This window comes from Variovorax paradoxus, assembly GCF_022009635.1.
GTDB lineage: Bacteria > Pseudomonadota > Gammaproteobacteria > Burkholderiales > Burkholderiaceae_C > Variovorax.
Window position 1 is genome coordinate 5474690 of the sequence record NZ_CP091716.1, and the last position, 228492, is coordinate 5703181.

Here is a 228492-nt window from a genome sequence, read left to right on the forward strand (position 1 = left end):
CGGGTGTTCTGGGCCTGCCAGCTGGCCAGCAGGTCGGCCGCCTTGGCGGCGCGCGACGTGGGCAGGTCGGTGAAGTACCAGCGGTCGATCAGCGGGCCGATGCGCGCGAGGATCGGCGCCAGGTCCTTGTCGGCCATGACACCGAACACGCCGTGCGTGGTGGGATAGAAGCCCATCGCGTCGAGGTTCTCGGCCAGCGCGGCGACGGCGTGGGCGTTGTGCGCCACGTCGAGCACCAGCGCGGGCTCGCCCGGCACGATCTGGAAGCGGCCCGGCAGCTCGACCATGGCCAGCCCGTTGCGTACCGCCTGCGCGGTGATCGGCAGTTGCGGCCGCAGCGCTTCCAGTGCCGCGAGCACGCCCGCCGCGTTGATGAGCTGGTTGGCGCCGCGCAGCGCCGGATAGGCCAGCCCGCTGTAGCGCCGGCCGCGGCCCGACCAGCCCCACTGCTGCTTGTCGCCGGACACGTTGAAGTCGGTGCCGAAGCGCCAGAGATCGGCGCCGATGGCGTTGGCGTGGTCGATCACGCTCTGCGGCGGCATCGGGTCGCTCACGACGACCGGCTTGCCCGCGCGCATGATGCCGGCCTTCTCGAAGCCGATGCTTTCGCGGTCGGGGCCGAGGTACTCCATGTGGTCGAGGTCGATGCTGGTGATGACCGCGCAGTCGGTGTCGATGATGTTGACCGCGTCGAGCCGGCCGCCCAGGCCGACCTCGAGGATCGCCACGTCGGGCTTTTCCTCGATCATGCAGTGCAGGATGCCGAGCGTGGTGAACTCGAAGTAGGTCAGCGGCATGTCGCCGCGCGCCTTCTCCACCACTTCGAAGCTTGCTATCAGTTTCGAAGCATCGACCGCCTCGCCCTTGAGCCGCAGCCGCTCTTCGAAGCGCACCAGGTGCGGCGAGGTGAAGACCGCCGTGCGATAGCCCGCATGGGTGAGGATCGACTCGAGCATCGCGCAGGTCGATCCCTTGCCGTTGGTGCCCGCCACGGTGATGACCGGGCAGCCGAAGCGCAGGCCGAGGCGCTGCGCCATCTCTTTGGCGCGCTCGAGCCCGAGCTCGATGTTCTTGGGATGGAGTTGCTCGGCGCGAGCGAGCCAGTCGTTAAGGGTTTCCATTGAGGCCGGGATTGTCGCCGACCCACGGGCCGGGGCATCATCGCGGCCATGACAACCCTATACGGCATTCCGAACTGCGACACCGTCAAGCGCGCCCGCGCCTGGCTCGACGAACATGGCGTGACCTACGCCTTCCACGATTTCAAGAAACAGGGCGTGCCCGAGGCCGAGCTCGACCAGTGGCTGAAGAAGCCGGGCTGGGAGGCCCTGGTCAACCGCAAGGGCACCACCTGGCGCAAGCTGGACGAGGCCACGCGCGAAGGCGTGACCGACGCCGCCACCGCCCGCCCCGTGCTGCTGGCCAACCCCAGTCTCATCAAGCGTCCGGTGGTCGACTGGGGCCCCAAGAACCCCGTCACCACGGGCTTCGACGCCGATGCATGGGCCGCTGTGAAGGCCGTGTAAATGCCGGAACCCGCCTCGTCAGGGGGCGTCCAACCGCCATCTGCAGGAGAGACTTATGAACAGACACGTTTTTCGCACCCTTGCCGGCCTCTCGATGGCCGGTGCGCTGGCGGCTGGCACGGGCCTCGTGCACGCCCAGCAGCAGCAAAGCCAGGTCGTCCAGGCGCGGGTGATTTCCGCCACGCCGATCCGCGAAACGACTGGTAGCGATGTCAGCTACAACGTTACCTACGAATACAACGGCCAGCAGTACACCACCCGCATGAGCACCCGGCCCGGCGCGACCATCGCGGTCCAGGCATCCGCCTACGGCGTGACTTCGCCAGTGGCACCTCAGGGCCAGGTCCAGACCTACCCGGTGGAGGCCAGCGGCAGCGGCGGCTCCCCCTGGGACAACGTCGTGCCCGAGCCCGGCGTGGTGGTCGGCGCGGGCAATCCGGCGCCCGTGTATGTGCAGCCGGCGCCCGTCTACGTGCAACCGGCGCCGGTGTACGTCGATCCCTTCTATGGCTACGGTTATCCCTATGCCTATCCGCCGGTCGGCATCTCGCTGAACCTGGGCTATTCGCGCGGCTGGGGCGGCGGCTACTACCGCGGCGGCTGGGGCGGTTTCCGCGGCGGCTGGCACCGCTGAGCGGGCGGGGCTCGTCGAGCCCCTAAAATCGAGGACTTTCCAACCCTTGACGGGTGCGCCGCTGGTGCGGTGCGTCCTCGATTCGCCGACCGCTCCCGCGCCGGCGCCACCCAATGACGACGACTACCGACACAATCAACAGCGCCGCAGTGGCCACCAAGGCCAATGTGTACTTCGACGGCAAGTGCGTGAGCCACAACCTCACGCTCGCGGACGGCACCAAGAAGTCGGTCGGCGTGATCCTTCCGTCCACCCTCACCTTCAACACCGGCGCGCCTGAAATCATGGAAGGCGCCGGCGGCAGCTGCGAATACCAGCTCGCGGGCACCAGCGAATGGATCGCCTCGGGCCCCGGCCAGAAATTCAGCGTGCCCGGCAACTCCAGCTTCCAGATCCGGGTCACCGGCGAGCCCTACAGCTACATCTGCCACTTCGGCTGAACCGGGACCTGACATGTCGACCATCCTCCAAAACGTACCCGCCGGCCAGAAGGTCGGCATCGCCTTCTCCGGCGGCCTGGACACCAGCGCGGCGCTGCACTGGATGCGCAACAAGGGCGCCATTCCCTACGCCTACACCGCCAACCTCGGCCAGCCCGACGAGCCCGACTACGACGAGATCCCGCGCAAGGCGATGCTCTACGGCGCCGAGAACGCCCGCCTGATCGACTGCCGCGTGCAGCTGGCCAACGAAGGCATCGCCGCCCTGCAGGCCGGCGCCTTCCATGTGACCACCGCCGGCGTGACCTACTTCAACACCACGCCGCTGGGCCGCGCCGTCACCGGCACGATGCTGGTGTCGGCCATGAAGGAAGACGACGTCCACATCTGGGGCGACGGCAGCACCTACAAGGGCAACGACATCGAGCGTTTCTACCGCTACGGCCTGCTGACCAACCCCAACCTCAAGATCTACAAGCCCTGGCTCGACCAGGTCTTCATCGACGAGCTGGGCGGCCGCGCCGAAATGTCGGCGTTCATGCAGCAGGCCGGCTTCGCCTACAAGATGTCGGCGGAGAAGGCCTACTCGACCGACTCCAACATGCTCGGCGCCACGCACGAGGCCAAAGACCTCGAACACCTGAACAGCGGCATCCAGATCGTGCAGCCCATCATGGGCGTGGCCTTCTGGAAGGACGAAGTCGAAGTCAAGCGCGAAACCGTCTCGGTGCGCTTCGAAGAAGGCGTGCCCGTTGCGCTGAACGGCGTGCGCTACTCGAACCTGGTCGACCTGATCCTCGAGGCCAACCGCATCGGCGGCCGCCACGGCCTGGGCATGAGCGACCAGATCGAGAACCGCATCATCGAAGCCAAGAGCCGCGGCATCTACGAAGCCCCCGGCCTGGCGCTGCTGTTCATCGCCTACGAGCGCCTGGTCACCGGCATCCACAACGAAGACACCATCGAGCAGTACCGCGACAACGGCCGCAAGCTCGGCCGCCTGCTCTACCAGGGCCGCTGGTTCGACCCGCAGGCCATCATGCTGCGCGAAACGGCACAACGCTGGGTGGCGCGCGCCATCACCGGCGAAGTGACGGTCGAACTGCGCCGCGGCAACGACTACTCGATCCTGAACACCGAGTCGGCCAACCTCACCTACAAGCCCGAGCGCCTGAGCATGGAAAAGGTCGAGGGCGCGTTCACGCCGCTGGACCGCATCGGCCAGCTGACGATGCGCAACCTGGACATCGTCGACACGCGCGAGAAGCTGGCGATCTACACCCGCACCGGCCTGCTGTCGGCGAGCGAAGGCGCCTCGCTGCCGAAGCTGACGAACGACGGCGACGCGAGCTGATAGCCTCTTGCCTCCTCGCTGAGGGGGCAGACAGAAACGACAACGGGCCCTTCGGGGCCCGTTTTCATTGGCGCGCAGGTTTTCAGTCCCCGCCACCACCTCCACCGCAGCCGCCGCCACAGCCACCACCGCCGTCGGACGAGCCGCCGCCATCGCTGGAGCCACCATCGCCGCTGCCGCCGCTCGATTCACTGCCGCCGAAGCCACCGGCATCGCCCGAGCTGCCGCCATCCGACGAGGACGACTCCCCGAAGCTCGTACCGCACTGAGCGTCGGAGCCGATGTACCGCTCGACCGCGCGGCAGTCGGGCACGTAGTGGAAGCCGCCGTCGATGGCGAACTTGATGTCCAGCGCAAACAGCAGCGGCAGCCGTGCCGGCTTGCGCGGATCGATGCTCTCTTCCTTGCAGGCCCAGTACCAGGTGCGGCGCAGGCCATCGTTGCGCCTTGCGTCGCGGCCCAGTATTTCGGCCGGGCTGTGATGCAGCATGCCGCCGAACGCCGCCTTGCACCAGTTCTGGTAGCCCTGCGTGTGCAGGATGAACTCGTGCCAGGCCGTATCGACCACCTTCGAGGGCATGGCCACGAACTTGCGGTCGCTGCGAAGATGCGCCATGAAGAACTGGCGCAGGCCGCGCAACACCAGTTCGGCGTCGCGCCGGCTGAGCTGCGGATGCGCCTCGCACAGCTTGCCGACAAGAAAAGGCGGCAGCCGCGCTTCGCGGATGAACTGGCGCCGCAGGCTGGCTTCGAGAAACTTGAGCACCGCCGAGAACAACAGCGCCAGCACGACCACCGCCACCACCGAGCCCCACCGGCGCGAGCCCAGGAACATCGCGAGCAACGCCACCAGCGGCACCGCCCGGCGGGCCCACACCAGCGCGGCAATGCGCCGCCGGTAGTTCAGCTGAAGAAAGTCGAGGTCCATGCCCCGGGGCTCAGACCACCACCGGCTCCGGCTCCAGCCGGATGCCGAAGCGCTCGTACACGCTGGTCTGGATGGCCTTGGCGAGCGTCATCACCTCGCCGCCGGTCACCGGGTTCTCGGCGCCGCCGCGGTTGACCAGCACCAGCGCCTGCTTTTCGTAGACGCCGGCATTGCCCACCGACTTGCCCTTCCAGCCGCAGGCATCGATGAGCCAGCCGGCCGCGAGCTTGATGCTGCCGTCGTCCATCGGGTAGTGAACGATCTTGGGGTCGCGCGCGATGATGTCCGCGCACTGCTCCGGCGTGACCGTCGGGTTCTTGAAGAAGCTGCCGGCGTTGCCCAGCACGCGCCAGTCGGGCAGCTTGGCGCGACGGATGGCGCAGATCCATTCGAAGATGTCGAGGGCGCTCGGCGTGAAATTGCCGGTTTCTTCCATCTTGCGCTCCAGGTCGAGGTAGCCGACCACGGCCTTCCACGGCTTGGGCAGCCGCAAGCGCACCCGGGTGATCACCGCGCGGCCCGCCAAGCCGAAGTCGTTGGGGCCGCTGCGCACATGCTTGAACACCGAATCGCGGTAGCCGAAGGCGCATTGGGCGGCGTCGAGCGTGAAGCTGCGGCCGGTTTCCAGGTCGTAGGCATCGAGCGACTCGAAGCGGTCTTGCAGTTCGACACCGTAGGCGCCGATGTTCTGCACCGGCGAGCCACCCACGGTGCCGGGAATCAGCGCGAGGTTTTCGAGCCCCGGATAGCCGCTGCGCACCATCCACTCGACCGCGTCGTGCCAGGTTTCGCCCGCGCCGGCCTCGACGATCCAGGCGCGCGGGGTTTCCTCGACCAGCCGCAGGCCCTTGATCTCGACCTTCAGCACCAACGGCTTGACGTCGCCCGTGAGCACGATGTTGCTGCCGCCGCCCAGCACGAAACGGGGCGCGTCGCGCCACTGCGGATCGGCACGCAGGGCCACCAGATCGGCCTCGCCGGTGATGCGCGCAAGATGCTGCGCGCGTGCGACGATGCCAAAGCTGTTGTAGGGCTGCAGCGGGACGTTGGACTCCACGATCATGGGAGAATTGTCGCATCCAGCATCAGTGAATTCAGGAGAGAGTCAATGCCGTCCTTCGATACCGTCTGCGAGCCCAATCTGCCCGAAGTGAAGAACGCGGTCGAAAACACCGCCAAGGAGATCGCGACGCGCTTCGACTTCAAGGGCACGGCCGCCGCGGTCGAGCTCAAGGACAAGGAGATCACCATGATCGGCGACGCCGAGTTCCAGCTCGTGCAGGTCGAAGACATCCTGCGCAGCAAGCTCACCAAGCGCAGCGTCGACGTGCGTTTCCTCGACAAGGGCGACGTCCAGAAGATGGGCGGCGACAAGGTCAAGCAGGTCATCAAGGTCAAGAGCGGCATCGAGAGCGAGCAGGCCAAGAAGATCACCCGCATCGTGAAAGACAGCAAGCTCAAGGTGCAGGCCGCGATCCAGGGCGACGCGGTGCGCATCACCGGCGCCAAGCGCGACGACCTGCAAGCCGCCATGGCCCTCATCAAGAAGGACGTGCCGGACATGCCGCTCACGTTCAATAATTTCCGCGACTGAGCCCCGCCCCATGAAAGCGCTCGTCGTCGCGGCGCAGCTCCTGGCTGCGGCCGCCGTGGCGCACGCCGCCGGTTCGGTCACCCTGACCGGCACCATCGGCAGCCGCGCGATCCTGATCGTGAACGGCGCCCCACCCAAGACGGTGGCGGTCGGCGAGACTTTCCAGGGCGTGAAGCTCTTGTCGCTTCAGTCCGAGCAGGCGGTGGTCGAACTCGAAGGCAAGCGCGTCAACCTGCGCATGGACACGCCGGTGAGCATCGGCGGCGGGGGTGGTTCGGGCGGCAGTGGCAACCGCATCGTGCTGCCGGCCGACAGCCGGGGGCATTTCATGACGCAGGGCACCATCAACGGGCGCGCCGTCACTTTCATGCTCGACACCGGCGCCACCAACGTGGCCATGTCGGCCGCCGACGCGCAACGCATCGGGCTGGACTACAGCAAGGGCCAGCCGGTGCAGATCGGCACCGCCAACGGCGTGGCCCAGGGCTACCGGCTGCGGCTGCAGTCGGTGCGCGTGGGCGATGTCGAGGTGTACGACATCGACGCCGTCGTTTCGCAGCAGTCGATGCCCTTCGTGCTGCTGGGCAACAGCTTCATCAACCGCTTCTCGATGCGGCGCGACGCGGACCAGATGGTCCTCGAAAAACGGTACTGATTGCTCGCCCCCAGGCTGCGCGCACTTCGTGTCGCTCCGCCAACCCCCTACCAGGGGCGGGCCGGCCGCTTCGGGCGGCCGTGCGCGGCGGCCCCTTGAAAAGACCCGGGCCGATCAGGCCTGCGCGGCGGTGACGACGATCTCGATCTTGTAGGCCGAGTTGGCCATCTGGGCCTGCACGGTCGCGCGCGGCGGCGTGTTGCCGGCCGGAATCCACGCGTCCCACACCTCGTTCATGGCCGAGATGTCATTGATGTCGGCCAGGAATATCTGCGTCATGAGGATGCGCGACTTGTCGCTGCCGGCCTCGGCCAGCAGGCGGTCGACCATGGCGAGCACTTGCGCGGTCTGGCCGCGGATGTCCTGCGTGGTGTCGTCGGGCACCTGGCCGGCGAGGTAGATGGTGCCGTTGTGAACGGCGGTTTCCGACAGGCGCGGGCCGACGTGGAAGCGGGTGATGGAAGCCATGGTGTTCTTTCAGTCCTTCTTTTTCTTGGAGCCGAGCTTCGACTCCGTGCCGGCCGCGAGCCGGCGGATGTTTTCGCGGTGCCGCCAGATCAGCAGCAAGCTCATGACGATAAGCGCAACCAGCACCGTGCGGTCGAGCGGCCAGGCAATGCCGCCGCCGATCAGGTAGTAAGCCGGCGCGAAGAACGCCGCCACCAGCGACGACAGCGACGAATAGCGGAAGAAGATCGCGATGATCAGCCAGGTGACGCCGGTGGCCAGCCCCAGCCAGGGCGCGATGCCCACCAGCACGCCGGCGGCCGTGGCCACGCCCTTGCCGCCCTGGAAGCTGAAGAACACAGGGTACAGATGGCCCAGGAAGGCCGCCAGGCCGGCCAGCGCCGCGACGCCCGCCCCCAACCCCCACTGCCCGCCGAACTGGTGGATCAGGAATACCGGCACCCAGCCCTTGAGCGCGTCGAGCAGCAGCGTGGCCAGCGCCGCGCCCTTGTTGCCCGAGCGCAGCACGTTGGTGGCGCCGGGGTTCTTGCTGCCGTAGCTGCGCGGGTCGGCCATGCCGAGCGCCTTGCTCACGATGACCGCGAAGGACAGCGAGCCGATCAGGTACGACACCACGATGGCAATGAAGGAAGGCAAGGTGAAACTCAAGACGGCACTCCGCGGGGGATGGTTGTTGTTCTGTTCGGCGCCGGCTATTCTGCCAGCGCACATTGCACGGGCTTGGCGCCCAGCAGGTCCACGCACACCCGCGGATCGATGCCGATCAGGTAGCCCCGCCGCCCGCCGTTGAGCACGATCCTCGGCAGCTCGAGGATGGCGGACTCCACATACACCGGCATCTCGCGCCGCGTGCCGAACGGCGAAGTGCCGCCCACCATGTAGCCGCTGTGGCGCTGCGCCACCTCGGGCTTGCACGGCTCGACCGACTTGGCGCCGATCTGCCGCGCGAGGTTCTTGGTCGACACCGTGCGGTTGCCGTGCATCAGCACGATCAGCGGCTTGGCGTCCTGGTCCTGCATGACCAGCGTCTTGATGACGGTGAACGGATCGAGCCCGAGCATTTCGGCGCCGCGCTGCGCGCCGCCGTGCTCGACGTATTCGTAAGGGTGCTCGGTGAAGGCGATCTTGTGCGCGCGCAGCAATTGCGTGGCGGGCGTCTCGGAGGTATGGGTGCTTTTCTTGGCCATCTCGGTGGCAATTGCAGGTTCAGGATCACTTCAGAAAACTTGGAGTTCCACGGCAAGAATTTGCCGAACTACATCGAATTCCGGTCCGACCATGCAGCATACGACAGCCCCGGTATTCAAGGCCTCGTTCCACCTCGGGCGTTGATGCACCGCCCCAACCTGATTGCGCTCGTGCTGGCCGTGGTGGCGATGCACGCAGCCGTGCTCTGGCTGCTGCTGGGCGCAACGCAGCCGCACAGGCGCATGGCCGATACGGCTCGGCGCGTGGTGATGGAAGTGGTGCAGGTTGCCCCGCCCGTCATGAAGGCCGAACCACCGGCACAGCAAAAGGAAGCGACACCGCGCGCCCCGGCTCCGGCAGCTCGCGCAACCGCGAGGCGTGCGCCCCTGCCCACCCGAAGCAATGCGACGACGGCTCCCGCCGCACCGGTCGCGGCCGACGAGCCATCGCAAGCGGCAAGCCCCGCACCAGCCAAACCGCTGATCCTTCATTCCGAAAGCACCCGCCGCGCCCTGCGCGACATCGGCCGTGAGCGTTCCTTCGCCGACCGCGCCGGGCAAGACCTCAACGGCAACCCGCGCTCCACCTTCGATTCCCGGCTGAGCGCCGATGTCGCCGCCTCGGCGCGCGGCGACTGCATGAAAGGCCAGTTCAAGGGCAGCGGCATGGGCCTCTTGAGCCTGCCCGCCCTGGCGCTGGCCGCGGCCAACGGCGACTGCGGCCGCTGACTCCGGCAAGCCTCAGGCCGCCGGATCGCGGATTTCCCAGCGGATCTTGTCGATCTCGGCCAGGATCTCGGCCGACAGCGTGGTGCCGTACGCGTCCAGATCCTCGTCCAGCTGCGCCACCGAGGTCACGCCGATGATCGTGCTCGCCACCTGCCACTTGGTGTAGCAGAAGGCCAGCGCCAGTTGCGTCGGCGTCAGGCCGTTGTCGCGCGCCAGCTGGTTGTAGCGCTTGGCCGCGCGCAGCGAATCGGGGCGGCCCCAGCGCTGCTTGCGCACCGACTCGTAGCTCGAGATGCGCGCGCCCTTCGGCGCGTCGGGGCCCTCGATGCCGCTCTGGTCGTACTTGCCGGTGAGCAGGCCGAAGGCCAGCGGCGAATACGCCAGCAGCGACACGTTCAGCCGGTGCATGGTCTCGTCCAGCGCGTTCTCGTGGCCGCGGCTGATGAGGCTGTACACGTTCTGCACCGTCGCCACGCGCGGCAGCCCGTGCTGCTCGGCCAGCCGCACGAACTCATGCACGCCGTAGGGCGTTTCGTTCGACAGGCCGATGGCGCGCACCTTGCCGGCCTTCACCAGCTTGCCCAGCGCTTCGAGCTGTTCGAGGATCGGCGTCTTCGAGCTTTCCTTGGCCGGGTCGTAATACATGTTGCCGAACAGCGGCACATGGCGCTCCGGCCAGTGAATCTGGTAGAGGTCGATGACGTCGGTCTTCAGGCGCTTCAGGCTCGCGTTGCACGAAGCCTCGATGTCCGCAGCCGTCATGCCGCTGCCTTCGCGCACCCAGGGCATGCCGCGCGACGGGCCCGCGACCTTGGTCGCGACCACCAGCTTCTCGCGCGCGCCGGGATTGGCTGCGAACCAGTTGCCGATGATGGTTTCGGTGACGGTGTAGGTTTCCTTGCGCGTGGGCACCGAGTACATCTCGGCGGTGTCGATAAAGTCGACGCCGCGCTCGAGCGAGCGGCTCAGGATGGCGTGCGAAGTGGGTTCGTCGACCTGTTCGCCGAAGGTCATCGTGCCGAGGCAGATCGGGGTGACGTGCAGGTCGCTTTGACCGAGTTGGATCTTTTTCATGCGCGGGATGCTACCGTCCCCTCCCGCCTCCCGCTGGCCGGGGGCAATAAACCCGGGCGGCGCCTGTCCTGTGGCGGACTGCGCGCCCGCAAGGGCCTCCTTATCATCGGGCGCCATGTACCAAGCCCTCCGCCCCTCCCGCAGCGAATTCGTGCCCGTGCGCAACCTCAGCTACCACGTGCGCCTGTGGGGCCAGCCCTCCGACGCGCGCCCGCCTCTGGTTTTGGTGCACGGCTGGATGGACGTGGCGGCGTCGTGGCAATTCGTGGTCGACGCGATGGAAGAAGACCGCTTCATCATCGCGCCCGACTGGCGCGGCTTCGGCCTGACCGGCGGCGGCGGCGTCGACAACTACTGGCTCGCCGACTACCTGGCCGACCTCGAATGGCTGCTCGACCACTACGCCGGTGAAGGCGAAGGCGCCCGGCAGATCGACCTCGTCGGCCACAGCATGGGCGGCAATGTCGTCATGCACTACGCCGGCGTGCGGCCGCAGCGCATCCGCCGCCTGGTCAACCTCGAAGGCTTCGGCATGCCGGCGCGCAAGCCCGAGGAGGCGCCCGCGCGCTACGGCCAGTGGATCGACGAACTCAAGCGCCTGCACCGCGGCGAGATGGCGCTGGCCGGCTATTCGGGCGTGGAGGGCGTGGCCCGCCGCCTCATGAAGACCAACCCGCGCCTGACGCCCGACAAGGCCAACTGGCTCGCCAGCCACTGGTCGGTGAACCATGCGCAGCCCGACGGCGGCGAGCGCTGGCAGATCCTGGGCGAGGCAGCGCACAAGATCGTCAACGCGCACATCTTCCGCGTGGACGAGACGCTGGCGCTCTACGCGCGCATCACCGCCCCGCTGCTGATGGTCGAGGCCTCCGACGACAGCCTGCAGGGCTGGTGGAAGAACCGCTACACGCTCGAAGAATTCCACGAGCGGCTGAAGTCGGTACCCGCCGCGCGCATCGAGCGGCTGGAAGACGCGGGCCACATGCTGCACCACGACCAGCCGCGGATCGTGGCGCGGATGATCGAAGACTTCCTCGCTGACTGACCGACCCGGCCGGCCGCTCAGCCGCGGCGCGGCTCGCTGTCCAGGCTCGCCATCTGCGCCGCCGCATAGCGGTCGCCGGCGGCGGCGCCCTTGGGCACGGCGCGCTCGATGGCCGCCAGGTCATCGGCGGACAGCTTCACGTCCAGCGCCCCGAGCGCCTCGTCCAGCCGCGTGCGCTGCCGCGCGCCGATCAGCGGCACGATGTCGTCGCCCTGCGCCACCACCCAGGCGATGGCGATCTGCGCCACCGTCACGCCCTTGGCATCGGCGATCTTGCGCAGCGCATCGACCAGCGCCAGGTTGCGGTCCACGTTCTCGCCCTGGAAGCGCGGGCTGTGCGCACGGAAATCCTTGGCGCCCGCGCTGTCCTTCTTCCAGTGCCCGCTGATCAGCCCGCGCGAGAGCACGCCGTAGGCGGTGATGGCAATGCCCAGCTCGCGGCAGGTGGCAAGGATGTCGTCCTCGATGCCGCGCGAGATCAGCGAATACTCGATCTGCAGATCGCAGACCGGATGTACCGCCGCCGCCTTGCGGATGGTCTGCGAGCCCACTTCCGACAGGCCGATGTGGCGCACGTAGCCCGCCTTCACGAGGTCGGCGATGGCGCCGATGGTGTCTTCGACGGGCACGTTCGGATCGAGCCGCGCCGGGCGGTAGACGTCGATGTGGTCCACGCCCAGGCGCTGCAGCGAGTAGGTGGCGAAGTTCTTCACCGCCGCGGGCCGCGCGTCGTAGCCGACCCAGCCGCCGGCCGGGTCGCGCATGGCGCCGAACTTCACGCTCACCAGTGCCGCGTCGCGCTGCGAACCCTTCAGGCCTTTCAGCGCTTCGCCGATCAGCATTTCGTTGTGGCCGCTGCCGTAGAAGTCGCCGGTGTCGAGCAGGGTGATGCCCGCGTCCATGGCGGCATGGATGGTGGCGATGCTTTCCGCGCGGTCGGCCGGGCCGTACATGCCCGACATGCCCATGCAGCCGAGGCCGAATGCGGAGACCTTGGGGCCTGTGGCGCCGAGTTGGAGTGTGTTCATGGTGGCTGTCCTTTCAGAGGGGCCGCATGCGGTTGCGAGCGGCATGGGCGGTAGTCTGGAAGGAAATCGTCTGTTCGATAATCCGCCCGCCGCCGCACAGGTTGTGCGGAAAAAAGCACAATCGCGCCATGACCGAACCCGACCTCTCGGACCTGGGCGCCTTCGTGGCCGTGACGCGGGCGCGTGGTTTTCGCGGCGCGGCGGCCCTGCGCGGCGTGTCGCCCTCCTCGCTCAGCGAGGCCATGCGCAGGCTGGAAGCGCAGCTGGGCGTGCGGCTGCTGAACCGCACCACGCGCAGCGTCACCCCCACCGAAGCGGGCCAGCGCCTGCTCGACCGCATCTCGCCCGCGCTCGACGACATCGCCGGCGCGCTCGACACGCTCAACAGCTTTCGCGACAGCCCCACCGGCACGCTGCGGCTGAACGTGCCGACCATCGTGGCGCAGCGCGTGCTGCCGCCGCTGGTCAGCCGCTTCCTGCACGCGCACCCCGGCATCACGCTGGAAATCGCGGCGAACGACACCTTCATCGACGTGCTCTCGGCCGGCTTCGACGCCGGCATCCGCTATGACGAGAGCATTGCCCGCGACATGATCGCCGTGCCGCTGGGCCCGCGCACCCAGCGCTTCGTGGCCGCCGCTTCGCCCGCCTACCTGGCCAGGCACGGCACGCCCAAGCACCCCTCCGACCTGCTCGAACACGCCTGCATCGCCCACCGCTTTCCGAGCGGCGTGCTCGCGGCCTGGGGCTTCGTGCGCAAGGGCAAGGCGGTGAAGATCACGCCGACCGGCCCGCTGGTCGCCTCGATGCCCGACCTCGAGCTGCACGCCGCCGAAGCGGGCCTGGGCCTGATCTACACCTTCGACGAATACCTGCGCCCCGCCATCGAGCGCGGCACGCTGGTGCCGGTGCTCGAAGACTGGTGGCAGAGCTTTTCGGGGCCGTTCCTGTACTACCCCAGCCGCACCCACATGCCCGCGCCGCTGCGGGCTTTCGTCGACTTTCTCAAGCGCGAAGGCCAGCCTGGCTGACGGATGGTCTGCGGATATTTGCCGAGCGGATAACCAAGCGCGCGAATCTTCGTTCGCACGGCAGGCAGCGCGGCCTAGAGTGCCCAGCTCCCTTTGCTCCCCGGAGTTGCCTGTCATGCGTTTTCCGTTGCGCGCGCCCTTGCCGGCACGCTGGTCCGCCTCGCTGCTCGGCAGCCTTGCGCTGGGCCTGTTCCTCCATGTGTCGGCCCAGGCCGCCGACCTGCGCGTGGGCTTTATGCCCGGCCCCTATCGCGACGCCTTCACCAACGGCATCGAGCCCCAGCTGAAGAAGCTGGGCTACGCCGTCAAGTACGTGGAATTCAGCCAGGGCGTGCAGCCCAACGACGCGGTGGAGCGCGGGCAGATCGACGCCAACATCTTCCAGCACACGCTGTACCTGAACGCCACCAACAAGCAGCAGGGCTTCGACCTGGTGCCCATCGTGCATGTGCCGACACCGCCCATGGGCCTGTACTCGCAGCGCCACAAGTCGCTCGACGCGGTGCCCGACGGCGCCACCGTCACGCTGCCTTCGGACCCGGTGAACGCGGCGCGCGCGCTCAACATCCTCGCGGCCGTCGGCTGGGTCACGCTCAAGCCGGGTGTGAGCCCCATCGCGGTGTCGGAGCGCGACATCGCGACCAATCCCAAGCGCCTGAAGCTCGTGCCGCTCGAAGCCGCGCAAGCCCCGCGCTCGCTGGCCGATGCCGACATCGTCGCGGTGCAGGGCAACTTCGCCGTGGCCTCGGGGCTGAAGCTCACCGAGGCGCTCAAGCTCGAGGACATGACGCTGCCCTACGTGAACGTGGTGGCCGTCAAGCGCAGCAACGAGAACGCGAAGTTCGCGAAAGACATCGCGGCCGCCTACCAGTCGCCGGAGTTCCAGCGTTTCTTCAAGGCCAACCCGAGCTGGGCCGGCTACCGCCTGCCCGACTATTTCTCGCAATGAGCCACTCGACAACCAAGCCCCGACAGCTGCACCTGAACGTCAACATCCTGCACTCGGGCTTCGTGCCCTCGGCCTGGCGCCTGCCGGAGAGCGACCCGTGGGCCTTTGCGGACATCCAGCACTACATCCGCACCGCCCGGATCGCCGAGGCGGCCAAGCTCGACGCGGTGTTCCTCGCGGACAACGCGGCCATCGTCGACCAGATCCACTTCCGCCCGATCACCGCGCTGGAGCCCACGGTGCTGCTGGCCTGCGTGGCGGCCGCCACCACGCACATCGGCCTGATCGCCACCGCCTCGACCAGCTACAACGAGCCCTACAACATCGCCCGCCGCTTCGCCACGCTCGACCATGTGAGCGGCGGCCGGGCGGGCTGGAACGTGGTGACCACGGCCGACCTGCCGTCGGCGCGCAATTTCGGCCTCGACGCCGTGCCCGACCATGCCAGGCGCTACGCACGCGCCTCGGAGTTCACCGACATCGTGAAGGCGCTGTGGGACAGCTGGGAAGACGACGCCTTCGTCGGCAACAAGGCCGCGGGCAGCTTCATCGACACGGCCAAGGTGCACGCCATAGCGCACCGGGGCGAGCACTTCGCGGTGCAGGGGCCGCTGAACCTGCCGCGCCCGCCGCAGGGGCACCCGGTGCTGGTGCAGGCCGGCGCGTCCGCCGACGGGCGCGAGCTGGCCTCGCGCCATGCGGAGGCGGTGTTCTCGGCCTCGCAGTCGTTCGAGGAGTCGCTGGCGTATGCGCGCGCCCTGAAGACCCGCGCCGCCGAACTGGGCCGTGGGCCTGACGCGGTGAAGGTGCTCGCGGGCCTGACGACCATCGTCGGCAGCACGGAGGCCGAGGCCCTGCGCCGCCGCGACGAGCTGGTCGACCTGATTCCGTGGGACTACAGCCTGACGCGGGTGGCAGGCACCCTGGGCATCTCGCCCGAGCGCCTGAAGCTCGACGAGCGCCTGCCCGACGACCTGCCGCTGCCGGCCAATGGCAACGGCAACCACACTTTTTTCAACGCCGTGGTGGCGGCAGGCCGCACGCACGGCTACACGGTGCGCCAGCTGATCCGCGAACTGGCGGGCGGCGGCGGGCACCGCGTGATCGTCGGCACGCCGGAGCAGATCGCGGACGACATCGAACGCTGGTTCAAGGCCGGCGCGGCCGATGGGTTCAACCTGATGCCCGATGCGCTTCCGCACGGGCTGCAGGACTTCGTCGACGGCGTGGTGCCGATCCTGCAGAAGCGCGGAATCTTCCGCAAAGACTACGAGGGGCGCACTCTGCGCGATCACCTCGGGTTGGCGCGGCCTGGTGGGCGGGCTGCGCAGCGGCTGGCGGCGTAGCCGCTCGTTCGCTCGCTCACTCCTCGTCGGCGTCGTTCCCGGTCAGGGACAGGACTTCTTCGACGAAGGCCTCGAAGAGCGGCAACGAAGCAGGCAGGCCGTCGAGCGACTCCGCCTCGCCCGCATCGAAGAAATGCGGCTTGCCGGCCGGCATGGCCGCCCACTCGCCGGCCTCCAGCAGCAGCCCCAGATAGCCATCGGCGGTAGGCACGTAGAACAGCCCCGCGCTGTCCAGCACGCGCTGCCCCTTCTTCTTGCCGCGCCCCCAACTCACGCCCTGCCCGGCCAGATGTTCGGTGATCCAGCCGTCGCACACATGCGTGTCGCGCCAGCTTCCTTGGGCATCGAATATGGCCAGAACGGGCATGGGGTGTCCTTGGTCTGAGGAAGGGAGAAATGGATTACTGCAGGAAGCTGGGCTTGGCGTAGCCCTGGAACTTGCTGTCGACCACCGCCTTGAACTCCTTCGAGCGGTAAGCCTCGGCGATGTCCTTGGCCCACTGGGTGTTCTTGTCGGCGGTCTTCACGGCCACCACATTCAGGTAGTAGTCGGGCGTCTTCTCGAGCACCACGGCCTCGGTGAGCTTCAGGCCCGACGAGATCGCGAAGTTGCCGTTGACGATGGCGTACTCGGTGTCGCCCAGCGAACGCGGCAGCTGCGCGGCTTCGAGCGGAATGAACTTCAGCTTCTTCGGGTTCTCGGCCACGTCCTTTTCGCTGGCGCGCAGCGGATCGATGCCGGCCTTGATGGTGATCAGCTTGTTCTGCTCCAACAGCACCAGCGCGCGGGCCAGGTTGCTCGGGTCGTTCGGCAGCGTCACGCGGTCGCCTTCCTTGGCTTCGGCCAGCGTCTTGCGCTTGGTCGAGTACACGCCCATGGGGGCGATCGGGCCTTGCACCAGTTCGGTGATGTCGAGCTTCTGGTCGGCCGCGAACTTCTTCAGGTAGACCTGATGCTGGAAGAAGTTTGCGTCGAGCGAACCCTGGGCCAGCGCCAGGTTGGGCTGCACGTAATCGTTGAACTCGACCAGCTTGACCTTGTAGCCCTTCTTTTCGAGCAGGGGCACGATGCCGGCCTTGAGCTGGTCGGTGTTGGAGCCGGCGGTGCCGCCGATCACGAGGTTCTTCTTAGCGGGGTCTTGCGCATGGGCCTGCAGCGAGAGGCCGCCCAGAGACAGGACAGACAGCGCGGACAGCGACAGGGCGAGAACGGAACGGCGCAGGAAAACGGTCTTCATGAGATGAAAAAGCTAGCTAGGGAGAAAGAAAGAATCAACGCTTGTCGAGCCTGCTTGCCGTGGTGTTGCCCACGAACTGCAGGATCTGTACCAGCACCACGAGCAGCGCCACGGTGAGCACCATCACGTCGGTCTGGAAACGGTAGTAGCCGTAGCGGATGGCCAGGTCGCCGATGCCGCCGCCGCCCACCACGCCGGCCACCGCCGAGTAAGACAGGAAGCTCACGGCCAGCACCGTCAGCGCCAGCACCAGGCCCGAACGGGCCTCCACCAGCAGCACGCGCCAGACGATCTGCAGTTCGGTCGCGCCCATCGCGTGGGCCGCCTCGATCACGCCGCGCGGCACTTCGCGCAGGCACTGGTCGACCAGCCGCGCCAGGTAGGGAATGGCCGCGAACGACAGCGGCACCGCGGCCGCCAGCGGGCCGATCGACGTGCCAGCGATCACCCGCGTGAACGGCACCAGCGCCACCAGCAGGATGATGAACGGGAACGAGCGCACCGTGTTCACCAGCCAGTTGAGCACCAGGAACGCAGGCTTGTTCTCCAGCGACTGGCCGGGGCCCAGCAGGAACAGCAGGATGCCCAGCGGCCCGCCGATGAGCACCGCCGCCGTGAGGCCGATGGCCAGCATCATGAAAGTCTGGCCGGTGGCGACCCACAGCTCGGGGAGGATGGGGGCGATGTTCTCAAACATAGGCGGGCTCCTTGGCGGCAGCGGCCGTCGCGGCGCGGTCTTGTTGTTGCTGCTGAGCCTGCTGCTGTTCGCGCACGTCGCGTTCGCGTCGGCGCACCAGTTCGTCGATCTCGCGGCCCAGCGCGGTCTTGCGCTCCTCGTTCGGCGCCTCTTCGACGGCGAACTGCTCGATCAGGCGGCCCTTCTCGAGGATGGCCACGTTGCGGCACAGCACCTCGACCACCGACAGCTCGTGCGTCACGATCACGATGGTCACGCCGATCTTCTGGTTGATGTCGCGCAGCGTCTCCAGCAGGGAGCGCGTGGTTTCGGAGTCGAGCGCCGAGGTGGGCTCGTCGCACAGCAGCACCTGCGGGCGCGGCGCCAGCGCGCGGGCGATGGCCACGCGCTGCTTCTGGCCGCCGGACAGCTGCGCCGGGTAGGTGTCGATCTTCTCGGCCAGGCCCACCAGGGCGAGGCACTCGCGCACGCGGGCATCGATTTCGGCCTTGGAGTGGCGGCCGTGGATCTTCAGCGGGAAGGCCACGTTGTCGAACACCGTGGCGTTCTGCAGCAGGTTGAACTGCTGGAAGATCATGCCGATGTTCTGGCGCGTGTCGCGCAGTTCGCTGCGCGAGAGCGTGGTGAGGTCGCGCCCGCCCACGAAGACCTGGCCCGCGTCGGGCCGCTCCAGCAGGTTGATCAGGCGCAGCAGCGTCGACTTGCCGGCGCCGCTCTTGCCGATCAGGCCGAACACGTCGCCCTGCTGGATCTCGAGCGACAGCGAGTGCACGGCGTCGAACACCTCGCCACTGGGCAGCGCGAAGGACTTCTGCACGGATTGCAGGCGGATGACCGGTGCCGCGCTGCCGCGGCCCGCATCGGGCGAAGGATGGCTCATTGGGAAGAAGCGCGGCCAGCGAGGGCGCCGGACACGAAGGTTCGCGAAAAAGGTGCCGAGTATGAAAACAAAAGCGGCAGAAGGGAACGAAGAAAAAGGATGCTGTTTATATCGCAAGCGGCATAAGAAAACCTCGATGCGCGCCATACACGCCATATCGATATGCCTATTGGTTCGTTCCCAATCGCTTGCTGCAATGCCACATTCGCGCCTTCATTTTTTCGATTCCGCACTGTCATGCATTCCACTTTCCGTCGCCGCAGCCTCTTCGCCGTCACGCTGGCCGCAGCCCTTTTCGGCGCCGGCGGCGCTGCCCTGGCCCAGGACAAGAACAACATCAAGGTCGGCGTTTCCGTCGGCAACGGCGAGCAGATCTTCGAGGTGGTCAAGAAGGTCGCCGCCAAGGACGGGCTGAACATCCAGGTCGTGGTGTTCAACGACTACCAGCTGCCCAACGCGGCGCTGGCCTCGGGCGACCTGGACGCCAACGCCTTCCAGCACCAGCCCTTCCTGGACAACCAGATCAAGGCGCGCGGCTTCGACCTGGTGCCGGTGGGCCTGACCATCACCGCGCCGCTGGGCTTCTATTCGCACAAGATCAAGTCGATCGACCAACTGGCGGACGGCGCCTCCGTCGGCATCCAGAACGATCCGTCGAACGGCAACCGCGCGCTGTTGCTGCTGCAGCAGGCCGGCCTCATCACCCTCAAGCCCGAGGCGGTGAAGAACAACAACGCCACCCCGCTGGACGTGGTGACCAACCCCAAGAAGCTGAAGCTGGTGGCGCTGGACGCCGCCCAGCTGCCGCGCTCGCTCGACGACCTGGCCATTGCCGCCATCAACAACGATTACGCGGAGAAGGCCGGCCTGTCGTTCAACAAGGACGCCGTGATCAAGGAGTCGCCCAAGAGCCCCTACGCCAACCTGATCGCCGTGCGCCGCGCCGACAAGGACAAGCCCTGGGCCAAGCGCCTGGTGGCCGCCTACCAGTCGCCGGAGGTGAAGAGCTTCATCGAGACCCAGTTCAAGGGCTCGCTGATTCCCGCGTTCTGATGACCTTCTCCCTCCCCCGCTGGGGGAGGGCCGGGGTGGGGGCAAGCGGCGCTCGCGCGAAACGCCCTGCCCGCCCCCATCCCAGCCTTCCCCCAGCGGGGGAAGGAGCAATACGGGGGCGCTCCCTGGCCGTTCACCGGAGCATGAGAAAATGCCCGGTTTCCCCGAACACAGTCAGGACACCCCATGGACGCAGAACAGATCAACCAAATCGGCGCAATGCTCGCGGACCTGAGCGTCCGCACGGTCGATTTACGGAGGTATCTTTGACTACGATGCCAAAGCTGAACGACTGAGGACAGTCAACGCATCGCTCGAAGACCCGAACGTCTGGAACGACCCGAAGAAGGCCCAGGAACTGGGCAAGGAAAAGAAGTCGCTCGACGACGTGGTCGTCACGCTCGACCGGCTCACCAACGGGCTGTCGGACAACACCGAACTCTTCGAGATGTCGAAGGAAGAAGGCGACATGGACGGCCTGCAGGCCATCGCCGATGACGCCGCCGTGCTCGAAGCCGACATCAAGCAGCTCGAATTCCGCCGGATGTTCAACAACCCGGCCGATCCGCTGAACGCCTTCGTCGACATCCAGGCCGGCGCCGGCGGCACCGAGGCCTGCGACTGGGCCAGCATGCTGCTGCGCCAGTACCTGAAGTACGCCGAGCGCAAGGGCTTCAAGACGCAGATCGAAGACGAAACGCCCGGCGACACCGCCGGCATCAAGGGCGCGACCATCAAGGTCGAGGGCGACTACGCCTTCGGACTGCTGCGCACCGAAACGGGCGTGCACCGCCTGGTGCGCAAGTCGCCGTTCGACTCGTCGGGCGGGCGCCACACCAGCTTTGCCAGCATCTTCGTGTACCCGGAAATCGACGACTCCATCGAGATCGAGATCAATCCGTCGGACGTGCGCACCGACACCTTCCGCGCCAGCGGCGCCGGCGGCCAGCACATCAACAAGACCGACTCGGCCGTGCGCCTGACGCACATTCCGACCGGCATCGTGGTGCAGTGCCAGGACGGCCGCAGCCAGCACAGCAACCGCGACGTGGCGTGGAAGCGCCTGCGCTCGCGCCTGTACGACCACGAGATGCGCAAGCGCCAGGAAGAGCAGCAGAAGCTGGAAGACAGCAAGACCGACGTGGGCTGGGGCCACCAGATCCGCAGCTACGTGCTGGACAACAGCCGCATCAAGGACCTGCGCACCAACGTGGAAGTCTCGGCCACCCAGAAGGTGCTGGACGGCGACCTCGACGTGTTCATCGAAGCCTCTCTCAAGCAAGGCGTGTAACCCCGATGAGCCTGAAAAGCCCGACGGACGGTGGCAAGGTCGAAGCCTTCATCTTCGACATGGACGGCACCATGATCGACTCCATGCCCTGGCATGCGCGGTCGTGGGTCGAATTCGCGCAGAACCACGGCGTGAAGCTCGACGTGAGCGAGATCCTCGCTCGCACCACCGGCCGCACCGGCACGGAGAGCATGCGCGAGCTGTTCGAGCGCGAGCTGTCCGACGCCGAGTGCCAGGCCCTGGTGCACGAGAAGGAAGAGATCTACCGTGCCATGTTCCACGACAACTTCACCGAAGTAGCGGGCTTCACCGCCTTCGCCAGGGCGGCCGAGACGCGCGGCCTGAAGGTGGCCGTGGGCACGGCGGGCGACAGGCACAACATCGAGTTCGCCATGTCGCGCCTGAAGATGGACCCGCTGCCGCTGGCCATCGTGGGCGGCGACGAGGGCTTCACCGGCAAGCCCACGCCCGCCATCTTTCTCGAAGCCGCGCGCCGCATCGGCGTGGCGCCCGAGCGCTGCATCGTCTTCGAAGACGCGCCCTTCGGCATCGAGGCAGCCCGCCGCGGCGGCATGCGCGCCGTGGCCGTGTGCAGCACCCACACCGCAGCCGAACTGGCAGGCCCCCACGTGATCGCCGCCGTTCGCGACTACAACGAACTCGCCCATTCAAATTTTCTGGAGACCCTCGATGCTGCAGCGTGACGCCCAAGGGCAACCCATTGCCATTCGCCGCGAAGACTACGCCGCGCCGGCCTACTGGATCGACACCGTCGACCTGACCTTCGACCTCGACCCCGCCAAGACCCGCGTGCTCAACCGCATGCAGATGCGCCGCAACCCCGAGGTGCCGGTGCAGCCGCTGCGCCTGGACGGCGACGAGCTGAACCTGGCGCGCGTGCTGGTCAACGGCCAGGGCGCGTCGTTCCGCATGGAGGGCGACCAGCTCGTCATCGACGGCCTGCCCGATGCTTTCGAGCTCGAACTCTTCACCACCTGCTGCCCCATCAAGAACACCAAGCTGATGGGCCTGTTCGTGAGCGAAGACACCTTCTTCACGCAGTGCGAGGCCGAGGGCTTCCGCCGCATCACCTATTTCCTCGACCGCCCGGACGTGATGGCGAGCTACACCGTCACGCTGCGCGCCGCCAAGGCCGCCTACCCGGTGCTGCTGTCGAACGGCAACCTGGTCGAGCAAGGCGAGCTGCCCGAAGGCCGGCACTTCGCCAAGTGGGTCGACCCGTTCAAGAAACCCAGCTACCTGTTCGCCCTGGTGGCGGGCAAGCTGGTGGCGCGCGAGCAGCGCATCAAGGCACGCAGCGGCAAGGAACACCTGCTGCAGGTGTACGTGCGCGCCGGCGACCTCGACAAGACCGAGCACGCGATGAACTCGCTCATCAACTCGGTGCTGTGGGACGAAGCCCGCTTCGGCCTGCCGCTGGACCTGGACCGCTTCATGATCGTCGCCACCAGCGACTTCAACATGGGCGCCATGGAGAACAAGGGCCTGAACATCTTCAACACGAAGTACGTTCTGGCCAACCAGGCCACCGCCACCGACGCCGACTACAGCAACATCGAAAGCGTGGTCGGCCACGAGTACTTCCACAACTGGAGCGGCGACCGCGTGACCTGCCGCGACTGGTTCCAGCTCTCGCTGAAGGAAGGCCTCACCGTCTTCCGCGACCAGGAATTCAGCCAGGACCTGTGCGCCGACGCCTCGGCCCGCGCGGTGAAGCGCATCGAAGACGTTCGCGTTCTGCGCACCGCCCAGTTCCCCGAAGACGCGGGCCCCATGGCCCACCCGGTGCGGCCCGACAGCTACATCGAGATCAGCAACTTCTACACCGTCACCATCTACGAAAAGGGTGCCGAGGTGGTGCGCATGATGCAGACGCTGGTCGGCCGCAAGGGCTTCGAGAAGGGCATCACGCTCTACTTCGAGCGCCACGACGGCCAGGCCGTGACCTGCGACGACTTCGCCCAGGCCATCGCCGACGCCAACCCCGAATCGGAACTGGCCCGCCTGCTGCCCCAGTTCAAGCGCTGGTACAGCCAGGCCGGCACGCCGCGCCTTGCCGCCCACGGCGTGTACGACCCGGCCAACCGCAGCTACACCCTGAGCGTGGTGCAGAGCTGCCCGCCCACCCCGGGCCAGCCGGCCAAGGAACCCTTCGTCATTCCGCTGAACGTGGGCCTGCTCGACGCCAACGGCCGCGAACTGCCGCTGCAGCTCGAAGGCGAAAGCGAAGTCACGCGCGGCACGCGCACCCTGGTGCTGTCGCGCGCCGGCGAGCAGATCACCTTCGTGGGCCTGGACGCCGAGCCGGTGCCTTCCATATTGCGCGGCTTCAGCGCGCCGGTGATCCTCGACTTCGAGTACACCGACGCCCAGCTGCTGACCCTGCTGGCCAACGACCCCGACCCGTTCAACCGCTGGGAAGCCGGCCAGCGCCTGGGCCTGCGCGCCGCGCTGCAGGGCATCGGCGCCCTGGCGACCGACACCACGCCGGTGCTGAACGACGCCTACATCGACGCCATGCGCAGCGTGCTGCGCAACCCGCAGCTCGACGCCGCCTTCAAGGAACTGGTGCTCACGCTGCCGTCGGAAACCTACATTGCCGAGCAGCTCGAAGTGGTCGACCCGCAGCGCGTGCACCTGGTGCGCGAAGCCATGCGCGCCCAGCTGGCCACCGCCCTCTTCGCCGACTGGCAACAGGCCTACGAAGACAACCACGACACCGGCGCCTACAGCCCCGACCCGACCTCGTCGGGCCGCCGCGCGCTGGCAGGCATGGCGCTCAACTTCCTGTGCCTGGCGGCGCGCTCCTCCGGCGACGTGGTGTGGCCGGGCAAGACGCTGCAGCGCTTCAAGGACGCGGGCAACATGACCGACCGCTTCAACGCGCTCAACGCGCTGGTGTCGTCGGGCCACACCCTGGCGGCGCAGGCGCTCGCGCGCTTCCACGCCATCTTCAAGGACGAGGCGCTGGTCATCGACAAGTGGTTCTCCCTGCAGGCCGGCGCCAGCGACCGCGGCGGCGACGTGCTGCCGCTGGTCAAGCAGCTGATGAAGCACCCCGACTTCTCGCTGAAGAACCCCAACCGCGCGCGCAGCGTGATCTTCAGCTACTGCAGCGCCAACCCCGGCGCCTTCCACCGCCCCGACGCGGCCGGCTATGTGTTCTGGAGCGAGCGCGTGATCGAGCTCGACGCCATCAACCCTCAGGTCGCCGCCCGCCTCGCGCGTGCCCTCGACCGCTGGAGCAAGCTGGCCGAGCCCTACCGCAGCGCCGCGCGCGAAGCCATCGCCCGTGTGGCCGCCAAGCCCGACCTGAGCAAGGACACGCACGAGGTCGTGACCCGCGCTCTTGCAGGCAACTGAAGAAGAACCCCGAACCCGGAAGACACATGGCTCAAAAGATTTCCCTCACCCGCTACCTCGTCGAACAACAGCGCGCCGACGGCCTTATTCCCGGCCAGCTGCGCCTGCTGCTCGAAGTGGTCGCTCGCGCCTGCAAGAGCATCAGCCAGGCCGTCAACAAGGGCGCGCTGGGCGGCGTGCTCGGCACGGCCGAGAGCGAGAACGTGCAGGGCGAGATCCAGAAGAAGCTGGACATCATCGCCAACGAAGTGCTCATCGAGGCCAACGAATGGGGCGGCCACCTCGCGGCCATGGCCAGCGAGGAAATGGAATCCATCCACGTGGTGCCCAACCGCTACCCGCAGGGCGAATACCTGCTCATGTTCGACCCGCTGGACGGCAGCAGCAACATCGACGTGAACGTGAGCATCGGCACCATCTTCAGCGTGCTGAAGAAGCCCGACGACCACCCTGGTGTGCAGGAAAACGACTTCCTGCAGCCCGGCACGCAGCAGGTGGCGGCCGGCTACTGCATCTACGGCCCCCAGACCACCCTGGTGCTGACCGTGGGCAACGGCGTGGCCATGTTCACGCTCGACCGCGAGCAAGGCAGCTTCGTGCTGACGCAGGAAGACATCCAGATTCCGGCCGACACCAAGGAATTTGCCATCAACATGAGCAACATGCGCCACTGGGACGAGCCCGTGAAGCGCTACATCGACGAATGCCTGGCCGGCAAGGAAGGCCCGCGCGGCAAGGACTTCAACATGCGCTGGATCGCCAGCATGGTGGCCGACGTGCACCGCATCCTGATGCGCGGCGGCGTCTTCATGTACCCGTGGGACAAGCGCGAGCCCGAAAAGGCCGGCAAGCTGCGCCTGATGTACGAGGCCAACCCCATGAGCTGGCTGGTCGAGCAGGCAGGCGGCGCCGCCACCAACGGCAAGCAGCGCATCCTGGAGCTGCAACCCACCAAACTGCACGAGCGCGTGAGCGTGATGTTGGGTTCTAGAAACGAAGTTGAGCGATTGACGCAGTACCACGCCGAGAAAGCCTGATTTTTTGTCTATAATCTGAGGCTTCGCCGGTGTAGCTCAGTCGGTAGAGCAGCTCATTCGTAATGAGAAGGTCGGGTGTTCGATTCATCTCTCCGGCACCAAATAAAAGCCCCTGATTCGCAAGAGTCAGGGGCTTTTTCCTTTCCGGCCCTTAGTCAAGCCAGCCGCGAAATCAGGTTGGTTCAGACGCCTCTAGAACCCGAAGTCTTTCCCTCAGCATCAGATTCTTTGGCTGAGCGTGCTCGCCATAGTGGACTTCTCTATGGCATGCAGGGCAAAGCGCCGCAACAAATTGCGGGTGATCAGGGCCGCCGTCAGACAAGCGAGTGGTGTGGTGCGGCTCTAAGTACGGCAACCCATCGCTTCGACGAAAAGGCGCAGGCTCCTTGCAAAGCTCACAGACACCGGCCGCACGCTGCAGCACATAGTCGCGTACTGCTCGGCTGCGCTCGTATATCGTGCGGCTCCCCTTTTTGCTGTCTTCCAAGCCATTGACCTTAGAAGCGGCAATTGCCCGACGTCTCGAATCCTGAAGCGTCATGTGCTTCGCAGGCTCATCTGCCGAGGCAAGCTCGAACTGCTCCAGTCGCGTGACAGGCACGAGTCTAAAAATGATTGCCCTGCGGGAATTGCCGTCTACATCCGGCGCAATGACCCACTTGTGATCCTGATAGACAAATTCACCAAGATATTTTTGTCCCTTGCCCTTGCCGACGGCATGAAACAGGTGCAGCGCCTTGCCATGGCTTGAATGGTTCAGCACCGCCAAGTTGCCACGGACAAATTCCATGTCGCCCTTTTGGCCTTCACCGAAGTAAAAGAAGGTGCCCTCCTCGTCGAATCGGTCGGCGTAGCCATAGCGATCGCCGCTTCCGGTGAACAGGAAGGTCACGGGGGCCTGTGCGGAATTAGATATGCCACCCTGCCGCCCCCCTCCATAGACCAAGTGGAGATCCTGCAAGCGGCGATAGATATGCCCCAGCGTGAAGGTCGGGGGCGTTTGAGCGTCCCCCATCTCAATTCGCAACGAAATCAATCTGCGCCGACCGTCCAAGGGTCAATTCAACGGAGTGACAGGACTCACTTCGAGCCTGTACTCCCTGAATTGCACAGAAATTGACGTTCATCACCCGCTCCAAGTTAACGATTGGTGACATACTTTAACGTCAACGTCCGCCGCAGTTAACGATTGCCTCGCAGACGCGCTGTTCTTAGATGTAAGCAAGACCGCTCGCTGGCATCGCATTGGCCATGAAAGACGCAAAAACCCCACATGACTGACGCCAGCAATTCGACGTCAAACACGGCACTCGTAGACCTCTCACAACTCGCAGCACACCTGGAGCAGTTTGCAGACGAGCGCGATTGGGCCCAGTTCCATTCACCCAAAAACTTAGTAATGGCACTGACCGGCGAAGTCGGCGAACTGAACGAAATCTTCCAGTGGATGCCGGAAGAAGCCTCCAAGGCGGCTGGCCAAGACCCCCAAACGGCTCGCGCTGTGCAAGACGAGATCGCGGACGTCTTGCTCTATCTCGTTCGCCTGTCTTCCGTACTGGGCGTGGACCTCAACGCCGCCGTTCAACAAAAGCTGAAGGCAAACGCCCTGCGCTACCCCGCAGACAAGGTACGCGGCAGCAGCAAGAAGCACAGCCGGCCTGAAGCCGGCGAATCTGGGAAGGATTGATGTGATCGTCTACGAGGCAGACAAGAAGCAATTTCTCAGCGACAACAACGACCGGGATATCGAAGACGTCATCCTCGCCAAGTACCTCGGAGCCACCGGCCGCAAAGTGCCGGCGGCAGAGATGAGGTCATGGCGTGATTCGCTCGGCTACATGTCAAAGGTACTCAGTGACTCTGAAATTCCGGACGACGTCGGCGTGGCCGTCGAACTGCACATCCCGCAAAGCTCCAAACGCATCGATATCAGCTTGACCGGTCGAGGTCACGACAACGCGAAGAACGTCGTCATCGTCGAACTAAAGCAATGGGACAAGGTGAAGTCCTCTATGAAGGACGCACTGGTCAGCACCTACCTCGGCGGCGGACACCGCGAAGTCGTGCACCCCTCGTACCAAGCGTGGTCCTATGCCTCTCTGCTGGAGGGCTTCAACGAGGCCGTCTACTCCGGTGGCATCGCCGTACAAGCCTGCGCTTATCTGCATAACTACGAGCGCGACGGCGTCATCGACTCGGACCACTACGCCGATTACATTGCGAAGGCACCGCTGTTTCTTCGGGGCGAGACCGAACGAGGCTTGCTGCGCACCTTCATCAAGCAGCACATCAAGTTCGGCGACCCGAAGGTGCTCTACGAACTGGCTAACGGCCGCATACGGCCATCAAAGGCGCTCAGCGACAGCCTTGCAGGTTTGTTGAAGGGGAACGCCGAATTCATCTTGATCGATGATCAGAAAGAGGTTTACGAGCACATCTTGGCCGCAGGCCGATCCGCATCGAGCGCGAGTCCCAAGGTAGTGATCGTCGAAGGCGGACCGGGGACTGGCAAGACAGTGCTCGCCATCAACGCATTGGTCACCCTGATGGGTGCCGGCCTCAACTGCAAGTACGTTTCGAAGAACGCAGCGCCCAGACGTGTCTATGAGACCAAGCTCGTGGGCACGATGAAGCGCACGCACTACGCCAACCTCTTCACGGGCTCTGGTGGCTTCATCGATACGCCCGCCGATCAGTTCGACGTGTTGATCGTGGATGAGGCGCATCGGCTGAACGAGAAGAGCGGCTTGTACGGAAATCTCGGCGAAAACCAGGTCAAGGAACTCATTGCTGCCGCCAAGTGCACGGTGTTCTTCATCGACGAAGACCAGCGCGTAACGCTGAGCGACATCGGCACCAAGAAGACCATCCGTGAATTCGGTGTTGGCAAGGGCGCTGAGGTGTCGGAGCACGAACTGGCCTCGCAGTTCAGGTGCAGCGGCTCGGACGGATACATCGCTTGGCTCGACAACACCCTCGATGTACGCGAGACCGCCAACAACACGCTCACGACAGCCGAGTTCGACTTTCAAGTATTCGGCACACCCGGCGAGCTGCATGAATCGATCGCGGCGAAGAATACGGCAGGTACGGCACGCGTGGTCGCTGGCTACTGCTGGCCGTGGACCAGCAAGAAAGACCCGAAGTCCTTCGACATCGTTATTGGTGACTACCGCAAGCGCTGGAACCTAGACGTCGACGGAAGCCTGTGGATCATTGCGCCGAACTCGATCAACGAGGTGGGCTGCATTCACACCTGTCAAGGTCTGGAGGTGGACTACATCGGGGTCATCATCGGACCAGATTTGATCGTGCGAAACGGACACGTCCAGACCGTGCCGGCAGCACGAGACCGCTTCGACAAGACGCTGCGCGGCTACAAGACCCGCTTCAAGAAGAACCCCGAAAGCGCCGCTGCAGAAGCGGATCTCATCATCAAGAACACCTACCGCACACTGATGACACGCGGCATGAAGGGGTGTTACGTCTACTGCAGCGACGAAGAGACCGCCAACTACTTTCGCGAGCGGCTGTCACCCGGCGCGCTCGCTGCGGCTTCGCCATAGAGAGGGTCGGCGCAGCAAAGTGCGCGCCGACCGATCTCCTCAGGCGCGTTGCTGATCCATCGCATGAAGCCTTTGCAGCAGCTCCTGGGCGAGCCGGGCGATGTCGTCCGCCAAGTCGGACGCGAGCCACATGAGGTTGTCTCGATGCCGCTCGCCGATTTCTTCGAACCAGCCACTCCGGTCGCCGTAGCAGCAGCTCAGCAGAGATTGCATTTGGGACAACTTGTTCTCAAGAATGTCCAAGGCGTCGGGCCCAGTGGCGATGTGGTGGGATGAGGGCGTGTTTTGCCCGGCGATAATTCGATCAGCCATTTGATGTGCTTGCTTTCCAAAGTACGTGCACGTTGATTGGTCAGACGGCCATGGTGTTAGCGCACCTTGGCCGTCGCCTTTTGTGCCTCACATCGACATCGCGCGGTGTGCATCGATGTCCCGCCGTGAGGCGCGGCGACCGACAAATGTAAGAAGAGAAATGCCGCATTGGCACGCTGTGGCGCACGAACAATGCGTATCCGCGCAATTTGCCCGCACCCGGAACTCGCCGCTATCGAGGCATCAGCTGCTGTAGTTCCGCGCAGGTTAGCTGAAGGCCATCAGCGTGCATTGCCAACGGCACGCCAAGCGTCTTTTCCAGGCTCTTGAGCCACCGGAAGAAATCGACGGTGTGAGCTTCGTCGGCCTCGGTCATCTCGAAAATTCCGTTGCTCGCATGCGATCGCTGGACGAGCTCGATGAGCGAGACGAACGACGCCAAATCCTTCGCGATGTCGGCAGTGTCCAGTGCACGCATATCGCGGATCAGGCCCAGCTCTTCCTGCATCGGCATCACGGTCGGCCGCGTTGCCCAATATGCCAACAGCTTGCCGGGGGCCATCGCGGTCATGGGCCTACAGGCTCTCGAAGAAGTAGGCCAGCACTGTGCCGTCGGCGAATCCCTTATCGAACATTTCGTCCGAAAGAGACCGCGCAGCATCATCGAAGGAAATTTGGTCGAACTTCCGGTCTTGCAGCACCTTCACGATCGGTGCACACAGCTTGGCAAGCTCCGCGTGATCGACAGCAAGCTGCTTCACACCGCCGGTCATGACGTACGGCAAGACCACGAAAACGCGCAGGTCGAAGCGGACATAGAAGCGCGCCTGCATTTCCTTGCTGAACTCGCATTCGATCAGATGCGAGTACCGATCGTTAGCGGGGCCGCGGCCTGTGGCGTGCGCCGTGGCTGCACCGAAGGCGTGGAGCACTTCGGACAGTTCGTGAGCGGGCGCATCGGGCAGCGGCCCGAAGTCTCTTGCGGCGGCGAAAGATTCGAGTTTCCGGATAGTCGGCGTCATGGCAAGTTCAGGGGCGAATCAAGCGATCTCGTGTCGACAGGCTCTCGCACAAAGTCGCGGGCATCAGTCACAGAACGCCGCAAGCCCCATGCCCCGTTCCTCGGCACGATCAAGAATCCCCCGAATCGCCTTGAATGCAGCGGTCTGCCCGCTATGAGCGCCAAGCGAGCTGGTGTTCTCGTCGAACACACGCTGCATCGTCACGATCTGCTCGAGGGGCAGCAGAGAGTCATCGAAGTAGGAGAGGTTTGCGCCCGCCTGCCCGCACTGGTCGAACACAACGGCCAACGAGCGATGCGCATCGAAGTCGATGGAGCCCGCATGCACCAACCCGCGCGGGTCCTTGGGCATGGTGCTGCATGAAGATGGGACGAAGTAGATGTCGAGCATTGGTGCATCGGGGCCACATTCAACACCGCAGCATCAGGGGGTAGCAGTCCTCGAACGATCCCCTGCTGGGACAGATCGAGCGCATCTGGTCTTCGGTGTCGCTACCTCGATTATTCGTTTTTCAAGCCGCTGCCGGCGGCATATCTGGTAGAGAAGTCCTGGTATATCTCGGCGATTTCCGGGTTGCCGTTGTCCTTGCAGATCAACAACAACTTCGCCAAGGCATCCGGCAGATCCAGAGTTACCAGCAATTCAGCCAATCGCCTGTACAGAAACTCGTCGTCGCTCGAAAGGTACTCGTGAAGTCGGCGATCCAGCGAGCTCTTTATTGTTTTCCTGCTCTGGAGAAAGTGAGAGGAATACTGCAGAAGCACGGCCCTTGCGATGATGAGATTGTCGATATTTCCGTCCACTGCGATGTCCAAGACTACGGGAGCAATCTCGGCCAACTCCAGATCGCTCAACCCGGGGGCATCGTCCTTCAGGAACCTGAGCGCAGCAGCCTGCTCCGAAGTGGTGTTCAGGGCCAGCAGGATGGTCTTCTTGAAGTCAACGTGCTTTTTGAAATTGAATCGACTGACAAGAAGAGCGTTTTCCGCCTCCTTCACGAGGCGCCACTCGTCAGGAAAAGCATCCGGATCATTCATTTTTTTCCTGCATGCTGCCAAGGCAGAGATTCGAACAAAGCCTGGAATTCTGTAAACGGCATATCGCGGGTCGGGAACACCGTCGCATGCCCCGGTCCGCGGGGAGAGTTCGGAATCACATCGGAGCCGTCCCGCACTATATCGATTCCGCTCGGCATCTTGGTTCCTTCCGGGATCTCGTGGTAGTGCCCGCTCAACGGCGATTTTGTCGGGTCAACGGTGGTCGATGCCCCCTCCGGAAATTGCTTTCCGGCCTGCGACTTGACCATGCCGTCGGCATCTACCGCAATGTCTTTTCCCGGTCTCGGCGCTCTGGGCTTGCTGGCGTTGCCGAAGGCGCAGTATGAAAGCCCCAGCGGATCGATCCACCGGCTTGGGTTGGGCGCGTATTGATGAAGGTTCGAGCCCCCCATCAATCCGATCGGGTCGGGTCCGATAAACCGCCCGATGTCCGGATCGTAGAACCGGAAGGTGTTGTAGTGCAGCCCCGTGTCCCTATCCAGGTACTGGCCCTGGAAGCGCAGGTTCTGCTCGATGGCCTGGGGCACCGTGTCGGTCGATGCAACGGCGCGGCCATTCAGGGCCGTAACCTCCCACTGCTCGGTAACGGTCGCGCCCCATGTCCTGTAGCTCGCGCGCCAGCACAGCTGGCCTTCGGTGTTGCTCAGTTCTTCCGGCAGGCCGGCAGTGTCGTTGTGGAAGTGAAAGACCTGTGCCGTGGCCGATGCCTCGGCCGGCTCGGCCTTCGCGTCGAGCCGGGCCATGAGCACATGGCCACCGGGCTCGTACACATAGCTCACCACCTGCGAGCCCCTGCGCTCCTCGATCAGCCGCATCCCCTCCCAGATGAACCGCGTGCTGCCGAACGCATCGTGCTTCGCCACGCGCCGCCCCATCGCGTCGTAGTCGAAGCGCGTGAGTTGCGTGGTGGCTTCAGGCGTGCCCGGGCGCCGGGTGGTGTGCACGGCCACGAGGCGGCTTTCCTCGTCCCACTCGAAGCGCTGGTCGGTATGCCTGCCTGCCCTCTTGCGCACAAGCCGGCCGTGGCCGTCGTAGCTGTAGCGCTTGTCTTCGAACACGCGCACGAGGTTGTCGCGCACATGGCCGGGCGCGGTCGATGATGCGTCGAGCAGGTTGCCAGCAGGGTCGTAGGCGAAGCGTTCGCTGTTGGCGGCGGCCGCGCCGCGCACGGTCTGCTCGATGCGCCCGGTGGCGTCGAATCTGTGCGCTGTGGTGCCCTGCAGCGAATGCCGGCTCTGCCGCAGCTCGCCCACCGGGTCGTAGCTGTATTCCTTCATCAGCCCGTCGAGCAGGCGAGCCCCGGGGGTGCCGGCGCTGTCGATAGCCTGGCGCCAGCTCGGGTCTTGCGTGGTGAAGGCCGTGTCCAGTCCGCCGGCCCGGCACCACGACGCGGCGCGCCGGCCCAGCGGGTCGAGAACGAAACGGGTGTGCAGCGCGCCCTGGCTGCGCGCCACTTCGCGGTGCAGGTCGTCGCGCTCGATGTCGCTGATGAGCTGGTGCACCTCGGGTGCATTGCCGTGCTGGTGCGACAGGTTGACCTGGTGCAGGTGGCCCGAGCCGTAGTACAGGTAGTTCAGCGCGCGCTGCACGCCCGGCTGCGACGCGATGGCGGGCAGCACGGTCTGCGTGCGGTTGCCGAGTTCGTCGTGCGCGTGGCGCAGGGTGTGCGTTTCGCCGGTGGTCTCGTCGATGGCGGTTTCTTCGATGAGGCGGCCGAGCTTGTCGTAGGCGAACACGGTGCGGTGCAGCGCGCGCGGTTCGTCGCGCGTGCCGGGTCGCGGCGCCTCCAGCTTGACCGCTTCGGTCAGCCTGTCGAGCAGGTCGTACGTGTAGCGGTAGTGGTGGCTCCCGGTGCGCTTTGCGACGAGGCGGCCCACGGCGTCGCGCAGCAGTTCGGTGCGCAAGGGCCGGCTCGCGGCGGGCCGTGGCCCGGTGCCGTCGTGCAGCGCGAGGTCTTCGTCGCCGATGCCCGGCACATGGGTGATGCACACCGGCCAGCCGTTGGCGTCGTATTCGACCTGCACGCGCGTGCCGCCCACGCGGCGCTCTTCCACCACGCGGTCGGCGGTGTCGCGAATGAACTCGAAGTGCAGGCCGTTCTCGTTGACGAGCGACTGCAGGCGCTGGGCGCTGTCGTAGTGCCATGCGATGCGGCGCCCTTCGGCGTCCTGCCGGGTCAGCGGCTGGCCGCGCAGGCCGAATGCGAATTGCGTGCTGCGGCTCAGCGCATCGGTGGCGGCCACGATGCGGCCGGCCGCGTCGCGGCGGAACGACTGGTGGCTCTGGTCGGGCAACGACACCGACAGCAGCCGCCCCATGGCGTCGTGCGTCAATCGCGTGCGCTGGCCCGCGGCGTCGGTCACGGTCTGCAGGTGGCACCAGCCGTCGTAGGTGTAGCGCGTGGTCTTGCCGGAGCAGTCGGTTAGCGAGACCAGCTGCGCGCATTCGTTCCAGGCCATGCGGTTGGTGCCGCCCTTGCCGTCGGTCACGACGATCGGGAGGCCCCGCCTGTCGTAGGCGTACTCGGTCGTGCGGCCCAGCGGGTCTGTCTCTCGCACCAGGTTGCCCTGGTCGCTGTAGGCATAGGTCCAGGTGCTGCCGTCCGCCAGGGTCTCGCGCCAGGGCTCGCCGAACTCGGTCCAGCCGGTGCTTTGCGTGCGGCCCAGCGCGTCGGTGCGGCTGCTCATGAAGCCCATGGGGTCGTAGGTGCAGCGCGTGGTGGCGCCGCCCGGCTCGGTGATGGCGACGAGCTGCCGCAGCTCGTTGTACTCCGCGTGCCATTGGCGGCCCGCCGCGTCGGCGTAGTCGGTGACCTGGAGGTCGGCATTCCAGTGCCAGGCGAACTCGCGGCCGAGCTGGTCGACGACCAGGGTTTGGCCAAGGGCCAGCGCATCGTCCGCGGCGGGGGGCATGCGGCGCACGGTGTAGCTCTCGCCGTCGTTGGTCCAGTGGCGGGCCACGTGCGCGTCGCCGGCCGTGCCTTGCCACTCGTAGCGGCACTCCAGCCCCGCTGCGTCGGCGTGGAAGTTCATGAGGCCCTGGGCGTCGTAGCCGAAGCGGCGCGCCACCGCGCCGTTGCGGTCGGTCACGTCGAGCAGGCGGCCTTCGCTGTCGTGGCGGTAGGCGACCAGCACGCCCGGCAGTTCGCCGGGTGCGCCGGCGGCCAGGCGCACGGCACGCAGTTGGCGGCTCTCGCCCGCGTAGTCGAGCGCCAGCAGGCGCCCGGTGCTGTCGGTCAGCTCGGCCAGCCGGCCCAGCGCGTCGTGACGCAGGTCGATGAAGTTGCCGTTGCGGTCTTCGATCCGCGCGAGCTTCAGCGTCTGCGCGTGCGCCTCGCCTTCCGCTGGCGGCGCGAACATGAAGAACAACCCGCCCGGCACATGAATGAAGTAGTGGCCGCCTTCGGTGCGGCAAAGATCCAGCCCGTCGCGCAGGCTGTACTGACGCGTGCCGGGCTCGATGCCGGGCAGCACCATCGGCCGGCGCTGTTCGTCGATGAGCGTGACGATGGGCTGGCTTTCTTCGTCGCTGCCCAGGCGCAGCTCCATCGCATAGGGCAGGCTCCAGCCCTGCCCCAGCGCGCCGTCGCGGCGAAGGTCGTGGCTGCTGTAGAAGCGCTGCCACGCAATGGGCAATGGGCCGGGCAGCGTGAAGTCGAGCTCGCTCTCGCCGCCCAGGAACTTGCCGCCCGTGGCTGCATGCACCGGGTTGCCGAAGGAACTGACCAGGCCATGGATGCCCATGCCCAGCCCCACCGCGCCTTCGATCAGGCAAGGCAGCGCATTCTTGCCCTGGCGCGCGAGCTTGGGCAGGCAGCGCAGGCCGCGATAGATCATGACCAGGTTGAAGATGGTCACCAGCACCTTCGAGATGAGCGGCACCTCGTCGGCCACTTCCCGCACGCGCGCGGTCGGGCCACCGATGAAGACGGTGGGCGAGCCTTCGCTCACCTTGGCGCCGCACTCGGTGTGGTCGTCCTTGCGCGAGGCGACGCCCATGTTGACAAACACGGTCTCCGCGCCTTCGGCCAGGAGGATCTGCGGCGAGTCTTTCTTGCAGCTCACGGTGTCCATCGGCATCTCGGGCGAGGCGCGCGCCGCGCCTATGGCCTTGCTGTCGATGAACACGTCCGACGATCCGCTGGTGATCATGCCGGTCACGGTGAGGGTCTCGGGCACCAGCGCGTCGGCAATCGATTCACCCAGGCTCGCGCCCAGGTAGCCGCCTGCCATGCGCGCGCCGACCACCACGGCGCCCGCCACCAACGGCCCCGCGAGGCCCCCGGTGCCGACCACCGCGGCAGCCGCCACGCCCACCGCGAAGCCCACGGCAATGCCGCCGATCAGGCCGCCCGCGAACTTGGCCCAGAAGCGCGCATGCGCATTGGTGTGGGCAATGGGGTCGTGCAGCCGGGCAGCGGGTTTACCGTCCATGGTTCGCCGGTGCCTTCGTCAAGGTGTCAGGCCCTCGCCTGGAAGCTCTCGAGCGTGCGCCGCCACAGCGCGAGCGCGTCTTCGTCGAAGGGCACGGGGCTGCTGGCCGTGAGAATGAGCACGGCCTTGCCGGCCGGGTCCTGCGGCAAGAGGAACACGGCTTGGCGCTGGTGCAGTGCCTGCCCGTTCTGCCTGAACTGCGTGACCAGTTCGATGGCCCGCAGGCTGGCGATGGCCGGGCCCACGGCGATGTCGGTGCGCGACACCTCCTTCAGCTGGCTCACCTGGCGCGTCAGGTCGTTCATCTGCCGGCTGACGAACTGCGCCAGGCTCTCCTGCGCGCGCAGCGCGTCGCGGCTCACGATGAGCGTGGTGCCGGAGCCGTCGGGCATGGCCAGCACGTTCATCGAGCGGTCGATGCGGCCGTCGTCTGGCACGTCGAACCGGCCTTCCTGGATGTGGTACTTCATCGGGCTGCTTTCTTTCGCGGTGTTCTAGTCTTACTGTGTCATAAATGACATAATTCGATTTTCCGGACTTCGAGCTGGAGGATCGATGAATGCAGCAGAGCGTTTTGATCGGTATCTTGAGCACCTGAGCGAAGGCCTTGGTCACGCTGACCGGCACGCCGGCCTTCGCGGTTACTGCACGGGCTTGATGCTTCCGCTGTCACGCAAGAGCGTGGAGCCCATGGCCGCGCGGGTCGATCCGATGCACGCGAGCGCCCGGCACCAGTCACTTCACCACTTCGTGGCCAAGGCCGAGTGGTCCGACACCCAGATGCTGCGACGCGTGTGCCAGTGGGTGATGCCCAAGATGGACTTCAGCCAAGGCGGCTGGTGGATCATCGACGACACCGGATTCCCGAAGAAGGGGCGCCATTCTGTTGGTGTCACCCGTCAGTACTGCGGGATGCTGGGCAAGCAGGATAACTGCCAGGTGGCAGTGAGCATCTCCCTTGCAAGCAGCCAATGCAGCCTGCCCGTGGCTTGGCAGCTGTACCTGCCCGAGGACTGGGCTTCAGATCCGGAACGCCGCGCCAAGGCTGGTGTTCCCGACGAAGTGCGCTTCGCCACGAAGACGCATATCGCGCTGCAGCAGTTGCGCACGCTGCTGGATGAAGGCGCACCGCGCTATTGCGTGCTGGCCGATGCGGGCTACGGGGTGGACAACGCCTTTCGCCAAGCGCTCAGCGACATGGGCTTGCTCTACGCGGTAGGTGTCACATCTGCCGTGGTGGTCTGGCCGCCTGGCGTTCAGCCGCTGCCACCCAAACCTTACAGCGGCATGGGCCGCCCGCCAGTGATGCCCCGGCGCACGGCGGCGCTGCAACCCGTGAGCGTCAAGGCATTGGCGCAGTCCCTGCCAAGCCGAGCGTTCCAGAACATCAGCTGGCGAGAGGGCACCAACGACACACTGAACGGCCGCTTCGCGGCCGTGCGAGTGCGCCACGCTGGAGGCAATACGGGCAAGGCACGTCTGCGCCCCGAGCAGTGGCTGCTCATCGAGTGGCCGGCAGGCGACGCTGAGCCAAGCAAGTACTTCCTGTCCACCCTGCCAGAAGACACGCCGATCGACGAGTTGGTCGGCGTTGCCCATCAGCGCTGGCGCATCGAGCGCGACTACCAGGATCTGAAGCAGGACTTCGGTCTCGGCCACTACGAGGGCCGAGGGTGGCGGGGGTTCCATCACCATGCCGCCTTGAGCATCGCGGCCTACGGGTTCCTGATGGCTGAACGCCTCGTCGCCGACAAGTCTGTCGGCGGCAAAAAAAACTTCATCCAACGCCAGGTGCCTGCCCTTCCCAAGGATTACATCCCCCGCGGCAGTCCTGCGCGCACAGCGCCACGTGGCGACGTCGATCACGACGCTGCGCCATCGACTGAGCTATCTGTTGATCGCTCGTCTTGGCCAGTGCCCCTGCTGCGGAAGGGCAGACGTAAAGCTACTCTTGTGACACAGTAAGACTAGGCGGGGTCGAAGGCGACGAAGGCCAGGCAGCCGGGGTTGCGCTCCGCGAAGCCGAACGACAGCCGGCCCCAGCCGAGCGTGGCCGTGTAGCTGGTCGATTCGTCGAGCGAGCGGCCGCGCGGCACGTCGGTGATCTCCAGCGCGGGGTAGTGCTGGCGCACCTCGGCCAGGGGCACGCAGCGGCCCTTCAGCTCCAGCACGAGGAAGCCCGGGTGCGCGCCTTCGCGCTTGATGCGCAGGTCGATGCGCGCAAGCCCGGTGCCATCCGAAAGGCGCACCGGCGAGCCTTCGAAGAACTGGAACACGGTGCCGCCTTCGGCATGCGTGTCGCTCAGGGTGGTCGACAGCGTGCGGCCGACCTTCTGCACGGAGAACGGCAGCTGCGCGGCCAGCGCGTCGATGCTTTGCCAGAGCGTCATGGTCATGGCTTGCTGATTCATGGGTTCAGTGCTTGCCGGCATATTTCTTGTCGTAGGAATTGCCGTAGTACTGCGTGTACTGCTCGCCGGTGGTCGATGTGTTGAGCGTGCCGTAGTACTTGCCGGCCGCGGCCCTGGCAGCCTCCCGGGTGCCGCCCTTCACCATGCCGTTGTAGGCCTCGTTGAAGGCTTCCACGTTCGCGGGGTTCGCGCCCTTGAGGATGTCGACCTTGGCCGCGCGCCAGACCTCGCGCTGCACCTGGATCTGGTTGAGCGCCGCCTCGCCCTCGGAGCTGAGCATGCTGTTGACGAACGCGGTCTTGGAAGACATGTCGGGCTTGAAGCGATACGAATAGACCGCGTGCCCGACCTCGTGCGACAGCGAGGCGGCCGTCTTGTAGGGGTCGCTCGCGTTGTTGCTGTCGATCACGATCTTCTTCACGGCGGGGTTGGTGTCGGCATATGTGCCTCCGCCCGCCGCGCCATAGCCGATCTTCCATCCCTGCCCTTGCAGGAACTTGACCTGCCTCTGCAGCGTGGGCGACCGCGCCGCGATGGCGTCGACCCCTTTGCCGAGGCCCGTGGTCACGTAGCCCGGCGGCGCGGCCGCGGGCACGGCGTGCTCCGACGCCTCGGCCGACGTGGCTGCCGCTGCGGGCGCCACGGGCACGCCGTCTTCCACCACCGCTTCTTCAGGCGCGCTGCCAATGGGCGCGTCGCAGTTCAGGAAGATCTTGCTGCCGCGCTGGTCCAGCTCGCCCGTGAAGTTGACGAGCCCCTTCACGCCGTTGATGTTCACCGTGCCGTCGGCCAGCAGCACGATGGACGACTTGCCGCAGATCAGCGAGATGCTGGTCTTGCCGGTAACGAACACGTCCTGGTCGGCCGCCTGGATCACCACCGATTTGCGGCCGGTGATGTTGGCGTTGCTGTCGGTGGAGGTCATGGAGGCGTCGGTCTTCGACACCAGGTTGACGGCTCCCGCGCTCGCGTGCGAGACGATGTCGCCGCCCGACACCACGTTGACCTGCCCGCCCTCGCTCACCTGCGTGAGCATGCCGCCCGTGACCAACTGCGTGAGCTGCGCGCCGGTGGTCAGCGTCATGGCCGAGGTGGCGCGCACCGACACGCTCTGGCCCGAGCTAAGCACGATGGGCTTGGGGCTGATCATGGTCTGCCCCTCGGGGCTCACGATGGAGACCACGGGCTTGTCGATCTTGCGCGAGAGGTCGAGCATCTGCTGCGCATCGGCCATCGCGGGGTCGGGGTTGTCGGAGACGCCAGCCTCCGGCGCGCCGCCCGCAGCGAGCGCCGCCACCGCCTGCGAAACGCCGCCTGCCGCCTGCACGCCCTGCACCAGCCCCATCAGCGTCTGGTTCTTGCCCTGGGCCATCGCGCCCACCAGCGCCTTGGTGGCCGCAATGGCTTGGCCGGAGGCCTGCATCAGCGCATTGCTCTGCGCCAGCGTGGCGCCCATGTGCTCGTGGCCGTCGGGGTTGTCGCGGGAGGTGCGCTGCGCATAGTCCTGCGTGTAGGTGGTCAGCAGCAGGCCCTTGTCGGCGCGGATGGAGCCCCACTCGTTGGTGCGCAGCTCGAAGCCGTAGCTGCGCTGCACGCCGGAGCCCTGGTTCATCAGGTAGCCCATGTGCAGGTGGGTGTTGCCGTGGTCGGTCGACAGCTCGATGTGCTCGGTGCCGCGGCTGTCCTCGAAGCGCAGCATGTGCTTGCCGCCGCCGCCCTTGCTCCAGTTGGTCTGGAAGCCGGTCTGGGTCTTGTGGCGCGGCAGTTCCCACGGCGGCATCTGCGCGGCGTTGTAGACGCAGCCGGTGACGATCGGGTAGTCAGGGTCGCCGTTGAGAAAGTCGACGATCACCTCCTGCCCGATGCGCGGGATGTGCATGGCGCCGTAGTTGCTGCCGGCCCAGGTCTGCGAGACGCGGATCCAGCACGAGGAGTTCTCGTCGCGCCGGCCGTAGCGGTCCCAGTGGAACTGCACCTTGATGCGGCCGTATTCGTCGGTGTGGATCTCTTCGCCCGCGGGGCCGACCACCACCGCGGTCTGCGGCCCGGTGGTGCGCGGCCTGGGCGTGACGCGCGCGGGGCGGAATGGAGCGCTGTCGGGCAGCACCTCGAAGGTCTGGCGGTAGCTGGTGCTGCTGGTCGATTCGCTGTAGGCCGCGTCGGCCGCGCCGGCCACGCGCAGCGCGTTTTCCTGGAAGTCGTAGGTCACGGCCTCGATCAGGTAGCGGCGGTTGTCCTCGGCGTTGGGGTGGCGCGCCAGCTCGAACAGGTAGCCCGGCGCCATGTGGCGCAAGTTGCCTTCGGCGCTCACCAGTTCACGGCGCCCTGCGAGCTGCTCCAGGCGCAGGCGCGCGTAGTTCTCGCCGTCGCCCAGTTCGGTGTAGCCGCCGGGCCAGTCGTAGATCTCGAAATCGTCGCGGCTGTGGCCGGCCGGCTGCTGGCGCACGGTGTCGATCTCGGCGTTGGGCTTCCTGAAGTCGTAGTCGTCGGCCGCGAAGTTGCCCGACGCGATGTCTTCCGAATGGCTCCAGCTGTCGATGAAGTCCTGCTCGAGGATCTGCGCGGCCAGCACGCCCGCGTGGTACGGCACCTTCACCGGGCCGCTGGGCACGGGGGTGTGCGAATCGGCGCCGTCGCACAGCACCAGCTGGTGGCTGCCCTGCGCATGCGAGAAGAAGTAGTAGATGCCCTCCTGCTCCATCAGCCGGCTGACGAAGTTGAAGTCGCTCTCCGAGTACTGCACGCAGTAGTCCCAGGTGCGATAGTTGCCGCTCAGGCGCGCGTCGATGGCAAAGCCGTAGGGCGCGAGCACCTCCTGCAATATCTGCGGCGCTGTCTTGAACTGGAAGATCTTGAAGTCGGAGCGGCGGGTGGCGTACCACAGCCACGGGCGCAGCGTGGCTTCGTACACGCACATGTCGCCGTCGTCCTTGCCCACGTAGGCAAAGCGCGTGACCTGTCCGCTCAGGAAGCGCTTGCCGGCGCCGCCAAGCTCGGTGGCAAGGTTCACCTCGATGCTCATGTCTTCGCCCAGCATGCGCCTGGGCTGGATGTTGGGCATGTCGCTGATGAGCCGCACGCGATGCTCGAACAGTGCGGAAATGCGCTCCTGTCCCGTCATCGAACGGAACTTCAGGCGCTCGCCCAGCGCGCTGTGGGCGATGAAGCTGCGGGTCATTCGTGGAAGGCTCCCTGGTCAACGTGTCCGTCGAAGGGAGATCAGGCTTCCTTGTTTTCCTTGATGTTCCAGGCCAGCACCGTCTCGGCGCCCTTGCCGCCCTTGTCGGTCTGCTCCCAGTACTGCTGCTTCACCTTCGCGGCCTGGAAGGCGTACTGCACGAACACGGCGTCGGAACCCTGCTCGGCCGTGTACTGCACAGAGGTGACCAGCACTTCCTCGAGCGTGACGCGCGTGTACTCGATCTGCGAGCCGCCGGCCTTGCACACCGACACTTCCACCTTGCTCAGGTGCTTGCCGCTCGCGCAATTCTTCAGCACTGAGGGCGCGGCCTTGTCGATGCGCGCGATCACCTGCAGGTCGTTGAAGCTGGCCTTGCCCACGCCGCCGCCACCGCCGCTGACCATGTTCCCGGGCTGCGTCGCGCCCCAGGCGAACGACTTGATGTCGCTCCACTCCTTGTGGTTCGAATCCTTCGATTCGCCGTTCGCGCCTTCGACGCGCATGAACATGTCTACTGCCATGAGATCAACTCCCTGAGAAATTGCGTGCCCATCGAGGACACCGTGGAACCAGCCGCCCTCCCCTTGCGGAAGGACGGCAGCGAATCACAAGCGGATGGCGCCGGCGCTGGTGACACAGCGGGGTCGGCGCATCGAATTCGCCCGTACCTTAAGCCAGGCACCCGCGGCAGGCCAGTGCCAAACGGCATGCGCAGAAAGAACTACAGGCACTGGCTGAATTACTCAAAACGGATACGGTGCGCCCGCCACGCGCTCGCACCCCACATACCGGCTCCCGATTTCCAGCAGCCTGGACGGGTTCTCGATACGCAATTCCATCAGCCGGATGCCCGATCGCTTGGGCACCCAGCAGCGCCACGTCAGGAAGACCGACGCCGGGCCAGGGTTCGTCATGTCCACGTGAACGCCGTCGAGGGCCATCTCCAACACTTCAGCGTCTCCATCGTTGCGATGCACGGCGGCGGACAAGCGCACGCCGGGCAGCCAGACCTGGATGTGCGCGTGGTCGGGGTGCATGTGAAGAAGCTGCAGTTCCTCGTCGCCGTTCAGGCGTTCTTCGTGAATGAGGCCCGGCGCGGCGTATTGGTAGAAGCGGTAGTCGAAGTCGTCGGGCAGCAGAGGATGCTTTGCCTCCAACCAGGCATCGTCGAAGGTGCCGGTGAACTGCTGGCGCGGCCGCCATACCGGGGGCAGCGGGCGGAAGCCTTGCGGCACGTAGTCGCGGCGGCGCCAATCGAGAACCGGGTCGGCGGGGTCTTCGATGCAGGGCGCGGGAATGTCGGCATCCATGGGGCTGTGCTGCGCGTCGACGATGCCGCATCCGACGGGGTTGTGGCGGTGGACGTCGACGGGCGTCTGCCCGTCGCCCGTGCCGGGTATCGCTCCCCCGAAAGCGCCCCGCCAGTCGAGCGCCACGGCCTTCACCGGTAGGGCCGGCGAGAGCACCCACTCCTTCTTCTGCCCGGACGCCTTGTCCTCCTCGTCGCCCTCTTGCTTCGCGGCGCATTGCCAGGCTCTAGGGCCGTGCACCCGCACGACTTTCTCGAGCTTGCCCAGGCGCACGCCGGCAAGCCACGAGCGAGCCTCCACGCCATGCGGTGCCCAGCTCGCGCCCAGGATGGTGAGATCGGCCGCCGGCTTGAAGGGCACGATGTCGCAGGTCCGCATCAGCAGGCCGCTGGCGGGATCGCCCTCGTAGCGGTCGGCGAGTTCGAGTTCGTCCTGCCGGGGTGCGAGCACGAGCGGCGCATTCGCCACGACATGGAAGCTGCCGCGCACCGCCAGCACGGCCATGTCGGCGCCGTCGCGGTGGAACTGCGAAAAAGCCAGTGCGGAAAAAGGCGTGTGGTTTTCAAGATGAGGAGCCATGCCAGATGCCGCCGGATCAGTGGAACAGGAATGAAAGCGGGAGAAAGCGCCCGGGCCTCGCCAGTCACCGTCGCAGCAGGGTGAACACCATGCGTTCATCCTCACGCCTGGTGGAGAGAAACTGGACGGGCAGCGAAGGCAGCACGCGCAAGATGTCCGAGAAGGCTGTGGGATCGTCCGTCGTGAGCACAAGAACCTGCCCCGGCGTGCTGCGCCCGACGGACTTTCGAAGCCTCAGTATCGGCACGGGGCAGCGCGTGCCGCAGGTGTCGACATGAAGGGCTTCGCCGTGACCATCGCCGGTCGCGCCATCGGGTACAGACGGCGCAGGCCTCGCAGGCAGGAAGAGATGATCGCGCGGGTCCGTCACGGTCTGCCGCTCGCAAGCGTGCCCGCTGCGCCGAGCGAGCGGAAGTCGGGCATGGTCAATATGCGCTGCAAATGCAAGCCTTCTATGCCCATCATCGAAGGCTTGAATACCACGCCCACCACGCGACCATCGGGCAGGTAGTGAACGATGCGGTGTTTGCCATTGCGCAAGTCGACCGGGCGCCCGAAAGCCGTGTCGTCGGACAGCTTGCGCCGAGCGCCTTGCGGTGTTTCGCCGCGAGCATCGAGGCCGAACGGCAATGGCATTGCGGCGGCATCGATCTGAATGTCGTAGAGCACCCAGGCCTGGGGATCGGCGACAGGTACGCGCTCGGAGAAAGGATGGAGCAACGTGATCTTCAAGCCGCGCGAAACGCTTGCGTAGTCTGCCTTTGCGGCAAGCGCCGCCGGTGGGCATTCGACCGGTGTCAGCTCGGCCCACGCAGCGAAATCGGGCAACCATTCCGCGATGCCGCAGCAACCGATGCGCTGCGACGCTTCGGTCACCCAATCGATGTCACGCTTCCACAGGCCCATGGAGCTTCAGCGGATCGGTGGATTGCCGGGAAATGCGATGCGCTCCCAACGCGTTCCGTCGAAGCGCACGATGTCGGCATAGCCGATGGACCACAACATTCCGTCGACTACCTGCAGGATATGACCGTCGGAATGGTCTGGATCGAGACCGGTGCGGATGCGCTGGGCCTTTCCGTTGGCATGGAGATAGAGACCCGTCTCCGTCGCAAGGAAAATCTGCCCGTCGTAGCTGGCGATGTCGACATAGCTTCGGGTGTCGTCGATCTCCGAGACATCCTTGAATCCATCGACGCGGTTGCCGTGCAAAACGGTTCCGCGCCGACCGCAAGCCCATATCGAATCATCGCTCTCGACATGAATGCTGCTGATCGACGCAAAGCCGGATGCCATGGGCGTCCAGCCATGTTTGTTCCCACAGAACAGCACGCCATCGTTCACGTTCGAGCGCCAGCCCCCGACGTAGACCTCCTGTGCGTTGGGGCCGGCGATGGCTGCGAGGCTCAGGTCGTCCTTGTCACCTTTGCCTTGCAGCAGTCCCAGATCCATATGGCCCCAGGCTCCCGCTTCCGAGCGTCGATAGACCTGACCGCCGCCGCCGCAAGCGTGAAGGTGGCCGCCAATCTGAGCGATGGCCGTCATGTAGCCCCAGCCTTCGGAGTCATCGCGCCACAGGCCCGAGCCCACGATGCGCTCGGTGATGGCTTCGCCGCCTGGCGGCAGATGCATCACGTCGCCTTCCTTGGAAAGAAAGACGAAAACGGGTTCCGCTCCCTGGCGCTGCTGGAAGCGCGTTCCGTCGGCGATCGTGGTCGGCAGGTCGAAAAAATGCCACGCCGGATCCGTACCCTCTCTGTATCTGCAGAGGCGGGCGAAGTCATTGAAGCGATCCTGGCTGTCGGAGCAGGCCAGGAACAGGTGATTGCGCGCAACAGCAACCGCCGCTTCGAACTGAAGCCGCATCGCGCCGGGTCGGGTCAGTGGCTGCATTGCCATGTATTCGTCTTCCTTTTATTCACCGGACCACATCCGCGTCAGCGCCTCGCGCAGTTCGGCATTCGTCTTCATCATTCCCCGGCCGAGCATTTCCTGAGGAACGTCCTTGAATGCATCTCTCACCGGCTGCTCGAACTGGCGTTTGCAGTCGGGCTTGACCTGGTCGAGAGCGTCGATGGCAACGTCCATCACGTCCTTCAGCGTAATGGTTCCGTTGCTTGCGAGCTTTGCACGCATGCCCTTGGCAATCTTGTCATGCACCTGTGTGTGATCTTCCTTGTTCAGGCAGATCGAAGGGCCTTTTCCCAGCGAGGGCGCGCCGGGCATGCGAACCCCCGGGTCCAGGCGCGTGCCGACACGCAGTATGAAGTCCGGAATGATGTGGTGCGCGGCCTCTCCCTCCGAACACTGATTCTCGTCGTAAGGCTCGGGTTCGCATTCGTCCTTGTTGCCTGTGATGCGTCCACCGTCCTTGCCTCCGCCACCACCGGTCTCTGGTGTCATTGCCGGCGCGGTGGTCGTCTGCTGCTGCTGCGGGCGCGCACGCAGTTCTTCGATCTGTCGTTTCACCGACGTGCGGACCTCGGCGTCGAATGCCCTGTACTCCGGGATCCACAAGAAGCTGCTGTTGAGGCGCCCTTCCTTGTAGGCCGTGAGCTGCTCCAGAGCCTGATCGTAGATGGCCTGTTCCTGAGGGTTCTGCGGGTCGATGCCTTCCAGAACGCCGCGCGCGTCGTAGGCGGCTTCGACGTGGTCTCCAATGGGCTTGAGCAGGAGGATCACCCCGATCCATCCGGCCCCTTTTCCTCCCTTGCCTGTCGGCGCAGGAACTTTCGTGCGAGGCATGGCGACCGGGGGGCGCCATGTCGGCGCATCGGTCACGATGGGACCTTTGGGGCTGGTATCGAGAAAAGCCAACCTGACCGGCTGCTCGTCGAGCGCTGTGCGCAACAGCGAGCCGAAACTCGCGGTGCTCGCGGCACTCATGATCCGGGCCCTCCCCGTCTTCTCCTTGTCCGATTCGTAGTATTCGATCACCGCCTTGTCGGCCTGTGCCCTGGCCAGCAGCGTCTCTGCTTCGCTGTCGTCGATGCCGCCGCCATCCTCAGGCGGCCAGTAGTTGCCACCATCCTTCTTGTAGATCAGCTCGCCGACGGTGTTGCGCTTGTTCATCCAGAAGGTGTCGCCGTCGCGCACCAGCCACTGGCCGTTGACACGCACGACGGTGGAAGCCGTCTTCGGCTCCGCGATGTCGCCCACCGTCCCCGACTGGATGCCGGTAGCCGTGCCCGGCTCATCGCCGGTGACGTGGGTGACCACGCTGTCGAACTTGAATGCCTTGAGTCCTGTGAGATAAACGTTCTGCGAGGTATTGGCGTCATCGCCGAGTGCGCCGGTGATCTGGTAAGGGATGGGCGGCGTCGACGAACCGATCGGCGTCTTGCAGACGTCGGGCGCGGTGCACACCACGATCGCCTTTCCCACGTCACGGCCGGCCTCAGGCGGTGCAACACTGGCAGGCGTTGGCGGTGCCGGCTTGCCCAGGATGACAGCTACACGCGCTATCCGCCCTGTCCCCAATCCCGAAAGTGGAGAATTACCCGACGTGCCAGGAATGGATGCCGATGCACCAGCTTTGGGGTTCAGCGCCATGAGCAGGCTTTTCGTCGCCGCCTCAGCAAAGGTCGATGACCTTGCCGTTGATCCGCACCGCACCGGTGGCGCGGAAGTCGAACTTGGCGCCGGTGAGCGTCACCTGGCCGTCTTTCGTCATCTCGAGCCGGCTCTTGCCCACGGTGATGACCAGCTTCTCGCCGACATCGAGCGAAAAGTCTTCGCCGATGGTTTCGTTCTTGCTCTTGCCTACGGCCACCGTCTGCGTCAGTCCGACCAGCGATGTCTTGGCGATGCCGACCTCCTCCGACGAAGTGAGCGCGACGAAGCGGTTCATGTTCTGCAGCACCGTCAGCAGCTCGTTGGCCTTGATCGTCTCCATCCGGTTGTTGCCGATGGTGATGGTTTCGTCATGGCCGACCGTCTCCGTGCGGTCGTGCTTCACATGCACGGTCTCGTCGTGGTCGATGGTCTTGCTGCGGTCGTGGCCGACCCAGTGGGTTTCGTCGCGCTCGACCTCGATGTCCTGGTTGCGCTCGGCGTGCAGCCACACCTGCTCCTGCCCCTTCTTGTCCTCGAAGCGAAGCGCGTTGGCATTGGCGTCCGTCGCGCCCTCCGAACTGCGCGTGAGCAGGCCGCTTTGCGTCGCGTTGTCGGGCAGTGTCCAGGGCGGCATGTTGTCGGCGTTGTAGACGCGCCCGGTCACGATGGGCCGGTCGGGGTCGCCGTTCTCGAAGTCGACGATCACCTCCTGCCCGATGCGCGGTATCTGGATGCCGCCGAAGTTGGTGCCGGCCCAGGGCGATGACACGCGCACCCAGCAGGAACTGTTCTCGTCCTTGGTGCAGTAGCGGTTCCAGTGAAAGCTGAGCTTCACGCGGCCGTACTGGTCGGTCCAGATCTCGCGCCCGGCCGGGCCGGTGACGATGGCCGTCTGCGGGCCCGAGGTTCGCGGGCGCGGTGCATTGGGCGCGGGTGCGCGAAAGACCTTGCCCGACGAGATCACGTCGAAGTCCACCCGGCATTCGAAAACCTCCTGGCCGCTGGCCTCGCCGGGCTCCTGCATGTGCAGGCGTGCGTCGGTCACGAGGTACTGGCGGTTGGATTCGCTCTGCGGATGCCGCTCGAGCGTGATCAGGCAACCCGGCACTACGGCGCGCAGGTTGCCCGAGCCGCTGGCGCGCTCGCCTTGGCTGCCGACTTCTTCCATGCGCGTGCGCACGAGCTGCTCACCTTCGGACTCGACCGCGTAGTCGCCCGGCCAGCCGTAGCGCTCCAGGGTGTTCTGCGCCGTCTTGCGCGGCATGGCGCTGACCTGCTGCAGGTCGGCCTTGGGCCGGGTGAAATCGAAGTCGCTCGTGACCCAGCGGCCGCTTTGCAGCGCTTCGCAGGCGTTGAAGCTGTCGCAATGCTCCTCGCGCACGGTGTCTTCGGCGGCGTGGAAGGGAATCGTCTCGTAGGCGGCGTTGGCGAATGGCTTGTGCGCGGCCATGTCGTCCACCACCACGAGCTTGTGTGCGCCTTCAGCGTGCTCGAAGTAGTAGTACAGGCCCCACTCGTGCATCAGCCGGGCCATGAAGTCGTGGTCGCTCTCGCCGTACTGCACCTGGAATTCGCGCGGCGGGTAGTTCTGCGAGGCGCAGATCTCGAACGGAAAATCGTACTTGCCCAGCGTCTGCGAAAGAATCGCGAGCACGGTCTGGTTCTGGAAGATCCGGAAGTCGTTGGTACGCGTGGCCAGCGTGAGCCAGGGTTCGATGACGGCCTCGTAGAGCGCGCGCCGATTCTCGAGCCGCAGAAAACGCACGCGCGTCACCAGCCCCGAGATATGCCGCTGCGAGCCCCCCGCGCCGGGCCGGCCGTCGAGCCGGATATGCACCGTCAGGACTTCGCCAACCAGCTGCTTGATGGCGACGTTGGCCGCCTGCCGGCCGCTGTAACCGCTCTGCTCCGGCGTGGCCAGTGTGAGCGTATAGCGGAACAAACGGCTCAGCCCTTCGTCTCCTTCGATGCGCACCGGCTCCAGCGCCGGCTCGCCGCCGAGCGATGGCATGGCGGAGGATGAAATCCGCAGCGTGCGGCCTGACTCCACGGTGCCCGTTGCCATGACGTTCTCCCTGAAATTTCAATTCGATGTCGGCCGAAGACCATGTTCGACCTGAACTGTGACAAATCGATTGAAGTGGGCGCTTTTTCTTTGTGGCTTCGATTGATGAAAATGAAATAGAAGAAGAACGAATTAAAAAAGCCCGTCATCGACACGATGACGGGCTTGGGAGTTGGAACAGTGCAGCAGGTGTCAGGTGGCCGTGCCGGCCTCGTCGAGCCAGCTCGCCACCAATGCAGGCACCACGTCTGTGGCCTTGCCCTGCAGAAAGGTGAAGCCATGAGGCACGGCCTCCATGTCGAGCGCAACCAGCACCTTCTGCGCCGAGCGCCGTGCATACCGCACCAGCGAAGCGGCGGGATTCACGGTGAGCGAAGTGCCCACCACCAGCACGCGCGACGCGCTTTCCACATGCGCCTCGGCCGCGTCGAAGTTCTCCACCGATTCGCCGAACCACACGATGTCGGGCCGCAGTTGCGTGCCGTCTTCGCAGAGCTGTCCCATCGAGATCGGCTCGCCGTCGACGCGATAGCGCTTCGGCTGCGGGCCTGAAGAGCCGCGCACATAGGCGAGCTGGCCATGCAGGTGCACCACGTTGCGAGAACCCGCGCGCTCGTGGAGCGCATCGACGTTCTGCGTGACGATGACCACTTCATAGGCCTGCTCGAGCGACGCGATGGCCATGTGCGCCGCATTCGGCTGCGCCTGCCATGCCTTCTGCCGGCGCTCGTTGTAGAAGGCGAGCACCGCCTCGGGGTACTTGCGCCAGCCCTCCGGACTCGCAAGCTCCTGCCATGCGTAGGTGTTCCACAAGCCCTTGGCATCGCGGAACGTGGGCAGACCGCTCTCGGCGCTCACGCCGGAGCCGGAGAGGACGACGATTTTTTCGGGTTGGGTATCGGGTTTCATCTTTTCACTCACTAGTTTGATCCAGAAAGGATTCGGCGACGCTGAAGATCGGTCGAAATCTATGGAGGCGCGATCCGGAGTCGAACCGGACTTCGCGGATTTGCAATCCGCTGCATTGCCGCTTTGCTATCGCGCCGGAACTTGAATGGCGCCCCGCAGGGGAATCGAACCCCTGGCTTCCTCCTGGACAGGGAGGCACTCTGGCCACTGAGCTAGCGAGGCGAAAAAGAAAAGAAGAAAGAAAACTGGCAGGCCCTCAAGGATTCGAACCTTGGATCCCGGGATCAAAACCCGGTGCCTTGGACCACTAGGCGAAGGGCCAGTAAAGAGTGAACGAACGAAAAGACGCAAGGGAAGATGGTCTGGGTGGCAGGATTTGAACCTGCAGCCTCCTGCTTCCAAGGCAGGCCGTCTACCAGATTGACAGTACACCCAGAGAAAATCGGACCGAGAAAATTTGGTGCCCCAGGGGAGACTCGAACTCCCAGAATTCCGCTTCTAAGGCGGACACGTCTACCAATTGCGTCACCGGGGCTGATGCACGATGTATGTGCGTGAGGCGGCAGCCGCTCCAGTGGCCGGCTTCGCCTCGATGCTCGCGATTTTTTAAAGAGCGTTCACGGAGCCTTGGCCCCGTGCCATGCAGCGCGATCACTGCCTGAGAAAAAAGTGGTGAATGAAAAAAGCAAAAGGCCCGAAACCTTGCGGTGTCCGGGCCTCTGCTGAAGAGAGCTTGGGAGGTCTGCGCCTACGCGCGCCCTCCACCCGGTTGCATTCGATCCTCGCAATCGCACGGCCACGGATTGGCTTGCGGCTGCTGCACGAGGTTCGGGTTCTGTTCGAGTTGCCGCAGCGACGGCAGCAGGCTCAGGCCGGCACCCGCATGCGACGCGACACGCACGAACACGTTGCCCGATGCGGGGCAGGTGCTGTAGATGCGGATCTTTGCGGTGTTCACGATGTGTGCTGTTGGCGTTGAGTGGGTTGGACTGTAAATAGTCTTTACTCAACCGTCAACAACTGTGATCAACTTTTTTTTGAAGTACTGTTGCGGCAGTACTTCAGCCCTCGTTCATTTCCAGGAGCCCGCATGGCGTCTTCGTCTCTCGCTGCACACCCGCACTACGACCGTCTGATCGCCGCAGCGCGCGGCTTGCCGCCGTTGCGCGTCGCGGTGGTTCATCCGGCCAATGCCGTGTCGCTGGAGGCGGCCTTTGCGTCCGCCGCGCTGGGCCTCATCGCACCGACGCTGGTCGGCCCGCGCGCGAAGATCGAAGCGGCTGCGCAAGAGGTCGGCATCGATCTCTCGAACATCGCCATCGTCGATGCGCCGCACAGCCATGCCGCGGCCGATGCGGCGGTCGCGATGGCCTTGCGCGGCGAGGTCGATGCCCTGATGAAAGGCAGCCTGCACACAGACGAGCTGATGGGCGCTGTGGTGCGCCGCGAAGGCGGCCTGCGCACTTCGCGCCGCATCAGCCATTGCTTCGTGATGGACGTGCCGGGCCATGTGCAGCCGCTGATCATCTCGGACGCGGCCATCAACATCGCCCCCACGCTCGAAGAGAAGGTCGACATCGTGCAGAACGCGATCGATCTGGCGCACGCGCTGCAGATGCCCGCGGTGCGCGTGGCCATACTGTCCGCGACGGAGACGGTCAACCCGAAGGTGCCGTCCACGCTCGATGCCGCCGTGCTGTGCAAGATGGCAGACCGGGGCCAGATCACCGGCGCGGTGCTCGATGGCCCGCTGGCCATGGACAACGCCATCGACGCCGAGGCCGCGCGCATCAAGGGCATCGCCTCACCGGTGGCGGGCCGCGCCAACGTGCTGATCGTGCCGGACCTCGATGCCGGCAACATGCTCGCGAAGAGTCTGACCTTCCTCGGCGGCGCCTATGCGGCGGGCATCGTGCTGGGCACGAAGGTGCCGGTGATCCTCACGAGCCGCGCCGATTCCGAATCGGCCCGGCTCGCATCGTGCGCGGTCGCATCCATGCTCGCCAAGGCAGGCCGCGACAAGCTCATCAAGGCAGTCGGCTGAAGGGCCGCGTCAGCGCGCGCCGGCCACGATGGCAATGCCCCGGATCTGCCCCGCGCCCGGCGCGGACGCCGGCTTCGGATAGCGCGACGGCGCAAAGCGGTGCAGCAACTCGGCCTCCCGCACCTGCGCAGCTTCGAGGTTCGCGAGCTTGACGTGGCCAAAGCCGCGGATCGACATCGGCAGCGCGGCAATGCGCGCTGCCAGCGACTGGTTGTCGGCCGACAGCTCGCCGGCCATCGCATCGAACAACCCGTCGAAGTGCGAGATCAGCTCGCGCTCGGCGCGCCGCTCCCCGGTGCGACCGAAGGGGTCGAACGCGGTGCCGCGCAGGCGCTTGCCGTGTGCGAGCCAGCGCATCGCGGGAAGCATCCAGCTGCCGACGCGGATCTTTGCGGGCGCGCGCCCATGCGATCCACGCGCCACCACGGGCGGCGCCATGTGGAATTCGAGCTTCAGCTCGCCTTCGAATTGCTCCGAGAGCTTCTTCAGGAACGCGCCGTCGGTGTAGAGGCGCGCCACTTCGTACTCGTCCTTGTAGCTCATGAGCTTCAGCAGGCTGCGCGCAGCATTGCGCGTGAACGGCAGGCTCGAGTCACCGCCCTGCAGCGCCGCTTCGCGCGCCTGCAGGCCGCGGATGCGCTTCTCGAAGCGATCGGCCCAGGCGGCGTTCTGGTAGCCGGTCAAATGGCGGCGCGCATCGGCGATCAGCATGTCGAGCGGCCGTTCGTCGGCCTGCGATGACTGCGCATCGGCGGCCGGCGCGGCGCGCAGCTGGTCGAGTGCCGCAGGGTCGCCCGCGGCCAACCGGCCCAGCGAGAACGCCGACTGGTTCGCGGCCACCGCCACGCCGTTGAGTTCGATCGCATGCATCAGCGCTTCCAGGCTCAGCGGCACCAGCCCGCGCTGCCATGCATAGCCGGTCGCGACGATGTTCGCCGCCAGCGTGTCGCCGAGGAACTCTTCCGCCAGGCTCTGCGCATCGAAGGTCTCGACCTGTTCTTCGCCGGCAACGAAGCGCATCTTCTCCAGTAGCAGGTCCACGTGCAGGTCGGCGTCCGGGTTGCGCAGCGACTCGGCCACCGGAATCTCGTGGATGTTCGCGAGCACCCGCGTGCGGCCGTGCCGTACGGTCTGCAGCGCATCGGCCGACGCGCCCACCACCACGTCGCAGGCCAGGATGGCATCGGCCTGCTGCGTGTCGATGCGCACCTGGTGCAGCCGCTCGCGCGAATCGGCCAGCCGCACGAAGCTCAGCACCGAGCCGCCCTTCTGCGCGAAGCCCATGAAGTCGAGCACGCTGGCGGCCTTGCCTTCCAGGTGCGCGGCCATCGCGATCACCGCGCCGACCGTCACCACGCCGGTGCCGCCCACGCCGGTCACGAGCAGGTCGTAGGGCGCGTTCCATGCATGCGCGGCCGGATGCTGCAAGGCCGCCACCCGGTGCAGGAAGGCGTCGCGGCCCGCCGCCAGCGCGCCGCTCTTGCGGCGCAGCTTGCCGCCGGTCACGCCCACGAAGCTGGGGCAGAAGCCCTTGGCGCAGGAATAGTCCTTGTTGCAGCTGGTCTGGTCGATCTTGCGCTTGCGGCCCATTGGCGTTTCGTGCGGCAGCACGGCCACGCAGTTGCTCTGCACGGTGCAGTCGCCGCAGCCTTCGCACACCGCCTCGTTGATGAACAGGCGCTTGGGCGGATCGGCCATCTCGCCCTTCTTGCGGCGGCGGCGCTTCTCGGCGGCGCAGGTCTGTTCGTAGATCAGCACGGTCACGCCCTGCATCTCGCGCAGGCGGCGCTGCACGTCGTCGAGCGCGGCGCGGTCGTGGAACTCGGTGCCCTGCGGAAAGCGGCCCTTGATGTCGTCGTACTTGCCGATGGCGTCGCTCACCACCACCACCTTGCTGACGCCCTCCGACTCCACCTGCCGCGCGATGGCGTCCACGCTGATCACGCCGTCCACCGGCTGGCCGCCGGTCATGGCGACCGCGTCGTTGAACAGGATCTTGTAGGTGAGCGTGGCCTTGGCCGCCACCGCCTGGCGGATCGCGAGGTAGCCCGAGTGGTAGTAGGTGCCGTCGCCCAGGTTCTGGAACACGTGCGGCGTCTTCGTGAACATGGCGTGCGAGATCCAGTCCACGCCCTCGCCGCCCATCTGGATCAGTCCCGCCGTGCTGCGGTCCATCCAGTTGGCCATGAAGTGGCAGCCGATGCCGGCGCGGGCGGTGGAGCCCTCGGGCACTTTGGTGCTGGTGTTGTGCGGGCAGCCCGCGCAGAAGTAAGGCAGGCGCTTCACGGCATCGCTCGCGTTGCCGAGCAGCTCGGGCGGCGTGAAGTCGCGCACATGCTGCAGGTGGTCGCCCAGGTCGCGGTTGTCGGGGAAGTGCACGGCCAGCCAGTGCGCGACCAGCTCGATGAGCCGCGAAGGCCGCAGCTCGCCGAGGGCCGACACCAGCGGCTGCCCCGCGCGGTCGTGCTTGCCCACGAGCACGGGCCGCGCATCGGCGGGCGCGTTGTAGAAGATGTCGCGCAGCTGCGTCTCGACCACGGCGCCCTTCTCCTCGACGATGAGGATCTCTTCGAGCCCCTTGGCAAAGGCCTTGATACGCGTCTGCTCGACGGGAAAGCTCAGGCCGATCTTGTAGAGCCGCACGCCTGCGCGCGCGAGCTGCTCCGGCGAGAGTTCGAGCCGGCGCAGCACTTCCATCAGGTCGTGGTGCGCCTTGCCGCAGGTGACGATGCCCACCTTGGCGTGCTCGCTCACGATCACGTCGCGGTCGATGCTGTTGCGCCTGGTGAAGGCGGCCACGGCCGCGAGCTTGTCTTCGAGCCGCGATTCGATGCGCAGCGACGGCAGGTCGGGCCAGCGGTAGTGCAGGCCGTCGGCCGGCGCCTGATGGCCGGTGGCGGCGCGCACGGTGTCGGCGTCTTCCCAGGCCTGCACGCGCGCGTTGACCACGTCCAGGTCCACGGTGCCGGCGCTCTCGACCACTTCCGACAGCGCCGCCATGCCGACCCACGCGCCCGAATAGCGCGACAGTTCGTAGCCATAGAGCCCGAACTCCAGGTACTCGGCCACGCACGAGGGCTGCATGACCGGCATGCGCCAGGCCATGAAGGCATGGTCGCTCTGGTGCGGCATCGACGACGACACGCAGCCGTGGTCGTCGCCTGCCACCACCAGCACGCCGCCGTGCGGCGACGAGCCATAGGCGTTGCCGTGCTTGAGCGCGTCGCCCGCGCGGTCCACGCCCGGGCCCTTGCCGTACCACATGGCGAACACGCCGTCGACGGTGCGCTCGGGGTCGGACTCGACGCGCTGCGTGCCCAGCACCTGCGTGGCCGCGAGCTCTTCGTTCACCGCCGGCACGAAACGGATGCCGGTCTCCTTGAAGCGCTCGCCCGCCTTCCAGATGGCCTGGTCGACCATGCCCAGCGGCGAGCCGCGGTAGCCGCTGACGAAGCCCTGGGTATGCAGGCCGCGCGCGGCGTCGCGCCAGCCCTGCATCACCAGCACGCGGATCAGCGCCTGGGTGCCGGTGATGAAGACCGAGCCCGAGGGGGCCCAGAGGTTGTCGGAAAGCTGGTAGCCGGGCCGTCTGAGTGCGGTCGCGTTGTGTGGGGCGTTCATGCCCGGAATTGTTCTGCGCCCCCCTGCGGAAGTGCTTCTTCAATGCACTAGCACAGACCCTTGTTTGGAGAAGAATCCTCTCGAAACAAGCCAATAACTGTGTTTTTTACTTCCCGGACGACAAGTTTTCATTGGCGGCGTTCGTCGGCCGCCTTGAGTTCGAGGTAGGTCGCGCGATCCACCTCATGCAACTGCCTGGGGTATTTCTCGTTGGCGGCATACCAGGCGCTGCGGCGGCCGGTCGCATCGGGCGCGGCAAGAAATGCCTCCACGGCGAGGAAGTAGCGCATGGCATTGCGTTCGAGCAGGCCGTGCGTGCCCCGGATGTAGTCGGTCTCGCCGTCGGGCGTCTTTCCCGCGACGGTGAACCCGACCTTGGAATGGCCGAATGTCGCCAGGTAGGCCTGCATGGCCGCCGCCGTCAACACGCTCTCGTCGTAGGCGTACGAGAAATGCAGGAAGCTGTGCGTCGCGTCGACCGGCACCGCCTCGAACACGATGCGGTAGTTGCTGGTGCCCAGGGGCCCCCGCGCCGCATCGAGCGTCAGCAGCATGTGCCGCGGCGAAGCCTCGGACACGCGGAAGTCGAAGGCCAGCTGAAAGGCGCTGTCGACCGGCCGGTCGTACTTTCGCACCACGCTCAGCAAGATCACGGGTGCGCCGGATCCGTTCGATGCAACGCTGCATGCGCGGTTGTTGATATGCAGCAGCATGGCGCCGCACCACGCCTCGGGCTTGCCGAGCGAGGCGGAAATGGTCGCCATCGGATGGTCGACGATGGCATACACCTCGCCCTGAAGCCCGTGCGCCGTGTCGCTCGCGTGCAGCAGCACCGGGCGCTTCAGCGGCGAACGGTCCAGTTGCTCTCGCAGTATGAGAAGCCTGGCCGACAACGCATCTGCATCGGATGCATGCGCCACGGGAGCCGCGAGCACCGCGGCAAGAATCAGCGCCATAGCGGCGGCACCGCGCAGGAAGAGGTTGTGCAAGGCATGCATGTTTCCGCAGTGTCGGGGCCCATGACTTAAGAAGCACTTAACCCCGTCCTCAACCTCCATCGAATAGCACGCGCACCGTCAGCCCGGTGCCGCCCGGGCCGTCGTGCAGCGAGACGCTCGCGCCATTGCGCCTGCCCAGGGCCTTGACGATGGCCAGTCCGAGCCCGCTGCCCGACGGGTCGCCCTCGCGCACATGTTCGCCGGCGCCTCGGTAGAAGCGGTCGAACACGCGCTCCCGCTCGGCCATCGCGATACCGGGGCCGTCGTCGCCGACCCACAGCATCGGCAGGCCGTCGTCGGCCAACGACGCGCCGACGTCGACCCGGCCGCCGGCCGGCACGTAGTGCAACGCATTGCGCACCAGGTTGTTGAGCACCACCTGCAACTCGTGCGGGTCCGCGTCGACGCTCGCCTTCGAACGCGCCTCGGCGCCCAGGTCGATCCGCCGCAGCGACGCGGTACGGGCGAACGCCGACACGGTATCGAGCACCAGCCGGTCGAGGTCGACCGGCTCGCGCTGCAGGCCCCGTTCCTCGATGGCGTCGGGCGCGGCGCGCGAAAGCTGCAGAAGCTGTTCGACCAGCCGCTGCAGCCGGTCCATGCCCTCGCGCGCATCGCTCAGCGCGGCCGCACGCTCCGATGCATCGCGCGCCTGCTCGAACAGATCGATCTGCAGCCGCACCGCGGTCACGGGGGAGCGCAACTCGTGCGCCGCGTCGGCAATGAACTGCTGCTGCGTGGTGAATGCGTCGGCAACCCGTTTCATCAGTCCGTTGAACGCGCCCACCAGGGGACGCAGCTCGCCGGGCATCTCGGCGCCGTCGATCGGCTCCAGCGTCAGCGCGCTGCGTTGCGCGATCTGCGCCGTGGCCTCGCCGAGCGGCACCAGCCCGCGGCGCAGCGCGATCACCAGCAGCGCCGCGATCAGCAGCGCGAGCAGCAGCAGCGGCACGAGCAGCTTGGAGGCGGCTTCGACCGCCATCTGCTGGCGCGCCGCCGTGCGCTGCGCGGCCAGCACCACGAAGCGTTCGTCGACCACCGTGAAGCCGCGCCATTCGACGCCGTCCAGCATCAGCCGGCGCGCGCCGGGCTCCGGCAGAAAGGGAAATGCATAGGCGCTGTCGGGGCCGTCCAAGGCGCTGCCGTCGCGCCGCCAGACGCGCGTGACCAGGTCGCCCTGGTCGGGCCCGGGCTCGCCGGGCGGCCGCGCGGGCGTCACCGCCAGCAACTGGCCGCTCGCGTGAAAGCGCGCCACCGAAGTCGCGACCTCGCGCAGGTTGGCGTCGAGCACTTCGTTCATCTCGTCGAGCACGAACACATAGCTCACGAGCACCAGCAGGACCGAGCCGAACGCGAGCGCGCCCAGCGTCCATTGCAGCAGTCCGCGTCTGAGCGAGCGCAAGGTCAGTCCGCGACGCGGTAGCCCACGCCGCGCACGTTGACGATGGCCGAGGCGCCGAGCTTCTTGCGCAGGTAGTGCAGGTGCACCTCGACCGCATTGCTGCCGACCTCCTCGCCCCAGCCGTACATCGATTCCTCGAGCTTCTCTTTCGACAGCACGGTCCCCGGGCGCTGCATCAATGTTTCGAGCAGCGCGAACTCGCGCGCCGACAGCGACACCGGCGCGCCGGCCTGCGTGACGGTGCGGCGCAGCGGATCGAGCACCAGGTCGCCGGCCACCAGCTGCGACGAACCGCTGCCCGCGCGGCGCCGGATCAGCGCACGCGCGCGCGCCACGAGTTCGTCCATGTCGAAGGGCTTGACCAGGTAGTCGTCGGCACCGGCATTGAGGCCGGCGATGCGCGCGGCGACCGCGTCGCGCGCGGTCACCACGAGCACCGGCAGGTGGTTGCCCTGGCGCCGCATGCTCTCCAGCAGCGCCATGCCGTCCTTCACGGGCAGCCCCAGGTCGAGCACGGCGAGGTCGTAGGCCGCGTCGCGCAACGCGAGCTCCGCGGCCGCGCCGTCGTGCACCCAGTCGACCGCGAAGCCGGCATTGAGCAGCCCCTGGCGCACCGCCTTGCCGATCATGGGGTCGTCCTCGACGAGTAGCAGACGCATGGGTGATGAAGCCTCAGTCCAGGTGCAACAAGCGGAGCGCCGCGCGCTCGCATGCATCGTAGCGCGCCCAGAGCGGTTTGCTCCATGCTTCCAGCGCGGGCCGCAGCACCAGCGCCAGCCCGGCACCGGCCGCCGCGACCGGCAGCGCGCCCACCACGTCGAGCGGAAAGTGCACGCCCAGATAGACCCGCGCCCAGCCCGTCAGCAGCCCCGCCCCCAGCAGCGGGAACACCAGCCAGGAACCGCGCGCCGTGCCCAGGGCCGCGAAGGCCAGGCTCCACAGCAGCGTGACATGGTCGCTCGGCAGGCCCGGATCGTCGGCATGCGCGAGGTACTGGTGCCCCAGGTGCAGGGCGAACGGTCGCGGCGTCGGCAATGCCAGGCCCACGAGTTGCGCGATGCCGAGGGCCAGCGCGGCGGCCACGGCAACGTGCACGAGGTCCTGCCGCACCGCTCGGCCGCCGCGCACCCAGAGCACGAGCCAGGCCACCGGCACGACCAGCACGAGCCACTGCGCCACGACGTGCGCGAGCGCCAGCGTGGTCCAGGCGGGTTGCGCGCCGGCGTTGATCAACTCGAAGAGATGGATGTTGTCGAAGTTCATGCAGGGGCCGCATGTTCGCGGCGCGTCACTTAACGCGGACTTAAGCCCCTCGAATCCCTGCGCGACGCGGCACCTTAAGGCTTCGATAAGTCGCGGACGGGGAAGCTGCGGGCACGACGGATCGACATGACAGCCTCTTCACATCACCCCCACCTTCCCCGCACACCGCTGCTCGCCGCGCTCGCGTTGAGCGTGGCGCTCGGCGGCTGCGCCACCTATCGCGGCGCGCCGCTGCCCGATGCGCCCTCGTTTCCGGCGACCGTGCCCCAGGCACGCCTGGACGGCATCGACGGCGCGCTGCCAATGCTTGCAGCGCGGCCGTTCGACGCGACCGACGGGCTCGACTTCGACGAGGTCGCCACGCTCGCGGTGGTCAACAACCCCGACCTGCGCATCGCGCGCAGCGCGGCCAGCGTGTCGGCCGCGCAGGCTTTTGCCGCGCGGCTGCTGCCCGACCCGCAAGTCAGCCTCACGCGGGACTTTCCCGACGTGACGGGCGCCGGCATCACGAGCGCCTTTGTCGCGGGGGCAAGTTACGCCATCAATGCGCTGATCACGCACGCGGCCACCGCGGAGGCCGCCAGCGCCGACGCCCGGCAAGTGCGCGGCAACCTGCTGTGGCAGGAATGGCAGGTGATCGCGCAGGCGCGGCTGCTGTTCGTGCGACTCGATGCCGCACACCAGCGGCACGACCTGCTCGAGCGCACTCGCGCGCTCATGGCCGACCGCTACCGCCGTACCGCCGAGGCGCTCGCGGCCGGCCTGCTCACCGCCGACGCGGTGACGCCTCACCTTGCGGCCTTGCAGGATGTCGAACGCCAACTGCACGACCTCGAGCGCCAGACCAACCAGGCCGACAGCGACCTGCATGCCCTGCTGGGCCTCTCGCCCGACACCGCGCTGCGCCTGCAGGGCCGAGCGTCGCTGCCCGCGTTCGACACCGAATCGGTGCGCGCCCATGCCGACGGCCGGCTCGCCGCGCGCCCCGACATCGCGGCGCTGCGCGAGGGCTATGCCGCGCAGGACGCACGCCTGCGCGTGGCGCTGCTCGGCCAGTTCCCCGCACTCACGCTCGGCGTGCAACGCTCGCGCGACACCAGCAACACCTTCACGCGCGGCTTCGGCATCACGCTGGGCCTGCCGATCTTGAACGGCAACCGAGGAGAGATCGCCGTGCAGAACGCAACGCGCGACAAGCTGCGCGCCGAATACCAGCAGCGCCTGAACGCGGGCGTGACCGACATCGCGCGCATCACCGCCGAGCAGGCGATCAGCCTTCGCCAGCTTGCCGACGTCGAAGCCGCCATCGTTCAACTCGAAGGCGGCGTGCGGCGGGTGCGCTCGGCATGGCAGGCAGGCAACGCGGACGCGCTCGCACTCGCGAGCGCCGAGACCGCGCTGCTCGCGAAACAAGGCGAACGCATCGATGCGATGCAGGCCATCCAGGAGCAGCGCGTCGGCCTGCTCACGCTTACCGGCGGCTACGAGCCCGCCTCCAAGGAACACGCATGAAGAAGAATCGATTTTCCCGCCGGGTCACTGCCGCCGCCGTGGCGGCCGGCGTGCTGCTCGCGGGCGGCGCGGCGCTGATGCTCAAGACCGGCGCCGCGGGCAAGACCGCCGCCAGCCAGCCCGCGCAGGACGTGGTGGCCAGCATCGCGTCCGTTGCCGCCGTTCGCACCCGCGTGCCTGTCAGCGTGACGGCATGGGGGGACGTCGCGCCGGCCCAGTCCGAGTCGATGAGCCTTCCGCGCGCGGGCCAACTGGTGGCGTTGCCGGTGGTGGTGGGCCAGCGCGTTCGCAAGGGCGCGGTGCTGGCTCGCGTGGCTGGCGATCCGGCCTCGGAGACCGGCTACCTCGGCGCGCAGAACGCATTGAGGCTCGCGCAGGGCGAGAGCCAGCGCGTGCAGGCGCTTTTCAAGCTGCAGCTGGCGACAGTGTCGCAGGTCGAGGCCGCCCGCAAGACCGAGCAGGACGCCCAAGCCGCGCTCGACGCGCTGCGCAAGACCGGCGCGGGTGCCGGCGAAACGGCCGTGACGGCGCCCTTCGACGGCGTGGTGATGAGCATCGGCGCGGCGCTTGGCGACCGGCTCGCGGCCAACGCGCCGATCCTTCAGCTCGGGCGCGTCGACATGCTGCGCGTCAACCTCGGTATCGAACCGGTGCGGCGCGCGGCGGTGCACGTCGGCGACGACGTCAGCCTGACGGCCCTGCCCTCCCGAACGGGCGACGGCAACCCGGCCCAGGCACAGGTGGCGCAGGGCCGCGTCGCGAGCCTGCAGGACCTGGTCGATCCGAAGACCCAGCTGGTCAACGCCGTGGTGCAGGTGCCCGCCGCGTCGGCGGGTTCGCTGGTGCTCGGCATGCGCGTGCAGGCCGGTATTTCCACCGGCAGCGTCGACGGCTGGCTGGTGCCGCGCCTGGCGGTGCTCAACGACGACCAGGGCGACTACATCTACCAGGTGCGCGACGGCATGGCGCATCGCGTGAGCGTTCAGCCGCGCGCCGAGGTGCACGGGCAGGTTGCCGTCGACGGCGCCATCGACGCGGCGCTGCCCGTCGTGTCGGTCGGCAACTACGAGCTCAAGGAAGGCATGAAGGTCCGGGAGGGTGCCAAGTGAAGGCGGCGGCATGGCTGTCCGCGCATCGCCGTTCCGTGCTGTTCCTGGTGGCGCTGCTGGCGCTGGCCGGCGCGCTCGCCGCGTTCAGGCTGCCGGTGTCGCTTTTTCCGACGGTGCAGTTCCCGCGGGTGTCGCTGTCGCTGGACGCCGGTGACCAGCCCGCGAACCAGATGGAGCTGCAGGTCACGCGGCCGGTCGAGGAAGCGGTGCGCAGCATCGCCGGCGTGACCAACGTGCGCTCGACCACCAGCCGCGGCAGCGCCGAGGTTTCCGTGAGCTTCGACTGGGGCACCGACATGGCGGCCGCCACGCTGCAGGTCAACGCGGCGGTGGCGCAGATCCAGGCGCAGTTGCCGCCCGGCACGCGCGTCGCGGCGCGGCGCATGGACCCGACGGTGTTCCCCATCATTGCCTACAGCCTGACCTCCGCGAGCCTGTCGCCGACCGCGCTGCGCGACCTTGCGAGCTACCAGCTGCGGCCGCTGCTGTCGGGCATAGCGGGCGTGGCCACGGTGCAGGTGCAGGGCGGCGCGTCGGAAGAGGTGCGCGTCACGGCCGATCCACGCCGGCTGCAGGCTTACGGGCTGTCGATGGACGACCTGTCCAAGGCGCTCGCGGCCGGCAACTCGCTGAGCGCCACCGGCCGCCTGGAAGACCACTACAAGCTCTACCTGGTGCTGGCCGACACGCGGCTGGCCGGCGTCGAAGACGTGCGCCAGACCGTGGTGGCCAACGGCGCCAATGGCGTGGTGCGCATCGGCGACGTGGCCAGCGTCGCGCGATCGACCACGCCCGAGTGGCAGCGCGTGACGGCCGACGGGCGGGATGCGGTGCTGCTGTCGATCCGGCAGCAGCCGGGCAGCAACAGCGTGCAGATCGCGGCCGACGTCAAGGCCGCGCTCGACGGCTTCGCGCCCCAGTTGCCGAAAGACGTGCATGTGGCCAACTGGTACGACCAGAGCGAACTGGTGACGGCTTCGGCCAGCAGCGTGCGCGATGCCATTCTGATCGGCGTGGTGCTCGCCGCGCTGGTGCTGGTGGTCTTCCTGCGCAACCTGCGCGTGACCGCCATCGCCGTGGTGGTGGTGCCTGCCGTGCTGGCCATCACCATCGTCGTCCTGCAATTGCTGGGCATGAGCTTCAACATCATGACGCTGGGCGGCATGGCGGCGGCCGTGGGACTGGTGATCGACGACGCGATCGTGATGATCGAGCACATCGAGCGCCGGTTGGCCGAAACGGCCGACTCCAGTGGGGGCGCCGCGGGCGCGCGCCTGGGCGTGGTCGACGCCGCGATGGAATTCCTGCGCCCGCTCGCGGGCTCGAGCGCGGCCACGCTGGTGATCTTCGCGCCGCTCGCGTTTTTGTCGGGGGTGACGGGCGCGTTCTTCAAGGCGCTGTCGCTCACGATGGCCTCGGCGCTGGCGATCTCGTTCCTCGTCACCTGGCTGGCAGTGCCGCTGCTTGCGCACTTCCTGCTCGGCAGGCAGCACAGGCCGGCGCGGGACGACCGCGTCACGCGCTGGTTCAAGCTGCGCTATCGGCATTGGCTCGTGCGCTGCATCGCTCGGCCCTGGGTGCTCGTCGTGTGCGTGGCGCTGCTGCTCGGCGCGGGCGGCTTCGCTTTCAGGCAGGTGGGCACTGGCTTCATGCCGTCGATGGACGAAGGCGGCTTCATCCTCGACTACCGCACGCCGCCGGGCACGGCGCTGTCGGAAACCGACCGGCTGCTGCGGCAGGTGGAGGCCATCGTGCGCGCCACGCCCGAAGTGCAAACCTACTCCCGCCGCACCGCCACCGGCCTGGGCGGGGGGCTCAGCGAGACCAACCAGGGCGACTTCTTCATCCGCCTCAAGCCGGGCAGGCGGCGGCCGGTGCAGGAAGTGATGCAGGACGTGCGCAACCGCGTCGAACACCAGGTGCCGGGCGTCAACGTGGAGCTCGCGCAGTTGATGGAAGACCTGATCGGCGACCTGACGGCGGTGCCCCAGCCGGTCGAAGTGAAGCTGTTCGCGGCCGACCCGAAGCTGCTGCCGGGCGCGGCCGAGCAGGTGGCGCAGCGTATCGCCAAGGTGCCCGGGCTGGTCGAGGTGCGCTCGGGCATCAATCCGGCCGGTGACGCCATCGCGGTGCACGTGGACCGGGTCGCCGCGGCGGTCGAAGGGCTCGACCCCGACCAGGTGACGCGGGCGCTGCAGACGGCGCTGGCAGGCTCGGTCGCCACCTCGTATGCGCAGGAGACCAAGATCGTCGGCGTGCGGGTCTGGACGCCGGCGGGCAGCCGGGCGACGCAGGCGCAGCTCGACGACCTGCCGCTGCGCGCGCCCGACGGCCACCTGGTGCCGCTGCGCCGGATCGCCACCTTCGAAACACTGAGCGGGCAGCCGCAGATCACGCGCGAAAACCTCAAGTCGATGATCGCCGTCACGGGCCGCATCGAGGGGCGCGACCTGGGGTCGGTGGTGCAGGACGTCAAGCAGACGCTCGCGGCCGGCGGCGCCTTGCCCGGCGGCGTCTACTACGAGCTCGGCGGTCTCTACCAGCAACAGCAGATCGCGTTCAAGGGCCTCATGACCGTGTTCGCGGCGGCGGCGGCGCTGGTGTTCCTGCTGCTGCTGTTCCTTTACGAGAGCTTCGCCGTGGCGGCTTCGATCCTGTGCACCTCGCTGCTGTCGGTGTCGGCCGTCTTCATCGGGCTCTGGCTCACGGGCATCGAGCTCAACATCTCGGCCATGATGGGCATGACCATGATCATCGGCATCGTGACCGAGGTGGCGGTGTTCTATTTCTCCGAGCAGCGGCAGCGCCACCGCCCGGGCCGCGACCTGCGCCGCAGCCTGGTGGGCGCCGGCCAGTTCCGCGCGAGGCCGATCGCCATGACGACGCTCGCCGCCATCCTCACGCTGCTGCCGCTGGCACTTGCCATCGGCGCGGGCTCGGAAATGCAGCAGCCACTTGCCGTGGCGATCATCTCGGGGCTGGTGGTGCAGTTGCCGCTGGTGCTTTTCTTCATGCCGACGCTGTATGCGTGGATCGAAAAAGCGCGATAGGCGCGGATACCCCTGATTCGTTCGGCGACACACTGCGGAAGCGCTTCTTCAATACACTAGCTTCGCCGCTTGTTTGAAGAACAATCTTCTCGAAAATCGCCATGAACGTTGGTTCTGTTTCCCTTGATGAGCATTGCCTCAAGATTCTTTCTGCCCTGCAGCATGACGGCCGGCAGACCGTGCAGCAGATTTCCGAGACCATCGGGCTGTCGCCCACGCCCTGCTGGAAGCGCATCAAGGACATGGAGGCCGCCGGCGTCATTCGCGGCTACACCACGCTGGTCGACCCGGAGCAGGTCGGCCTGCATGTGTCGGCCGTGGCCGAGGTGAACCTCGACCGCCACAGCGAAGCGATGGTGCAGCGCTTCGAAGAGGCGGTGGCCGCGAGCCCGCAGATCATCCGCTGCGTGTCGGCCACCGGGCCGGCGGACTACATCCTCAACGTGACCGTGCCCGACATGAAGCACTACGAACGCTTCCTGCACGAGGTGCTGTTCAGCCTGCCCGGCGTGACGCATGTGCGCTCGAGCATCGTTCTGCGCGAGATCAAGTCCGAAACCGCGCTGCCGCTGGACCACCTGCTGCCGGGCACGCCAGGCAAGCCGCGCGCCACGGGCTCGCGCAGAAGCTAGACGCCGCCCAAGGGTATCGGCGTGGCGTGCCGGCGGCCGTGTGGAGAATGACCGCATCCCTCGCCCCGACCGCGTCTCGACCATGCCCCTGCCCAAGCCCCTCCTGCTGCAACGCGCCTATCTCCTGCTCATCGCCGTGCTGGTGTTCGTCGGCTGCTGGGTCGCGCCCATCGACGCTCCCGCGCGCGCCCAGGTCAACGACGGTCTCAAGCGCGCGCTGACCACCTTTGCGGCGGCGCGCGCGCTGGGCGCGGTGGTGTCGGTGGCACAGGGCACGCAGGTCGACGCGACACCGGGCGGCGTGGGCGTGAGCTTCGCGCCGGGGCAGGCGCTGAAACCGCTGAACGAGCTCATCGAGCAATTCGCGGCGGTGATGCTGGCGGCCAGCGTGTCTTTCGGCATCCAGCTGGTGCTGCTGAACATCGGCGCGCATCACCTGATGTCTTACTTGGTGTGCGGCGTGGCGCTGGCGTGGATCGCGTGGCGCTGGCGGCGCGGCAGTTCGCCGCGCTGGCTGCAGTCGGCGCTGATCGGCCTTCTGCTGGTGCGCTTCGCGGTGCCGCTGGCGGCGGTGGCAAACGAAGGCCTCTACCGCGCCTTCATGGCCAACGACTACCAGGCCGCGCTGTCGGGCATCGAGCAGTCGCCGGCCGCCGTGGTCGACGCCACCAAGGAAGCCCCGGCGGCGCAGGAGGGCTGGCGCGACCGCATCGAGCGCTGGCTGCCCAAGCTGCCCGACCTGAAGGCCACCTACGAACAGATCCTGAAGTCTGCCTCCGACTGGGCCGAGCGCATCGTGAAGCTCATCGCCCTCTTCGTGCTGCAGACCATCGTGCTGCCGCTGGTGTTCCTGTTCGCGGCATGGCGGCTCGCGCGGGCCGCGATACGCGAGCCGGTGCGCAAGTAAGGCTGCATCGCCCGGCTGGCTTCGACTTCAGCCGCGCAGTTCCGCCATCGGCCGGCGTGGCACCAGCACAGTGAACGCGCACCCGCGGCCGCCCGGCCCATGCGCCAGCTCGACGGTGCCGCCCATGCGCTGGCAGGCCTGCCGCGCAATGGCCAGGCCCAGGCCCGTGCCCTGCGTCGACGTGCCGGCGCCGCGATGGAAGCGCTCGAACACCAGCGCATGCTCCTCGCGCGGAATACCCGGCCCGTTGTCGACCACCGACAGCAGCAGCCCGTCCGCCGATTGCCGCAGCGTCACGACGATCTGGCCGCCCGCGTCGACATATTTCAGGGCGTTGTCGAGCAGGTTGCGCAACACCGATTCGAACAGCGGCACCGGCAGATCGAAAGCCAGGCTGTCGGGCGACTCCAGCACCAGCTCCAGCCGCCGCGCATCGGCGTCCTTCGAGGCTTGCGCAAGGTGATGCCGCATCAGTTCGGCAACATCGATGCGCTGAACGGCGGGGCGCTCGCCACCGTCCATGGTCGCAAGCTCCAGCAGTTGCTGGATCAGGTGCGAGCCGCGCGCGATGGCATGCGTGAGATGCCGGGCTGCCTCTTCACGCTCGCGCGGATCGGAAGACCGCGCCAGCACATGGGCCTGCGCGCCGATCACCGCGAGCGGCGTACGCAACTCGTGCGCCGCGTCGTTGACGAAGGAGCGCTCGCGCTCCACCTTGCCGCGCAACTGCGCGAGCAGCCCCTCGATCGCCTTCACCAGCGGCACCAGCTCCGCATGGCGCGGCTCGAAGCCCAGCGGCGACAGGTCTTCCGCGCTGCGCGTGTCGATGCGCTCTCCGAGCACGCGCAACGGCTTCAGGCCCTGGGCGGCGGCAATCCACACCGGCGCCAGCACGAACGGAAACGCGATCAGGAAGGGCATGAAGATCGAGCTGCCGATGAACATCAGCACCCAGGAAAGCCCGCCGTTCGGCTCGGCCACCCACACCGTCCATCGCTCGCTGCGCCCTTCGTACAGCCAGTAGCGCTGGTTCTCGACCACCGCGTCGACCATGCGGTCGGGCTCGCCGCGCAAGGTCCGCCCCGCGATGCCGGGCGACTCGTACAGCAGCTTTCCTTCGCGGTTCCGAAGCATGAAGACCACGTCGCCCGGCAGATCGGCCTCGGCAACGCGCATGGCGTTGATCTGCCGCGCCAGCGCGTCGATCACCGCCGCGGCCACGTCCTCGCGCTGGATCTCGGCGAGCGTGGTGTTGAGTTCACGGCCCACCCGCACCACACCCGAGTCGGTGTGCATGGTCAGCCGGAAACTCACGTACAGATAGACGACCACCGCGAGCCATGCCAGCGTGAAGGCGAGCAGCAGCGACAGCGCCACGCGCCGAACCAGGCTGCGGCGAAGCAGCCAGTTCATGACGCGAGCATGTAGCCGACGCCGCGCACGGTCTTGATACGCTCGGCGCCGATCTTGCGGCGCAGGTTGGACACATGCACCTCGATCGCGCCGAAGTCCACCGGCTCGCCCAGCGGGTCGAGGCGCTGCGACAGCGAGCCCTTCGGTATCACGGCACCGGGCTCGCGCGCCAGCTCCAGCAGCAGCTGGAACTCGCGTGGCGACAGGTCGAGCGCGGCACCGGCGAGTCTCACCACATGGCTGCGCGGCTCGATGTCCAGTTCACCGAACGACCACACGTCGCTCGCCTGATGGGCATAGCGCCGGCGCACGGCGTGGATGCGCGCCACCAGCTCGGGCGTGGCGAATGGCTTCACCACGTAGTCGTCCGCACCGCCGTCGAGCCCGGCCAGGCGGTCCTCGAGCGCCGAACGCGCGGTAATGACCACGATGGGCACCGTCACGCCCGCACGGCGCCAGCGCGACAGCAACTGCAGGCCCGAGCCGTCGGGCAGGCTCACGTCGAGCAGCACGCAGCCGCAGGCGTCGCCTTCGAAAGAGCGCGGCGCGTCGGCAATGCGGCGCAGCCACTCGATGCTGAAACCCTCGGCCTTCAGGGCCTGCGAGAGGGCGCGACCGAGGTCCAGGTCGTCTTCGATGAGCAACAGATGCATGGCCGGATTGTCCGGCCGGAACCTTAAGCATCGCCAAAGGTTGGCTGTCGAACAATGCGGCCTCTTCCCGTTCTTTCCTCTCACCTGTACCTTCAGTTCCCGCCATGCCGAAAGCATGGCAAGCACGCACGGAGTCGCAAGCTGTGACGACATTCTTCGCTGACACCCGGCGCCGGGCACTCCCGGCAATGTTCGCGGCCGCCGCGCTCGTTTCGGGCTGCGGCAAGGACGACAGTGCACCGGCCGTGACGCACGGGCTGGCCACGGCGGTGGCCGGCCACGTCACGCCGGCGGGCGACGAACTGGGAACGGAAGGGCCCGAGGCCTCGGGCGGCAAGCTGCTCTTTGCCATCGCCGCCGATGCCAAGGCCATGACGGCGGTGATCGCCGCCCGGCTGATCGAGCGCGGCCTGATTCGCTGGGACACGCGCCTCGCCGAGGCCCTGCCGGAACTGCGGCGCGACATGCTGCCGGCCTACCGCAACGCGACGCTCGAAGACCTGCTGGCCCACCGCGCCGGCGTGGCGCCCTTCACCACCGAAGGCGAGTTGCGCCGCTTCGTGAGCCTGCTGCCCGCGCAACCCGAAGCTCGGCTTTCCACCGACACCGGGCGCCGCCTGTTTTTCGCCCACTGGCTGCTCGGCCAGCCACCCGCGGCCGACGCCGGCTTCCTGTATTCCAACGCGGGCTACGCACTGGCAGCCGTGATGCTCGAGCGCGCGAGCGGCAAGGACTACCGGGCGCTCTTCGAGCAGGAAGTGGCACGCCCGCTGGGTATCGCCGGAGCGTGGCGCCAACCTGGCGCCGCCGATGCAACGGGTGCCGGCAGCCTCGCGCTCTGGCGTGACGCGATCACGCCGGCCAGCCTGTTCGCCACCACCCCATCGACCTATGCCGGCTGGCTGCGCTGGCACCTGCGCGCACTGCAAGGCGACAGCACACCCCTGCCCGCGGGTTACGTGCACCGCCTGCGCGATCTGGCGCCGGGCGGCTACGCGCTCGGCTGGACCGGTGCGATGCGCAACGGACGCCCCGTTCTGCGGCATGCGCGCGGCACCGAACGGGTGATGGCCGGCGCACAGGCCGACGCGGTGATCGACGCAGCGGGCCAGAGCGCGAACTTCGCGCTGGCCCGCATCACGCAGGCCGGCGACGCGGGCGAAAGCGGCTCGCGCGCCTCCGCCCTGCTGGACCGCCTGCTGGCGAGCCGCGACAGCGAAACGCCCGCCGCCGCAGCGGCCGGGTCCACCGTGCCATTCCTCGCGCAATGGCGCTGCCGCCTCGCCGGCTGCAGCCTGGTGATGCGGCTGCGCCGCAGCGGGCTGCTGCGCGCGCTGCTCCGATAGGCCGTGCGGGCCTGCGGCACGGCCAGCAAGAAGCCGTAGCAAACTGTGGCCTGCCAAAGCCACCAAGGAGCCCCGTGATGCGCATCCGAGAACTCGCCACCGGCCTGCAGTTTCCCGAAGGCCCGATCGCCATGGACGACGGCTCCGTGCTGCTGGTGGAGATTGCCCGCGGCACGCTCACGCGCGTGCGCGCCGACGGGCTGGTGCAGGTGGTGGCCGACCTGGGCGGCGGCCCGAACGGCGCGGCCATCGGGCCCGACGGCGCGGTCTATGTGTGCAACAACGGCGGCTTCGCATGGCACACAGAAGCCGACGGGTGCCTGCGGCCCGTGGGCCAGGCCGGCAACTACTCGGGCGGGCGCATCGAGCGGGTGAACCTCGCCACCGGCCGCGCCGAACGGCTGTACGACGCGGTGGAAGGCGGCGCGCTGTGCGGCCCCAACGACATCGTGTTCGACGCGCACGGTGGCTTCTACTTCACCGACCTGGGCAAGGTGCGCGAGCGCGACATGGACCGCGGCGGCCTGTTCTACGGCCATGCCGATGGCGCGGCGGCCAGTGTGATCGCGCGGCCGGTGATGACGCCCAACGGCATCGCGCTGTCGCCGGACGGCGGCACGCTCTACTACGCCGAGACCGAAGGCGCGCGCGTCTGGGCCTTCGACATCGCGGCGCCGGGCAGCGTCCGAAAGGACGGCTGGCCGTCGCCTCATGGCGGCCGCATGCTCTGTGCGTCACCCGGCGGCCACTACCAGCGCTTCGATTCGATGGCGGTCGATGCGCTCGGCAATCTCTGCGTGGCCACGCTGATGCATGGCGGCATCAGCATCGTGCCGCCCGATGGCGGCGCGGTCACGCATGTGCCCCTGCCCGACCGCTTCACCACCAACATCTGCTTCGGCGGACGCGAGCGGCGCACGGCGTACGTCACGCTGTCGGGCAGCGGGCGGCTGATTGCCATCGACGACTGGCCCACGCCCGGCCTGAAGCTGAACTACGAGGCCTGAGCGGCTCGATCGCTCAATCTCGCGTGAACCGCTGCACGCGCTTTCCGTTGTCGACCTCGCCCGCATAGAGGTTGCCGCGCGAGTCGATCGCCAGGTCGTGCACCCAATGGAACTCGCCCGCGTAGCGTCCCGGCCGGCCGAGCGTGCCCGCCACCGCGCCTGTCTCGCGGTCGAGCGTCAGCACCTGGTTGTTGCGGCCATCGGCCATGAAGATCCACTGCTGCCGCGGATCGCGCGAAAGCACCATGTCCCACACCGAGCCGTTGCCCGCCGTCGCGGGCTCGACCATGAACTCCTTGACGAAGCGGCCGTCCTTGCGGAAGACCTGCACGCGGTTGTTCAGGCGGTCGCACACATAGAGCAGCCCGTCGCGCGCCATGCGCACGCAGTGCACGGGCGTGCCGAACTGCTGCAGCTGGGCCTGCGTGGGCGGCAGCGTCCGGCGCCCCTGCGGCGGCTCGGCGTCGCTGGGCGGGCGGCCGTAGGCGCCCCAGTGGCGCTTGTAGGCGCCGGTGTCGGCATCGAACACGATGACGCGGCGGTTCTGGTAGCCGTCGGCCACGTACACCTCGTTGGCGGCCGCATCGACCTCCACGCCGGCGGCCTTGCCCAGTCGCGTGGTGTCGCCGTTGCCTGTTTGCGGGCCGATCTTGCCGATCTGCATCACGAACTTGCCGTCGCGCGTGAACTTGAGCACCTGGCCGTCGTTGTCGCCATTGCCGGTGATCCACACGAAGCCCTTGGCATCGACATGGATGCCGTGCTCGTTGCCCGGCCAGTCGTAGCCTGCACCGGGGCCGCCCCAGGAGCGCAGCAGCCGGCCGGCCGTGTCGAACTCGAGCACGGGCGGCGCGGGCAGGCAGCACTTCGATTGCGGCGGATTCTGGGCGGCGCCGGCCTCGTCTTCCGACAGGCTGCGCGGACGCTGCAGCACCCAGATGTGGTCTTCGGCATCGACCGCCACGCCGCTGACCTGGCCGAGGATCCAGCGGTTGGGCAGCGGCCGGGGCCATGACGCGTCGACGCGGAACGTGGGCGCGGCCCCTACGGCCGCCGTGGGAGGTGGCGCCTGCGGCCCGGATGCAGCGCAAGCCGCAAGGAGCAGCGCGGTTGCCGCGCCGGTGATCGCAAGGCACAGGCCTCGCGCGGGAACGAATGCGATGGGCTTCATCTGTCCTGTCTCCTTTGATTCCGAATTCAAAAGACCGCGGACAGCGCCCTGTCGCGCGCGAGCTAAGACACGACCTGATAGTAGAGGTTCTGCGGGTGCCTGGCCTGCGCAAAGAAGAACCAGCGCTCGGCCAAAAGGCCCGGCGCCTGCACCAGCACCGCGAGCAGCCAGGGCCACGCGGATGCGCTGAAGATGCCCCACAGCACCATCAGCGCGGGCAACGCGAAGGCCAGCAGCAGGAAGCCGATTTTCATGTTCCCGAGCGCCGCGAGCGACACCCCATGAAAGAACTCCCGTGTGTTGAACGACCCGGCCGACATGCCCATCGACTTCTGCACCAGCTTCTGCGTGCGGATGCCGGTGGCCGACTGCAGCGTCGACTTGTGGCGCAGGCGTGCATTGCGTCGCAACGCGCCTCCACGCGCCGCCCATGCGGCCAGCGTGGCGACCAGCGCCCAAGGCCCGAATACCTGCACGAAGCGCGCCTCGCCGCTCGCGGCCGCCATCGCGCAGGCCAGCACCAGCCCCGACGACAACCCGATCAGCGTGAAGTTGACGATGGTCAGCGGATGCGCCCATTCCTCGATGAAGCGCAGGCAGGCGTAGATCATCGCGGTGCAATACCAGAGCAGCATCGCGCCGTACAGCACCAGCAGCGGCAGCAGCCATGACCACGGCGCGCCGATGCCCAGCCGCAGCGACAGCCACCACAGCGCCACCAGCGCGATGAACACCGGCAGCACGATGACCTCGCGCGACATCCACGAGGTGCGCCACATCAGCACCGCGCGCCACGCGCGCGTCTTGCGGCCCAGGTGCATGAAGGACGCGGCGAGGCCGGCCACCAGCAGCACCTCGGCCACGCCCAGCGCAATGCCGAGGAAGCCCGGCGCGAGGTCGAGCCCGAACAGCACCGCCAGCGCCAGCGCGAACACCAGCCCCTGCGCGGCACCGGCCAGCGTGGTGAAGAAAAGAATGGAGAACGCGGGATGCATGCGGCTATTCCTCCGAAGCCGTCGACTGCCTGATGTGCCTGGGCAGGTACTGGTTGGCCGGGCTGGTTTCCCATTCGGGCATCAGCTGGTAGCCGCCTCGTTCGCGGATGGCCTTCGACACCTCGGAGTCCGGGTCCTTCACGTCGCCGAAGATGCGCGCGCCGGTCGGGCAGGCCTTCACGCAGGCCGGCTTGCGGTCTTCCTTGGGCAACTGCTCGTCGTAGATGCGGTCCACGCACAGCGTGCACTTGGTCATGACCTGGCGCTCCTCGTCGAGTTCGCGAGCGCCGTAGGGGCAGGCCCATGCGCAGTATTTGCAGCCGATGCACTTGTCGTAGTCGACCAGCACGATGCCGTCTTCCTTGCGCTTGTAGCTCGCGCCCGTGGGGCACACCGGCACGCACGGCGGGTCTTCGCAGTGCAGGCAGCTCTTTGGGAAGTGGATGGTCTCGGTGACGGGAAAGGCGCCGGCCTCGTAGGTCTGCACGCGGTTGAAGAAGGTGCCGGTGGGATTGGCGGCATAGGGGCGCTCATCGGCCAGCGGGCCGGCGCTGCCGGAGGTGTTCCATTGCTTGCAGGACGTGACGCAGGCGTGGCAGCCGACGCAGACGTTGAGGTCGATGACGAGGGCGAGTTGCTTGGCGAGTGTTTCGCCTTGTGCGGCGCGCTGGGTTGCAGTACTCCCTCTCCCGCTTGCGGGAGAGGGTCGGGGTGAGGGTGCAACGGCCTTCATCACGCCAAGGCTTCCAATTCCAGCGCCGCTCCCCTCACCCCAGCCCTCTCCCGCAAGCGGGAGAGGGGGCAATACCGGAGCCGGGGACAGCAGATCCTTGAGCCACTGCATCATTTCTTCCCCCTCCCCGCAAAATACGTCAACACACTCGCCGCCTTCCCCAGCACACCCGGTACCACCGGCATGCTCTCGATCTGCGGATAGCTTTCTTCAGGCTCGCCGGGTTCCGCCGGCCGTATGCGCACCCGCACGTCGTACCAGCCGGCCTGCCCGGTGATCGGGTCGGAGTTGCTGATGGTGCCGCTCGCCGTGCCTTCGCAGGGCAGCTCCTCGCTGATCAGGTGGTTCAGCAGGAAGCCCTTGCGCGCCTCGTCCGCGCCCGGCGCCAGTTGCCAGGCGCCGTCCGCCTTGCCGATGGCGTTCCAGGTCCACACGGTGCCGGGCTCCACAGCCTCGCTGTAGCGCAGCATGCAGCGCACCTGGCCCCAGCGGCTCTCGACCCAGCACCAGCCGCCGTCGGCAATGCCCGCCGCCTGCGCGGTCAGCGGGTTCACGTGCAGGTAGTTGTGGCTGTGGATCTGCCGCAGCCAGGCGTTCTGCGAATCCCACGAGTGATACATCGCCATCGGCCGCTGCGTGAGCGCGTTGAGCGGAAACGCCTCGAGGTCGGTCGCGGCTTCTTCCAGCGGCGGATACCAGAACGGCAGCGGATCGAAGTACTTGTCGATGCGCTCGCGCAGCGCCTCGGGCGGCTGGCGCCCCGGGCTCTTGCCCTGCGCCGCGAGCCTGAAGCTCTGCAGCGTGTCGGAGTACAGCGCCAGCTGCACCGGGTCGTTGCGCTGGCGCCAGCCCTTGTCCTTGGCAAAGTCCAGGTACTCCCGGTTCCAGTTGCGCATGTAGTGCATGGTCTCGGGCATGTGGTACTGGAAGACGCAGTTGTTCTGGGCATAGGCCTCCCATTGCTTCGGGTTTGGCGCGCCGCGCAGGTGCTCGGTGCCGTCCTTGCCGCGCCAGCCCATGAGAAAACCGATGCCCGGCTGCGGCTCGAAGTTGACGACGAAGTCCGGGTAGCCCGTGTACTTGCGCCCGCCCTCCGGCGTGGTGAAGGCCGGAAACTTCAGCCGCGAAGCCAGCTCGATCAGCACCTCCTGGAACGGGCGGCACTCGCCCGTCGGCGGCACCACCGGCACGCGCACCGAATCGACCGGCCCGTCGAACTCCGAGATCGGCCGGTCGAGCATGCCCATCACGTCGTGCCGTTCGAGATACGTGGTGTCGGGCAGCACCAGGTCGGCAAAGGCCACGGTCTCGCTCTGGAAGGCGTCGCACACCACCAGGAAGGGAATCATGTGCTCGCCCTTGTCGTCCTTGCGGTTGAGCATCTCGCGCACGGCCATGGTGTTCATGCTCGAATTCCAGGCCATGTTGGCCATGAAGATCAGCAGCGTGTCGATGCGGTAAGGGTCGCCCTTCACCGCGTTGGTGATCACGTTGTGCATGAGCCCGTGCGCCGACAGCGGGTGCTCCCACGAGAACGCATGGTCGATGCGGATCGGCGAGCCGTCGGGGTTGATGGCCAGCTCGTCCGGGCTGGCCGGAAAACCCAGCGGCGCCGCGTTGAGCGGCGTGTTCGGCTGGATCATCCCGGGGTCGTTGAAGGCCCGGTAGTTGGGCACGATGTGGCGCGGATACGGCGCCTTGTGCCGGAAGCCGCCCGGCGCGTCGATGGTGCCCAGCACGCTCATCAGCACCGCCAGCGCGCGCACCGTCTGGAAGCCGTTGGAGTGCGCCGCCAGCCCGCGCATCGCATGAAAGGCCACCGGCCGCGCCTGCGTGCTCTCATGCTTCTTGCCCCAGGCGTCGGTCCACGGAATCGGCAGCTCGAAGGCCTGCTTCAGCGCCGTCTCGCCCATCTCGCGCGCCAGCTTGCGGATGCGCGCGGCGTCGATGCCGGTGATGGCCTGTGCCCACTCGGGCGTGCAACTGGCCACGCGCTCGCGCAGCAGCTGGAACGACGGCGCCACGCGCGTGCCGTCGGCCAGCGTGTAGTGGCCTTCGAGCGCCGGGTCGCAGCCCTCGGCAATGCCTTCGGGGTAAGCGTTTTTCACGCTGCCGCTGGCCTTGTCCCACACCAGCTTGTTGTGCGGGTTGCGGCCGTCGCCGGGCGGGCCGCGCTGCGGGTCGGGGTCGAAGGCGAACAGGCCCTGGCGCTCGCAGTCGTCGAGCACCACGAGCTGCGGCGCGTTGGTGAAGCGTTTGAGGAAGGCATGGTCTACCAGGTCGCTTGCGATCAGCTCGTGCAGCAGCGCCATGAACAGCGCGCCGTCCGTTCCCGGCTTGATGGGAATCCACTCGTCGGCAATCGCCGAATAGCCGGTGCGCACCGGATTGATCGAGATGAAGCGCCCGCCCGCGCGCTTGAACTTGCTGATGGCGATCTTCATCGGGTTGCTGTGATGGTCTTCGGCCGTGCCGATCATCACGAACAGCTTGGCGCGCTCCAGGTCCGGCCCGCCGAATTCCCAGAAGCTGCCGCCGATGGTGTAGATCATTCCCGCGGCCATGTTGACCGAGCAGAAGCCGCCGTGCGCCGCATAGTTGGGCGTGCCGAACTGCCGCGCGAACAGGCCCGTGAGCGCCTGCATCTGGTCCCGCCCGGTGAACAGCGCGAACTTCTTCGGGTCGGTGGCGCGGATCTTCGCGAGGCGCTCGGTGAGCAGTTCGTAGGCGCGCTCCCAGCTGATGGGCTCGAACTCGGCCGCCCCGCGCTCGCTGCCGGCCTTGCGCAGGAGCGGCTGCGTGATGCGCGCGGGCGACACCTGCTTCATGATCCCCGACGAGCCCTTGGCGCAGATCACGCCCTGGTTCAGCGGATGGTCCGGGTTGCCGTCGATGTAGCGCACCTGCGGGCCCTTCTCGCCCTCGCGCAGATGCACGCGGATGCCGCATCGGCAGGCGCACATGTAGCAGGTGGTGGTCTTGACCGTGGTGTCGGCGGTGGGCGTGGGCGCCGACAGCGGGTCGTGCACGGGCTCGCGGGACAGGAAACTGAACACTGTCGGTCCTTTGTTTTCAAGCGTGGCACGGCCGATGTTAGGCATCCCCCATCAAGCGGAAAAGCGCAGAATATCTCTCACCATGACCGGAAAAACAGATCAGTCCTCCGCGCAGCGCCTGCGCCTGAACCTGCGCCAGCTGGTGGTTTTCGTGGCCACCGCGCGCGGCGGCAGCACGCGCGCGGCGGCGGACCGCATCGCGCGTTCGCAGTCGGCCGCGAGCAGCGCGCTGGCCGACCTGGAAACCTCGGTCGGCGTGCTGCTGTTCGACCGCATCGGCCGCCGGCTGGTACTCAACGAGAACGGCCGCGCCCTGCTGCCCAAGGCGCAGGCGCTGCTCGACCAGGCGGGCGAGGTGCAGGCCCTCTTCAGTGCCGAGCACGCGGCGCCGCTGCGCGTGGCGGCGAGCTTCACCATCGGCGAATACCTGCTGCCCGAGCGCGTTTCGCAATGGACCGCATTGCACCCGCAGAGCCAGGTGCGGCTGCACATCGCCAACACGCGCGACGTGATCGAGGCGGTGGCGGGCTTCGATGTCGACGTGGGTTTCATCGAGGGCCCACAGACCCACCCCGACCTGGTGGTGCGCGCGTGGCGCAGCGACGAACTGGTGATCGTGGCCGCGCCGGGCCATGCGCTCGCGGGCCGCGTGGCCACGCACAAGCAGTTGTCGCAAGCCACCTGGGTGCTGCGCGAGCACGGCTCGGGCACGCGGCAGGTCACCGATGCCTGGCTGATCCAGAACCTCGAGCAGGTGAACGTGGGCTTCGAACTGGGCAGCACCGAGGCGATCAAGCGCGTTGTGGCATCGGGCACCGGCCTGGCCTGCCTGTCGCGCTACACGGTGGCGCAGGCGCTGGAAGACGGGCATCTGGTCGAACTGCGCACGCGGCTGCCTGCAGGCGTACGCAAGCTGGCGACGGTGATGCACCGCGACAAGCTGCTGGGCGGCGCCACCGCCGACTTCCTGCGCCACTGCGGCGCGACCGTTCCGCGCACGGCCACCGCTGCGGCCGCGCGCTGAGCGCTCAGCCCATGTGAAGCACGCGCGCCGTGTGGCGCGCGATCACGGCTTCTTCGTCGGTGCGCAGCACCCAGGCGCTGACGGGGCTGGCGGGCGTGGTGAGCCGCGCAGCTCCGCCACGGTTGGCGGCGGCATCGGCTTGCACCCCCAGCCAGGCGCAGTCTTCGAGCATGCGTTCGCGCAGCGGCGCGTCGTTCTCGCCGATGCCGCCGGTGAACACGATGGCATCCACGCCGCGCAGCGCGCCTGCCAGCATGCCCATGTGCTGCACCACCTGCTCCGCGAAATGCCCGATCGCCTCGGCCGCCGTGGGCTCCGCCGAAGCAGCCAGCGCGCGCATGTCGCTCGACACGCCCGACATGCCCAGCAGCCCCGATTCGCGGAACAGCAGCTTCTCGACCGCATCGACCGACATTCCTTGCGAGCGCATCAGATAGGGCACCACCGCCGCATCGATTCGGCCGCAGCGCGTGCCCATGGTCAGGCCATCGAGCGGCGAGAAAGTCATGGTCGTCGCGACCGAGCGGCCGTTCACCATGCCGCACATCGACGCGCCGTTGCCCAGGTGCGCGACGATCACCCGGCGCTGCGCCAGCTCCGGCGCGATGCCCGCGAATTGCGCGACGATCGATTCATAGGAAAGGCCGTGAAAGCCGTAGCGCCGCACGCCCGCGTCGTGCAACGCGCGCGGCAGCGCGAAGCGGCGGTTGACCTCGGGCTGCACTGCATGAAAGGCGGTGTCGAAGCAAGCCACCTGCGGCACGCCTTCGAAGGCGGCCATCGCGGCGCGCACGCCGGCCAGGTTGTGCGGCTGGTGCAGCGGCGCCAGGGGTTCCAGCTTTGCAAGCGCATCGAGCAGCGCCGCGTCGATGCGCACCGGCGCCACGAAGTCCGTGCCGCCGTGCACGATGCGATGCCCCACCGCCGCGATGCGGCCGCCCTCGCCCTGCCGCGCATGCCACTCGAGCAATGCGGCCAGCGCGCCCTGGTGCGATGCACGTGCACCTTCGAGTGTTTCGTCGAGCAGCGTCTTGCCCTGTGCATCGCGCACGCGCAGCCGCGCCTTCAGCCCCGCGCCAAGTCCGTCCGCCTGGCCCGACCAGCGCGCCGACGGTAACGCGTCGCCATCGCCGCCCGGGTGTGCCGCATCGAACAATGCGACCTTGATGGACGAGGAACCCGCGTTGAGCGTCAGCAGCGAATCGGTCATGTGTTCTTCAGACGTAGTCCTTGTACTTGTCGAGGAATCGTACCGGCTTGGACAGCGCGTCTCGGCGGAACGGGTCGCCCAGCTCGCGGGTGCACATGATCTCGATGACGCAGGTCTTGCCTTCGTTCATCTGCATGTCGATGGCTTTCTTCAGCGCCGGGCCCACGTCCTCGAGCTTGTCGACCACGATGCCTTCGGCGCCCATGGCCTTGGCGATGCCCGCGAAGCTCTCGCTCTCCAGCTCGCCGGCCACGAAGCGGCGGTTGTAGAAGTCGACCTGGTTCTTCTTTTCCGCGCCCCACTGGCGGTTGTGGAACACCACGGCCGTCACCGGAATGTCGTGGCGCACCGCCGTCATGATTTCCACCATGCTCATGCCCCAGGCACCGTCGCCTGCGTAGGCCACGGCCGGGCGGTCGGGTGCCGCGCACTTGGCGCCGATCATGGTGGGCAGCGAGTAGCCGCAATTGCCGAAGCTCATCGGCGCGAAGAAGCTGCGCGGCTCCTCGAAGCGCAGGTAGCTGTTGGCGATGGCGTTGATGTTGCCGATGTCGGTCGAGACCATCACGCGCGGCGGCATGGCCTTCTCCAGCTCGCGCAGCACCTGGCGCGGGTGCAGGTAGCTGCCGCCGGTGGGCGTCTTCTCGCCCTTGGCTTCCTCGATGGCGTCGAGGCTGAACTGGTCGCGCTCGTGGGTCCACTCGTCGAGTTCTTTTTCCCACGCGGCCTTCTCGGCCTTGATCTTGTCGGCGCGCTCGGCCTTGGTGGCGTCGCAGGCCAGCGTCTTTCCTTGCAGGCGCTTGAGCAGTTCCTTGGCAGTGGCCTTGGCGTCGCCGTGGATGCCGACGGTGATCTTCTTCACCAGGCCCAGGTTGGTGTGGTCGGCCTCGACCTGGATGATCTTCGCGTCCTTCGGCCAGTAGTCCATGCCGTGCTGCGGCAGCGTGCCGAAGGGCCCCATGCGCGAGCCGAGCGCGAGCACCACGTCGGCCTGCGCGATCAGCTTCATCGCGGCCTTGGAGCCCTGGTAGCCCAGCGGGCCGGCCCACAGCGGATGGCTCGCGGGGAAGGAGTCGTTGCGCAGGTAGCCGTTGGCCACCGGCGCGCCCAGGCGCTCGGCAAGCGCCTTGCACTCTTCCACCGCGTCGCCCATGACCACGCCGCCGCCCGAGAGGATCACCGGAAACTTGGCGGAGGCCAGCAGCTCGACGGCCGCGTTCAGGCTGTTCTCGCCGCCCGCGCCGCGCTCCACGCGCATCGGCTTCGGGATCTCGCACTGGATCTCGCCGTAGAAGTAGTCGCGCGGAATATTGAGCTGCGTCGGGCCCATTTCGGAGATGGCGCGGTCGAAGCAGCGCGCGGTGTACTCGGCCATGCGCTTGGGATTGTTGACGTGGCCCTGGTACTTGGTGAACTCCTGGAACATCGGCAGCTGGTTGGCTTCCTGGAAGCCGCCCAGGCCCATGCCCATGGTGCCGGTCTCGGGCGTGATCATCACCACCGGGCTGTGCGCCCAGTAGGCGGCCGCGACGGCGGTCACGCAGTTGCTGATGCCGGGGCCGTTCTGGCCGATCACGAGGCCGTGGCGGCCCGACACGCGCGCATAGCCGTCGGCCATGTGGGCGCCGCCCTGCTCGTGCACCACCGGAATCAGTCGGATGCCGGCGGGCGCGAAGATGTCCATCGCGTCCATGAAGGCCGAGCCCATGATGCCGAAGATGTCGGTCACGCCGTTGGCGACCATGGTCTCGACAAAGGCCTCGGAGGGCGTCATCTTCTGCACGCCCTTGACGGCTTCGCGGGTGGGGGCTGCGGCTTGCTTCTGGCTCATGGAAGGCGTCTCCTGAAGGGATGAGGGGCGGTGGATTGCACCCGAAAAGTCGGAACGACTTGTTCCGGAATTCATTCCGGCGGAATATAGGACGGCATCGGCACGGCGTCAAACAATTTACAAAAAACGGTACGCCTTGTCTCTTTTTTTGTAAAACACCTATGATCCGCGCCATGAAGATCGTCAAAGGGCTCCCCGTGGAAGCCGCCGAACCGGCGGGCGACACGCCCACCATGCGCCTGTTCGCGCTGCTCGAAGTCATGGCCGCGAAAGACCAGCGCTATTCGCTGCAAGGGCTGGTGGAAGAAACCGGCCTGCCCAAGCCCACGCTGCATCGCATGCTCCAGCAGCTCGAGGGCGCGGGGCTGCTGCAGCGCGAAGGCGACGGGCGGCACTACGGCATCGGCACGCGGCTGCGCCGGCTGGCCGAGAACCTGCTGCTCAACGACAGCCTGCACGGCGCGCGCCACACGGTGCTGCGCCAGCTGGTGGAGGAGATCGGCGAGAGCTGCAACCTCACCGCGCTGTCGGGCAGCGAGGTGGTGTACCTCGACCGCGTGGAGACCGCCGCGCCGCTGCGCTTCTACCTGCATTCGGGCTCGCGCGTGCCGGTGCACTGCTCGGCCAGCGGCAAGATCTTTCTCTCGCAGATGAGCCTGGCGCAGCGCCGCCGGCTGCTGTCGAACGCGCCGCTCGAAACCTACACGCCCCGGACACTGACCGACCCCGAAGCGCTGGAAAAGGAAGTGCAGCGCATCCGCAAGGACGGCTACGCCATCGACCACGAAGAGTTCCTGCCCGGCCTGCTGTGCATCGCCACGCTGGTGCCTTCGGGAGACGACGCGCCTTCCAACCTGTGCATCGCGGTGCAGGCGCCGGTGATGCGGCTCGACGCGGCCAAGGCGAAGACCCTGCTGCCCGCGCTGCAGCGCGCGGCCAAGGCGCTGAGCCGCATCGACGCCGGCGCGGCCTCTTCCGACCGCGCGCAGGCCTGATTCCCCCTCCTTCCAGAAAGCCCACCGTGACCGACACCGCCGAACTTCGCCCAGACCGGATGCTCAGCGTGCGCGAGGTGTTCGGCATCGACACCGACCTGCGGGTGCCCGCCTTCAGCGAGCGTGACGACCATGTGCCCGAGGTCGATGCGGTCTACCGCTTCAACCCCGACGTGACGCTGGCCATCCTCGCCGGCTTCATGCGCGACCGGCGCGTGATGGTGCAGGGGCTGCACGGCACCGGCAAGTCGACCCACATCGAGCAGGTGGCGGCGCGCCTGAACTGGCCCTGCGTGCGCCTGAACCTCGACGGCCACATCAGCCGGCTCGACCTCGTCGGCAAGGACGCCGTGGTGCTGCGCGAAGGCAAGCAGGTCACCGAGTTCCAGGAAGGCATCGTGCCGTGGGCGCTGCAGCGGCCGGTGGCGCTGATCTTCGACGAGTACGACGCGGGCCGGCCCGACGTGATGTTCGTCATCCAGCGCATCCTGGAGCGCGACGGCAAGTTCACGCTCATGGACCAGAACAAGGTGCTGCGCCCGCACCCCTTCTTCCGCCTGTTCGCCACCGCCAACACGGTGGGCCTGGGCAACCTCAACGGCCTGTACCACGGCGCGCAGCGGCTCAACCATGCGCAGATCGACCGGTGGAACATCGTGGCTTCGCTCAACTACCTGCCGGCCGGGGAAGAAATCGCCATCGTGCAGGCGCGCGTGCCTTCGTTGACCGGCGAGGCGGGCACGAAGCTGGTCGCGTCGATGGTGGCGGTGGCCGACCTCACGCGCAAAGGCTTCGCGGCGGGCGACCTGTCGACGCTGATGTCGCCGCGCACCGTGATCACCTGGGCCGAGAACATCGAGATCTTCAAGGACCCGGCGCTGGCGTTTCGCCTCTCGTTCGTCAACAAGTGCGACGACGCCGAACGGCCGCTGGTGGCCGAGTACTTCCAGCGCTGCTTCGACCGCGAGCTGAAGGAGTCGCACCAGCTCTCGCCGGATTCGCGCGAATGACCTCGAAGCCCGCGAGCGCGATGCAGCGCCGCGTGCGGCAGGAAGAGCTGGTCGCGGAGCTTTGCGCGGGCGTGGTGCGGGCCTTCAGCGGCGAGCGCGACCTGCACTTCCGCGGGCGTCGGCTGCACCGTGGCCGCATCGCGCTGCCGTGGTTCGCGCCGCACCTGCATCCGTCGCCCGACACCGACGACTTCGCGTCGTTTCGCGGCGTGGCCGACGGGCTCGCGCTGCGGCTCACAGAATCGGACGCGGCGCTGCATGCAACGCTGCAGCCACAGGAGCCCGTCGAACGCATGCTGTTCGAAATGCTGGAGCAGTTCCGCGTCGAGGCGCTCGCGCCCGATGTCATGGCCGGCATGCACCGCAACCTGCGGCACCGGCACGAGCAATGGTCGCTCGCCTTCCATCACTCCGGGCTGACCGATACGGCGCGCGGCCTGCTGCTGTACGCCGTGGCGCAGATCTGCCGCGCCCGCGTGAGCGGCCAGCAGGTGGTGGAAGAAACCGAGGACATGCTCGAAGCCACGCGCTTCGCGCTCGCGCCGCTCATCGGCCATGCCCTGGCCGGGCTGCGAAGAGACCGCGCCGACCAGGCCGCCTATGCCGTGCACGCCCTCGCCATCGCGCGCACCGTGGCCGCGATGCTGCACGAGGCAGGCGAAGAAGGCGGCGATGCCGCGCGCGATCCGCATGTGGACGACAAGCGCAGCGTGTTCAGCCTGGTGGCCGACATGGACCAGGAGATCGTCGAGCGCTTCACCACCGCCGAGTCGGGCCGCAGCGCCGTGCTCGACGACGCGGGCGGCGCCTATCGCGTCTTCACCACCGCCTACGACCGCGAACACGACGCCGCCACGCTCGCGCGCAAGGAAGTGCTCGCGCAGCACCGGGAAAAGCTGGACCGCCGCATCGCCGCGCAGGGCGTGAACATCGCCCGCCTCGCGCGCGAGCTGCGCGCCCTGCTGGCACAGCCCGAACGCGACGGCTGGGACGGCGGACAGGAAGAAGGCCTGATCGACGGCCGGCGGCTCGCGCAACTCATCGCGTCGCCGGGCGAGCGGCGCCTGTTCCGCACCGAGCGAATAGAACCGCTGGCCGATTGCGTCGTCAGCTTTCTCATCGACTGCTCGGGCTCGATGAAGGAGCACGCCGAATCCGTCGCGATGATGGTCGACGTGTTCGCGCGCGCGCTCGAGCAGGCAGGCGTGGCCTGCGAGGTGCTGGGCTTCACCACCGGCGCATGGAACGGCGGCCGCCCGCAGCGCGAATGGGTGCGCGCCGGCCGGCCACCCCACCCCGGCCGGCTCAACGAGCGCAGCCATCTGGTCTTCAAGGCCGCCGGCACGCCCTGGCGCCGCGCGCGCCCCGCGATGGCGGCGCTGCTCAAGGCCGACCTGTTCCGCGAAGGCATCGACGGCGAGGCCATCGACTGGGCCTGCGCGCGGCTGCGCCAGCGCGGCGAGGCGCGCAAGCTGCTGCTGGCGATCTCCGACGGCTCGCCGATGGACAGCGCCACGCACCTGGCCAACGACGCGCACTACCTGGACCACCACCTGCGCGACGTGGTCGCGCGCCAGGAGCAGCGCGGCGACATCGCCATCGCAGGCATCGGCGTGGGCCTCAATCTGAGCCCCTACTACAGCCGCAGCCATGTGCTCGACCTGGCCAGCAGCAGCGGCAACGTCATCTTCCGAGAGGTGATCGACCTGATGGCCGGGCGGCATCGCCGCTGAGGCGTTTAGGCCTACATCCAAGTCCCCGATTGACAAGGGGCGCCCCGGCTTCATACATTGCGTTTCACATCCGGGAACGTCGTTCCAATATTTGGAACAGCAAGGAGTCTCATGGATTCAACGCTTGCCAAGGGTCTTGCCGCCATCGAGTGGATGGCGCGCCAGCAGCGCGACTGCCGCGTCACCGACCTGGCGCAGGCCTTCGGCATGGCGCGCAGCAACGCGCACCGCACGCTGCAGACGCTGGTCGAATGCGGCTGGGCCGTGCAAGACCCGGACACCAGCGCCTACCGGCCGAGCCTGCGCCTCTTCGAGCTGGGCGCGCTGGTGGGCGAGGCGGCCGACGTGGGCGCGCTGCTGCGGCCGCACCTGGCGGCGCTGGCGCAGGCCACGGGCGAGACCATCCACCTGGCGGTGCTCGACGGCGCCGAGATCGTCTACCTCGACAAGTTCGACAGCCCCCTGCCCGTGGCCGCGTACTCGCGCGTCGGCGGCCGGGCGGCGGCGTACTGCGTGGCTTCGGGCAAGGCACTGCTCGCCGCCGCGTCGCTCGACGTGCCCGCGCTGCGGCAGCGACTGGGCACGCTGGTGGCGCACACGAAGAACAGCATCACCGACTTCGACACCCTCCTTGGCGAACTGGAGCGCACGCGCTCGCGCGGCTACGCCGAGAACCGCGAGGAATGGCGCCTGGGCGTCTGCGGCCTGGGCGTGCCGGTGTTCAACGCACGCGGCGAGGCGGTCGCGGCCGTCGGCATGAGCGTGCCCTCGATCCGCTTCGCGCGCACGCAGGCACGCGAGCTGGCCGAACGCATCACGGCCTGCGCGCGCGACGCGAGCATCACGCTCGGCTATCGCGCGAGCGCCGGGCCCGCCGCCACGAACACCACAAAGAGAAGGAGACTCGAATGAAGCTGTTCTTCGCCCCCTGGCTGCGCGCGGGCCTGCTGGCCGCCGCGGCGCTGTCGCTGCCTTTCGCCGTGCAGGCGCAGCAGAGCGACTACCCGAACAAGCCGATCCGGCTGGTCGTGCCCTACCCGCCCGGCGGCGGCACCGACGTGATCGCGCGCATCGTGCAGGAGCGCTTCTCGGCGCTGCTGGGCCAGCAGGTGCTGATCGACAACCGCGGCGGCGCGGCCGGCGCCATCGGCACAGAGCTGGTGGCCAAGTCGCCGCCCGACGGCTACACGGTGCTGTTCACGCTGTCTTCGCACACCATCAACCCGGCCATCTATCCCAAGCTGGGCTTCGACACCGCGAAAGACTTCGCGCCGGTCGCCATGGTCGCTTCGCTGCCGCAGATCCTGGTGGCCAACACGCAGTTCCCGGCCAGCACGGTGGCCGAACTGGTCGCCATGGCCAAGGCCAAGCCGGACAGCATCTCCTTCGCGTCGGTGGGCAACGGCTCGCCGGGGCACCTGGCGGGCGAGCTGCTGAAGCTGCGCACCGGCACGCAGATGACGCACATTCCCTATCGCGGCGGCGGCCCGGCCGTGACCGACGTGATGGGCGGACAGGTGCCGCTGCTGTGGGTGTCGATTCCGGCCGCGGCGCAGTTCGTGAAGGCCGGCAAGCTCAAGGCGCTCGCGGTGTCGACCACCAAGCGCAGCGCCGCATTCCCCGACGTGCCGACGATGCAGGAAGCCGGCATTCCCGACTTCGACGTCGACTCCTGGTACGCGGTGTTCGTGCCCGCCAAGACACCGCAACCCGCCATCGACAAACTCAACCGCGTGATCAACACGGTAGTGAAGGAACCCGAGATCCGCGACAAGCTGCTGGCCCAAGGCAGCGAAGGCGTGGGCGGCACGCCGGAGCAACTGGGCAAGGTGGTGACCACCGAGCTCGTGCGCTGGCAGAAGCTGGCAAAAGAAGCCAGCATCAAGGTCGATTGATCGACACGGACAGATTCATGGAACATTCACCCTCCTCCTCTTCTTCCCCCATCGCCGAGCTGGTGGCGCGCGCACGCGCCGCGCAGCGCATCTACGAGACCTGGACGCAGGCGCAGGTCGACACCGCCGTGGTGGCCGCGGGCTGGGCCATCGTCGAGCCGGCGCGCAACCGCGAGCTGGCCGAACTGGCCGTGGCCGACACCGGCGTGGGCAACGTGGAAGACAAGGTGCGCAAGAACCACCGCAAGACCTTCGGCCTGCTGCGCGACCTGCACGGCGCGCGCTCGGTCGGCGTGATCGCGGAAGACCCGGCGCGCGGCATCGTCGAGATCGCGCGGCCCGTGGGCGTGGTGTGCGCCATCACGCCGTCGACCAACCCCGGCGCCACGCCGGCCAACAAGATCATCAATGCGCTCAAGGGCCGCAACGCGGTCATCGTGGCGCCCTCGCCCAAGGGCTGGTCGACGGCGGCGCGGCTCATCGAGTTCATCCACCGGCAGTTCGACCGCATCGGCGCGCCGCGCGACCTGGTGCAGCTGCTGCCCGCGCCGGTCAACAAGCAATCGACCGCCGAGCTGATGCGCCTGTGCGACCTGGTGGTGGCCACTGGTTCGCAGGCCAACGTGCGCGCGGCCTACGCGAGCGGCACGCCGGCCTTCGGCGTGGGCGCGGGCAACGTGGCGGGCATCGTCGACGAGACGGCGGATGTGCAGGCCGCCGCCGACCGCATCGTGCGCTCTAAGACCTTCGACAACGCGACCAGCTGCTCGTCGGAGAACAGCCTGGTCATCGTCGACGCTGTGCGCGCGAAGATGCTCTCGGCGCTGAAGGACCGGGGCGCGGTGATGCTCGCCGACGCGCAGAAGGCCACGCTGCAGAAGCTGATGTGGCCCGAGGGCAAGCTGTCGGCCGCCGTCATCGGGCAGTCGGCACGCGCGATCGCCGAGCGCGCGGCCGCCGTCGATGGGGCCAACCGCGCCGCATGGATGGCAATTGCCGAAGCCGACCCGCGCATCCTCATGGTGGCCGAGGACGGCGTGGGCCACGACCATCCGTTCTCCGGCGAGAAGCTGAGCCCCGTGCTCGCGGTGTACGCCGCGCGCGATTTCGACGAGGCCGCCGCCACGGTGGCGCGCATCTACTCGTACGAAGGTGCTGGCCACTCGGTCGGCCTGCACAGCGCCGTGCCCGAGCGCGCGCTGGCGCTGGGGCTCACGCTGCCGGTGTCGCGCGTCATCGTCGACCAGGCGCACTGCATCGCCACCGGAGGCAGCTTCGACAACGGCCTGCCCTTCTCGCTGTCGATGGGCTGCGGCACCTGGGGCAAGAACAACTTCTCCGACAACATGAACTACCGCCACTACCTGAACATCACGCGCGTGTCGCGGCCGATTCCCGAGGTGGTGCCGAGCGAGGAAGAAATCTTCGGCGCCTTCTTCGCCAGCCACGGCGCGAAGTGAGCACGGCGGCATGACAGCCCCCGCCACCACCGTCCATGCGCTGATCGAGCAGCAGGCGCAGCGGCAGCCGCACGCGGTGTACGCGCGCGCCACCGAGACCGGCCAGCACCTCACCTACGGCGAACTCGCGCGCGGCTGCAGGCGCGTGGCTGCCGTGCTGCACGGCGCGGGCGCACGGCCGGGCGACACGATCTCCGTCGTCATGCCCAACGGGCTGCAGACCTTGCGGCTGCTGTTGGGCGCGATGCATGGCGGTCTGCGCGTGAACCCGGTCAATCTGCTGTCGCAGCCAGAGCAGATGCGCTACGTGCTCGCCCATGCAGACTGCCGCGTGGTCTGCGTCGCGCCCGAATGGGAAGCGCGCGTGCGCGAGATCGTGCAGGCCTTCGACAGGCCCGTGACCGTGCTGGTGGTCGACCCGGAGGCCGAGGTGTTGCCGGGCGAGACCGAAGCGCCCGCCGTCGCCGTGCCCCCGCCCTTGCCCGATGCCGTCGCGCTGTTGATGTACACCTCGGGCACCACCGGCATGCCCAAGGGCGTGATGCTGTCGCAGCGCAACCTGGCGGCCAACGCATACGCCATCAGCGCGGAACATGGGCTGCGGTCTTCCGACCGCGTGCTCGCGGTGCTGCCGCTGTATCACATCAACGCATTCACCGTGACCATGCTCGCGCCGCTCGCGCATGGCGGCAGCCTGGCGATGCCGCCGAAATTTTCGGCCGGCCGCTTCTGGGAACAGGCCACGCAGACGCAGTGCAGCTGGATCAACCTGGTGCCCACCATGATCTCCTACCTGCTCGAGGGCCCGAAGCCGCCGCTCGCGCAGACGCTGGCCATACGCTTTTGCCGCTCGGCATCGGCCGCGTTGCCGCCGGAACACCTGCGCGCCTTCGAGCAGAAGTTCGGCATCGGCATCGTCGAGACCATGGGCCTCACCGAAACCGCCGCGCCTTCGTTCTCCAACCCCATGGACCCGGCGGCACGCAAGCTGGGCTCGGTGGGCCGTGCATCGGGCTGCATGGCGGGCGTGGTCGACGCGAAGCTCTCTGCCGTGCCCGACGGCGTGACCGGCGAGCTGGTGATCCGCGGCCCCAACGTGATGCTCGGCTACTACAAGAACGAGGAAGCCACCCGCGCCAGCTTCACGCCCGACGGCTGGCTGCGCACCGGCGACCTCGGGCACCGCGACGAGGACGGCTTCTTCTTCGTCACCGGCCGCATCAAGGAGCTGATCATCAAGGGCGGCGAGAACATCGCGCCGCGCGAGATCGACGAGGCGCTGATGCGCCACCCCGCCGTGCGCGAGGCCGCGGCCGTGGGCGTGCCCGACCGCCACTACGGCCAGGAGATCGGCGTGTGCATCGTGCTGCGCGAAGGCTGCGCCTGCACCGAGGACGAGCTGCGCGCCTTCGGCGCCGAGGCGCTGGGGCGCTACAAGACGCCCGGCCACTACCGCTTCGTGAACGACCTGCCGCGCGGGCCTTCGGGAAAGGTGCAGCGCCTGAAGCTGCTGCCGCTGTTCCAGGCATGACCGCCGCCGAACTGCTGGTGCCGCCGCTGGCACCGGCTACGCTCGCCTATAGCCTGTGCGTGGTGTTCGCGGCCGGCATCGTGCGCGGCTTCGCGGGCTTCGGCTTCTCGGCCATCACGGTGGCGGGCATGTCGCTGGTGGTGTCGCCCGCGCTCGTGGTGCCGGCGATCTTCATGCTGGAAATCCTCGCCAGCCTGAGCCAGTTGCGCGGCATCGCGCGCGATGTCGACATGCCCTGGCTCAGCTGGCTGATGCTGGGCAACCTCATCTGCATTCCCATCGGCGTGGCGCTGCTCGCATGGCTGCCCGAGACGCCGCTGCGGCTGCTGATCGGCGCGCTGCTGATGTCGGCAGCCTTGCTGCTGCGCGCCGGCGCCCGCCTCACGCTGGTGCCGACGCGCGGCGTGCGGCTGTCGGCGGGGCTGGCCTCGGGCTTCATCAACGGCGTGGCGGCCATCGGCGGTATCGCCATCGCCGTGCTGCTGAGCACGGTGAAGATGGCGCCCGCCACATTGCGCGCCACGCTCATCGCGCTGCTGCTGTTCAGCGACGTGGTGTCGCTGATCTGCGCGGCGCTGATGCCCTCGTCAGTGCATGCATCCGGCAGCCTGCTGGGGCCGGACACCCTCAAGTGGGCGCTGTGGCTGGCCCCGGCGATGCTCGCGGGCATCTGGTGGGGACAGCGCTCGTTCAAGGGCGTGTCGCCGGAGCAGTTCAGGAAGCATGTGCTGAATCTGCTGATTGCGTTGGCGACGGTGAGTGTGGTGCGGTCGGTGGCGGGGTTGGTCGGTTGAGCAGCCAGCGTTACTTGGCAGCCACCATCTCCCCCGCGTCATAAGCCTCGCAGTAGTCCTTCCAGTCCTTCACCGCCTGCGCCGTGCACTGGTGCGCCGCAGCCATCAGGTCCTTGCGCCAGGACTTGGCCGAGCCGCCGAAGTCGATCAGCGCATCGGCGATGGCGGAGCCCTGACGGCCCGAACTGCGCAGTTGGGCCCAGGCCATGAGCTGGCCCATTTCGTCGGTGACGCCGCGGATCTGGTCGAGGGATGTGCGCTTTACGTCGAGGTTCACGCGGTCTTCGCTGGGCTGCAGGCCTCGCAGCACGTAAGGGGTGGACGACGACTTGGTGCCGTCGACGATGGGTTGCAGGAACGCCATCGACACGGCCTGCATGCGGCGCTGCAGGCCCACTACGCGGTGCGCCTGCGACGGCCATGCGGGTTGCGCAGTCTTCAGGTAAGGCGCGAGCGATGAAGGGAGCGCCTCCTTCAGGTCGAGCAGGTAGTTGCCGTCGGGCGAGCCCTTGCCTTCGACCAGGATGATGTAGCGGTCCACGCCCAAGCTGCCGGTGCCGGCGATGCGCCTGGCCACGTCGAGCACCTTGAAGAACTCGGGCTTGTCCTGCGTCGCGGCATAGGCGCCCACCAGCTTGGTCACGCGGTCGCGCTGCGCGTCGCTGGCGGCGAGTGCGTGCTTGCCGTCGATGCGGATGGCGCGCCCGTGGCCCTTGCGGTCGGTGCGCTTGTCCAGGAAGGCGGGTCTCGTGCGCGCCTTGAGGGTGTCCAGCAGTTGTTCGATCAGGCCGTCGGCGTTGTCGCGGTCCACCCAACGGGCCTTGCCCAGCAGCAGCGCGCCGACGTATGCGTCGAGGGCGGTGTTGCACAGCGCATCGGCGTCGTCGGTGGTCGCGCAGAGGCTGTCGCCCGCGATGAGGATGCTCGACAGGAAGCGCACGAGTTCCCATGTGACCGGCGCGAGCGCGGCTTCGTCGAAGTCGTTGAGGTCGAAGTAGGCCAGGCGGTTGTCGCCCTTGTAGCTGCCGAAGTTTTCCAGGTGTGCGTCGCCGCACACCCAGCCGGCGGGCGCCTTGCCGGCGAACAGCGGGTCCGAGGGCAGGCGCTGGTAGAACAGGTGGCAGGTGCCCCGCAGGAACACGAAGGCGTTGGTGCGCATGTTGGCGTACTTCATCGCCAGGCGGTCGGGGTCGCGGCCGGCGTTGTAGTTGCGGATGGTCTCGGCGACGTTCAGCATGCTTGCATTCCCCTTTCATTCGCGAGCGCGCGACGCGCGCCCTGTCATGGCGGATTCTGAACCCACCGACGCGGCGTGGATGCGGTAACGCAGCTTTACGCGGCCGATACGCGCACGGCGTCCACGACGGCCGATGAAGGCTCGTTGTTTCAGGCATGCGGTGCCATTCCGGCACGCAACAGCTTCACACCAAGGAGTGCATATGTTCCACCGTCATTTCATCGCCCTCGCCCTGGCCGCCGTGTCGGTCGCCAGCGTCTCCACCGGTGCATTGGCCGAGACCCAGTGGCAGAAGGACCATCCGCGCCGCACCGAGGTCAACCACCGGCTGGCCAACCAGGACCGGCGCATTCACAACGAAGTGAAGACAGGCCAGATCACCCGCGCGCAGGCAGCCGGCCTGCATCATGAAGACCACCAGATCCGCCGCGAAGAGCATGCGATGGCCAGCCAGAATGGCAGCCACATCACGCGCACCGAGCAGCGCGCGCTGAACCAGCAGGAAAACGCGGTCAGCCAGCAGATCGGCAAGTAATTACCCGGGCGGCGTTGCCGGGCCTCAGGGCCTCAGAGCAACGCCGTCATCTTCCCGGCCGCAGCCTTCAGCGCGTCGATGCGCTTCAAAGCATCGTCCATCGACATGCGCGCGGTCGGCGCATGCACGGCCAGCGCGGCGCGCACCGCGCCTTGCGCATCGCGCACCGGCACGGCCACCGCCACCAGGCCGGCAATGAACTCCTCCCTGTCGCACGAATAGCCTTGCCGGGCGATCTCTTCGCACTCGGCATGCATCGCTTCGGCGGTGGTGATGGAGTTGGCGGTCATGCGCTCCAGCGGCAGGCTGCCGATCAGCGCGTCGCGCTCTTTCTTCGGCATCTGCGCAAGAAAGAGCTTGCCGCTGGCGGTGCAGTGCAGCGGCACGTGCGAGCCCACGTCGAGCGTCAGCCGCAGCGGCCATTGCGCTTCCACGCGGTCGAGGTACAGCACCCGCGCGCCGTCGAGCGTGGTGAGGTTGCAGGTCTCGCCGACCTCGCGCACCAGTTCCGACAGCACCTCGTGGCGCAGGCCGCGCACCACGCCGTGGTTCAGCGTGTCGAAGGCCAGCTTGCGCAGCGCGGGGCCGACGCTGAACGAGCGCTCGTCCACGTCGCGCGCCAGAAAGCCGCCGGCCAGCAATTGCGTGCAGATGCGGTGCGCGGTGCCCTTGGGCAGGCCGAGCTGCGCGGCCAGGTCGGCCAGGGTGAGTGCGCGGCCTTCGTTGGCCAGGAGCGCGAGCAGGCGCAGGCTGCGTTCGGCCGACGAACCGGAGGCGGATGCGGACTCCGGCTCTTCGATGGAAACCACTGCGGCGGGCGGGCGCGCGGAACGGGGCATGCGGGTAAACCTTAAAAATGGAACATTGCGTTCCGAAAATCATTAGCCTAGGATGCGGCCGAGCGAAGCGATTGTTCCACTCCCCGAAGCAACAGGCGCCCATTGCATGTCTGAAGAAGAGTTCGACTACATCGTCGTCGGCGCCGGTTCGGCCGGTTGCGTGCTGGCCGCCCGGCTGAGCGAAGACCCGGCCACGCGCGTGCTGCTGCTCGAAGCGGGGCCGGCGGACCGCTCGCTCTGGATCCACCTGCCGATCGGCTACGGCAAGACCATGTGGAGCCCGACCTACAACTGGCGCTTCGAGACCGACCCCGATCCCAACATGAACGGCCGGCGCATCTACTGGCCGCGCGGCAAGACGCTGGGCGGCTCCAGTTCGATCAACGGGCTGATCTACATCCGCGGCCAGCGCGAGGACTACGACCACTGGGCCGCCCTGGGCAACCCCGGCTGGAGCTACGACGAGGTGCTGCCCTACTTCGTCAAGTCCGAAGGCAACCAGCGCGGCGCCGACGCCTTCCACGGCGCCGGCGGGCCGCTGAAGGTCTCGGACATCGCCGCCAGGCACGAGCTGATCGAGGCTTTCATCGACGGCGCGCGGCAGACCGGCGTGCCGCGCACCGACGATTTCAACGGCGCCACGCAGGAAGGCGCGGGCTACTACCAGCTGACCACGCACAAGGGCTGGCGCTGCAGCACCGCCAAGGCCTACCTGACGCCCGCCGTGAAGCAGCGGCCCAACCTGCGCATCGAGACCGAGGCGCTGGCGGGCAAGCTGGTGCTCGAGGGACGCCGCGCCGTGGGCATCACCTACCGGCAGGACCGCGTGCTCAAGACCGCGCGCTGCCGCGCCGAGGTGCTGCTGTCGGCGGGCTCGATCCAGTCGCCGCAGTTGCTGCAGCTCTCGGGCATCGGGCCGCGCGCGCTGCTCGACCGCCTGGGCGTGCCGGTGGTGCACGAGCTGCCCGGCGTGGGCGAGAACCTGCAGGACCATCTGCAGATACGCCTGGGCTACGAGTGCACCAAGCCCATCACCACCAACGACCAGCTCAACTCCTGGTTCGGTCAGATGGGCATGGGCCTGGAATGGCTGCTGCGCCGCACCGGCCCGCTGGCGGTGGGCATCAACCAGGGCGGCTGCTTCATGCGCGCGCTGAAGGACGATGCCGGCCGGCCGGTGGCGGCCACGCCCGACATCCAGTTCCACGTGGCCACGCTGTCGGCCGACATGGCGGGCGGCAAGGTGCACCCCTACTCCGGCTTCACGATGTCGGTGTGCCAGCTGCGGCCGGAGTCGCGCGGGCACATCCGCATCCGCTCGCTCGACGCGGCCGATCCGCCGGAAATGCAGCCCAACTACCTGGCCACCGAACTCGACCGCGCGACCACCGTGGCCGGCGTGAAGGCGGCCCGCGCCATTGCCGAATCTCCCGCGATGCGGCCCTACGTGAAGCGCGAAGTGAAGCCCGGCCCGCAGGCCGCGAGCGACGCCGAGTTGCTGGAGTTCTGCCGCAACAACGGCGCCACCATCTTCCACCCCACCGGCACCTGCCGCATGGGCGGCGACACGCTCGCGGTGGTCGATGCGCGCCTGCGCGTGCACGGCGTGGCGGGGCTGCGCGTGATCGACTGCTCGGCGATGCCCACGCTGGTGTCGGGCAACACCAACGCGCCCGCCGTGATGATGGCCGAGAAGGCCGTCGACCTGATCAGAGAGGACGTGAGAGCGGCAGCCGCCGCGCACTGAGTTTTTTGCAGACCCAAGGCCCGCAGAGGCCGCCACGACAAACCTCATCGGAGACAAACATGAGTGCAAGCGACGAGAAAGCGATTCGCAGGGTGGTGGTGTCGGCGCTGGTGGGCGCCACCATCGAGTGGTACGACTTCTTCCTGTACGGCGTGGTGGCCGGCATCGTGTTCAACAAGCTCTACTTCCCGGGCAGCGACCCGGTGGTGTCGACCTTGCTGGCCTACACCACCTTTGCCGTGGGCTTCGTCACGCGGCCGCTGGGCGGCGTGATCTTCGGCCACTTCGGCGACAAGATCGGCCGCAAGAGCATGCTCATCATCACGCTGATGATCATGGGCGTGGCCACCTTCCTCATCGGGCTGGTGCCCACCTACGCGCAGATCGGCATCGCGGCGCCGCTGCTGCTGTTGCTGCTGCGGGTGGCGCAGGGCATCGGCCTGGGCGGCGAATGGGGCGGCGCGGTGCTCATGGCGTACGAATACGCGCCGAAGGAAAAGCGCGGCTTCTATGCCTCGCTGCCGCAGATCGGGCTGGCCATCGGCCTGTGCCTGGCCTCGGGCGTGGTGGCGCTGCTGTCGTCGCTGCTGACAGACGAGCAGTTCCTGTCGTGGGGCTGGCGCATCGCCTTCCTGATCTCGGGCGCGATGGTGATGGTGGGCATGTACATCCGCCTGCACGTGAAGGAAACGCCGGAGTTCGCGGCCGTGAAGGCGCGCAACGCGGAGCTGCGCATTCCGTTCATGGACATGATCCGCCGCTACCCGGGCAACGTGCTCAAGGGCATGGGGGCGCGCTACATCGACGGGGTGTTCTTCAACATCTTCGGCGTGTTCTCCATCAACTACCTCACCAGCACCATCAAGATCAGCCGCACGGAGGCGCTGCTGGGCGTGATGGCCTCGGCGGTGGTGATGTGCTTTGCCATTCCCTTCTTCGGCCGCATGTCGGACCGGCTGGGGCGGCCGCAGGTGTACATGTGGGGTTCGCTCATCACGGCGGTGTCGGCGTTCCCGGGCTTCTGGCTCATGACGCACAGCGGCGGCAACGTGCTGCTCATCTGGCTGTCGATCATCATTCCCTTCGGCATCCTGTATGCGTCTGTCTACGGGCCGGAGGCGGCCCTTTTCTGCGACCTGTTCGACGCCAAGGTGCGCTACACGGGCATCAGCTTCGTCTACCAGTTCTCGGGCATCTTCGCCTCGGGCATCACGCCGATCATCGCGACGGCGCTGCTGAAGTCGGGCGGTGGCGAGCCTTGGCAGATCTGCCTGTATGTGCTGTTCGCGGGCGTGGTGTCGGCGGTGTGCGCCTGGATGATCGGGCGCAGCGCCTCGCCGGCGGATGCGCCGGTGGCCGTGGCCTCGCGCTGACGACCTAGCCGTTCTTTCTCAGGGAGCCCCGCCCATGGCGAGCGCGCGCATCACGGCCGCCGTGCGGGTCTCCACGCCCAGCTTCACGTACACATGCTCCAGGTGCTTGTGGACGGTGCGCGGGCTTATCTCCAGCAGCGCGGCGATCTCGGCGTCGGTCTTGCCGCGCGAGAGCCAGTGCATGACGTCGCCCTCGCGGGGCGTGAGGGCAGCGGGCGGCGCATCGGGCAACGGCGCATCGGCGCGGCAGGCCAGCCGGTACAGGAAGGCCACCGCCACCGCATGCTCCAGCCCCACGCGCCGGTAGTAGTCGGCCTGCAGTTCGGCGCGACGGAATTCGCGCCAGCCCGGCGCCTTCGCCGCGATGCGGCGGACCGCGCGCGAGCCGCTGCCGTCGCGCGAGCCGTGATGCCGCACGGGCGAGCCCCAGGACTCCAACTGCTCCAGCAGGCGAAGCGCAATTGCGCAATCGTTGCGCGTCAGGTGCGTCATGGCATGCCCCTTTCACGGTGGGTACGCATTGCTGCGTATGGCGCCAGCACGCATCGGAACGCAGGATGCTCGCGGGCTCCTTGCCGCAAATTCAGTATAGGCAGGCAGGGAGGGCGTGCGAACCGCTCGCCGACGAAAGCCCGTTCAACCTGAGGAGCTGCCATGTCACGCCAATACATCGACTGCCGCGAATACCCGAGCACGATGAACTGCAGCGTCGCGCTCTCGGCAGACACCGAGAGCGAATTGCTCGACGCCGCCGTCCAGCATGCCGTGACGGTCCACGGCCACACCGACACGCCGGAATTGCGCAAGCAGCTGGCGAGCATGTTCAAGGCCGGTACGCCGCCGCTGCAGACCGCGCCCGCGCAGAAGGCTCCGGCCTGACGCCCCCTCCAAAACTGAATACTTTTGCATCCATCAAGAAACATCGGTTACTTGTGGATGCAGTTCGGCGCAGGGCCCTGCCACGGGCCCGTGCAGGGTCTCTAAAGCACCCCTGTTGCACGCCGATACGCCCCTGGCAGGTACCCCATTCCGGGCATATCGCCAGCCTGTACGCGTACTTACATTTTTGGCTTGAAGTTTGAGATTTGCGGCCTGTGGAGGAGCAAGGGAGAGCTTGCTGCTGCATATGGGCGCCTGCACGAAACAAGCCACTAGTGAAGAAGACGCCATGAACAAGATTTTCCGCACCCTCTGGAATCCGACGCTCGGCACCTGGGTGGCCGCGCCTGAAACTTCGCGCGGCCACGCGCGGTCATCGAGCAAGGGCCGCGACCTGCGGGCCGTGGCCATGGCCGCGCTCTTTCTGGGTGCGGGGCCTGTGCTGGCCGCAGGCGGCGCGGGCGGCCAGCCCGTCGGCGAAACGACGCTCAACGGCGGCAGCGGCGGCAGCAACGGCAGCGGCGGCAACGGCGGTCTGAACGACTCGACCCTCAACGCAAGCGGCGGCAGCGGCGGCTCGTCGACGCCTTCAGGCGTCACCGCCGGGTCGGCCGCCAGCATCGGCAGCTTCGGCGGCGCCACGCCGGGCTCGGGCGGCGCGGCCGGCAGCGGCAGCACCACCGTCAGCCCCGGCGTGATCCGCGGCGCGGACGGCGGCGCGGGCCAGGCCCAGACGGGCGACGCCAACAACGGAAACGGCTACGGCGGCGGCGGTGGCGGCGGGTTCCAGGGCGCGACGATCGGCAACAACGTCGGCACCTCTTCCAACAGCTACACCGGCGGCAACGGCGGCGCGGGCGGCAACGGCTACTGGGCGGCCGGCGGCGGCGGCGCGGGCGGCTACGGCTCCATCCTCAACGGGCCGCTGGGCAGCTACACGGCCACCGGCTCATCGACCGGTGGCGCGGGCGGCAGCGGCGGCAATGCGTTCTCGCAGAGCGGCGGCGGCGGCAGCGGCGGTGGCGGCTTCTACCTGAACGCCACCACACCGGGGCTCACCTTCGGCAACACCGGCACCATTGCCGGGGGTGCGGGCGGCGCGGGCGGTTCCGAACTGGCGACGCCGCGCGACAACGCCTCCGGCGGCGGCGGCGGCGCGGGCGGCCACGGCGCCACGCTGGCGGGCAGCACCGTGCTGGTGACCAACACCGGCCAGATCACAGGGGGCGCGGGCGGCGCCGGCGGTTCGGCCGGCGGCGCCGCGGGTGGCATCGGCACGCCCGGCGGCGGTGGCGACGGCGGCATCGGCCTTTGGTCCACCGGCAGCGGCGCGACCATCACCAACACCGGCGGCATCACCGGCGGCGCAGGTGGCGCGGGCGGCGCCAACAGCAACGGCGGCGCGAGCGGTGCCAACGGCGCGGGCGGCGTGGGCGTGATGGGCTCCAACCTTGCCATCACCAACAGCGGCAGCATTGCCGGCGGGCTGGGCGGCGACGGCGTGACGCGCGCCTCGGCCGTCGAATTCACCGGCGGCAGCAACAGCCTGACGCTGAACACGGGCAACGTGCTGACCGGCGCGGTGGCCATCGACAGCGGCGCCACCGCCAGCGTGATCGCCGGCGCCGACGGCCTGAGCGTGGGCAGCGCCCTGCTGCTCGGCGGCACCGGCACCTTCGACACCAACGGCCACAACCTGAGCTGGACCGGCCCCATCTCCGGCGCCAGCGGCCTCGTGAAGAACGGCGCCGGCACCTTGACGCTGAGCGGCACCAACACCTACGCCGGCAGCACCAGCGTGAACGCCGGCACGCTGGCCGCCGGCGCGGCCAACACCTTCAGCAGCGCGAGCGCCTTCACGGTCGGATCGGGCGCCACGCTGGACTTGGCGGGCCACAGTCAGACAGTGGCGTCGCTCGCCAACAGCGGCACGGTCTCGCTGGTGGGCAGCGCGCCGGGCACCACGCTCACCGTCACCGGCCCGTGGGTGGGCAACGGCGGCACGCTGCGGCTGGGCACGGCGCTGGGCGACAGCAGCAGCGCGAGCGACCGGCTGATCCTCAGCGGCAGCACCGCCATCGCCAGCGGCACCACCAACGTGCAGATCACCAACCTGGGCGGCCTGGGCGCGCTCACCTCCGGCAACGGCATCGAGGTGATCAGCGCCATCAACGGCGCCACCACCACCGCGCAGACCACCAAGAGCGCCTTCAGCCTGGCGGGCGGCCACGTGGACGCCGGCGCCTACCAGTACCGCCTGTACGCGGCCGATGCAAGCGGCGCGGGCGACAACTGGTACCTGCGCTCGACCATGACCGTCGACCCGGTGACCGGCACGCCCGTCACCGGCGGCGGCACGACCAGCACCGGTGGCAGCGGCGGCGGCAGCACGAGCGGCGGCGGCGTGGTCGTGCCGACCTACCGCGCCGAAGTGCCGCTGTACGCCGCGCTGCCCGAGCAGCTGCGCCAGTCCAACCTCGCGATGCTGTCCAACCTGCACCAGCGCGTGGGCGACGACACCGGCGTCAGCCTTTCGGGCGGCACCAACACGGCCACGCCCGAGATGGGCTACCGCCAGGCCTGGGCCCGCGTCATCAGCACCGACCGCACCATCGGCCAGAGCGGCACGGTCAGCCCCGGCAGCAGCGGACGCCTCACCGGCTTCCAGGCCGGCACCGACCTGTGGGCCAACCCCAACTGGCGCGTCGGCGTGTACGTGGGCGAACTGGAAGGCGACATGCGCGTGAACGGCTTCGTCGGCGGGCTGCAGAACTCGCTGGCCGGCACCAACAGCCTGCACAGCGAGTACCTGGGCGCCTACGCCACCTGGAAGAACGACAGCGGCCTGTACGTGGACGGCGTGCTGCAGGCCGGACGCCACCGCTACACCGAATCGCCCACGCTGGGCTTCTCGAGCACCGGCAAGGGCAACAGCCTGCTGGCGTCAGTGGAGGTGGGCCAGGCATTCGCCATCGCGCGCGACTGGGTCATCGAGCCGCAGTTGCAGCTGGTGCGCCAGCGGCTGGACCTGGGCGACAGCAGCATCATCGGCGCGCTGGTGCAGCAGAACAATCACGACGGCTGGCTGGCGCGCGCGGGCGTGCGTATCAAGGGCGAGATCGCCACGCCCGCCGGCCGGCTGCAGCCCTACGTGCGCTTCAACGTATACCGCAGCAGCAGCGGCACCGACGTGGCGAACTTCATCGGCCCGGCCGGCGCCACCCCCATCGCCACGCGCACCGGCGGCACCAGCACCGAGCTGGCGACCGGCGCCACGCTGCAGCTCACGCAGAGCGCGAGCCTCTACGCGGAAATCGGCAAGCTGTGGTCCGCCGGTGGCGACACCCGCATCAGGAGCGGCATCGACGCCAGCGTAGGCATGAAGATCCGCTGGTAGTCGCGCGCCGCATCAGCGCGGTCAGCGCGGTCAGCGCGGCGCCGCGCCCCGGTCGGAGCGGACGGTGGACACGACCGACAGCACCGCGTCGATCACCGCCTGCGGGTCGTCGAACTGGATGTCGTGGCCGGCGTTCGGCAGCAGCCGGTGCACGCTGCGCGTAGACCAGCCCGCCATTTCCGCGTGCATCTGCTTCCAGATGGCCTGCACCTGGGTGCCCTGCTGCGGCGTGATCTTCATGCCGCGCAGTTCGGCCTCGGTGTAGGGCGCCATGGCCGTCAGCACCACCAGCGGTCGATGGCCCAGGTTCCTGAAGCCGCCGGTCTCGGCGAGCGTGGCGTCCATGGCGTCGCCTTCCACCAGTTGCGTGCGCATGGACTTGGGCGCGAAGGCGCGAACCGCCTGCGCGTCATGCGCCGTCTGGTGCGGTGCCTGCGACAGCAGCATCGAGGCCGCCGCCCGCAGCAGGCCCGACCACGCCAGCGCCACGCCGATGCGCGACTGCAGCGACCGCGTCTCCACCATGTAGGCCGCCACGCGCGCGACCTGGTCCGGGTGCGAGGGATCGACCAGCACCAGCCCCGCCACCTCGTCGCCGAAATGCTGCGTGAAATTGACGGCGTAGAGCCCGCCCATCGACTGCCCGACCAGCACGAAGGGCCCCTGCTCGCCCGCGCGGGTCAAGGCCTCGTGCAGGTCTTGCGCGACCTGCCGGGCACTGTAGGGCGCATTCGAAGGGTCGCTCCACATCAGCCCCGCGCGACTGTACGAACAGGTGCGCGTATGCACCGCGACCTGCGGCTGCACCGGCGCCCAGCTCAGCGAGCCGTCGATGCTCAGGCCCGACTCGAACACCACCGTGGGCGAACCGCTGCCGCGGCAGTCGAGCTGTATGCGGCGGCCGCCGCCCACGTCGATCATCTTGCCGGGCGGCGGAAAGTCGCGTACCGCGCGGTAGCGGCCGAGTTGCTCGTACACCACGCCCGCGAGCACGGCGACCGCGAGGCAGACCACGCCAGCCAGGACGATGCGCATCAACATACGTTTCAACGAGGGCTTCACTGCAGCAGATGGTGCCACCGCCGGCCCGCCGCCGCCACGGCCCTACTTCAGCCGGTAGCTGAGCTTGCGGTTGCCGCCGACGGTGGAGTCGAGCCCCAGCCATTCGCCCTGCTGCGAATACCAGACGTCGATGGGCTGCGCGTCGGTCGCGATGCGCCAGCGCGTGGCCTCCACCGGCTGGCCGCGCACTTCCACCGTGCCGCTGCCGGCCTTGCTGATGCGCACCGGCTCGATCTTGCCGCTCTGCGCGTTCAGCAGCCGGGCCTGCGTGCGGATCGCGGGGTTCCAGTAGGCAAAGCTCATCACGCAGCCGTCGACCGACTGCGTGCCCTTGGGCGTGACCACGGCCAGCACGTCGTCGCCCGTGGGCTCGGCGCTCACCTTCTCGGGCGTGCCGTCGTCGTCGGTCTTCGAGTTAAGCCGGCGCAGGCAGTCGCCGCGCCACAGCTCGGTAGCCTCGTGCCGGTAGCGGTAGACCGTCACGCCCAGCAGCTTGACCGCGAAGCGCGCCTCGCTCACCAGCTTGCGTTCGCCGCCGGTGGTGGCCAGCGCGAAGCGGTGCTCGCCGATGGGCGAGTCGTCGAGCAGTACGCGAAAGTCCCATTCGCCACCGGCGGGGCCGGCGGCCGAGGCGGTGGCCGCCCCGTTCGACAACGCTGCCAATGCGGCCAGCGCGCAAAGCCAGTGCTTCTTCTGCATCGTCTTTCTCATGGCGCCTTGTGGTGATCGGCGCGCACCGGCCCCGGAACGAAGGCGTTGGTGCGCGCGATGTAGTCGCGATACGCCGGGCGGCGCTCGCCGATGTCGCCCTCGAGCATGCTCACGCCCGAGACCTTCAGCAGCAGCCATGTCATGAGCAGCGGCGACACCACGCTCCACGCCCCGCCCCACCCCGCGCCGCCGATGGCCAGCAGCCACAGCCCCCACCAGACGCAGGCCTCGCCGAAGTAGTTGGGGTGGCGCGTGTAGCGCCACAGGCCGCGGTCCATCACCTGGCCCTTGTTCTTCGGCTCGGCCCTGAAACGCGCCATCTGCGCGTCGCCGATCGCCTCGAAGAAGATGCCGAACAGCGCCAGCAGAATGCCCAGCGCGTCCAGCGCCCCCAGGGGCCGCGCCGCTGCGGCGCCCGGCAGGAACGGCGCCGAGACGACCCACGCCAGCACCGCCTGAAGCGCGAACACCAGGTACAGGCTCTTGAAGCCGAAGTTCGGCTGGTTGCGCGCCCGTATCGCCTGGTAGCGCCGGTCTTCCCCGTGGCCCCAGTTGCGCCAGGTGATGTACAGGCACAGCCGCACCGCCCACGCCGCGCCCAGCACCGCCATGCACAGCCCGCGCACCGTCTGCACCGGCAGCAGCACGAAATAGACAAGCCCCGCGCCCACGATGTAGACCGGCCACATGCGGTCGATCAGGCTCGCGTCATGGCGCGCCAGGCTGGCCAGCCAGGTCAGGAATGCCAGCGACGCGGTCAAGACCAAGCCGGCCAGCGCCAGGCCCACCATGCCGCTCATGCGCCCCGACGTTCAAAAAGATAGTGACTCACCCACCAGCGCTGCCCGTGGTCGAAGCCGAACAGCTCCGCCACCGACATGAAGAACAGCCGCCAGCGCGTCCACCACACATTGGCCTCGGCGCCGTAGGTGGCCTGGAACAGCGGGCGCAGCGTGTCGCGGCGCTCGTCCATGTTGCGCAGCCAGGCCTCGGCCGTGCGCTGGTAGTGGCTGCCTTCCCAGCGCCAGCGGCGCAGCAGGCGCAGGTCGTCCTGGCAGTGCAGCGCCAGGTCGTCGCTGGGCATCATGCCGCCGGAGAAGAAGTACTTGCTCATCCAGTCGCTCGGGTCGCGCACCTCGAAGGGGTACGGCGCCTCCTTGTGGGCGAACACATGCATGAAGAATCGCCCGCCCGGCCGGAGCCAGCGCGCCACGTTGGCAAAGGCCTGGGGCCAGTTGCGCAGGTGCTCGAACATCTCGACCGACACCACGCGGTCGAAGCGCTCGTCGGTGTCGAACACGTTGATGTCGCGCGTCAGCACCCGCACGTTGCCCAGGCCGCGCCGGGCGGCCTCGGCCTCGATGTATTCGCGCTGGGAATTGGAATTGGAAAGCGCCGTGACGCGGCTGCCCGGGTAATGCTCGGCCATCCAGAGCGTGAGGGAGCCCCAGCCGCAGCCCAGCTCCAGCACGTCCTGCCCGTCGGCCAGGCCGGCGCGCTCGCAGGTGGCGGCCAGCGCGGCGGATTCGGCCTCTTCCAGCGTGCGGGTGCCCTCGGGCCAGTAGCAGCTGCTGTATTTGCGGTGGTTTCCCAGCACTTCGCCGAAGAAGGCGGCCGGAACCTCGTAGTGCTGCTCGTTGGCCTTTTCGGGCAAGGGGGCCAGGTTGGCCGCGCCCATGCGGGCGACGAAGTCTTGCGTCAGCTCGGCCACCGCCAGCGCGTTGCCGGAATGCAACTCCGCGAGCCGGTCTTTCAGCAACCGGCGGATGCCCCGGCGGACCACCGGGTCCGGCACCAGGCCCTTTTCGACCCAGCGGATGGCGAATGCGATGTCCTGCGGCATGACTTTTCCTCGGCTGAAGGCACGCCGGAATGCGTGCCCTTGACACCCGTACGCGGCAAAGCGGCTTCTGGATGCACCCTGCCCCTTGGGCTCGCATGGTACGGCGCCAGCCGGAGAAACTGTGGCAGACTCATCCGCGATGGCCGGCTTCTGCCTGAGGACATGAGCGCCGGCGCGGTGCTCGCCAGGCGGCCCGAACGGCTTCTGCACCGTGAACAACCTCCCCGCCTTTCTCCCGTCGCACCACAACCTGTGGGCTGTTGCTGCGTCCCTGCTCCTTGCAACGCTCGCCTCCTATGTAGCCCTTGACCTGTCGCGCCGGGTCCGGCATGCCAGCGGACGGCCGCACCTGCTGTGGTGGGCCCTGGGCTCATTGGCCATGGGCACGGGCATCTGGTCCATGCACTTCGTCGGCATGCTGGGTTTCTCGCTGCCCATATCGCTCGGCTTTTCGGGCGGGCTGACCCTGGCCTCCTGGGTGGCCGGCGTCATGGCGTCGGGCGTCGCGCTGTGGGTGGCCAGCGAGGCCGACTACGGACTGCGCCGCATCGCCATCGCCTCCCTGGCCATGGCGGTCGGCATCTGCGGCATGCACTACATCGGCATGGCCGCGCTCGACATGGCGCCGCCCATCGTCTGGCATGTGCCCACGGTGCTGGTGTCGCTGCTGATCGGCCTGGGCGCCTCGGCCGCGGCGCTGGTCATCTTCAAGTACCTGGGCAATGCCCACAGCACCTACCGCGTGGCCTTTCAGTTGCTGGCTTCGGTCGTCATGGGCATCGCGATCTGCGGCATGCACTACACCGGCATGGCGGCGGCGAACTTCCCGGCCGATTCGGTTTGCCTGAGTTCCGGCCAGTTGTACGGCACGGGGCTCACCGCCATCGTCGGGCTGGCCTCGGGGCTGCTGCTGCTCGGCACGCTCTTCACATCGATTCTCGAATCGCGGCTGCAGCTGGTTGCCAGGCGCCTGTCGAGCTCGCTCGAAGAGGCCAACGCCGAACTCACCCAGGCCAACCACGAGTTGCAGAAACGCGCCTTCACCGACGCGCTGACCGGCCTGCCCAACCGCGTGCTGTTCGAAGACCGCCTGCGCCACGCCCTGGCGCGCATGAACCGCGCCAACCAGTTGCAGGTCGAGGAATGCATTGCCGTTCTTTTCGTCGACCTCGACGGATTCAAGCCCATCAACGATTCGTTCGGCCACTCGGCCGGCGACCGCATCCTGTGCGTGGCCGCCGAGCGCCTCGCCCGCAACACGCGAGAAAGCGACACCGTGGCCCGCATCGGCGGCGACGAGTTCCTACTGCTGCTCGAAGGCGTGCACGACCGCGCCGAATGCGCGGAAGCCGCCAACCGGGTGCTGCGCGCGCTCGGCGAGCCTTTCAACGTGCAGGGCAAGCTGCTACAGATCGCGTGCTCCATCGGCATCGTGCTGCACCCCGAACAGGGCGAGCCCGACAAGCTCGTGGCCAATGCCGACGCGGCCATGTACGAGGCCAAGCGCGCGGGCGGCGGCAACTACGTGATGTTCGAGTCGCACATGGGCGCCGACGCCGCCAAGCAACTGCAGTTGCAAAGCGACCTGCGCCGGGCGGTCGAGCTCAAGCAGTTCGAGCTGTACTACCAGCCCAAGATCAACGGCGTGGGCGACAGCATCAGCGGCGTGGAAGCGCTGGTGCGCTGGAACCATCCGCAGCACGGCCTGATCGGCCCCACCGAATTCATCGGGCTGGCCGAGCGCTTCGGCCTCATCGTGCACCTGGGCGACTGGATCCTCGACGAGGCCTGCCGCCAGATCGCGCAATGGCAGGCGCAGGGCACGCAAATGTGCGTGGCCGTGAACCTGTCGGTCATGCAACTGCGCGAGGTCGACTTCGTCGCGCGCGTCGAACGGGCGCTGCTGCGGCACAACGTGCCGGCGTCGCTGCTGCTGTGCGAGATCACCGAATCCGTGGCCATGGAAGACATCAAGGCCACGCAGCGCACCTTAGAAGGCTTGGCGCGCGTCGGCGTGTTCTTGTCGATCGACGATTTCGGCACCGGCTATTCGAGCCTGAGCCACCTGCGCAAGCTGCCCGCGCGCCAGGTCAAGATCGACCGCAGCTTCGTGCAGGACCTGCAGACCAAGGAAGACGCCCGGGCCGTGATCGACGCCGTCATCCGCCTGGCCCACGCGCTGGGCCTGAGCGTGGTGGCCGAGGGCGTCGAGAACGAAGCCCAGCGCGACATCCTGCTGGCGATGGGATGCGACGAGCTGCAGGGTTTTCTGTTCTCGCGTCCGCTGCCTGCGGGGGATTTGCTGGATTGGTTTTCGAACCGGTACGCGGAGGCGGCTTAGCTCAGGTCCAGGCACTTTTCTCAGCGATCACGACTCGGTGAAGCCGAAGACCAATGGCCGCTGCCTATCGCATCGCCACGATCACATGCGCCTGGATCTTGCCGACCACTGGGCCTTCGCCATGAAGACGGGCAATCGCCTGTGCCGCGCGATCGGTGGCCAACTCGAGCGAGCCAGCATCGCGCGCTTCGATCTCGTTGCGCAGCGGCGTTCCCTGGCAGTAGGCAGTGGCCACGTCGCGCGCCGAGGGCGAGCGGCTGAGCTTCTCGCGCGTGTCGATATGGATGCTGGCGAAGCCTGCGCGGCGCAGGTCTTCGCGGATCAGCGCAACGTCGTGATAGCCATGCGGCGTGCGCGCCAGGAAGCGCGGAGGGTCTTGCGGGAACAGCTCGGCCATGGCGTTGGTGACCTCGTCGGCAAAGGCGTTCTCCTCGATGCGGTCCCACACGCTGAAGACGAAGCGCCCGCCCGGCCTCAGCACGCGGCGCGCCTCGGCATAGCCGGCGGTGCGGTCGGGGAAGAACATCGCGCCGAACTGGCAACAGACGACATCGAAGGAGGCGTCTTCGAATGGCAGCTTGAGCGCGTCGGCCTGTTGCCATTCGATGTTGACGCGGCCATCGGCAGCCTGCCGGCTGGCGGCGTAGTCGAGCATGGGCTGGTTGAGGTCGGTCACCACGTAGCGCGTGCCGGGGGCTAGCCTGGGCGCAAGCGCTCGTGTGACCACGCCGCTGCCTGCCGCCGTTTCGAGCACCGAGCCGGGCGAATAAGACGCGACCAGTTCCGCCATGTCTACGGCATAGGCCTCGAAGATCAGGGGGACCATGAGCGTGTCGTAGAACTTCGGGATCGAACCTGCAAATACCTTGTCGATTTCGGACATTAGGGTCTCCTCTTGAGAACTTGGTCTAGAACATGCCTCTAGTCGGCCTCTTGTGGATGCCCATTTCTGCGTTATTCGGACAAATTTCAATGAGCGCTCCGACTTATGGCGCTTTATAGCGTTGCTCCATGGGCCCCCAGTTGGGCCCGCCCGCACTCCACGCAGATCTGCGTGGGCAAATATGTTTAACCGATATCAAAAAATTCCACTCATCTATGGCGAGAGGCGACAACTGTAAGTTACAGTAATCGTCGGTACGATGATTAAGGCGTTGATAAAAGAAGGCGGATAACAATGGCCACAGGAACAGCAGCCAAGAAGGCACCTCCCAAGAGAGGCCTCCACGGTACCTCGAATTCGCATCGCTTTGAGCCGGCAAAGCTTGATTCATTATTTGTTGTGTTGGACGCCATTGCATGGCTAGACGCGCCAACGAGCGGAGAGGTCGCGCAGTTCGCAGGCATTGATCCGCGCACAGCCGGAAAGCTGCTGAAGAACGCTAGCCAGATTGGTCTGGTCGACGCAGTCGCGTCGGGGTATGTCTTAGTACTCCCATACCCCTACAAAGGCTCTCAGGACCAAAAACAAGCAGTGGTGAAGGAAGCGCTTGTACGATTGCCACTTCTGACGGGTGTAAGACAGTTTCTGAGACTCGGAGACAAGACCGAGGTCGCGCTACGAAAGGCCGCCACTGTGGCGGGCATCGTGCCATTTAGTTCGGCGGACCTGAACCCGCTTCTTGAATGGGCGCAATCGCTAGGCGCGTTGCAGCCAAGTCTCATTGCCGAGGATTTGGTTGACGCTGCTGAGAGCAAGAAGGAGCGCCGCCACATTGAAGAAAAGGATCAAAGAGTTGCCTTTTTGTCCCACAGCTCCGCCGACAAAGCGTTCATTCGTCAACTTGCAGCTGACCTCACAGCGAACGGAATCAGCGTGTGGCTCGATGAACAACGGATTCGCGTTGGCGACTCGATTCCGGAGAAAATCGCTCAAGGCTTGGCAGAGTCTGACTTTTTTCTGATCGGCATGAGCCACAAGTCGAGCGAGTCGGCATGGGTGCAGAAAGAGTTAAACAATGCACTTATGACAGAGGTGAAACGGCGCAATGTCCACATCTTGCCGCTCAAACTTGATGACACGCCGATGCCTCTGATTATTGGCGACAAGAAATACGCCGACTTCTCAAAGTCGTACAAAGCCGGCCTAGATGAATTGCTTACCGCTTTGAAGGGAAGCGTATGACTACATCGCCGACGAAGAATGTGCGTCAGATGCCCAAAGGAGGACGAAAAGGTGGGAGCGTCTTTCCGCGCGTATCCCTTGTCGATGCCATCAGCTACGCTCACAAACTGGTCAGCAAAACACACACAGCGCCGCAGCCTCAGGACGTGATCCTATCGGGAGTCGTAGGATCCAAGGGTGGAATTGGTGCAGTTCGCATGTCTGCGCTCAAACAGTACGGTTTTCTCAAAGGCGATGTCAAGACGAATTTCTCTGCCGATACGCTCGCAAAGAAAATCTCTGCTGCCCCGCCCGATGAGTTGATTGCGCTATACCGTGAGGCTGTGCTCAAACCGACAATCTTCAAGAAGTTGTTTGACACTTTTCATGGAGACACCGTCTCCAAAGCAAAGTTGAAGCAGCGGGCTGCCGATCTGAAAGTACACCCGGACGAAACGATTTCCTGCGTTGATTTATACGTAGGGGGAATGACTACCGCCGGACTTGTGACTGTGGAGGGGGATCAAGTCAAACACCTTGCATCCAGCCATGTAACGGCGCAATCGGTCATAGCTGATTCGGATGACGATGGCGTGGAATCATCAGATAGCGATCCCGAAAGCGAGGAACTCAACGAAGCAGCAAACGGTATTGATGCAAATGAAGGCACTCCGCCGAATGCCTCTGACGGTGCTCGCGCAATCAAGCCCAAAACGGCAAAAGAAAATTTTGAAAAAGGACCGCGGGCAGTATTTAACGTGAGTGTCACCCTCGACTCTAGCCTCGACATTGACAAGCTTCAGAAGCAATTGGAGCTGCTCAAGCGCTTCGGAGCGATCTGATTAAGAGTAGCGCAGCACACATTTAGCCTCTGTACTCGCGCGCAGAACGCAAACGGCCGGCCCATCACAGATGGGTCTATTTTTCCTCTCAAGCGAAGCTTTTCTCAGCGATCGAGCCAGGGGCCTACGGGTCGATAAAAATTCCTCGCGAATCACTTGAGACGTCCGCCATCAACTACCGATCCTCGCTTTCGCCGTAAAGCGATAACAACTATGCCCTTGGATGAGGTGCGCAACGTGTGCGAAATTGAGAGCAATCACAACTCACGGTCAGATGTATCGCGGCGTACCGAGAAGACTAGAGATGCGAATGCGGCTAGTTAGGCCATGTCGATCTACCGCAGCTTTGATGCGGTAGATATCTTCCGATTTTAGGGAGGGACCGAGATAAATCTCTTCAACTAACGTATCGAGATCGAACTCGACGAACACCCCCTTCTCCGGCACTTGGACGCCGAACTCTTCTGCTTGGCGGACCGACACAACAAGCCTGAATTCCCGCTCCCAAGAGAACGCCATGTGTTTGACGTAGAAGCGGTCAAGCATGCTGAGCTTGAGACGCTCTTTGAGCAGATCGAAATATTTCACGTTTCCCCCGAAGAGGTCTTCGTGACCAAACTGAGGCTGAATGCGATAAGGCTTGGCTGCATCCTGAATGCGTTGCGGTGTACTCCTTATGGCGACACCCTTATGAAGGTCGGCATAGAGCTTCCACATCGCGTCACTTTCATAGTCAGCGCGGTGCCAACAACTCACTTTCGTCAATCGCCTCAACTGTTCAAACGCGGCCTCCCCAGAATCCATGTCGGCGTAGCGAGGGTCGACCGGAAAGTCTGCAGGCATAACAGCGACGGCCCCTTCGAATTTGTCCTCGAATTCACGGGCAGACGAAAAATACAAGCGCCCTGAGTCCAATAATCCAACAAAGCGCTCTGTCTTGAAGTAGCGCCAGAGTGGCTCATCCCAATCGAATGCATCGCCAATAACTCTCATATATCCCTCCACACGAACTGGAGGAGTGTACGTACCTATTAAGAGACATGGCTTGACAAGCAAAGGCGTTCAGGAGGAATACAGCGCGATGTCCAATCTGCTAGTGCAAGCGCTTCAGTATCTGTTTTCTCTGAGAGCGCCCCGCCTCCCTTAACAGCTTTCGCTGCAAGACGAAAATTTACGACGAACCTCAAGAGGCTCTCTCGGGAGCCAAGCCGCCCTTGGAGGCTTGACTCCCGAGTCCTTTCATCTGACCGTACTCGTCTCCTGAAACAACGCCACCGCCTCCCGCGCCAAATCCGAAGCAATCCAAAGCAGATTCTCCCGATGCGCCTCCCCCGCATCCTGGAACCATCCGTCTCCGGCGCCGTAGAAGCACCACAGCAGCGAGTTCAACTGCTCCAACTTGTTCTCGAGAAGATCAGACGGCCCCGGTGTAGTGGGAGTGGTCGCGTCCGCGGATGCCGGCCTTGCGGGCCCGGCCATAATTCGTCCAGCCATTTGGTGTGCTCTCTTTCCAAAGTATTTGCACGTCACTTGGTTAGACGGTCAGGGTGTTCGCGCACCTTGGCCGTCGCCTTTTGTGCTTCACGCCTGCATCGATGCGCGTTGCACCTGTAGCAGGGCGTGGAATCACAAGGGCATTCACTGTAGAGAAAACCAGCCCTGCGCGAGAAAAACTTCTGCCCAGAAATTCTCGAATGGCGCAGGTATTCGCGATGCGACCGCCAGCGGCCGGTCAATCAGCTCTGCCCAAACTTCCGCGCATGCTCCACGGCGTACTTGATCAGCTCGGCCTGCCCCTCGATGCCGAGCCGCCGCTTGATGCTCTGCCTGTGCGCCTCCACCGTGCGCACGCTCAGGCCCAGGTCGCGCGCGATCTGCTTGCTCGATTCGCCCCGGCCCAGCGCCGAAAGAATCTCGCTCTCGCGCGGCGTGAGCAGCGGCCTCGGCTCCTGGGTGCGAAAGAGCTTCTTCGACACGGCCGGGCTCAGGAAGGTGCCGCCCGCGGACACGGCCTCGATGGCCGCCACGATCTCCGCCGCCGGCGCGTCTTTCAGCACGTAGCCGCGCGCGCCCGCCTGCAGGGCCTTCTGCACGTACTCGGGGTTGTCGTACATGCTGAGCATCACGATGTGCGGCGCGCCCTGGCGCTGCAGCAGCAAGGCCGCGAGCTCGATGCCGTTCATGTCCTTCATGCCGACGTCCATCAGCATCAGGTCGGGCCGCACGCTGTCGATCTGCGCCAGCGCCTCGGCGGCGCTGCCGGCCTCGCCGACGATCTCCAGGTTGGGCATGGAGCCGAGCCGGGCGCGCAGGCCGTCGCGCACCAGCGGGTGGTCGTCCACGAGAAAGAGTCGAATGGCCTGCGTGCTCATGCGGATGCGGCCCTTGCGTTGCGGGCCGGCACTTCAGCCTCGATGGAGGTGCGGCCTTCGTTGGAGCACATGATCAGTTGTCCGCCTATGGCTTCCATGCGCTCGCGCATGTTGCGCAGGCCGATGCCGCGGCGCGGGTCGAGCTGCACGGCCTCTATGTCGAAGCCGGTGCCGTCGTCGCTCACTTCGAGGCGCACGCCGTCTTTCTCGTCGAAGGCCAGCGCCACGTGCACATGCTGCGCATTCGCGTGCTTGCGCACGTTGGTCAGCGCCTCCTGCGTGAGGCGGAAGAGCGCGGTCTTCACCTCGGGCTGCAGCTCGAATGCTTCGCCCTCGATCATCATCGACGCATCGACGGCGCCCTCTTCCCTGAATTCATCCACCAGCCGCTCCAGCGCGGCGGGCAGGCCCAGGGTGTCGAGCAGCGCGGGGCGCAGCCGGTGCGAGATGCGGCGCACCTCGATGAGCGAATCGTTGAGCCGCTGCAGCGCCTTGGGCAGCGCGGGCGGGGTGGGCTGGTGCCGGCTTTCGAGCGACTCGACGGCCGATTCGATGAGCAGCTTGGCCGACACCAGCGTCTGGCTGGTGCCGTCGTGCAGCTCGCGCGCGAGGTGGCCGCGCTCTTCTTCCTGCGACTGCACCACGCGCCGCGCGAGCAGGCGCAGCTTGGCTTCAGCCGTGCGGTGTTCGCTGAGGTTCAGCAGCAGGCCCGCCGCGCTGACCACGCCCAGGCACAGCGCGGCAATGCCCGCTATCCACAGCAGCGTGGCGGTGACGTTGGCGTTCATCTGCCGGTCGAGTGTGTCCATGGTCGACTGGATGTCGTCCAGGTACAGGCCGGTGCCGACCATCCAGTTCCAGCGCGGCATGGCGGTCACGTAGCCGAGCTTGGGCGCCAGTTGCGCGCTCGACGGCTTTCGCCATTCGTACTCGACGTAGGCGCCGCCTTTTTCCTTCGCGCCCTTGATCAGTTCCTGGATGGTGTAGCGGCCGTGCGAATCGCGCATGCCCCACAGGTTCTGGCCCACCAGCTCGGGCTGGCGCGAATGCATGAGGGAGTTGCCTTCGAGGTCGTACACGAAGAAGTAGCCGTCGTCGCCGTAGTTGAGCGCGGCCAGCCGGCGCAGCGCCTCGTTGCGGGTGGCCTCGTCGTCCTTGCCGGACTCGTACAGCGGCAGCAGGTTGCTCACGGCCAGGTCGACATAGCTGCGCAGCTCGCCCCGGCGCTGGGCCATGTAGCTGCGCTCGATGAGGGCGCGCTCGCGCTGGGCCAGATCGTGCTCCTGGTGACGCACGGCAAGGGCCACCAGCACCAGTGCGATGAGCAAGGGCGCGACGGCGAGCGCAACGATCTTGGTGCGAAGATTCATCGGGCGGCAAGCCTACCACTGCGCCTTTTCTGCGCCGTTTCTGCGCTTTGGGGCGCCGGGTCAGGTGTCGGTGGGCACCTGGTCCCAGTTCTTTCCGCGCCCCACCATCCAGCTCAGCGCATAGCGGCGCTCATGGACGATGCCCGCGTCCAGGTGCGAGGGCACGGGCTGGCGGCGCAACCGGGCGTCGTGCACGTACCAGTGCTCGTCGACGAGCCGGCATTCCTCTTCGCTCACGTCGTCGGCCGCAATGAGGCGGGCATTGGCGACGAACTCGGCCGGCGACTTCATCGCCTGCTGCACCAACGGGATCTTCCAGGGGTCGGCACGCTGGTTCGACGGCGGCAGCGCGGCGATGCCGCGCAGGCCCCAGACCATGGGCAGCATGGCTTCGGCGCGCCAGCCTAGATCGATGATGGCCTGCTGCTGCGGGCGCTCGTCGACCATGAAGGCTTTTTCCGCTTCGGAGAAGAAGGCGTCGATGCCGTGCGCCCGCGCCCAGGCCAAGCCTTTCTGGGCGATGTCTTCCTTCTCGTTGGCGCGCCATACGACGGCAAGCAATGCAAGCAGGCGCTGCGCGACTTGCTGTGCGGTGCGCGGGGTGTCTTCTTCCTCGTCGTCTTCATCGCTGGCGACAGGGTTCAGAAAGAGATCGAGAGAACGCGCGATGAGCGCCTCGCGCTCGGCGGGGCGGCCCCTGCACTGCCAGAACAGCTGGTAGATGCCCCAGCGGTGCTTCTGCCCGTTGGCATCGGTCCACGTGATGGCCGACCGCGTCTGGTCGCCGTACCAGACGGCGCGGGCGCGCACATGGCGCGCGTCGGGTAGCGCGCGCCTGACCTGCTCCATGCACTGCTTGCTGAGCGCGAGCACGCCTTTCTTGACGGCGTCGCGTTCGTTCTGCCGGTCCCACCACTGGCGAAGCAAGTTCATGGGGCCGCAGTTTATTGCGGCGCCCGCCCCTGCTTTTTCAGGCGGCCGGTGCGGGCACGGCACCCCGTTTGAATTCGGTGGCGTAGTACAGCAGCGCCACCAGCACATAGCCGCCGCCCAGCAGGCACAGCCCGCCCCAGCCATGGAAGGCATACACGGCCGCGGCAATGCCCGAGGCCACGGCGGCGCAGATGAAGATGAAGGTCATGAACAGCCCGTTGAGCCGCCCGCGCAGTTCCGGCGCCAGCATGAAGAGGCTGCGGAAGTTCAGCACCTGGCACAGCTGCACGGCGCCGTCGAGCAGGATGCCCGCCGCGACCAGACCGGCCAGCGAGTGGTAATGCATGGCCACGGCGCCCAGCACGAAGGAGAACAGCGCCACGGCAATGGCGATGCCCGTGGCCGGTCGGGTCAGCCCCCGGTCGGCCAGCCGGCCGGCGATGGGCGCCATCAGCGCGCCGGCGGCACCGGCCAGCGCAAAGGCCGCGATGCCGCCCTGCCCCATGCCGAATTCATGCGCCAGCGCCAGCGGCACTGCCGTCCAGAAGGCCTGGAAGCCGGAGAACATCATTCCCTGGTACAGCCCGCGGCGGCGCAGCACCGGCGTGTTCCACACGATGCCCGGCAGCGAAGCCATGGTGCGCGCATAGCCCACCGACGCATGCGGGCGGCGCTGCGGCAGCACACGCCACAGCACCACGATGAGCACGGCCATCAGCACCGCCGACAGCCAGAACACCGCGCGCCAGCCCAATGCGGAGGCCACCATGCTGGCAAAGGGCCGCGCCAGCATGATGCCGCCCAGCAGCCCCGCCATGATGTTGCCGACCACCTTGCCGCGCGTGGCCTCGGGCGCCAGGTGCGAGGCAAAGGGCAGCAGCACCTGCGCCGCTACCGCGCACGCGCCCACCACGAAAGAAGCCGCCAGGAAGGTGACGGCCGAGTCGGAGAGCGCAATGCCCACCAGCCCGATCACCGCGCCGAAGAGCGCACCGACGATCAGCCGCCGGTTCTCGACCACGTCGGCCAGCGGCACCAGCAGCAGCAGGCCGGCGCCGTAGCCCAGTTGCGTGAGCGTCATGATCAGGCCGGCCAGGCCCGGGCGCAGTTGCAGCGTGTCGGCAATGGGGCCGATGAGCGGCTGCGCGTAATAGATGTTGGCCACGCACAGGCCGCAGGCCACGGCGAAGACGAGCGTCAGCAAGGGCGTGAGGCCGGCTGGCGACTTGGGGGCTTTGGAGGTTGAAGACACGAGGAATCCCGGTTTCGAGAGGGCAACCCATAGGGTTATCCCGAGGGCCGGGGACCATAGCACGGAGAGCCGATTTCTGCAGCCGGCCTCCGAGGCAACCCTGGATTCAATCCGTGCTGGTCGGACGGCCCGAGGCCACCCATGCGTCGAGCCCGCCGGTCAGCGGCAGCGCCCGGCGCGCGCCACGGGCCAGCAGCACGCGCGCGGCCTGCGCGGCCGAGACTTCGTTGGGGCAGTTGCAGTACAGCACCACGTCGCGCCCGAAGGCGTGCGACAGGTCGATGTTGCGCTGCTGCAGCGCCTTCAGCGTGTACGGCATGGCCCCCGGGATGCGACGCGGATCGACCTGCATGCCGGCCTTGCCGCGCACGTCGATCACCAGCGGCGGCTCCTCGCCGCTCAACAGCTCGTGCAGCTCATCGACCGAGATGCGCGGCATGCCGGTGAGCCGCATGAAGGCACGGCGCCGCCAGTAGCGCACCGCCAGAATGACGACCAGCAGCACCGCCAGCGCGGCGGTGGCGATGCCGCCGGCCTGCGCCATGATGGCCAGCACATCCTGGATCTGGTTGCGGAAGACCCAGCCCAGCCCGAGGAACAGCCCGGTCCAGACCAGCGCCGCCCCCACGTCGAAGCCGATGAAGCGCCGCACCGACATGCCCAGCGCCCCCGCCATCGGCGGCGCCACCACCGACACGCCCGGCACGAACTTGGCGGCCACCAATGAAAGGCCGCCCCAGTCGGTGATGAGCGATTCACCGCGCCGCACGCAGGTGTCTGGCGACAGCGAAATGCGGCACAACAGGCGCATGAAGCGGTAGCCGAAGCGCCGGCCGGCATAAAACCAGGCTCCGTCGCCCAGCAGGTTGGCAAGCACCGCGGCCAGCACCACCCCAGGCACCGACACGTCGCCCGCCGCCAGCAGCGCGCCGGTGAGCACCAGCACGGCGGCAGCCGGCACGGGCAGCCCCAGGCGCGCGGCGAAGCTGGCGGCAAACACCACCAGGATCGCGTTCTGCACCAGCAGCGACATCAGCTGCGCCATGCGGGCTTTCGGGGAGAGACGGCAAAAATTCGCCGGAGGTGGAGGGAGTTCATGCCACCGGCGATTCTCCGGCATGGCCCAAGAACGTACCCGGCACAGGCCATTGCCGGATGGCTTCAGCCGGCAGGGTTGCCGGGGGTACGCGCCACGCTGAAGCCGAAGGTATTCAGGCCGCCCTGGCGAGACGCGCTGACCTGCCCGCCGTGCATGCTGGCCACCGCCTTCACGATGGCCAGGCCCAGCCCGTGGCCATGGTGCTCGCCCCGGTCGTTGCGCGAGGCATCGGCGCGGTAGAACCGGTCGAACAGGTGCGGCATGTGCTGCGCGTCGATGGGCGCGCCGGGGTTGGACACGGTGATCCAGGTCGCGGCCTCTTCCTCGCGCAGCATGACGACGATGTGCGCGCCCGGCTCCGAATGCTCGATGGCGTTCTGCAGCAGGTTCGACATGGCGCGGCGGAACAGCGCGCTCTCCAGCCGCGCCTCGGTGTGCACGTCGCCCTCTATCGACACCTGCGCGCGGGTCTCGTCGAGCACGAACTCGAAGAACTCGATGGTCTTGCGCACTTCCTGCGCCACCGGCGTGAGCACCAGGCCGGTAGCCACCTCGCCGCGGTCGGCGCGCGCCAGGAACAGCATGTCGTTGACGATGGAGCGCACCCGCTCCAGGTCTTCGAGGTTGGCCTGCAGCACTTCCTGGAACTCGCCCGCGCTGCGCTGGCGCGACAGCGCCACCTGCGTGCTGCCGATGAGGTTGGCCAGCGGCGTGCGCAGCTCGTGCGCCACGTCGGCGTTGAAGGCCTCGAGCTGGCCGTAGGCCTCTTCGAGCCGGCTCAGCGCGCCGTTGAAGGCCTCGGCCAGCGCCGACAGTTCCACCGGCAGGGGCTCCGAGCGCAACCGGTGCGACAGCGTCTTGGGCCGAAGGGCCTGCGCTTCGCGCGAGAGCCGCTCCAACGGCCGCAACCCCACGCGCGCAATCCAGTAGCCGGCCACGGCCACCACCAGCACCGCGCCCAGCCCGAGCCCGATCAGCGCGGTCAGGAAGGCCTGGCGCGTGCGCGCATAGGGCTCGGTGTTGTGCCCGACGATCAAGCGCACCGCCGGCCGCTGCTCGAAGGGATCGATGTGCGCCGACAGCGTGCGAAACGGCCGCTCCTGACCCGGCAGTTCGATGATGCTGCTGTGGCCGTTGGCTTCGCGCGTGAGGCCGTCGATCTCGGCCAGGCCCTTGCCGTACTGGAAGCGCGGATCGTCGCTGAGCACCCAGAAGCGCACGCTGCCGTCGGCGGGCGTGAGCGCGTCCATGCGCGCCTGCACGCGCGACCAGCGCTCGGGGCTGCCGATGGCCTTGATCCAGAACTGCAGGTTCTTGAGCGTGGTGTCCAGCTCTTCGTATTGGTGGCGCTCCAGTTCGCGGGCCAGCACGTTGTGCAGCGCGACACCGGCCAGCGCGAAGGTGGCGAGCGCCACCGCCGCGAACATGATCACCAACCGCACGGTGATGGAACGCTTCACGAGGCGGCGCCCTCCCCTTCGCTGGCGTTTTCGCTCTCCCGCACTTCCATCACGTAGCCCATGCCGCGGATGGTGTGCAGCAGCTTCGGGCTGAAGGGCACGTCGATCTTGTCGCGCAGCCGCTTGATGGCCACCTCGACCACGTTGGTGTTGCTGTCGAAGTTCATGTCCCACACCAGCTCGGCGATGGCCGTCTTCGACAGGATCTCGCCCTGGCGCCGGGCCAGCACGGCCAGCAGCGCGAATTCCTTGGCGGTGAGGTCGATGCGCGTGCTGCCTCGCAGGGCCTTGCGCGCCAGCAGGTCGATCTGCAGGTCGGCAATGCGCAGCTGCATCGGCTCCTGCTTGCGGCCGCGCCGGTTCAGCGCCTGCAGCCGCGCCAGCAGCTCCAGGAACGAGAAGGGCTTGATGAGGTAGTCGTCCGCGCCTTCGTGCAGGCCCTTGATGCGGTCTTCGACCCGGTCGCGCGCGGTGAGCATGATGACCGGCGTCTGCTTGACGGCGCGCAGCTCGCGCAGCACCGAGAAGCCGTCCTGCCCCGGCAGCATCACGTCGAGCACGATCACGTCGTAGTCGTGCGTGAGCGCCAGGTGCTGGCCGTCCACGCCGTTGTGCGCCATGTCGACCGCGCAGCCCTGCTCCGTCAACCCCTTGGAGAGGTAGTCCGCGGTTCTCAGTTCGTCTTCGACAATCAGGATCTTCATGGCGTTTTCTTCGCTGTCTCCGTCCCTGTCCATGGTGTCAACCGGCGCTCGTCAATGCGCCTCGGCCGGCACCGGGGCCTTTCCTTCCTTCGCGGCCTTGCGGGCCTTGCGCGCTTCCTTGCGGCTCAGATACCAGTAGTGGGCGCGGTCGAGGTACAGGTAGACCACCGGGGTCGTGAACAGAGTGAGTGCCTGCGAGAGTATCAGCCCGCCGACCATCGCGTAGCCCAGCGGCCGGCGCAGTTCGGAGCCGGAGCCGTGGCCCAGCATCAGCGGCAGGCCCGAGAGCAGCGCGCACATGGTCGTCATCATGATGGGGCGGAAGCGCAGCAGGCAGGCCTGGTAGATGGCGTCGTGCGGCGACATGCCCTGCTCGCGCTCGGCCTTGAGCGCGAAGTCGATCATCATGATGCCGTTCTTCTTCACGATGCCGATCAGCAGGATGATGCCGATCAGCGCGATCACGCTCAGGTCGTAGCCGCCCGCCATCAATATCAGCAGGGCTCCCACGCCGGCCGAGGGCAGCGTCGAGAGAATCGTCAGCGGGTGGATGTAGCTCTCGTACAGCAGGCCCAGCACGATGTACACCGCCACCAGCGCGGCGGCAATCAGGTAGGGCTGCGTGGCCAGCGAATCCTGGAAGGCCTGCGCCGTGCCCTGGAACGAGCCGGTCAGCGACTGCGGCAGGCCCATCTCGGCCTGCGCCTTGTTGATGGCGTTCACCGCGTCGCCCAGCGCGACGCCCGGCGCGAGGTTGAACGAAATGGTCACCGCCGGGAACTGGCCCTGGTGGCTGATCGACAGGTATGCCGTCTTGCTGGTGTCCACCTTCACGAAGGTCGACAGCGGCACCTGCTGGCCGGTGATCGGCGAGCTCAGGTAGAGCTTGCTGAAGAGCGCCGGGTCTTGCTGCACGCCGGGCGTCACCTCCAGCACCACGTGGTAGCTGTTGAGCTGCGTGAAGTACTGCGCCACCTGGCGCTGGCCGATGGCGTCGTAGAGCGTGGCGTCGATGGTGGCCGGCGAGATGCCGAAGCTCGATGCGCGGTCGCGATCGATGGTCAGCACGGCCGACGCTGCGGCGTTCTGCTGGTCGGTGGCCAGGTCGGTGAGCTCGGGCAGTTGCTTGAAGCGTGCCAGCAGCTTGGGCGCCCAGGTGTTGAGTTCGTCCAGGTCGGCGTCGGTTACCGTGTACTGGTACTGCGTGCGCGAGGCACGGCCGCCCACGCGAATGTCCTGCCCGGCCTGCAGGAACAGGTTCACGCCCTGCACCTTGGCCAGTTGCGGGCGCAGCCGCGTGATGATCTCGTCGGCGGTGGCCGTGCGGCCCTCGTCCTTGGGCTTCAGGCTGATGTAGAAGTTGCCGGTGTTGTAGGTGGAAGAGCTGCCGTTCATGCCGAAGCCGGTCACGTCGGGGTCCTTGCGCACCACGTCGGCCAGCTGGATCATGCGGGCGTTCATCGACGCGAAGGAAGCGTCCTGCGCCGACTCGGCAAAGCCCGAGATGAAGCCGGTGTCCTGCTGCGGGAAGAAGCCCTTGGGAATGACCGCGAACAGCACGCCCGTGGCGGCCACCGTGGCAATGAACACCATCAGCGTGATGAACTGGTGGTCCAGCACCACATGAAGCCCGCGCTTGTAGCCGTTGAGCATGGCGTCGAAACCGCGCTCGAACAGCTGGTACAGCCGCCCGTGCTTGTTGCCGTGTTCGTTCTTGAGAAAGCGCGAGCACAGCATGGGCGTCAGCGTGAGCGAGATGATCACGCTCACCACGATGGTCAGCGTGACTGTCACCGCGAACTCGCGGAAGAGGCGCCCCACGATGCCGCCCATGAGCAGCAGCGGAATGAACACCGCCACCAGCGACACCGATATAGAGATGATGGTGAAGCCGATTTCTCCCGCGCCCTTGTAGGCGGCCTCCATCGCCGTCATGCCCTCTTCGACGTAGCGGTAGATGTTCTCCAGCATCACGATGGCGTCGTCCACCACGAAGCCGACCGCGATGGTCAGCGCCATGAGCGAGAGGTTGTCCAGGCTGTAGCCCAGCAGGTACATCACCCCCACCGTGCCCAGCAGCGCGAGCGGCACCGTCACGCTGGGAATGAGCGTGGCCGGCACGTTGCGCAGGAACACGAAGATCACGGCCACCACCAGCGCGATGGTCAGCAGCAGCGTGAACTCCACGTCCTTCACCGATGCGCGGATGGTCTGCGTGCGGTCGATGATGGCGTTGACATCGACGGTCGGCGGAATCGACGCCTTCAGCCGCGGCAGCGCCGCGTTGATGCGGTCCACGGTTTCGATGACGTTGGCGCCCGGCTGCTTGGTAATGGCGAGCACGATGGAGCGGCCGTTCTGCACGTTGCTGCCGGCAGGCGCGGCGGCACCGGCGTAGGCCCAGCCGGCAATCTTGGAATTCTCGGGGCCGTCGACCGCCACGCCCAGGTCGCGCACGCGGATCGGCGCGCCGTTGCGGTAGGCCAGTACCACGTCGTTCCAGGGCTGGGCCTTGAGCAGCTGGTCATTCGTGTAGACGGTGAAGCTCTGGTTCGGCCCGTCGATGGTGCCCTTGGGCGCGTTGACGGTGGCCGATGCCAGCACGGTGCGCACGTCTTCCAGGCTCAGGCCCAGCGCTGCCAGCTTGGCGGGGTCGACCTGGACGCGCACGGCGGGCTTCTGCACGCCGCCGATGTTGACCAGGCCCACGCCCGATATCTGCGAGATCTGCTGCGCGAGGATGTTGTCGGCGTAGTCGTTCACCTCGGTCAGCGGCAGCGTCTTCGATTGCACCGACAGAATGAGGATGGGCGCGTCGGCCGGGTTCACCTTGCGGAAGGTGGGCGGGCTCGGCAGGTTGGCCGGCAACTGGCCGGTGGAAGCGTTGATGGCCGCCTGCACGTCGAGCGCGGCGGCGTCGATGCTGCGGTCGAGGTCGAACTGCAGCGTGATCTGGGTGTTGCCCAGGCCGCTGGTCGAAGTCATCTGCGACAAACCGGCGATCAGCGAGAAGTTGCGCTCCAGCGGCTGCGCCACGTTGGAGGCCATGGTCTCCGGACTGGCGCCCGGCAGGCTGGCCGAGACCTGGATGGTCGGAAAGTCGACCTGCGGCAGCGGCGCCACCGGCAGCAAGGGGAACACCGCCGCACCGACCAGCAGAATGGCCAGCGCCAGCAGCGTGGTGCCGATGGGGCGCTTGATGAAGGTGGCGGAAATGCTCAATTGCTGCTCCCGCTGGCGGGCTTCTTGGCATCAGTGCCCGCGCCAGCCTTCTGCGCGGGCGGCGGCTCGATGACGGTGGAGCCGGGCTTGAGCTTGTATTGCCCGTCCACCACCACGCGCTGATTCACGCTCAGGCCCTTGTCGATCACGGCCGTTCCGTCGGCAATCTGCACCACGTGCACCGGCACGTTGCTGACCTTGTTCTCGTCATCGACCACCCAGACATAGGTGTTGTCCTGCCCGCGCTGCACGGCGGCGGCGGGCACGGTGAGCGAATCGGGCCGGCGCTCGAGCTGCAGCCGCACGTTGACGTACTGGCCGGGCCACAGCGCATGCTGCGGATTGGCGAAACTGCCCTTGAGCTGCACGGTGCCGCTGGTGGTGTCGATCTGGTTGTTCAGCAAGATCAGCTTGCCGGTGCCCAGCATCTGCGCGCCGCTGCGGTCGTAGGCCACCACCGAGAGCGGCTGGCTGCTTTTCTGCTGCAGCCGGTTGATGTCCTGCACCGCGTCTTCGGGCAGCGTGAACTGCACCGCGATGGGGTCGATCTGGTTGATGACCACCAGCCCGTTGGTGTCGGCCGCGTGCACGATGTTGCCGGGGTCCACCAGCCGGGCACCGACACGGCCGTCCATGGGCGAGGAGATGCGCGTGAAGCTCAGCTGCACCTCGGCGTACTGCACCTGCGCGGCGTCGTTCTGCACGGTGGCCTCGAGCTGGTTGACCAGCGCCTTCTGCGTGTCGAGCTGCTGCTGCGTGGCCGCGTCCTGCGCGATCAGCGTGGTGTAGCGCTTGAGGTCGGCGCGGGCATTGACGAGCGTGGCCTGGTCTTTCGCCCTGGTGGCCTGCGCCTGCGCGAGCTGCGCCTGCAGCGTGCGCGGGTCGAGCTGCGCGAGCATCTGCCCGGCCTTCACGTCCTGCCCTTCCACGAAGCCGACCTTGTCGAGCTGCCCGTCGATGCGGGCCTTGACGGTGACGGTGGCCATCGACGCGACGGTGCCGATGCCGCTGCGGTAGGTCTGCACTTCCTGCTGCTTGACGCGCACCGTGGTCACCTGCACCGGCGGCGGCGCCTGGGCGGCCTCGGGCTTGGCGGCATGGGCGGACTGCTGGGTGAGCGCCCAGGCCCCGCCGCCCAGCAGCACCACGAGCGTGGCGGCGGCGAGCCAGGTCGATCGGCGCTGGAACAAGGGGTGCCCGGTGGTGGCGGTGGTCGTTGTTGTCGTCGTCATGGCATCAATTCCTGGAAGTCTTGTCGGCGCTGGCCACCGCGTCGGCGGCATTCCAGCCGCCACCCGTGGCAGAGATCAGCGAGACGCTGGCGGCGAGCTGCCGGCCCAGCACTTGCGCGGCGGTGCGCTGGTTGGTGAGCGACAGCGTCTGCGCCGTCACCACGCTCAGGTAGGTGGCGGTGCCGGCGCGGTACTGGGCCAGGGCCAGCCGCTCCGCAAGCTGGGAGGCACGCACGGCGTCGGCCTGCAGCGTCGATTCGCCGTCGAGCACGCGCAGCGTGGCCAGGTTGTCTTCCACCTGCTGGAAGCCGCCGAGCACGGTCTGCTTGTATTGCGCGACCGAGGCGTCGTAGGCGGCCACGGCCTGGTCGGTGTGGGCCTTGCGCAGGCCGCCGTCGAACACGGTCTGCGCGAGCGCCGCACCCAGCGACCACACGCGGCTGGGCGTGTTGAACAGCGTGGCTAGGCTGGCCGCGCTGAAGCCGCCGCTGGCGCTCAGCATGATCTGCGGGTAGTAGGCAGCCTTGGCCACGCCGATGTTGGCGTTGGCGGCCTGCACGCGGCGCTCGGCGCCGGCGATGTCGGGCCGGCGTTCGAGCAGTTCCGAAGGCAGGCCGGCGGGCGAGACCGGCAGTTGCACATGCAGCGCCGAGGCCAACGACAGCGACTCGGGCGTCTGCGGCTGGCCGGACGACTCCAGCGGCGGCAGCGAGAACGAGGCCGGTGCCTGCCCGGTCAGCACGGCGATGGCGTGCTCGAGCTGCGCGCGCTGCGCGTCGAGGTCGACCGCCTGCGCCTGCGCGGTCTTGAGCTGGCTTTCGGCCAGTGCCACGTCGGAGCGCAGCACAGTGCCGGCGGCGTACTGGTGCTGCGTGAGTTCGAGCGCCTTGGCATAGGCGGTGGTGGTGCTGGCGTACAGGTCGCGCTCGAGGTCGATGACGCGGATCTGCAGGTAGTCCTGCGCGAGCGTGGTCTGGATGCTCAGGCGCGCGCCGGCCAGGTCGTCGGCACTGGCCTGCTCGCTGGCGGTGCCCGCTTCCACGGAGCGGCGCACCGCGCCCCACAGGTCGGGCTCCCAGCTCGCGCTGAGGCCCAGGGTGTCGGTGGTGCCCAGCTTGACGGTGCCGGTGCTGTTGCTCTGCCCGCGCACGGCGCCGGCATTCACGCCGACGGTCGGGAAGAAGTTGGCGCGCGCGGCGGCGGTGATGGCCTGCGCCTGGCGGTACTGGGCCTCGGCGACGCGGATGTTCTGGTTGGCCGCATTGGCCTTCGCCATCAGATCGCCGAGGGTGCTGTCGCCGTAGGCGTCCCACCAGGGGTGGTCGGCGTCGATGGTCTGGGGGGCGGCGGTTTTCCAGGGGCCGCCGGTTTCCTTGAAGGCGGCCGGCACCTCCATCTGCGGGCGAACATAGTCGGGGCCGACGGCGCAGCCCGCGAGCAGCAGGACGGCCAGCGCGAGGGCCGCGCGCGATAGAGGGGGGGCGTCGGGGAGGACCATGATGGAGGCACTCTAGAAGCCCCCTTCAAACCCCTCGCTGTCGACTAACTGACAGTTCTGACAGTTTCCGTTTGGCTCCCTCCCCCGCTGGGGGAGGGTTGGGGTGGGGGCACGGCGGCGCCCGCCTCGAGCGCTCTGCCTGACCCCATCCCGGCTTTCCCCCAGAAGGGGAAGGAGCAATGCGACGAACTCAGCGCGGCGCGTCGCCTTTGCGATATTCGGCGGTCAGTTCGTCGAGCTTCTGCTTCAGCGCCGGGTCGAGCTTGTATTCGGCGGCCGCCAGCGTCGCATCGAGCTGGTCGGGCCGGCTCGCACCGAGCAGCGGCGCGGTGATCAGCGGATTCGCCATCACCCATGCCACCGCCAGCGTGGCCAGCGGCACGCCGGCTTCGTCCGCCAGCTTGTGCAATTGCGTCACGGTGTTGAAGCTGCGCTCGTTCCAGTAGCGGTCCTGGTACATGTTGCCCGCGGTGCCGAGCGTGAAGCGGGTGTTGTCCTCGGGCTTGGCGCCGGCCTTGTACTTGCCGGTGAGCAGGCCGCCGGCCAGCGGGTTGTAGGGGATCACGCCCAGGCCTTCTTCGCCCGCCAGCGGCAGCAGCTCGCGTTCGATCTCGCGGAACAGCAGGCTGTAGCGCGGCTGCACCGACACATAGCGCGTGAGCTTGTGCAGCTCGGCCTTGCCCAGCGCGCGGGCCAGGCGGTAGGCCAGGAAGTTAGACACGCCCACGTAGCGCGCGCGGCCCGACTTCACGATGACGTCGAGCGCCTCCAGGCTTTCTTCCAGCGGCGTCTCGCGGTCGTCGCTGTGCAGCTGGTACAGGTCGACGTGATCGGTCTGCAGCCGCTTGAGCGAGGCGTCGATGGCGTCCAGCAGGTGCTTGCGCGACGCGCCCTGGTCCCAGCTGTTGGGGCCGACCTTGCCGACCGCCTTGGTCGCGACGACGAAACGGCGGCGGCCCACGGGGCCCTGCTTCTGCAGCCAGCGACCGATGATTTCTTCGGTGCGGCCGGTGGTCTCGACAGTGCCGCCGAGCGGATACACGTCGGCGGTGTCGAGAAAGTTGATGCCGCCTTCGGCCGCCTTGTCGAGGATCTGGTGCGACACGGTCTCGTCGGTCTGCAGGCCGAAGGTCATGGTGCCGAGGGCGAGGCGGGACACGGTCAGGCCCGTGCGGCCGAGTCGCGTGGTAGGAATGCTCATGGGGGTTGGCTCCTGTGATGCGAAAGGGCCGTGCACATGCGCGGCCCGCGCGAGCATCATAGGCACCGCGTCGCCCACGCGCAGATCAAGGCGCAATAACCGTCACGCGTGCCGTCATGTAGGGGTGGACCGAGCAGACGTAGTCGTAAGTGCCTGGCTTGTCGAAGGTGCGCGCGAAGCTCTTGCCGGGCAGCAACAGATCGATGCCGGCGCCTCCGTCCTTGAAGACCAGGCCGTGCGGCGCGCCGTCGTCGTTCTGCCAGTTCACGCGCTGGCCGGCCTTGACGGTGATCTGCGCGGGCTCGAAGGCGAAGTTGCGGATGGTCACGTGGCTGGAGCCGCCCACGTGTTCGGCGCCGGTGGTGGCAGCGACGCGCTGCACGGCGATCTTGCGCGGCGCGTTGCCGACCGCCACCGTATGCATCGCGCCGCCGGCCAGGTCGACCACGCTCACGTCGTTGGAGCCCTCGTTGCTCACCCACAGCTTCCTGCCGTCGGCCGACAGGTCGAGCCAGTGCGGCTGCTTGCCCACGCCGATGCTGCGCACCGAGGTGCGCGCGGCCGGGTCGAACAGCATGACCTCGCCCGGCCCCGGCACCACCACCACGCCGCTGGCCATGCCCGCGAAATGCTGCGCGATGTGCGGCGACACGCCCGTGGGCACCGGCGCGCCCCACTGGTTGGTGGTCGCGTCGAGCACCTGCACCGCGGGCACGCCGGCCAGCGTGAGGTAGAGCGCCTTGCCGTCGGGGTCGAACTCCAGGTCGCGCGGCGGCTTGTCCAGCGGGATCTGCGTGACCACGGCGCGCGTCGCCATGTCGATGACCACCACCGCGAAGTGCCCCGGCTCCTGCGAGGCCACGTAGGCTTGGCGGCCGTCGGGGCGGATGGCGATGGTGTGCGGCTTGGGCACCGGCACGGTGGCGCTCACGCCATGCGCCGAGGTGTCGACGAAGGCCACGCGGTCGTCGCCATTCACAGCCACCAGCAGCCACTTGCCGTCGGCGGTCATGGCCAGGCCTTGCGGGCCCTTGCCGACGTCGATGGCGCGCGTGACCCGGTCGCTCGTGGCGTCGATCTCGCTCACGGCCGAGGCGCTGGAGCCGCTCACGAACACGCTGCGCCCGTCGGGCGTGAGAACGATGCCGTCGGGCCCCGCCGCCACGGGCAGCGTGGCCACCACGCGCTCGGAGGCGGTGTCGATCACGCTGACCGTGCTGTCCTTGAAATTGCCGACATAGGCCTTGGGACCGGCGGCGAGCGCGGGGCCGGCCGAGGCTGCCAGAGCCGCAAGGACGACGAGGATGCGTGCGAAGCGCGGTATGACGATCATGGTGAGAACCTCCTGGGCAAGAAGCGGCAAGAAATGAAAACGGGCAGAGAATCCGCAAGGGGCATGACGCATGGCATGCCCCGCTTATTCCAGCCCTGACGCAAAAAAAGCTGGAATAAAGCGCCGGGCTGCCACGTCATGCAGGAAGAAGGAGCCCTTGAGCCTGTCGACCGACCGCACACGCCAGTTCGAAGCCGCCGCGCTGCCGCATCTCGATGCGGCATGGAATCTCGCGCGCTGGCTGCTGCGCGACGACCAGCTGGCCGACGACGCGGTGCAGGAGGCGTACCTGCGCGCGTTCCGGTTCTTCGACGGCTTGCGCGGCGAGAGCGCGCGGCCGTGGCTGCTGGGCATCGTGCGCAACGCCTGCTACGACTGGATGCGGCAGAACCGGCAATTGGCCGACCAGGTGGAGTTCGACGAGCTGCGCGACAGCGAGGCGGCCTCGGCGCCCTCCTCGCCCGAGGCGGGCGATCCGGCGCGGCAATGGGAGCGGCGGGTGCAGGGCGAGCGCGTCAATGCCGCCATCGACGCGCTGCCGCCGGTGTACCGCGAAGTGATCGTGCTGCGGGAGCTGGAAGAGATGCGCTACGAGGACATCGCGCGCATCGCGGGCGTGCCGCTGGGCACCGTCATGTCGCGGCTGTCGCGCGCGCGGGCGATGCTGCGCGAGAGCCTGCGCGACGAACGTCCCGGCGAAACGGGAGGAAGGGCACAGCATGTCAATGTCTGACGAAGAACTGGGAACACTGATACGGCGCCATGCCGCGCGGCACTCGCCGCCCGAAGGGCTGGCGGAGCGCATCGGGCGCGCGGTGCGTGCCGAGGCAGTGGTCGTGCCCGCGCCTGCCCCGGTGCCTCGGAGGCGCGGCGTGTGGCAGGGGCTGGCATGGTTCGGAACCGGCGCGGCGACGGCCTGGGGCCTGGCGCTGGTGCTGCTGGCAACGCCGGTGCCGCCCGTGGATGCGCTTGCCGAAGGCGTCACCGCGAACCATGTGCGCTCGCTGATGGCCTCGCACCTGGCCGACGTGGCGTCGTCCGACCAGCACACGGTGAAGCCGTGGTTCGCCGGCAAGCTGGACTTTTCGCCGCCGGTGGTCGACCTGGCCGCGGAGGGTTTTCCGCTGACGGGCGGGCGGCTCGACTACCTGGATGGCCGCACGGTGGCGGCGCTGGTCTACCGCTCGGGGCCGCATGTCATCAACCTGTTCGTCTGGCCGGCCGCTTCGGACGCCAGCGTGCAGGCTGCGCCGGTGCTGTCGACGCGCCAGGGCTACCAGCTGGTGCATTGGACCCAGGGCGGCATGCAGGCCTGGGCGGTGTCGGACCTCAATGCGGCCGAGCTGCGGAACTTTGCGGGGCTGCTGCGCGAGCGCACCGCGTCTCCACCGCCGCCCGCCAGGTAGCGGACCGCAGCGGCAGCAACAAGCAACTCAGCAGGCGATGGCCGTCGCCTGCTGCCGCGCATCGGCGCGGGCGCTTGCAATCGCCCAGCCGAACACGCCCATGCCCGCCAGCGCGAGCAGCGCGCCGACCCAGCCGGTCGAGGTCCAGCCCAGGCCGGCCGCGATGGCCACGCCGCCGAGCCATGCGCCGAGCGCATTGGCCATGTTGAAGGCCGAGTGGTTGAGCGCGGCCGCCAGCGTCTGCGCGTCGCCGGCCACGTCCATCAGGCGGATCTGCAGCGCCGGGCCGATGGCCACGGTGGTGCCGATGAGGAACACGTTGATCGACGCGGTCACCATGTTGTGGGCCGCGAAGGTGAACATCGCGAGCACCAGCGCCGCGTAGACCAGCAGGCCGCCGATGGTGCGCATGAGCGACTTGTCGGCCAGCCGCGAGCCCACGAGGTTGCCCATGACCATGCCCAGGCCGAACAACGCCAGCACGAAGGGCACGCCGCCCAGCGGCATGCCGGCCACCTCGATCAGCGTGGGCTTGATGTAGCTGAACACCGCGAACATGCCGCCGAAGCCGATGGCGCCGATGCCCAGCGTGAACCACACCTGCTTGCGCTTGAGCGCGCCGAGTTCGCGCCATGGGCTGGCGCCTGCGGCAGGGGCCATGTCGGGGATGTCGCGGCGAAGCAGCGCGATGGCCACCAGCGCGATGACGCCGACGAAGACGAAGGCCGCGCGCCAGCCGAAGATCTGGCCCAGCCACGCCGCGATGGGCACGCCGACCAGCGTGGCGCCGGTGAGCCCCAGCATGACGAGCCCCACGGCCCGCGCGCGGCGACCCGGCGGTGCGAGCGTGGCGGCCACCAGCGCGGCCACGCCGAAGTAGGTGCCGTGCGGCAGCCCGGCTGCAAAGCGCAGCAGGTTCAGCAGCAGGTAGTTGGGCGCGGCGGCGCTGGCGAAGTTGCCGGCCGCGAACACGGCCATGAGCGCGATCAGTAGGGCGCGGCGGCGCCAGCCGGCGGCAAGCACCGCGAGCACCGGCGCGCCGATGACCACGCCGAGCGCATAGGCGCTGATGACATGGCCGGCCTGGGGAATGCTCACGCCGATGTCCTTGGCGACTTCGGGCAGCAGGCCCATGATGACGAATTCACCCGTGCCGATGGCGAAGCCGCCGACGCCCAGCGCGAGCACCGCGCGCAGGAAGTTGGCGGGTTTGCCGGAAGGCAGGGAAAAGGAAGAAATGTCGGTAGCCGCGCTGTCCGGCGCGGGTGGGGAGGCGTTCAAGGCCAGGCTCCTGGGAGGTGCCCGGCGGCAGCGGGCAAAGCGCGATTTTAGGGTTAACCCTGAAATTACGCCGATACGCAATTGCCGAAGGCCTTGTACTTGCAGGGCTGGACGGCCCTCGTGGAGGGGCTCAGATGGCCACCAACTGGCGCACGCCTTGCGCTTCCATGTCCTTGCCGAGGCCGCGCGCGATGATTTCGCCACGCTCCATCACGAGGTAGTCGTCGGCCAGTTCCTGGGCGAAGTCGTAATACTGTTCGCACAACACGATGGCCATGTCGCCGCGGTCGGCCAGCATGCGGATGACGCGGCCGATGTCCTTGATGATGCTGGGCTGGATGCCTTCGGTGGGCTCGTCGAGGATGAGCAGCCTGGGCTTGGGGGCCAGGGCGCGCGCGATGGCCAGCTGCTGCTGCTGACCGCCGGAGAGGTCGCCGCCTCGTCGGCTGATCATCTGCTTGAGCACGGGGAAGAGCTCGTACAGTTCCGGCGGAATGGGGGTGCTGCCGCTCTTGTAGGCCAGGCCCATGCGCAGGTTTTCTTCCACGGTGAGCCGGGCGAAGATCTCGCGGCCCTGGGGGACGAATCCGATGCCTGCCCTGGCCCTGTCGTAGGGGGTGGCCTTGTGGATGGGCTTGCCTTCGAGTTCGATGCTGCCGCTCTTGATGGGCACGAGGCCCATGAGCGACTTGAGCAGCGTGGTCTTGCCTACGCCGTTGCGGCCGAGCAGCACGGTGACTTTGCCCAGCTTGGCTTCGAAGCTCACGTCTCTGAGGATGTGGGAGCCGCCGTAGTACTGGTGGATGTTTTTGACTGTCAGCATTTTTTGGGCTCCTTCCTGGTTTCGTTTGGAGGGCGCCCGGTACGCGGCACGGCGCGGTCGGCCCGCCCACACCGCGCCGCATACCGGGCGCTTGTCGTGACGTGGATGCCGTCTGCCCTCACCCCAGCCCTCTCCCAGAGGGAGAGGGAGCAAGTCAGGGGATGCGCCATCGCTCCGACCGCGGCGACGGGAGCTTCAGCGACCAAGATAAACCTCGATCACGCGCTCGTCGGCCTGCACTTCATCGAGCGTGCCTTGAGCCAGCACGGAGCCGTCGCACAGCACGGTGACGATTTCCGAGATGGTGCGGATGAAGCTCATGTCGTGCTCCACCACCATCAGCGAATGCTTGCCTTTGAGCGTGAGGAACAGCTCGGCGGTGCGCGCGGTTTCCTCGTCGGTCATGCCGGCCACGGGCTCGTCGAGCAGCAGCAGCTTCGGGTCCTGCATCAGCAACATGCCGATTTCCAGCCACTGTTTCTGGCCGTGGCTCAGGTTACCGGCCAGGCGCGAGACGCTGTCGGCCAGGTGGATGGTCTCGAGCACCTCGGCCAGGCGGTCGCTCTGCGCCGAATCGAGCTTGAAGAGCATCGAGGCACGCACGCCTTTGTTGGTCTTGAGCGCCAGCTCGAGGTTCTCGAACACGGTCAGGTGCTCGAACACCGTCGGCTTCTGGAACTTGCGGCCGATGCCAAGCTGCGCGATGTCGGCCTCGCGGTGGCGCAGCAGGTCGATGGTGCTGCCGAAGAACACGGTGCCCGAATCGGGCCTCGTCTTGCCGGTGATGATGTCCATCATCGTCGTCTTGCCCGCGCCGTTGGGGCCGATGATGCAGCGCAGCTCGCCGGGCGCGATGTCCAGCGACAGCTTGTTGATGGCCTTGAAGCCGTCGAAGCTCACGCTCACGTCTTCCAGGTAGAGGATGCGACCGTGCGTGACGTCGACCTCTCCGGGCGTGACATGGCGGCCGAAGTCGGCTGCGCGGCCACCAGACTCGGTGCTGCCGCTGGCATAGGGGATTCCGCTGGCGCGGGCGACGCGCTCGGCGCCGGCTTCCATCAGGTCGGGCGTCATGCGCGTGCTCCCTTCGCGTCGACCGGCAACGACGCCAATGCGTCGGGCTCCACGCCCTGCTCCGTCGCCACGGCGCGCCGCGCCTCCTGCACCGCTTCAGCGGGCGCGGCCTTCTTCTCGCGCGACAACCACTTGCGCACCAGCCCCACGATGCCGTTCGGCAGGAACAGCGTGACGGCGATGAACAAGGCCCCCAGGAAGTACAGCCAGTATTCCGGATAGGCCACAGTGAGCCAGCTCTTCGCGCCGTTGACGATGAAGGCGCCGATGATCGGCCCGATCAGCGTGGCGCGCCCGCCCACCGCCGCCCAGATGGCGATCTCGATGGAGTTGGCCGCGCTCATCTCGCCCGGGTTGATGATGCCGACCTGCGGCACGTAGAGCGCGCCGGCCACACCGCACATGACGGCGGAGATGACCCAGATCGTGAGCTTGTACGGCAGCGGGTTGTAGCCCGAGAACATCACGCGCGTTTCGGCATCGCGAATGGCCTGCAGCACGCGGCCGAACTTGCTGCCGATGAGCCACTTCGCGAACAGGAAGAAGCCCAGCAGCGTGGCGCCGGTGAGCGCGAAGAGCGTCATGCGCATTTCCTGCGTGGCGATCGGGATGCCCAGGATGCGCTTGAAGTCGGTAAAGCCGTTGTTGCCGCCGAAGCCCGTCTCGTTGCGGAAGAACAGAAGCATGGCCGCGAAGGTCATGGCCTGCGTGATGATCGAGAAATACACGCCCTTGATGCGCGAGCGGAAGGCGAAGAAGCCGAACACGAAGGCGATGAGGCCCGGCACCGCGACGATCAATATCAGCGTGGCGATGAAGCTGTCGCTGAAGGTCCAGTGCCAGGGTAGCGTCTTCCAGTCGAGGAACACCATGAAGTCGGGCAGGTCGCTCTTGTAGTTGCCGTCGCGGCCGATCTGGCGCATGAGGTACATGCCCATCATGTAGCCGCCCAGCGCGAAGAACAGGCCATGGCCCAGCGACAGGATGCCGGTGTAGCCCCAGATCAGGTCCATGGCCAGCGCGCAGATGGCGTAGCACATGATCTTGCCGACCAGCGCCACCGCGTAGTCGCTCATGTGCAGCGGGCTGTCCACCGGCACCCACATGTTGAGAGCGGGCGCCACGGCGCACACCACGATGAGCGCGACGAAGAAGGCCGTCCAGCCCTTGCCGCTCAGCAGCGGCCCCTTGGTTGGCAACGTGACCTTGCTCATGCTTCCGCGCTCCGGCCCTTCATCGCGAAGATGCCCTGTGGTCTCTTCTGGATGAAGATGATGATGAAAACGAGCACCGCGATCTTCGCGAGCACCGCGCCCGCCCAGCCTTCGATGAACTTGTTGAGAATGCCCAGCCCCAGCGCCGCGTACACGGTGCCCGCGAGCTGGCCGACGCCGCCCATCACGACCACCATGAAGCTGTCGACGATGTAGCTCTGGCCCAGGTCGGGGCCGACGTTGCCGATCTGGCTCAGGGCGCAGCCTGCGAGACCGGCAATGCCCGAGCCGAGCGCGAAGGCGTAGGTGTCGATGCGCGCGGTGTTCACGCCCATGCAGGAGGCGATCGGCCGGTTCTGCGTGACGCCGCGCACGAACAGGCCCAGGCGCGTGCGGCCGATGAGCCAGCCCATGGCCAGCAGCACCAGCGCCGCGAAGATGATGATGCAGATGCGGTTCCACGGCAGCGTGACGTTGCTCAGCATGGTGAAGCCGCCGCTCATCCATCCGGGGTTCTCGACGCCGACGTTCTGCGCGCCGAACAGCGAGCGCACCAGCTGCTGCAGCATCAGGCTGATGCCCCAGGTGGCCAGCAGCGTCTCGAGCGGACGGCCGTAGAGGAAGCGGATCACGCCGCGCTCCAGCACCGCGCCCACGAGCGCCGATGCCATGAACGACACGGGAATCGCGGCGACCAGATACCAACCGAAGGCCGCCTCGGGCATGTACTTCTGGAAGATGCCCTGCATCACGTAGGTGGCGTAGGCGCCGATCATCATCAGCTCGCCGTGCGCCATGTTGATCACGCCCATCAGCCCGTAGGTGATGGCCAGGCCCAGCGCGGCCAGCAGCAGCACCGAGCCCAGGCTGACGCCGCTGAACACGGCGTTGATGCGGTCGCCCCAGACCAGCGCGCCGTCGATGCTGGCAATGGACGTGACGATGGCGGCCTTGACGTCGGCATCGGTCTCGTCGGCCAGGCGCTGGTTGAGCAGCAGCTTGGTGTCGGGGTTTCGGTTGTTGCCCAGCTCCTTGGCGGCAGCCAGGCGCTTGGCCTTGTCGGCGCTGCCCAGCATGCTGGCGGCGCGCACCAGTTCGAGCTGGGCCTTGATCTTCGGGTTGGTCTCGGCGGCCAGCGCCTTCTCGACCATGGGAATGCGCGATTCGTCGGGCTCCTTGAAGAGCGCCTGCGCGGCCTCGGCGCGCACCGCGTCGTCCTTGCTCGAGAGCTTGAGCGCGGCCTGCGCGGCGTCGAGCGCGCCGCGCATGAGGTTGTTGTTGACGACGTCTTCCGCTGTGTCGGGCACCTTCAGCTCGGCGCCGGTGACCGGGTCGTAGCCCTTGTCGTCCTTCATCACGAAGACCTTGTCTTCGGTGTACTTGACCGCGTCGTCGGACATGGCCTGGATGAAGGCGGCGGTCTTGTCGTCGGCCGTGAGCACGGCCTTGTTGAGCGCGGCGATGCGGGCTTCGGAGTCGCCGGAGGCGATGGCCCGGGCTTCGTCGGCGGTCAGCGCGTGGGCGGCCGATGCCATGAGGAGCATGGCGGCGAGTGCGCTGTGGAGGGTTCGTCGAAGCATCATGAAACTGGAAGTTGGGTTGGCTCCCTCCCCTTCCGGGGGAGGGTTGGGGTGGGGGCACGCGGCGCCTGAACAAGCGCGGTGCTCGAATCGACCGCCGTCAGCCCCCACCCCTGCCCTCCCCCGGCGGGGGAGGGAGAAACACACTTACATCGACTTGCCGGCGGGGTAGTCCGGCTTCTTGTCGTTGCCTTCGATATACGGGCTCCAGGGCTTGGCCTTCACAGGACCCGGCGTCTTCCACACCACGTTGAACTGCCCGTCGGCCTTGATCTCGCCGATGAACACGCTCTTGTGCAGGTGGTGGTTCTTTTCGTCCATCTTCGAGACGATGCCCGAGGGTGCCGTGAAGGTCTGGCCGGCCATGGCGGCGATCACCTTGTCGGTGTCGGTCGACTTGGCCTTCTCCACGGCCTGCTTCCACATGTGGATGCCGATCCAGGTGGCTTCCATCGGGTCGTTGGTCAGCGGCTTGTCCATGTGGCCGGGGATCTTCTTGGCCTTGGCGTATTCGCTCCACTCCTTGATGAACGCCGTGTTGGTCGGGTTCTTCAGGCTCATGAAGTAGTTCCAGGCGGCCAGGTGGCCGACCAGCGGCTTGGTGTCCACGCCGCGCAGTTCTTCCTCGCCCACCGAGAAGGCGACCACCGGCACGTCCTTGGCCTTCAGGCCGGCGTTGCCCAGTTCCTTGTAGAAGGGCACGTTGGAGTCGCCGTTGATGGTCGACACCACGGCCGTCTTGCCGCCGGCCGAGAACTTCTTGATGTCGGCGACGATGGTCTGGTAGTCGCTGTGGCCGAAGGGGGTGTACTTCTCGTCGATGTCGCTTTCCTTCACGCCCTTGCTCTTGAGGTAGGCGCGCAGGATCTTGTTGGTGGTGCGGGGGTAGACGTAGTCGGTGCCCAGCAGCACCCAGCGCTTGGCGCCGCCGCCTTCCTTGCTCATGAGGTAGTCGACGGCCGGAATGGCCTGCTGGTTGGGCGCAGCGCCCGTGTAGAACACGTTCTTCGAGAGTTCTTCACCCTCGTACTGCACGGGGTAGAACAGCAGGCCGTTCATTTCCTCGACCACCGGCAGCACCGACTTGCGCGACACCGAGGTCCAGCAGCCGAAGATCACCGAGACCTTGTCCTGCCCGAGCAGCTGCTTGGTCTTTTCGGCGAACAGGGGCCAGTTGGAGGCGGGGTCGACCACCACGGGCTCGAGCTGCTTGCCCAGCACGCCGCCCTTCTTGTTGATGTCGTCGATGGCCATCAGCACCGTGTCTTTCAGCACGGTTTCGGAAATGGCCATCGTGCCCGACAGCGAGTGCAGCACGCCGACCTTGATGGTGTCGGCAGCGAATGCGGGCGCAGCAGAAATGCTGGCCAACAGGGCGGCGGCGGTGAGCGCCTTGAGTGTGAAACGACGTTGCATGTGGACTCCTGCTCCGGGGTTGGTTGAACCTGTCGACAGCGCTTGGCTGGCGTGGAGAGGAGTCTGCGGAATGCACCAGGAAGGTGAAATACGCCGGGTGGCGTACACGGAGGTACTCAGGCCGGCGGCGCGGGGTACTTCCGGGCGTTGACCAGCATCTTGCCGCGCGCCGCCTCGATCACGTCGATGCCGAGCTTGTCCGCGAGCTGCAGCAGGTAGAGCAGGACGTCGGCGATCTCGGTGCCGATCTCGGCGCGCTTGTCCGCCGGCAGGTTGCGGCTCTGGGCCTCGGTGAGCCACTGGAAGTGCTCGAGCAGTTCGGCGGCCTCCACGGAAAGAGCCGAGGCGAGGTTCTTGGGGGAGTGGAATTCCTCCCAGTTACGGGCGCTCGCGAATTCGCGCAGGGCTTGAGTCAGCTGTTGCAAGTCGGTGTTCACGAAGTTCCTTGGGCGAAAGGCAAGTGTGGCACGGGTGTACATCATGCCCATGATGGGTATTGAAATGCCCCAAATGGATAAGTCACCAGCATCTCCTGTGCACGCGGCGAAGCCGGTTGGTCTCGCGGCTGCCTTCTTCCCGGCTACATGGAGCGGCGCCAATCCATGAAGAGTTATGCGGCATCGTTCACAAGACCTTCGGGCTCGCTAGACCGATGTTCGAGGCGCTGGCGCCGCTGGTGGGCAGAATCCAAACCGCGTTCAGCGCACGTGCGTGGGGCACTACACCCTACCTTTTGATAGAAAAAGCGAATCAATGAAAAGCATGATGGGGAGAGATTCAATGCGCAGGCAATGGATTTGGGTAGCAGTTCTTCTGATGTCTCAGGTTGCGTGCAGCCAGTCAGGTACAGAGACGTTGTCCAAGGCGTACACAAGCTTTCCAAAAGCGATCGACCCTCAATGTCGCAATGGAAAGGCCCGCATCTTTGATGAGTGCGGCGATCAGCCAACCCTCTTTACGACAGCCCTTGCTCGGGCCAACAGTGAGGGCAAGGTCTTGCTCGTGGAATATGGTGCCGAGTGGTGTATTTGGTGTCACGTGTTCGACGCGCATATCAATGGCGGGCACGGGGAGTTTCGCTATACCTATGGCATGCCTCAGGATCCAGAAGTCCGGCATACGCAAAAGATGCTAGAGGAAGAATCGGGCGTCGAAAGTGTCCAGGCAAAAACACTCCGCGACTTTGTTGCCGCCAATTTCGTGGTCGTTCGCATTGACGCGCAATACGCACCCAATGGGAAGGCGGTGCTTACAGAAACTGGCGCGAGGAAGCACTATTCTGGCGGCCTTCCATTCATATTCACTGTCGATGGGAGAGCGAAATTCGCTGCCAACTTCAACCACGATACGGCCGAGAAGCGCCGTGATACGGAGGTGAATTGGTATCGAGGCTATGACCGAACAGATCTGCTCCAACAACTCACGCTCATGCGTGATCGTGCCAAGGCGGGTACAGCGACTGGTACTGGTAGCTAATGCCGTGTACCACTCTGTTCGCCCCAAGCTCAACAAGAGTTGAGCAGCCGCCCGCCTTCCGCAGGGCTGCTCAGGCCTTGTCCGCAAGCTTGAACTGCGCGGTCGCGAAGGCCCAGGTCATGCGCGTGGCGTCGGGGCCGGACGGGTCGCTGAACAGCAGTTTCGATGCACCGCCGCTCCATGAATGGCCCAGCCCCGAGATCTCGCACAGCGTGACGAGGGTGCGGCCCTTGCGCTTGAAGTCGGTCACGCGCATCAGCCGCCGCTTGCCGCGCTGCAGGTCGCGCGGCAGGCCCGGGCGCGCGCCCATGGCGGTGGCCCACACAGCCGCGCTGCTGACGGCATTGCTGGGCGCGACCACGGCGTCGGCGTCGCCATGCAGCACCAGCATCGGCGGCAGGGTGGTGAAGACGGCGGCGGCGCCCATCGCCTTGCCCACGGCCGTCACCGGCATGGGCGGCACGTTCTGCCCGCGCATCGCGCCGAGCGCGGTGGCCGACGACTTGGCGGCTCCGGGCGCGACGCCCGAATGCATGACGACGGCGCGAAAGCGGTTCGGGTAGCGCGTGGCGACCAGCGCCGCCATGCTGGCACCGGCCGACAGGCCGGCCAGCGCCACGCGGTCGCGGTCCACCGGGTAGAGCATGCAGGCCTGGTCGACGGCGGCCATCAGCGTCGCGGCCTCGGCGTCGGCCTTGCCGGAACGGCGCTCGTACCAGTTCCAGCACCCCTGGGGGTGGGCCAGCCGGTCTTGCTCTGGATAGAGGACCAGGAAGCGCTGGCGCACGGCCAGCGCGTTCATGCGCGTGCTGGCCGCGAAGTCACGCCCCGTCTGGCCGCAGCCGTGCAGCATGACCATGAGCGGCAGCTTCTCCCCGGGCGCAAGCTGCAGCCCCGCTGGCCGGAACAAGTGATAGCCCCGCGCCCCGCCCGCCCCCACCGCCACGCCGCTGAGCCAGTCGCCCCGGCCCGGCGGCGGCTTGAGCCGCTTGGCGGTCGCGCGCTGCACCTGCCCCGCCACGCGCTTGCTGTTGCTCAGCGTGAGCCGGGTCAGCGCCTTGAGGTTGCGCTCGTAAGCGCGGGCGAAAACGGAAGCGGTGGAACGACGGGCCATGGCGCAGTGTGAAGGCAAAGCCCTCTAGAACCAACAGCGGCCCCTTCCAGAAACACCGCGGAACCGGCTCCGCCGGGCCGCAGGTGTTGCCCCCTGCAAGGGGGAAGGAGAAGCGACACGAAGTGCGCGAAGCCTGGGGGTAGGGCCTGTTCACCCTATTCAAGGGGTCGCGTTGCTGCGCAAAGGGGCTGGGTGCAAGGCGCCCGCGCGCAGCAAGGCTGGTGCCTTGCAAGTGCGGGCAACGCCGCAGACAGTCCCTTTGCGCAGCAACCCGAAGGGAAGCCCGCCACAGCCCGCCCCTGGGCGTTGCGCTCCTTGGGCGTGTGCACACACGCACTGCGTCGCGCGCCTTCAGGGGCGGGCTGTGGCGAGCTTCGCGACCCCTTGAATAGGGTGAACAGGCCCTAGTAAATCTCCGGGACGATCATGCTGGCGGGCACCGGCTGGCGCAGGTAGTCCGCATGGCGCTCGCGCTCGGGCAGCTCGACCGGCGGGTGCGGCACTTCCTTGTAGGGCATCTGGCCGAGCAGGTGGCTGATGCAGTTCAGGCGCGCCTTCTTCTTGTCGACGGCCTGCACCACCCACCACGGCGCCTCGGCAATGTGGGTGCGCTCCAGCATGATTTCCTTCGCCTTGGTGTATTCCTCCCAGCGGCGGCGGCTTTCCAGGTCCATGGGGCTCAGCTTCCATTGCTTGAGCGGGTCATGGATGCGGCCGAGGAAGCGCATGTGCTGCTCGTCGTCGGTGATGGAGAACCAGTACTTGATGAGCTTGATGCCCGAGCGCACGAGCATCTTCTCGAACTCGGGCACGGTGCGGAAGAACTCCTCGTACTCGTCGTCGGTGCAGAAACCCATGACGCGCTCGACGCCGGCGCGGTTGTACCAGCTGCGGTCGAACAGCACCATTTCGCCGGCTGCCGGCAGGTGCGCGGCATATCGCTGGAAGTACCACTGGGTGCGCTCGCGGTCGTTGGGCGCCGGCAGCGCGGCCACGCGGGCCACGCGCGGGTTCAGTCGCTGGGTGATGCGCTTGATGACGCCGCCCTTGCCGGCCGCGTCGCGGCCTTCGAACAGGATGACTACTTTCTGCTTGCTGTGCTGCACCCAGTCCTGCAGCTTGACCAGCTCGCCCTGCAGGCGGAACAGTTCCTTGAAATAGGCCTGCCGGGCTGCCTTGTCGGTGGCGGCGCTGGTGCCGGCCGTGGGGTCGAGGCCATCGATGTTGCGGTCCTCGATCTCCAGTTCCAGCTCTTCGTCGTAGCTGTCGATCAGGTCGCGGGCGATGCGTTGCATCAGTTCTTCGTGGTCGGGAAGTGCGCTCGTCAGCATGATGGGAAGAAGGAGTGTCAGGGGACGGAAAAAGCATGCTGCCCACCCTATGTGACGACTGCGTGACGCTTTACAGGCCTCTGACACGCCGTTGTCACATCGCGCGAACACCATCCGATTCCACTCCAACACGAAAAAAGCGCCCATGAACACGCTCGCTGCACCCAATGCAGACACGCCGCATGGCCCCGCTTCGGCCGCCAGCCGGCCGAAACTCGATGCCAAGCCCGGTCCGCTCACACTGATCACTTTTGTGGGACTGCTGGCCGCCGGCCTGCTGTTCACGGCCTGGAGCCTGATCGGCGACGTTACCGCCTCCGGCGTGCCGGTCACGACCTGGGTTCCCTACATTCTTCTGGGCGTGGCGCTGCTGATCGCGCTGGGCTTCGAGTTCGTCAACGGCTTCCACGACACGGCCAACGCCGTGGCAACCGTCATTTACACCCACTCGCTGCCACCCAACTTCGCGGTGGTCTGGTCGGGCTTCTTCAACTTCCTGGGCGTGCTGGTCTCCAGCGGCGCGGTGGCCTTCGGCATCATCGCGCTGCTGCCGGTGGAGCTGATCCTGCAGGTCGGCTCGAGCGCGGGCTTCGCGATGGTGTTCGCGCTGCTGATCGCGGCCATCATCTGGAACCTGGGCACCTGGTGGCTCGGGCTGCCGGCCTCGTCGTCGCACACGCTGATCGGCTCGATCATCGGCGTGGGCGTGGCCAATGCGCTCATGCACGGGCGCGACGGCACCAGCGGCGTCGACTGGGGCCAGGCCACCAAGGTGGGCTATTCGCTGCTGCTGTCGCCGATGGTCGGCTTCGGCTGCGCCGCCCTGCTGCTGCTGGCGCTGCGTGCCTTCGTAAAGAACCGCGCGCTGTATGAAGAGCCCAAGGGCAGCGAGCCGCCGCCGTTGTGGATCCGCGGCCTGCTGATTCTGACCTGCACCGGCGTGTCGTTCGCACACGGCTCGAACGACGGCCAGAAGGGCATGGGCCTGATCATGCTGATCCTGGTGGGCACGGTGCCGATGGCCTACGCGCTGAACCGCGCGATGCCCGCCAGCGAGACCATCAAGTTCGTGGCGGTGACCGAGATGGCGCAGACAGCGCTGAACCGCAGCGTGCCGACTTCCCTGCCCGCGCTGCAGCCCGAAGCCGCTCGCGAGACGCTCTCCACCTACGTACGCACCCGGGAGTTCAACGCCTCGGTCGTGCCCGCCCTGGCCGCCGCGGCCGGCAGCATCGGCCAGCAGGTCAAGGCGCACGGTTCGCTGGCCGGCGTGCCCGCCGATTCCGTGGCCAACGTGCGCAACGACATGTACCTGGCTTCCGAAGCCATCCGCAATCTCGAGAAAAGCGGCGCCGCCAAGTTCGACGAAGAGACCAAGCTGCGCATCGGCACCTTCCGCGAAGAGCTGGACACCGCCACACGCTTCATCCCGCTGTGGGTCAAGGTCGCGGTGGCCATTGCGCTGGGCCTGGGCACGATGATCGGCTGGAAGCGCATCGTCGTGACCGTGGGCGAGAAGATCGGCAAGACGCATCTGAGCTACGCGCAAGGCGCTTCGGCCGAGGTGGTGGCCATGCTGACCATCGGCGCGGCCGACATGTACGGCCTGCCGGTATCGACCACCCACGTGCTCTCGTCCGGCGTGGCGGGCACCATGACGGCCAGCGGCTCGGGCCTGCAGATGTCGACGCTGCGCAACCTCGCACTGGCCTGGGTGCTCACGCTGCCGGTGGCGATGCTGCTGTCGGGTTCGCTCTACTGGCTTTTCACTCGTATTTTCTGAATCACGCATCTTGTCGGCATTTCATGATCTCGCCGCCCAGTCCTATGGCGGCGACGAAGCCGGACTGATCTCCGGCTACCTGTTCGACGCGGCGGCGCCCGAGCCCGCGCGGGCCATCGACTCGGCGCAGGCTGCGGCATGGCTGGCCGAGGAGCGCGACCGCGAATGCACGGCGGAGGACGCGGCCTACGTCTGGCTGCATTTCAACCTGAGCCATGCGCATGCCGAGCGCTGGCTGGTGCGGCACGCGAACCTCTCCGACACCTTCTACGAGACGCTGCACGAGGGCCTGCCCTCCACGCGCATCGAACGCGCCGACGACTCGCTGATCGCGGTCATCAACGACGTGCACTTCGAATTCAGCTTCGAGCCCTCGGACATCTCCACGCTGTGGATCAGCGTGGGCCCGCGCCTCGTGGTCACGGCGCGCACCAAGCCGCTGCGCTCGGTCGATGCGCTGCGCACGGCGGTGAAGGCGGGCGACGCGCCGCGCTCGAGCACCGAGTTGCTCGAACATCTTCTGCGTGCGCAGGCCGACGTGCTGGTGAAGATCGTGCGCGGCGTCACCTCGCGCATCGACCGCATCGAGGACGAGCTGCTGGCCGGCCGGCTCGACCACAAGCGCGCGCGGCTCGGCGTGCTGCGCCGGCTGCTGGTGAGGCTGCAGCGGCTGCTGGCGCCCGAGCCGGCCGCCCTCTTCCGCCTGCTGCAGGGGCCGCCGGCCTGGATGGCCGAGCCCGACGTTCAGGAGCTGCGCGGCTCGACGGAAGAGTTTTCGGTGGTGCTGCGCGACATGCAGGCGCTGCAGGAGCGCATCAAGCTGCTGCAGGAAGAAATAGCGGCCAACGTCAACGAGGACAACAACCGCAGCCTCTTCGTGCTCACGGTGGTCACGGTGCTGGCGCTGCCGATCAACATCCTGGCCGGCCTGTTCGGCATGAACGTGGGCGGGATTCCGCTCGCGGACCACAAGCACGGCTTCTGGATCGTTGTCGCCATAGTGGCAAGCTTCACCGCCGTGGCGGCCTGGGCAGCTTTCCGCAAGAAGCGCTGAGCCGCATGCAGCGGGCCAGTAATGCTATTTATTTAGTAGCGTCCTGCATAGCATCCATGCGCCCGCATCGATGTTCCATAGCCCCTAGAATGGTGGGGTGTCCTCCATCCTCAATGCCGATCTTCACTGCCACTCCGTGGTCTCCGACGGCACTCTGACGCCCGAAGAACTGGCCGCGCGCGCGGCCGCGAACGGGGTCGAGCTCTGGGCCCTCACCGACCACGACGAAATCGGCGGCCAGCACCGCGCCGCGGCGGCCGCCCGTGCCAACGGCATGCGCTACCTCACCGGCACCGAGATCTCCGTGACCTTCGCGGGCGAAACCGTGCACATCGTCGGCCTGGGCTTCGATGCGGACGACGCGGCCATCAGCCAAGGGCTCTACGACACGCGCGGCGGCCGCGGCAAGCGCGCGCAGGAAATGTCCGAGGGGCTGGCCAAGGTCGGCATCCATGGCGCATACGAAGGCGCCCTCAAGTTCGTGGGCAACCCCGAACTCATCTCGCGCACCCACTTCGCACGCTTCCTGGTCGAGCAGGGCCACTGCCGCGACACGCCCGAGGTGTTCCGCAAGTTCCTCACCGAAGGCAAGCCCGGCTACGTGCCACACCGCTGGGCCTCGCTGAAGGACGCGGTGCACTGGATCACCGCCGCCAAGGGCATGGCCGTGATCGCGCACCCGGGCCGCTACAAGTTCTCCGCCAACGAGGAATACGCGCTTTTCCTCGAATTCAAGGCGCACGGCGGCCAGGCGATCGAGGTCGTCACCGGCAGCCACACGCCGGCCGAGTACGTCGAGTACGCCGACAAGGCGCTCGAATTCGATTTCGCCGCCTCGCGCGGCAGCGATTTCCACAGCCCCGACGAGAGCCATTGCGATCTCGGCAAGCTGCCGCCGTTGCCCGGCGCGCTCACTCCCGTGTGGGAACTGCTGGGCCACCGCATCCAGCAGTGAGCCAGAGCCCCGGGCCCGGCATCGACAACGCGGCAACCGTTGCGCTGGCCGATTCACGCTCGGCGGTGCGCAGGACGGCACGCAGCATCGAGTCGGAACGCATCCTCGCGGGCATCGGCCTCGTCGTGCTGGCCACGGCCTGCTTCGCGACGCTCGACACCGCCACCAAGTTTTCCACCCTCGGCGTGCCGATTCTCATGGGCGTGTGGTTCCGCTATGCCTTCCAGGCCGTGGCGACCACCGCCGTGCTGCTGCCGCTGCACGGCACCGCGCTGCTGCGCACGCAGCATCCGCGCTACCAGGCACTGCGCGGCGCATTGCTGCTGTCCTCGAGCGTCTTTTCCTTCTTGAGCCTGCGCTACATGCCGCTGGCCGAGTTCACGTCGATCGTGCTGATCGCGCCGCTGGTCATCACGCTGCTGGCGGCCACCACGCTCAAGGAGCATGTGTCGCCCCTGCGCTGGACGCTGGTGGCGGGCGGCTTCGCCGGCACGCTGGTCATCCTGCGGCCGGGCGGCGGCACCTTCAGCTGGGCCATTCTTCTGCCGCTGGGGCTGGTGCTGACCAACGCCTGGTTCCAGGTACTCACCAGCAAGCTCGCGCAGACCGAGAACCCGCTGACCATGCACTTCTACACCGGCTGGATCGGCACGCTGATCGCCTCGCTGGTGGTGCCCTTCGCATGGACCGCCCTGCCTTCGTGGGAATGGTGGGCGCTGCTGTGCCTCATGGGGTTCATGGGCACGGTGGGGCACTTCATGCTGATACTGGCCTACCAGCGCGCGCCGGCTTCCACGCTCACGCCCTACCTCTATGCGCAGATCGCCTTCGCAATGCTGGGCGGCTGGCTTATCTTTTCCCATGTGCCCGACCGCTTCTCGCTCATCGGCATGGCGATGATCGCCGTGTGCGGCGCGGCCGGCGCATGGCTCACCGTGCGCGAGCGGCGCGTGCCGATCGAACCCGCGGAATCCTGATCAGGAGATATTTCCCATGGCCCAGTACTTCGAAGTCCACCCCGAGAACCCGCAGCAGCGCCTGCTCAAGCAGGCCGTGTCGCTGCTCGAGCGCGGCGAGATCGTGGCCGTGCCCACCGACTCCAGTTATGCCCTGGCCTGCCACCTCGACGACAAGGACGCGGTCGACCAGTTGCGCCGCATCCGGCAGGTCGACGAGAAACACCACCTCACGCTGCTGTGCCGCGACCTGAGCGAGCTGGCCAACTACGCGCGCGTCGACAACAAGCAATACCGCCTGCTGAAGGCCGCCACGCCCGGCCCCTACACCTTCCTGCTCGAAGCCACCAAGGAAGTGCCGCGCCGCGTGAGCCATCCCCAGCGCAAGACCATCGGCCTGCGCGTGCCCGACCACAAGGTGCTGCTGGAGCTGCTGTCGCTGCACGGTGCGCCGCTGCTGGCCACCACGCTGATCGCGCCCGGCGAGACCGAGGCGCTCAACGATGCGCAGACCATCCGCGAGCGCTTCGAGAAGCAGATCGGCGCCGTCATCGATGCCGGGGCATGCCCTTCGCAGCCCACCACGGTGGTCGACCTCACGCCCATGGGCACGGGCGACGACCCGGTCGTGGTGCGCCAGGGGCGCGGTGCATTGGCCGTGCTGGGGCTCTGAAATCGGGCAGATAGACACGCCCCGTCTGACACAATCGCGCAGTGGATATTTCCAATCTCATACAGACCGTACTGATATACGCACTGCCGGTGATCTTCGCGATCACCGTGCACGAGGCGGCCCATGGCTATGTCGCGCGTTATTTCGGCGACAACACCGCAGAGGTAATGGGGCGCGTCACGCTCAACCCCATGAAGCACATCGACCCCATCGGGACCATCCTGATGCCGCTGATGCTGTACTTTGCGACCTCCGGCGCCTTCCTGTTCGGCTATGCCAAGCCGGTGCCGGTCAATTTCGGGCGGCTGCGCCACCCGAAGCGCGACATGGTGTGGGTGGCGCTGGCGGGGCCGGCCTCGAACTTCATCCAGGCCATCCTCTGGGCGCTGGTGCTGGTGACGCTGGTCGCGGCAGGCATCAATGAAACCTTTTTCATCAAGATGGCGCAGGGCGGTGTGCTGGTCAACCTCGTGATGTGGGCCTTCAACCTGTTCCCGCTGCCGCCGCTGGACGGGGGCCGCGTGCTGGCGGGCCTGCTGCCCAACGGGCCGGCACAGAATTTCCTGGCCCGCATCGAGCCCTACGGCTTCTTCATCGTGATGGCGCTGGTGCTCGCCGGCGTCGTCAGCAACTACTGGCTGCGTCCGCTCATGGATGTCGGCTACTACGTCGTCAACCTGGCCATCACCCCGCTCAAGGCATTGCTGCTCTAAGTTCCTCGTTCCATGTCTGCGTCTTCCAAAGCTCCCCTGCGCGTCCTGACCGGCATCACCCCGTCGGGCACGCCCCACCTCGGCAACTACGTCGGCTCGATCCGCCACTCGGTGCGGCAAAGCGTCGCGCCCGGTGTGCAGAGCTTCTTCTTCCTGGCCGACTACCACGCGCTCATCAAGGTGCAGGAGCCGGCGCGCATCCAGCGCTCGACCCTGGAGATCGCCGCCAGCTGGCTGGCCTGCGGGCTCGACCCCGAGCACGTCACCTTCTACCGCCAGTCCGACATTCCCGAGATCCCGGAGCTCACCTGGTTTCTCACCTGCGTCACCGGCAAGGGCGTGCTCAACCGCGCGCATGCCTACAAGGCGCAGATCGACAAGAACGTCGCCAAGGGCGAAGACCCCGACGCCGACGTCACGGCCGGCCTCTTCATGTACCCGGTGCTCATGGGCGCGGACATCCTGATGTTCAACGCCCACAAGGTGCCCGTGGGCCGCGACCAGGTGCAGCACATCGAGATGGCGCGCGACATGGCGCAGCGCTTCAACCACCAGTACGGCGAGCACTTCACGCTGCCCGACGCCGAGATCGACGATGCCGTCGCCACCTTGCCCGGCCTCGACGGCCGCAAGATGAGCAAGAGCTACAACAACACGATCCCATTGTTCGCGCCGCGCGCGTACCTGCGCAAGCAGATCACCAGCATCGTGACCGACTCGCGCGCGCCCGGCGAGCCCAAGGACACCGAAGGCTCCGCGCTGTTCCAGATCTACCAGGCCTTTGCCGACGCCGACGAGACCGAGATGCTCCGCAAGGCCTATGCCGACGGCATCGGCTGGGGCGACGCCAAGCAGCTGCTGTTCGAGCGCATCGACCTCGAAGTGGCGCCGCTGCGCGAGCGCTACGACGCGCTCATGAACAACCCGGCCGAGATCGAGCGCCTCCTGCTCATCGGCGCCGAGAAGGCACGCGCGCTGTCGAAGCCCTTCCTGGTCAAGCTGCGCCACGCGGTCGGCCTGCGCAATCTCGCGGCCGGCAAGGACAAGGGCGGCGCCAAGGCGGCCAAGGTCGCGAAGCCCAGCTTCAAGCAATACCGCGAAAAGGCCGACGGCCTGTTCTATTTCAAGCTGCTCGATGCGCACGGCGAAACCCTGCTGCAAAGCCGTGGATTCACGTCGCCGCAAGAGGCGGGCCGTACCATCGCGGTCTTGCAGGCCGAGCGCGGCGCGGCACTGGTCGCGCTGGCGGAGCAGCTCGAACCGATCGACACAGAAGGAACACGCGCTGTCACCGAAGCGCTGGAGGCACTGGCGGAGGCAACGCCCACGAACCAAGGGAGTTGATCCGGCTAAACACGCCGGCCCATCCGCCGGCGAGCAGGAAGAGAGAAGACGGTGCGATCACAAAGGAAGAAAACATGAGCATTTATGTCATCGACGACCACCCCCTGATGCGCGACGCGATCGTGATGGTCTTGCGGCGCTTGCGCCCGGCCGAGAACATCGTCGAGCTCGAGCGCCTCGACAAGCTCGCGGGCTCCGTCCAGCAGCGCGGCGCCCCCACCCTCTTCTGCCTGGACCTGAAGCTCCCGGACACCAATGGCGTGTCGGGCGTGATCGCGGTCAAGCAGGTCTATCCGAATGTGCCGATCGCCGTGTATTCGGCGGCACCGGCCGCCGACATGGAAGACGCCTGCATCGAGGCGGGTGCCGACACCTACATCGAAAAATCGGCCAGCTCCAACGAGCTGGCGGCTGCACTGCGCGGCCTGCTGATGGCGGGCTCGGAGGACGAAGCCGACGAACCGCCGGCCGCCAACAGCGGCAAGCTGTCGAAGCGCCAGACCCAGCTGATCGCCATGCTCGACAAGGGCATGAGCAATCGCGACATCGCCACCGACCTGGAGATCAGCGAGCACACGGTGAAGGTTCACCTGTGGCGGCTGTTCCGCCGGCTGGGGGTGAAGAGCCGGACGCAGGCGCTGCACTATGCGCGCACGAACGGGTTGCTCTCTGGCTAACCCCCAGGCTTCGCGCACTTCGTGTCGCTTCTCCTTCCCCCTTGCAGGGGGCAACACCTGAGGCCCGGCGGAGCCGGTTCCTCGGTGTTTCTGGAATGAAAAAACCGCGCAACGCGCGGTTTTTTCATGGGTGATCGGCGGCTCAGCCGCCGGACGCCGTCACCCGCGCCTGCGCCACCGCTTCGTCCGCATCATGCAACGCCACGCGGAACACACTCCCGCTGCCCAGCCGCGACCGCACGCTCACCGGATGCCCCAGCACATGCGAAAGCCGCGCGACGATGGCCAGACCGAGGCCGAAGCCGTCGGAGGTGCCGGCGTGGTCGGCCACCTTGTAGAACTCCAGGAACACGTCGCGCAGGTGCTCGGGCGCGATGCCGATGCCTGTATCCCACACCTCCACGCGCAGGCCGTCGCGCGTTTGCCGCGCGGCCAGCAGCACGCCACCCTCGGTCGTGTACTTGATGGCGTTGGCCAGCAGGTTGCCGATCATGCGGCGCACGCGGATCGGGTCGGTGAGGAACGAGCCCTCGCACACGTGCACCCGGAAGTCCAGCCCGCGGCTCTCGGCCACTGGGCGGTACTGCAGCTCCAGGTCGTGCAGCAGCTCGGGCACGTCGACGCGCTCGACGTGCAGGCGCACCTGGCCCGAATCGATGCGCGCCAGGTCGAACATCGAGTCGAACAGCGCATTCACCGCGTGCGTGGCGCGCACGATCTTCGGGGCCAGCTCCAGCACCAGTTCAGGCTCGTTGCGCAGCCAGTCGGCGTACAGCGAAAGCGCGAGCACCGGCTGGCGCATGTCGTGCGCGGCGCTGGCCAGGAAGCGGTTCTTCATGGCCACGGCCGACACCGCCGCCTGCCGCTGCTGCGTGAGCGACTTGATCAGGATGTGGTTGTGGAACAGCAGCTCCAGGCTGTTGCGCGCCGTCTCGTAGATATGGCGCCCGGCCCGCAGCAGCAGGAACCAGTGCAGGATCGGGAGGATCGGCATCAGGTAGCTGTACTGGAACTGCGGGTGCTGCAGCATGATTCCCGAAAGCCGGATCACCACGGCGCCAAGCATCGTGATGAACAGCGTGTTCACGTAGCGCTTGAGCAGCGGCGGATGCAGTGCCAGCCCGTTGAGCGGGAAGGTGCCCACGCCGGCAACGATGAGCCAGCTCATGAACTGGTTGACCTGCGGCGTGCGCTCGAAGAACAGCAGCACCGAGAAGCCCCACACCACCGCGCTGGTGCTCCAGACGAAGCCGTAGCGCTCGGTGAACTGCTGCTGCGCCGCGGAACTGCGCCCCGCATAGCGCACCGCGTAGACCTGCGCGCCCCAGGCACGGCAGGCCGTGGCGATGAGCCCGGCCACCAGCCAGGTGAGCAGCTCCCAGTGCGACACATAGGCCCAGTTGAGCCCCACCATGGCCGGCATGAGCGCGGCCGACACGAAATAGGAGCCCCGCGCCGAACGCATCAGGCTGCGGATGAGCTCGCCGCGCACCCATGATTCGGCCTCGTCGGCCGAAGCCGGGGCGGGTGTCGAGCTCGCGATCGAGGCATTGGCCATATGGCGATGACCCTTGTTTATCCGGCCACAAAAAAAGCCCCTCTGCGCGGGGGCACCAAGAGATGGGATCTTAACGGCGTGTCGCCCCTTGTTTCTCCGCGTAACAAGAGAAAACAGCGGCCCGGCCGGCCACGGATAATGGCCAGCCTCTTTTCCACGAATCACGAGCCTTCAGAGATGCTGAACAACCTGGCCCCCTTCCTCATCCACTGGGCCATCACGGCCATTTCGCTCTGGGTGGCGAGCCATCTGTTTCGCGGGATCAAGTTCGAGAGCACCGGCGCGCTGGTGGTCTCCGCCCTGCTGCTGGGCCTGGCCAACGCCGTCGTCAAGCCGCTGCTGATCGTGCTCACGCTGCCGCTGACGCTCGTGACGCTCGGCCTGTTCCTGCTGGTCATCAACGCGCTGATGATCCTGCTGGTGGCGGCGCTGGTGAAGGGCTTCCGCGTGTCCGGCTTCTGGACCGCGCTCTTCGCGAGCATCTTCATCTCGATCCTGAGCGTGGTCATCGGCTCGTTCGTGACGAGCGACGACCCGGCCGAGAAGGTGCAGATGCCGCAGACCGGCAACTGGCTCTGACGCCCAGCGGTCGGCCGCCCTGGCCGACCTAGCCGAGCACGGCGCCGCCGCTCAGCAGCGCGTCGCGCAGGGCCGGCACCGGCACGCTCCTGACCTGCGCCCCCATGCCGCCTTCCGCCGCCCGGGCGGCCATGGCCGCGGCAACGCCGGCCGCCTGCCCGACCGCCATCGAGATCGTCATCACCCGGATCGCGGCCAGCGCCTCGTGGCTGGCCGAGATGCCCCGGCCGATGCCCAGGACGTTGTCGAGCGTGCTCGGCACCAGGCTGCGGTACGGAATCTGGTAGGCGTGGTCGGCATCCATCGGCACGTAGTGCAGCGCGCCGCCCGTCGCCGGGTGGATGTCGATCGGATACGCCCCCGCCGCGATCGCATCGGGAAACTGCACGGGCTCCAGCAGTTCGGCGGCCGTCAGCACATGGTCGCCCTCCATCCGTCGCGTCTCGCGCACGCCGACCTGCGTGCCAAAGGCCCGCAGCCGGCCCTGCCCGCAGCCGGGCACCGCGTCCGCGAGGAAGCTCGCCGCCTTCCATGCCTGGCGCCGTCCTTCGATCTCGGCGGCGCCCAGCGCCATCGGGTCGGTGGCGTCGATGCCCAGGCGGCTGATGTTGAACCAGCCGTCGTCCGAATACGGATCGCGGCTCGAATGCAGCGCCGCGCGCGCCAGCCGGCCCTGCTCGAAGCCCCGCGCCGCCAGCTCTGCAAGCTCGGCCTTCGACAGCGCGCCGAAGCGCTCGAAGTCGATCGGTCCGAAGCGGAACATCATCGTCGCCGGCTGCAGCGCCTCGCCGTCGCCGAGTTCGAGAAAGCGCGCGCCCGCCTGCTTCAGCGCGTCCATGTCGCCAGACGCATCGATGAGCACGCCCGCGCGCAGGTACAGCACGCCGCCCTTGGTCAGCACGCGCACGCCGTCGACGCGACGGCCCTCGCACGCCACCTCGAGCAGGCTGGCATGCAGCAGGGGCCGCACGCCGGCCTCGGCCACCATGTCGTCGAGCACCAGCTTGAGCACCTCGGGCGCGTATTCGACGCGGTCCATGCGATGCCCGGTGGACATCACGAAGGTCTCGTGCTCGCGAGCCCCGCCGTAGCCGCGCAGCCGCTCGACCACCTCGTCGGCCAGGCCCGCCACCACCTTGCGGCCGTTGCCGGTCTGCCAGCTGTTGAACTGCGCCACCGCGCCGGCCGTGGCGTTGCCGCCGAGGAAGCCGTAGCGCTCCACCAGCACGACCGATGCGCCCTGCCTTGCCGCCGCCACGGCCGCCATCGTGCCGGCGACGCCGCCGCCGCACACCACCACGTCGGCCTCGACCATGCGGCTACTGCTTGCCAGGCCTTGATTCGTGCTGTCGTTCATTTCAGTTTTCCAGCTGGATGCCGCGGCTCTTCACCACCTCGCCCCAGCGGCTGCCTTCGGCCTTGAGGTACTTCGCCGTGGCCTCGCGGCCGCTGGTGAAGGGTTCGAGGCTCAGCGCCGTGAAACGCTTCTTCACCACGTCGGATTGCAGGGCCGCGGCCAGCAGCTTCTCGAGCCGGGCCAGCCCCTCGGGAGGAATCGAGCCCTTGGGCGCGACCAGCGTGGCCCAGCCCTCGACCTCCAGGCTCTGCAGCTTGAGGCTGCGGAAGGTGGGCACGTTCTGCAGCTCGGCCACGGGCTGCGCCGAGGACACGGCCAGCGCGCGCAGCCGGCCCGAGCGGATATGCACGATCACGCTCGGCAGGTTGAGGAAGCCCATCGACACCAACCCGGAGATCAGGTCGGGCATGAGCGCGCTCTCGCCCTTGTAGGGCACGCTGACCAGCGAGGTGCCGGTTTCCTGCGCGAACAGCTCGGCCGTCAGGTGCGCCAGCGTGCCGGTGCCGCTGTTGCCGGCGCTGAGCTTGCCCGGCTGCGCCTTGGCCTGCGCCACCAGGTCCGCCACCGTCTTCGCCTTGGAATCGGCCGGCACCACCAGCACCAGCGGCTGCTGCGAGACCATGCCGATGGCGTCGAAGTCGCGCGCCACGTCGTACGTGAGCTTGGGGTTCAGCGCGGGGTTGATCACCATGCTGTTGCTGCCCATGAGCAGCGTGTGGCCGTCGCGGCTCTGCAGGGCGGCCGCCACGCCAATGGCACTGCCCGCGCCCGGCTTGTTCTCCACGATCACCGCCTGGCCCAGCTGCGGCGCGAGCACCTCGGCCAGCACGCGCGCCGAACCGTCGGCGCCGCCGCCCGGCGCGAAGGGCACGATGATGCGCACCGGCTTGGTGGGCCATGCCTCTGCGGCCCTGGCGCCAAGCCAGGGGCCGGCGGCCAGGGTGCCCGCGGCGCCGAGCGCCATGACCGAGAGAACGCTTCTGCGCGTGACGCCGGGTGCCTGCGCACCCGTGCTTTCGACTGGACGGTGGACCATGTCTTGTATGCCTCTGCTTGTGGTTTTGATCGAATGAAGTAACGCGTCGATCGTAGGAAGACCCCGCCGGGCCGGCAAATACCAACACGTCGCAGTCCCATAACATCGCGTTATCGAACAACGCCGAAGCGCGGGGCAAAGTCATGAACCTCCGACAGATCGAAGTCTTCCGCGCCGTCATGCTGGCCGGCTCCGTCACCGATGCCGCGCGTTCGCTGCACGTGTCGCAGCCGGGCATCAGCCGCATGCTGTCGCACATCGAACTGCAGCTGGGGCTGCGCCTGTTCGAGCGCCGCAAGGGCAAGCTGCAGGCCACGCCAGAGGCACAGGCGCTGTTCGCAGAGGTCGAGCAGGTGTATCGCGGCGTCGCGCGCATCGAGGACTGCGCGCAGGCACTCAAGAGCGGCAAGATGCTCACACTGCGCGTGCTGTGCAGCCCGAGCACCGGGCTGGACATGGTGCCGCGCGCGCTCACCGCGCTGGGCCGCGAATTCCCCGCCGCCCGCTTCTACGTCGAAGTTCTGCTGGCCCGCGACATGGTCAAGCGGCTGGCCGCCAACGAAGCCGACGTGGCGATCTCCACCCTGGCCATCGACGATCCGCTGCTCAATGCGCGCACCATCGGCCAATGGACGCTGGCCGGCGTGTTTCCCAAGGGCCATGCGCTGGAGGCGCGGCGCACGCTGAAGCCGTCCGACATCCTGGGCGAACGCATGATCGCCTTCAGCCCCGACACGCCGCAGGGCCGCATCATTGCCGACTGGTGCGAGCAGCACGGCTGCCAGCCCGACGCGCAGACCGAGGTGCGCGCCGGCCAGACCGCCTGCGCCCTGGCGGCGGCGGGCGCGGGCGTGGCCATCGTCGACGACCTCACCGCGCGCGGCTGCATGACCGACCGGCTGAGCTTCCGGCCGATCCTCAAGGCGCCGTCGTTCGACGTGTTCGCCGTCACCAACGACAACTTCGCGGCCTCGCTGCTGGCCGGCCGCTTCATCACGCATGCCGAGGCCGCGCTGCGGCAGCTGAAGAAAGAGCGCGCCTGAGCGCGGGTTGCCCAGGAGATACCAGTAACCCGACCCGATCCGCCGGTGCCGTGCCGGCCATCTTCCTCTGTGGTTTTCAGAATCGAGGAAGTTCTCGTAGCATCCGGGAAGGCGATGCTTGCGTTATCGGTATCGCAGCGTCCACCCTCGAACACGACTCCCCGAGAGAGCCCCTTGCCCCCGACCAAAGCCTCCGCCCCTCTTTCCCGCCCGCCCACCATGGCCGACGTGGCCGCGCGCGTCGGCGTGTCGAAGATGACGGTCTCGCGCGCGCTCAACCGCAGCGTGGGCAGCGACCGCGTCACGTCGCAGGCGCTGCGCGAGCGCATCCTGCAGGCCTGCGAGGAGATGGGCTATGTCATCGACCAGACCGCGCGCACCTTCTCGAGCAAGCGCTCGGGCTTCGTCGCGGCGCTGATCCCCTCGCTCAACAACTCCAACTTCTCGGAGACCGTGCAGGGCATCACCGCGGCGGTGGAAGCGCACGGCCTGCAACTGCTGCTGGGCTACACCGACTACCGCATGGAGACCGAAGAGCGCCTGCTGCGCGCAATGCTCGCGCGAAGGCCCGAGGGCGTGATCCTCACCGGCGGCTCGCACACCCCCGCCGCGCGCGCCATGCTGCAGGCGGCCGGCGTGCCGGTGATCGAGACCTGGGACCTGCCCGCCACGCCCATCGGGCACACGGTCGGTTTCTCGAACGCCGAAGCCGCGGCGGCGATGGTGCGGCACCTGCACGGCAAGGGCTACCGGCGCATCGCCTTCATCGGCGGCACCTCGAACCGCGACACACGCGGCGCCGACCGCCAGCGCGGCTATGCGCAGGCGATCCGCGAACTGGGGCTGCCCGACGGACGCGTCATCAGCTTCGGCCAGCCGCCGATCTCGATGGCGCAAGGCGGCGAGGCCGTGGCGCAGCTCGTGCGCCAGTGGCCCGACGTGGATGCGGTGCTCTGCGTGTCCGACCTCTCGGCCTTCGGCGCGCTGATGGAATGCCAGCGCCAGGGCTGGGACGTGCCGGGCCGCATCGCGATCGCCGGCTTCGGCGACTTCGAGGTGGCGCGCGCCTGCCACCCTCGCATCACGACCGTGGCCGTGGATTGCGTGGGCATCGGCAAGGCGGCGGGCGAGCTGCTGCTGCGGGTGATCGACGGTGCGCAGGATGGGCACCGCCCGCCGTCAGAGACGGTGATGATCCCGTTCCATATCGAGCAGCGCGAAAGCTCCTGAGGGGCCTCAGGCAGCCGCTTCCATACCCGCGAAGTCGATCAGCACCTTCATCGCCTGCTTGCGATCGCTCGCCAGCTCGAAGGCCTCGCGCGCCTTCAGCATCGGGAAGGTATGCGTCACCACCGGCGACAGGTCGACCCGCCCTTCGTTGATGAGCCGCACCGCCAGCGCGAACTCGGCGTGGAAGCGGAACGAGCCGCAGATGCTCAGCTCCTTGGCCACCACCATGTTCTGCGGAATGCTCACGTCGCCGCCAAGGCCGAGCTGCGCGACCACGCCGCGCGGGCGCATCACCTCGAGCCCGTCGCGCAGCGCGCGTTCGTTGCCGGAGCATTCGAGCATCACGTCGAAGGTGCCCTTGTCGGCCGCGTAGCGCGAAACCCAGGCCTTGTCCTGCACGACGTTGATCGTCTGGTCCGCGCCCATCGCGCGTGCGATGACCAGCGGTTCGTCGACCACGTCGGTGGCGGTGATCTCGGCCGCGCCGTGCGCGCGCGCCGCCGCGATGGCCAGCACGCCGATGGGGCCGCAGCCCGACACCAGCACGCGCTTGCCCAGCAGCGGCCCGGCGCGCGACACGCCGTGCAGGCCCACCGAGAACGGCTCGGCCAGCGCGGCCAGCCGCAGCGGCACGTGCTCTGCCACCTTCACGCACTGCGTGGCCTCGCACAGCAGCATGTTGCGGAACGCGCCCTGCACATGCGGCGTGCGCATGGCACTCCCATAGAAGCGCATGTCCAGGCACTGGTTGGGCAGGCCTTCCAGGCAGAACTTGCAGGCGCCGCACGGGCGGCTGGGGTTGACGGCCACCTTGTCGCCGATGCGCACGCTGTCGACGCCGGGCGCCACCGCCACCACGGTTCCGGCCACCTCATGGCCCAGCACCATCGGCTCCTTGATGCGCACGGTGCCGAAGCCGCCGTTGTGAAAGTAGTGCAGGTCGGAGCCGCAGATGCCGCCCATGCCGACCTTCACCAATACCTGGCCGGGGCCGATTTCCCCGGCGTCCTGTTCGTCAAGCCGCAGGTCGTCGGGGGCGTGGATCACGAGGCACATGCAACGCAGACGCATGATGTTTCTTCTTTCTTCAGGCAACGGGGGTGACAAGGGGTTGGCCGGCAAAGTGGGCCTCGAGGTTGCGGCGCACCAGCTCGCCCATGGCGCGGCGCGTCTGTTCGGTGCCGCTGCCGTGGTGCGGGGTCAGCACCACGTTGTCGAGCACGGCGAACCGCGGGTCGATGCGCGGCTCGTTGAGGAACACGTCGAGCGCCGCGCCGGCGATGGCGCGCGCTTCGAGCGCCTGCAGCAGCGCGGCTTCGTCGACGGTGGTGCCGCGCGACACGTTCACCAGCCAGCCCTTGGGGCCCAGGGCCCGCAGCACTTCGGCGTTCACGATGCCGCGCGTGGCCTCGCCGCCGGGCAGGATGACGATGAGCACGTCGCACCAGTCGGCCATGGCGCTCAGGCTCGCGAAATGGCGGTGCGGGCTGTCGGCCTTCGGGCTGCGGCTGAAGTAGCCCAGCTCCACGTCGAAGCCCGAGAGCCGCTTGGCGATGGTGCCGCCGATGCGGCCGAAACCGGCAATGCCGACGCGCTGGCCGAAGACGCGCGTGGCCAGCGGCATGCCGCCCTGCGCCCACGCGCCGCTGCGCACGAACTGGTCGCCGGCCGGAATGCGCCGCTGCAGCGCCAGCGTGAGCCCCACGGCGAGATCGGCCACGTCGCCGTTGAGCACGTCGGGCGTGTTGGTCACGCGGATGCCGCGCGCGCGGCAGGCGGCCAGGTCGATGGCGTCGGTGCCCACGCCGTAGCAGGCGACCAGTTCCAGCTTGGGCAGCGACGCGATGAGCTCGGCGCTCGCGCCCAGTTCGCCGCGCGTGGCGATGGCGCGGATGTTCGCGCCGTGTTCGGCGATGAAGGCGGCCTGGTCCGGCGCCTCCCACAGGTGATGCAGGGTGTAGGCCGCCCGCATCGGTGCCATGTCCCATTCGGGGTAGGTGCCGGGCATGAGCACGTGCGGAGCATTGGCGGTAGCGGTCAAGCGGAGGTCTCCTGCTGCATGAAAGATACCGGTAACTCTAACCAATTGCCAAGGATAAATCCAGCGCGGGCTTCACCCATTGACGTTTTCTAAAGATACCGGTAACTTTCGCCAGCTGTCACCCTGTCACTGTCCCGTCCCCCAGGAGCTTTTCTTGAAACTGTTCGACCTCTCCGGGCGCACCGCCCTCATCACCGGCTCCAGCAAGGGCATCGGCTTCGCACTGGCCGCGGCGCTGGGCCAGGCCGGCGCGCGCGTCGTGCTCAATGCACGCGACGCCGCCGCGCTCACCGCCGCGCGCGACGCACTGCGCGCCCGGGGCATCGCCGCCGAGTCGGCCGCCTTCGACGTGACCGACGCCGCCGCGGTCGAGGCGGGCGTGGCGGCCATCGAGGCCGACGTCGGCGCCATCGACATCCTCGTCAACAACGCGGGCATGCAGCACCGCGGCGCGTTCGCCGAATTCCCCATCGACGCGTGGCACAAGATCACCACCACCAACATCGACAGCGTGTTCCTCGTGGGCCGCTTCGTGGCGCAACGCATGATCGAGCGCAAGCGCGGCAAGATCATCAACGTGTGCTCGGTGCAGAGCGAACTGGGCCGCCCCGGCATCGCGCCCTACGCCGCCACCAAGGGCGCGGTGAAGATGCTCACCAAGGGCATGGCCATCGACCTGGGCAAGTACGGCATCCAGGTCAACGGCCTGGGCCCCGGCTACTTCAAGACCGAACTGACGCAGGCGCTGGTGGCCGACGAGGCCTTCACCGCCTGGCTCTCCGGCCGCACGCCCGCCGGCCGCTGGGGCAATGTCGAGGAGCTCGGCGGCGCGGCCATCTTCCTGGCGTCGGACGCCTCCAGCTTCGTCAACGGCCATATCCTGTACGTGGACGGCGGCATCACCGCCAGCCTGTAGCAGCATGCAACCCCAGCAGCCCACCTGCGTGGTGGTGATGGGCGTGTCGGGCACCGGCAAGAGCAGCGTGGCGGCGGGGCTGGCGCGCATGCTCGAGCTGCCCTGGATCGACGCCGACGACCTGCACCTGCCCGAAGCCGTGGCGCGCATGCGGGCCGGCCAGCCGCTCGGCGACGAAGACCGCTGGCCCTGGCTCGACCGCGTGGGCCAGAACCTGGCCGACCGCACCGCCGCGCCCCGCGGCGTGGTGGTCGCCTGTTCCGCCCTGCGGCGTGCCTACCGCGACCGGCTGCGCGCCGCGTCGCCGTCGCTTCAGTTCGTGTTTCTCGACGGGGCCGCGGCGCTGGTGAGGCAGCGGCTGGAACAGCGCACCGGCCACTACATGCCGCCCACCCTGCTAGACAGCCAGCTGCAGACGCTGGAAAGACCCGACGCGAGCGAAGCCGACGTATGGCACGCCGCCATCGACACGCCGGTGGCACTGATCGTTGCCGACATCGGCGCGCGGTTCATCCAGCGCGCGAAGCAGAACGCGACCGCCGCCGCTTGAGCGGCGCCTTGCCGTCGAGATCCGCCAGCTCCCACACGCCGCCCGCCGCCGACACCAGCGCATGCGCGCTGTTGATGAGGCCGATGTGCGAAAACGCCTGCGGAAAGTTGCCCAGCTGACGCTGCCCGACCGGGTCGTATTCCTCCGCGAACAGGCCCAGGTCGTTGCCCAGCGCCAGCAGCCGCTTGAACAGCGCGCGCGCCTTGCGCAGCTTGCCCATGGCCACGTACACGTTGGTCAGCCAGAAGCTGCAGGCCAGGAACGCGCCCTCTCCGCCTTCGAGGCCGTCCACGCCTTTCTCGGTGCGGTAGCGGTAGACCAGCCCATTGAAGATCAGCTCTTTCTCGATGCGCGCGATGGTGCCCAGCACGCGCGGATCGTTGATCGGCAGGAAGCCGATCAGCGGCATCCACAGCAGCGCGGCATCGACCGTGTCGGCGCCGTAGTACTGCACGAAAGAATTGCTCGCCGCGTCATAGCCCCGCGCGCAGACCTCGGCATGGATCTCGTCGCGCGCCGCGCGCCAGCGATCGACCGGCCCTTCCAGGCCGAAGTCTTCCGCGCTCGCGATCATGCGGTCGAAGGCGAGCCAGCACATCATCTTGGAGTGCACGAAGTGGCGTGCCTCGCCGCGCACTTCCCACAGGCTGCAGTCGGGCTGCTTCCACAGCACCATGAGCTGCTTCGCAATGGCGCGCTCCAGCGGCCAGACCTTGTCCATGTCCGTGAGCCCGGCCTTGCGCGCCGCATGGAAAGCCGCGATGACCGAGCCGTACACGTCGAGCTGGCGCTGCCCGTGCGCGCCGTTGCCGATGCGCACCGGCCGGCTGTCGTCGTAGCCCGGCAGCCAGCCCAGCTCCAGCTCGGTGAGCGAGCGTTCGCCGTGCAGGCCGTACATCACCTGCAGCTCTTCGGGCGAACCGCCCACCGCGCGCATCAGCCACCAGCGCCAGGCGCTGGCCTCCTCCACATAGCCCGAGCCGATCAGCGCGTAGAGCGTGAGCGCGGCATCGCGCAGCCAGCAGAAGCGATAGTCCCAGTTGCGCTCGCCGCCGGGCAGCTCGGGCAGCGAGGTGCTGGGCGCGGCGACGATGCCGCCGGTGGGCTGGTAAGTCAGCGCCTTGAGCGTGAGCAGCGAGCGCATCACGGGTTCGCGGAACTCGCCGTGGTAGCCGCAGCGGTCGGTCCATGCGCACCACTCGGCGCTGGCCTGGGCCAGCAGCGCATTGGCGTCGCGCGTGACCGGCGGCTTTTCGTGCGAGGGAAACCAGTCGAGCACGAACGAAATCGCCTCCCCGGCCGACACGGTGAAGTCGGCACGGCTCGCGAAGTCCTCGTTGGTCAGCGGCACGCCGGAGCTGATGCGCACCGCGTCGGGGCCGGCGGTGGCATGCACCGCGCCGTCGCGCCGCTCGACCCAGGGGCACCATTCGCCGTAGTTGAAGCGGATGCGCAACTCGGTGTGCATGTTCACCGTGCCGCGCACGCCGCGCACGATGCGCACCACTTCGTGCGTGCCGCCGATGGCCGGGCGCGGCATGAAGTCGGTGACGACGGCAGTGCCCTTCGCCGTGTGGATGGTGGTCTCCAGCACCATGGTGCCGGGCAGGTAGCGCCGGGTTACGCGCGCCTTGGCGCTGCGCGCGCGCATCGTCCAGTGGCCGTTGCGCTCGTCGCCCAGAAGGCTCGCGAACATGGCGGCGGAGTCGAAGCGCGGCAGGCACAGCCATTCGATGTCGCCGCCCAGATGCACCAGCGCGGCGCTGTGGGTGGAGCCGATCAGCGCGTAGTCGGCAATGGGCCGGGCCGGGCGGGCAAGCCGCCGCCGCGCGAGGAGTTGGGGATTGGTGGTTGGCTGCTGGGACAAGCCGCAAGCCTCGCCTGCCCGCCAGCCGCATCGCGCCGGAAAGCGGCGCGACATGCTGACGGACAACGCCTATCCGGTCAGAGCAGGTCCTTGAGCTTCGCGCGCAGCCGGCTGATCGCCTGGCTGTGCAACTGGCACACCCGCGACTGGCTCACTTCCAGGATGGCGCCGATCTCGCGCAGGTTCAGTTCTTCCTCGTAGTAGAGGTTCAGCAGCAGCTGGTCGCGCTCCGGCAGCGCCGAGATGGCGTCCACCAGCTGGTGGCGAAAGCCGCTTTCGAGCAGTTGCTCCAGCGGATCGTCGCCGCCGCGCCGGTCGCGGCGCGCGTCCTTCGAGTGGATGTCCAGGAACGGGTTGTCCGGATCGTCCTTCGCGAAGTCTTCGACGTAGAGCAGCTGGCAGCCCTGGATCTCCTGCAGCATGGACTGGTAGGCCTCCAGGTCCATCTTCAGTTCCTTGGCGATCTCGCCTTCGCTCGGCGCACGCCCGAGCCGGTGGCCGAGCGCATGAATGGCTTTCTCGATGCCGCGCGCCGACTGGCGCAGGCCGCGCGAGCCCCAGTCGTTGGCGCGCAGCTCGTCGAGCATGGCGCCGCGGATGCGCTGGCTGACGAAGGTCTCGAACTGCGCGCCGCGGTTGTCCTGGTAGCGGCTGGACGCGTCCAGCAGGCCCAGCATGCCGGCCTGGATCAGGTCGTCCAGCTCCACGCTGGCGGGCAGCTTGGCCATCATCTGCAATGCGATGCGGCGCACCAGCGGCTGGTGCTGCGCCAGCAGGTGCGATTTCTCGATGGTTCCCTGTGCGGTGTACACGGACTTCCTCTTGCGGTTGTCTGCCGGGACCGGGTCAGGCGGCTGCCGTGTGCATCACGGCGGGGGCTGGATTGCCGGTGACGGCGACGCGCGCGTCTGCGCGCCAGGGCCAGCGCCCCATGTCGTCGGCCACGCGCCTGAAGTCGACCGCGGCCGCGCTGGCGGGAAAGGCCTCGACGATGGTCTGCTTCAGACGCCACGCATCGGCGATGCGCGCGTCGAAGCGGGCCCAGCCCGCCGCCTCCAGCGACAGCGCCAGGTAGCGACTGCCGGCGTTGGCCAGGTTGCTCATGACCTGCCGCGCCGCCTCGACCTCGGCCACGCCGTTGACCAGGAAGCGCAATTGCTTGAGCCCGTGCGCGTAGTGCAGGCGCTTGATGCCCGCGTAGGCGGTGGTGATCGACGCGGGCTGTGGCTGCAGCACCAGCAGCAGCTCGTCGGCGCCCTGCGCGAGCGGCGACAGGCGGCCTTCGCTGTCGAGCGCCGCATCGACGATGACCACGCCGTCGCGCCACATCGAACGCGGGTCTGTCACATCGTCCGCCACGCCCGGCGGCGCGGGCAGCACATGCACGCCGCTGCCGGCGCGCACGGCGGCGCCTTCGAGCGTGAGCCGGCCGGCGGCCACGTCGGCCAGGTTGCCCAGCGGATCGATGGCCCAGACCTCGCAGGCCGAACCGACCTTGGGGCAGTGCTCGTCGAGCAGCAGCACGTTCTTGCCCTGCTGCACCAGCGCGGCGCCCAGATTCATCGCGGCCGTGGTGGCGCCGGCGCCGGAACCCATGCTCGCGACCGCGACCACGCGCGTCTGTGTCTGCGCCAGCAGGCGACGCAGCCCGTCAGCCTGGTCCGCGACCATCTTGCTCATTGCGATCTCCTCAACCCTGCGGCTCCAGCGCGCGCGGCGCCTGAACGGGCGCGGTGGACTCGGTGCCCAGCGCCTCCAGCAGCAGGAAAAGCTTGCCCACGCCCGCGTACAGCGCGCTGCCGCTCATGAGCCGGCCGTTGCGCGCCGGACGCGCCGTCAGCTGGCCCAGCAGCATGCGCGTGCGGTCGGCCCATTCGCCCTCGGCCTGCAGCAGGCGCCACACGGTGGTGGTCATCTGGCCGGCGATCAGCAGGCGCTTCATGATGTTCGGGTCGCCCAGCTCGCCGATGCCGCCGATCAGCTGCACGCCGTCGCGCAGCAGGCGGAAGCACGGCTCGGCGTCGTTGGCCCAGCCCTGCCATTGCGCGAGCTGGCGCGCCGACACTTCCGTGCCGATGTTCGTCAGCGCATAGCTCTGCGCCAGCACGTTGCCGCTACGCGCGTCGAGCATGCGGGTAGCGACGCAGCGCAGCGCGGGCATGGCCTCGCGCCCGACGCCCGCCGCCACGGCGGCCGCGTTGAAACGCAGCACCACGTCGGCATGCGCCTCGCAGCGCAGCGCGGCCTTGCCGCGGAAGCGCACGGGCAGCCCTTCGCTGAACTCGAGGTCCAGGCGCGCGAGCGTGTCCGGTGCGCCGGTGCGCGCATCGATCACGGCCGTCGAGCCCGGTGCGCGCGCCAGCCAGCGCTGGCCCGCGGTCTGCCACTGCAGCATCGATTCGAGGCCGGGCAGGCGCGTGAGCACATGCACCATCGGCTTGTCGCCGAAGTCCTGCTGCCGCAGCCACGGCACCTGGCGCGCGCCCGGCTTGCGGGCGGCGTCCTTCATGCCGCGCGTGGCGGCGGTGGAAAGCCACTGGTTGGGCGCGGCCAGCGGCAGGCCGCTGCGGTCCGACAGCAGCAGGCTGCCGTGGCATTCGTAGGCGTCGCCGCCTTCGTTCGAGCGCAGGCCGACCTGGCCGCACAGCGCGAGCACATGGGTCTCGCAGCCGGCGGCGATCTCGCCGCGCGCATGCACCATCAGGTCCTGCAGCACCGCCTTCTGGCCGATGTCTTCGTCGGCGGCGTTGCGCCACAGCCCGCGCGCACGCTCGAAGCCGATCTGCGCGCCGGCCAGCGCGCTGGCGGCGGTGGCCAGCTCCTGCGCGTCGTGCGCCATCGCGCGAATGAGGTTCTGGTACTTCAACCGCAGGCGGTCGGCCTCGCCCTGCGCCTGCACCACCTGCACCACCTGCGCCGACGGGGCAGCGCCCGCGGGCTCTTCCTGCAGGTCGCTTTCGGCCGGCACGAACAGCGGGTTGTGCTGGCGCGGCTGGAACACGCTGTCCACCAATTGCGCGCGGTCGGCCTGCATCAGGTTCTCGGGCACCTTCTGGCCGCTGGAGATGTAGTGCACCGGCAGGCGATGGCGGATGACGGTGTCGATCAGCGCGCCCGGGTGCGTGGACTCGTCGACCTTGGTGAAGATGCAGCCGGTCAGGTCGTTGCCGTGGCGGTAGGCGTGCACCACTTCGTTGAGCGTGTCGCCGTGGCTGGTGGCGTTGAGCAGCAGCAGCCGCTTCACCGGGCGCGGGCTCTGGCCCAGCATGGCGATCTGCTCGGGCACGGCGCGGTCGCGCTGGCTCATGCCGACGGTGTCGATCAGCACCATGTGCTTGTCGCGCAGGTCCTGCAGCACCAGATGCAGGTCGGCCGCATCCTTCACGGCGTACACCGGTACATTGAGGATCTGGCCATAGATGCGCAACTGCTCGTAGGCGCCGATACGGTAGCTGTCGGTGGTGACCAGCGCGAGCTTGTCGGCGCCGAAGCGCATCACGCAGCGCGCGGCCAGCTTGGCGGTGGTGGTGGTCTTGCCGACACCGGTCGGGCCCATCAGCGCGTACACGCCGCCCTGCGCGAACAGGGCGTCTTCGTCTTCATGCACGGGCACCGCGCGGATCAGCTCGGCGCGCACGTAGGCCATGCCCTCGGCATAGGTCTGGCCGGTGGGCAGCTTCTCGAGCATGGCCTTCGACAGGCGCGCGCTGAAGCCTGCGCCCAGCAGCGTGCGCAGCAGGCGGCCGCGCACAGGGTCGCGGCGCTGCTTGTCGTTCCAGACCACGCTGGCGAGCTGTTCCTCGATCATGCCGCGCATGGAGTGCAGTTCGTTGAGCACGGTGTCGCCGTGGGGCACCGGCGCGGGCGCGGCCACGGGCTGGTGCAGCGGCACCGGGCGCGGGACTGGGGCGGCCGGCGCGACCTGCGCAACGGGTGCCGCGGCAGGTGCAATGACAGGCGCGGGCGCGGGCGCGGGCGCAGGTGCGGGTGCAGGCACAGGTGCCGGCGCGGGCGCAACCGCAGCCGTCACAGGCGCCGCGTTGCGCGCCACGCCCTGCACATCGCCCTCCACCATGGCGACGATCTCGACGCCCTCGGCGGTGGCACGGTGGGTCAGCACGATGGCGTCGGCGCCGAGCGCCTCGCGCACCATCCTCAGGGCTTCGCGGCTGGTGGCCGCGACGAATTTGCGTGCGGTGGTGCGCACGTCGTTCTGCTGGGAATTCAACCTCGTCCTCCAATGGCGGCAGTGATCTTGATGGTGCGGGAATCAGGGATTTCCGCGTGCGAAAGAACCTTGAGCTGCGGCAGGCTGCGCCGCAGGAAACGGGACAGCAGCACGCGCAGCGAGTGCTGCACGACGAGCACCGGGGCCAGCCCCATCTGCTCCTGCCGCTGGATGGCGGCCTGCGCCTGGTGCAGCAGGTTGTCGGCAATGCCGGGCTCGATGCCGCCGCTGTTGCTCAGCGCCTGCTGCAGCACGCCGTCGAGCGCGCCGTCCAGGCCGATGACCTGCATCTCCGCATCGCCCGGGAACAGCTGCTGCGTGATGGCGCGGCCCAGCGCCAGGCGCGTGAGCGTGGTGAGTTCGGTCGGGTCCTTGATGGTCGGCGCATGCTCGGCCATCACGTCCAGGATGGTGCGCATGTCGCGGATCGGCACCTCTTCGTCGAGCAGGTTCTGCAGCACCTTGTGCAGCGTGCTGAGCGACAGCACCTTGGGCACCAGGTCCTCGGTGAGCTTGGGCGCGGTCTTGGCGATCTGGTCGAGCAGCTGCTGCACTTCCTGGCGGCCCAGCAGCTCGGCGGCGTGCGTCTGTATCAGGTGGTTCAGGTGCGTGGCCATCACCGTGCAGGCGTCGACCACCGTGTAGCCGTACACCTGCGCCTGCTGGCGCTGGCTGGCGTCGATCCACACCGCGGGCAGGCCGAAGGCCGGGTCGCGCGTGGGCGCGCCGGGCAGCGTGCCCGACACCTGGCCGGGGTTGATGGCCATCCACTGGTTGGGGAAGGCTTCGCCGCGGCCGATCTCCACGTCCTTCAGGCTGATGACGTAGGTGTTGGGCTTGATCTCCAGGTTGTCGCGGATGTGCACCACCGGCACCAGGAAGCCGATGTCCTGCGCGATCTTCTTGCGGATGCTCTTGATACGGCCCAGCAGTTCGCCCTGCTGCGACTGGTCCACCAGCGGAATCAGGCGGTAGCCGACCTGCATGCCCAGCGGGTCGACCATGGCCACGTCGTCCCAGGTGGCCTCGGCCATCTCGCCGCCGGGCGCGAGGGTCGCGGCCTGCGCGGCGGCCGCTTCCTGCGCGGCCTGCTGCTGCGGCTTGCGCTTCACCAGGCGGCGGCCCAGCCACACCAGGCCGCCCGCGATCAGCAGGAACGCCAGGTTCGGCATGCCGGGAATCATGCCCAGCAGGCCGACGATGCCGGCCGTCAGGAACAGCACCTGCGGGTTCGCGAACAGCTGGCCCGTGAGCTGGCTGCCGACGTCTTCGTCGGTGGTCACGCGCGAGACGATCACGCCGGCCGCGGTCGAGATCACCAGCGCCGGAATCTGCGCCACCAGGCCGTCGCCGATAGCCAGCAGCGTGTAGGTCTTGCCGGCGGTGGAGAAGTCCAGCCCGTGCTGCACCATCCCGACGATCAGCCCGCCGATGATGTTGATCACCATGATGAGCAGGCCCGCGATCGCGTCGCCGCGCACGAACTTGCTGGCACCGTCCATCGAGCCGTAGAAGTCGGCTTCCTGCGCCACTTCCTGGCGGCGCTTGCGGGCCACTTCCTCGCCGATCAGGCCGGCGTTGAGGTCGGCGTCGATGGCCATCTGCTTGCCCGGCATCGCGTCGAGCATGAAGCGCGCGCCCACCTCGGCGATGCGGCCCGCGCCCTTGGTGATCACCATGAAGTTGATGAGCACGAGGATGATGAACACCATCACGCCCACGGCGAAGTTGCCGCCCACCAGGAAGTGGCCGAAGGCCTCGATCACCTTGCCCGCGGCATCGGGGCCGGTGTGGCCGTGCATCAGCACCACGCGGGTGGAAGCCACGTTCAGCGACAGGCGCAGCAGCGTCGAGAACAGCAGCACCGCCGGGAAGGCCGCGAAATCGAGCGCCTTCATGGTGTACATGCTCACCAGCAGCACCATCACCGACATGGCGATGTTGAAGGTGAACAGCAGGTCGAGCAGGAATGGCGGCAGGGGCAGCACCATCATGCTCAGGATCATGATGATGAGAATCGGCCCGGCCAGTCCCTTGAACTGCGATCCGGAGAACATCTGCGTCGGCAGACGCAACAGGTTGGTCATCGCGTTCATGCGGTTTTCGCTGTGTCTTTCACTGTGTATTCAAGGGCTTGCGGCACTTGCAGGTCGGTGGGTGTACGGGGGGCTTCGCCGCCCTCGCTCTTCCAGCGCTTGAGCTGGTAGACCCACGCCAGCACTTCGGCCACCGCGGTGTAGAGGCCGCTCGGAATTTCGTCGCCCACCTTGGTGTGCTTGTAGAGCGAACGCGTGAGCGGCGGGGCTTCGAGGATGGCGACGTTGTGTTCCTTGGCCAGCTCGCGGATGCGCGCGGCCACCAGGTCGGTGCCCTTGGCGACCACGCGCGGCGCGCGCATGTCGCTGTCCAGGTACTTCAGCGCCACTGCAAAGTGCGTGGGGTTGGTCAGCACGATGTCGGCCTTGGGCACTTCGGACATCATCCGGCGCTTGGCGATCTGCTGTTGCTGGCGGCGGATCTGCGCCTTGATGTGCGGGTCGCCTTCGCTTTCCTTGTGCTCCTGGCGCAGGTCTTCGCGCGACATGCGCAGCTTGCGGTAGTAGCTCCAGAGCTGGAAGGGCACGTCGATCAGCGCCACCAAAAACAGCGTGGCCGCGATCAGCACGCAGTGCTTGGCCACCAGCACCAGCGCGTGCGGCAGCGCATAGTGCGCGGGCTGCGCCATGAGCGCCATCACGGTGCCGATGTCGCTCGCAATCACCCACCACGCCACGCCGCCGATCAGCGCCGACTTGGCCAGCGCCTTGACCAGCTCGGCCAGCGACTGCGCCGAGAACATGCGCGCGATGCCGGACAGCGGATTGATCTTGCTGAACTTGGGCGCGACGGCCTCGGCGGAGAACATCCAGCCGCCGAGCATCAGCGGCGCGGCCACGGCCGCGACCATCATCATCCCGAACAGCGGGCCGATGGCCATCAGCGTCTGCAGCGCCATGAGCCCGGTCTGGGCCAGCATGTGAGAGGTGTCGAACGCGCTTGCGCGCTCGAACTGCAGGCCGCGGCGCAGCGAGCCGTCCATGCTCTCGCTGAGCAGCCCCGCGCTGAACCACAGGCCCGCGCTCGCGGTACCCAGCATCACGAACGTGGTGAGTTCCCGCGAACGGGCGACGTTGCCTTCCTCGCGCGCCTTTTCCAGGCGCCGCTCGGAGGCAGGTTCCGTTTTTTCGAGATCGCTTTCCTCAGCCATTCATGCTCCGAACCAGCAGTGGCGAAGTACGCCTTGCTCATGACCAAATTATTGAATTCGGTCGTCCGGAACAATCCGCCGATAAGGGCCCTTATCGCCCTGCAGTTCGGCCAATGAAGCAGAGGGCCTGGCCACCCTGCCCGAGGTCTAGAAGCCCAGGCTCTCCAGCAGGTCGTCCACCTGCGCCTGGTCGGTCACCGCCTCGGGGTTGCCGGGCTTGACCTGCGGGCCGTTCTGCAGGCTCTGCGTGGCCTCCTGGCGCTTTTCGGGCGGGGAGTTGTCGATCAGCACCTGGAGCAGCTGCGTCTCCACGTCGTTGACCACTTCCATCATCTTCTTGATGACCTGGCCGGTCAGGTCCTGGAAGTCCTGCGCCATGAGGATTTCCATCAGCTGAGAGTTGATGGCGCTGGCGCGGTCGGGCACTTCATTGAGGTAGCCGCGCGTGTCGAGCACCAGCTCGCGCGCCTGGTCGAGTTCCAGGGGGTTCTCGAACCACTTGTCCCAGCGCTTGGTCAGGCCCTTGGCGTCGTTCGCCAGCGCTTCCTGCAGCGGCTGCGCCACGTCGATGGCGTTGAGCGCGCGGTGCGCCGCGCGCTCGGTGGTCGCGGCCACGTAGCTCAGGCGGTCGCGCGCATCGGGAATGGCCTGCGCGGCCTTGGCCACCTGCTTGTCCAGGCCGAGCTCGCGCAGGCCCTCGCGCAGCTGGCGCGTGAGCTGGCCGATGCGGCCGAGCAGCTGTTCCGCAGTGTTGTTGGTGGAGTCCGCGGCTCCCGAAGCGTCTTGGTTCATTTCAGGCGGCCTCTTTGGCGAGCTTTTCGAAGATCTTGGTGATCTTTTCCTCGAGCGTGGCGGCGGTGAAGGGCTTCACCACGTAGCCGTTGGCGCCCGCCTGCGCGGCCGCCACGATGTTTTCCTTCTTGGCTTCGGCCGTGACCATCAGCACCGGGATCTTCTGCAGCTCGGGGTCGGCGCGGATGGTCTGCAGCATGGTCAGGCCGTCCATGTTCGGCATGTTCCAGTCGGACACCACGAAGCCGAAATTGCCGCCGCGCAGTTTTTCGATGCCGGCCGCGCCGTCCTCGGCTTCGTCGACGTTGAGGAACTCCAGTTCCTTCAGCAGATTGCGCACGATGCGGCGCATGGTCGGGAAGTCGTCCACAACCAGGATTTTGATGCTCTTGTCGATCACGATATTTCCAACTCCAACAGGTCGTTTTTCAAACTCGGTTCGCACGTTCGCCGAACGTGCGAAGGTGTGCCAGTACCCTGCGACTCACTTCGCTCAGGGGAGACACGTCGTCCACCGCGCCCAGCGCGATGGCCTCGCGCGGCATGCCGAAGACCACGCAGCTGGCCTCGTCCTGCGCCAGCGTGTGGGCGCCGGCGCGCTTCATGCGCAACAGGCCCTCGGCGCCGTCCTTGCCCATGCCGGTCAGGATGATGCCGATGGCGTTCTTGCCCGCGTACTTGGCGGCCGAATCGAACAGCACGTCGATCGACGGGCGGTGGCGGTTCACCGGCGGTTCCTGGTCGAGGTGCGCCACGTAGTTGGCGCCGCTTCGGCCCAGCGACAGGTGAAAGCCGCCCGGCGCAATGTAGGCGTAGCCCGGCAGGACGCGCTCGCCGTGCTCCGCTTCCTTCACGTTGATGCGGCACAGGCCGTCCAGGCGCTGCGCGAACGAACGCGTGAAACCGGCCGGCATGTGCTGCGCGATCAGCACCGCGGGCGAGTCGGGTGGCAGCGGCTGCAGCACCTCGCGGATGGCTTCGGTGCCGCCGGTGGAAGCGCCGATGATGATCAGCTTCTCCGTACTGAGCAGCGGGCTGCGCAGGAGCGACTCCTGCGGCGCGTCGGACGCGGGCCGGGCCGAGGCCGCGTGCCGGCTCGGCAGCAGCCGCGCGCTGGCGGCGGTGCGGATCTTGCCGGCGATCAGCTCGGTGTAGTTGAGCAGGCCGTCGCGCACTCCCAGGCGCGGCTTGGTCACGAAGTCGATGGCGCCCAGCTCGAGCGCGCGCAGCGCGATTTCGGAGCCGCGCTCGGTCAGCGACGACACCATGACCACCGGCATGGGCCGCAGCCGCATGAGCTTCTCGAGGAACTCCAGGCCGTCCATGCGCGGCATTTCCACGTCGAGCGTGAGCACGTCGGGGTTGGTGACCTTGATGAGGTCGCGCGCCACCAGCGGATCGGCCGCCGTGCCCACCACGGTCATGTCGCTCTGGCTGTTGATGATCTCGGTCATCACGCTGCGGATCAGTGCCGAGTCGTCGACACACAGTACTTTTATTTTTTTGACGCTCACCGGCTTCCTTTGATGGCGGCCATGGGCACCGCACGGGCGGCCAGGGCATTGCTTGTTTTTTCCGGCTCGGGCACCACGCGCTGGCCGGACAGCCTGCGCAGCAGTTCGCCCTCCTCGCGCTGGATCGACCGGACTTCCGTCTGCGCGCGCAGCTTGCGCACGATCGCCTTGCCGGTGACCGGCAGGAAATACACACGCCGCGCATGCGGCCCCCGCAGGTCTTGCGCGGCGATCTCGATGCGCTCCGCACGCAGGTAGCGCAGCACGAAGTCCGCGTTGCGGTCGCCGATGTTCAGCGTGGTCATGTTGGCCAGCACCGCGCCGCCGCCGAACACCTTGGCCTGCAGCCGGTCGCGGCGCGCGCCCGCGCGCACCAGTTCGCGGATCAGCACGTCCATCGCATAGGTGCCGTAGCGCATCGAGTCGGTGGCGTCGCGCATGCCGGATTCGCTGTCGTCGGGCAGCATGAAGTGGTTCATGCCGGCCACGCCGGCCTCCGCGTCGTGCAGGCACGCCGCCACGCACGAGCCCAGCACCGTGCTCAGCACCGTGTCGCCCGCCGTCACGTAGTACTCCGACGGCAGCAGCTTCACGGCCATCTGGCCGACGTCGCGGTCGAAGTAGTGATGGCTGGCCACCGAGTCCGGCGCGCTGGGGCTGGAATGGGTCATGCCGCGCCCGGGGCGCGCGTGCGCGCCAGTTCGTAGACCGTCTGGCCGAGCGACTTGAAGGACTGATTGACCAGCGACGCGTTCTCCGAATGCCCGGCGAACAGCAGCCCGTTGGGCTTGAACAGCGGCACGAAGCGGTCGAGCACCTTCTTCTGCGTCGGCTTGTCGAAATAGATCATCACGTTGCGGCAGAAGATGGCGTCGACCGGCTCCTTCACCGACCAGGCGCTGTCCAGCAGGTTGAGCCGCGAGAACTTCACCAGCGCGGCCACCTCGGGGCGGATGCGCACCTTGCCCGCGTTGGCGCCCGTGCCTTTGTTGAAGAAGCGGCGCAGCCGCTCCGGCGACAGCCGCTCGACCTGCTCGGTGGTGAACACGCCGGCCGCGGCCTTGGCCAGCACCGCGGTGTCGATGTCGGTCGCGATGACGCGCGCCGAACCCGCCTTGTCGCCCAGCGCCTCCATCAGCGTGATGGCGATCGAATACGGCTCCTCGCCGGTCGAGGCCGCCGCGCACCACACCGTCACCGGCTGCGGCATCTTGCGCACGTGCGCGGCCAGGGCCGGGAAGTGGTGCGCCTCGCGGAAGAACGAGGTCAGGTTGGTGGTGAGCGAGTTGATGAACAACTGCCACTCGCCGTCGCCGCCGCTGGACTCCAGCCAGTCGAGGTACGTGGAAAACTCAGGGAACTGAAGCTCCCTCAGGCGACGCGAAAGCCGGCTGTACACCATCTGCCGCTTCTGGTCGCCAAGGGCGATGCCGGCGCGGCGATGAATGAGAGTCCGGATTCTGGAAAAGTCGTTGTCGGTAAAAAGGAACTCGTTATTCACGGCCGGTCCAGCCTGCAAGCATGGCTTTCAATGTACATAGCGGTTGCCGTTTCCAATGGTTCGATCAGACGCACAAAAACCCTGCACTTTCGATGTCATCTCAGGGGCTGGACGCGGCCGGTCCCGCGTCCTGCGACCACACCAGCGCCGAAAGTTGCGCCGCATTGACCTGCGCCGCGCTCAGGAAAAGTGCCTCCGCCAGGCGCGGGGCCTGGCCGTCGTCGAGCTCGCAGCTCTCGGCCAGCGCCACGAACGGGCCGTACAGGCCGCCGCGCGACAGGATGGCCTGCTGCACCGAATCGGTGAGCTGCACCTTGCGCAGCACGCCTTCCATCGACACGCCCAGCAGCTGGTCGAGCAGCGAGAACATGCCCGCCACGAACAGGTTGTCCGATTCGCTGGGCGGCAGCATGCCCTGCCCCATCAGCTCGACGAAGCGCCCGCGCAGGATGGCCTTCTTCATCATGAAGGGCGAGCTGGCCTTGTTGCTGGTGGCCAGCAGCAGCGACAGCCAGCGGTACAGCGGCGAATAGCCGAGCATGGCCACCGCATGGCGCAGCGAATGGATCTCCACCGCCACGCCGACCGAAGGCGAATTGATGTAGCGCAGCAGCCGGTAGGTGAGCGCCGCGTCGTGCTTGAGCGCGGCCTCGATGGCGCGCACGTCCTCGTTGCGCTGGATCATCTGCATGAGCTGCACGATCAGCAGCGACTCGGGCTGCAGCGCGTCGTCCACGTCGCGCACCGGCGGGTTGCGGAAGGCGCCGTCGATGAACACGTTCACGCGCCGGGTGGCGCAGGCGTCGAATTCCTTCCAGGTGCTCACGCGGGGCGCCACCAGTTCGACCGGCGGATGGCCCTGCTGGGCTTCCTGACGTACGCGCACCACGGTGTCGGCGTCCAGCGCGTCCACTTCGAAGTGGGTGACGATGGCGCGCAGCTCGGGATCGGCCGGCAGCATGGCGGCGCCGCGCAGCATGAAGCCGAAGCCTTGCTCGTGCAGGAGCAGCAGCATCGAGCGCAGGTCGACATCGGTCAGGTCTTCCTTGCTCATGCACAGCACCACGCTCTGCGGCGGCAGCGACTGCAGTTCGCTCTGGAACAGCGCGTCGAGCGAGACATCCACGAACACCAGCATGGAGCCGAGCTGCCAGCCGCCGTTTTCGGGGTTCAGGTGCAGGGCCACCGTGTCCATCAGCGCCTTGACGCCGGCACTCGCCTGGGCACCGCTCGGCTCGCCCGCCGGACGCCAGGCCAGGCGGTAGCCGACGACGCGCCGCTGGGCGTCGAGCAGCATGGCGTAGGCCACGTGGCCGCCCGTGCCGGCGCCTTGCCCGCGCGCGGCCTCGGCACCGTCGCCGCCCTTGGCGTCGTCGGAACCGGAGCGTCGAAAGAAGTCGAAACGCATTCAGCTGTCTCCGTGGGGCTCAGAGTGCAATGGCGTCGGTCCTCCGGGCGGCTCCCGCCAGGGCGGCCGCGCTCGCGGCCTGCGCGCGCTGGATGCGGGGCATGGCACCCACGTCGATGATGAAGGCCACGCTGCCGTCGCCGAGGATGGTGGCGGCGGAGATGCCCGGCACCTTGCGATAGTTGGTTTCCAGGTTCTTCACCACCACCTGGTGCTGTCCGAGCAGCTCGTCGACCAGCAGCGCGAAGCGGCTGTCGTCGGCCTGAACGATCACCAGGATGCCCTGCGTCGGGTGTGTCTGCGCGCCCGCCACGTCGAACACGCGGTGCAGCTCGATCAGCGGCAGGTATTCGCCGCGCACGCGGATCACGTGGCCGTCGGCGGTGATGGAGTGCAGGTGCTCCGGCAGCGGCTGCAGCGATTCGATCACGTAGCTCAGCGGCAGGATGTAGGCCTCGTCGCCCACCTTCACCGACATGCCGTTCAGGATGGCCAGCGTGAGCGGCAGCACGATGCGGGTGGTGGTGCCCTGCCCGCCGCGCGAATGGATTTCCACATGGCCGCCCATTTCCTGGATGTTGCGCTTGACCACGTCCATGCCCACGCCGCGGCCCGAGATGTCGGTGACCTGCTCGGCGGTGGAGAAGCCGGGCGCGAAGATGAGCTGCCACACCTCTTCGTCGGGCATGGTCTCGCTGACCGGCAGGCCTTGCTGCAGGGCCTTGGCCAGGATGCGCTCGCGGTTCAGGCCCGCGCCGTCGTCGCTCACCTCGATCACGATGTTGCCGCCGTGGTGCTGCGCCGACAGCAGCAGCTGGCCGGTGGCGTCCTTGCCCTTGGCCAGGCGCACGTCGGGCGTCTCGATGCCGTGGTCCAGGCTGTTGCGCACCAGGTGCGTGAGCGGGTCGACGATGCGTTCGATCAGGCCCTTGTCGAGCTCGGTTTCCTTGCCGTAGGTGTCCAGGCGCACCTGCTTGCCCAGTTTGGCGCTGACATCGCGGATCACGCGTGGGAAGCGGCTGAACACGTAGTCCATCGGCATCATGCGGATGGACATCACCGATTCCTGCAGGTCGCGCGCGTTGCGCTCCAGGTGGCCGAGGCCGCTGAGGAAACGCTCGTAGGCCACCGGGTCGAGCATGGTCGCGGCCTGCGTGAGCATCGACTGCGTGATGACGAGTTCGCCCACGAGGTTGATGAGCTGGTCGACCTTCTCGACGTCGACGCGGATGGAGCTGGATTCCTTGGTGCCTGCGGCCGCGGCGGGCGCCGCCGTCGCGGCCGGCGCGGCTGGTGCGGCCTGCGCGACGGGTGCCGCGGCAGCGACCACGGCCGGCGCCTTCGCGGGCGCTTCGGCGGCGGGGGCCGGCGCCGCGGGTTCCGGCGCCACCACGGCGGCGGCCGCTTCGCGCGTGATGTCGATCTGCGATTCGTCGATGACGAAGCAGCACACGGCGACGATGTCGTCGGGATCGCAGGTGGTCTCGAGCAGCACCGTCAGCTGGTCGTTGCTGCGCGTGCGCGACAGCACCTTGCCGAGGTTGGAGAGTTCGCCCGCGAGCAGGTCGCACTCGCTGTCGGACAGGCGGGCGAAGCGGATGCGCAGCACGCCGTCGCCGGCGGGCACCGCGGCCTCGGCCGGTGCGGCCGCCGCGACGGGAGCAGGCGCCGGTGCCGCCACGGGCGCAGCCGCTGCAGTGGCGGCCGCGTGCGCCGCAAGGCTTTCGTCGCCGCTTTCCAGCGCGAGTTGCTGAAGCACGCCGCAGATGTGCGCGACCATGTCAGGGTTCGGCTCCTGGCCGGCCTGGTATGCGGTGAGTTGTTCTTGCAAGGCGTCCTTCGTTTCCAGAAATGCATCGATCATTCGACCGTTCAGGCTCAGCTGCCCGTGGCGGGCGCGGTCCAGAAGCGTTTCGAGCACGTGCGTGGTGTTGGTCAAGGCGGTGAAACCGAACGTCGCCGCACCGCCCTTGATGGAGTGCGCGGCGCGGAAGATGGCATTGAGCTGCTCGCTGTCGGGCGCCTCGACGTCGAGGTCCAGCAGCAGTTGCTCCATCTCCGCGAGAAGCTCGATGGCTTCGACGAAGAATGCCTGGGTGAATTGACTGAGGTCCATCTCTTTGCTCCGGGCCGGCGCTGGCGCCGTCCCCTGGGTTGTCTGCGTTGTTATTCCGTCGTCGCAGCCGGTGCTTCCGTCGCCACCGGCGCCGTCACTGCCACTGGCGCGGGCGTTTGCGCTGGCAATGCCGCGGCAGCCTTGGGCGCCGCGCCTGCGGGAGTCAGCTTGCCGACGCGCATGCTGCCGCCGTCGCTGCTGTTCTCGCGCTCGATGCGCTCCTGGGTACGGCGGTTGAGCAGGATGATGCTGATGCGCCGGTTGATGGGGTTGCGCGGCTCCGCCCGGTCCAGGTGCATGCTGTCGGCCAGCCCGATGACGCGCAGCACCTTGCCCTCCGTCAAGCCGCCGACCACCAGCTCGCGGCGCGAGGCGTTGGCGCGGTCGGCCGACAGCTCCCAGTTGCCGTACGAGCGGTCGTTGTTGTAGACGATGGCGTCGGTGTGCCCCGACAGCGTGAGCTTGTTGGGCAGGCCGTTGAGCGCCGGGGCCAGTTCGCGCAGGATGGCGCGCATGTGCGGCACCACGCGGGCGCTGGCCAGCTCGAACATCGGGCGGTTCTCGGTGTCCACGATCTGCAGGCGCAGGCCTTCGGTGGTGATGTCGATGAGGATCTGCGAGCGGAACTGCTGGAACACCGGGCTCTTCTCGATCAGCTCGTCGAGCTTTTTCTTCATCTCGGCCAGCCGGGTCGCGTCGGCTTCTTCCTCGGCATCGGCCTGCTTGACCTCGCCCTCGACGTGCATCACGTCGGCGCCGCCGCCGGGGATCATGCTGTTGCTCAGGCTGGCCTTGTCGCCGCCATGCATCGCCACGCGCAGCGGCATGCGAAAGTGCTCGGCAATGCCTTCGCGCTGCTTCGGGCTCGAAATGGAAAGCAGCCACATGACCAGGAAGAAGGCCATCATGGCCGTCATGAAGTCGGCATACGCGATCTTCCAGCCGCCGCCATGGTGGCCGCCGCCCCCGCCCTTGTGGACGTGCTTGATGATGATCTGGGGCTTGCCTTCGCTCATGGTCGCTCGCTTGTTCGCTCTTCTTTCAGCAGGGCGTCAGCGCGCCTTGACCTCGCGGACGTGGTCGTCCAGCTCGGTGAACGACGGGCGCTCGGTCGAGAACAGCACCTTGCGGCCGAACTCCACCGCCAGCTGCGGCGCATAGCCGTTCAGGCTGGCCAGCAGCGTGACCTTGGCGCACTGGTAGATCTTCATGCCCTCTTCCACCTTCTGTTCGATCAACGTGGCCAGCGGCGACACGAAGCCGTATGCCAGCAGCACGCCCAGGAAGGTGCCCACCATCGCGTGGGCAATGAGCGCACCCATCTCCGAAGGCGGCAGGTCGGCCGAGGCGAGCGCGTGCACCACGCCCATCACGGCGGCGACGATGCCCAGCGCCGGCAGCGCGTCGGCCACGCGCGAGAGGCTGTGGCCCGGCACTTCGGCCTCGTGGCGGATGGTCTCGATCTCGTGGTCCATGAGCGCCTCGATCTCGTGCGCGTCGGTGTTCCCGCTGATGACCAGGCGCAGGTAGTCGCACAGGAAGACGGTGATGCCTTCGTGCGCCATGATGTTCGGGTAGCGCTGGAAGATCTCGCTCGAGCCGGGGTCCTCGACGTCGGTCTCCAGCTTCATCATGCCCTCCTTGCGGGCCTTGGCGAGCAGCTCGTACAGCAGCGCCAGCAGGTCCATGTAGAGCTGGCGGTTGTGCTTGGAGGAGCGCAGCAGCAGCGGCAGCTCCTTGATGGTCGCCTTGATGGTCTTGCCGTTGTTGCCGGCAATGAAGGCACCCAGCGCGGAGCCGCCGATCATGAGCAACTCCACTGGCTGGAACAGGACGCCGAAGTGCCCGCCCATGAGGGCGTAGCCCCCGAACACGGCACCGATCACCACGAGATATCCAACCAGAACCAGCACGCGCTTCCCCTATCGCCCTCGGGCGTCAAACCAAAAACCCCGCGCCAGTCGGCGCGGGGCGCTTATCTAGACCGCGCCCCCGATGTCCAGCACCGGTCCCACGGAGATCAATCCGCCCCGCCGCACCTCGGCGACCTTGGGCTTGCGTGCCTTGCCCGCGCGCGAAGGCGGACGGCACAGAACACACACATAACCATTCTTGTTGTCGTGCGCATGCGCCACGAAGTGGCCGCCGCAGCGGCAGCAGGTGCTCAGCTGCAGCATGTCGCTGTCGAAGAAGCGCACCATCGTCTCGGCGCGGGTGAAGTCGAGCACCACCTCGCCGCCTTGCGAGCCGACTTGCTCGGTGTAGAGCCGATAGGCCTTGATGAGCGCGGGCAGCTCGCTCTCGTCCGCCTCGTCGAGCATGAAACGGTAGATGTTGTAGAACATCGACGAGTGAATGTTGGCCAGCCACGTCATGTACCAGTCGGTAGAGAACGGCAGCAGGCCCTTGGGCGGCGAGACACCCTTGAGTTCCTTGTACAGGCGGATCAAGCGTTCCCGGCTCAATGCGACGGCAGCCTCCAGGAACTGCAAGCGGGCACCGAGCCCGATCAGCTCGACCGCGAGCTGCACCTCTCTGACTTCGCCCAGGACGCTTTTGCGGGTCATGCGGCAGCCGCTCCAGGCTCGCGCATCTGCGATGGCGAAGCCCCTTGCGACTGCGCCTGTCGCGCGGCCATCAGGATCGACATGTGCGCCTGCTGCAGCGCGGGCTCCTTGCCCTCGCCGACCACCGCGAACATCGGGCGGTCGTCGAGCCGGAAGCTGCACAACAGGAAGTTGGATGCCGCCAGCTTGACGATCTGGCTGAGCGACATGTTCGCCAGCAAATCAGCAAGCTCGCGCCCCACTCCGAGGCGAAACATGGCCTCTGCCCGGTCTTGTTTGACCAGCTTCTGGGCAAGCAGCATATAGGCCAGATTAATCTCGCCGATTTCTTTCGAAATCACACCGTTTGCACTGAGATTGCAATTTTCCACGTCTATTTCCATTTCCGATTTCACGTCCACTTCGTGCTCCAATCAATCGTGTATACATTATATACACAAAGTTTTACACTTTGAAGTATCTGCTAAGAATCTCGGCAAAAAATGTAGGAAAAATCTGACAAGAGAGAAAGGTCTCTCCCTCGTACAGAGGGAGAATCCGCCTGGATGCGAGTGATTTTCAACCTTGAAACCACTTGTTACCGAAGGCCCTTTTCGTTAATAATTTATTCACCATGGAAATGGTATTGAAAAATACTATTACACATGTAACAGGTAAAATTACAGTTAATTATTTGAACGTTATATATCTTCATACGTTCGAATAGATTAGGTTTTCAATTGGTGTCCAGCATGTGACTCCCCTTGGCCTTCCAAGCCATAGATCCATGCCATCACTTCGGCAACCGCGCGGTACAGCTGCGGCGGGATCTGCTGGTCCAGGTTGACCTGCATCAGGAGCTTCACGAGGTCGGCGGACGCGTGCACATACAGCCCGTTCTCGCGCGCCTCTCGCATGATCGATTCGGCCACCAGGCCATAGCCCTTGGCCACGACGACGGGCGCCTTGGTCTTGTCCGCATACGACAGCGCGACCGCGCTGTTCCGGTTGTCCAGCGCGCTGTTCATGCATAGGCCTTCGCCGTGACCTGCAGCTGCTGCAGCTGCAGGCCGGCGGCCTCGAAGCGTTGGGTCAGCCGGCCGGTGTCGCCGCGCAGGCGTTCCATGGTGTCGGCCTGGCGAGCGGACAGGTGCGCCTGCACGTTGGCGCCGGTCAGGCTCAGGCGCAGGTCGACTTCGCCCAGGCGCGGCAGCACCAGCGACACGGTGGTCGACCAGCGGCGCGTGGCTTCGTCTTCCGCATCGGCGCCGCCGCGTGCGTCGGACTGCCGTTGTTCTTCCTCGATGGACCACGACATCGGCACGTCGGGCCAGGCCTGGCCGCTCCAGCGGAAATTGGCGCTGGCCAGCAGGTCGAGCTGCTGGTGCACGATCATCACGGCCTGCGGATGGATCACTTCGGCGCCGCTCGCGCCGCGCGAAGCGGGCGCGGCCACCGGGCTGTCGGACTGGCGCGCAGCCTCGGCCTGGCTCGCGCGATGCGCCTGCATGGCATCGGCGCTCACGGCTTCGGGCTGACGATAGGCTGCCTGCACGCGCGCGGCGTCGGTGGAAGGCGCCCCGTCGGCCACGCCGGAAGCGTCGCTCATACCAGACGGTGCGGAAGCATTTGGATCTGGCTTGGCATCAGGCGCCGCCGCCGTGGCGGGCGCATTCGGCACCACGCCCCCAGGCATGGACGCAGGCAGCTGTGCAGCCGCAGCAACCGATGTGGCCGGTGCGGCGACAGCCGTCGCAACCGCAGGCGCCATGTCGGGCAGGTCTGCCGGCACGGCCTGCGCCACGGCAACCGCAGCCGCCGGTCTCGCAGCCGCAAGCGGCACCGACCACTTCGCCTGCGGCTCCTGCGCCATCTGGGCCAATGTGCGGCCGCCCGCGGCGAACTCCGCCAGATGCGATTCATAGAAGAGCCCGCTGGCGGACACCGTCTGCGCCAGCGTGCCGGCCAGTGCCTGGGCACTCGCCGGCTGCCGGCCGGCCGACAACGGCGCGGCACCGCGCACCGGCCCCGGCTCCGCCTGCAGATCCGCCAGCACCGCACCGATCACGCGCGCCGCCAGCGACAACTGCGTCGCGGCCGAAGGCCCCGCCCCCGAAGAGGCATGCGCCGATCCGCCAGAGCCCGCGGCCGAAATCTGCCGGTCGAGCGCCGCGTTGGATGGCAGCCGAACGTCGTTCGCGACCTTGCCGACCGCAATGGCCGGGCCCGGAGCACCGATGGTGGTCTCGGGCTTGATGCCGAGCACGTCCAGTCGCGGCGTCAGCCGCGCGGCGAGCAACGCATCGACAAGTCCGGCAAGTGCACTCATGGTCGCGACGTTCTTTTCTCAGGCAGCCATCAGTGCGTCAGCCCGTAGGCCTTGCCCAGATTCTTCTGCTGGTTGAGATAACCCATGCGGCCGATGAGCTCGTCGAGCTGCGGCTTGATCAGGTTCGACACCTCGGTCTGTTCCACGCGGATGCGGTCGAGCAGATGCAGCACGCGCTCGACCTCCACCACGTCCAGCGTCGCGGTGGGCTCGATGATCTTGAGCCGGTCGACGATGGCCGAGCAGCGGGCCTCGAGGTCGGGCAGGCGACCCCAATCCTTGTCGCGTGCGAGCTCCAGCATCAAAGAGACGCTGGAGGCAAGCTCCTCGTAGCAATGAACGATCTCACTCCGGATTACCATCTTTTCCCTGTCTTTCCCTGTCTTCATTTGCTCTCGCGGATCAGCCGCGAACCCGGTCATCGATTTCCCGCCAGGCGGAAGCGACGTTCTCCAGCAGCCGGTCGGCCTCGTCCAGGGCCTGCACGTCGTTGTGCAGGTTGGCCCGGAACAGACGCTGCACGACATAGTCGTAAAGCGCCGACAGGTTGCTCACGAGTTCGGCACCGGCCTCGCCGGCTGCCTGTGCATCGAGTCCGGCCTTCAGGCCGTTGTCCACGATGCCGATGGCCTTCGAGATCGCTTTGCCCTTGGCTTCGATCTCGCCGGCCGCCATGTGATGCCTGGCCATGCCGATGGCGGTCTTGGCGCCATCGAAAAGCATGACGATGAGCTGGTGCGGCGACGCGCTCATCACGCTCGTTTCCACGCCGACGCGCGCATAGGCGCCGGCGCCGGTGCGCATGTTGTGGGACGTGTACATCTGTTGTTGCTCCGGACGGATCTGCGTCTTCTTGCGCGGCTTACTTGCTGCTGCTGCCCGACATCGCTTCGAACTGCTGCGTGAGGTAGTTCTTGGTGTTGTTCAGGTTGTTGATCAACACGTCGAGCTGGTTGAACTGCTTGCGGTAACGGTCGACGGTGGCGTCCACGCGCACTTGCATCGCGTCGTACTGGTCGTCGAGCTTCTTGATCGTCGAGGTCACGCCGTCGCTGGCCACCTTCAGGGCATTGGTGTTCAGGTCGGTCACGATCGCGTCGATCTGCTTGCCGTAGCCGCCCGTGCTGCCGGTGGCGCTCGAGAACAGGTTGGCCACGCCCTTCAGGTTGGCGGCCAGGGCCTTGTCGAGCTTGTCGGAGTCCACGGCCAGGGTGCCGTCCTTCTGGAAGGCCACGCCGATCTCGGTGAGCACCTTCATGTCGTTCGCACCACCGGCCTGCGGCGTGGTGAGCGCCTGGCGGATGCGCGTCTGCAGGTTGCGCAGCGTGCTGTCGCCCACCAGCGCGGCGGCGGTCTTGGTGTCGGCGTCGTATGCGGTCAGCGTCTTGGCGGTGCTCTGCAGGCTGTTGTAGGCCTTCACGAAATCGGTGATCGCCGTCTTCACGCCGGCCGAGTTCTCCTTCATCGCCAGGCCGGTCTTGCCGGTGCCCACCAGCGTCAGCGTGGTGCCCTGGATCGCGTCCTTCACGGTGTTGGTCGCGCTGACGACATCGATGCCGTTGACGTTGAGCTTGGCGTTCTGCGCCGCCGCCGTCTGCTTCAGGTTCTGGCTGCCGGCCGGGTCGTTGCTCAGCAGGCCCTGCAGCGCGGCGTCGCCGTCCACCGAAATGCGCATGCTCGACTTCTCGCCGGTCGCCGAAGAGGTCAGCACCAGGCGATTGGGCGTGCCGCTGCCGTCGTTCACGATCGCGGCCGTCACGCCCGCCTTGGCGCCGTTGATGGCGTCGCGAATGCCTTCCAGCGTGTTGTTGCTCGAATCGATGGTGATCGACTTGGCGGGCTGGCTCGAATCCGCGGTGAAGGTGGCGCCGGTGTACTGGCCGGTGGTGGCGTTGAGCGTGCCGCCCGAGATGGCGCCGAAGTCGATGGTGATCTTGCCGCTGCCGATGGCGGTCTTCGAATCGGCCTGGCCTGCGCTGACCAGGGTCTGCGCCTGTGCGAGCTGACCCACGTCGATGGTGTAGTTGCCGGCCGAGCTCACGTCGGTGGAAGAGGCGGAAAGAATGCCGCTGACCGTGGGCGTGCCGGTCACGCTCTGGAACAGCGTCGGGTCGCCCAGCTTCTTGGCGGCCGCCTGCAGCGTGCCGAGCGCGCTCTGGATCGTGCCGTAGGCCGACAGCTTGCTCGTGTAGCTCTTGGCCTTGGCCTGTAGCGCCACCAGAGGCTGGCTTTCGGCGGTCTGCAGCTGCGTGAGCAAGGTGGCAAGGTCTAGATTGGCGCCGACGCCAAGACTGCTGATGGTTGCCATGTGAGTTCTTTCCTGTCCTGTATGTGAGAGTGCTGCCGCTGGAGATGAAAACCGTGTGCCGCGGCCTCAGGCCGCGTGGTCCACCAGCAGGCCCTTGCCGTCGCTCATCAGCTTCGCGATGCGCACGACTTCTTCATTGGGAATCTGGCGGATGACCTCGCCGCTGGCGCGGTCCACCACCTTGATGATCACTTTGTCGGTGTCCTTGTCGACCTCGAACTTCAGGCCGACCTCGCGCAGCGCCAGCGCCTCGTTCACCTGGCGCACCGCCTGCTCGACCTGAACCGGCGTTGCGTCGTCCTTCGCGTCGTCCTTCAGTTCGGTTGCCGCACCGGCGGCCGCGTCGCGTGCACCGGACCCGCCGACGAGCAGCTGCGTCCACTGGTTTTCCTTCACGGGAGTCGCCGGCATCGGGTTCAACATCATTTCCACCTTGTTTTGCTGGGTTCGCTGTCCTCTGCGGCCTCGCCCGTCGGGGGCATGGCCGCAGAGGACAGCGCAGGCGCTCCCGGCTTGCTCCGGTTGCCTGCGCCCACCGGACCCCACCCTTTCGGGAGGGGCCCGGCATTTCCTTGCTACTGACTAGACCTTGTCGATCAACGCAGGAGCGACAGCACGCCTTGCGTGGTCTGGTTGGCTTGCGACAGCACCGAGGTACCTGCTTGTTGCAGGATCTGGGCGCGCGTCATGTTCGACACTTCAACTGCGTAGTCGGCGTCTTCGATGCGCGAACGCGACGAGGACAGGTTGGTCACCGTGGTGCCGAGGTTGGCGATCACCGAGTCGAAACGGTTCTGCACCGCGCCCAGCGAGCCGCGCAGCGTGTCGACCTTGGCCAGGGCTGCGTCCAGGGCAGCCAGCGGGTCCGTCGTCTTGGTGCCCTTGCTGGTCGTGTCCGTGGTCAGCTTGCCAGCCGAGTTGATGTATGCCGTGGCGCCGACTTGGGCCGCGTACTTGCCGGTACCGGTCGTCGAGGCAACGGTCACTTCGCCGTTGACTGCGTTGACTGCGTAGTCGGTGGTGTACGACGCGGTCTTGGTCATTTCCTTGTCGTTGTCCATGTACGTGTCGCTGGACTGGCCACCGGCCGCAGCGAACGTCACGGTCGAGGCGAAGATGCCCTGGCCGAGGTTGACCGTCGAAGCGGCGCCGGCAACGGCGGTCTTGACGTCGTCCTTCGACACCGTCTTGGTGTACGTGAAGCCGGAGTTGGCGCCGGCAGCGAAGTTGTAGGTCGTGCCGTTGAGCTTGATGCTCGAAGCGCCGGTGCCGGTGTCGGCACCGCCGAACAGCGTTGCAGCCGTGGCTGCCGGAGGAGCGCCGACGTTGTTGGTCGTCAGGTTGCCGCCGGAGATGTAGGCAGCCTGGCCGCCGATCGTGATCGCGCCCGCGCTGTCGACTTCGAAGTTGGTGGAGCCCGAGGCGCCCGTGAAGGTGCCCGTGAACTTGTTGCCGGCCGTCGGCAGCAGCGTTGCGGCGAAAGCCGTGGTCGGGCCGCCCGTGGCGACAGTGGCGGTCGTGGTGAAGTTGCCGGCGGTTGCGTCGTACTTGTAGGTGGTCGCGCCCACGACAGCGGTGTTGCCGTCTTGCATGGCGTCGACTGCCTGCTCGGCCGTCACCTTGGCGAAGCTGGTCGTCACGGTGTAGGGGCCCGTGCCGGTAGCGCCAGCCTTGGTCAGGTCGTTGACGTTGGCCTTGGTGTTGGCGGAAACGCCCTTGCCGTTGACGTTGAAGCCGTCCAGGCCCAGCGTCTTGGCGCTGATTTCCTGCAGGTCGATGTCGATGGTTTCGCCATCGTTCGCGCCGACTTGCACGGTCAGCTTGCCGGCGTTGGCCGACAGAACCTTGACGCCGTTGAACTGGGTCTGGTTCGACACGCGGTTGATTTCGTCCAGGCGCTGGGTGATTTCGCCTTGGATCGAGTCCAGGTCGGTTGCCGAGTTCGTGCCCGTGCCGGCTTGCACCGACAGTTCGCGGATGCGCTGCAGGTTGTTGTTGACTTCGGTCAGTGCGCCTTCGGTCGTTTGAGCGATCGAGATGCCGTCGTTGGCGTTGCGCGTTGCTTGCGTCAGGCCCTTGATGTTGGCCGTGAAGCGGTTGGCGATGGCCTGGCCGGCTGCATCATCCTTGGCGCTGTTGATGCGCATGCCCGACGACAGGCGCCCGATGGCGCTGTTCAGTGCCGCTTGCGACTTGTTCAGGTTGTTCTGCGTGAGCAGAGAAAGGCTGTTCGTGTTGATGACTTGCGCCATGTTCGACTCCTGATTGATGAAAAAAGGTTGTGGACTCCGGCTTTCGGCCGTAACGCTGGACCCGCTTCCACTGTGAGACTCAAGCCATCGTTGATTTGGTTATCGGCCGGAGCTTTCAAACATTTAGGGCGGCGTACAAAAAAGTTCCCGGCCCCGCCGGGCACCACAACCCCCTCTCATCAGGCCTGCAGGCTCATCACCTCCTGGTAGGCGCCGACCAGGCGGTTGCGCACCTGCAATCCGGTCTGGAACGCCACGTTGGCCTTCTGCAGGTCGACCATCACGTCGTTGAGCGCCACGCCGGGCTTGCCCATTTCGAAGGACTCGGCCTGCGCATAGGCGCTTTGCTGCGCGTTGCTGATATTGGCAAGCGAGCGCTTGAGCTCGGCGGCAAAGCCGCCGTTGGCCTCGGCCGGCGCGGCGCCCGTGGGCGCGATGCCTGTGTTGAGCGCGGTGACGCGCATCTGCTGCAGGACGGATTCGATGGCGCTGATCGACATGGGGTTCTTCCTCTTTGAACACTTCTGCGTGACTTGACAAGGAGGGACCAAAGCCCCTCGGCCTGCACGCAGCGTATCAAGGGAAGACCCGGATTCAAGCGCCCAACTGAGGGCAAAAACCCTGGCTGTTCGGCCATTCGAATTCCTTGCGCCTGTTGACAATCGTTCGCGAAACGACAAGGCCGCGGACGACATCACCGGCCATCCGGAATGACATCTCAACACCGAATTTCTTCTCTCGACATGGCTTTCGACCCCAGCGGCCGCCCGGCCATGACCAAGGTGCCCGCATGAGCACGGCGGCACCCGCCGGCGAGTTGCCGGCGGCCGGAAACGGCCTGCCACCGATCCTGGAACGCCTTCGCGCGCAGCCCAAGCTGCCGCTGATCGTCGGCGGCGCGGCCCTGGTGGCCGCGGCCGCCGCGTTCGCGCTGTGGAGCCGCGGGCCCGACTACAAGGTGCTCTATACCAATGTGTCGGACCGCGACGGTGGCGCGATCATCGCGTCGCTGCAGCAGATGAACGTGCCCTACAAGTTCGCCGAAGGCGGCGGCGCGATTCTGATCGCCGGAGACAAGGTCGCGGAAACGCGCCTCAAGCTCGCGGCCCAGGGCTTGCCCAAGGCCGGCGGCGTCGGCTTCGAACTGATGGACAACCAGAAGTTCGGCACCAGCCAGTTCGCCGAGCAGGTCAATTACCAGCGCGGGCTGGAAGGCGAGCTGGCGCGCTCCATCGAATCGATCGGCAGCATCGAGTCGGCCCGGGTGCACCTGGCGCTGCCCAAGCCCTCGCTCTTCGTGCGCGACCAGAAGAAGCCCTCGGCCTCCGTGGTGCTGAACCTGATGCGCGGACGCAGCATCGACGAAGGTCAGGTCAGCGCCATCGTGCACATGGTCTCCAGCAGCGTGCCCGACCTCGACGCCAAGAGCGTTACGGTGGTCGACCAGCGCGGCAACCTGCTGTCTTCCGCGCGCGGCACCGACCGCGGGCTGGACGTGAGCCAGCTCAAGTATGCGCAGGAGATCGAGCAGAACTACATCCGCCGCATCGAGGCCATCCTGCAACCCATCGTGGGCGCGAACAACGTGCGCGCGCAGGTGGCGGCCGAGATCGATTTCTCGGTGGTGGAACACACCGACGAGAAGTACAAGCCCAACCAGGACCCGGCCCAGGCCGCCGTGCGCAGCCAGCAGTCGAGCGAGTCGGCGCAGCACAACGGCGCCCCGCCCGGCGGCGTGCCCGGCGCGCTGACCAACCAGCCGCCGGTGAACCCGACGGCGCCCATCGTCGGCCCGCGCGCGCCCAATGCCCCCGGCACCCCGCCACCCGGAACGCCTGGCGCGCCCGGCACCCCCGGCGCCCAGGGCGCGACCACCGCCTCCACCGCAGGCGCGGCCACCGGCCCGAGCAGCACCCGCAAGGACACCACCACCAACTACGAGCTCGACCGCACCATCCGCCACGTGCAGCAGGCTGCCGGCGGCGTGAAGCGGCTGTCGGTCGCGGTGGTCGTGAACAACCGCGACGCGACCGATGCCGCTGGCAAGGTCAACAGCCGCGCGCTCACGCCGGCCGAGCTGGAGCAGATCCGCAACCTCGCCAAGGAAGCCATGGGCTTCAGCCAGGACCGCGGCGACTCGCTCAACGTGGTCAACAGCGCCTTCGCCCGCGACGCCGACAGCGGCCCCGCACCCGAAGTGCCGTTCTGGCGCGACCGCGAGAACATCGAGATCGGCAAGACGGTGGGCCAGTACCTGTTCTATGCGCTGCTCGCACTGTTCGCCTGGCTGGCCGTGCTGCGGCCGCTGACGCGCCGCCATGCGCCCGCCGCGCCGACCCCGGTGCCGGTGGCCGAGCAGGAGCCGGCCGTCGAACCCGATGTCAACGCGCAGTCGGCCGAGGAAAGCCTGCGCGAACGCGAGGCCAACCGCAAGAAGGCCGACATGGACTATGCCCACCAGATCGGCGACAAGGATCCCAAACTGGTGGCCGCCCTGATCCAGCACTGGATGAACACCGATGAGTAGTGAACTGGGAACCCGCAAGAGCGCCATCTTGCTGATGGCGCTGGGCGAAGACCGCGCCGCCGCCGCACTGCACCAGCTGCCCACCTCCGAGGTGCAGGCGCTGGGCCTGGCGATGTCGAAGCTGACGTCCGTCTCCAAGGAAGAGCTGGCCGCCGTGCTGGCCGAATTCCGCGAGGAGACGGAGCAGCTGTCGGCACTGCACCTGGGCTCGACCAGCTACATCCGCGCGGTGCTGAAGAAGGCGCTGGGCGACGACCGCGCCAGCAACCTGCTGGAAGACATCCTGCAGCCCGACGAGCCGCGCGGCGGCATCGAGCGGCTCAACGAGCTCGAGGCCGGCGAAGTGGCCGAGCTCATTCGCGACGAGCATCCGCAGATCCTCGCGACGTTGGTGGTGCACCTGGACCGCATGAAGGCTTCCGAAGTGCTCGAGAAGCTGCCCACCCGCCTGCGCCACGACGTGATCATGCGGGTGGCCACCCTCGGCGGCGTGCAGCCCTCGGCGCTGAAGGAGCTGACCGACGTGCTGACCGAAATGCTCGCGGGCCAGGGCGTGCGACGCAACCGCCTGGGCGGCGTGCGCACGGCGGCCGAGATCGTCAACCTGATGAGCACCGCGGTGGAAGAAGAAGCCATCGCCCATGTGCGCGAAAAGGACGAGGCGCTGGCACAGCGCATCGTCGACGAGATGTTCGTGTTCGAGAACCTGCTGGGCCTCGAAGACCGCAGCATCCAGCGCCTGCTCAAGGACATCGAGTCCGACTCGCTCATCATCGCGCTCAAGGGCGCGCCGATGGAGCTGCGCGACAAGTTCCTCAACAACATGTCGCAACGCGCCGCCGAAACGCTGCGCGAGGACATGGAGCTGCGCGGTCCCGTGCGCGTGTCGCAGGTCGAGACCGAACAGAAGGCCATCCTGCAGGTCGCCCGCCGTCTGGCGGAGGCCGGCGAAATCGTGATTGCTGCACCTGGCACCGATGACTTCGTCTGACACCAACAGCGCATTCGGCGACTCGCGCGAACGCCTCGCCGCCATCCACGCCGCCGCGCGCCATGCGGCGGCCCCAGCCAAGCCCGCGCTCTCGGCCTGGGAGCGCTGGGAAATGGGCACGCTCGACGGCGGCAAGCCGCCGGCCAGGCGCAAGGCCGCCGAACGCAACGGACAGCACGGCAATGCCAACGGCAGCGCCCTCGCCCTGCCGCCCGCGCCGCCGCCCGCTCCCAAGATCGACCTGGCCGAGCTGGCCCGCATCCGCAAGGACGCACGCGCCGCCGGCGAGGCCGACGGCCGCGCCGCGGGGCTGGCCGAAGGCCGCAAGACCGGCCACACCGAAGGCCTGGCCACCGGCCTGGCCGCCGCCAGCGTGCATGCGGAACGCCTGCGCGCACTGGCGCAGTCGCTGCCCGACGCGCTGCACCGCGCCGAAAGCGAACTGGCCGAGACCGTGCTGGCGCTTGCGCTCGACGTGGCACGCCAGGTGGTGCACCGCACGCTGAAGACCGACCCCGAATGGGTGCTGCCGGTGGTGCGCGACATGCTGAACACCGAGCCCGCATTGCGCGGCGAACCGCGCCTGCTGCTGCACCCCGACGATGTCGCGCTGGTGCGCAACAGCCTGGGCGAGGAAATCGAGGCCGCCGGCTGGCAGATGCGCGCCGACGACCACATCGAACGCGGCGGCTGCCGCGTGCAGTCGGCCAACGGCGAACTCGACGGCACGCTGCAGACCCGCTGGAAGCGCGTGGCCGCCGCCGTGCGCGGCACCGGCGACGACGGCGAAGCCGAGACCTTCTGAGCGCCATGCAGACCGCCACCGCCGCCAATCCCCATCTGCAGACCGTGCGCGCCGCGCTGGAAAAAGCGCGCGGCAATGTCGCGCGCTGCGAAACCACCACCGCCTCGGGCCGCCTCACGCGCGCCGTCGGGCTGGTGCTCGAAGCGGTCGGCCTGCAACTGCCCGTGGGCAGCGACTGCCTGATCGAGCTGCCGCCCGGCAACGCACAGCGCTATGCCGAAGCGGAAGTCGTGGGCTTCGCCGGCGACCGCCTGTTCCTGATGTCCCAGACCGAAGTGGCGGGCCTGCTGCCCGGCGCGCGCGTGTTCGCGCGGCCCGGCGCGCTGGAGCCCGGCGCCAGCGGCGACGCCCACACCAAGCGCCTGCCGGTGGGCGAAGGCATGCTCGGCCGCGTGGTCGACGCGGCCGGCCGCCCGCTCGACGGACTGGGCCCGCTCGACGTGGCGCGCAAGGTGCCGCTGAGCTCGCCGCCCATCAACCCGCTGTCGCGCGCGCCGATCGATTCGGTGCTCGACGTCGGCGTGCGCGCCATCAACGCCATGCTCACCGTCGGCCGCGGCCAGCGCATGGGCCTGTTCGCCGGCTCCGGCGTGGGCAAGAGCGTGCTGCTGGGCATGATGGCCCGCTACACCAGCGCCGAAGTCATCGTGGTCGGCCTGATCGGCGAACGCGGCCGCGAAGTGAAGGATTTCATCGAGAACACGCTGGGCGAGGAAGGCCTGGCGCGCGCCGTGGTGGTGGCCGCGCCGGCCGACAACTCGCCGCTGCTGCGCCTGCAGGGCGCGGCCTACGCCACCTGCCTGGCCGAGTACTTCCGCGACCGCGGCAAGGACGTGCTGCTCATCATGGACTCGCTCACCCGCTATGCGATGGCGCAGCGCGAGATCGCGCTGGCCGTGGGCGAGCCGCCCGCCACCAAAGGCTACCCGCCTTCGGTGTTCGCGCGGCTGCCCGCGCTGGTGGAGCGCGCCGGCAACGGCTCGCGCGACGCGCAGGGCCGCGGCGGCTCCATCACCGCCTTCTACACGGTGCTGTCCGAAGGCGATGACCAGCAGGACCCGATCGCCGACTCGGCGCGCGCCATTCTCGACGGGCACGTGGTGCTCTCGCGCACGCTGGCCGAGGCCGGGCACTACCCGGCCATCGACATCGAGGCCTCCATCAGCCGCGCCATGACCGCGCTGATTCCGTCGTCGCAATTCGACGTGGTGCGCCGCTTCAAGCAGATGCTGTCGCGCTACCAGCGCAACCGCGACCTGATCAGCGTGGGCGCCTACGCGCCCGGCCACGACCTGCAGCTGGACAAGGCCATCGCGATGTACCCGCGCATCGAGGCCTTCCTGCAGCAGTCGATGGACGAGCGCACCGGCTACGAAGACGCGATCGCGCAGCTCGAGCACCTGTTCGAGGCCGAGCCCGCATCCACGCAAGGCTTCGATTCCAGGACATCCAACACCAAGAGATTCCAGACATGACACGCAAGCTCCCCCTCGGCATGCTGATCGACCTGGCGCACACGCAGACCGACGATGCTGCGCGGCGCCTGGGCGCACTGCAGAGCGCGCACCTCAACGCCAGCCAGAAGCTGGAACTGCTGCTGCAATACCGGCAGGACTATCACGACCAGCTCGATGCGCTGATGCGCGGCGGCCTGCCCTCTTCGCAGTGGCGCAACTACCGCAACTTCCTGGGCACGCTGGACGGCGCCATCGAGCAGCAGCGCGCCATCGCCGCGCAGACCGAGACCCGGCTCGACAACGGCCGCACCGACTGGCAACACCAGAAGCGCCGCCTGAGTTCGTTCGACACCCTGGCCGAGCGCGTGCGCATGCAGGAGCTGATGGCCGAAGCCAAGCGCGAGCAGCGCGACAGCGACGAGCGCGCGGCGCGCAAGTTCTTCGACCGCGCGTCGCACCCGACCCTTTGAATCTCCAGGAAACGACATGCCACCCATGATCACGCCCTCCGTCGTCGCCAACGGGTCTTCGGCGCCTTCGTCTGCCGCGCAGGCCGGCCAGCGCGGCCGTGGCACGGACGACGCGCAAGGCGCCAGCTTCGGCGCCGCACTCGACCGCTCGCGGGCCGGCAACCGCAATGCCGCCGCATCGCGGGACGGCGCCGCGCCGTCCACCGACATCGCCTCCGCCGACCGCAAGACCGTGCGCAAGCCGGGCACCGATGAAGACACCAAGGACGCCCCGCTGCCGGCCGACCCGAACCTCGCGTTCCTCGCGCCGGCGCACACGCCGCTGCACGCGCTGACGCTGGCCGGACGCGCCAGCGCCCAGGCAGCGCGCGGCACGAACGCCGCCGACACGGCAACGGCCGCAGGCGCCGCCGACGCACCGCTGGAAACCGCCGTGCAGGACCCGATGGCCAAGGCGCTGCCCGACGACGCCACCTTGAGCGCCGACGCCAAGCTCGCGCCCGACGCCGACAAGGCCATCGCCAAGACCGCCGACCTGCAAGCCCTGGCCAAGGACGCCGCCGCCGCCAAGCCCGGCGCGCCCGGCAGCCAGCCTCCCGCCGATGCTTCACCGGCCACGGCGCTGCACGACATCGCCAGCGCGGCTGTCGCGGCGCAGACGGTCGCTGTCGGAACCACTAAGCCCGCCGCATCCGCGGGCGCTCCGGTCGGCACCGCCGCTTCGGGCCGCGCCGCTTCCGGGCGCACCGCGGCGAGCGCCGCCACGGCCGAGCAACTGGCCGGCGCCGCGCAGTCGAAGGCAGCCACCGCCGACACCAAGGCAGCCGCGCTGCCCGTGGCCGCGACGGCCGCCGCCACCGGCGGCGACGACGCACAGTCCACCCCCACGCCCATCGCCATCCAGCAGGGCGCCACGGTGACGGCCTCGGCCGAACGCAGCGCCGACGCCCCGGCCACGCGCCCCGGCGCGCACACCATCGCCCCCGAAGTCGGCAGCGAGAAGTGGGCGCCGGCGCTCGGCCAGCAACTGGCGCGCATGAGCACCACCGGCCATCACACGGCCGAACTCAACCTCAACCCCGCCGGGCTCGGTCCGCTGAAGGTCACGCTGTCGATCGGCGACAACCAGGCGCAGGCCATGTTCGTGTCGGCCCATGAAAGCGTGCGCAAGGCCGTCGAGGCCGCGCTGCCGCAGCTGCGCAACTCGCTCTCCGAGCAGGGCATCACGCTGGGCCAGACCTCCGTCGGCGCGGAAGCCCGCCAGTCGTTCGGCCAGGACGCAGCCTTCGCGCAGCAGAACCAGCAGCATCAGCAGCAAGCCGCCCGCCAGCAAGGCGGGCCGTCCTACCCTGGCGCCGGCCGTGCCGGCAGCAGCATGGCCGCCGAGCCCGTGGCCGCCGCGCGTGCGAGCCTTGCCGGCAACCACGCACGCTCGGGCGTCGACACCTTCGCCTGAGGCCAAGAAAACCACCCTGCCCTCGCCTGCCCGCGGCGGCGCCCTCACCGGCGCCGCGCAATGAACGGATGTGAAGCGTCTTTTCGCGCTTGTTCGGCCGTTCATTCGCGAGGGACTTCGCAAAGAATAGATCGGACAAGTTAAACGCTTCACCATGGCTACCTCCTCTTCCGCCGCCAACGCCATTCCCGCCGACACGGGCTCACGCCGCTCCTCGAAGCTGCTCATCGGACTGCTCATCGCCGCCGGCCTCGTCGTCGCCGGCGGGGCCGCCTATGTGCTCGTTCCGCGCTTCATGGGCTCGCCCGCCACCGCCGAAGCCGCCAAGGCGCCGGTGCCGGAGAAGCCGATCTTCCTGATGCTCGATCCGCTGACCGTCAACCTGCAGTCCGAGGGCCGCGGCCGCTTCCTGCAGATCGGCATGGCGCTGCGCGTGCGCGACGAGCAGACCAAGGCCCAGCTGGTCGAGTTCATGCCCGAGGTGCGCAGCCGCCTGCTGCTGCTGCTGTCGAACCGCGCGCCCGACTCCATCGTGTCGCCGGAAGACAAGGCCAAGCTGGCCGAGGAGATCCGCAAGGCGCTGAGCACGCCGCTGACCGCGGGCTCGCCCGAGCTGGGCATCTCCAGCGTCTCGTTCAACACGTTCGTCGTGCAGTGACCACCCTTTCCTCCAGACAAGCGACCCATGGCGTATGAACAGGTGCTTTCCCAGGACGAGGTCGATGCTCTCCTGCAAGGCGTCACCGGCGGAGACATCGACCAGTCGTCACCTCCGCCGCCCCCGCCCAAGGACGGCCTGCCGGCCTACGACCTCGGCGCGCCCGACCGCGTGGTGCGCAACCGCATGCACACGCTGGAGGTCATCAACGACCGCTTCGCGCGTGGCCTGCGCGGCGCGCTGCTGAACTTCATGCGCCGCAGCCCCGACATCTCGGTGGGGCAGGTCCAGATCCAGCAGTTCGGCGAGTTCGTGCGGCACCTTCCGGTGCCCGCGAACATCAACATGATCCACATGAAGCCGCTGCGCGGCACCGCCCTCTTCGTGTTCGACCCGAAGCTGGTGTTCCTCGTGGTGGACAACCTGTTCGGCAGCGACGGGCGCTACCACGTGCGCGTGGAAGGCCGCGACTTCACGCGCACCGAGCAGCGCATCATCAAGCGCCTGCTCGACATCTCGCTGCAGTGCTACGGCGAGGCATGGCAACCCGTGTTCCCGCTCGACTTCGACTACGTGCGCGCCGAGATGCACGGCAAGCTCGCCAACATCGTGGCGCCCAACGAGGTGGTGATCAACACCACGCTGCAGATCGAGTTCGGCCCCATCGGCGGCTTCCTGCACGTGTGCCTGCCCTACTCGATGATCGAGCCGATCCGCGACCTGCTGTCCAACCCGATCCAGGACGAGGTCGAGGTCGACAAGCGCTGGGTCACGCAGATGTCGCGCCAGATGCAGGCGGCCGACGTCGAGCTGGTGGCCGACTTCGTGACCATGCCCTCCACGCTGGGCGAAGTCATGAAGCTGCGGGTCGGCGACGTGATTCCCATCGAGCTGCCCGAGACCGTCGTCGCCAAGGTCGGCGGCGTGCCGGTGATGGAGTGCGGCTACGGCACCTCCAACGAGCGCTACGCACTGCGCGTGCAACAAATGATCTCCCACCAAGACAGCGATTTGAAGAACGACCATGACTGACAACACCTCTTCCGCCAGCAGCGACGCGGACGACTGGGCTGCCGCCCTGGCCGAGCAGACGGCCGCCACCGCGCCCGCACCGGTGCCCGAGCCTGACCCGGCAGCGGCAGCAGCGGTTGCCGCCGCCGTCGCGCCCGCCTCCGCGCAGGTCTTCCAGCAGATCCAGGACACGCCCGCCGCCAATCCCGGCGCGGGCCCCGTGGACATCGCGCGCGTGCTCGACGTGCCGGTGCAGCTGACGGCCGAGATCGGCCGCACCCGCATCACCATCAAGAGCCTGCTGCAGCTGTCGCAGGGCTCGGTGGTCGAGCTCGACGGCCTGGCCGGCCAGCCGCTGGACGTGCTGATCAACGGCTACCTCATCGCCCAAGGCGAAGTGGTGGTGGTGAACGAGAAGTACGGCATCCGCCTGACCGACATCGTCACCCCTTCCGAGCGCATGCAGAAGCTCGCGCGCTCATGAACCTGCGCCGGCACCTGCCTGCATGGGGCGCGGCGGCGCCGGCCCTGCTGTTCCTGCTCTGCGCCCGGGCCGCGCAAGCTGCGCTGCCCACCGTGCCCTCCCCCACGCATGAGGCCGCATCGGCCGCGCCTTCGGCCGTCGGTGCGGGCAGCCTGCTGCAGGCCGGCTTCGGCATGGCGGTGGTGGTCGGCCTGATCTTCCTGTGCGCCTGGCTCGCGCGACGCTTCGGCCTGCAGCGCCTGGCCGGCGGCCAGCATGTGAAGGTGGTATCCAGCGCCATGGTCGGCCAGCGCGAACGCGTGGTCGTCATCGAGGTCGCCGACACCTGGGTGGTGCTCGGCGTCACCGCAAGCCAGGTCAACACGCTGCACACCCTGCCGGCCCAGGCGGCCTCGTCGAACAACCATGCCGCCTCGCCGGACGGCGCGCGCGGCCCCGTCGAACTCTTTGCCCGCAAGCTGCGCGAATCCCTCTCGGGCAAGGCGCACACCGCTCCATGACGCATCCCGCATTGCGCCGCGGCCTGCGTGCCGCGTTGTTGCTGCTCGCCGCCACGCTGCCCCTGGCCGCCTGGACCCAGGGCCTGCCCGGCCTCACCAGCACCCCCGGTCCCGCCGGCAGCCAGACCTGGTCGCTGAGCGTGCAGACGCTGGTGCTGCTGACCTCGCTCACCTTCCTGCCCGCGCTGCTGCTGTCGATGACCAGCTTCACGCGGATCCTGATCGTGCTCGGCCTGCTGCGCACCGCCATCGGCACGCAGACTTCGCCGCCCAACCAGATCCTGGTGGGGCTGTCGCTGTTCCTCACCTTCTTCGTGATGTCGCCGGTGTTCGACAAGGCCTACACCGAGGCCTACCAGCCCTTCGCCGAGAACAAGATCAGCGCCGACAAGGCGCTGGAGCGCGGCATCGCGCCCTTCAAGACCTTCATGCTCAAGCAGACCCGCGAGACCGACCTGGCCCTGTTCGCCCGGCTCGCCAAGGCGCCCGAGATGCAGGGCCCCGAGGACGTGCCGCTGCGCATCTTGCTGCCCTCCTTCGTCATCAGCGAGCTGAAGACGGCGTTCCAGATCGGCTTCACCATCTTCATACCGTTTCTCATCATCGACCTGGTGGTGGCCAGCGTGCTCATGTCGATGGGCATGATGATGGTGCCGCCCGCCTCCATCGCGCTGCCCTTCAAGCTGATGCTCTTCGTGCTGGCCGACGGCTGGCAGCTGATGATCGGCGCGCTCGCGCAAAGCTTCTATATCTAGCAGGACCGCACATGACCCCCGAATCAGTCATGACCATGGGCCATCGGGCCATGGAAATCTCGCTGCTGCTGGGCGCCCCGCTGTTGCTGGTGGCGCTGGTCATCGGCCTGATCGTCAGCATCTTCCAGGCGGCCACGCAGATCAACGAGGCCACCCTTTCCTTCATTCCCAAGCTGCTCGCCGTGTTCGCGACGCTGGTCATCGCCGGGCCGTGGATGCTCGACCGCATGCTCGACTACATGCGCGCGCTGTTCGCCGGCATCCCGCAACTGCTGGCGTGACGCCTTCGATCTTCTCCGTCACTTCGGGCCAGCTCGAGGGCTGGGTGGTGGCCTTCCTGTGGCCCTTCGTGCGCATGCTCGCGCTGGTGAGCACCGCGCCGATCTTCGCGGAGTCGTGGGTTCCCAGGCAGGTCAAGGTGGGCATCGCCGCCATGCTCACGCTGGTGATCTCGCCGCTCATCGGGCCGTTTCCGGCGGTGCCCGTGGTGTCCGCCGGGGGCCTCTGGATCATCGTGCAGCAGGTGCTCATCGGCGTGGCCATGGGCTTCGCGATGCGGATGGTGTTCACCGCCGTGCTGGCCGCGGGCGAATACATCGGCCTGCAGATGGGCCTGTCGTTCGCTTCCTTCTACGACCCCATGAGCCGCGGCAGCACCATGGTGGTGTCGCGCCTGCTGAACATGCTGGCGACGCTGATCTTTCTTGCGCTCGACGGCCACCTGCTGATCGTGAACGCGCTGGCCGAGAGCTTCCAGACGCTGCCCATCTCGGACGGCCCGCTGGTGGCGGGAGGATGGATGTTCCTGGTGCTGGCGGGCGGAGAGATCTTCGCCAGCGGGCTGCTGCTGTCGCTGCCGCTCATCACCGCGCTGCTCACCTTGAACCTGGCCATGGGCATCCTGAACCGCGCCTCGCCGCAGTTCAGCATCTTCGCGGTGGGCTTTCCGCTCACGCTGCTGGCGGGCATCTTCATGCTGCAGCTGCTGATGCCGAACCTGGGAGCCTTCCTGGAGCCGCGCTTCGCGCAGGGGATCGCGAACATGCTGCGGTTCACGCAGGGGCTTCGGCCTTAGCCTTTCGCCAGGCGCCGCCGCGCCTTCACCGCCGTCGCCAGCCCCTCGAGCACCGGCACCGTCTGCGCGAAACCGATGCACGCATCGGTGATCGACACACCGTGCCTGAGCGGCACGCCGGGCTTCAGGTCCTGCCGGCCTTCCTCGAGATGGCTCTCGATCATGATGCCGGTGATGCGCCGCTCGCCGCCCGCGATCTGCGCCGCCACGTCTTCGGCGACCACGATCTGCCGCTGGTGCTGCTTGCTGCTGTTGCCGTGCGAGACGTCGATCATCACCTGGGGCCGCAGGCCGTTCGCCAGCAATGCCTCGCAGCTGGCCGCGACATCCGCGGCCGAGTAGTTGGGCGCCTTGCCGCCGCGCAGGATGACGTGGCAGTCGTCGTTGCCGCGCGTCTCGAAGATGGCTGACATGCCCATCTTGGTCATGCCCATGAAGGCATGCGGCGCGCGGGCCGCGAGGATGGCGTCGGCCGCGACCTTGACGCTGCCGTCGGTGCCGTTCTTGAAGCCCACCGGGCAGCTCAGCCCCGAGGCCAGTTGCCGGTGGCTCTGGCTCTCGGTGGTGCGGGCGCCGATGGCGCCCCAGGCGATCAGGTCGGCAATGAACTGCGGGCTCAGCAGGTCGAGGAACTCGGTGCCGGTCGGCAGGCCCAGGGTGGTCAGCTCGAGCAGCAGGCGCCGCGCGCGCTCCAGGCCTTCGTTGATGGCGAAGCTGCCGTCCAGGTGCGGGTCGTTGATGTAGCCCTTCCAGCCCACGGTGGTGCGCGGCTTCTCGAAGTAGGCGCGCATCACGATCAGCAGGTCGTCCTGCAGCGAATCGGCGACCGTCTTCAGGCGCTGGGCGTATTCGATGGCCTGGTCGTGGTCGTGGATGGAGCAAGGGCCGACCACCACCACCAGCCGGTCGTCGCGGCCGTGCAGCACGTCGGCAATCGCCGCGCGGCTGCCTTCGACCAGCGCCAGGGTGTTGTCGCGCACCGGCACGCGCTCCTGCAGCAGCGCGGGGGTGATGAGGGGGCGAACGGCGCCGATGCGCACGTCGTCGATCCGGGTGGTGTCGAGCGTGCTGTCGCGGGAGCCGATTTCTGCGTCGTGGAGGGGGTCGTCGAGGCGGGGCATGGTCGTGGGAGGTCGAATGGAACTCCCGCGATTGTCCTCCTTGAAGGCGCGCCCGGGCGGAAGTCCGGCCGGGCCGCCGCCGATCACAGGTAGTTGAACAACGAAATGCTGTTCAGCTTGGCGAACGTCATCTGCGTTGCCTGCAGCGAAGACTGGCGCTGGTAGAACTCGGCGATCGCGCTGTACGGGTCCAGGTCTTCGATGGAAGACAGGTACGACTCTTCCTGCAGCTTGCGGGCCGCGCCGCCGGAGTCGAGCGAATCGATCTCGGTCTGGCGCGAGCCGACCGACGACAGCACCGTCAGCACGTTGTCGTGCGCGTTCGTCACCTTCCGGTTGGCCGTGGCCAGCGCGTTCTGCAGCTGCGCCTGGGCCGCCTCGCCGCCGCCGGCGAGCGGGGTGCGAAGCGCCGTCACCAGCTGGCCGATGGCCGCGAACACGTCGGTGCCGGCGTTCTGCGCGGTCGACACGTCGAAGCTGTCGCCGTCCGCCGGCTTGCCGGTGAACTTGAGCTGCACGCCGCCGAAGTCGATGGGCGAGCCGGCCGTGTAGGCGCCGGCACCGGCCACCACGGGCGGCACGTCCTTGGTCATCACGGTGTAGTTGCCACCGTTGAAGCTGATGGTGAAGTCCTTGCCGTAGTTCGGTGCCGTGGCATCGGTGATGCCGATGGCGCCGAACACGCCGCTGCCGGTGTTGCTGGCCGAGCTAGAAGCCACGTAGCCCGCGCCGCCCTGCACCGACTGGAAGATGCTGCGACCGTCGTCGCCCGTGGACATCTGGCGCGCCACGTCGACCTGCATGAGCCGCTGGCCCTGGTCGCCCACGTACTGCACGCCGCCGCCCGGGCCCGTCACGAAGGGCGGGCTGCCGCTCTTGAAGCCGGCAAACAGGAACTGGCCGTTGCCATCGTCCGAGTTGGCCACGCCCACGAGCTGGTCGTAGGCGCTCTGGATGGTGGTGGCGAGCGAGGCGCGGTCGGCGTCGGTCAGCGTGCCGTTGCCGGCGTTCACCGTCAGCGTCTTGATGTTCTGCAGGATCGAGGTGACCGAGTTCAGTGCGTTTTCCTCGGTCGACAGCGCCAGGCTCGCGCGCTGGCGGCTGGTGGCGTACTGCGCGTTTTCCGACAGCGTCTGGCTGACGCCGAGCGAGCGCGCCGCGCCGACCGGATCGTCGCCGGCGGACAGGAACTTGGAATTGGTGGCCAGCTGCTGCTGGACCCGGAACAGCTTCTGCTGCTGCAGGCCCATGGCGCCGACGTTCTGCTCGTAGAAGGATGAGGTGCTGATGCGCATCGCGGCTCCTGGATTCTTTGCTTCTGTGAAACGGCTCAGCTGCGGATGCCGAGGATCGCGTCGAACATGGTCGATGCGGTCTGGATCACCTTGGCGTTGGCCTGGTACATCTGCTGGAACATCAGCAGGTTGGCGGTTTCCTCGTCCTGGACGACGCCGGAGACGGACTGCTGGCTGGCCTTGATCTGGCCGGTCACGCTGTCTTGCGTGGCGGCCGCGACCTTGACCGCCATGGCCCGGTTGCCGACTTCGCTGACCAGCTGCGAGTAGGCGCCGTTGAAGGTCGCCGTGCCGTTGGCCATCGTGGTCTTGCGCTGCAGTGCGCCCAGCAGCAGCGCATTGCTGCCGTCGGACACGCCCGAGGTGTTGTTCTTGATGGTGAAGGTGTCGCCCTGCGACGGCGCGCCGGTCATGCTGACCGTGACGCCGTCGAAGCTCATCTTCGCGCCGGCGGTGTAGGGCACCGCGGCGCCGGCCGCGTAGGTGGTGCTGGTGCCGTTGGCCAGCGTCACGGTGACGGCGGAGGTCGCGGGAAAGCCCGACAGGGTGCCCGTGGCGGCGTCGAAGCTCAGCGTGACCGGGCCTGCCAGCGGCGTGCCGGGGTAGGAGGCGTCGACCGTCGCGGCGCTCAGCGCGGCGTTGCCCTTGTTGCCGGCGGTGTTGCCGGTCACCAGCGGCGATGCGGCCGCCACCTTGGCGGGGTCGCGCACCAGCACGTCGAGGTCGCGCGCGCCGGTGCGGGTCGGCTGCACCAGGAACGAGTCGCCGGCCTGCGCCGTGCCGCTGGCGGCATTGAGGCTCACGCCGTCGAAGGTGATCGGGAAGGTGGTGAAGCTGCCCATCGACGTCTTGTCCGACAGGCGCGTGACCGTGTAGGTGAGCGTGCCCGCCACGTTGGTGACGCTGACGTCGTAGTCGCTGGTGGTGAGCTTCGAAGCATCGGTCAGCGTGGCACCGAATTCGAGGTTGCCTGTGTTCTTTGCGTTGGACATCACGCCCGGCACCGCCTGGTTGAAGAAGTTCTGGCCCAACGCGCCGTTCAGGTCCACACCCAGCTTGTGCTGGGCATTGACCGCATCGGACACCGACATGGCAAGCCGGCCGATGGAATTTTGCGTGGGGATGAGGGTTTCGCTGCGGAAGGTCATGAGGCCGCCGAGCACGCCGCCCTTGAAGGTGCTGTCGTCGAGCTCGGCGGTGTTGCCGCCGAAGCCCTTGAGCGCCACCACCTTGCGGGTGGGGTCGGCGGCCGAGTTGACCGAGACCATCTGGGAAGCGTAGTCGCCCACCACCAGCGACTGGCCGGTGGCGATGAACACGTTGTACTTGCCGTTGTCCTGCTGCAGCACCTTGACGTCGACCACCTGGCTCAGCTGGCTCACGAGCAGGTCGCGCTGGTCGAGCAGGTCGTTCGGCGGCTGGCCGCTGGCCATGGCCGTGGCCTGGCTGATCTGCTGGTTCAGGCTGGCGATCTTGGTGGCGTAGACGTTGATCTGCTCGACGCTGCCGTCGATCTGCTCGTTGACCGACGTGTTCAGGTCCGACAGGTATTGGTCGGTCGAGCGGAACTTGCTGGCCAGCGCCTGCGCGGAGCTGATCATCTGCTGGCGCGCGGCCGGGTCGGCCGGCGTGTTGGCCACGCCCTGGATGCTGGTGAAGAAGTTCTGCATCAGCGCCGAGATGCCCGAGGTCTTGTCGGCCAGCAGGGTGTCGATGCGGTTGATCTGCGTGCCGTTGGTGGCGAGCGCGACCGAGTTCGACTGCGCGCTGGCGAGCTGCGCCGTGAGGTAGCGATCGTAGCTGCGCGAGACGGTCGTGACGTTGGCGCCCGTGCCGATGTAACCCGAGCCGCTGGAAATGGCGCCGCCCGTGGCGATCTCGGCCACCTGGCGGCTGTAGCCCGCCGTGTAGACGTTGGCGGTGTTGTGAGCCGTGGTCATCAGCGCGGCGCGGGCGACGCCGAGGCCGCTCAGACCTGTGTAGAACATGCTTCCGGACATAAGGCTTTACCTGTCAATTGGTGTGTGTGGTTGGCACCGCGTAGGCGCCTCTTTTTGTTTATCGGCAGCGCCGGGCAAAAGTTGAGGGCTGAAAGTCAGAACTCTGTCCAGTCGCCCTTGGCGTCGCCGGCCATGGCCAGCTGCGGCGCGGCGGCGCCGCCCGGCTCCCGCCGCGCGGGAAGCGCCTTGGCGGGCCGCTTGGCCGCCGCCGGCGCCGGCCTGGCAGTCTTGGGAATGGGGGTGATGCGGGTGAAACCCGGGCGCACGGTGGCAACCGCATTGGCGTCCAGCTTGAAGACACTGACCGCCTGCACGAGGCTTCCGGCCTGCTCCTGCAGCGATTGCGCCGCCGCCGAGGCTTCCTCGACCAGCGCCGCGTTCTGCTGCGTGGCCTGGTCCATCTGCGTGATGGCCTGGTTGATCTGTTCGATGCCGGAGGTCTGTTCCTGGCTCGCTGCGGTGATCTCGCCCATGATGTCGGTCACGCGCTTCACGCTGCCGACGATCTCATCCATGGTGCGGCCGGCCTCTTCCACCTGCTTGCTGCCCTCTTCGACCTTCTCCACGGAGTTGCCGATGAGGGTCTTGATTTCCTTGGCCGCCGCAGCCGAGCGTTGTGCGAGGTTGCGAACCTCCGATGCCACGACCGCGAAGCCGCGGCCTTGTTCGCCTGCGCGAGCGGCTTCCACGGCCGCGTTCAGCGCCAGGATGTTGGTCTGGAATGCGATACCGTCGATCACGCCGATGATGTCGACGATCTTCTTGGACGACGCATTGATCGAACCCATGGTGTCCACCACCTGGGAAACGACGCTGCCGCCCTTCACGGCGACTTCGGAAGCCGACATCGCCAACTGGTTCGCCTGACGCGCGTTGTCCGCGTTCTGCTTCACCGTGCTGGTGAGTTCCTCCATCGAGGCGGCCGTCTGCTCCAGCGAGCTGGCCTGCTCTTCGGTACGCGAAGACAGATCCTGGTTGCCCGAGGCGATCTGCCCCGACGCCGTGGCGATCGTCTCCGTGCCCGTGCGCACCTCGCCCACCACCTTGGCCAGGCTCTCGTTCATGTTCTTCAGCGCCTGCATCAGCTGGCCCGCCTCGTCGCGGCTTTCCACCTTGATGTTCGTGCTCAGGTCGCCGGCGGCCACCGTCTCCGCCACCTGCACGGCCTGCCCCAGCGGGCGCACGATGCCCAGTGTCAGCCGCCAGGAGAACAGCGCGCCCAGCAGCAATGCGATGCCCGACAGCGCCAGCAGCAGCGTCTCGCCGCTCGAATGGTCGGCCTCGATGCCCTTGGCCAGTTCGTCGATGCGGTCACGCTGGTATGCCGCGAGCTTGGCGACGGCTTCTTCGTTGACGGCCAGCGCGGGCGCGAACTTGTTGTCGGCCATGTCCATGGCCTCCTCGTTCTTGCCTTCCGACTTGAGCTTGTTGATCTGCCCGATGCTCTGCAGCACGATGGCGCGAGCATCGGCCACGTTGGCGTACAACTTCTTTTCTTCCGGGGAGGTCAGGAGTTCCTCGAGCTTCTTCTGCACCGGATTGATTTGTGCCGACTTTTCCGCCCGGCCCTTCTCGAAGTAGGCCGCCACCTTGGGATCGGTCGCCTTGACCATCGCGAACGAGTTCACGATGGCCGGCCCCAGCAGGTTGGACCACTGGTTGGCCAGGCGCTCCTTGACCAGCGCGCGCTCCATCACCTCCTCCGTGGCCTTGCCCACCTTCCCGAGGCGCAGCATGCCCGTGGCGGCGATGACCGCCATCAGCAGCAGCACCACCGCGAAGCCGAAGCCCAGGCGGGTGCCGATTTTCAGATTCTTCAAATTCATTTGACTTCCCCTTTTTTCGGAACTGGAGCGAATCCCGCAACGGGATGCGACGCCATGGATTCGTTATCGGCACGGGCCCGGTGGTGTTGAGCGCCCGAAGATCAAAATTCCGTCCAGTCGCCCTTCGCGTCGCCGGCCATTGCCAGTTGCGGTGCGGGGCCACTGCCCGGCTCGCGTCGCGCGGGCAGTGCCTTGGCGGGGCGCTTCGGCGCCGGCTTGACGGCCGCTGCAGCCCTGGGGATCGGCGTCAGGCGCGTGAAGCTGGCGCGCGTGGCCAGGGCATTGGCGTCGAGCTTGAAGATGCTGACGGACTGCACGAGGCTGCCGGCCTGCTCCTGCAGCGACTGGGCGGCGGCCGAAGCCTCTTCGACCAGCGCGGCGTTCTGCTGCGTCACCTGGTCCATCTGCGTGATGGCCTGGTTGATCTGTTCGATGCCCGAGGTCTGCTCCTGGCTCGCGGCGGTGATCTCGCCCATGATGTCCGTCACGCGGCGCACGCTGCCGACGATCTCGTCCATGGTGCGGCCTGCCTCCGCGACTTGCTTGCTGCCTTCCTCGACCTTCTCTACCGAGTCGCCGATCAGCGTCTTGATTTCCTTGGCTGCCGCCGCCGAACGCTGCGCAAGGCTGCGAACTTCCGATGCGACCACCGCGAAGCCGCGGCCTTGTTCACCGGCACGTGCTGCTTCCACGGCTGCGTTCAGCGCCAGGATGTTGGTCTGGAAGGCGATACCGTCGATCACGCCGATGATGTCGACGATCTTCTTCGACGAGGCGTTGATCGAGCCCATCGTGTCCACCACTTGCGACACGACGCTGCCGCCCTTGACGGCCACTTCGGAGGCCGACACGGCCAGTTGGTTCGCCTGACGCGCGTTGTCCGCGTTCTGCTTCACCGTCGAAGTCAGCTCTTCCATCGAAGCTGCGGTTTGCTCCAGTGAACTCGCCTGCTCTTCGGTGCGCGAAGACAGATCCTGGTTGCCCGACGCGATCTGGCTCGAAGCCGTCGCGATCGTGTCCGTCCCGATGCGCACTTCGCCAACGATCTTCGCAAGGCTGTCGTTCATGCCCTTCAACGCTTCGAGCAGCAGGCCGGTTTCGTCGGTCGTGCGCGCCTCGATGTGGCTGGTCAGGTCGCCGGCAGCCACCGACTGCGCCACCTTCACCGCCTCGGACAGCGGCCGCGAGACGATGCGCGCAATCCAGAGCGCCAGCACCAGGCCCAACGCCACGCTGCCCAGCAGCAGACCCAGCACCCAGAGGCGGGCTTCCCCGTACACCGTGTCGGCGGTTTCACCGGCGCGGATCGCACCGGCCACATTGACCTCGGTCAGCTTGTCGAGCGCCCCGTTGATGTCGCGGCTCAGTTGCAGCGACTTGCCGCGGATCAACGCGGTCGCCTGCTCGTTTTCCTGCGTGTGGGAAATGGCGACGATCTTGTTGTGCTCGAGCGAATACTCGGTCAGCAGCTTCTGGAGCGTCGGGTAGATCTCGCGCTCTTCCGGCTCGGAGATGAGCTTCTCGTATTCCGCGCGGTTCTTCTGCAGGTTGGCCCAGGTTTCGTCCATGGCCTTCTCGTACACGGCCATTTCGTCGTACGAGCCCGCCAGGATGTGCTGCAGTTCCTGCGTGCGGTAGCGCGACATCAGGTTCTTCATTTCGAGCAGCGAACGCGTGGCCGGCATCCAGTTGGTCGCAAGGTCGGTCGACATGTCGTGGACCTTGCCCAGTTGCATCACCGAAATGATGCCGACACAAGCCGTCAACACAAGGACGGCGATGAAAGACACGAGCAGCTTGGTCGCGATCTTGAGGTTGTAGAACGTTTTGATGATTTTTCCTTGGGGCCCGGGAGCCGATACTCGTGGTTGCGCTCGGCGCGGTCCTCAGAACTCGCGCCAGTCGCCAGCGCCGGCCACAGCAAGCTGCGGCGCGGCGGGCAACGATGATTTGTTGTTGTCGTCTTGCACGGCCGGCAATGCCTCGGCGCGCGCGCGGGGCGCGGCCTGGTGGCTCGCGTCCAGCTTGAATGTGCTGACGGCCTGCACGAGGCTGCCGGCCTGCTCCTGCAGCGACTGGGCAGCGGCCGAAGCCTCTTCGACCAGCGCGGCGTTCTGCTGCGTCACCTGGTCCATCTGCGTGATGGCCTGGTTGATCTGTTCGATGCCGGAGGTCTGCTCCTGGCTCGCTGCGGTGATCTCGCCCATGATGTCCGTCACGCGGCGCACGCTGCCGACGATCTCGTCCATGGTGCGGCCGGCTTCTTCCACCTGCTTGCTGCCTTCCGCGACCTTCTCGACGGAATCGCCGATCAGCGTCTTGATTTCCTTGGCTGCTGCCGCGGAACGTTGTGCGAGGCTGCGAACCTCCGATGCAACGACCGCGAAGCCACGGCCTTGTTCACCGGCGCGGGCGGCTTCCACGGCCGCGTTCAGCGCCAGGATGTTGGTCTGGAACGCGATGCCGTCGATCACGCCGATGATGTCGACGATCTTCTTGGACGACGCATTGATCGAGCCCATGGTGTCGACTACTTGAGACACGACGCTGCCGCCCTTCACCGCCACTTCGGAAGCCGACACGGCCAGCTGGTTGGCTTGGCGCGCGTTGTCCGCGTTCTGCTTCACCGTGCTCGTGAGTTCCTCCATCGAGGCGGCCGTCTGCTCCAGCGAGCTGGCCTGCTGCTCGGTGCGCGAAGACAAGTCCTGATTGCCCGAGGCGATCTGCCCTGAGGCATCCGCGATGACGTCGCTCGAATCCTTGATCTTCCCGACGATGGAAGTCAGCTGCAGCTGCATCAGCTTGATGGAGTGCAGCAGGCTGCCTTCATGCGCGGCGTCGGCCTCGACCGCCATCGACAGGTCGCCGTCGGCAATGCGACCGACCACGTCGGCCGCGTACTGCGGCTCGCCGCCGAGCTGCCGACCCATCAGGCGCGCGACCACCATGCCCAGCCCGACGCTGACCACGATGCCGATGAGCGCCATCACCAGCATCATCAGCCGGGAGGTCTTGTAGGTTCCGTCGGCCTGCTCGGCACGCTCGCGCGCGAGGTCCTTGCTGTGCGCGACCATGCCCTTGAGCACTTCTTCCAGACCGCGCGATTCCTTCAGGAGGCGCGTGCTGTCTTCGGTCACCTGGTTGTCGAACTGCGAGCTGTCCAGCGGCTGCTTGTTCACGAGCGCCACGAAATCATTCATGTGCGTGCTCAGCGGCCCGACCAGGCCTTCGAACTGGCTGTAGAGCTTGGCGCCCTCCTCGGTTTCGCCGAAGAATGACTTGACCTCCGAGGCACGCGACGCCAGGCTTTCCATCGACGCCTTGAGCTCGTTGGCGCCCGCGTTGCGCTCGCCGCGCGTGCCGGCCGACAGCAGCGTCATCTGCGCGCGGCTGGCATACAGCAGGTGGATATTGGCTTCCTGCACGGCCTGCAGGGCGCGCAACTCGTTGGCGTAAAGCTCTTCGGTCGAGGCGCTGATGCGGCCCATGTGGAAGATGCCGAGCGCGCTCACTGCCGCGCCGATCGCCGCGACCACGAGAAAGCTGAGGATCAACCGGACGGTGACGCGAAGATTCTGGAACCACTGCATTGTCTTTTCTCCGTTTATGCTGCTGATGCAGTGAATGCCAACTGACGCGCGGTGCCGGCAGCGCGGCTGCCTTCCAGGCGGAACACGCCGACGATTTGCGACAGGCTGCCTGCCTGCTCCTGCAGCGATTGCGCTGCCGCCGATGCTTCTTCCACCAGCGCGGCGTTCTGTTGTGTGACCTGGTCCATCTGGGTGATGGCCTGGTTGATCTGCTCGATGCCCGAGGTCTGTTCCTGGCTCGCGGCGGTGATCTCGCCCATGATGTCCGTCACGCGGCGCACGCTGCCGACGATCTCGTCCATGGTGCGGCCCGCCTCGGCGACCTGCTTGCTGCCAGCCTCGACCTTCTCTACCGAGTCGCCGATCAGCGTCTTGATTTCCTTGGCTGCGGCGGCGGAGCGCTGTGCGAGGCTGCGAACTTCCGATGCGACCACCGCGAAGCCGCGGCCTTGTTCACCGGCACGTGCTGCTTCCACGGCTGCGTTCAGCGCGAGGATGTTGGTCTGGAATGCAATACCGTCGATCACGCCGATGATGTCGACGATCTTCTTGGACGATGCGTTGATCGAGCCCATCGTGTCCACCACTTGCGACACGACGCTGCCGCCCTTGACCGCGACCTCAGAAGCAGACACCGCCAGTTGGTTCGCCTGACGCGCGTTGTCCGCGTTCTGCTTCACGGTCGAAGTCAGCTCTTCCATCGAAGCCGCCGTCTGCTCCAGCGAGCTGGCCTGCTGCTCGGTGCGCGAAGACAGGTCGTGATTGCCCGAGGCAATCTGCCCCGACGCCGTGGCGATCGTCTCCGTGCCCGTGCGCACTTCGCCCACCACCTTGGCCAGGCTGTCGTTCATGTTCTTCAGCGCCTGCATCAGCTGGCCGGTCTCGTCGCGGCTCTCCGCGCGGATGTCGACGCTCAGGTCGCCGGCCGCCACGGTTTCCGCCACTTCGACGGCGCGCGTCAGCGGCCGCACGATGCTGCGCGAGATCAGGAACGAGAAGACGGCGCCGATTGCCACCGTCGCCATTGCCAGCAGCAGGCTCAGGTTGAGCGCGCGCGCATTCGCGGCGTCGATGCTGGCGCTCATGTCGTCGATGGCCTTGCGCTCGATCGACAGCAACTCGAGCACGCGGCTTTCATAGGCCTTGGCGGCCGGCTGGAAGGTCTCCTTGAAGGCGCGCGTGGTTTCCACCGTGTTGCCGCTGGCCTTGGCCTTGCCCACTTCGTCCTTGGCGGCCTGGTACTTGGCGCGCAGCTCCATGATCGACTTGAAGATGGCTTTCTCTTCCGGCGTCACCAGCAGCTTCTCGACCTTGGCCATGGTCTCGGTGCCCTTCTTCACGCTGTCGGAAATGACATCGGCGAAGGTGACGGGCAGCGTCTCGTCGGTGGTGCGCGCGATCATCGACGTGCGCGCGATGGCCGAGTAGGTCAGCACGTACCAGTCGGAGATGAGCCGCTCCTTCGCCAGCGGGCTTTCCATCATGACCCGCGTGGCCTCCGCGTTGCTGCGCGCCGACAGCAGCGCGAAGGCGGTGGAAATCACCACCAGGCCAAGGACAACGGAAAAGGCCACGGCGAGCCGCGTTCCGATGCGAAGGTTCGAGAGGAAGTTCATGGTGCGGGCATTCAATGGGAAAGGCGGAAAACCGGTCCGGGCCTTTAGGCCACGGCACCCGTGGGGCTCAGGCGGTGGCGGCTGCCTCGATGAGGCCCATCTCCTGGCTAGACATGAGCCGGTCGATGTCCACCAGAATGAGCATCCGGTCGTCCAGCGTGCCCAGCCCGATCAGGTAATCGGCGTCCAGCACCGAACCCATCTCCGGCGCCGGCTTGATCTGCTCGGCCGACAGCGTGATCACGTCCGACACGCTGTCCACCACCATCCCCACCACCCGACCGCCGATGTTCAGCACGATCACCACCGTGAACTGGTCGTACGTCGGATCGCCCAGCTTGAACTTGATCCGCATGTCGATGATCGGCACGATGATCCCGCGCAGGTTCACCACGCCCTTGATGTATTCCGGCGCATTGGCAATGCGCGTCACCGCGTCGTAGCCGCGCAGCTCCTGCACCTTCTGGATGTCGATCCCGTATTCCTCTTCGCCCAGCTTGAACGTCACCACCTCCAGGCGGCTACCGCCCGTGGAAGGGGACGGCGCCGAGGCGGCTTGTTGCAAGGGGTCTTTTGCCTTGGTCAGCATCTGTTCTCTCCGGTTTGAAATTAATGGATCTCGGCCGCTTCGGCCCTGAACACGCGCACGGCCCTGACCAGGCCGTCGGCCTGCTCCTGCAGCGACTGCGCCGTGGCCGAAGCCTCTTCGACCAGCGCGGCGTTCTGTTGTGTGACCTGGTCCATCTGCGCGATGGCCTGGTTGATCTGCTCGATGCCGGAGGTCTGCTCCTGGCTGGCGGTCGTGATCTCGCCCATGATGTCGGTCACGCGGCGCACGCTGCCGACGATCTCTTCCATCGTGCGGCCGGCCTCCGCCACCTGCTTGCTGCCGGCCTCGACCTTCTCGACGGAATCGCCGATCAGCGTCTTGATTTCCTTGGCTGCCGCAGCGGAGCGCTGCGCGAGGCTGCGCACTTCGGAGGCGACCACGGCAAAGCCCTTGCCCTGCTCGCCCGCGCGGGCGGCTTCCACGGCGGCATTCAGCGCCAGGATGTTCGTCTGGAACGCGATGCCGTCGATCACGCCGATGATGTCGACGATCTTCCGGGACGACGCATTGATCGAGCCCATGGTGTCGACTACTTGAGACACGACGCTGCCGCCCTTCACGGCCACTTCCGAGGCCGACACCGCCAGCTGGTTGGCTTGGCGCGCGTTGTCCGCGTTCTGCTTCACCGTGCTCGTGAGTTCCTCCATCGACGCCGCCGTCTGCTCCAGCGAGCTGGCCTGCTGTTCGGTGCGCGAAGAAAGATCCTGGTTGCCCGAGGCGATCTGGCTCGACGCCGACATCACGCCGGCCACGTTGGTGCCGACGTCCGCGACGATCGCGAACAGGTTCGCGCTCATCTGGTTCAGCGCGCGCAGCAGCCCGGTGATTTCGTCGCCGCGGCGGATCTCGAACTTGGCGAGGTCGCCGCCCGCAATGGCCCGCGCCACATGCAAGGCCTCGTCGAGCGGGCGGAAGACGGTGCGGCCCAGGAACTGCCCGAGGCCCAGCCATGCGAGCGCAAAGCCCACGCCGCCGGCCGCCAGGGCGCCGGGCAGCCAGCTGTGCACGCCGGCCGAGGCGACCAGGCGGCCCGCCTCCATCCAGCCCGCAATGCCCAAGCCGAGCGTCAGCAGCGCGGCTGCCGTGGTCGCGCCGAACACGCGCTGGCGCACAGGAATGCGCCGCAGCTGCGCCAGCGGATTCATCCAGCCGCGCTGGACCACCTGGCCCTGCTGCAGCGTGACGCCCTTGGCCCCGCCTTCGCGCAGGCGGCGGTAGAGCGCATCGGCCTCGGCCACGTCGGCGCGGTCGGGCCGGCTGCGCACGGACATGTAGCCTTGCACGCGGCCGTCGCGGCGGATCGGCGTGACATTGGCCAGCACCCAGTAGAAGTCGCCGTTGCTGCGCCGGTTCTTGATGATCCCGGTCCAAGGCAGGCCCTGCCCCAGCGTCTGCCAGAGGTCGGCGAAGGCCTCGGGCGGCACGTCGGGATGGCGCACGATGTTGTGCGCCTTGCCCATGAGCTCGTCCACGGCATAGCCGCTGGCCTCGACGAAGGCCGGGTTGACATAGGTGATGCGACCCTTGAGGTCGGTGCGGGACACCAGGGCGGCGTCTCGCGGGAGTTCGTATTCGATGCCGGTGACTGGCAGATTGACGCGCATGGTCCGGTCGTCGCTTTCAGGCAAGCGCCAGTTGATTGCGGCCGAGCTGGAATACGCCGACGACTTGCGACAGGCTGCCTGCCTGCTCCTGCAGCGACTGAGCGGCGGCCGAGGCCTGCTCGACCAGTGCGGCGTTCTGCTGCGTCACCTGATCCATCTGCGTGATGGCCTGGTTGATCTGTTCGATGCCGGAGGTCTGCTCCTGGCTCGCCGCGGTGATCTCGCCCATGATGTCCGTCACGCGGCGCACGCTGCCGACGATCTCGTCCATGGTGCGGCCTGCCTCCGCGACCTGCTTGCTGCCCTCCTCGACCTTCTCTACCGAGTCGCCGATCAACGTCTTGATTTCCTTGGCTGCGGCTGCGGAGCGTTGCGCGAGGCTGCGAACTTCCGAAGCGACCACTGCGAAGCCACGGCCTTGTTCACCGGCACGTGCTGCTTCCACGGCTGCGTTCAGCGCCAGGATGTTGGTCTGGAAGGCGATACCGTCGATCACGCCGATGATGTCGACGATCTTCTTGGACGAGGCGTTGATCGAGCCCATCGTGTCCACCACTTGCGACACGACGCTGCCGCCCTTGACGGCCACTTCGGAGGCCGACACGGCCAGTTGGTTCGCCTGACGCGCGTTGTCCGCGTTCTGCTTCACCGTCGAAGTCAGCTCTTCCATCGAAGCCGCGGTTTGCTCCAGCGAACTCGCCTGCTCTTCGGTACGCGAAGACAGGTCCTGGTTGCCCGAAGCGATCTGGCTCGAAGCCGTCGCGATCGTGTCCGTGCCTGTGCGCACCTCGCCGACCACCTTGGCCAGGCTCTCGTTCATGTTCTTCAGCGCCTGCATCAGCTGGCCGGCTTCGTCGCGGCTTTCCACGCGGATGTCGGCGCTCAGGTCGCCGGCCGCGACGGTCTGCGCCACTTCCACCGCATGGCCCAGCGGGCGCACGATGCCCAGGCTCAGGCGCCAGGCGAACAGCGCGCCCAGCAAGACGGCGATGGACGCCAGCACCACCAGCGTGGTGCGCCCCGCCACGTAGTCGGCGGCGATGCCGCGGGCGGCGGCATCGATCTTCTCGCGCTGGTGCTGGGCCAGCGCCTCGACGGCGCCGCCATAGACGCCCAGCGCGTCGGTGAACTTGGTGTCGACCAGCGTGTTCGCTTCGGCGAGCTGGCCGCTGTCCTTGAGCTTGTTGAGAACGCCCACCGTCTCGAGCACCACGGCGCGCGAAGCGGCGACCTTGGCATAGAGCGCCTTTTCTTCCGGCGTGTCCAGCATCGATTCGAGCTTCTTCTGCGCCGGGCTGATGCGGGCCGAGCCGGCGGCCTGGAGTTTGGAGAAATAGTCTGCGACGGCTGGATCGGTGGTCTTGATCATCGCGAAGTTGGCCACCGTGTTCGACTTGAGGTTGCTCAGCCATTCGTTGGCCAGGCGCTCCTTCACCAGCGCCTGCTCCACCATCTCGTCGGTGGCATGCCCCACATTGGTCAGCCGCAGCACGCCGGTGGCGGCAATGAAAGCCATCAGCAGCAGCATGACCGCGAAGCCGAGCCCCAGGCGCGTGCCGATTTTCAGATCCTTCAAACTCATTGCTCTCTTCCTTCAATAACGGGAGACGGCAGCCGTTGCGCGCAACGCGGCAACGCCGTCATCCTGTTATCGGCATCGGATCGCCAGACTTGAGTCCTTTATTCTCAAAACTCGGTCCAATCGCCTTTGGAGTCGCCGGCCATGGCCAACTGGGGCGCGGGAGCGGCGACCGGCGCGCGGCGCGCGGGCAGCGCCTTGGCCGGCTGCTTCGCCACCGGACGCACGGTTTTCGCCACCGGCCTGGGAATGGGCGTGATGCGGGTGAAGCCGGGGCGCACGGTGGCCACGGCATTGGCGTCGATCTTGAAGATGCTCACGGTCTGCACGAGGCTGCTGGCCTGCTCCTGAAGCGACTGGGCCGCCGCCGAGGCTTCTTCGACCAGCGCGGCGTTCTGCTGCGTCACCTGGTCCATTTGCGTGATGGCCTGGTTGATCTGCTCGATGCCCGAGGTCTGTTCCTGGCTCGCCGCGGTGATCTCGCCCATGATGTCGGTTACGCGCTTGACGCTGCCGACGATCTGTTCCATGGTGCGGCCCGCCTCGGCGACCTGCTTGCTGCCCTCCTCGACCTTCTCTACCGAGTCGCCGATCAGCGTCTTGATTTCCTTGGCTGCCGCCGCCGAGCGCTGTGCGAGGCTGCGCACTTCCGATGCGACCACCGCGAAGCCACGGCCTTGTTCACCGGCACGTGCTGCTTCGACTGCCGCGTTCAGCGCCAGGATGTTGGTCTGGAAGGCAATGCCGTCGATCACGCCGATGATGTCGACGATCTTCTTGGACGACGCATCGATGGAGCCCATCGTGCCCACCACCTGCGACACGACATCGCCGCCCTTCACGGCCACCTCCGAAGCCGAGACGGCCAGCTGGTTGGCTTGGCGCGCGTTGTCCGCGTTCTGCTTCACGGTCGAAGTCAGCTGCTCCATCGAAGCCGCCGTCTGCTCCAGCGAGCTGGCCTGTTCTTCGGTACGCGAAGACAGATCCTGGTTGCCCGATGCAATCTGGCTCGACGCCGTGGCGATCGTGTCCGTTCCCATGCGCACTTCGCGCACGATGCGGACCAGGCTTTCGTTCATGGCCTTCAGCGCCGTCATCAGCCGGCCGGTCTCGTCCTTCGAACGCACCTCGATGCGCGAGGTGATGTCGCCCGCCGCCACCTTCTCGGCGACCTCCACCGCCTCCCCGATCGGGCGGGTGATCGAATGCGTGGTGAACCACGCGATGGCCGCGCCGAACAGGATCGCGAAGCCGCCCAGCGCGAACATCAGGTTGCGCGACCAGGCATAGCCTTCGGCCGCCTCCCGGCTGGCCGCCTGGGACAGCTTGTTCTCGTTGGCGTCCATCGCGTCGAGTTCAGTCAGCACGTTCCGCACGGCCGGCTGGAACTTGGCGATGAAGATCTGCGTCGCCTCGTCGTTCTTGTTCTGCAGCGCCAGCTCGGACAGCTGGGCGTTCAAGGGCAAGAGCAAGGCCGCCTTCTCGTCGGCCCTTGCCAGCAGCGCCTTGCCTTCCGGCGTGGTGACCAGTTTTTCCAGCACCTTGTGAGCTTCCGCGTAGCGCTCCCGGGCGCCGACGATCTTCTTGGACTCTTCGCGCATGGCCGTGTCTTCGGTCAGCAGAATCAGGTTGCCGTCGAGGATGGCGATCTCCCGGATCGCGTCCGACATCGTGTTGACCGCGGCCACCTTGACGTTGTTGCTGTTGACGATGCCTTCGAGACGCGACTGGACATTGCCCATGGCATGCAGGCCGAGGCCGATCGCGCCGGCCAGCATCAGGAGCACGGCGGCAAAATCCGCGCCTAGACGGGTGCCGATGCGGAGATTGAGAAGTGAGCGCATGGGTATTTCAAGAATCTCTTGCGTTGACGTTTTGAAGAACCCGGTCCAGCCGTTCAGCGGTTTTCAGCGCGTTCTGGCTGGAGCGGTTGAAGGAGCGCGCGATGAACCACGCGATGACGATTCCGGCAAGCAGCGATGCGGCACCCAGCGCCAGCATCGCGTTGCGCGCCCAAGCGAGGCCGGCACCGGCCTGGAAGCCGACCCCGAGCGCCACGGCCAGCAGCAGAAAGACGACGGCAATGCCGGCGCCCAGGCGCAGGGCGAACTTGGGGGAAAGACGTGCACGGGACAACACCTGGTCAGGCCGCCACGGTCTCGTCGGCGTCGAGCTTGAAGGTGCTCACCGCCCTGACGAGGTTGTCGGCCTGCTCCTGCAGCGACTGCGCGGCGGCCGATGCCTGCTCGACCAGCGCGGCGTTCTGCTGCGTCACTTGGTCCATCTGCGTGATGGCCTGGTTGATCTGCTCGATGCCGGAGGTTTGTTCCTGACTCGCGGCGGTGATCTCGCCCATGATGTCCGTCACGCGGCGCACGCTGCCGACGATCTCGTCCATGGTGCGGCCCGCTTCGCTGACCTGCTTGCTGCCTTCTTCGACTTTCTCCACCGAGTCGCCGATGAGGGTCTTGATTTCCTTGGCCGCCGACGCCGAACGCTGCGCCAGGTTGCGCACCTCGGAGGCGACCACGGCAAAGCCCTTGCCCTGCTCGCCCGCGCGGGCGGCTTCCACGGCCGCGTTCAATGCCAGGATATTCGTCTGGAAGGCAATGCCGTCGATGACACCGATGATGTCGACGATCTTCCGGGACGACGCATTGATCGATCCCATGGTGTCCACCACCTGAGACACGACGCTGCCGCCCTTCACCGCCACGGCGGAAGCCGACACGGCGAGCTGGTTCGCCTGCCGTGCGTTGTCCGCGTTCTGCTTCACGGTGCTCGTGAGCTCCTCCATCGAAGCCGCCGTCTGCTCCAGCGAACTGGCCTGCTGCTCCGTGCGCGAAGACAGGTCTTCATTGCCCGCCGCGATCTGCCGCGACGCCACGGCAATCGAATCGGTGGAAGCCTTGATGCGCGTCACCAGGTCGGTCAGCGTGTCTTCCATCTCGCCCATGCCGCGCAGCAGCCGGCCGAAGTCGCCGCCGCGATCGGTCTCGAATTCCTGGCTCAGGTCGCCGGAGGCCACGGTTTCGGCAATCAGCAGCGCCTCCCCGATGGGCTGCACGATGCCGCGCGTCAGCAGCCATGCGATGACCGAACCCAGCGCCAGCGCGAACACGGCCAGCACGATGAGATAGACGCGGCCCGACTGGTACTGGGCCTCGATGTCATTGGCCGTGCGGTCGATCTGCTGCTGCTGGAGCGTCACCATCGCGCGGATGCTGGCGTCGTAGCTTTCGAGCGCGGGCAGCAGTTGCGTGTCGGTGAGCTTGGCGGCTTCTTCCGGCTGGCCGCCGGCCTTCAGCTTGAGCAGCTTGTTGCGCAGCTCGACATAGTCGCCGCGCTTCTTCCTGATGTCGGCGCTCAGCGCCAGTTCGGCGGGAGCCGCCAGCATATCCTCGAGCTTCTTCTGCGTTTCGGAGATGCTGGCGCTGGTGCCGGCGATGCTCTTTTGCAGGTAGTCCTGCACCGCGGCGTCGTTGCTCTTGAGCAGCGAGACGGTGCGCACGCTGTTGGTGGTGGTGCCCAGTTGCCAGGCCGAAGCCAGGCGTTCCTTCACCAGCGACTGCCGGGCCATGTCCTTGGTGGCTTCGCCCACCGCCTGCAGCCGCAGCACACCGACGCCGGCGATCAGCACCACCAGCGCGAGCACGACCGCGAAGCCGGCGCCCAGGCGCTGGCTCGTATTCCAATTCTTCATCTGGCTTGTCTCCTCTCGGACCCTTGGTGTCTTTTTTATTCAGTGCCCGGAGAAAACTCAGGCCGCCATCTTCTCGATGAGGCCCATCTCGTCGCTGGACATGAGCCGGTCGATGTCCACCAGAATCAGCATCCGGTCGTCCAGCGTGCCCAGCCCGATCAGGTAATCGGCGTCCAGCACCGAGCCCATCTCCGGCGCCGGCTTGATCTGCTCGGCCGACAGCGTGATCACGTCCGACACGCTGTCCACCACCATCCCCACCACCCGGCCGCCGATGTTCAGCACGATCACCACCGTGAACTGGTCGTACGTCGGATCGCCCAGCTTGAACTTGATCCGCATGTCGATGATCGGCACGATGATCCCGCGCAGGTTCACCACGCCCTTGATGTATTCCGGCGCATTGGCAATGCGCGTCACAGCGTCGTAGCCGCGCAGCTCCTGCACCTTCTGGATGTCGATCCCGTATTCCTCTTCGCCCAGCTTGAACGTCACCACCTCCAGGCGGCTCGCGCCCGTGGACGCGCCCGACTGCTGCTGTTGCCTTTGCTGAAAGCTTGCGATCTCTGCCATGGGAATTCCTGTGTATTCCAGTGTTGGGGGGAGGCTCGCCGCGCATGCGGCGGCCGGTACCGGGCCAGGCCGCGCCGCGCAGGGCTCAGCCGAATTTCTGCATGATTCGAACCAGCTTCTCGCCGTACTTCGGATCGGTGGCGTAGCCCGCGCGCTGCAGGCCGTGTGCGGCCTCGTGCGGGTCGTCGGTGGCCAGCACGTTCGCGTAGCGCGGGTTGCGCGTGATGAAGCGCGCGTAGTCGGTGAAGGCTTCGTCGTACGAGGCGTAGGCGCGGAACTTGGCGCGCACCTTCTGCGGCTCGCCGTCGACGTATTCGGTGGTGGTGGTCTCGACCGTCGGGCCCTTCCAGCTGCGGTCGGCCTTGATGCCGAACAGGTTGAAGCTCTGCGTGCCGTCGTCGGCGCGGATCTCGCGCTTGCCCCAGCCCGACTCCAGCGCGGCCTGCGCCAGGATCAGCGGCGCGGGCACGCCGCTGGCCGTGCTGGCCGCCTGCGCGGAAGCACCCATGCGGCCCACGAAATCGTCGACCTGGCCCTGCAGCGAAGCATTCGCGGCCGGCGCGCGGCGGTCGCCGTTGTATTGGTACACACCCAGGTCGGCCGCCGTGGAGACGCGCCCGCTGGGCGCCGAGCCGATGGGAATGCCCGCGCGCGGCGAGAACGGCAGGCCGGTGGAGCGCGGCTCGAGCAGCATCGGCCGCATGCCGATCTCGGCGTCCGCCTCGGCATCGGGCGGGCCCGACGGCAAGGTGCGGCGCAGCTGTTCGAGCATGGCCTCGGCCAGCCCCACGCCGCGCCCCGAAAGGTTCTGCGCGAGCTGCTGGTCGAACATCGACTGGTAGATCTTCTGGTTCTGGCTGTCGAGCAGGCCGCTGGAAGGCGTGGCTTCGCGCATGCTCTTGAGCACCATGTTCATGAACATGGCCTCGAACTGGCGCGAGACCTGCTGCAGCCCTTCTTCCGGCGATGCGCGCACCGTGCGGCGCAGTGCATCGACGCCCTGCACGTCCAGTGCAAAGCGCTGGTCGAGCGCACCGGCGCGGCTGGCCGCGTCGGAAGTGTTCCATGCGCCCGCGCCGGCGCTCGTGTTCGAGACGGTCATGCGCGCGGCCTCAGATGATTTCCAGCTCGGCGCTCAACGCGCCGGCCGATTTCATGGCCTGCAGGATCGACACCAGGTCTTGCGGGTTCGCGCCCAGGGCGTTGAGGCCCTTGACCACGTCCGACAGCGAAGCGCCGCCGCGCACCATCTGCATCGCGCCGCCTCCCTGGTTCACCGAAATCTGCGAGGTCTGCGCCGCCACCGTGGTGCCGCCCGAGAGCGCGCCCGGCTGGCTGATGACGGGCTCGGTGTTGATGACCACCGACAGGTTGCCGTGCGCAATGGCGCAATCTTTCACCCGCACCGCCTGGTTCATGACCACCGAACCGGTGCGTGCATTGACCACCACGCGCGCGCCGGCCTGCGTCGGCGTCACTTCGAGGTCTTCGAGCCGCGCGAGGAAACCCACGCGCTGCTGCGGCTCCGGCGCCCGCACGCGGATGACGCGCGCATCGATCGCCTCGGCCGAGCCCGGACCGAACTGCCGGTTGATGGCATCGACCGCGCGTTGCGTGGTGCCGAAGTCCGAGCGGTTGAGCTCCAGCGTGAACGTGCCTTCGCCGCCCACCGGCGCCTCGACCGTGCGCTCGACCAGCGCGCCGCCCGGAATGCGGCCCGAACTGAGCTGGTTGACCTGCACCTTGCTGCCGTTGGCCGACGCGCCCGCGCCGCCGACCACCATGTTGCCCTGCGCCACCGCGTAGGTCGCGCCGTCCACGCCCTTCAGCGGCGTCATCAGCAGCGTGCCGCCGCGCAGGCTCTTCGCATTGCCCATGGACGACACCGTCACGTCGATGTTCTGCCCCGGCCGCGCGAACGACGGCAGCGTGGCCGTGACCATCACCGCCGCCACGTTCTTCAGCTGCATGTTCACGCCCTGCGGAATCGTGATGCCCAGCTGCTGCAGCATGTTGTTCAGGCTCTGCGTGGTGAACGGCGTCTGCATGGTCTGGTCGCCCGTGCCGTCCAGGCCCACCATCAGCCCATAGCCGATCAGCGGGTTGTCCCGCACGCCCTGGATGCTCGCGAGCTCCTTGAGCCGCTCCGCATGCGCGGGCACGAAGAGCAGCGAAGCAAACACCGCAGCCGCCGCGATGCGCCAGCGAGCCCGAAGGTTCGTGAGATACCGCGGAACCGGCTTTGCCGGGCCGCAGGCATCGCCCCCTGCAAGGGGGAAGGAGAAGCGACACGAAGTGCGCGAAGCCTGGGGGTTTTTCATAGTCAAAATGGCATGACGTTGAGGAAGATGCGCTGCATCCAACCCATGGTCTGGGCCTCGTCGATGTAGCCCTTGGCCGAGTACTCGATGCGTGCATCGGCCACCAGCGTCGAAGGCACGGTGTTGTTGCCCGACACGGTGCGCGGGTTCACCACGCCAGAGAAGCGGATGTACTCGGTGCCCTGGTTGATGCCCATCTGCTTTTCGCCGCTCACCAGCAGGTTGCCGTTGCCCATCACGTCCACCACCGTGACCGTGATCACGCCGCTGAAGGTGTTGTTGGCATTGGCGCCGCCCTTGGCGGTGAGCGAGTTGGTGCCGCTGAGCTTGGTGTCCTGCCCGTCGAGCAGGCCGCCGATGAGTTTCGGAATCGCCGCGAACACGCTCGTGGTGTTGCCCGCGCGGCTGGCGTTCGCGCCCGAATTCTTGGTGGCATTGACCTTCTCGTTGATCACGATGGTCAGGATGTCGCCGATGTTGCGCGGGCGCCGGTCCTCGAACAACGCATTCGCGCCCGGACCGTCCTGGAAGATCGCGCCGGGCGAGCGCCGCGGCTGCATCTGCGCATAGCTTTCGGCGCGCGCCGTCATCGGCTGGTGCACCAGCGGCTCGCGCGGCACTTGCGCGCAGCCCGTGGCCAGCGCGGCGACGAGCACCGCCAACAGCACCCTGGCGGCGCCGACCCGATGAAGAAGACGCGCACCGTTCATCACATCTGCGCCAGGCGCTGCAGCATCTGGTCCGAAGTCTGGACTGCCTTGCTGTTGATTTCGTACGAACGCTGGGTGGCGATCATGTTGACCAGCTCTTCCACCACGTTCACGTTCGATGCTTCCACATAGCCCTGGCTCAGCGTGCCCGCGCCGTCGACGCCGGGGTTCACCTGGTTGGGCGCGCCCGAGGCGTCGGTCTCCGCGTACAGGTTCTCGCCCTTGCTTTCCAGGCCCGTGGGGTTGACGAAGGTCGCGAGCTGCAGCTGGCCGATCTGCACGGTGTTCGTGCTGCCGGCCTGCACCACCGACACGATGCCGTCGCGGCCCACCGTGATGCTCGTGGCGTTGGCCGGGACGGTGATGGCGGGCTGCACCGGGAAGCCGCTGGCGGTCACGAGCTGGCCGTCGCGGTCTTTCTGGAACGAGCCGTCGCGCGTGTACGAGGTGGTGCCGTCGGGCATCAGCACCTGGAAGAAACCGCTGCCGCTGATGGCCACGTCGGTGGGCTTGTCGGTCTTGGTGAGGTTGCCTTGCGAGTGGATGCGCTCGGTGGCGACCACGTGCACGCCGGTGCCGACCTGCAGGCCCGAAGGCAGGCGGGTCTGGTCCGACGACTGGGCGCCGCTCTGGCGCAGGTTCTGGTAGACCAGGTCTTCGAACACGGCACGGCTGCGCTTGAAGCCGGTGGTGCCGACGTTGGCCAGGTTGTTCGAGACGACGTCGAGCTGCGTCTGCTGCGCATCGAGGCCGGTCTTGGCGATGTAGAGGGAGCGAATCATTTCTTGAAATTCCTGCGTGTGTTGGGTGCGTGGCGCCAGAAGCCAGGAAGGCCCGGCAAGCGGTGCCTGCGGCCGATCAGCCGTAGGCCAGCAGCTTGTTGGCCGCCTGCGCGTTGGTGTCGGCGGTCTGCAGCGACTTCATCTGCATCTCGAAGCTGCGCGCGTTGGCGAGCATGGCGACCATGGCCTCGACCGGGTTCACGTTGCTGCCTTCGACCACGCCGGTGACGACCGTGACGGCCTCGTCGGCTTCGGCCGGCGGCAGGCCCTCGCGCATGCGAAAGAGGCCGTCGTCGCCGCGCACCAGGTCGGCGTTCGGCGGGTTGACCAGCTTCAGGCGGCCTACTTCTGCAATGCCGGTGAGCGTGCCCGAGGCCGGGTCGCGCGCGCCGACCAGGCCGTTGGGCGCAATGGCCACGGCCGAGCCGGGCGGCACGGTCATGGCGCCGTTGTCGCCCATCACGGCACGGCCGCCCATGGTGGTGATCTGGCCATCGGCGCTGATCTGCAGGTTGCCCACACGGGTGTAGGCCTCGCCGCCGTCGGGCGTCTGCACCACCAGCCAGCCCTGGCCGCTCACGGCCACGTCGAGCGCGCGGCCGGTTTCGGTCAGCGGGCCGTGGGTGAAGTCGGCGCCGGGCGTGGTGGCGGCCACGAAGGCGCGCGTGGGCGCCTCCTGCCCGACCACGGGCACCGCGCGGAAGTTGGCGATCTGCGCGCGGAAACCGGGCGTAGAGACGTTCGCCATGTTGTTGGCCACGACGGCCTGCTGATCCATGGCCTGCTTGGCGCCGCTCATCGCGACATACAACATTCGATCCACTGGGTGCTCCTGGTGTCAGTCGTTCGGTGCTGGTGGTGCCGCGTCAGCGGATGTTCATCAGCGTCTGCATGACCTGGTCCTGCGTCTTCACGGTCTGCGCGTTGGCCTGGTAGTTGCGCTGCGCGACGATGAGGTTGACGAGTTCGGCGGTCAGGTCGACGTTGGACGACTCCAGCGCGCCAGCTTTCAGCGAACCGAGCTTGGTGCCTTCGCCCGGGGTGCCGGTGAGCGCATTGCCCGAGGCCAGCGTCTCGGCCCACACGTTGTTGCCCTTGGGCTCCAGGCCGTTCGGGTTGGCGAAGGACGACAGCACGACCTGGCCCAGCAGCTTGGTCTGCTCGTTCGAGAACTTGCCGGTGATGGTGCCGTCGGGGTTGATCGAGAACGAGGTCAGCTCGCCCGAGCGGTAGCCGTCCTGGCTCAGCTTGCTCATGCCGTTGGCGGTGCCGAACTGGGTGGTGCCCGAGAGGTCGATCGACGCGGTCAGCGGCGCCGCGCCGTTGGTGAAGGTGATGGCGCCGGTGCTCAGCTTGCCGCCGGCCGGCGCGGTCATCACGCCCTTGGAGTCGAAGGTGAGCGTGGTCAGCGCGGCGCCTGCATTGAGCGCGGCACCGTCGGCGGTGCCATACACGCTCCAGGTGTTGGCGGGCGTGGCGCTCTTCACGAAGTACACGGCCACGTCATGCGGGTTGCCGAGCGAGTCGTAGATCGGGCCGATGGCGTTCGAGTAGTTGAAGGTGCCGGAGTCAGCGGGGTTGAACGGCGTCTTGGTCGGCACATCCAGGCGCGCGTCGAGGTTGAACTGGGCGTTGACGTTGCCGGTCGGGTTGGGCGTCATGGACGCGGTCGGGATCTGGATGGGCGACGGCGTGCCGCCGTTGATGCCGCCGCTGGCGTTCACGCCGTAGCCCGTCAGGCGCAGGCCGGATGCATTGACGATGTAGCCGTCCTTGTCGCGCGTGAACTGGCCGTTGCGCGAGTACATGACTTCGCCGGTCTCGCTGCTCAGTCGGAAGAAGCCGTCGCCGTTCAGGATGGCCACGTCCAGCGGGCGGCTGCTCGACTGCGTCACGCCCTGCGTGAAGTTCTGCACCACGCCCGACACCGAGGCGCCGAGGCCGATGCGCGAACCGGCATACACGTCCTGGAAGGTGGCGGCGGCGGACTTGTAGCCCACGGTGCCCGAGTTGGCGATGTTGTTGCCGATGACGTCGAGGTTGGCCGCGGCCACGCCGAGTCCGCTGATGCCCTGGGAAAAGCTCATGATGGTTCCTTACTTCAATGCGTTATGCGTTCAGTGCTGCGATGGAAAAGAGTGGAGGCGCACGCGCCTCAGAGGAACAGGCGCACGTCGGACAGGCTGATGTTGTTGCCCGAGCCCAGCTCGAGCGTGACGCCGCCGGCGCCCTGCTTGACGGCGGCCACCTGCGAGAAGGTCAGCGCGGTGGAGGTCACGGCCGCGCTGCCGTTCTTGGCATCGACGGTGAAGCGGTAGGCGCCCGCGGCCACGGCGTTGCCGGCCTCGTCCTTGCCGTCCCAGGTGACGGCGTTGACGCCTTCCTTCATGGGGCCGGCGTCGATGGTGCGAACGACGTTGCCCTTGTCGTCGACGATCTTGATCGTGACGTCGGCGGCGGTGCCCGGCAGCTCCACGCCGAAGGCCTGCGTGGCGGGGTCCTTGCCTTCGTCGGGCTTCTTGGTGGTGAGGATGTCGCCCGGCGACAGCACGTTGTAGCCGATGAGCGAGGTCGCCTGCAGCAGCTGGTTGGCGCCGGTCTGGTTCACCAGGCCCGAGAGCGTGGTGTTGAGTTTCTCGATGCCGGTCACGGTGCTCATCTGCGCGAGCTGCGAGGTGAGCTCGGCGTTCTGCATCGGGTTGAGCGGGTCCTGGTTGTTGAGCTGCGTGACCAGCAGCTTGAGGAAGCGCTGCTCGTTGTCCTGGCTCGAAACGGTGTTGCCGGTCGCGGACGAGGCGTTCTGACCGGAGATGGAAGAGGTGTCGGAGATGGCCATGGAGTGTTGGTGTGAAGGAGGTTTACTGGCCGATGGTCAGCGTCTTGACCATCAGGGTCTTGGCCGTGTTGAGCACTTCGACGTTGGCCTGGTAGCTGCGCGAGGCCGAGATCATGTTGGTCATCTCCTCGACCACGTTGACGTTGGGCATCGCGACATAGCCTTCGCCGTTGGCGTGCGGGCTCTTCGGGTCGAACACCATCCTGGGAGGCGACGGGTCTTCGATCACGCCCGAGACCTTCACGCCGCCGATGTCCTGGTGGCCCGAAGGCGCGACCTCGAACACCACCTGCTTGGCGCGGTAGGGCATGCCGTCGGGGCCGGCCGCGCTCTCGGCGTTGGCCAGGTTGCTCGCGGTCACGTTCATGCGCTGCGATTGCGCGGTCATGGCCGAGCCCGCCACGTTGAAGATGTTCATGGAGGTGCTTGGGAACGGCATGGCTTACTGCTGCGCCGCGGAGAGCAGCGACTTGATCTTGGCGTTGATGACGGTGAGGTTGGACTCGTAGCGCAGCGCGTTGTCGGCGAAGGCGATGCGCTCGACGTCCATCTCGACGGTGTTGCCGTCCAGGCTCGACTGGTTGGGCGTGCGGTAGAGCAGGTCCTTGTCGGGCATGGCCTGTGCCTGGCCCGCGAGATGGCGCGCCGAGGTGGTGGCCAGCGACATCGACTGCGATGCGCGGCCGCGCTCGACGGCTTCGCTCAGGCGGCTGCCGAAGTCGAAGTCGCGCGCCTTGTAGTTGGGCGTGTCCGCGTGCGCGATATTGGCCGCGAGCACCTCCTGGCGCTCCGCGCGCAGGTTCAGGGCTTCGCGGTTGAAACGAAGCGCCGCATCCAGCTTGTCGATCATCTTTTTTCCATCCGTTGTGGCGTCGCCAATGCACGAGGCGCAGCGACAGATGGAAAGCGAGTCTATGCATGCCTCGCGTTTGCAATCGCCCGAACAAAGGGGGTTTTCGCCTGCTGCTCGCACCTTCGATCCGGCACCGGATTTCTAGAATTGCCCGGCGTCGGCGTGTCTGCGTCGACTCCGGCGCCACCTGTTTTTTTGCTCTTCCCTCACGCTGCCGATGAACCTCCTGAAGTCCTGGACCCGCCTGCTGCGCACCGTGCTGCCGACACTGCTGGCCGCGGCCGCGTGCACGGCTCCCGCGTGGGCTTCTTCGACGCCGCCGGCCGACGCCGCCGGAGCCGCCATCCAGAAATACCTGCAGGTGCAGACCGCCGGCCTGCCGGGCAAGGTCACGATCAGCCTGGAGGGCCGCGGCACCGAGGCGCTGCCGCCCTGCGAGGCGCCCGAGGCCTTCCTGCCGCCCGGCGCCACGCCGTGGGGCCGGGTGTCGGTCGGCGTGCGCTGCCAGACGGAGCGGCCGTGGACGCGCTTCGTGCAGGCGCACATTTCGGTGGAAGGCAGCTATTTCGTGGCCGCGCGCGCCATCGAGACCGGCCGGCCGCTGGGCGCGGGCGACGTCACCGAGCGCACCGGCGACCTGACGCGGCTGCCGCGCTCGGTCATCACCAGCGCGGCCGAACTGGTCGGCGTGGTGGCGGCCAACCGCATCGGCCCGGGCGCGCCGCTGCGCAAGGAATCGGTGCGCGGCGTGACGGTCATCCAGCAGGGCCAGGCGGTCAAGCTGGTGGCCCAGGGCGAAGGATTCGTGGTCAGCACCGAGGGCAAGGCCCTGAGCGGTGCGAGGGTCGGCGCGGTGGTGCAGGCCAAGACCCGGGAAGGCCGGCTGGTCAGCGGCGTGGCGGACGAGGAGGGGCAGATCCAGCTGGCACAGTAGCCCCCGGAGCCCGTTTCAACCTTCGTGCACGCAAATTCCTAAAGTTCTTGCCCGGGCTGCCGATATACCGGTCAGCCCCTGAGGAATCACCTTGAAAATCGATCAACCTGCCCCTTCGGCCACGCCCCTCCATCGATCGCCCGCCACGGGCGCGGCCCCGATGACGGGCGCCGACGCCCCCGAGCGCACCAAGGAAGCCAAGGAAGCAGCGCGGCAGGCCTCCGCGCACGTCCATTCGCTGCCCGCCGCCACGGACGGCAGCGATTTCGACGCGGCCCGCGTGGCGGCGATCCGCGAGGACATCCGCGCGGGGCGCTACCAGGTCCGCCCGGAACGCATTGCCGACGGCCTGCTGGCCAGCGTGCGCGACCTGCTCGACAACAAGAAGGACGGCCAATGAACGACGCCCAGGCTCTGCTGGCCCGGCTGCGCACCGAGGCGGCCTGCATCGGGGAATTCCTGGCGGTGCTGGACCGGGAGGCCAAGGCCATGTCGGCCGGCGTATTTACCGACCTCGCGGCCATCGCCAGCGAGAAAACCCGCCTGCTCGACCGCATGGCCGAACTCGACCGCGAGCGCGAAGCCATGCAGACGGCCATGGGCTACGAGCCGGGCCGCGCGGGAGCTGACGCCGCCGCGGCGGGCGGTGGCCCCGAGCTGCAACAGGCCTGGGCAGAGCTGCTGGTGCTGGCGGTGCAGGCGCGCAGCCACAACCTGCGCAACGGCTCGATGGTGTACGCGCACCTCGATTTCACCCAGCAGGCGCTGCATTTCCTGCAGGCCAGCGCACAGCTCTTCTACGGCCCGGACGGCATTCGCAAGACGCAATCGGGCAGCGGCAGCCGCCTGGCAGTGGGCTGAGTCGCGCCACTGCGGCGCCGCCTGCCCTCCCCCCATACCGCATCGAAACTATGGACATGAACAACGCTCAAGGCTCGCGCCATGTGGCCATGGTGGGCTGCGACGAAGCCCAGGCAAAGGCCTGGGGCCAGCGCCTTCAACAGATCGGCTGCACGTCGGCCCCCTTTGACTGCAGCGCGGACTTCCTGGGCGCCGTGACACAGGGCGCGCCGTTCGACCTGCTGCTGGTCGTGCTCAAGGACGAAGGCGCCTGGCCGGTGCTCACCGCCATGTGCAAGGCGCTGCGCATCCCGATTTTCCTGGTCGTCAACGCGCTGCAACGCGACCTGCTGAACGAAGTGCTGGCGGTGATCGGCAACGACTCCCCCGGCGCCGGCATCGACTTCGCGGTGCTGCCGGTCGACGATTTCGAGGTGGAGCTGCGCGTGCGCGAGGCCCTGCGCCGCAACGAGACCCTGCTGCACCCGCATTCGGTGAGCGCGCTGTTCGGCAACTACCATTTCCTCGGCAGCCGCAAGGTGGTGATGCACCACGGCAGCGAGATCCGCCTGAAGCCGCGCGAGTTCGAGCTGGCGCTGCTGCTGTTCCGCAACGCGGGGCGTCTGCTGGAGCGCGAATGGCTGCTGGCCTCGCTGTGGGTCGATTCGCGCATCGAGCGCAAGAGCCGCGTGCTCGACTGCTGCGTGGCGAACATCCGCCGCAAGCTGTCGCTGCACAAGGAAAGCGAATTCGTCCTGCACTCGGTCTATGGACGGGGGTATGAGCTGCGGCACGTGCCGGGATCGGCAGGGTCGTCGGCCATGGCCGACAACGGTTTTCCCGACACCTCCAACGAACCCACCTGGCTCGAGGAAACAGAGCGGGCCCGGGCGTAAGCGCGGGGCCTGAAAAGGCGTCTTCGGGTTTTCCCCGCCGATTGGGGACAACTTTGGGGAAAACCAGGGGGATTGCGCGCGAAATCGTTGCCTGGCGTGGCCTGCAACACGGTGCCTGCGAAATGAGCAGCGTGGAAAACTCCGCTGTTCGGGCCCGGAAACGGCGCTTTTCCTACACCCGATGACCGCCGCTTTGCGAGCGAGTCACCCATTCATCGACAAAATATTTCGCCCTGAAACGCACGCGCTCGAGGGCGGCTTCGCGCGACGGCTGCTGGGCCAGCACGAACACGCAGCGCTGCTCCCTGCCTTGTCGCAGTTCGGCCTTGCCGGTATAGGTACCCTCCGGAGCTTGTGTGAGGTCTACCCAGCAAGTCCAGCCTTCGGGAAGGTCGAAGTCGGGAAGTTTTTGGGTCATGGCAGATCGAAGAATAGTTCTCCGAGGGGCGGCGCTCAATGTCAGTCCACCTGCCGCGAGGGCTTTTTGACAGTTGGCCGAAGGAGCAACCACGCACCTTCGGCCAGACAAAATGACTGACGACCTCCAGCCTCGAGGAACCACCATGAAGGCGGGTGCCGAAGCGACCTCTACCAACGCCGAAAGACCGTCCTCTGCAGTATCGGCGGGGAAACTTAAGCCGACCTGAATCGGAGAGCGGTTTGCTTCAGCGGCCGTTGCGCACGGCGGTGTCGATCGCCTTGTCGAGCAGCTCCAGGCCAAGATCGATCTCGCTGTCGCTGATGGTCAAGGGCGGTGCGATGCGAAAGACGCCGCCCATCGAAGGCAGCTTCACGATGTTCATGCTCAGGCCCAGCTTCATGCACTCGCGCGTGATGGCCTCGCCGAGCTTCGCGGCCGGCTCGCGGGTCCGGCGGTCGGTGACGAGTTCCAGCCCCAGCAGCAGGCCGCGCCCGCGCACGTCGCCGATGCATTCGTGGCGCGACTGCAGCCGCTGCAGCCCTTGCACGAGGCGCTCTCCCGCCGTGCGCGCACGTTCGACGAGACCGTCGCGCTCCACCACTTCCAGCACCTTCAGGCCGACTGCGGCGGGCAGCGGATCGGAGACATGCGTGGTGTAGAAAAGGAAACCGCGCGCATGGGCCTCTTCCTCGATCGCGGCGGTGGTGACCATGGCCGCGAGCGGCAGGCCCGCGCCCAGGGTCTTGGAAAGCGTGAGGATGTCGGGTGCAACGCCGTCGCGCTCGCACGCGAACATCAGGCCAGTGCGGCCGACACCGGTCTGCGCCTCGTCGACGATCAGCAGCATGCCGCGCTCGCTGCACTTCTGTTTCAGCGCCGCCATGTAGCCCGGAGGCAGCTCGAGGATGCCGCCGCTGCTGAGGATGGGCTCTGCAATGAAGGCGGCCAGCGCGCCGGTCGATTGCCTGTCGACCTGCTCGAAGCCGTCGTCGAGTTCGCGGCGCCAGTCGAGCTCGCCCTGCTGCGTGGTGAAGCGCGGCCGATAGGCGTTGGGCGCCGGAATGGCCAGCGAACCGGCCGCGGCCGGGCCGTAGCCCTTGCGGCCGGCACTGTAGGTTGCGGCGGCCGCGCTGCCGGTCATGCCGTGCCATGACTGGGTGAAGGCCACCACCTCATGCCGGCCCGTCACCAGCTTGGCCATGCGAAGCGCCGCCTCGTTCGACTCGGCGCCTGTGCTCAACAGCAGGCAGCGTTCGAGTTCGCCCGGTGCGTGCCGCGCGATCTCTGCCGCAAGCGCCACGACCGGCCGCGACAGCATGCCGCTGAAGAGGTGGTCCAGCGTGCGCACATGCTGCGAGACCACGGCCACGATGTCCGGATGCGAGTGGCCGAGCAACGCGCTCATCTGGCCCGAGGTGAAGTCGAGGATCGCCCTGCCGTCGGCGTCGTAGACGAAGCTGCCTTGCGCGCGCTCGATGATCAACGGCTCGAAGCTGCCGCCATAGCGCACCAGGTGCCGTCGGGCATGCTCCCAGAACCGGGGTTCGTCGTTCCTGCTCATGTTGTCGATGCTTCCCATCAAAATGCAGCACGTTACGCAGCGGCGCCCGCGCCAGGAAGCGAATAGTTTTGAACTCAGGTATCAGGAGAATTCATGCCGTGAGCCAATCCCTGGACATCGACCTGCTGCGCAGCTTCGTGGCGATTGCCGAGACCGGGGCGCTGGGCCGGGCCGCGGCACGCGTGGGGCGCACGCAGTCGGCGCTCAGCATGCAGATGCAGAAGCTCGAAGGCATCGTCGAGCAGCCGCTGCTGTATCGCACCGGACGGGGCGTCACGCTCACGGCAACGGGCGAGCGGCTTCTGGTGCGCGCCGGTGAATTGCTGCGCAGGCATGACGAGGCACTGGCCGAGCTGCGCGGCGAGCAGTTGTCGGGCGTGCTGCGCTTCAGTTG

At 67.2% G+C, this 228492-nt stretch carries 207 protein-coding genes, 5 tRNA genes and 1 pseudogene (2 of these 213 only partly in view); 79 read left to right on the forward strand and 134 right to left on the reverse strand.

From position 1 onward, the window contains the following. On the reverse strand, window positions 1-1133 hold the 5' portion of the coding sequence (gene folC / locus L3V85_RS25375; protein ID WP_237680646.1) for a bifunctional tetrahydrofolate synthase/dihydrofolate synthase. The gene continues 175 nt to the left of window position 1, outside the view; 1133 of the gene's 1308 nt are visible here — the first part of the coding sequence; the start codon lies at window positions 1131-1133; its stop codon lies beyond the left edge, outside the window. Window positions 1134-1169: 36 nt separating this feature from the next. On the opposite strand from folC, the gene L3V85_RS25380 reads away from it, so the two are divergent. The 4 genes from L3V85_RS25380 (at window position 1170) to argG (ending at window position 3954) form a co-directional block, all read left to right on the forward strand. Beyond that, window positions 1170-1526, forward strand: a complete 357-nt coding sequence (locus tag L3V85_RS25380; protein WP_237675440.1) for an ArsC family reductase — start codon at window positions 1170-1172, stop codon at window positions 1524-1526. Between the two features lie 55 nt (window positions 1527-1581). Then, window positions 1582-2160 carry a PXPV repeat protein gene (locus L3V85_RS25385; RefSeq protein ID WP_237675441.1) on the forward strand — a complete coding sequence of 193 codons (579 nt, stop codon included), beginning with the start codon at window positions 1582-1584 and terminating at the stop codon, window positions 2158-2160. Between the two features lie 113 nt (window positions 2161-2273). After that, entirely contained in the window at window positions 2274-2600 is a 327-nt protein-coding gene (locus tag L3V85_RS25390; RefSeq protein WP_237675442.1) for a pyrimidine/purine nucleoside phosphorylase, read from the forward strand. A gap of 13 nt (window positions 2601-2613) precedes the next feature. Continuing rightward, complete coding sequence (gene argG / locus L3V85_RS25395) at window positions 2614-3954, forward strand: argininosuccinate synthase (RefSeq protein ID WP_237675443.1); 1341 nt, start codon at window positions 2614-2616, stop codon at window positions 3952-3954. An 82-nt stretch (window positions 3955-4036) separates the two neighbouring features. Here the strand turns inward: argG and L3V85_RS25400 are convergent, their stop codons facing one another. Further along, on the reverse strand, window positions 4037-4882 hold the full coding sequence (locus L3V85_RS25400; RefSeq protein ID WP_237675444.1) for a glycine-rich domain-containing protein: 846 nt from the start codon (window positions 4880-4882) through the stop codon (window positions 4037-4039). A gap of 10 nt (window positions 4883-4892) precedes the next feature. Further along, window positions 4893-5945, reverse strand: a complete 1053-nt coding sequence (gene murB / locus L3V85_RS25405; RefSeq protein ID WP_237675445.1) for a UDP-N-acetylmuramate dehydrogenase — start codon at window positions 5943-5945, stop codon at window positions 4893-4895. A gap of 45 nt (window positions 5946-5990) precedes the next feature. Here murB and L3V85_RS25410 point away from each other — a divergent pair, with 45 nt between their 5' ends. Together L3V85_RS25410 and L3V85_RS25415 are read left to right on the forward strand one after the other, a co-directional pair. Then, entirely contained in the window at window positions 5991-6476 is a 486-nt protein-coding gene (locus tag L3V85_RS25410; protein WP_237675446.1) for a YajQ family cyclic di-GMP-binding protein, read from the forward strand. Window positions 6477-6486: 10 nt separating this feature from the next. Then, window positions 6487-7131 carry a retropepsin-like aspartic protease family protein gene (locus L3V85_RS25415; protein ID WP_237675447.1) on the forward strand — a complete coding sequence of 215 codons (645 nt, stop codon included), beginning with the start codon at window positions 6487-6489 and terminating at the stop codon, window positions 7129-7131. Between the two features lie 114 nt (window positions 7132-7245). Here L3V85_RS25415 and L3V85_RS25420 read toward each other — a convergent pair whose 3' ends face one another. The 3 genes from L3V85_RS25420 to L3V85_RS25430 are packed head-to-tail and all read right to left on the reverse strand — an operon-like array spanning window position 7246 to window position 8786. After that, window positions 7246-7599, reverse strand: coding sequence for a RidA family protein (locus L3V85_RS25420; protein WP_237675448.1), 354 nt, complete (start codon window positions 7597-7599; stop codon window positions 7246-7248). Between the two features lie 9 nt (window positions 7600-7608). Continuing rightward, window positions 7609-8247 carry a glycerol-3-phosphate 1-O-acyltransferase PlsY gene (gene plsY, locus L3V85_RS25425; RefSeq protein WP_237675449.1) on the reverse strand — a complete coding sequence of 213 codons (639 nt, stop codon included), beginning with the start codon at window positions 8245-8247 and terminating at the stop codon, window positions 7609-7611. 44 nt (window positions 8248-8291) lie between these two features. Then, window positions 8292-8786 (reverse strand): aminoacyl-tRNA deacylase, encoded by a 495-nt coding sequence (locus L3V85_RS25430; protein ID WP_237675450.1) that lies wholly within the window; start codon window positions 8784-8786, stop codon window positions 8292-8294. 39 nt (window positions 8787-8825) lie between these two features. Here L3V85_RS25430 and L3V85_RS25435 point away from each other — a divergent pair, with 39 nt between their 5' ends. Continuing rightward, the gene (locus L3V85_RS25435; protein WP_237675451.1) at window positions 8826-9515 is read left to right on the forward strand and encodes a hypothetical protein; all 690 of its coding nucleotides are present in this window, start codon (window positions 8826-8828) and stop codon (window positions 9513-9515) included. A gap of 12 nt (window positions 9516-9527) precedes the next feature. On the opposite strand, the gene L3V85_RS25440 is transcribed toward L3V85_RS25435, so the two are convergent. Further along, complete coding sequence (locus L3V85_RS25440; RefSeq protein WP_237675452.1) at window positions 9528-10589, reverse strand: aldo/keto reductase; 1062 nt, start codon at window positions 10587-10589, stop codon at window positions 9528-9530. Between the two features lie 115 nt (window positions 10590-10704). Here L3V85_RS25440 and L3V85_RS25445 point away from each other — a divergent pair, with 115 nt between their 5' ends. Beyond that, window positions 10705-11634: an alpha/beta fold hydrolase gene (locus L3V85_RS25445; protein ID WP_237675453.1), complete on the forward strand. Its 930-nt coding sequence runs from the start codon at window positions 10705-10707 to the stop codon at window positions 11632-11634. Window positions 11635-11651: 17 nt separating this feature from the next. Here L3V85_RS25445 and L3V85_RS25450 read toward each other — a convergent pair whose 3' ends face one another. Then, a complete protein-coding gene (locus L3V85_RS25450) occupies window positions 11652-12662 on the reverse strand; it encodes an aldo/keto reductase (RefSeq protein ID WP_237675454.1) in 1011 nt (336 codons plus the stop codon). Window positions 12663-12790: 128 nt separating this feature from the next. Between L3V85_RS25450 and L3V85_RS25455 the strand changes: the two genes are divergently transcribed. The 3 genes from L3V85_RS25455 (at window position 12791) to L3V85_RS25465 (ending at window position 15988) form a co-directional block, all read left to right on the forward strand. Continuing rightward, window positions 12791-13693 (forward strand): LysR family transcriptional regulator, encoded by a 903-nt coding sequence (locus L3V85_RS25455; protein WP_237675455.1) that lies wholly within the window; start codon window positions 12791-12793, stop codon window positions 13691-13693. A 115-nt stretch (window positions 13694-13808) separates the two neighbouring features. Then, window positions 13809-14642: a MetQ/NlpA family ABC transporter substrate-binding protein gene (locus tag L3V85_RS25460; protein ID WP_237675456.1), complete on the forward strand. Its 834-nt coding sequence runs from the start codon at window positions 13809-13811 to the stop codon at window positions 14640-14642. After that, on the forward strand, window positions 14639-15988 hold the full coding sequence (locus L3V85_RS25465; RefSeq protein WP_237675457.1) for an LLM class flavin-dependent oxidoreductase: 1350 nt from the start codon (window positions 14639-14641) through the stop codon (window positions 15986-15988). Before L3V85_RS25460 ends, L3V85_RS25465 begins: the two co-directional genes overlap by 4 nt. A gap of 16 nt (window positions 15989-16004) precedes the next feature. Here the strand turns inward: L3V85_RS25465 and L3V85_RS25470 are convergent, their stop codons facing one another. From L3V85_RS25470 to L3V85_RS25485, 4 genes are read right to left on the reverse strand one after another with little or no spacing between them, the layout of a single operon-like run. Further along, window positions 16005-16355 (reverse strand): hypothetical protein, encoded by a 351-nt coding sequence (locus L3V85_RS25470; protein ID WP_237675458.1) that lies wholly within the window; start codon window positions 16353-16355, stop codon window positions 16005-16007. A 34-nt stretch (window positions 16356-16389) separates the two neighbouring features. Then, window positions 16390-17226 (reverse strand): MetQ/NlpA family ABC transporter substrate-binding protein, encoded by an 837-nt coding sequence (locus L3V85_RS25475; RefSeq protein WP_237675459.1) that lies wholly within the window; start codon window positions 17224-17226, stop codon window positions 16390-16392. Window positions 17227-17260: 34 nt separating this feature from the next. Next, window positions 17261-17923, reverse strand: coding sequence for a methionine ABC transporter permease (locus tag L3V85_RS25480; RefSeq protein ID WP_081271273.1), 663 nt, complete (start codon window positions 17921-17923; stop codon window positions 17261-17263). Further along, window positions 17916-18803 (reverse strand): methionine ABC transporter ATP-binding protein, encoded by an 888-nt coding sequence (locus L3V85_RS25485; RefSeq protein WP_237675460.1) that lies wholly within the window; start codon window positions 18801-18803, stop codon window positions 17916-17918. The genes L3V85_RS25480 and L3V85_RS25485 overlap by 8 nt, the downstream gene beginning before the upstream one ends. Before the next feature lie 237 nt (window positions 18804-19040). Here L3V85_RS25485 and L3V85_RS25490 point away from each other — a divergent pair, with 237 nt between their 5' ends. The 6 genes from L3V85_RS25490 to L3V85_RS25515 all read left to right on the forward strand — a co-directional run bounded on the left by L3V85_RS25490 (window position 19041) and on the right by L3V85_RS25515 (window position 25669). After that, a complete protein-coding gene (locus tag L3V85_RS25490; RefSeq protein WP_237675461.1) occupies window positions 19041-19856 on the forward strand; it encodes a MetQ/NlpA family ABC transporter substrate-binding protein in 816 nt (271 codons plus the stop codon). Between the two features lie 186 nt (window positions 19857-20042). Continuing rightward, window positions 20043-21147 (forward strand): peptide chain release factor 2 gene (gene prfB / locus L3V85_RS25495; RefSeq protein WP_237675462.1). Its coding sequence is split into 2 segments (ribosomal slippage): window positions 20043-20123 and window positions 20125-21147, totalling 1104 coding nucleotides; the frame shifts between segments, so codons are not numbered across the junction. A 5-nt stretch (window positions 21148-21152) separates the two neighbouring features. Beyond that, window positions 21153-21851 carry an HAD family hydrolase gene (locus L3V85_RS25500; protein WP_237675463.1) on the forward strand — a complete coding sequence of 233 codons (699 nt, stop codon included), beginning with the start codon at window positions 21153-21155 and terminating at the stop codon, window positions 21849-21851. Further along, window positions 21838-24531, forward strand: coding sequence for an aminopeptidase N (gene pepN / locus L3V85_RS25505; RefSeq protein ID WP_237675464.1), 2694 nt, complete (start codon window positions 21838-21840; stop codon window positions 24529-24531). Before L3V85_RS25500 ends, pepN begins: the two co-directional genes overlap by 14 nt. Before the next feature lie 26 nt (window positions 24532-24557). Continuing rightward, a complete protein-coding gene (locus L3V85_RS25510; RefSeq protein ID WP_237675465.1) occupies window positions 24558-25568 on the forward strand; it encodes a class 1 fructose-bisphosphatase in 1011 nt (336 codons plus the stop codon). A 25-nt stretch (window positions 25569-25593) separates the two neighbouring features. Then, window positions 25594-25669, forward strand: a tRNA-Thr gene (locus L3V85_RS25515). Window positions 25670-25740: 71 nt separating this feature from the next. Here L3V85_RS25515 and L3V85_RS25520 read toward each other — a convergent pair. Then, entirely contained in the window at window positions 25741-26460 is a 720-nt protein-coding gene (locus L3V85_RS25520; protein WP_237675466.1) for an HNH endonuclease, read from the reverse strand. A 381-nt stretch (window positions 26461-26841) separates the two neighbouring features. Here L3V85_RS25520 and L3V85_RS25525 point away from each other — a divergent pair, with 381 nt between their 5' ends. Beyond that, window positions 26842-27255, forward strand: a complete 414-nt coding sequence (locus L3V85_RS25525) for a nucleotide pyrophosphohydrolase (RefSeq protein WP_237675467.1) — start codon at window positions 26842-26844, stop codon at window positions 27253-27255. A 1-nt stretch (window position 27256) separates the two neighbouring features. Next, window positions 27257-29134 carry a DUF2075 domain-containing protein gene (locus L3V85_RS25530; protein WP_237675468.1) on the forward strand — a complete coding sequence of 626 codons (1878 nt, stop codon included), beginning with the start codon at window positions 27257-27259 and terminating at the stop codon, window positions 29132-29134. Between the two features lie 39 nt (window positions 29135-29173). Here L3V85_RS25530 and L3V85_RS25535 read toward each other — a convergent pair whose 3' ends face one another. The 7 genes from L3V85_RS25535 to L3V85_RS25565 all read right to left on the reverse strand — a co-directional run bounded on the left by L3V85_RS25535 (window position 29174) and on the right by L3V85_RS25565 (window position 36429). Continuing rightward, on the reverse strand, window positions 29174-29446 hold the full coding sequence (locus tag L3V85_RS25535; RefSeq protein ID WP_237675469.1) for a hypothetical protein: 273 nt from the start codon (window positions 29444-29446) through the stop codon (window positions 29174-29176). Window positions 29447-29678: 232 nt separating this feature from the next. Next, window positions 29679-30017 (reverse strand): hypothetical protein, encoded by a 339-nt coding sequence (locus tag L3V85_RS25540; protein WP_237675470.1) that lies wholly within the window; start codon window positions 30015-30017, stop codon window positions 29679-29681. Window positions 30018-30021: 4 nt separating this feature from the next. Continuing rightward, window positions 30022-30468: a hypothetical protein gene (locus L3V85_RS25545; RefSeq protein WP_237675471.1), complete on the reverse strand. Its 447-nt coding sequence runs from the start codon at window positions 30466-30468 to the stop codon at window positions 30022-30024. A gap of 63 nt (window positions 30469-30531) precedes the next feature. Next, window positions 30532-30858, reverse strand: coding sequence for a hypothetical protein (locus L3V85_RS25550; RefSeq protein ID WP_237675472.1), 327 nt, complete (start codon window positions 30856-30858; stop codon window positions 30532-30534). A gap of 110 nt (window positions 30859-30968) precedes the next feature. Continuing rightward, window positions 30969-31505, reverse strand: coding sequence for a hypothetical protein (locus tag L3V85_RS25555; protein WP_237675473.1), 537 nt, complete (start codon window positions 31503-31505; stop codon window positions 30969-30971). Next, window positions 31502-35959 carry an RHS repeat-associated core domain-containing protein gene (locus L3V85_RS25560; RefSeq protein WP_237675474.1) on the reverse strand — a complete coding sequence of 1486 codons (4458 nt, stop codon included), beginning with the start codon at window positions 35957-35959 and terminating at the stop codon, window positions 31502-31504. Before L3V85_RS25560 ends, L3V85_RS25555 begins: the two co-directional genes overlap by 4 nt. Window positions 35960-35985: 26 nt before the next feature. Next, the gene (locus tag L3V85_RS25565) at window positions 35986-36429 is read right to left on the reverse strand and encodes a DcrB-related protein (protein ID WP_237675475.1); all 444 of its coding nucleotides are present in this window, start codon (window positions 36427-36429) and stop codon (window positions 35986-35988) included. An 85-nt stretch (window positions 36430-36514) separates the two neighbouring features. On the opposite strand from L3V85_RS25565, the gene L3V85_RS25570 reads away from it, so the two are divergent. Then, window positions 36515-37924 carry an IS701 family transposase gene (locus L3V85_RS25570; RefSeq protein ID WP_237675476.1) on the forward strand — a complete coding sequence of 470 codons (1410 nt, stop codon included), beginning with the start codon at window positions 36515-36517 and terminating at the stop codon, window positions 37922-37924. A 2-nt stretch (window positions 37925-37926) separates the two neighbouring features. Here L3V85_RS25570 and L3V85_RS25575 read toward each other — a convergent pair whose 3' ends face one another. The 15 genes from L3V85_RS25575 to L3V85_RS25645 form a co-directional block, all read right to left on the reverse strand. Then, window positions 37927-38370, reverse strand: a complete 444-nt coding sequence (locus L3V85_RS25575) for a hypothetical protein (RefSeq protein ID WP_237675477.1) — start codon at window positions 38368-38370, stop codon at window positions 37927-37929. Between the two features lie 4 nt (window positions 38371-38374). After that, the gene (locus L3V85_RS25580; protein ID WP_237675478.1) at window positions 38375-41548 is read right to left on the reverse strand and encodes a type VI secretion system Vgr family protein; all 3174 of its coding nucleotides are present in this window, start codon (window positions 41546-41548) and stop codon (window positions 38375-38377) included. A gap of 41 nt (window positions 41549-41589) precedes the next feature. Continuing rightward, entirely contained in the window at window positions 41590-42072 is a 483-nt protein-coding gene (locus L3V85_RS25585; protein WP_237675479.1) for an Hcp family type VI secretion system effector, read from the reverse strand. A gap of 222 nt (window positions 42073-42294) precedes the next feature. Next, window positions 42295-43440, reverse strand: coding sequence for a DUF2169 family type VI secretion system accessory protein (locus tag L3V85_RS25590; RefSeq protein WP_237675480.1), 1146 nt, complete (start codon window positions 43438-43440; stop codon window positions 42295-42297). A 64-nt stretch (window positions 43441-43504) separates the two neighbouring features. Beyond that, the gene (locus L3V85_RS25595) at window positions 43505-43810 is read right to left on the reverse strand and encodes a sulfurtransferase TusA family protein (protein ID WP_237675481.1); all 306 of its coding nucleotides are present in this window, start codon (window positions 43808-43810) and stop codon (window positions 43505-43507) included. After that, window positions 43807-44346 (reverse strand): hypothetical protein, encoded by a 540-nt coding sequence (locus L3V85_RS25600; protein WP_237675482.1) that lies wholly within the window; start codon window positions 44344-44346, stop codon window positions 43807-43809. Before L3V85_RS25600 ends, L3V85_RS25595 begins: the two co-directional genes overlap by 4 nt. Before the next feature lie 6 nt (window positions 44347-44352). After that, complete coding sequence (locus tag L3V85_RS25605; protein WP_237675483.1) at window positions 44353-45339, reverse strand: hypothetical protein; 987 nt, start codon at window positions 45337-45339, stop codon at window positions 44353-44355. Between the two features lie 15 nt (window positions 45340-45354). Continuing rightward, window positions 45355-46992 carry a DUF4150 domain-containing protein gene (locus L3V85_RS25610; protein ID WP_237675484.1) on the reverse strand — a complete coding sequence of 546 codons (1638 nt, stop codon included), beginning with the start codon at window positions 46990-46992 and terminating at the stop codon, window positions 45355-45357. 22 nt (window positions 46993-47014) lie between these two features. Beyond that, complete coding sequence (locus tag L3V85_RS25615; protein WP_237675485.1) at window positions 47015-49060, reverse strand: type VI secretion system Vgr family protein; 2046 nt, start codon at window positions 49058-49060, stop codon at window positions 47015-47017. Window positions 49061-49252: 192 nt separating this feature from the next. Beyond that, on the reverse strand, window positions 49253-49969 hold the full coding sequence (locus L3V85_RS25620; RefSeq protein ID WP_237675486.1) for an SIR2 family NAD-dependent protein deacylase: 717 nt from the start codon (window positions 49967-49969) through the stop codon (window positions 49253-49255). A 62-nt stretch (window positions 49970-50031) separates the two neighbouring features. Further along, window positions 50032-50105: transfer RNA gene (locus tag L3V85_RS25625), tRNA-Cys, on the reverse strand. Between the two features lie 10 nt (window positions 50106-50115). Beyond that, a tRNA-Asp gene (locus L3V85_RS25630) sits at window positions 50116-50191 on the reverse strand. Between the two features lie 136 nt (window positions 50192-50327). Further along, window positions 50328-50405: transfer RNA gene (locus tag L3V85_RS25635), tRNA-Pro, on the reverse strand. A 22-nt stretch (window positions 50406-50427) separates the two neighbouring features. After that, window positions 50428-50504: transfer RNA gene (locus L3V85_RS25640), tRNA-Leu, on the reverse strand. A gap of 213 nt (window positions 50505-50717) precedes the next feature. Further along, window positions 50718-50927, reverse strand: a complete 210-nt coding sequence (locus L3V85_RS25645) for a hypothetical protein (RefSeq protein ID WP_237675487.1) — start codon at window positions 50925-50927, stop codon at window positions 50718-50720. Between the two features lie 132 nt (window positions 50928-51059). On the opposite strand from L3V85_RS25645, the gene L3V85_RS25650 reads away from it, so the two are divergent. Continuing rightward, window positions 51060-52013: a phosphate acetyltransferase gene (locus L3V85_RS25650; RefSeq protein WP_237675488.1), complete on the forward strand. Its 954-nt coding sequence runs from the start codon at window positions 51060-51062 to the stop codon at window positions 52011-52013. A 9-nt stretch (window positions 52014-52022) separates the two neighbouring features. Here L3V85_RS25650 and L3V85_RS25655 read toward each other — a convergent pair whose 3' ends face one another. From L3V85_RS25655 to L3V85_RS25675, 5 genes are all read right to left on the reverse strand, one after another. Continuing rightward, window positions 52023-55634: an indolepyruvate ferredoxin oxidoreductase family protein gene (locus L3V85_RS25655; protein WP_237675489.1), complete on the reverse strand. Its 3612-nt coding sequence runs from the start codon at window positions 55632-55634 to the stop codon at window positions 52023-52025. Window positions 55635-55762: 128 nt separating this feature from the next. Beyond that, window positions 55763-56632 carry a hypothetical protein gene (locus L3V85_RS25660; RefSeq protein ID WP_237675490.1) on the reverse strand — a complete coding sequence of 290 codons (870 nt, stop codon included), beginning with the start codon at window positions 56630-56632 and terminating at the stop codon, window positions 55763-55765. 49 nt (window positions 56633-56681) lie between these two features. Continuing rightward, on the reverse strand, window positions 56682-58034 hold the full coding sequence (locus L3V85_RS25665; RefSeq protein WP_237675491.1) for an ATP-binding protein: 1353 nt from the start codon (window positions 58032-58034) through the stop codon (window positions 56682-56684). A 2-nt stretch (window positions 58035-58036) separates the two neighbouring features. Next, window positions 58037-58693, reverse strand: a complete 657-nt coding sequence (locus tag L3V85_RS25670) for a response regulator (protein WP_237675492.1) — start codon at window positions 58691-58693, stop codon at window positions 58037-58039. Between the two features lie 13 nt (window positions 58694-58706). Then, entirely contained in the window at window positions 58707-59297 is a 591-nt protein-coding gene (locus tag L3V85_RS25675) for a phosphatase PAP2 family protein (protein WP_237675493.1), read from the reverse strand. A gap of 126 nt (window positions 59298-59423) precedes the next feature. Here L3V85_RS25675 and L3V85_RS25680 point away from each other — a divergent pair, with 126 nt between their 5' ends. The 5 genes from L3V85_RS25680 to L3V85_RS25700 all read left to right on the forward strand — a co-directional run bounded on the left by L3V85_RS25680 (window position 59424) and on the right by L3V85_RS25700 (window position 66507). Continuing rightward, entirely contained in the window at window positions 59424-60809 is a 1386-nt protein-coding gene (locus L3V85_RS25680; RefSeq protein ID WP_237675494.1) for a TolC family protein, read from the forward strand. After that, window positions 60806-61918: an efflux RND transporter periplasmic adaptor subunit gene (locus L3V85_RS25685; RefSeq protein ID WP_237675495.1), complete on the forward strand. Its 1113-nt coding sequence runs from the start codon at window positions 60806-60808 to the stop codon at window positions 61916-61918. The genes L3V85_RS25680 and L3V85_RS25685 overlap by 4 nt, the downstream gene beginning before the upstream one ends. Continuing rightward, window positions 61915-64968 carry an efflux RND transporter permease subunit gene (locus tag L3V85_RS25690; protein ID WP_237675496.1) on the forward strand — a complete coding sequence of 1018 codons (3054 nt, stop codon included), beginning with the start codon at window positions 61915-61917 and terminating at the stop codon, window positions 64966-64968. Before L3V85_RS25685 ends, L3V85_RS25690 begins: the two co-directional genes overlap by 4 nt. A 101-nt stretch (window positions 64969-65069) precedes the next feature. Beyond that, window positions 65070-65600, forward strand: coding sequence for an Lrp/AsnC family transcriptional regulator (locus tag L3V85_RS25695; RefSeq protein ID WP_237675497.1), 531 nt, complete (start codon window positions 65070-65072; stop codon window positions 65598-65600). Between the two features lie 82 nt (window positions 65601-65682). Then, a complete protein-coding gene (locus tag L3V85_RS25700; protein WP_237675498.1) occupies window positions 65683-66507 on the forward strand; it encodes a hypothetical protein in 825 nt (274 codons plus the stop codon). Between the two features lie 27 nt (window positions 66508-66534). On the opposite strand, the gene L3V85_RS25705 is transcribed toward L3V85_RS25700, so the two are convergent. Both L3V85_RS25705 and L3V85_RS25710 read right to left on the reverse strand, forming a co-directional pair. Then, window positions 66535-67920, reverse strand: coding sequence for a HAMP domain-containing sensor histidine kinase (locus L3V85_RS25705; RefSeq protein WP_237675499.1), 1386 nt, complete (start codon window positions 67918-67920; stop codon window positions 66535-66537). Continuing rightward, entirely contained in the window at window positions 67917-68573 is a 657-nt protein-coding gene (locus L3V85_RS25710) for a response regulator (RefSeq protein ID WP_237675500.1), read from the reverse strand. The genes L3V85_RS25705 and L3V85_RS25710 overlap by 4 nt, the downstream gene beginning before the upstream one ends. 143 nt (window positions 68574-68716) lie before the next feature. Here L3V85_RS25710 and L3V85_RS25715 point away from each other — a divergent pair, with 143 nt between their 5' ends. Further along, window positions 68717-69919, forward strand: a complete 1203-nt coding sequence (locus L3V85_RS25715; protein WP_237675501.1) for a serine hydrolase domain-containing protein — start codon at window positions 68717-68719, stop codon at window positions 69917-69919. 77 nt (window positions 69920-69996) lie between these two features. Beyond that, a complete protein-coding gene (locus L3V85_RS25720; protein WP_237675502.1) occupies window positions 69997-70926 on the forward strand; it encodes an SMP-30/gluconolactonase/LRE family protein in 930 nt (309 codons plus the stop codon). A gap of 13 nt (window positions 70927-70939) precedes the next feature. Here the strand turns inward: L3V85_RS25720 and L3V85_RS25725 are convergent, their stop codons facing one another. From L3V85_RS25725 to L3V85_RS25740, 4 genes are all read right to left on the reverse strand, one after another. Next, window positions 70940-72097 carry a hypothetical protein gene (locus L3V85_RS25725; RefSeq protein WP_237675503.1) on the reverse strand — a complete coding sequence of 386 codons (1158 nt, stop codon included), beginning with the start codon at window positions 72095-72097 and terminating at the stop codon, window positions 70940-70942. Between the two features lie 62 nt (window positions 72098-72159). After that, window positions 72160-73092, reverse strand: coding sequence for a dimethyl sulfoxide reductase anchor subunit family protein (locus L3V85_RS25730; protein WP_237675504.1), 933 nt, complete (start codon window positions 73090-73092; stop codon window positions 72160-72162). A gap of 4 nt (window positions 73093-73096) precedes the next feature. After that, a complete protein-coding gene (locus L3V85_RS25735) occupies window positions 73097-73825 on the reverse strand; it encodes a 4Fe-4S dicluster domain-containing protein (RefSeq protein WP_237675505.1) in 729 nt (242 codons plus the stop codon). 110 nt (window positions 73826-73935) lie between these two features. Next, window positions 73936-76881, reverse strand: coding sequence for a molybdopterin oxidoreductase family protein (locus L3V85_RS25740; RefSeq protein ID WP_272934113.1), 2946 nt, complete (start codon window positions 76879-76881; stop codon window positions 73936-73938). 82 nt (window positions 76882-76963) lie between these two features. On the opposite strand from L3V85_RS25740, the gene L3V85_RS25745 reads away from it, so the two are divergent. Then, window positions 76964-77905 carry a LysR family transcriptional regulator gene (locus L3V85_RS25745; protein ID WP_237675506.1) on the forward strand — a complete coding sequence of 314 codons (942 nt, stop codon included), beginning with the start codon at window positions 76964-76966 and terminating at the stop codon, window positions 77903-77905. 4 nt (window positions 77906-77909) lie between these two features. Here the strand turns inward: L3V85_RS25745 and L3V85_RS25750 are convergent, their stop codons facing one another. Both L3V85_RS25750 and xsc read right to left on the reverse strand, forming a co-directional pair. Further along, entirely contained in the window at window positions 77910-79115 is a 1206-nt protein-coding gene (locus L3V85_RS25750) for an acetate/propionate family kinase (protein ID WP_237675507.1), read from the reverse strand. 7 nt (window positions 79116-79122) lie between these two features. Continuing rightward, window positions 79123-80946 carry a sulfoacetaldehyde acetyltransferase gene (gene xsc / locus L3V85_RS25755; protein ID WP_237675508.1) on the reverse strand — a complete coding sequence of 608 codons (1824 nt, stop codon included), beginning with the start codon at window positions 80944-80946 and terminating at the stop codon, window positions 79123-79125. 161 nt (window positions 80947-81107) lie between these two features. Between xsc and L3V85_RS25760 the strand changes: the two genes are divergently transcribed. The 8 genes from L3V85_RS25760 (at window position 81108) to L3V85_RS25795 (ending at window position 90364) form a co-directional block, all read left to right on the forward strand. Then, window positions 81108-81941 (forward strand): IclR family transcriptional regulator, encoded by an 834-nt coding sequence (locus tag L3V85_RS25760; protein WP_237675509.1) that lies wholly within the window; start codon window positions 81108-81110, stop codon window positions 81939-81941. A gap of 26 nt (window positions 81942-81967) precedes the next feature. Then, window positions 81968-82951 (forward strand): AAA family ATPase, encoded by a 984-nt coding sequence (locus L3V85_RS25765; RefSeq protein WP_237675510.1) that lies wholly within the window; start codon window positions 81968-81970, stop codon window positions 82949-82951. Next, complete coding sequence (locus L3V85_RS25770) at window positions 82948-84684, forward strand: cobaltochelatase CobT-related protein (RefSeq protein WP_237675511.1); 1737 nt, start codon at window positions 82948-82950, stop codon at window positions 84682-84684. Before L3V85_RS25765 ends, L3V85_RS25770 begins: the two co-directional genes overlap by 4 nt. 111 nt (window positions 84685-84795) lie before the next feature. After that, a complete protein-coding gene (locus tag L3V85_RS25775; RefSeq protein WP_237675512.1) occupies window positions 84796-85596 on the forward strand; it encodes an IclR family transcriptional regulator in 801 nt (266 codons plus the stop codon). Then, a complete protein-coding gene (locus tag L3V85_RS25780) occupies window positions 85593-86579 on the forward strand; it encodes a tripartite tricarboxylate transporter substrate binding protein (RefSeq protein ID WP_237675513.1) in 987 nt (328 codons plus the stop codon). The genes L3V85_RS25775 and L3V85_RS25780 overlap by 4 nt, the downstream gene beginning before the upstream one ends. 17 nt (window positions 86580-86596) lie before the next feature. Next, window positions 86597-88039, forward strand: a complete 1443-nt coding sequence (gene sauS / locus L3V85_RS25785; protein ID WP_237675514.1) for an acylating sulfoacetaldehyde dehydrogenase — start codon at window positions 86597-86599, stop codon at window positions 88037-88039. Window positions 88040-88049: 10 nt separating this feature from the next. Beyond that, window positions 88050-89570, forward strand: coding sequence for an AMP-binding protein (locus L3V85_RS25790; protein WP_237675515.1), 1521 nt, complete (start codon window positions 88050-88052; stop codon window positions 89568-89570). Then, the gene (locus L3V85_RS25795; RefSeq protein ID WP_237675516.1) at window positions 89567-90364 is read left to right on the forward strand and encodes a sulfite exporter TauE/SafE family protein; all 798 of its coding nucleotides are present in this window, start codon (window positions 89567-89569) and stop codon (window positions 90362-90364) included. Before L3V85_RS25790 ends, L3V85_RS25795 begins: the two co-directional genes overlap by 4 nt. Window positions 90365-90374: 10 nt before the next feature. On the opposite strand, the gene L3V85_RS25800 is transcribed toward L3V85_RS25795, so the two are convergent. Further along, entirely contained in the window at window positions 90375-91601 is a 1227-nt protein-coding gene (locus L3V85_RS25800) for a DUF2252 domain-containing protein (RefSeq protein WP_237675517.1), read from the reverse strand. 202 nt (window positions 91602-91803) lie between these two features. On the opposite strand from L3V85_RS25800, the gene L3V85_RS25805 reads away from it, so the two are divergent. Then, complete coding sequence (locus L3V85_RS25805) at window positions 91804-92136, forward strand: hypothetical protein (RefSeq protein WP_237675518.1); 333 nt, start codon at window positions 91804-91806, stop codon at window positions 92134-92136. A 32-nt stretch (window positions 92137-92168) separates the two neighbouring features. Here L3V85_RS25805 and L3V85_RS25810 read toward each other — a convergent pair whose 3' ends face one another. Next, window positions 92169-92975, reverse strand: a complete 807-nt coding sequence (locus L3V85_RS25810) for an IclR family transcriptional regulator (RefSeq protein WP_237675519.1) — start codon at window positions 92973-92975, stop codon at window positions 92169-92171. 106 nt (window positions 92976-93081) lie between these two features. Between L3V85_RS25810 and L3V85_RS25815 the strand changes: the two genes are divergently transcribed. Then, window positions 93082-94722, forward strand: coding sequence for a GMC family oxidoreductase (locus tag L3V85_RS25815; protein ID WP_237675520.1), 1641 nt, complete (start codon window positions 93082-93084; stop codon window positions 94720-94722). 59 nt (window positions 94723-94781) lie between these two features. Continuing rightward, window positions 94782-96095 (forward strand): MFS transporter, encoded by a 1314-nt coding sequence (locus L3V85_RS25820; RefSeq protein WP_237675521.1) that lies wholly within the window; start codon window positions 94782-94784, stop codon window positions 96093-96095. A gap of 18 nt (window positions 96096-96113) precedes the next feature. Here the strand turns inward: L3V85_RS25820 and L3V85_RS25825 are convergent, their stop codons facing one another. Continuing rightward, complete coding sequence (locus L3V85_RS25825) at window positions 96114-96587, reverse strand: helix-turn-helix transcriptional regulator (RefSeq protein ID WP_237675522.1); 474 nt, start codon at window positions 96585-96587, stop codon at window positions 96114-96116. A gap of 162 nt (window positions 96588-96749) precedes the next feature. Here L3V85_RS25825 and L3V85_RS25830 point away from each other — a divergent pair, with 162 nt between their 5' ends. Next, on the forward strand, window positions 96750-96974 hold the full coding sequence (locus tag L3V85_RS25830; protein ID WP_237675523.1) for a DUF1059 domain-containing protein: 225 nt from the start codon (window positions 96750-96752) through the stop codon (window positions 96972-96974). Between the two features lie 289 nt (window positions 96975-97263). Beyond that, window positions 97264-100371: an autotransporter outer membrane beta-barrel domain-containing protein gene (locus L3V85_RS25835; RefSeq protein ID WP_237675524.1), complete on the forward strand. Its 3108-nt coding sequence runs from the start codon at window positions 97264-97266 to the stop codon at window positions 100369-100371. A gap of 30 nt (window positions 100372-100401) precedes the next feature. On the opposite strand, the gene L3V85_RS25840 is transcribed toward L3V85_RS25835, so the two are convergent. The 4 genes from L3V85_RS25840 to L3V85_RS25855 form a co-directional block, all read right to left on the reverse strand. Beyond that, on the reverse strand, window positions 100402-101412 hold the full coding sequence (locus L3V85_RS25840; protein WP_237680648.1) for an alpha/beta fold hydrolase: 1011 nt from the start codon (window positions 101410-101412) through the stop codon (window positions 100402-100404). A 63-nt stretch (window positions 101413-101475) separates the two neighbouring features. Then, entirely contained in the window at window positions 101476-102132 is a 657-nt protein-coding gene (locus L3V85_RS25845) for a DUF6134 family protein (protein ID WP_237675525.1), read from the reverse strand. Between the two features lie 8 nt (window positions 102133-102140). Further along, complete coding sequence (locus L3V85_RS25850) at window positions 102141-102944, reverse strand: DUF1295 domain-containing protein (protein ID WP_237675526.1); 804 nt, start codon at window positions 102942-102944, stop codon at window positions 102141-102143. Beyond that, window positions 102941-103987 carry an SAM-dependent methyltransferase gene (locus L3V85_RS25855; RefSeq protein ID WP_237675527.1) on the reverse strand — a complete coding sequence of 349 codons (1047 nt, stop codon included), beginning with the start codon at window positions 103985-103987 and terminating at the stop codon, window positions 102941-102943. Before L3V85_RS25855 ends, L3V85_RS25850 begins: the two co-directional genes overlap by 4 nt. A 211-nt stretch (window positions 103988-104198) precedes the next feature. Between L3V85_RS25855 and L3V85_RS25860 the strand changes: the two genes are divergently transcribed. Next, on the forward strand, window positions 104199-106328 hold the full coding sequence (locus L3V85_RS25860; protein ID WP_237675528.1) for a putative bifunctional diguanylate cyclase/phosphodiesterase: 2130 nt from the start codon (window positions 104199-104201) through the stop codon (window positions 106326-106328). A 64-nt stretch (window positions 106329-106392) separates the two neighbouring features. Here L3V85_RS25860 and L3V85_RS25865 read toward each other — a convergent pair whose 3' ends face one another. Further along, a complete protein-coding gene (locus tag L3V85_RS25865; RefSeq protein WP_237675529.1) occupies window positions 106393-107211 on the reverse strand; it encodes a class I SAM-dependent methyltransferase in 819 nt (272 codons plus the stop codon). A gap of 294 nt (window positions 107212-107505) precedes the next feature. Between L3V85_RS25865 and L3V85_RS25870 the strand changes: the two genes are divergently transcribed. Together L3V85_RS25870 and L3V85_RS25875 are read left to right on the forward strand one after the other, a co-directional pair. Further along, window positions 107506-108453 carry a toll/interleukin-1 receptor domain-containing protein gene (locus L3V85_RS25870; protein WP_237675530.1) on the forward strand — a complete coding sequence of 316 codons (948 nt, stop codon included), beginning with the start codon at window positions 107506-107508 and terminating at the stop codon, window positions 108451-108453. Beyond that, entirely contained in the window at window positions 108450-109274 is an 825-nt protein-coding gene (locus L3V85_RS25875; RefSeq protein WP_237675531.1) for a hypothetical protein, read from the forward strand. The genes L3V85_RS25870 and L3V85_RS25875 overlap by 4 nt, the downstream gene beginning before the upstream one ends. Before the next feature lie 270 nt (window positions 109275-109544). Here the strand turns inward: L3V85_RS25875 and L3V85_RS25880 are convergent, their stop codons facing one another. The 14 genes from L3V85_RS25880 to L3V85_RS25945 all read right to left on the reverse strand — a co-directional run bounded on the left by L3V85_RS25880 (window position 109545) and on the right by L3V85_RS25945 (window position 126950). After that, window positions 109545-110267, reverse strand: coding sequence for a DUF2971 domain-containing protein (locus L3V85_RS25880; protein ID WP_237675532.1), 723 nt, complete (start codon window positions 110265-110267; stop codon window positions 109545-109547). A 246-nt stretch (window positions 110268-110513) separates the two neighbouring features. Continuing rightward, window positions 110514-110663 (reverse strand): hypothetical protein, encoded by a 150-nt coding sequence (locus L3V85_RS25885; protein ID WP_237675533.1) that lies wholly within the window; start codon window positions 110661-110663, stop codon window positions 110514-110516. A 347-nt stretch (window positions 110664-111010) separates the two neighbouring features. Continuing rightward, window positions 111011-111646 (reverse strand): response regulator transcription factor, encoded by a 636-nt coding sequence (locus L3V85_RS25890; protein ID WP_237675534.1) that lies wholly within the window; start codon window positions 111644-111646, stop codon window positions 111011-111013. Next, window positions 111643-113016 (reverse strand): cache domain-containing protein, encoded by a 1374-nt coding sequence (locus L3V85_RS25895; RefSeq protein ID WP_237675535.1) that lies wholly within the window; start codon window positions 113014-113016, stop codon window positions 111643-111645. The genes L3V85_RS25890 and L3V85_RS25895 overlap by 4 nt, the downstream gene beginning before the upstream one ends. Before the next feature lie 60 nt (window positions 113017-113076). Continuing rightward, the gene (locus L3V85_RS25900; protein WP_237675536.1) at window positions 113077-113949 is read right to left on the reverse strand and encodes a DUF4272 domain-containing protein; all 873 of its coding nucleotides are present in this window, start codon (window positions 113947-113949) and stop codon (window positions 113077-113079) included. 37 nt (window positions 113950-113986) lie between these two features. Next, window positions 113987-115201, reverse strand: a complete 1215-nt coding sequence (locus L3V85_RS25905) for an MFS transporter (RefSeq protein ID WP_237675537.1) — start codon at window positions 115199-115201, stop codon at window positions 113987-113989. Window positions 115202-115307: 106 nt separating this feature from the next. Beyond that, entirely contained in the window at window positions 115308-116246 is a 939-nt protein-coding gene (locus tag L3V85_RS25910; protein WP_237675538.1) for a DedA family protein/thiosulfate sulfurtransferase GlpE, read from the reverse strand. 116 nt (window positions 116247-116362) lie between these two features. Then, entirely contained in the window at window positions 116363-117760 is a 1398-nt protein-coding gene (locus L3V85_RS25915; protein WP_237675539.1) for a heavy metal sensor histidine kinase, read from the reverse strand. After that, window positions 117757-118464: a heavy metal response regulator transcription factor gene (locus L3V85_RS25920; RefSeq protein ID WP_237675540.1), complete on the reverse strand. Its 708-nt coding sequence runs from the start codon at window positions 118462-118464 to the stop codon at window positions 117757-117759. Before L3V85_RS25920 ends, L3V85_RS25915 begins: the two co-directional genes overlap by 4 nt. 51 nt (window positions 118465-118515) lie before the next feature. Continuing rightward, window positions 118516-121686 (reverse strand): efflux RND transporter permease subunit, encoded by a 3171-nt coding sequence (locus L3V85_RS25925; RefSeq protein WP_237675541.1) that lies wholly within the window; start codon window positions 121684-121686, stop codon window positions 118516-118518. After that, a complete protein-coding gene (locus L3V85_RS25930; RefSeq protein ID WP_237675542.1) occupies window positions 121683-122918 on the reverse strand; it encodes an efflux RND transporter periplasmic adaptor subunit in 1236 nt (411 codons plus the stop codon). The genes L3V85_RS25925 and L3V85_RS25930 overlap by 4 nt, the downstream gene beginning before the upstream one ends. A 4-nt stretch (window positions 122919-122922) precedes the next feature. Beyond that, on the reverse strand, window positions 122923-124416 hold the full coding sequence (locus L3V85_RS25935) for an efflux transporter outer membrane subunit (protein WP_237675543.1): 1494 nt from the start codon (window positions 124414-124416) through the stop codon (window positions 122923-122925). A gap of 190 nt (window positions 124417-124606) precedes the next feature. Next, window positions 124607-125617: an aldo/keto reductase gene (locus L3V85_RS25940; protein ID WP_237675544.1), complete on the reverse strand. Its 1011-nt coding sequence runs from the start codon at window positions 125615-125617 to the stop codon at window positions 124607-124609. 85 nt (window positions 125618-125702) lie between these two features. Further along, on the reverse strand, window positions 125703-126950 hold the full coding sequence (locus L3V85_RS25945; protein WP_237675545.1) for a plastocyanin/azurin family copper-binding protein: 1248 nt from the start codon (window positions 126948-126950) through the stop codon (window positions 125703-125705). A gap of 157 nt (window positions 126951-127107) precedes the next feature. Between L3V85_RS25945 and L3V85_RS25950 the strand changes: the two genes are divergently transcribed. Both L3V85_RS25950 and L3V85_RS25955 read left to right on the forward strand, forming a co-directional pair. Further along, entirely contained in the window at window positions 127108-127683 is a 576-nt protein-coding gene (locus tag L3V85_RS25950) for a sigma-70 family RNA polymerase sigma factor (protein ID WP_237675546.1), read from the forward strand. Then, window positions 127670-128356 (forward strand): anti-sigma factor family protein, encoded by a 687-nt coding sequence (locus L3V85_RS25955; protein ID WP_237675547.1) that lies wholly within the window; start codon window positions 127670-127672, stop codon window positions 128354-128356. The genes L3V85_RS25950 and L3V85_RS25955 overlap by 14 nt, the downstream gene beginning before the upstream one ends. 27 nt (window positions 128357-128383) lie before the next feature. Here L3V85_RS25955 and L3V85_RS25960 read toward each other — a convergent pair whose 3' ends face one another. The 7 genes from L3V85_RS25960 to L3V85_RS25990 form a co-directional block, all read right to left on the reverse strand. Beyond that, complete coding sequence (locus tag L3V85_RS25960) at window positions 128384-129637, reverse strand: MFS transporter (RefSeq protein ID WP_237675548.1); 1254 nt, start codon at window positions 129635-129637, stop codon at window positions 128384-128386. Window positions 129638-129767: 130 nt separating this feature from the next. Next, window positions 129768-130460 carry an urea ABC transporter ATP-binding subunit UrtE gene (gene urtE, locus L3V85_RS25965; protein ID WP_237675549.1) on the reverse strand — a complete coding sequence of 231 codons (693 nt, stop codon included), beginning with the start codon at window positions 130458-130460 and terminating at the stop codon, window positions 129768-129770. Window positions 130461-130655: 195 nt separating this feature from the next. After that, window positions 130656-131534: an urea ABC transporter ATP-binding protein UrtD gene (urtD, locus tag L3V85_RS25970; RefSeq protein ID WP_237675550.1), complete on the reverse strand. Its 879-nt coding sequence runs from the start codon at window positions 131532-131534 to the stop codon at window positions 130656-130658. Further along, window positions 131531-132748 carry an urea ABC transporter permease subunit UrtC gene (gene urtC, locus L3V85_RS25975; RefSeq protein ID WP_237675551.1) on the reverse strand — a complete coding sequence of 406 codons (1218 nt, stop codon included), beginning with the start codon at window positions 132746-132748 and terminating at the stop codon, window positions 131531-131533. The genes urtD and urtC overlap by 4 nt, the downstream gene beginning before the upstream one ends. Beyond that, window positions 132745-134292: an urea ABC transporter permease subunit UrtB gene (urtB, locus tag L3V85_RS25980; RefSeq protein ID WP_237675552.1), complete on the reverse strand. Its 1548-nt coding sequence runs from the start codon at window positions 134290-134292 to the stop codon at window positions 132745-132747. The genes urtC and urtB overlap by 4 nt, the downstream gene beginning before the upstream one ends. Window positions 134293-134475: 183 nt before the next feature. After that, complete coding sequence (urtA, locus tag L3V85_RS25985; protein ID WP_237675553.1) at window positions 134476-135744, reverse strand: urea ABC transporter substrate-binding protein; 1269 nt, start codon at window positions 135742-135744, stop codon at window positions 134476-134478. Window positions 135745-135860: 116 nt separating this feature from the next. Continuing rightward, window positions 135861-136181 (reverse strand): nucleotide pyrophosphohydrolase, encoded by a 321-nt coding sequence (locus tag L3V85_RS25990; protein ID WP_237675554.1) that lies wholly within the window; start codon window positions 136179-136181, stop codon window positions 135861-135863. A 316-nt stretch (window positions 136182-136497) separates the two neighbouring features. Between L3V85_RS25990 and L3V85_RS25995 the strand changes: the two genes are divergently transcribed. Further along, window positions 136498-137220, forward strand: a complete 723-nt coding sequence (locus L3V85_RS25995) for a hypothetical protein (protein WP_237675555.1) — start codon at window positions 136498-136500, stop codon at window positions 137218-137220. Window positions 137221-137290: 70 nt separating this feature from the next. Here the strand turns inward: L3V85_RS25995 and L3V85_RS26000 are convergent, their stop codons facing one another. Then, window positions 137291-138334 (reverse strand): extracellular catalytic domain type 1 short-chain-length polyhydroxyalkanoate depolymerase, encoded by a 1044-nt coding sequence (locus tag L3V85_RS26000; RefSeq protein ID WP_237675556.1) that lies wholly within the window; start codon window positions 138332-138334, stop codon window positions 137291-137293. A gap of 404 nt (window positions 138335-138738) precedes the next feature. Then, window positions 138739-139665, reverse strand: a complete 927-nt coding sequence (gene ppk2, locus L3V85_RS26005) for a polyphosphate kinase 2 (RefSeq protein ID WP_237675557.1) — start codon at window positions 139663-139665, stop codon at window positions 138739-138741. Window positions 139666-139810: 145 nt separating this feature from the next. Between ppk2 and L3V85_RS26010 the strand changes: the two genes are divergently transcribed. The 8 genes from L3V85_RS26010 to L3V85_RS26045 all read left to right on the forward strand — a co-directional run bounded on the left by L3V85_RS26010 (window position 139811) and on the right by L3V85_RS26045 (window position 147820). Continuing rightward, a complete protein-coding gene (locus tag L3V85_RS26010) occupies window positions 139811-141448 on the forward strand; it encodes an inorganic phosphate transporter (RefSeq protein WP_237675558.1) in 1638 nt (545 codons plus the stop codon). Window positions 141449-141458: 10 nt separating this feature from the next. Continuing rightward, entirely contained in the window at window positions 141459-142502 is a 1044-nt protein-coding gene (locus L3V85_RS26015; protein ID WP_237675559.1) for a transporter, read from the forward strand. 97 nt (window positions 142503-142599) lie between these two features. Continuing rightward, window positions 142600-143457 carry a 3',5'-nucleoside bisphosphate phosphatase gene (locus L3V85_RS26020; RefSeq protein ID WP_237675560.1) on the forward strand — a complete coding sequence of 286 codons (858 nt, stop codon included), beginning with the start codon at window positions 142600-142602 and terminating at the stop codon, window positions 143455-143457. Continuing rightward, entirely contained in the window at window positions 143454-144434 is a 981-nt protein-coding gene (locus L3V85_RS26025) for a DMT family transporter (RefSeq protein ID WP_237675561.1), read from the forward strand. The genes L3V85_RS26020 and L3V85_RS26025 overlap by 4 nt, the downstream gene beginning before the upstream one ends. Before the next feature lie 16 nt (window positions 144435-144450). Continuing rightward, window positions 144451-145086, forward strand: coding sequence for an L-threonylcarbamoyladenylate synthase (locus L3V85_RS26030; protein ID WP_237675562.1), 636 nt, complete (start codon window positions 144451-144453; stop codon window positions 145084-145086). Between the two features lie 41 nt (window positions 145087-145127). Beyond that, window positions 145128-145799, forward strand: a complete 672-nt coding sequence (locus tag L3V85_RS26035) for a site-2 protease family protein (protein WP_237675563.1) — start codon at window positions 145128-145130, stop codon at window positions 145797-145799. A gap of 12 nt (window positions 145800-145811) precedes the next feature. Then, complete coding sequence (locus tag L3V85_RS26040; RefSeq protein WP_237675564.1) at window positions 145812-147143, forward strand: tryptophan--tRNA ligase; 1332 nt, start codon at window positions 145812-145814, stop codon at window positions 147141-147143. A 74-nt stretch (window positions 147144-147217) separates the two neighbouring features. Next, entirely contained in the window at window positions 147218-147820 is a 603-nt protein-coding gene (locus tag L3V85_RS26045; RefSeq protein WP_081266230.1) for a LuxR C-terminal-related transcriptional regulator, read from the forward strand. A gap of 142 nt (window positions 147821-147962) precedes the next feature. Here L3V85_RS26045 and shkS read toward each other — a convergent pair whose 3' ends face one another. Then, on the reverse strand, window positions 147963-149378 hold the full coding sequence (gene shkS, locus L3V85_RS26050) for a surface-behavior sensor histidine kinase ShkS (RefSeq protein WP_237675565.1): 1416 nt from the start codon (window positions 149376-149378) through the stop codon (window positions 147963-147965). Between the two features lie 177 nt (window positions 149379-149555). Between shkS and L3V85_RS26055 the strand changes: the two genes are divergently transcribed. Next, window positions 149556-149957: a phage holin family protein gene (locus L3V85_RS26055; RefSeq protein WP_237675566.1), complete on the forward strand. Its 402-nt coding sequence runs from the start codon at window positions 149556-149558 to the stop codon at window positions 149955-149957. A 28-nt stretch (window positions 149958-149985) separates the two neighbouring features. On the opposite strand, the gene L3V85_RS26060 is transcribed toward L3V85_RS26055, so the two are convergent. Together L3V85_RS26060 and L3V85_RS26065 are read right to left on the reverse strand one after the other, a co-directional pair. Then, window positions 149986-151314 (reverse strand): FAD-dependent oxidoreductase, encoded by a 1329-nt coding sequence (locus L3V85_RS26060; RefSeq protein WP_237675567.1) that lies wholly within the window; start codon window positions 151312-151314, stop codon window positions 149986-149988. A gap of 1 nt (window position 151315) precedes the next feature. Further along, the gene (locus tag L3V85_RS26065) at window positions 151316-152350 is read right to left on the reverse strand and encodes a Bug family tripartite tricarboxylate transporter substrate binding protein (protein WP_237675568.1); all 1035 of its coding nucleotides are present in this window, start codon (window positions 152348-152350) and stop codon (window positions 151316-151318) included. 143 nt (window positions 152351-152493) lie between these two features. Between L3V85_RS26065 and L3V85_RS26070 the strand changes: the two genes are divergently transcribed. Both L3V85_RS26070 and L3V85_RS26075 read left to right on the forward strand, forming a co-directional pair. After that, a complete protein-coding gene (locus L3V85_RS26070; RefSeq protein WP_237675569.1) occupies window positions 152494-153393 on the forward strand; it encodes a LysR family transcriptional regulator in 900 nt (299 codons plus the stop codon). Window positions 153394-153612: 219 nt separating this feature from the next. Continuing rightward, window positions 153613-154623, forward strand: a complete 1011-nt coding sequence (locus L3V85_RS26075; protein WP_237680649.1) for a LacI family DNA-binding transcriptional regulator — start codon at window positions 153613-153615, stop codon at window positions 154621-154623. A 6-nt stretch (window positions 154624-154629) separates the two neighbouring features. On the opposite strand, the gene L3V85_RS26080 is transcribed toward L3V85_RS26075, so the two are convergent. Next, window positions 154630-155694, reverse strand: coding sequence for an L-idonate 5-dehydrogenase (locus L3V85_RS26080; RefSeq protein WP_237675570.1), 1065 nt, complete (start codon window positions 155692-155694; stop codon window positions 154630-154632). A 16-nt stretch (window positions 155695-155710) separates the two neighbouring features. Next, window positions 155711-156664 carry a 2-hydroxyacid dehydrogenase gene (locus L3V85_RS26085; RefSeq protein WP_237675571.1) on the reverse strand — a complete coding sequence of 318 codons (954 nt, stop codon included), beginning with the start codon at window positions 156662-156664 and terminating at the stop codon, window positions 155711-155713. Window positions 156665-156818: 154 nt separating this feature from the next. On the opposite strand from L3V85_RS26085, the gene L3V85_RS26090 reads away from it, so the two are divergent. Further along, window positions 156819-157580: an SDR family oxidoreductase gene (locus L3V85_RS26090; protein ID WP_237675572.1), complete on the forward strand. Its 762-nt coding sequence runs from the start codon at window positions 156819-156821 to the stop codon at window positions 157578-157580. A 4-nt stretch (window positions 157581-157584) separates the two neighbouring features. Further along, window positions 157585-158130: a gluconokinase gene (locus L3V85_RS26095; protein WP_237675573.1), complete on the forward strand. Its 546-nt coding sequence runs from the start codon at window positions 157585-157587 to the stop codon at window positions 158128-158130. On the opposite strand, the gene L3V85_RS26100 is transcribed toward L3V85_RS26095, so the two are convergent. From L3V85_RS26100 to fliE, 25 genes are all read right to left on the reverse strand, one after another. After that, window positions 158090-160051 (reverse strand): glycoside hydrolase family 15 protein, encoded by a 1962-nt coding sequence (locus L3V85_RS26100; RefSeq protein ID WP_414080245.1) that lies wholly within the window; start codon window positions 160049-160051, stop codon window positions 158090-158092. The two genes, L3V85_RS26095 and L3V85_RS26100, sit on opposite strands and share 41 nt — an antisense overlap. Before the next feature lie 23 nt (window positions 160052-160074). After that, window positions 160075-160809 carry an RNA polymerase sigma factor FliA gene (locus tag L3V85_RS26105; protein ID WP_237675575.1) on the reverse strand — a complete coding sequence of 245 codons (735 nt, stop codon included), beginning with the start codon at window positions 160807-160809 and terminating at the stop codon, window positions 160075-160077. 34 nt (window positions 160810-160843) lie between these two features. Then, entirely contained in the window at window positions 160844-161677 is an 834-nt protein-coding gene (locus L3V85_RS26110; RefSeq protein ID WP_237675576.1) for a MinD/ParA family ATP-binding protein, read from the reverse strand. Window positions 161678-161687: 10 nt separating this feature from the next. After that, window positions 161688-164225 (reverse strand): flagellar biosynthesis protein FlhF, encoded by a 2538-nt coding sequence (flhF, locus tag L3V85_RS26115; protein ID WP_237675577.1) that lies wholly within the window; start codon window positions 164223-164225, stop codon window positions 161688-161690. Next, window positions 164222-166321 (reverse strand): flagellar biosynthesis protein FlhA, encoded by a 2100-nt coding sequence (gene flhA, locus L3V85_RS26120; protein ID WP_237675578.1) that lies wholly within the window; start codon window positions 166319-166321, stop codon window positions 164222-164224. The genes flhF and flhA overlap by 4 nt, the downstream gene beginning before the upstream one ends. Then, on the reverse strand, window positions 166318-167472 hold the full coding sequence (gene flhB / locus L3V85_RS26125) for a flagellar biosynthesis protein FlhB (protein ID WP_237675579.1): 1155 nt from the start codon (window positions 167470-167472) through the stop codon (window positions 166318-166320). Before flhB ends, flhA begins: the two co-directional genes overlap by 4 nt. Window positions 167473-167619: 147 nt before the next feature. Continuing rightward, window positions 167620-168264, reverse strand: coding sequence for a protein phosphatase CheZ (gene cheZ / locus L3V85_RS26130; RefSeq protein ID WP_237675580.1), 645 nt, complete (start codon window positions 168262-168264; stop codon window positions 167620-167622). Between the two features lies 1 nt (window position 168265). Further along, complete coding sequence (gene cheY / locus L3V85_RS26135) at window positions 168266-168661, reverse strand: chemotaxis response regulator CheY (protein WP_237680650.1); 396 nt, start codon at window positions 168659-168661, stop codon at window positions 168266-168268. 31 nt (window positions 168662-168692) lie between these two features. Further along, window positions 168693-169778 (reverse strand): protein-glutamate methylesterase/protein-glutamine glutaminase, encoded by a 1086-nt coding sequence (locus tag L3V85_RS26140; protein ID WP_272934129.1) that lies wholly within the window; start codon window positions 169776-169778, stop codon window positions 168693-168695. Then, the gene (cheD, locus tag L3V85_RS26145; protein ID WP_237675581.1) at window positions 169775-170449 is read right to left on the reverse strand and encodes a chemoreceptor glutamine deamidase CheD; all 675 of its coding nucleotides are present in this window, start codon (window positions 170447-170449) and stop codon (window positions 169775-169777) included. Before cheD ends, L3V85_RS26140 begins: the two co-directional genes overlap by 4 nt. Next, complete coding sequence (locus L3V85_RS26150; RefSeq protein WP_237675582.1) at window positions 170446-171279, reverse strand: CheR family methyltransferase; 834 nt, start codon at window positions 171277-171279, stop codon at window positions 170446-170448. The genes cheD and L3V85_RS26150 overlap by 4 nt, the downstream gene beginning before the upstream one ends. A gap of 100 nt (window positions 171280-171379) precedes the next feature. Next, window positions 171380-172687, reverse strand: a complete 1308-nt coding sequence (locus L3V85_RS26155) for an EAL and HDOD domain-containing protein (RefSeq protein ID WP_237675583.1) — start codon at window positions 172685-172687, stop codon at window positions 171380-171382. Window positions 172688-172706: 19 nt separating this feature from the next. After that, the gene (gene cheA / locus L3V85_RS26160) at window positions 172707-174803 is read right to left on the reverse strand and encodes a chemotaxis protein CheA (RefSeq protein WP_237675584.1); all 2097 of its coding nucleotides are present in this window, start codon (window positions 174801-174803) and stop codon (window positions 172707-172709) included. A gap of 50 nt (window positions 174804-174853) precedes the next feature. Next, entirely contained in the window at window positions 174854-175819 is a 966-nt protein-coding gene (gene motB / locus L3V85_RS26165; protein ID WP_237675585.1) for a flagellar motor protein MotB, read from the reverse strand. A gap of 36 nt (window positions 175820-175855) precedes the next feature. Then, window positions 175856-176716, reverse strand: a complete 861-nt coding sequence (gene motA, locus L3V85_RS26170) for a flagellar motor stator protein MotA (protein ID WP_237675586.1) — start codon at window positions 176714-176716, stop codon at window positions 175856-175858. A 66-nt stretch (window positions 176717-176782) separates the two neighbouring features. Next, the gene (gene flhC / locus L3V85_RS26175; RefSeq protein ID WP_081271448.1) at window positions 176783-177370 is read right to left on the reverse strand and encodes a flagellar transcriptional regulator FlhC; all 588 of its coding nucleotides are present in this window, start codon (window positions 177368-177370) and stop codon (window positions 176783-176785) included. Then, on the reverse strand, window positions 177367-177771 hold the full coding sequence (flhD, locus tag L3V85_RS26180; RefSeq protein WP_414080156.1) for a flagellar transcriptional regulator FlhD: 405 nt from the start codon (window positions 177769-177771) through the stop codon (window positions 177367-177369). The genes flhC and flhD overlap by 4 nt, the downstream gene beginning before the upstream one ends. A 306-nt stretch (window positions 177772-178077) precedes the next feature. After that, window positions 178078-178377, reverse strand: a complete 300-nt coding sequence (locus tag L3V85_RS26185; protein WP_237675587.1) for an EscU/YscU/HrcU family type III secretion system export apparatus switch protein — start codon at window positions 178375-178377, stop codon at window positions 178078-178080. Next, window positions 178374-179678, reverse strand: a complete 1305-nt coding sequence (locus tag L3V85_RS26190) for a flagellar hook-length control protein FliK (protein WP_237675588.1) — start codon at window positions 179676-179678, stop codon at window positions 178374-178376. The genes L3V85_RS26185 and L3V85_RS26190 overlap by 4 nt, the downstream gene beginning before the upstream one ends. Window positions 179679-179707: 29 nt before the next feature. Beyond that, on the reverse strand, window positions 179708-179980 hold the full coding sequence (locus L3V85_RS26195) for a flagellar protein FliT (RefSeq protein WP_237675589.1): 273 nt from the start codon (window positions 179978-179980) through the stop codon (window positions 179708-179710). Window positions 179981-180080: 100 nt separating this feature from the next. After that, window positions 180081-180500, reverse strand: coding sequence for a flagellar export chaperone FliS (fliS, locus tag L3V85_RS26200; protein WP_237675590.1), 420 nt, complete (start codon window positions 180498-180500; stop codon window positions 180081-180083). Between the two features lie 40 nt (window positions 180501-180540). Then, on the reverse strand, window positions 180541-181986 hold the full coding sequence (gene fliD, locus L3V85_RS26205; RefSeq protein WP_237675591.1) for a flagellar filament capping protein FliD: 1446 nt from the start codon (window positions 181984-181986) through the stop codon (window positions 180541-180543). Window positions 181987-182052: 66 nt separating this feature from the next. Further along, window positions 182053-182397, reverse strand: coding sequence for a flagellar protein FlaG (locus L3V85_RS26210; RefSeq protein ID WP_237675592.1), 345 nt, complete (start codon window positions 182395-182397; stop codon window positions 182053-182055). A gap of 185 nt (window positions 182398-182582) precedes the next feature. Beyond that, the gene (locus L3V85_RS26215; protein ID WP_237675593.1) at window positions 182583-184238 is read right to left on the reverse strand and encodes a FliC/FljB family flagellin; all 1656 of its coding nucleotides are present in this window, start codon (window positions 184236-184238) and stop codon (window positions 182583-182585) included. A 179-nt stretch (window positions 184239-184417) separates the two neighbouring features. Next, a complete protein-coding gene (fliE, locus tag L3V85_RS26220) occupies window positions 184418-184738 on the reverse strand; it encodes a flagellar hook-basal body complex protein FliE (protein WP_237675594.1) in 321 nt (106 codons plus the stop codon). Between the two features lie 290 nt (window positions 184739-185028). Between fliE and fliF the strand changes: the two genes are divergently transcribed. The 13 genes from fliF (at window position 185029) to fliR (ending at window position 196427) form a co-directional block, all read left to right on the forward strand. Continuing rightward, a complete protein-coding gene (gene fliF / locus L3V85_RS26225) occupies window positions 185029-186765 on the forward strand; it encodes a flagellar basal-body MS-ring/collar protein FliF (RefSeq protein ID WP_237675595.1) in 1737 nt (578 codons plus the stop codon). After that, a complete protein-coding gene (gene fliG, locus L3V85_RS26230; protein ID WP_237675596.1) occupies window positions 186758-187756 on the forward strand; it encodes a flagellar motor switch protein FliG in 999 nt (332 codons plus the stop codon). Before fliF ends, fliG begins: the two co-directional genes overlap by 8 nt. Continuing rightward, the gene (fliH, locus tag L3V85_RS26235) at window positions 187743-188561 is read left to right on the forward strand and encodes a flagellar assembly protein FliH (RefSeq protein WP_237675597.1); all 819 of its coding nucleotides are present in this window, start codon (window positions 187743-187745) and stop codon (window positions 188559-188561) included. Before fliG ends, fliH begins: the two co-directional genes overlap by 14 nt. Window positions 188562-188566: 5 nt before the next feature. Further along, window positions 188567-190036, forward strand: a complete 1470-nt coding sequence (gene fliI / locus L3V85_RS26240; RefSeq protein WP_237675598.1) for a flagellar protein export ATPase FliI — start codon at window positions 188567-188569, stop codon at window positions 190034-190036. Further along, entirely contained in the window at window positions 190033-190488 is a 456-nt protein-coding gene (gene fliJ / locus L3V85_RS26245) for a flagellar export protein FliJ (protein WP_106937127.1), read from the forward strand. The genes fliI and fliJ overlap by 4 nt, the downstream gene beginning before the upstream one ends. 16 nt (window positions 190489-190504) lie before the next feature. Continuing rightward, on the forward strand, window positions 190505-191944 hold the full coding sequence (locus L3V85_RS26250; protein ID WP_237675599.1) for a flagellar hook-length control protein FliK: 1440 nt from the start codon (window positions 190505-190507) through the stop codon (window positions 191942-191944). A 154-nt stretch (window positions 191945-192098) separates the two neighbouring features. After that, window positions 192099-192602 carry a flagellar basal body-associated protein FliL gene (fliL, locus tag L3V85_RS26255; protein ID WP_237675600.1) on the forward strand — a complete coding sequence of 168 codons (504 nt, stop codon included), beginning with the start codon at window positions 192099-192101 and terminating at the stop codon, window positions 192600-192602. A 27-nt stretch (window positions 192603-192629) separates the two neighbouring features. Next, a complete protein-coding gene (fliM, locus tag L3V85_RS26260) occupies window positions 192630-193634 on the forward strand; it encodes a flagellar motor switch protein FliM (protein ID WP_237675601.1) in 1005 nt (334 codons plus the stop codon). Continuing rightward, complete coding sequence (gene fliN / locus L3V85_RS26265; RefSeq protein ID WP_237675602.1) at window positions 193627-194097, forward strand: flagellar motor switch protein FliN; 471 nt, start codon at window positions 193627-193629, stop codon at window positions 194095-194097. Before fliM ends, fliN begins: the two co-directional genes overlap by 8 nt. Beyond that, a complete protein-coding gene (gene fliO, locus L3V85_RS26270; RefSeq protein ID WP_237675603.1) occupies window positions 194094-194597 on the forward strand; it encodes a flagellar biosynthetic protein FliO in 504 nt (167 codons plus the stop codon). Before fliN ends, fliO begins: the two co-directional genes overlap by 4 nt. Then, entirely contained in the window at window positions 194594-195352 is a 759-nt protein-coding gene (gene fliP / locus L3V85_RS26275; RefSeq protein WP_237675604.1) for a flagellar type III secretion system pore protein FliP, read from the forward strand. Before fliO ends, fliP begins: the two co-directional genes overlap by 4 nt. Before the next feature lie 11 nt (window positions 195353-195363). Next, window positions 195364-195633: a flagellar biosynthesis protein FliQ gene (fliQ, locus tag L3V85_RS26280; RefSeq protein WP_108136317.1), complete on the forward strand. Its 270-nt coding sequence runs from the start codon at window positions 195364-195366 to the stop codon at window positions 195631-195633. A gap of 8 nt (window positions 195634-195641) precedes the next feature. Beyond that, window positions 195642-196427, forward strand: coding sequence for a flagellar biosynthetic protein FliR (gene fliR, locus L3V85_RS26285; RefSeq protein ID WP_414080246.1), 786 nt, complete (start codon window positions 195642-195644; stop codon window positions 196425-196427). Here the strand turns inward: fliR and L3V85_RS26290 are convergent. From L3V85_RS26290 to flgB, 23 genes are all read right to left on the reverse strand, one after another. Continuing rightward, window positions 196424-197548, reverse strand: a complete 1125-nt coding sequence (locus L3V85_RS26290; protein ID WP_237675606.1) for a 3-deoxy-7-phosphoheptulonate synthase — start codon at window positions 197546-197548, stop codon at window positions 196424-196426. The genes fliR and L3V85_RS26290 overlap by 4 nt on opposite strands. An 83-nt stretch (window positions 197549-197631) precedes the next feature. Next, window positions 197632-198843, reverse strand: a complete 1212-nt coding sequence (gene flgL / locus L3V85_RS26295; protein WP_237675607.1) for a flagellar hook-associated protein FlgL — start codon at window positions 198841-198843, stop codon at window positions 197632-197634. A gap of 35 nt (window positions 198844-198878) precedes the next feature. Next, entirely contained in the window at window positions 198879-200831 is a 1953-nt protein-coding gene (gene flgK, locus L3V85_RS26300; RefSeq protein WP_337250094.1) for a flagellar hook-associated protein FlgK, read from the reverse strand. A 107-nt stretch (window positions 200832-200938) separates the two neighbouring features. Further along, the gene (locus tag L3V85_RS26305; RefSeq protein ID WP_237675609.1) at window positions 200939-202669 is read right to left on the reverse strand and encodes a methyl-accepting chemotaxis protein; all 1731 of its coding nucleotides are present in this window, start codon (window positions 202667-202669) and stop codon (window positions 200939-200941) included. A 101-nt stretch (window positions 202670-202770) separates the two neighbouring features. Continuing rightward, window positions 202771-204501 carry a methyl-accepting chemotaxis protein gene (locus L3V85_RS26310; RefSeq protein WP_237680653.1) on the reverse strand — a complete coding sequence of 577 codons (1731 nt, stop codon included), beginning with the start codon at window positions 204499-204501 and terminating at the stop codon, window positions 202771-202773. Between the two features lie 54 nt (window positions 204502-204555). Then, window positions 204556-206259, reverse strand: coding sequence for a methyl-accepting chemotaxis protein (locus L3V85_RS26315; protein ID WP_237675610.1), 1704 nt, complete (start codon window positions 206257-206259; stop codon window positions 204556-204558). Window positions 206260-206273: 14 nt separating this feature from the next. Continuing rightward, the gene (locus L3V85_RS26320) at window positions 206274-207875 is read right to left on the reverse strand and encodes a methyl-accepting chemotaxis protein (RefSeq protein WP_237675611.1); all 1602 of its coding nucleotides are present in this window, start codon (window positions 207873-207875) and stop codon (window positions 206274-206276) included. Window positions 207876-207942: 67 nt separating this feature from the next. Next, window positions 207943-208464, reverse strand: a complete 522-nt coding sequence (locus L3V85_RS26325) for a chemotaxis protein CheW (protein WP_237675612.1) — start codon at window positions 208462-208464, stop codon at window positions 207943-207945. A 20-nt stretch (window positions 208465-208484) separates the two neighbouring features. Then, on the reverse strand, window positions 208485-210089 hold the full coding sequence (locus tag L3V85_RS26330) for a methyl-accepting chemotaxis protein (protein WP_237675613.1): 1605 nt from the start codon (window positions 210087-210089) through the stop codon (window positions 208485-208487). Window positions 210090-210105: 16 nt separating this feature from the next. Next, on the reverse strand, window positions 210106-211671 hold the full coding sequence (locus tag L3V85_RS26335; protein ID WP_237675614.1) for a methyl-accepting chemotaxis protein: 1566 nt from the start codon (window positions 211669-211671) through the stop codon (window positions 210106-210108). 104 nt (window positions 211672-211775) lie between these two features. Continuing rightward, entirely contained in the window at window positions 211776-213512 is a 1737-nt protein-coding gene (locus L3V85_RS26340) for a methyl-accepting chemotaxis protein (RefSeq protein WP_237675615.1), read from the reverse strand. 7 nt (window positions 213513-213519) lie between these two features. Then, window positions 213520-213807, reverse strand: coding sequence for a hypothetical protein (locus tag L3V85_RS26345; RefSeq protein ID WP_237675616.1), 288 nt, complete (start codon window positions 213805-213807; stop codon window positions 213520-213522). A 4-nt stretch (window positions 213808-213811) separates the two neighbouring features. Then, window positions 213812-215371, reverse strand: a complete 1560-nt coding sequence (locus L3V85_RS26350) for a methyl-accepting chemotaxis protein (RefSeq protein ID WP_237675617.1) — start codon at window positions 215369-215371, stop codon at window positions 213812-213814. 57 nt (window positions 215372-215428) lie between these two features. Next, window positions 215429-215944: a chemotaxis protein CheW gene (locus L3V85_RS26355; protein WP_237675618.1), complete on the reverse strand. Its 516-nt coding sequence runs from the start codon at window positions 215942-215944 to the stop codon at window positions 215429-215431. An 85-nt stretch (window positions 215945-216029) separates the two neighbouring features. Further along, window positions 216030-217046 (reverse strand): flagellar assembly peptidoglycan hydrolase FlgJ, encoded by a 1017-nt coding sequence (gene flgJ, locus L3V85_RS26360; protein WP_237675619.1) that lies wholly within the window; start codon window positions 217044-217046, stop codon window positions 216030-216032. Window positions 217047-217056: 10 nt separating this feature from the next. Then, complete coding sequence (locus tag L3V85_RS26365; protein ID WP_237680654.1) at window positions 217057-218142, reverse strand: flagellar basal body P-ring protein FlgI; 1086 nt, start codon at window positions 218140-218142, stop codon at window positions 217057-217059. A 125-nt stretch (window positions 218143-218267) separates the two neighbouring features. Beyond that, window positions 218268-218975 carry a flagellar basal body L-ring protein FlgH gene (locus L3V85_RS26370; RefSeq protein WP_237675620.1) on the reverse strand — a complete coding sequence of 236 codons (708 nt, stop codon included), beginning with the start codon at window positions 218973-218975 and terminating at the stop codon, window positions 218268-218270. Beyond that, window positions 218975-219757, reverse strand: coding sequence for a flagellar basal-body rod protein FlgG (gene flgG / locus L3V85_RS26375; RefSeq protein WP_237675621.1), 783 nt, complete (start codon window positions 219755-219757; stop codon window positions 218975-218977). The genes L3V85_RS26370 and flgG overlap by 1 nt, the downstream gene beginning before the upstream one ends. 76 nt (window positions 219758-219833) lie before the next feature. Beyond that, on the reverse strand, window positions 219834-220580 hold the full coding sequence (locus L3V85_RS26380) for a flagellar basal body rod protein FlgF (protein ID WP_237675622.1): 747 nt from the start codon (window positions 220578-220580) through the stop codon (window positions 219834-219836). Between the two features lie 43 nt (window positions 220581-220623). Then, the gene (flgE, locus tag L3V85_RS26385) at window positions 220624-221844 is read right to left on the reverse strand and encodes a flagellar hook protein FlgE (RefSeq protein WP_237675623.1); all 1221 of its coding nucleotides are present in this window, start codon (window positions 221842-221844) and stop codon (window positions 220624-220626) included. Between the two features lie 68 nt (window positions 221845-221912). Beyond that, window positions 221913-222593, reverse strand: a complete 681-nt coding sequence (locus L3V85_RS26390; protein WP_237675624.1) for a flagellar hook assembly protein FlgD — start codon at window positions 222591-222593, stop codon at window positions 221913-221915. Window positions 222594-222615: 22 nt separating this feature from the next. Beyond that, the gene (flgC, locus tag L3V85_RS26395) at window positions 222616-223032 is read right to left on the reverse strand and encodes a flagellar basal body rod protein FlgC (RefSeq protein ID WP_237675625.1); all 417 of its coding nucleotides are present in this window, start codon (window positions 223030-223032) and stop codon (window positions 222616-222618) included. A gap of 3 nt (window positions 223033-223035) precedes the next feature. Then, window positions 223036-223443, reverse strand: a complete 408-nt coding sequence (flgB, locus tag L3V85_RS26400) for a flagellar basal body rod protein FlgB (RefSeq protein WP_081266019.1) — start codon at window positions 223441-223443, stop codon at window positions 223036-223038. 220 nt (window positions 223444-223663) lie between these two features. On the opposite strand from flgB, the gene flgA reads away from it, so the two are divergent. The 4 genes from flgA (at window position 223664) to L3V85_RS26420 (ending at window position 226116) form a co-directional block, all read left to right on the forward strand. Beyond that, window positions 223664-224380 (forward strand): flagellar basal body P-ring formation chaperone FlgA, encoded by a 717-nt coding sequence (gene flgA, locus L3V85_RS26405; RefSeq protein ID WP_237675626.1) that lies wholly within the window; start codon window positions 223664-223666, stop codon window positions 224378-224380. 91 nt (window positions 224381-224471) lie between these two features. Next, on the forward strand, window positions 224472-224780 hold the full coding sequence (flgM, locus tag L3V85_RS26410) for a flagellar biosynthesis anti-sigma factor FlgM (RefSeq protein ID WP_237675627.1): 309 nt from the start codon (window positions 224472-224474) through the stop codon (window positions 224778-224780). Next, complete coding sequence (locus L3V85_RS26415; protein ID WP_237675628.1) at window positions 224777-225241, forward strand: flagella synthesis protein FlgN; 465 nt, start codon at window positions 224777-224779, stop codon at window positions 225239-225241. The genes flgM and L3V85_RS26415 overlap by 4 nt, the downstream gene beginning before the upstream one ends. 56 nt (window positions 225242-225297) lie before the next feature. After that, complete coding sequence (locus tag L3V85_RS26420) at window positions 225298-226116, forward strand: DNA-binding response regulator (protein ID WP_237675629.1); 819 nt, start codon at window positions 225298-225300, stop codon at window positions 226114-226116. 172 nt (window positions 226117-226288) lie between these two features. Here the strand turns inward: L3V85_RS26420 and L3V85_RS26425 are convergent, their stop codons facing one another. Both L3V85_RS26425 and L3V85_RS26430 read right to left on the reverse strand, forming a co-directional pair. Then, a complete protein-coding gene (locus tag L3V85_RS26425; protein WP_237675630.1) occupies window positions 226289-226534 on the reverse strand; it encodes a hypothetical protein in 246 nt (81 codons plus the stop codon). A 247-nt stretch (window positions 226535-226781) separates the two neighbouring features. Next, window positions 226782-228098, reverse strand: coding sequence for an aspartate aminotransferase family protein (locus L3V85_RS26430; protein ID WP_237675631.1), 1317 nt, complete (start codon window positions 228096-228098; stop codon window positions 226782-226784). Window positions 228099-228196: 98 nt separating this feature from the next. Between L3V85_RS26430 and L3V85_RS26435 the strand changes: the two are divergent. Then, a pseudogene (locus L3V85_RS26435) lies at window positions 228197-228492 on the forward strand (LysR family transcriptional regulator); its annotated part runs 58 nt beyond the window's last position; the annotation flags it as partial.

Excerpts from the sequence above, each read along its gene's own strand:
- cheA (WP_237675584.1), bottom strand. The coding sequence starts at position 174,803 with ATGGACCTCAGTCAATTCACCCAGGCATTCTTCGTCGAAGCCATCGAG.
- L3V85_RS25555 (WP_237675473.1), bottom strand. The coding sequence starts at position 31,505 with ATGAATGATCCGGATGCTTTTCCTGACGAGTGGCGCCTCGTGAAGGAG.
- L3V85_RS25730 (WP_237675504.1), bottom strand. The coding sequence starts at position 73,092 with ATGCATCCCGCGTTCTCCATTCTTTTCTTCACCACGCTGGCCGGTGCC.
- motB (WP_237675585.1), bottom strand. The coding sequence starts at position 175,819 with ATGAGCGAAGGCAAGCCCCAGATCATCATCAAGCACGTCCACAAGGGC.
- L3V85_RS25510 (WP_237675465.1), top strand. The coding sequence starts at position 24,558 with ATGGCTCAAAAGATTTCCCTCACCCGCTACCTCGTCGAACAACAGCGC.
- fliP (WP_237675604.1), top strand. The coding sequence starts at position 194,594 with ATGACGCATCCCGCATTGCGCCGCGGCCTGCGTGCCGCGTTGTTGCTG.
- L3V85_RS26425 (WP_237675630.1), bottom strand. The coding sequence starts at position 226,534 with ATGACCCAAAAACTTCCCGACTTCGACCTTCCCGAAGGCTGGACTTGC.
- flgL (WP_237675607.1), bottom strand. The coding sequence starts at position 198,843 with ATGCGCATCAGCACCTCATCCTTCTACGAGCAGAACGTCGGCGCCATG.
- L3V85_RS25615 (WP_237675485.1), bottom strand. The coding sequence starts at position 49,060 with ATGGCAACGGGCACCGTGGAGTCAGGCCGCACGCTGCGGATTTCATCC.
- L3V85_RS25575 (WP_237675477.1), bottom strand. The coding sequence starts at position 38,370 with ATGAATCAGCAAGCCATGACCATGACGCTCTGGCAAAGCATCGACGCG.
- L3V85_RS25545 (WP_237675471.1), bottom strand. The coding sequence starts at position 30,468 with ATGACGCCGACTATCCGGAAACTCGAATCTTTCGCCGCCGCAAGAGAC.
- L3V85_RS25450 (WP_237675454.1), bottom strand. The coding sequence starts at position 12,662 with ATGAACACACTCCAACTCGGCGCCACAGGCCCCAAGGTCTCCGCATTC.
- L3V85_RS26390 (WP_237675624.1), bottom strand. The coding sequence starts at position 222,593 with ATGGCCATCTCCGACACCTCTTCCATCTCCGGTCAGAACGCCTCGTCC.
- L3V85_RS25735 (WP_237675505.1), bottom strand. The coding sequence starts at position 73,825 with ATGAAGGCCGTTGCACCCTCACCCCGACCCTCTCCCGCAAGCGGGAGA.
- L3V85_RS25805 (WP_237675518.1), top strand. The coding sequence starts at position 91,804 with ATGTTCCACCGTCATTTCATCGCCCTCGCCCTGGCCGCCGTGTCGGTC.
- L3V85_RS25535 (WP_237675469.1), bottom strand. The coding sequence starts at position 29,446 with ATGGCTGATCGAATTATCGCCGGGCAAAACACGCCCTCATCCCACCAC.
- fliJ (WP_106937127.1), top strand. The coding sequence starts at position 190,033 with ATGACACGCAAGCTCCCCCTCGGCATGCTGATCGACCTGGCGCACACG.
- urtD (WP_237675550.1), bottom strand. The coding sequence starts at position 131,534 with ATGACGCCCGACCTGATGGAAGCCGGCGCCGAGCGCGTCGCCCGCGCC.
- L3V85_RS25525 (WP_237675467.1), top strand. The coding sequence starts at position 26,842 with ATGACTGACGCCAGCAATTCGACGTCAAACACGGCACTCGTAGACCTC.
- L3V85_RS25930 (WP_237675542.1), bottom strand. The coding sequence starts at position 122,918 with ATGACGACGACAACAACGACCACCGCCACCACCGGGCACCCCTTGTTC.
- L3V85_RS25775 (WP_237675512.1), top strand. The coding sequence starts at position 84,796 with ATGGATTCAACGCTTGCCAAGGGTCTTGCCGCCATCGAGTGGATGGCG.
- L3V85_RS25385 (WP_237675441.1), top strand. The coding sequence starts at position 1,582 with ATGAACAGACACGTTTTTCGCACCCTTGCCGGCCTCTCGATGGCCGGT.
- L3V85_RS25880 (WP_237675532.1), bottom strand. The coding sequence starts at position 110,267 with ATGAGAGTTATTGGCGATGCATTCGATTGGGATGAGCCACTCTGGCGC.
- L3V85_RS25910 (WP_237675538.1), bottom strand. The coding sequence starts at position 116,246 with ATGGCGCAGCTGATGTCGCTGCTGGTGCAGAACGCGATCCTGGTGGTG.
- L3V85_RS25565 (WP_237675475.1), bottom strand. The coding sequence starts at position 36,429 with ATGAAGTACCACATCCAGGAAGGCCGGTTCGACGTGCCAGACGACGGC.
- L3V85_RS25870 (WP_237675530.1), top strand. The coding sequence starts at position 107,506 with ATGGCCACAGGAACAGCAGCCAAGAAGGCACCTCCCAAGAGAGGCCTC.
- L3V85_RS25415 (WP_237675447.1), top strand. The coding sequence starts at position 6,487 with ATGAAAGCGCTCGTCGTCGCGGCGCAGCTCCTGGCTGCGGCCGCCGTG.
- L3V85_RS26075 (WP_237680649.1), top strand. The coding sequence starts at position 153,613 with ATGGCCGACGTGGCCGCGCGCGTCGGCGTGTCGAAGATGACGGTCTCG.
- L3V85_RS26340 (WP_237675615.1), bottom strand. The coding sequence starts at position 213,512 with ATGCGCTCACTTCTCAATCTCCGCATCGGCACCCGTCTAGGCGCGGAT.
- L3V85_RS25835 (WP_237675524.1), top strand. The coding sequence starts at position 97,264 with ATGAACAAGATTTTCCGCACCCTCTGGAATCCGACGCTCGGCACCTGG.
- L3V85_RS26000 (WP_237675556.1), bottom strand. The coding sequence starts at position 138,334 with ATGGCCCGTCGTTCCACCGCTTCCGTTTTCGCCCGCGCTTACGAGCGC.
- L3V85_RS26305 (WP_237675609.1), bottom strand. The coding sequence starts at position 202,669 with ATGAATTTGAAGAATCTGAAAATCGGCACCCGCCTGGGCTTCGGCTTC.
- L3V85_RS25945 (WP_237675545.1), bottom strand. The coding sequence starts at position 126,950 with ATGATCGTCATACCGCGCTTCGCACGCATCCTCGTCGTCCTTGCGGCT.
- L3V85_RS26290 (WP_237675606.1), bottom strand. The coding sequence starts at position 197,548 with ATGCCCCGCCTCGACGACCCCCTCCACGACGCAGAAATCGGCTCCCGC.
- urtC (WP_237675551.1), bottom strand. The coding sequence starts at position 132,748 with ATGAGCAAGGTCACGTTGCCAACCAAGGGGCCGCTGCTGAGCGGCAAG.
- L3V85_RS25845 (WP_237675525.1), bottom strand. The coding sequence starts at position 102,132 with ATGCAGAAGAAGCACTGGCTTTGCGCGCTGGCCGCATTGGCAGCGTTG.
- urtE (WP_237675549.1), bottom strand. The coding sequence starts at position 130,460 with ATGCTGACAGTCAAAAACATCCACCAGTACTACGGCGGCTCCCACATC.
- L3V85_RS26185 (WP_237675587.1), bottom strand. The coding sequence starts at position 178,377 with ATGAACAGCGCGCTGGACAACCGGAACAGCGCGGTCGCGCTGTCGTAT.
- L3V85_RS26030 (WP_237675562.1), top strand. The coding sequence starts at position 144,451 with ATGGCCCAGTACTTCGAAGTCCACCCCGAGAACCCGCAGCAGCGCCTG.
- L3V85_RS25750 (WP_237675507.1), bottom strand. The coding sequence starts at position 79,115 with ATGACCGATTCGCTGCTGACGCTCAACGCGGGTTCCTCGTCCATCAAG.
- L3V85_RS25440 (WP_237675452.1), bottom strand. The coding sequence starts at position 10,589 with ATGAAAAAGATCCAACTCGGTCAAAGCGACCTGCACGTCACCCCGATC.
- fliN (WP_237675602.1), top strand. The coding sequence starts at position 193,627 with ATGACTGACAACACCTCTTCCGCCAGCAGCGACGCGGACGACTGGGCT.
- L3V85_RS25610 (WP_237675484.1), bottom strand. The coding sequence starts at position 46,992 with ATGGCGCTGAACCCCAAAGCTGGTGCATCGGCATCCATTCCTGGCACG.
- L3V85_RS25995 (WP_237675555.1), top strand. The coding sequence starts at position 136,498 with ATGAAAAGCATGATGGGGAGAGATTCAATGCGCAGGCAATGGATTTGG.
- L3V85_RS26355 (WP_237675618.1), bottom strand. The coding sequence starts at position 215,944 with ATGGCAGAGATCGCAAGCTTTCAGCAAAGGCAACAGCAGCAGTCGGGC.
- L3V85_RS26320 (WP_237675611.1), bottom strand. The coding sequence starts at position 207,875 with ATGAACTTCCTCTCGAACCTTCGCATCGGAACGCGGCTCGCCGTGGCC.
- L3V85_RS25455 (WP_237675455.1), top strand. The coding sequence starts at position 12,791 with ATGACCGAACCCGACCTCTCGGACCTGGGCGCCTTCGTGGCCGTGACG.
- L3V85_RS25470 (WP_237675458.1), bottom strand. The coding sequence starts at position 16,355 with ATGCCCGTTCTGGCCATATTCGATGCCCAAGGAAGCTGGCGCGACACG.
- L3V85_RS25490 (WP_237675461.1), top strand. The coding sequence starts at position 19,041 with ATGCATTCCACTTTCCGTCGCCGCAGCCTCTTCGCCGTCACGCTGGCC.
- L3V85_RS25580 (WP_237675478.1), bottom strand. The coding sequence starts at position 41,548 with ATGACCCGCAGCTTCATCGCCCACAGCGCGCTGGGCGAGCGCCTGAAG.
- L3V85_RS25660 (WP_237675490.1), bottom strand. The coding sequence starts at position 56,632 with ATGCATGCCTTGCACAACCTCTTCCTGCGCGGTGCCGCCGCTATGGCG.
- L3V85_RS25855 (WP_237675527.1), bottom strand. The coding sequence starts at position 103,987 with ATGCCGCAGGACATCGCATTCGCCATCCGCTGGGTCGAAAAGGGCCTG.
- L3V85_RS25800 (WP_237675517.1), bottom strand. The coding sequence starts at position 91,601 with ATGCTGAACGTCGCCGAGACCATCCGCAACTACAACGCCGGCCGCGAC.
- L3V85_RS26325 (WP_237675612.1), bottom strand. The coding sequence starts at position 208,464 with ATGCTGACCAAGGCAAAAGACCCCTTGCAACAAGCCGCCTCGGCGCCG.
- L3V85_RS25825 (WP_237675522.1), bottom strand. The coding sequence starts at position 96,587 with ATGACGCACCTGACGCGCAACGATTGCGCAATTGCGCTTCGCCTGCTG.
- L3V85_RS26315 (WP_237675610.1), bottom strand. The coding sequence starts at position 206,259 with ATGCAGTGGTTCCAGAATCTTCGCGTCACCGTCCGGTTGATCCTCAGC.
- flgJ (WP_237675619.1), bottom strand. The coding sequence starts at position 217,046 with ATGACCGTCTCGAACACGAGCGCCGGCGCGGGCGCATGGAACACTTCC.
- L3V85_RS25570 (WP_237675476.1), top strand. The coding sequence starts at position 36,515 with ATGAATGCAGCAGAGCGTTTTGATCGGTATCTTGAGCACCTGAGCGAA.
- shkS (WP_237675565.1), bottom strand. The coding sequence starts at position 149,378 with ATGGCCAATGCCTCGATCGCGAGCTCGACACCCGCCCCGGCTTCGGCC.
- L3V85_RS25430 (WP_237675450.1), bottom strand. The coding sequence starts at position 8,786 with ATGGCCAAGAAAAGCACCCATACCTCCGAGACGCCCGCCACGCAATTG.
- flgC (WP_237675625.1), bottom strand. The coding sequence starts at position 223,032 with ATGCCGTTCCCAAGCACCTCCATGAACATCTTCAACGTGGCGGGCTCG.
- L3V85_RS25840 (WP_237680648.1), bottom strand. The coding sequence starts at position 101,412 with ATGTTGATGCGCATCGTCCTGGCTGGCGTGGTCTGCCTCGCGGTCGCC.
- flhC (WP_081271448.1), bottom strand. The coding sequence starts at position 177,370 with ATGACCCGCAAAAGCGTCCTGGGCGAAGTCAGAGAGGTGCAGCTCGCG.
- L3V85_RS25445 (WP_237675453.1), top strand. The coding sequence starts at position 10,705 with ATGTACCAAGCCCTCCGCCCCTCCCGCAGCGAATTCGTGCCCGTGCGC.
- fliG (WP_237675596.1), top strand. The coding sequence starts at position 186,758 with ATGAGTAGTGAACTGGGAACCCGCAAGAGCGCCATCTTGCTGATGGCG.
- L3V85_RS25390 (WP_237675442.1), top strand. The coding sequence starts at position 2,274 with ATGACGACGACTACCGACACAATCAACAGCGCCGCAGTGGCCACCAAG.
- fliE (WP_237675594.1), bottom strand. The coding sequence starts at position 184,738 with ATGTCGATCAGCGCCATCGAATCCGTCCTGCAGCAGATGCGCGTCACC.
- L3V85_RS25650 (WP_237675488.1), top strand. The coding sequence starts at position 51,060 with ATGGCGTCTTCGTCTCTCGCTGCACACCCGCACTACGACCGTCTGATC.
- L3V85_RS25710 (WP_237675500.1), bottom strand. The coding sequence starts at position 68,573 with ATGCATCTGTTGCTCATCGAAGACGACCTGGACCTCGGTCGCGCCCTC.
- L3V85_RS26420 (WP_237675629.1), top strand. The coding sequence starts at position 225,298 with ATGAACAACGCTCAAGGCTCGCGCCATGTGGCCATGGTGGGCTGCGAC.
- L3V85_RS25410 (WP_237675446.1), top strand. The coding sequence starts at position 5,991 with ATGCCGTCCTTCGATACCGTCTGCGAGCCCAATCTGCCCGAAGTGAAG.
- L3V85_RS25465 (WP_237675457.1), top strand. The coding sequence starts at position 14,639 with ATGAGCCACTCGACAACCAAGCCCCGACAGCTGCACCTGAACGTCAAC.
- flgG (WP_237675621.1), bottom strand. The coding sequence starts at position 219,757 with ATGATTCGCTCCCTCTACATCGCCAAGACCGGCCTCGATGCGCAGCAG.
- L3V85_RS26370 (WP_237675620.1), bottom strand. The coding sequence starts at position 218,975 with ATGAACGGTGCGCGTCTTCTTCATCGGGTCGGCGCCGCCAGGGTGCTG.
- fliH (WP_237675597.1), top strand. The coding sequence starts at position 187,743 with ATGACTTCGTCTGACACCAACAGCGCATTCGGCGACTCGCGCGAACGC.
- fliD (WP_237675591.1), bottom strand. The coding sequence starts at position 181,986 with ATGGCAACCATCAGCAGTCTTGGCGTCGGCGCCAATCTAGACCTTGCC.
- L3V85_RS25420 (WP_237675448.1), bottom strand. The coding sequence starts at position 7,599 with ATGGCTTCCATCACCCGCTTCCACGTCGGCCCGCGCCTGTCGGAAACC.
- L3V85_RS25770 (WP_237675511.1), top strand. The coding sequence starts at position 82,948 with ATGACCTCGAAGCCCGCGAGCGCGATGCAGCGCCGCGTGCGGCAGGAA.
- L3V85_RS26430 (WP_237675631.1), bottom strand. The coding sequence starts at position 228,098 with ATGAGCAGGAACGACGAACCCCGGTTCTGGGAGCATGCCCGACGGCAC.
- L3V85_RS25680 (WP_237675494.1), top strand. The coding sequence starts at position 59,424 with ATGACAGCCTCTTCACATCACCCCCACCTTCCCCGCACACCGCTGCTC.
- L3V85_RS25820 (WP_237675521.1), top strand. The coding sequence starts at position 94,782 with ATGAGTGCAAGCGACGAGAAAGCGATTCGCAGGGTGGTGGTGTCGGCG.
- L3V85_RS26415 (WP_237675628.1), top strand. The coding sequence starts at position 224,777 with ATGAACGACGCCCAGGCTCTGCTGGCCCGGCTGCGCACCGAGGCGGCC.
- L3V85_RS25745 (WP_237675506.1), top strand. The coding sequence starts at position 76,964 with ATGACCGGAAAAACAGATCAGTCCTCCGCGCAGCGCCTGCGCCTGAAC.
- L3V85_RS25695 (WP_237675497.1), top strand. The coding sequence starts at position 65,070 with ATGAACGTTGGTTCTGTTTCCCTTGATGAGCATTGCCTCAAGATTCTT.
- L3V85_RS25940 (WP_237675544.1), bottom strand. The coding sequence starts at position 125,617 with ATGAGCATTCCTACCACGCGACTCGGCCGCACGGGCCTGACCGTGTCC.
- L3V85_RS25670 (WP_237675492.1), bottom strand. The coding sequence starts at position 58,693 with ATGCGTCTGCTACTCGTCGAGGACGACCCCATGATCGGCAAGGCGGTG.
- L3V85_RS25475 (WP_237675459.1), bottom strand. The coding sequence starts at position 17,226 with ATGAAGACCGTTTTCCTGCGCCGTTCCGTTCTCGCCCTGTCGCTGTCC.
- urtB (WP_237675552.1), bottom strand. The coding sequence starts at position 134,292 with ATGCTCCTCATGGCATCGGCCGCCCACGCGCTGACCGCCGACGAAGCC.
- L3V85_RS25760 (WP_237675509.1), top strand. The coding sequence starts at position 81,108 with ATGATCCGCGCCATGAAGATCGTCAAAGGGCTCCCCGTGGAAGCCGCC.
- L3V85_RS25540 (WP_237675470.1), bottom strand. The coding sequence starts at position 30,017 with ATGACCGCGATGGCCCCCGGCAAGCTGTTGGCATATTGGGCAACGCGG.
- L3V85_RS25895 (WP_237675535.1), bottom strand. The coding sequence starts at position 113,016 with ATGAATCTTCGCACCAAGATCGTTGCGCTCGCCGTCGCGCCCTTGCTC.
- L3V85_RS26250 (WP_237675599.1), top strand. The coding sequence starts at position 190,505 with ATGCCACCCATGATCACGCCCTCCGTCGTCGCCAACGGGTCTTCGGCG.
- L3V85_RS26195 (WP_237675589.1), bottom strand. The coding sequence starts at position 179,980 with ATGCTGGAGCTCGCACGCGACAAGGATTGGGGTCGCCTGCCCGACCTC.
- L3V85_RS25380 (WP_237675440.1), top strand. The coding sequence starts at position 1,170 with ATGACAACCCTATACGGCATTCCGAACTGCGACACCGTCAAGCGCGCC.
- pepN (WP_237675464.1), top strand. The coding sequence starts at position 21,838 with ATGCTGCAGCGTGACGCCCAAGGGCAACCCATTGCCATTCGCCGCGAA.
- cheD (WP_237675581.1), bottom strand. The coding sequence starts at position 170,449 with ATGACCCATTCCAGCCCCAGCGCGCCGGACTCGGTGGCCAGCCATCAC.
- urtA (WP_237675553.1), bottom strand. The coding sequence starts at position 135,744 with ATGCAACGTCGTTTCACACTCAAGGCGCTCACCGCCGCCGCCCTGTTG.
- L3V85_RS25890 (WP_237675534.1), bottom strand. The coding sequence starts at position 111,646 with ATGAGCACGCAGGCCATTCGACTCTTTCTCGTGGACGACCACCCGCTG.
- L3V85_RS25590 (WP_237675480.1), bottom strand. The coding sequence starts at position 43,440 with ATGGCTCCTCATCTTGAAAACCACACGCCTTTTTCCGCACTGGCTTTT.
- flgA (WP_237675626.1), top strand. The coding sequence starts at position 223,664 with ATGAACCTCCTGAAGTCCTGGACCCGCCTGCTGCGCACCGTGCTGCCG.
- xsc (WP_237675508.1), bottom strand. The coding sequence starts at position 80,946 with ATGAGCCAGAAGCAAGCCGCAGCCCCCACCCGCGAAGCCGTCAAGGGC.
- L3V85_RS25675 (WP_237675493.1), bottom strand. The coding sequence starts at position 59,297 with ATGAACTTCGACAACATCCATCTCTTCGAGTTGATCAACGCCGGCGCG.
- L3V85_RS25585 (WP_237675479.1), bottom strand. The coding sequence starts at position 42,072 with ATGGCAGTAGACATGTTCATGCGCGTCGAAGGCGCGAACGGCGAATCG.
- fliI (WP_237675598.1), top strand. The coding sequence starts at position 188,567 with ATGCAGACCGCCACCGCCGCCAATCCCCATCTGCAGACCGTGCGCGCC.
- L3V85_RS25795 (WP_237675516.1), top strand. The coding sequence starts at position 89,567 with ATGACCGCCGCCGAACTGCTGGTGCCGCCGCTGGCACCGGCTACGCTC.
- L3V85_RS25810 (WP_237675519.1), bottom strand. The coding sequence starts at position 92,975 with ATGCCCCGTTCCGCGCGCCCGCCCGCCGCAGTGGTTTCCATCGAAGAG.
- L3V85_RS25815 (WP_237675520.1), top strand. The coding sequence starts at position 93,082 with ATGTCTGAAGAAGAGTTCGACTACATCGTCGTCGGCGCCGGTTCGGCC.
- L3V85_RS26215 (WP_237675593.1), bottom strand. The coding sequence starts at position 184,238 with ATGGCGCAAGTCATCAACACGAACAGCCTTTCTCTGCTCACGCAGAAC.
- L3V85_RS25705 (WP_237675499.1), bottom strand. The coding sequence starts at position 67,920 with ATGAACTGGCTGCTTCGCCGCAGCCTGGTTCGGCGCGTGGCGCTGTCG.
- L3V85_RS25865 (WP_237675529.1), bottom strand. The coding sequence starts at position 107,211 with ATGTCCGAAATCGACAAGGTATTTGCAGGTTCGATCCCGAAGTTCTAC.
- L3V85_RS25720 (WP_237675502.1), top strand. The coding sequence starts at position 69,997 with ATGCGCATCCGAGAACTCGCCACCGGCCTGCAGTTTCCCGAAGGCCCG.
- L3V85_RS26190 (WP_237675588.1), bottom strand. The coding sequence starts at position 179,678 with ATGAGTGCACTTGCCGGACTTGTCGATGCGTTGCTCGCCGCGCGGCTG.
- L3V85_RS25700 (WP_237675498.1), top strand. The coding sequence starts at position 65,683 with ATGCCCCTGCCCAAGCCCCTCCTGCTGCAACGCGCCTATCTCCTGCTC.
- L3V85_RS25560 (WP_237675474.1), bottom strand. The coding sequence starts at position 35,959 with ATGGACGGTAAACCCGCTGCCCGGCTGCACGACCCCATTGCCCACACC.
- fliL (WP_237675600.1), top strand. The coding sequence starts at position 192,099 with ATGGCTACCTCCTCTTCCGCCGCCAACGCCATTCCCGCCGACACGGGC.
- L3V85_RS25900 (WP_237675536.1), bottom strand. The coding sequence starts at position 113,949 with ATGAACTTGCTTCGCCAGTGGTGGGACCGGCAGAACGAACGCGACGCC.
- flgK (WP_337250094.1), bottom strand. The coding sequence starts at position 200,831 with ATGTTCTACACAGGTCTGAGCGGCCTCGGCGTCGCCCGCGCCGCGCTG.
- L3V85_RS26110 (WP_237675576.1), bottom strand. The coding sequence starts at position 161,677 with ATGAGCAAGATGGTCGCGGACCAGGCTGACGGGCTGCGTCGCCTGCTG.
- L3V85_RS25935 (WP_237675543.1), bottom strand. The coding sequence starts at position 124,416 with ATGGTCCTCCCCGACGCCCCCCCTCTATCGCGCGCGGCCCTCGCGCTG.
- L3V85_RS25550 (WP_237675472.1), bottom strand. The coding sequence starts at position 30,858 with ATGCTCGACATCTACTTCGTCCCATCTTCATGCAGCACCATGCCCAAG.
- fliQ (WP_108136317.1), top strand. The coding sequence starts at position 195,364 with ATGACCCCCGAATCAGTCATGACCATGGGCCATCGGGCCATGGAAATC.
- L3V85_RS25600 (WP_237675482.1), bottom strand. The coding sequence starts at position 44,346 with ATGGGCCTGTGGAAGCGTGACATCGATTGGGTGACCGAAGCGTCGCAG.
- L3V85_RS26060 (WP_237675567.1), bottom strand. The coding sequence starts at position 151,314 with ATGAACGACAGCACGAATCAAGGCCTGGCAAGCAGTAGCCGCATGGTC.
- L3V85_RS25400 (WP_237675444.1), bottom strand. The coding sequence starts at position 4,882 with ATGGACCTCGACTTTCTTCAGCTGAACTACCGGCGGCGCATTGCCGCG.
- fliO (WP_237675603.1), top strand. The coding sequence starts at position 194,094 with ATGAACCTGCGCCGGCACCTGCCTGCATGGGGCGCGGCGGCGCCGGCC.
- L3V85_RS25655 (WP_237675489.1), bottom strand. The coding sequence starts at position 55,634 with ATGAACGCCCCACACAACGCGACCGCACTCAGACGGCCCGGCTACCAG.
- fliM (WP_237675601.1), top strand. The coding sequence starts at position 192,630 with ATGGCGTATGAACAGGTGCTTTCCCAGGACGAGGTCGATGCTCTCCTG.
- L3V85_RS25460 (WP_237675456.1), top strand. The coding sequence starts at position 13,809 with ATGCGTTTTCCGTTGCGCGCGCCCTTGCCGGCACGCTGGTCCGCCTCG.
- L3V85_RS25830 (WP_237675523.1), top strand. The coding sequence starts at position 96,750 with ATGTCACGCCAATACATCGACTGCCGCGAATACCCGAGCACGATGAAC.
- murB (WP_237675445.1), bottom strand. The coding sequence starts at position 5,945 with ATGATCGTGGAGTCCAACGTCCCGCTGCAGCCCTACAACAGCTTTGGC.
- flhB (WP_237675579.1), bottom strand. The coding sequence starts at position 167,472 with ATGGCTGAGGAAAGCGATCTCGAAAAAACGGAACCTGCCTCCGAGCGG.
- flgB (WP_081266019.1), bottom strand. The coding sequence starts at position 223,443 with ATGATCGACAAGCTGGATGCGGCGCTTCGTTTCAACCGCGAAGCCCTG.
- L3V85_RS25875 (WP_237675531.1), top strand. The coding sequence starts at position 108,450 with ATGACTACATCGCCGACGAAGAATGTGCGTCAGATGCCCAAAGGAGGA.
- L3V85_RS25620 (WP_237675486.1), bottom strand. The coding sequence starts at position 49,969 with ATGAAACCCGATACCCAACCCGAAAAAATCGTCGTCCTCTCCGGCTCC.
- L3V85_RS25485 (WP_237675460.1), bottom strand. The coding sequence starts at position 18,803 with ATGAGCCATCCTTCGCCCGATGCGGGCCGCGGCAGCGCGGCACCGGTC.
- cheZ (WP_237675580.1), bottom strand. The coding sequence starts at position 168,264 with ATGAACCAAGACGCTTCGGGAGCCGCGGACTCCACCAACAACACTGCG.
- L3V85_RS26010 (WP_237675558.1), top strand. The coding sequence starts at position 139,811 with ATGAACACGCTCGCTGCACCCAATGCAGACACGCCGCATGGCCCCGCT.
- L3V85_RS25500 (WP_237675463.1), top strand. The coding sequence starts at position 21,153 with ATGAGCCTGAAAAGCCCGACGGACGGTGGCAAGGTCGAAGCCTTCATC.
- L3V85_RS26210 (WP_237675592.1), bottom strand. The coding sequence starts at position 182,397 with ATGCCGGCGACTCCCGTGAAGGAAAACCAGTGGACGCAGCTGCTCGTC.
- L3V85_RS26350 (WP_237675617.1), bottom strand. The coding sequence starts at position 215,371 with ATGAAGAATTGGAATACGAGCCAGCGCCTGGGCGCCGGCTTCGCGGTC.
- L3V85_RS26155 (WP_237675583.1), bottom strand. The coding sequence starts at position 172,687 with ATGCGTTTCGACTTCTTTCGACGCTCCGGTTCCGACGACGCCAAGGGC.
- L3V85_RS25725 (WP_237675503.1), bottom strand. The coding sequence starts at position 72,097 with ATGAAGCCCATCGCATTCGTTCCCGCGCGAGGCCTGTGCCTTGCGATC.
- L3V85_RS25850 (WP_237675526.1), bottom strand. The coding sequence starts at position 102,944 with ATGAGCGGCATGGTGGGCCTGGCGCTGGCCGGCTTGGTCTTGACCGCG.
- flhA (WP_237675578.1), bottom strand. The coding sequence starts at position 166,321 with ATGAACGCGATGACCAACCTGTTGCGTCTGCCGACGCAGATGTTCTCC.
- L3V85_RS25780 (WP_237675513.1), top strand. The coding sequence starts at position 85,593 with ATGAAGCTGTTCTTCGCCCCCTGGCTGCGCGCGGGCCTGCTGGCCGCC.
- L3V85_RS25480 (WP_081271273.1), bottom strand. The coding sequence starts at position 17,923 with ATGTTTGAGAACATCGCCCCCATCCTCCCCGAGCTGTGGGTCGCCACC.
- fliF (WP_237675595.1), top strand. The coding sequence starts at position 185,029 with ATGAGCACGGCGGCACCCGCCGGCGAGTTGCCGGCGGCCGGAAACGGC.
- L3V85_RS26045 (WP_081266230.1), top strand. The coding sequence starts at position 147,218 with ATGAGCATTTATGTCATCGACGACCACCCCCTGATGCGCGACGCGATC.
- L3V85_RS25920 (WP_237675540.1), bottom strand. The coding sequence starts at position 118,464 with ATGAAGATCCTGATTGTCGAAGACGAACTGAGAACCGCGGACTACCTC.
- L3V85_RS26040 (WP_237675564.1), top strand. The coding sequence starts at position 145,812 with ATGTCTGCGTCTTCCAAAGCTCCCCTGCGCGTCCTGACCGGCATCACC.
- L3V85_RS25605 (WP_237675483.1), bottom strand. The coding sequence starts at position 45,339 with ATGGCAATGCAGCCACTGACCCGACCCGGCGCGATGCGGCTTCAGTTC.
- argG (WP_237675443.1), top strand. The coding sequence starts at position 2,614 with ATGTCGACCATCCTCCAAAACGTACCCGCCGGCCAGAAGGTCGGCATC.
- L3V85_RS25790 (WP_237675515.1), top strand. The coding sequence starts at position 88,050 with ATGACAGCCCCCGCCACCACCGTCCATGCGCTGATCGAGCAGCAGGCG.
- L3V85_RS26330 (WP_237675613.1), bottom strand. The coding sequence starts at position 210,089 with ATGCGCGTCAATCTGCCAGTCACCGGCATCGAATACGAACTCCCGCGA.
- ppk2 (WP_237675557.1), bottom strand. The coding sequence starts at position 139,665 with ATGCTGACGAGCGCACTTCCCGACCACGAAGAACTGATGCAACGCATC.
- L3V85_RS26080 (WP_237675570.1), bottom strand. The coding sequence starts at position 155,694 with ATGCGTCTGCGTTGCATGTGCCTCGTGATCCACGCCCCCGACGACCTG.
- flgE (WP_237675623.1), bottom strand. The coding sequence starts at position 221,844 with ATGAGCTTTTCCCAGGGCATCAGCGGACTCGGCGTGGCCGCGGCCAAC.
- fliS (WP_237675590.1), bottom strand. The coding sequence starts at position 180,500 with ATGTACACGTCCCACAACATGCGCACCGGCGCCGGCGCCTATGCGCGC.
- L3V85_RS26055 (WP_237675566.1), top strand. The coding sequence starts at position 149,556 with ATGCTGAACAACCTGGCCCCCTTCCTCATCCACTGGGCCATCACGGCC.
- L3V85_RS26065 (WP_237675568.1), bottom strand. The coding sequence starts at position 152,350 with ATGGTCCACCGTCCAGTCGAAAGCACGGGTGCGCAGGCACCCGGCGTC.
- L3V85_RS26335 (WP_237675614.1), bottom strand. The coding sequence starts at position 211,671 with ATGAGTTTGAAGGATCTGAAAATCGGCACGCGCCTGGGGCTCGGCTTC.
- L3V85_RS25955 (WP_237675547.1), top strand. The coding sequence starts at position 127,670 with ATGTCAATGTCTGACGAAGAACTGGGAACACTGATACGGCGCCATGCC.
- sauS (WP_237675514.1), top strand. The coding sequence starts at position 86,597 with ATGGAACATTCACCCTCCTCCTCTTCTTCCCCCATCGCCGAGCTGGTG.
- L3V85_RS26070 (WP_237675569.1), top strand. The coding sequence starts at position 152,494 with ATGAACCTCCGACAGATCGAAGTCTTCCGCGCCGTCATGCTGGCCGGC.
- L3V85_RS26095 (WP_237675573.1), top strand. The coding sequence starts at position 157,585 with ATGCAACCCCAGCAGCCCACCTGCGTGGTGGTGATGGGCGTGTCGGGC.
- L3V85_RS25685 (WP_237675495.1), top strand. The coding sequence starts at position 60,806 with ATGAAGAAGAATCGATTTTCCCGCCGGGTCACTGCCGCCGCCGTGGCG.
- L3V85_RS26100 (WP_414080245.1), bottom strand. The coding sequence starts at position 160,051 with ATGTCGCGCCGCTTTCCGGCGCGATGCGGCTGGCGGGCAGGCGAGGCT.